The following is a 225,534-nucleotide window of genomic DNA, read 5'->3' as shown; positions in this document are numbered from 1 at the left end:
CTCGGCTTGTCGTCCATGGCGACCGAAACGGTGGTGTGGCGGATCTCGACGGCGCCCTTCAAGCGCGGCTCGGCCTCGACCAGGGGACGCACCACCGCCTCATCGCCGAACATGATGAAGTGGAGCTCGGGATGCCGCTCGCGGGCGATCGCCGCACCGGGCACGACGGTCGTAGGGCCATGGTCGCCGCCCATGGCGTCGAGCGAGATGCAAACGCGGTTCGACATGGTTCCTTCGGGGCGCCGCGGGGAGGAGCCGGCGGGCAGCGAGCGTGAAGGGGCGTCAGGGGCCCCGGAATCGGCGGCGCAAAATAGCGGCAGCGCCCCGCCGGGCAAACAAAATCTCGAAACTCGTCGTACTGGCCTCTACCGAGAGACCGGCCGGCCGCTCACTCGCTGCCTTGGCCGAGCTTGGCCCGCAACGCGGCCAGATCGGAAAACGGCAGCGGCTCCTCGCCGACGGTGACCGGCTCGAAAGCGACGCCGGGCTTGCGCGGATAGGGATCAAGACCGAGCGCGAGGAATTCTGCGGTCAGCACGCCGAAATCGACGCGCCCGTTCACGATCGGATCGGGCAGATCGACATCCTCGGCCTCGGTGCCCTCTAGGATGTCGGCGTTGGTGAACTCCACCTCGATCGGCTCGGAGATCTTCGCCTCGAACGGCTCCAGCGTCACGGTGCAGACCTGTGTCACGACCGCCTCGACCTGGCCCACGGCACGCAGCCGGGTGAGCGAGCCGCTCAGGGCGAAGCGGCCGACGAGGTTGCGGATCGCCGGGATCTTGAAGTCGCGGGCCAAAGCCTCGCATTCGGCGGGCGTGGCCTCGACGACGATCTCGGCGCGGTCCTTGGGCAGGCGCTCAACATTGACGGAGCGGGAGAGCGGCCCCTCGGGCTTCGGCGTCATCGATGGTCTCCTGAATCCTCTCGCGCGACGGCGGGTTCGGGGAAGCGCGGTCCCTCCTCCAGCAGGCCGTCGAGATCCTGCGTCGTCAGAGCCGCAGCCGCGGTCTCGACATAGGCGGCGAGCGGGTCCGCTGCCCCAGCATCCGTGCCATCGAGCACATTGCGGGCGAGCACTGCTGCGAGCCCGGCGCGGTCGCCGGCATCGAGCGCCGCGCCGTAGGCCCCGGCGCGGGCATAGAACGAGGCGCCGAGCTTCTTGATGCGCTTGGGCACGCCCATGTCGCCGATGCCGAGTTCGCGCAGAGAGGCGTCGAGCTGCATGAAGACGGAATCGACCAGATCCTGGGCCACGTCCGCGGCGGGCGGGGGCAACTGGCCGAGGCGGCGCAGCACGAGGATGACGTGCAGGCTCAAGGCCTCGAACCGGCCCTCCACGGTGTCGGGCACGCCGAGCGCGGTGTAGAGGCCGGGTCGACGCCCGGCCTCGCCGATCCTCTGATGCAGCGTCCGGACGGTGCGGCGGCGCCGGTCGGCGCGGCGAAACAGACCGGTCAACATGCGATCCACCGGATGGGCCGGCGCTGTGGCCGAGCTTGCCTTGTCAAAGCCATAACCCCGCGGTACGGCAACCGCGGACCAGGGTGCAAGTCCGAAGACGCGCGAGTTGAAACGCGCCGCGGATGCAGGCCCTTTTTGGCAGGAAATCAGGGGGGCCGATGTCGCGCCGTCTCGTCTCGTCGCTTGCCCGCGCGGCCGTTCTCGGCTCCGTCGCGATCGGCGTATCAGGCTGCATCGGCGAGGATATCCGCCACGGCTATCAGATCGACCAAGCCGCCCTGGCCACGGTGAAGCCGGGCATGGGCGCCGAACAGGTGCTCCAGATCCTCGGCACCCCGTCGACCGTCTCCACCGTCGGCAACAAGTCCTGGTACTATATCACCCAGAACACCCGCCGCACGGTGATGTTCCTGGGCGAGCAGATCGAGGACCAGAAGGTCACGGCCGTCTATTTCAACGCGGGGATGAAGGTGGAGCGCGTGGCGCTCTACGGCCTGCAGGACGGGCGCGTGTTCGACTTCATCGAGCGCACGACCCCGGCGAGCGGCGCCGACCGCGCCTTCATCAGCCAGCTCTTCCGCGGCCTGACCCGCTACGAGCCGTTCGGCAGCGGCTCGGGCGCCTCGGTCGTCCCCGGCGCCCGCGCGGGTCAGTAAGCGCGTCGGCGCGGGCCTGCGAGGGCCCGCACGACGTCGCCCGGTTTGGCGAATAAATAGGCTGGCGTCACGCCGGCCAGGGCCTCGGGGCTGTTGTAGCCCCAGGCCACCGCAGCGAAGGCGCAGCCGGCCCGTTCCGCCGCCTCGGCGTCGCGAATCTCGTCACCCACCGCCAGCATCTCAGCGGGGTCGAAGCCCGCCGCCCGCGCGACCGCGCGCAGATGGCGCGCCTTGCCGAAGAGCGCGGCGCCGCAATCGTAGTGGCGGATCAGCCCGGCCGATTCCCCAAGTGCCCGGCGCACATTCGACTCGCTGTTCGAGCTGACGACGGCGAGCGCGATTCCCGCCGCATCGAGCCCCGCCAGCATCTCCGGCACGCCGGGAAACAGCCGCACCTGCCCGGCCTCGCGGGCCGCGAGCGCGCGCATGTGGCGGGCGATCAGCGGCACCTTCCAGGCGGGAATGCCGAGATCCTTCAGGATCGCCCGCGCGCCCAGACCGCGCAGCCGCTCGGTCTCGCCCGCCTCGACCCGGCGGAAGCGGTAACGCGCCGCCACGTCGTTGAGGTTGGCGCAGAACCAGGGGAAGGTGTCGGCGAGGGTGCCGTCGAAATCGAAGGCGACGAGGCGATAGGGGGCGGCCGGCGCAAGAGCTTCCTGTGTCGTGGCGCTCAAGGATCAAGCCTCCGAACGGACGAAGGCGGCCCCGCTCCCGCGACGCCGCCTTGCTCAACGATCATGCGAGCGGCCCGAGAGCCGACTCAAGTTTACGCCGCCTTCTGCGACGCGGTTGGATAATCGACGTAGCCTTCCGGACCCTGGCTGTACCAGGTCTTCATGTCGTCCTTGGCGAACGGCAGGCCCTTGGCGATGCGCTCCACCAGATCGGGGTTGGCGATGAAGGGCCGGCCGAAGGCGATGGCGTCGGCCTCACCGGAGGCGACCGCCTGCTTGGCGCGCTCGGCGTCGTAGTCGCAGTTGAGGATGACCGGACCGCCGAAGCGCTCCTTGATCACGGGCGCCACCGGCGGCACCGTCGCCTTGCCGAAGGTGCCGTCCGGGCCCGGCTCGCGCATCTCGATGAAGGCGAGGCCGACGCGCTCCATCATCTCGGCGGCGAGGCCGAAAACCTCGTGCGGGTTGGAATCATCGACGCCCTGGATCGGGCCGTTGGGGGAGAAGCGGATGCCGGTGCGGTCGGCACCGACCACGCCGGCCACCGCCTGCGCCACCTTGGTCACCAACCGCACCCGGTTCTCGGGCGAACCGCCGTAGCGGTCGCTCCGCTTGTTGCTGCCGTCGCGGATGAACTCGTCGAGCAGGTAGCCGTTCGCCGCGTGGATCTGCACGCCGTCGAAGCCCGCCGCCACGGCGTTCCTCGCCGCGCGCTCGTAATCGGCAATGAGGCGCGGGATCTCGTCCTCGCGCAGGGCACGAGCCTGGCTGTAGGGCTTCTTGCCCGAATAGGTATGCGCCTCGTCCGGCGCGGTGGCGACCGAGGGGGCGACCGGCGGCTCGCCGCCGAGGAAGTCGGAATGGACGAGGTAGCCCATGTGCCAGAGCTGGCAGACGATGCGCCCACCCGCGTCATGCACCGCCTTCACCACCGGCTTCCACGCCTCGGTCTGCTCGTCGGACCAGATGCCCGGCGCGTAGGGCCAGCCGAGCCCTTCCTGGCTGATGCCGGTGGCCTCGGAGATGATCAGGCCGGCATCGGCACGCTGGGCGTAGTACTCGGCCATGAGCGGCGTCGGTACGTGGGTCCGCGTCCCACGGGCGCGGGTCAGCGGGGCCATGAGGATGCGGTTCGGCAGCTTCAACGCGCCGATTGTAATCGGATCGAACAATGAGGGCATTCGAGACTCTATCTGGAGGGGGCGGCTCTCGGCAGCGCTTTGGTGTCAGCGCGAGGGCGGCCTTCGGATGGCCTCAACCTTGTATTCGTCCCGCCGGTTCGCCAGTGCGCTGGCGCACCTGCGCCGCGGCGCACAAATCGGCGTGAACCGAGCGGCTAACCTTCCGTCAGCGCGATCTCGTAGCACCACGCCTCCATGCCATCCTCGTAATAGTCCGTCTTCGTCCCGGTGCGCGCATAGCCGCCCCGCTCGTAGAGCCGGATGCCGCTGCCGTTGTCGGCCCGCACCTCCAAGCGCAGCCGCTGGCAGCCGTGGGCTCGAGCATCGAGTTCGGCCGCCTGCAGCAGGCGGCGTCCGAGCCCGAGGCCGATGCGGGCGGGCGCGACGGCGAGCGAGGAGAGCCGGGCCACGCGGCTCGTACGCCGCCGCTCGACGGTGGCGGCGCCGACGAGGATCTCGGCCTCGCCGCCCTCCCCCGGCTCGCGCACGACCGCGACGAGGAGGGTCATGCTGGCCGAGCGGATGGCGTGGCGGATCGCCCGCCGCTCGGCCCGATCCGTGGTGAAGGCGGCGTGTTCGAGCGCGACGAGCGCGTCGAGGTCGGCGAGGCGCGCGGGCCGGATCTCCACGGGAAGCCGCGCGGCGCTGCGCTCGCGGCGGGTGCTCACGCCGCGCTCCAGGGAAAGGACCATGTTTCGGTCAGCGCCTGATCGCCCTTCCTCAAGTAAGCCCGCAATTCGGCGGTGCCCGGCCCGTCGAGCCGCACGTCGAGGGCGACGCGATAACCGCCGATATGGGGATTGGGCACGATCGAGGTCGCGGTGATGCGGCCCTGACTGGCACTGGCGACGATCTCGGGCGGCGATGCCTCGTCCAGGCCCTTGCCCAGATCCCCGCCGCCGAAATCGATCAGGAAGCGCCGGCTGCGCAAGGCAACCAGATCCGCGGCCGGATCCCCGGCCTTGCGCGCGGCGCCGCTCGCGGCGGGTTCGGCGATGAAGGTGTTCAGCACCTTGCCGTTCGGGTGAAGATCCTCGCCCGTATGCGCGCGGATCGCATAGGCGAGCCGCACCGGCCGGCCGGCGGGATAGGGCTGCTTCGGGCGCCAGAAGGCGACGATATTATCGGCCGTCTCGTTGTCGGTCGGCAGTTCCATCAGCACGACGCTGCCCTCGCCCCAGGCGCCTTCCGGCTCGACGAAGTAGCCGGGCCGACGCTCGTAGCCGGCTTCCAGATCCTGGTAGTTGGCGAAATGCCGGTCGCGCTGCATCAGCCCGAACCCCTTCGGGTCGCGGTCGAGGAAGGTCGAGATCCGCCGATTCTGCGGATTGTCGAGCGGCCGCCACAGCCACTCGCCGGAGCCGGTGGCGATCTGGAGCCCGTCGGAATCGTGCAGCTCCGGGCGGTAATCGTCGCTGTGGCCGCGATCGGTCTCGCCGATGAAGTACATCGATGTCAGCGGCGCGAGACCGACCGATCCCAGATCCTGCCGCGGGTAGAGCACGGCGCTCACCCGCGTCGTCGTGTTCCGTCCCGGCTCGACCGTGAAGCGGTAGGCGCCGGCGACCGAGGGGCTGTCGAGCAGGGCGTGGATCGTCAGAGCCCGGGCGCCCGCAGGCGGCACCTCGATGAAGAAGGCGCGGAAGAACGGAAACTCCTCCTTGTCGCCCTCCGTGCCGATCGCCAGGCCGCGGGCGGAGAGGCCGTAGAGCTGGTCCTGACCGAGGAAGCGGAAGTAGCTGGCGCCGACGAAGACGATCAGTTCGTCGAGGCGGTCGGGCCGGTTGAGCGGCGCGTGGATGCGGATGCCGGCGAAGTTCAGGTCACGCGGCAGCGTCCCCTCGATCCGTGTGCGGCCGAAATCGAACAGGGCCGGATCGTAGGCGATCGGCGTGCTGATCCCGTCGCGCACGAGACTCACCGCGACGGGCCGTGGATACAGGAAGCCGCGGTGGAAGAGCTGGAGCCGGAACGGCCCGCCGGCCTCACCGAGAAAGGCACGTTCCTTCCGGAAGCGGATGTCGCGATAGGCATCGTAATCGAGACCCGCCAGCGGCGGCGGCAGCGGCGGGAAGCCTCCGTCGAAGGGTTTCGCGGCGAGCGCCTGCGCCTGTCGTTCGAGGGTAAACGGATCGAAGGGAACGCCCGCGGCCTCGCCTTGAGCGACGGCCACAGCCGGGAGTACCGCAGTCAAACCGGCGGCCGCCAAGCCCGACATCACGGCCCGGCGCGAGGGCGCATCCGGAGGTGCCGCCTCGGGCACCGTCGCCTCGGCACGGTCTTTGGTGTCGTTCTGGCCCCTAGCGCGGATCATGACCCCATCCCGAAATGCCACGGTTCAATGGCTGCTTCGGTCGGGCTTGGGAAGGGGTCGTCCGGGCTGGCGCAACGGGTCGGTGCGTCTTCCGTGCCACAATCCTCCACTCCGCCCGTCCATCCCCGAAATCCAGAGCGAAGAGTGCCTTTTTCCCTTGTGGTCGGGGACGCTCGGCCGTATATCGCCCCTGCCCAATTTCGCACGTGCCTGTGGCCGCGTGCCGGTTGGTGGGCATCCGGTCAACTGCCGGACAGCCGCCAGGGGTCTTAAAGGATCGATGGTCGTAAAGGGTGGATCCCTACGGCCGGCATCCGGGTGGCGACACCAGACCCTAACAACAACCGGCAGCCGGAGGCGAAACCGGCGAACCCCGCTCTCCACGGGGGACGCAGCTTAAAGCAACGACGAACGGGCTTTTTTGGTCTCGCCGGCTCCTCCAAAGGCTGGCACCGAAGAGGCTTGTTTATCCTTGCCCGGCGTGCGGTTGGGGTTCCCCCATCCAATCCACGGCAGCTTCCGGGGTGCTTCCCGCGCCCGCTGACCGGTTCGCGTCTCCAAAGCGCGAAGCGGAAGCGACGCATCGCCCCCAGACGCCGACGGCTCGTTCTCGGGCCGTCACGATTCGATCTCGCGCCCGACGATGGCGCCTCGAACCTGTGGTGGGGACGACCAATGACCGATCGCATCCGCGATTACCTGCGCGCGCGCCGTGACCTCGGCCGGGACGAGGGTCCGGTGATGGTTCTGGACCTCGATGTCGTGCGCGACAACTACACCGCTTTCGCTCGTGCGCTTCCCGACACCCGCGTGTTCTACGCCGTGAAGGCGAACCCGGCTCCGGAAGTCCTGCGCCTGCTCGCCGAGATGGGTTCCTGCTTCGACACGGCTTCCGTCGCCGAGATCGAGATGGCGCTCGCCGCCGGCGCCACCGCCGAGCGCGTCTCCTTCGGCAACACCATCAAGAAGGAGCGCGACGTGGTGCGCGCGCTCAAGCTCGGCATCCGTCTCTTCGCCGTCGATTGCCAGGCCGAAGTCGATAAGATTTTTTCCGCGACGACTCAGGCCGAAGTGGCGGCGTCCGACGTGCAGGTCTTCTGCCGCATCCTCTGTGACGGGGCCGGCGCCGACTGGCCGCTCTCGCGTAAGTTCGGCTGCGAGCCGGAGATGGCGGTGAACGTGCTGGAGCACGCCCACCGGCACGGCCTGCACGCCTACGGCGTCTCGTTCCACGTCGGCTCGCAGCAGGCCAACACCGAGGCTTGGGACGGGGCGCTCGCCTCGGCGTCCGAAATCTTCCGCGAATGCGCTCTGCGCGGCATCGGCCTGTCGATGGTCAACCTCGGCGGCGGTTTCCCGACCAAGTACCTCAAGCAGGTTCCGGGCGTGGAGACCTACGGCGACGCGATCTTCCGTGCGCTCACCAAGCATTTCGGCAACCGCATCCCGGAGACGATCATCGAGCCGGGCCGCGGCATGGTTGGCAATGCCGGCATGATCGAGGCCGAGGTCGTGCTCGTCTCCAAGAAGTCGGAGGCCGAGGACGAGGTGCGCTGGGTCTATCTCGACATCGGAAAGTTCGGCGGTCTCGCCGAGACCATGGACGAGTCGATCCGCTACGCAATCAAGACCGAACACGACGAGGACCGCATGGCGCCTTGCGTCGTCGCCGGCCCGACCTGCGATTCGGTCGACGTGCTCTACGAGAAGAACCACTACCCGCTGCCGATCTCCCTCTCGATCGGCGACAAGGTGTGGATCGAGGGCGCGGGCGCCTACACCACGACCTATGCCGCGGTTGCCTTCAACGGCTTTCCGCCGCTCGAGCAGATCGTGATCTGATCCCTCGTCGGCCACGCTTCGGCGAGACCGACACCGGTCAGGCTTCGTTCACGCCTTTTCCGTCAGAACAGCCGCGCGCCCCACGGGGCGCGCTCTCGACGTGTCCCGGACGGCCTGCCCTCAAAGGCAGGTGCGAGGGCTGTTTCTTCCCGCTTGTCAGCGACCTGGGAGGGTACGGCCGTGATCCAGATCCGCGATGAGATCGCCTCCGACGTCGCAGCCCGCGAGCATCTGCTCGACGCCTGCTTCGGCCCGAGCCGCGTCCTGAAGACCTCGCAGCGCCTGCGCGAGGGCCGCCTCCCTGCGCGCGGCCTGGCCCTCTCGGCCGTGCGGGACGAAAAGCTCGTCGGCACCGTGCGGCTGTGGGATGTCGAGACCGGCTGCGGCCGTCCGGCCCTGCTGCTCGGCCCGCTCGCGGTCGATCCGGCGCTTCAAGGCGCCGGCCTCGGCGGCTCGCTCATGCGCGAAATCCTCGGCAGGGCGGCTGCGTACGGGCACGGCGCCGTGCTGCTCGTGGGCGATGCGCCCTACTACGCCCGCTTCGGCTTCGCGCAGGCGAAGGCCGACGCCCTCTACATGCCCGGCCCGTTCGAGCGCGAGCGCTTCCTCGGCCTCGAACTGAAGGCCGGCGCGCTGGCGGGGGCAGAAGGTGTGCTGCGGGCGACCGGCGCCTTCGAGGCGCTGCCGGAGGTCGCGGCCGAAGCCGCTGCGGCGGCCGCGCGACGACGCGCAGCCTGAGTCGAGGGCGGATCGCGGCCCGCGCTCCCCGTCACGCGACGGCGCCTGAACCGGAATCCGCTCTCTTCCGAACAGCGGATTCCGGCCCGCCGCAACACGTCTCGATCCGTGGGCGGCCGATGTCCGTGATGCGGATCTCCGGCCTCAGCGGTGAGAGGGCCACGCCGCCGCAGAGAAGGACAACCGGCTGGCGCTCTCATGGAAGGCACGGGCCTGGCCGGCGGCCGTGCGGCTCGCGCGGACAAGAGCGGAAAGGAGGGTGATGATGCCCGGATCGCGGTCGAGCGGCTCGACTTCCGGATGGAGGGTCGGTGCAGTGAGGACGGTCAGCATGGCTCAGATCCCTTGTGCGTGCTGTCTGCCCTTGAGGCGTCCCTCCCTTGTTGCAGCGCAATATAGATTTGCCCGCCGCATCTGGCTTCGGTCCCGTCTCGGCGCCAGCCCTGCACTGAACTCATAGCTGACGCCCGTGACTTTCACGATTCTGCAATATTCTCGTGACTGAGCCGGTTGACCCAAGGGCCTCGAGCCGTCATCCGCTCGTCATTTCCAAGCATCAAAGCACGCCGCTCGCGTTTCGAGCACAAGCCCCGAGAAGGAGTCTCCGCGCCATGTCCGATGGTCCGCAGAAGGAATGGCCTGTCCACGGCCGCATCACCGGCCCGATCGTGATGATCGGCTTCGGTTCGATCGGGCGGGGAACCCTGCCGCTGATCGAGCGGCATTTCGCGTACGACAAGAGCCGCTTCACGGTCATCGATCCGGTCGACACCCATAAGGATCTCGCCGACAAGCACGGCCTGCGCTTCGAGAAGGTCGCGCTCACCAAGGAGAACTATCGCGGCGTCCTCACCCCGCTCCTCACCGAGGGCGGCGGCCAGGGCTTCTGCGTGAACCTCTCGGTCGACACGTCCTCGCGCGACATCCTCGAACTCTGCCGCGAACTCGGTGCGCTCTACATCGATACGGTGGCCGAGCCCTGGACCGGCTTCTACTTCGACAAGGACCTGAGCCAGGCCGACCGCACCAACTACGCGCTGCGCGAGAACATCCTCGCCGCCCGCCGCGCCGCCCCCGGCGGCCCGACCGCGGTCTCGTGCTGCGGGGCCAATCCCGGCATGGTCTCGTGGTTCGTCAAGCAGGCGCTCCTGAACATCGCCAAGGACACGGGCGTCACTGATCCGGAGCCGAAGACCCGCGAAGAGTGGGCCGCGCTGATGCGCGAGCTCGGCGTCAAGGGCGTCCACATCGCCGAGCGCGACACCCAGCGCGCCAAGACCCCCAAGCCCATGGGCGTCTTCGTCAACACTTGGTCGGTCGAGGGCTTCGTGTCCGAGGGCAACCAGCCGGCCGAGCTCGGCTGGGGCACGCACGAGACCTGGAAGCCGGCCAATGCCGAGGAGCAGACCAAGGGCTCGCGCTGCGCGATCTTCCTGCTTCAGCCCGGCGCCGACACCCGCGTGCGCACCTGGGTGCCGACCGCGGGCGCGCAGTTCGGCTTCCTCGTGACCCACAACGAGGCGGTCTCGATCGCCGACTACTACACGGTGCGTGAGAACGGCGAGGCGGTCTACCGCCCGACCTGCCACTACGCCTACCACCCGGCCAACGACGCCGTGCTCTCGCTGCACGAGATGTGGGGTAATGCCGGCAAGGTGCAGGAGCGCCAGCACATCCTCGACGAGGACGAGATCGTCGACGGCATCGACGAGCTCGGCGTGCTCGTCTACGGCCACGAGAAGAACGCCTACTGGTACGGCTCGCAGCTCTCGATCGAGGAGACGCGGCGCGTCGCCCCCTACCAGAACGCGACGGGTCTGCAGGTGACCTCGGCCGTGCTGGCCGGCATGGTGTGGGCGCTGGAGAACCCGGAGGCCGGCATCGTCGAGGCCGACGAGATCGACTTCCGCCGCTGCCTGGAAGTGCAGACGCCGTATCTCGGCCCGGTGGTGGGCGTATACACGGACTGGACCCCGCTCACCGATCGCCCCGGCCTGTTCCCGGAGGACATCGACCCGAGCGATCCCTGGCAGTTCCGCAACGTGCTCGTGCACCGCTGAAGGCTTTGAAGCTGAATGCCGTCGGGGCCGCCCTGTCCGGGGCGGCCTTTTTTCGTTACGGTTCCGGCCATCGAACAGGAGCCTGAGCGATGGCCGTGCCAGCGCGCCGCGATACCCGCATGCGGGTCGCCGAGTATCGGGAATGGGCCGCAACCCGACCCGACGATGAGCGCTGGGAGCTGATCGAAGGCGTTCCGGTGATGATGTCGCCGGCAAAGGGCCAGCATCAGCGCATCGTCACCAACCTCGTCAAACGTCTCGACGACCTCGCCGAGCGCCAAGGCTGCGGCGCCTATCCGGGCCTCGCGATCCTGAGCGAGGCCATGGATGACTACGCACCGATTCCCGACGTGGTGGTGCAATGCGGTGCGCCTCCCGAGGACGGCTACACCAGCGATGCTTTGCTCGTCGTGGAAGTCCTCTCGCCCTCGACCCTCGTCCTCGATCGCGGCCGCAAGACCGAGTTCTACCAGACTTTTCCGTCGCTCGCCGTGCTCCTGCTCGTGCATCAGGACGAGGCGCGGGTGGAGGTCTGGCGCCGCGCTCCGGATTGGACAGTTCAGTTCGCGGGCCCCGGCGCAAGCATCGACCTGCCGGAACTCGGCGGCGCGCTGGCTGTCGCGGAGATCTATGCGCGCCTCGGTCTCTGATCCTGCGCCGCGCGCCGCTTGCTTGGCTCCGGGGCGATGCTAGCATCGAGGCGGTTTTCGGAGGCCCCTCGATGGCGCTCGCCCTTCGGCGCGACCCCGGTATGCGGGTGGCGGAATATCAGGCCTGGGTCGCCGACCTCCCGGACGAGGAGTGCTGGGAGCTGATCGACGGCGAACCGGTGCTGATGGCGCTGCAGAGCGAACGGCATCAGCTGATCGTTGCGAACTTGGTCCGGAATCTCCCGCCGTTCGGACGCGACCGCGGTTGCCGTGCCATTCCCGGCATCGCCGTGCTGAGCGACAGCATGGACACCTTCGCGCCGATCCCCGACGTGGTGGTCCGCTGCGGGCCGCCGCTGAAGGATGGCTATGCCCGCGATTCCGTCCTCGTCGCAGAGGTGCTCTCGCCCTCGACCATGAGCCGGGACCGCGGCCGCAAGACCGACTTCTACCGCAGCATCGCCTCGCTCAAACTATTCCTGATCGCCTATCAGGACGAGCCGCGCGTCGAGGTGTGGCGCCGCGAGCCCGAGGGCGGCTGGGCGTTCGAGGCTCACGGCCTCGGCGACGCGATCGATCTGCCCGAACTCGGCGGCCATTTGGCCGTTGCCGAGATCTATGACGACATCGCCTTCTAGACGACGAACCCGCGCGGGACCGGCCTTGCCCCATTTCGAAGACTTCTACGCCAACAAGCTGCGCGGCTCGCTCGGGGTCACCGATGCGGAATCGGTGCTCGATCTGCGCGGGGCCAACCGCCCGACCGCGGAGGCCTCGCTGACCGACATGCTGGAGCGCAGCCGCTTCGCCAAGGGCAAGACCGTGGCGATCCGCCTCGATGCGCCGCCGGAGGGTGGGGGCGAGACCCTGTTCCAGCCGATCGGGCGCCAGCTCCTCGACGCCAAGCGCCGCGGCTGGATCGAGCGGCTGCAGACCCTGCCCGCCGGCGACGGGCTCGGCTTCTACGTGGCGCTGGCCGGCAAGCCCGACCGCGAGCGCGACTGACCCGGATGGCTTGGAGCCGGAACGACAACGCGCTGGAGCACCTCGCCCGCTTCGGCTACGGCGCCCGCGGCTTCGTCTACTGCGTCGTGGGAGCGCTGGCCGTGCTCGCCGCGCTCGGACAGGGCGGCTCGGCAGGCGACAGCAAGAGCGCGATCCGCGCGGTGCTCGGCGGCCCGTTCGGCGCCGTCATCGTCGGGCTGATCGCCTTCGGGCTCGCGGGCTTCGCCCTGTGGCGCGTCGTGGAGGGGGCGACCGATGCGGACCGACGCGGGCGCTCGCCCAAAGCGCTCGCCGTACGCGGCGCCCACCTGATCAGCGCCGTGATCTATGCCGGCCTCGCCCTCACCGCAGGCCAACTCGCCTTCGGCATCGGCCGCGCCTCCGCCGGCGGGGACGGCGTGCGGGACTGGACCAAGTGGCTGCTCGACCAGCCCCTCGGCCCCTGGCTCGTCGGGATCGTCGGCCTCGGTATCGCCGCCGCCGGCATCGGCTACGCCGCCAAGGCCTGGAAAGGCAACGTCACCGAGCGGCTCTCCCTTCCCTCCGGCTCGGAGACCTGGGTCTGTCGGCTCGGCCGGTTCGGCTACGCGGCGCGCGGCCTCGTCTTCCTGATGATCGGCGGCTTTGTCCTGACCGCCGCCTGGACGCAGGCCTCCTCGGACGCGACCGGCCTGTCGGGGGCCTTCGCCGCTCTGCGGGCGCAGCCCTACGGCTGGGCGCTGCTCGCCATCGTCGCCGCCGGCCACTTCGCCTTCGGCGCCTTCGGCCTGATCCAGGCCCGCTACCGCCACATCGACGCCCCGGATCTCGGCGATGCGGACGGGGCGGTCGCCAAGGCGGTCCGCGCCGCGCGTTGACAATCCCCCCGGTCGGCGCCGATACCGCGCTCCGCCTGGAGCATCGGCCTTCGGCCGAAACCGGTATCGATCATTCGGGTCGATGCTCTGATACGGTCGCCGCTTGATCATAGCGGCGACCGTATCAGCGAGCCCGCGCGGCGCTTGAGCGGAGCCCAAATCCGCCACCCCGAAGGGATCAACCGGATTTGGTATGACACGAAGCACCATGCAGAAGCGCACCTTCAAGACGGCGGTGATGGTCGTCCACGATCTCGCCGCGACCGCGGCGGCCGTGGTGCTGACCTTCGTCTTCCGCTTTCAGGACGGGGCACTCGCCGAGCGCCTGCACGCGCTGCCGCTGCTGCTGCCGCCGTTCCTGGTCTATGCCGGGCTGATCTACGCGTGGTTCCGGCTCTACCGCACCAAGTGGCGCTTCGCCTCGCTGCCCGATCTCGCCGGCATCGTGCGCGCCGCCAGCGTCACCGCTCTGACGCTGCTGGTGCTCGACTACGTGCTGGTCTCCTCGAACCTCTACGGGTTCTACTTCTTCGGCAAGGTCGCCATCCTCCTCTACTGGGTGCTGCAGATCTTCCTGCTCGGCGGCCCGCGGCTGGCCTTCCGCTACCTGAAATACGCCCGCTCCCGGCAGAGCCAGGCGCGCGCCGCCACCACGCCGACGCTGCTGCTGGGCCGCGGCGCCGATATCGAGATCGTGCTGCGGGCCATCGAATCCGGCTCTGTCAAACGGCTCTCGCCCAAGGGCATTCTCTCGCCGCGGGCGGATGAGGCGGGCCAGATGATGCGCGGCGTGCCCGTGCTCGGCGGGTTCCGCGACCTCGAACAGGTGGTGGCCGATCTGGCCACTCGCGGCCTGCCGGTGCGCCGGCTCGTGGCGACGCCGAGCGCGCTGGCGCCCGAATCCGAGCCCGACGACCTCATCGCCCGCGCCCGCCGGCTCGGCCTGCCGCTCGCCCGCGTCACCAGCCTCGGCGAGGGAATGCGCGATGCCGAACTCGCGCCGCTGGAGATCGAGGATCTGCTGCTTCGGCCCACCGTCGCCATCGACCGGCCGCGGCTCGAACACTTCCTCACCGGCGCCCGCGTGGTCGTGACCGGCGGCGGCGGTTCGATCGGTGCGGAGATCTGCACCCGCGCCGTCGCCTTCGGCGCCGTGGCGCTCCTCGTCATTGAGAACTCGGAACCGGCGCTGCACGCCGTCCTCAATGGTCCAGCCCTGCTCAACGCCGAGGCCGAGGTGCAAGGCGCGCTCGCCGACATCCGCGACCGCGAGCGGCTGCACGCCATCCTCCGCAACTTCCGGCCGACCTACGTCTTCCACGCCGCCGCGCTGAAGCAGGTGCCCTATCTCGAACGCGACTGGGTCGAGGGCATCAAGACCAATGTGTTCGGCTCGATCAACGTCGCCGAGGCCACCGTCGCGGCGGGTGCCCGCGCCCTGGTGATGATCTCCACCGACAAGGCGATCGAGCCGGTCTCGCAGCTCGGTGTCACCAAACGCTTTGCCGAGATGGTGGCCCAATCCCTCGACGCGGAGCGTTCCGGCGCGGAGGCGACCCGGCTCATTGCCGTGCGCTTCGGCAACGTGCTGGGTTCGGCCGGCTCGGTGGTGCCCGTGTTCAAAGCGCAGATCGCCCGCGGCGGCCCAGTCACGGTCACGCATGCCGAGATGGTGCGTTACTTCATGACCGTGCGCGAGGCCTCCGACCTTGTGCTCACCGCCGCCTCCCACGCCGACGCCGAGGGGCGCGGCGATACCGGCGACCAGCGCGCGGCGGTCTACGTCCTCAAGATGGGCCAGCCCGTACGCATCCGGGATCTCGCCGAGCGGATGATCCGGCTCGCCGGCTTCGAACCCGGCGAGGACATCGAGATCCAAGTGACCGGCGCACGACCGGGCGAGCGGCTCAACGAGATCCTGTTCGCCAAGGAGGAGCCGCGGGTGACGCTCGCCGGCATCGAGGGCGTAATGGCGGCCAAGCCCGTCTTCGCCGACCGCACCGTGCTGGAGGGCTGGATTGTTCGCCTGCGCGAGGCGGTGGCGGCGGGCGACCGGGCGGCGGCGGAGGCCGTGTTCGAGGAAGCGATCCCGGATTTCCGCAATCGCGCCGGGGCCGTTCCGCGCTCGGAGCCGGCAGGAACCGCGGCGCCGCTCCGTGCCGCCGAGGCGACGACGGCGTAGAGCTTACCCCTCTGCTCGCGCCAGCGCCGCGAGCCCGTCCCGCGACGCTAGCGCCGGCCGCCAGCCCAGGGCTTCCAGGCCCTCGGCACGGGCGACGAGCGAGCCGGACAGCCGGTCGAAGGCGTCCTCGCGGCCCGTGGCGCGGCAGGCCAACCCGATCAGCGACACCGGGCAGGGCAGCAGACCGGGCCTGCGGCCGAGGCCGGCGCGGAGGGCTGCGAGCATTTCGGGCAGGGTCAGCGGGTCGGGATCGGCCACGACCAGCGGGCGCCGGAGCGGGCCGGGCGCCTCCAGCACGGTAGCGACTGCGCCCGCCAGACTCTCGACCGAGACCAGCGAGCGGCGCCCGGTCAGGCTCGCCAGCGGCAGCGGGTAGGGCGTGCGCGCGAGCTTGAGCAGCGCCGCCATGTTGCCCTTCACGCCGGCGCCGTAGACGAGGACCGGGCGCAGGGCGACCCAGTCGAGACCGGTCTCGGCCAGCGCCTGTTCGGCGGCGAGCTTCGAGCGGCCGTAAGGATCGGTCGGCGCCGGTGCATCCGCCTCGGACAGGGGCGCCGGGGCGCTCGATCCCACCTGCGCCCGGATCGAGGACAGGAAGACGAAGCGGGTAACCCGCGCTCGTTGTGCCGCCTCGGCGAGCTTGTGCGTCGCCTCGGTGTTCGAGTTGCGAAAGTCGTCCTCGGGTGCGCCGGACATGGCGTGGGCGAGCCCGGCCGAATGCACCACCGCATCGACCCCGCTGAGCGCGGCGGCCATGTTCATCGGCCGCGCCAGATCGCCGACCACGGCGCCGCTCGCGCCCTCCGGCACCGCGACCGGCCGGCGCAGCAGTACCCGCACCCGGTAGCCTCGCTCCGAGAGCGCCCGCAGCAGGTGGCGTCCGATGAAGCCGGTGGCTCCCGTCAGCGCGATCAGCTTTCCGCTCACCCGTCATCCCCTCACGCGCTGGAGGCCCGCGGCGTCGCGAACCGGCGCAGCAGCCACCCGACGAGCCCCGCCGCGAGGACGAGGCAGGCGAGCGTGACGGCCCGAGACGGCCAAAGCAAGGTCGCACCCGCGAGCACCGCCAGCGCCGCCTGCACGGCGAAGACCGAGCCGACCACGCTCGGAACGGAGAAGCCGTTGACGGTAGCGACCTGATAATAGTGGCTGCGGTGGGCCTGCCAGACCGGATCGCCCCGCCGCAGGCGCCACAGCAGGGTGAGCGTCGCATCAGCCAGCGGATAGAGCGGCAGGATCAGCGCGGCGGCCAAGCCTCCTTCCAATCCCCCCTGCCCCGCGAGCCGGAACAGCAGCCATGCCACGATCAGCCCGACCGGCAGCGAACCGACATCGCCCATGAACAGCCGCGCCACCGGCCGGTTGAACGGCGCGAAGCCGAGAAGGCCGCCGAGCAGGGCTCCGGCGACCAGCGTCGGCTCGGGGGCATAGCGGCCGGCGAGACCGAGGGCGAACAGGAAGACTAACGGCGGCACGAACTCGGCCAGCGTCATCCAGTCGAGCCCGTCCATGAAATTGACGAGGTTGACGAACCAGAGGCCGGCGAGGATCGCGAAGGCGCGCTCCAGCCCCAGCGGCACGTCCGGGAGCAGGCGGCCCTCGGCGGTGAGCACGACGGCGGCGACCGCGCCGGCCTGGATCACGAGACGGAGCGAGGCCGGCAGCGGCCGGATGTCGTCGACGGCGCCGATGACGGCGAGCACGATCACGGAGAGAGCCAGCACCGGCAGCTCGACGCCCTCGATCGCGATCCCGGTCGGCGCGGCCAGGACTGCCGCCGTGAGCAGCGCCGCGGCGATGATCGCGATCCCGCCGCCCTGGGGCGTCGGCACCCGGTGGCTGGAGCGGGCACTCGGTCGCGCCAATGCGTAGCGCTGCAGCAGCGGCTTCAGCAGCAGGATGAGGCCGGCGGAGAGGAGTGCCGCCAGTGGCACGATCAACAGGGGGGCGAGGGCCATCAGGATTCCCGCTGCGAGAGGCCCCTCCCCCCTCTGCGGGGGAGGGTGCCTGCGGAGCAGGCGGGAGAGGGGCAGCGCGACACTGCCACGCGCGCCCAGGGTCGTTCCAGCGGAAGCGGCGCTCCCCTCTCCCGTCCCTCTGCGGGGGCCACCCTCACCCGCAGAGGGGGGAGGGCTGCTGCGCGGCATCCTTCAAACATTCGCATGTCGTCCGCTCTACCCGCCCGCCCCCGGCCAAGCGAGACCGCGGCGACCGGTCCCAACTTGTTTTGGCCGCAAAGCCACGCGATCCGCGTCGCGTGGTCCGCCGAAAGAGCGGTGGGCGGGCCGCGCGTCCCCGGTCGGCTCGCCTTGCGGGGGCGGGGAGCCGCCGATACGACTTGGCCGCACGCCCCCACCGCTCAAGCCGGCTGTCAAGAATCGCCCGTTGCGCACGCTTTCCCTGGCCCTTGCCCTGGCCCTCGCGATCCTGACGGCCGTGGCGGGCTCCCTCGCCGGCCTCCTCGGGACCACCACCCCCGCCTACGCGGTCGAGGCCGTGCGCGTCACCCTCGACGCGCCCGCCATCGACCTCACGCCGACGATCGAGCGCTACCGCTCCGACGGCGACCTGATCCAGATCTCCACCGCGCCGGGCAAGGACGGCATCGTACGGCGTATCGCGGTCAAGGCGCGCGAGACCGGCGCGCGTCCCGACTGGATGGTGTTCGCACTCACCAACGACACCGACGAACAGATCGACCGCCTGCTGGTCGCCCCCCACTTCCGCCTCGTCGGCTCCGGCGTGATCTGGCCCGATCTCGGCGGCTCGCGCATCGCCGCGATCACCGCGAGCGAGGGCATCCGGCCCGAGCGCGACGAGAGCCTCGACGCCGACCAGTTCCTGATCACCATCGATCCGGGCACCACGGTGACCTACGTCGCCGAGCTCAAAGGCCCGAACATCCCGCAGGTCTACCTCTGGGATCAGGACGCCTACCGCAAGAAGACCTCAGGGCTCACCCTCTACAAGGGCATCATCATCGGCATCGCCGGGCTCTTGGCGCTGTTCCTCACCATCATCTTCGTGGTGAAGGGCGCGATCATCTTCCCCGCCGCCGCCGCGCTCTCCTGGGCGGTGCTGGCCTATGCCTGCATCGATTTCGGCTTCCTGCAGCGGGTGTTTCCCGTCACCGAAGCCGCCGAGCGGATCTACCGGGCCTCCGCCGAGGCGGTGCTCGGCGCGACCCTGCTGGTGTTCCTGTTCGCCTATCTCAACCTGTCGCGCTGGCACGTGCGCTACAGCCACGTCGCCTTCTTCTGGCTCACCTTCCTCGCCGGCCTCGTGGCGCTCGCCGTGTTCGATCCGCCGGTGGCGGCGGGCGTGGCGCGCATCTCGATCGCGGCGGTGGCGGGCGTCGGGCTCCTCCTGATCCTCTATCTCGCCGTCCATAACGGCTACGACCGCGCCATCCTGCTGGTGCCGACTTGGCTACTGCTGCTGGTCTGGGTGGTGGCGGCGGGCTTCGCCATCACCGGGCATATCGGCTCCGACCTCGTGCAGCCGGCGCTCATCGGCGGCCTCGTGCTCATCGTCATGCTGATCGGCTTCACGGTGATGCAGCACGCCTTCGCCGGCGGGGGCCTGAGCCACAGCCTCGTCTCCGACACCGAGCGCCGGGCGCTGGCGCTGACGGGGGCGGGCGACATCGTGTTCGACTGGGACGTGCCGGGCGACCGCGTCTTCGCCGGCCCCGAGATCGAGGCGCAACTCGGGCTCAAGCGCGGGACCCTCGAAGGGCCGGCGGCGAACTGGCTCGGCCTGCTCCATCCCTTCGACGTGGAGCGCTACTCGGCCGCCCTCGACACGGTGATCGAGGAGCGGCGCGGGCGCATCATCCACGATTTCCGCCTGCGCTCGGCGGACGGCCCCTACGCGTGGTATCGATTGAAGGCGCGCCCGGTGATCGGCACCGACGGCGAAGTGATCCGCATCGTCGGCACCATCAGCGACGTGACCGAAGCGAAGACCGCCGAGGAGCGGCTGCTGCACGACGCCGTGTATGACAGTCTCACCGGCCTGCCCAACCGCGAACTGTTCCACGACCGGCTGGAGGCGGCGTTGGCGCTGGCGAGCCAGGACCCGCGCCTGAAGCCTGCGGTGATCGCCCTCGACATCGATCGGTTCAAAGCGATCAACGACGCCATCGGCCTCTCGGCGGGCGACTCGATCCTGCTCACCCTGTCGCGCCGGCTCGGGCGGCTGCTGCGCCCACAAGACACCCTGGCGCGGGTGGCGGGCGACGCGTTCGCGGTGATCCTGCTCTCCGAGCGCGAGCCCGACCGCATCCTCTCATTCGCCGAAATGATCCGGCGCGCCATCGCCACCCCGGTCACCTACGCCGATCGCGAGGTGTTCCTCACCGTCTCCATCGGCATCGCCCTGCACGAGGCCGGCCAAGGAAGCGCGCAGGGTGCGAGCGGCCAGGGCAGCGGGCCGACACGGCGTGAAGAGGTGTTCAAGAACGCCGAGATGGCGATGATCCAGGCCAAGCGCGGCGGCGGCGACCGGATCGAGGTGTTCCGCGCCAACATGCGGCTGGAGCGCTCCGACCGGCTGATGCTGGAGGCCGATCTGCGCAAGGCGCTGGAGCGCAACGAGATCAAGGTGCTGTTTCAGCCGATCGTCCGGCTCGAAGACCGCACGGTGGCCGGGTTCGAGACGCTGCTGCGCTGGGATCACCCGAAGCTCGGCCGCATCCCGCCCTCGACCTTCCTGCCGGTGGCGGAAGAGACCGGTGTCATCGTCCCGCTCGGCAATTTCGCCATCGAGCGGACGGCTTTGGAACTCGCCGCCTGGCAGCGCTCGCTCGATGTCGAGCCGCCGATCTTCGCCTCGGTCAACGTCTCCTCGCGCCAGCTCCTGCGCCACGACCTCCTGCACGACGTGAAGACGGTGATCGCCCGCACCGGCGTGCTGCCCGGCTCGCTCAAGCTGGAGATGGCCGAGGGGCTGGTGATGGAGAACCCGGAATACGCCGCCCAGATGCTCACCCGCATCCACGACCTCGGCGCCGGCCTCGTCCTCGACGATTTCGGCACCGGATACTCGGCACTCTCCTACCTCCAGCGCTTTCCCTTCGACACGATCAAGATCGACCAGAGCTTCGTGCGCCAGATGGGCCAGGGACGCAGTGCCATGCTGCGCTCGGTCCTGCGGATGGGGCAGGAGCTGGGCCTCGCCACGATCGCCGAGGGGGCCGAATCGGAAGAGGATGCGCAGGGGCTACAGGAGCTCGGCTGCGATTACGCCCAAGGCGCGGCCTTCGGCGAACCGATGACCGTTCTCCAGGCGCGCCAGCTCGTCGGAGCCGCGCCCGAAGCCGCGTGACCGCGCCGATCTCACGATGAGGCAGGTCACTCAAGCTTCGGTTTAAACCTCCCTTAACCATGTTGAAGGAAGGTCCATCCGAACGATCCGGGACGCCGCTTCGGTGGTCCCGCCGGACTGAGGATGGACGATGATCGAGGCCACGAGACGCAGGAGCCCGGCCCTCTCCGGCAGCGCGATGCGGCGCCTCATGACACGCCCGATCCATGCCCATCTCGCCGTCGCGGCGCAGCCGCGGCTCGTTCCGGCGGAAGCTCCGGCGGACGTGGCGGAAGAGATCCCGGCGGACGCCGTGGCGCCGGTCACGGCCGACACGGCCGTCGACGTTCCTGCTCCCTCCGAGCCCGAGGCGGATGCCGCTGACGCGGATCTCACGCGCCTGCGCCTCGAAGTGGCGATGATGAAGGCCGCGCTCGCCGCCGAGCGCCGGGAAAGCGAGGCGCTTCGCAGCAGCCTCGGCCTCGTGGAAGCGGAAACGCTGAGCGAGGAGGCCCGCGCCGTACGCGCACGCTGGGCCGCCCTGGTCGAGCGGCTGATCCACGACCCGCTCTGATCCCTCCAAGACACCTCTCATTTCGATCGGAGCGGGTTGCCGCCATGCGTGCTCCCTCGAGCGCCCGTTGCTCGCTTGTCGTGAACGGCCAAGCCCTACGGGTCTCCCCCGGTGACACCTCCCTGGAAACCGCGCTCGCCGACGGCGTGATCGCTCCGATGACCGGCCTGCTCGGCCAGGGCGCCGGCCCCGCCTCGCGGCGGTTGCCGGTCCGCGCCCGGCGCGCGGAGGCGGTGACCCTGTCCGTGCCCGATCCGGACGCGGCGATCCGCCCCGTCAAAACGCCCGCCCGGACGCTCGTGCGGCGCACCGGCAGCATCGACACGATCACGGCGCTGGCGCCGCGGGTCGTGCAGGTGGTCGCGACCCTGGAGCGGCGGCTTTCCTTCGAGCCGGGCGATCAGGTCGTTGTGACGCTCGAGGGCGGCCGCCCGGTCACCCTCAGCCCGACGCTCGGCGTCGAGGGCGGGGCGGAGCTGAACGAACTCGTCTTCCACCTGCGCGGCGAGTGCGCCGAGGATCTCACCGCCCTGTTCGGCTGCGCGGTCGAGCCCGGCCGCACGGTCAAGGTGAAGGGCCCCGTCGGCAACGGCACCTACCGGCCCGGCGGCGGGCGCCTCGTGCTGGTGGCGGCGGAGACCGGATTTGCCGGCATCTGGGCCATCGCCCGCGCCGCGCGCTACGTCGAGCCCGCCCGCGAGATCTGCCTCATCGTCGGCGCCCGCGATCCCCTCGACCTCTACATGCGCCCGTCTCTCGAATGGCTGCGCGCCACCGGCGTGACCCGCATCACAATCGCTGCCGACCGCCACCGCCAGCGCGCCCCCGACGTGCGCCCCGGCCCGCTCACCGCCCACATCCCGAGCCTGCGAGCAACCGACGTGGTGCACGCCTCCGGCTGCCCTTCGACGCTGGGCGCGGTCGAGGTTCTGGCGGCGGCGGCGGGCGCCCGGTACTACCCGATCCCGCTTGAGCCGGGGGCCTGAGGGCACTCTCTACGATCGCTTTCCCACCCACCTCATCCTGAGACGCCGCGAAGCGGCCTCGAAGGATCTCCCAGAAGCCGCATGGAATCTGGAGGATCATCCGAGGCCCGCTGACGCGGGCGCCTCAGGATGAGGACGCGGGTTGGACCAGCACGATCTGATCGTTGCCGTTGATCGCTCGGGACTGATCTCACGCCGTCATCGCGCGGCGAAGCCGAAGCGATCAACGGCAAGCCATATGACGGTTCATCGAGGGCAGGCCTCAGCCGTTCCGATTCGATGAAGAGGGGGAGGGCGGATCACCCGTCCTCCCCTTGATCGACTCAAGGGGCTGTTCAGCCCCTCAGGCCACCTTCACCCGCCAGATCTCCTCGGCATATTCCCGCATCGAGCGGTCGGAGGAGAACCACGCCATCCGCGCGGTGTTGAGGATCGCCGCACGCCACCACTGCGCCGGGCGCTTCCAGGCGGCGTCGATCTCGCGCTGGACGCGCCAGTAATCCTCGAAATCGACCGTAGTCAGGTAGCGGTCTCCGTGGCGCAACTCGTCCACCAGCGGCGCGAAGCGGCCGGGATCGTCCGGCGAGAAGGTGCCGTTGCCGATGGCGTCGAGGGCCGCCGCGAGCCGGGGCGAGGCCGCGATCGCCCTGGCGGCATAGTCCGGCTCCCCCGTGCGGGCGAGCACCCCTTCGGCGTCGAGGCCGAAGATGAAGATGTTCTCCGCGCCGACATGGTCCTTGATCTCGATGTTGGCGCCGTCGAGCGTGCCGACGGTGAGCGCACCGTTCAGCGCCAGCTTCATGTTGCCCGTGCCCGAGGCTTCCATGCCGGCGGTCGAGATCTGCTCGGAGAGGTCGGCAGCCGGGATAATGACCTCGGCCAGGCTCACCGAGTAGTTCGGCAGGAACACCACCTTCAGCCGGTCGCCGATCTCGGGATCGTTGTTGACGACATTCGCAATGTCCCCCGCCAGCTTGATGATGAGCTTGGCCTGGACGTAACTCGGCGCCGCCTTGCCGGCGAAGATCTTGACCCGCGGCGTCCAATCCTCGTTCGGGGCCTGCTTGATCGCTTGGTAGAGCGCCACCGTCTCGATCAGGTTGAGGAGTTGGCGCTTGTACTCGTGGATGCGCTTGATCTGCACGTCGAACAGGGCCGACGGATCGACGGTGATGCCGGTGCGCTCGGCGATGACCTGAGCGAGGCGCTTCTTGCGAATCTTGCGCATCGCCGCATAGCGCGTGCGGAAGTCCGGATCGTCGGCGAACGGCACCAGCCGCGTGAGCAGGGTCGGATCATCGAGCACGCCCTCGCCCGCCGCCTCGACGGCGAGCGCCGTCAGCTCCGGATTGGCGTTGTGCAGCCAGCGGCGGAAGGTGATGCCGTTGGTCTTGTTGATGATCTTCTCCGGCTCGATCGCGTGGAGATCCTTGAACACCGTCGATTTCAGGAGCTCGCTGTGGAGTGCCGAGACACCGTTGACCCGGCGCGAGCCGTGAAAGGCGAGCGGTCCCATGCGTACGCGCCGCCCGTGCGCCTCGTCGATCAGCGAGACGGTGGACACGTCGAACGCACCCGTGCGGGCATTCTTGCTCTGCTCCTCAAGGTGCAGCCAGTTGATCAGGTAGATGATCTGCATGTGGCGCGGCAGCAGCCGCTCCATCAGCTCGACCGGCCAAGTCTCCAGCGCCTCGGGCAGCAGGGTGTGGTTGGTGTAGTGCAGGGTGTGGGTGGTGATCTGCCACGCATCCTCCCAGGGGAGGTCGTGATCCTCCATCAGGATGCGCATCAGCTCCGGCACGGCGATGGCCGGATGGGTGTCGTTGAGCTGGATCGCGGCGTGGTCGGGCAGCGAGCGCAGGGAGCCGCGCTCGGCCACATGCCGGCGCACGAGGTCCTGCAGCGAGGCGGAGGTGAAGAAGAATTCCTGGCGCAGACGCAGCTCCTGGCCCTCGGCGGACGAGTCGCTCGGATAGAGCACCCGCGAGATCGCCTCAGCCCGGGCCCGGCCCGCCACCGCCCCGACATGGTCGCCGGCATTGAAGCGGGCGAGTTCGACCGGCGCGTCGGCCTCCGCCTTCCACAGGCGCAGGACGTTGACGTGTTTGCCCCGCCAGCCGACGATCGGCACGTCGTAGGCCACCGCATTCACGGTCTCGGCCGGGTGCCAGTGGCGGCGGATATGGTGGTCGCCCTGGCTCGTCATGGTGACGTGGCCGCCGAAGCCGATCGTGTAGGTCGCCTCCGGCCGCGGAAATTCCCAGGGGTTGCCTTCCGCGAGCCAGGTCTCCGGCGCCTCACGCTGCCAGCCGTCTTCGAGCGACTGACGGAAGATGCCGTGGTCGTAGCGGATGCCGTAGCCGACCGCCGGGATCGACAGGCTCGCCATACTCTCCATGAAGCAGGCGGCGAGCCGCCCGAGACCGCCATTGCCGAGCGCTGCGTCGGGCTCGGCCCCTTCGACATCGGCGAGGTCGATACCGAGGTCGCGAAGCGCGGCTCTGGTGGTCTCGACGAGGCCGAGATTGTTCATCGCATCCGACAGGAGCCGGCCGATCAGGAATTCGAGCGAGAGGTAGTAGACCCGCTTGTCCGGCACGGTGCCGGCCTGGGCCCGGTCACGGGCATCGACGATCCGGTCGCGTAGCGCCAAGGCAGTAGCGGCGAACCAGTCGCGCTCGCGGGCAGCTTCGGGTGTCTTGCCGATCGCGTAGACGAGCTTGGCGCGAATGTCCTCGCGCAGAGCGACGACGGCATCGGCATCGACGATTTCGCGCGGCTTAACAAAGGTAGCGGCGGCTTTCGCCATCTTCGCCGATGAAGCGGATGTGTCCGCTTCATCATTTCTGTCGCGAGCGGACGGAGCTTCTTTCAGCACCTGAAATTCCCCCTTCGTTGCAGCCGAAGCAGCTGAAGCATTTCGGTTCAACGCAGATCCTGCCCTCTTCTTGCGGTGGCACGATGATCCGCGACGTGGCCTGTCGCCCTGCGGGACCATGGTGTTGCCGGTGACCCAACTTGTCGAGACACATGCGTGCAAACAGGCCGTTCGCAAGCTGTGTGCCCGCACGTCTGTGTCACGTTAGACACAACGCTTCCGCGTCACCCCAAGGCCCAGGCGAGAAATGGCCTCCACCGCTTGAAGGCTTGCTGAACGGCCCTACGCCCTCCTCTGGCCGGATGCGCGCGGTGCCGGCAGCGTCATGGCGGGAGGTCCGATGTCAGGTCCGATATCCGGGACGAGCGGCTCCGAAACGGTCTGGTGCGAGGCGGTCTGGTGGCAGAGCGGGACAGTCTATCAGGTCTATCCGCGCTCGTTCCAGGACACGGACGGTGACGGCGTCGGCGATCTTCGGGGGATCACGGCGCGACTGGATTACCTCGCATGGCTCGGCGTCGATGCGATCTGGATCTCGCCGTTCTACCGCTCGCCGATGGCCGATTTCGGCTACGACGTGGCCGATTACTGCGCTGTGGACCCGCTGTTCGGCACGCTGGCAGATTTCGACACCCTGATCGGCGAGGCGCATCGGCGGCGCCTGAAGGTGATCCTCGATTTCGTGCCCAACCACAGCTCGATCGAGCATCCGTGGTTTACGGAGAGCCGGGCGAGCCGCGCGGCACGCAAGCGCGACTGGTACATCTGGCGCGACGCAGCCCCCGATGGTGGCCCGCCCAACAACTGGCTCTCGAATTTCGGCGGCCCGGCCTGGACCCGCGATCCGGCCACCGGCCAGTACTATTACCACGCCTTCCTGCCCGAGCAGCCCGACCTGAACTGGCGCAACCCCGAGGTGCGGACGGCGATGCACGACGCCCTGCGCTTCTGGCTGGCGCGCGGCGTGGATGGGTTCCGCGTCGACGTGATCTGGCACCTGATCAAGGACGAGGGATTTCGCGACAATCCGCACAACCCGGATTTTCAGTCGCATCAGGCCGGGATCAACCGCTTCCGGCAGGTTTATTCCTGCGACCGGCCCGAGGTGCTCGATGTCATCGCCGGAATGCGTGCAGTGCTACGCGAGTACGGCGAGCGGGTGCTGATCGGCGAGATCTACCTGCCGATCGAGCGGCTGATGGCCTATTACGGGCCGGATCTCAGCGGCGCCGATCTCCCCTTCAACTTCCAGCTCATCCAGACGCCGTGGCATGCCGACGCGGTGGCGGCCCTGGTCGCGGAATACGAGGCGGCCCTGCCCGAGGGCGGCTGGCCGAACTGGGTGCTCGGCAACCACGACCAGCCCCGCATCGCCGCCCGCGTCGGCGAGGCACAGGCGCGGATCGCGGCGATGCTGCTGCTGACGCTGCGCGGCACCCCGACCCTCTATTACGGCGACGAGATCGGCCTCGGACACGTTCCGGTGCCGCCCGAGCGGGCACAGGACCCGTGGGGGCGCAATGAGCCCGGCCACGGGCGCGACCCCGAGCGCACGCCGATGCAATGGGAGGACGCGCCGAATGCGGGCTTCACCACCGGCACGCCCTGGCTGCCAATCAGTGCGGATGCGGATCGGCGCAACGTCGAGACGATGCGCGACGATCCCCGTTCGATCCTGACGCTATACCGCCGGCTGCTGTCCTTGCGCCGGGATTATCCCGCTCTCTCGATCGGCGCTTGGCGCGGCCTCGCTCTGGATGCGGATCTCGCCGCCGAGGTGTTCGGCTTCGAGCGCTTCACAGGTGATGAAACCCTGCGCATTCTGCTCAATTTCAGCACGCAGGAGTGGCGGGTGCCCCTGCACGGCGCAGGCACCTGGGCGATCCTGCTCTCAACCCTTGCCGGACGGACGGGCGAGAGAGTCGAGGGCAGCCTCGCCCTCGGACCGGACGAAGGCGTGATCCTGAGCCCCGTCAGCGGATAGGGCATCGCCTCCTTTCGGGGGCCGGCATCCGCCTTGCGGGACGCTGCGCTGCACCCCGCGCATTCGGCCCGGCCGCAGCCGGGAAGATTGCGCAGAACAGGCGACATATGTCCGCAACGCAGACAACCCATGATGGAAACGCAGGCGCCGGATCAAAAATATTGGTCTGAACGTGGTCTGAATTGTGCAATGCAACGGAACGGATTGCCTTCCGGAGCATTTCAATGCCGTGCGCAGCAGCGGCGGGTCCCGCATACCAACAGCGGCGCAGGTGGGGCGGGGGCGAAGCGATGGCTTACGTGGATCTCGGTGCGCGCCCGGTCGCCGAGCCGCCGTCACCGATCTCCGCCTTCGAACCCGACCACAGGCTCGGCAACGCGCTCCTTCCCCGCATCCTCTACGCCACGCCCGAGATGGCGGATTTCGTGAAGACCGGCGGACTTGGCGAAGTCGCGGGCGCCCTACCCCGGGCCCTGCGCCGCCACTACGACGTCCGCGTCCTCATCCCCGGCTACGCTCGGGTGCTCGCCGGCCTTGAGAACCTGACGATGGTGGGCCGGTTCGGCGCCTTCGCCGGCGTACCGGGCTGCGAACTCGCCTACGGCGCCACGCCGGACGGGCTCGGCGTCTACGTCCTCGTCGCGCCCGACCTCTACGAGCGCGACGGCACGCCCTACGGCGATGCGGCCGGTGATTTCGGCGACAACGACTTGCGGTTTGCCCGCCTGAGCCGCGCGGCGGCGGAGCTCGCCGCCGGGATCGACCCGCTCTGGTCGGCCGACCTGCTTCACCTCAACGATTGGCAGACGGCCCTGGCCCCGGCCTACATGTCCTGGCTCGGCATCCGCCGGCCGAGCGTGCTGACGATCCACAACCTTGCCTATCAGGGCCTGTTCCCCCGCGACAATCTCGGGCGGATCGGCGCGCCGGATTATGCCTTCCAGATGGACGGCGTGGAGTTCTACGGCCAGCTCTCCTTCCTCAAGGCCGGCATCTTCCACGCCTCGCACGTCACCACGGTGAGCGAGACCTATGCCCGCGAGATCACGACGCCCGAGGGCGGCTGCGGCCTCGACGGTTTGTTGCGCACCCGCGCCGCGCAGGGGCGCCTGACCGGCATCCTCAACGGCATCGACGAGAGATGGGACCCGCGCACCGACCCGCATCTCGCCACCCGCTTCGAACCCGACGATTGGAAGGGCAAGCGCGCCAATGCCGACGAGGTGCGCAAACAGTTCGGCATGGCGGTCTCCCGCGGGCCGCTTTTCGCCATCGTCTCGCGCCTCGTGCACCAGAAGGGCATCGATCTCAGCATCAGTGCCGCCGAATCGATCGTCGCCGAGGGCGGACAGCTCGTGGTGATCGGCCAGGGCGAGGGTCGGTTCGAGGAGGCCCTGCGCGATCTCGCCGGGCGCTACCCTGAGAATGTCGGCGTCCATGTCGGTTTTCGTGAAACGGAAGCGCGCCGCATCTTCGCCGGCAGCGACTTTCTGCTGATGCCCTCGCGCTTCGAGCCCTGCGGCCTGGCGCAAATGTATGCGCAGCGCTTCGGCTCCCTGCCGATCGTGCGCCGCACGGGCGGGCTCAACGATACGGTCGAGGATGGGGTGACCGGCTTCACCTTCGGCGAGGCCTCGCCGCGAGGACTGACCTCGGCGATCCGCCGCGCCTTCGAGACCTTCGGCCAGAAGAAGCGCCTCAACACCATGCGCCGCAGCGCCATGTCCCGGTCCTTCGGCTGGGACGGGGCGGCGCTGAACTACTGCAACCTCTACGCTCGCGCCTTCGGCAACCACACCGCCCGGCGCTGGAAGGCGGCCTGAGTCCCGGAAGACGACTGACGGGCTTGCGGGAACACCGCCTTCCGAGGGCGGTTTCCCCGCAGGATGGCATCGCGTTTCGATGGCACGGAACGGAGCGTTCCGCGTTGAGCGTCCATGGACGCGACCGTGCTGCCTTCGCGCAGCAACCCTCTGATCCTCAGGCTTCGCCACGGCCCGGACCTCGACGCCGGAGACCGGGCCCTGCTCGCCGATCTGGCGAGGGGCAAGCGCAGCCTAGACCCACAGCAGGACATCGTGCGGGCGGGGGATGTGGCGGCCGGCGTCCACCTCATCCTCGAAGGCGTCGCCTTCCGCTACAAAATCATCGATGACGGGCAGCGCCAGATCATAGGCCTGCTGCTGCCAGGCGATTTCTGCGACCTGCAATCGATCGTGCTCGGCCCGTCCGACCATTACATCGCCGCGCTGACCCCCTGCATCGTCGCCGACGTCCCCCAGGAGCAGGTCGATTCTCTGGTCTTCCGCGATTCCCGCCTCGCCCGGGCCCTGTGGTGGGCGACGCTCGTCGACGAGAGCATCCTGCGGGAATGGCTCGCCAGCATGGGCCAACGCCCTGCCGACAAGCGCATCGCCCACCTGTTCTGCGAGTTGCTGCTGCGCCAACAACTCGTCGGCGCTGCCGGCGAACGGGACTGCCCGCTGCCTCTCACCCAGCCGATGCTCGCCGACATCCTCGGCATCACGACGATCCATGTGAGCCGCATCCTGCGCGACCTGCGACTGGCCGGACTGATCCAGTTGAAGGATCGCCAGTTGCACGTCCCCAACGTTGCCCGCCTGCGGGGATTCTGCGACTTCGATCCGGCCTATCTGCACCTCGTCCGAATGCCCGATCCCGAAGCGGTGGCGGAGGCTGTGCGGACCGGGCCCTGACGCGCGCGCAGGCCTGCCCCCCCGGAAGGATGCCTGTACGGCAGGCAGGATCGTGCCGATTCTCTCGGCCCCGCCCCCGGCTCTTCGCCCGGGCCGCGCATGAGAACAAAGACGCCATGGCAGCCCCCGATCCCGTCCCGCAGATCGCCCTCAACGATGGACGGTCCATCCCTCAACTCGGCTTCGGCGTCTGGCGTTTGCAGGAAGCCGAGACGCCGGCCCTCGTCGGCACGGCCCTCGGCAGCGGCTACCGCTCGATCGACACCGCCGCGGCCTACGGCAATGAAGCCGGCGTCGGGCGCGGGCTACGGGGGACGGTGGTGTCCCGTGCCGAGGTGTTCGTGACGACGAAGCTGTGGAACGACAGCCAGGGCTACGACGCGGCGCTGCGCGCCTTCGACGAGAGCCTCGCCCGGCTCGGGCTGGAGCAGGTCGATCTCTACTTGATCCATTGGCCCTGCCCCGACCGGGGCCTCTATCTCGATACGTGGAGAGCCCTGATCCGCCTGCGCGAGGAAGGCCGTGCGGCCTCGATCGGCGTCTCGAACTTCACCGAGGGTCAGCTCGACCGGCTCGTGGGCGAGACCGGTGTCGCACCGACCCTCAACCAGATCGAACTGCACCCGCGCTTTCAGCAGCACGCGCTTCGGGCGGCCCATGCCCGGCTCGGCATCGTCACCGAGGCCTGGAGTCCCCTGGGACAGGCCCAGGTGCTGGACGATCCCGCCATCACCCGGATCGCCGGCCGCCTCGGGCGCAGCCCGGCCCAGGTGGTGCTGCGCTGGCACATCGAGAACGGCTTCGTGACGATTCCGAAATCCGCGACGCCTGCCCGAATGCACGAGAACATCGACGTGTTCGGCTTTGCCCTCACGCAAGAGGACCACGCGGCCATCGCCGCGCTCGATCGGGCCGACGGGCGGATCGGACCGGATCCGATGACGTTCCAGTAGGAACCCGCGAGGGTCGCTCCGGGCGCCTGCTTCAGCCTGCGAGCGGAAGCGGTTTCGTGGCAGCGAGCTGCGTCCCGCCCTTCCGCTCCAGCAGGCCCGGCGGGGGCACGGGCGCCTCTATGGTGCAGACCACGCCGTCGGGCTCGTAGAGCAGCTCGACCTTGCCCGCGAGTTCGCGGGCGAGACTGCGCTCGATCAGGCGCGATCCGAAGCCGCGCCGCGTCGGCGGGGTGACGGACGGGCCACCGCTCTCGCTCCAGCGCAGGGAGAGGCACAGCTCCGGCCGGCGCTGTACGGTCCAGGTGATCGTCACCCGGCCGCCCTCCCTGGAGAGCGCGCCATACTTCACGGCGTTGGTGCCGAGTTCGTGCAGGGCCATGGCAATGGACAGGGCCAGTCGCGGCGCGAGCCGCAGGCGCGGGCCCGAGACCGCGAAGCGCGAATCCTGCCCCTCGGCCGCCTCCAGCGGGCGGATCGCGTCGGCCACAACGGTCTTCAGTTCGGCGCCTTCCCAACTCTCGCGGGTCAGCACGTCGTGGGCGCGGGCGAGCGCCAGCAGCCGCGCCTCGAAGGCGGCCTTGGCCGCCTGCGCCTCCTCGCCGTCGAGCCCGCGCAGGGATTGCATGGCGATCGACTGGACGGTGGCGAGCGTGTTCTTCACCCGGTGGTTCAGCTCGTTGATGAGCAGGCGCAGATGTTCCTCGGCCCGCTTGGCGTCCGTGACGTCGACATTGCATCCGGTGAAGCCGAGGAAGGTGCCGTGATCGTCGAGCCGCGGCACCCCCTCGCAGCGCAGCCACCGGATCTCGCCGTTGCGGTCGATCACCCGCATCTCCGCGCGGAACGGGTGCCGATGCTCGAACGCCTCCTGGAACGTCGCCCGGAAGGCCGGCAGATCCGGCGGATGCACGATCGACTCCCAGCCGCCGCCGGCCATCTCCGCGGCGGGACGACCGAACAGGTGGTCGAAATGCATGTTGGCGAAGACCACCTCACCGGTCTCGTCGGTCATCCAGATCAGGGCCGGGGCCGAATCGGCCATATGGCGGAACCGCGCCTCGCTCTCGCTCAAGGCTGCGAGGCCGCGCTGGGTCTCGGCGAGCGCCCGGTCGCGCTCCTCGCTGCGGGTGCGCAGCCGCAGCGAGGCTTCCGAGAGCACGTCGGCGAGGCGGCGGATTTCGTGGATCGGCGAGGCGACCCGCGGGATCGCCTGCCCGCGGGCGAGCGCCGGCCCCGACGCCGCGAGCTGCCGCAGCGGCTTCGAGACCCGCGACCACAGATGCACGGCGAGCACCGAGGAGGTGGCGAGCACGAGAAGCCCGAAGCCGCCGAAGGCCCAGATCCAGCGCCGCAGCCGCGCATCGACCAGTTCGCGCGGGATGCTCGCCCCGACGGTCCAGCCGTTCAGCCGCGAGCGCGCCTCGACCACGGTGACGGGTTTGAAGTTGCGGTCCCGTCCCTCCCAGACGCCGGGCGTGCCCGTCGCGGTCTGGCGCAACGTCGCCAGCCGGGAATGCCCGACCACGCCCGGCATCTCCGGCAGGCGCGCGAGCACGACGGCGTCCCGGTCCGAGACGCCGGTGACCCAGCCTCGGACCTGTTCACGGCCGAGGATGCCCGCGATGCGGCTCAGGGGCACCGCGAAGCTTAGGATGAAGGCGACACGGTCATCGATCCGAACGGGCAGCGCGACGGCGTAATGCGCCTGATCGGGCGTCGCCCCCGCGAGATAGCCGGTGACCATGGAGCGCTGTCCGCCGTCGATGAGTTCGCGGTCGATCGGCAGCGTGGTGACCGGCAGGGGTGCGCCCGGCTTCAGCGCGGTGTTGACGATCTGCTGTCCGTCCGGCCGCCGCAGCACGAGATCGAGGCCGATCGCCTCGCGCACCAGACGGGCCTGATTCTCGAAATTGGCGAACTCGCCGTCCTTCAGCCGCGGCGAGGTGGCGAGCGTCTGCAGCACCGAGACGAGCCCGGCGGTGTCGCGGTCGATCGACAGGGCGATCCCGCGCACGTTCTCCCGGGCATCCTGCTCGAAGCGGGCGCGCTCGGTGGCGGCGTAGCGGGTCAGCAGGATGGCGGTGAAGATCAGCCCCGGACCGATCAGCGCGATCACGAGCATGATCAGGTAGAACTGCGTGGAGAAGCCACGCTGGCCGAGCCGGGAGAGCATGCGTCGGATCAAGGCGTCCCGCGGCGTTGGCCTGCACGATGTTCGAAGAGTGGCGCCCGCCCATCATGCCCCAGCGCGGCCCTGCGTGCCAACTGCTCTGTCTCAGCTCTCCCGCCCGGCTCGATCGACATGCCCGAGATCCCGCCCCGGATCGATCCGATCCCGCACCCGCTGCTTGAGCAGCTTCACATCCGGAAAGCCGCCGTCGCGCACACGCTCCCAGATGACCTCCTCGTCAAACGCGATCACGAATACCCCGCCGGTGCCAGGCCGCAGGGCGACCTCGCCGAGATCGCCACGGAAGGTCGAAAGGAGCTCCTGCGCCATCCACGCCGCTCGCAGGAGCCATTGGCACTGGGTGCAGTAAGTGATGGTGATGTGGGGGCGGGCGGAAGCGGGGTCAGGCACATGATTCATCACAAGAACGCCGCCGCAACCGAACGCGAATTGTCAAGCGGCGAATGTCCGCTCTGCGCGGATGCGGCTGCTTCGGCGCTGACCCTTCTCGCAGCCGTGGCCGCCCCTATCTCCGACACCAACCTCTGCCGCCAAGCTCGTTTCGGAGATTGCCCGCCATGTCCTTCTCTCTCAGCCCCGCGGCGCCTGCTCGCACCAGCGTTCTCGGTCGCCTCGTCTCCGCGTTCGCCGCGCTCTGGCTGGCGACCTGCCTCTCCGGCTGCGGCGCGATCAACCGGGTGCCGAGCCTGGAGGAGCAGGCGAAATCGGCCTGGAGCGAGGTGCAAAACCAGTACCAGCGCCGGGCCGACCTGATCCCGAATCTCGTCGAAACCGTGAAGGGCTACGCCAAGCAGGAGCAGGAGACCCTGACACGGGTGACGGAAGCCAGGGCCAAGGCCACCAGCGTCCAGGTCGATGCCTCGACGGTCAGCGACCCGGAGAAGTTCAAGCAGTTCCAGGACGCCCAGAACCAGCTCTCCGGCGCGCTCGGGCGATTGCTCGCTTCGGTCGAGGCCTATCCGGATCTCAAGTCCAACCAGAACTTCCTGGCCCTGCAGTCGCAGCTCGAGGGCACGGAGAACCGCATCGCCGTGGCGCGGCGCGACTATATCCAGGCGGTGCAGGCCTACAACACCGAGATCCGCACCATTCCCGGCCGCTGGATCGCTTCGTGGTTCTACCCCGAGGCAAAGCCGATGGAGACTTTCACTTCGACGCCGGGCGCGGAGCGCGCGCCGAACGTGAAGTTCTAGAGCGTCGACGTTGCATCGTCATTGTCGGAAAGCCGGTGACCACCTTTCGGGACGATGCTCCCGCACGCCCGCGCGAGGCATCCTGTCGATGACGCGCCCCGATTGGACCGCTCGGCGTTCCGCGACCGGCCTGCTGCCGGCCCTGTGGCTCGCATGTCTGATCTGGGCTGTCCTCGCCGGGCTCGCCGCGGCGGCCGAGCCCGATTTTCCCAAGCTCACCGGGCGGGTCGTGGATGCGGCCGCGATCCTCTCGCCGGAGGCGCGGACGCGGATCGACGGCAAGATCAAGGCGCACGAGGACAAGACCGGCGACCAGCTCGTCGTTGCCACCGTGCCGAGCCTCCAGGATCTCACGATCGAGGACTATGCCAACCGCCTCGCGCGGAACTGGGGCATCGGCCAGAAGAAGACCAATAACGGCGTGCTCCTTCTGGTGGCACCGAAGGAGCGCAAGGTCCGGATCGAGGTCGGCTACGGCCTCGAAGGGGCGCTGACCGACGCGCTGTCGAAGACCATCATCACCTCGGCGATCACGCCCCGCTTCCGCCAGGGCGACTTTTCGGGCGGGGTCGAGGCGGGGGTGGATGCCATCCTGCCGATCCTCGCCGGCGATGCCGACGAGTGGCAGCGCCGGGCGCCGGTGCGAGCGGACGCGGTCGATCCGGTCACGGTGATCTTCTGGATCATCGTCATCATCGCCCTCGTCATCGTGCTGTCGCGGATGAGCGGGGGCGGGCGCGGAGGCCGCGGCGGCGGCTTCGTGGTCATCCCCGGGCCGTCCGGCGGATGGAGCGGCGGCTTCTCCGATAGCGGCGGCTTTTCCGGCGGTGGCGGCTCGTTCGGCGGCGGAGGAGCATCCGGTGACTGGTAGCGCGACGATCCTCGATACGGCCGCGCGCGAGCGGATCGCTGCGGCGATCGGACGGGCCGAGGCCGGCACCGCGGGCGAGATCGTCGTGCTCGTGGCCGCCCGCGCCGGGCTCTACCGCTCCCCCGGCCTCGCTCTGGCGCTGGCGATCGCCCTCGCCCTGCCTTGGCCGCTGATCCTGCTCACCGATCTCGGCGCGGGGGAAATCGCGCTCGTCCAGGCGGCCTGCGTGCTCGCGAGCCTCCTGCTGACCCTCAACGAGGACCTGCGCGTCGCGCTGACACCGCGGCGCTGGCGCCGCGAGCGGGCGCACGCCGCCGCACGTCGCGAGTTCTTCGCCCATGGCCTCACCGGAACGCGGGGGCGCACCGGCGTGCTGGTCTACGTGGCGCTGGCCGAGCGCTACGCCGAGATCGTCGCCGACCGGGGCGTGCGTGCGCGTATCGAGGAGGCGAAGTGGCACGCCATCGTCTCGGATCTGCTCGCCGCTGCCGGACGCGGCGCGCTCGGCGAGGGTCTCGTCGCGGCGGTGGAGCGGGTCGGAGCGGTGCTCGAAGCCGAGTTGCCCGGCCGTGACGCGGACAACCAGCTTCCCAACCGGGTCATCGTTCTCGACTGATACGGTCTTCGCTCGATCGGAGCGAGGAGCGTAGCAGCAAGCCCGCGCGGCGCTTGAGCGACGGCCAAACCCGCCATCCCGAAGGGACCAACCGGATTTGATATGACGCGCCCGGTGTGACGCGACCGGCACGGCCCAACAGGCGGGTCACGGAGGCTCGTAGAAATTCCGGCGAAACATCGTCGTGCGGGCTCACAGGCGCACGACTCACGTTCTGCCAGCGAGGTAACGCGAACCGGAAGATGTCACTCCCCATACGGGGGAACGCGGACCTGTGTATTTCCGGCAACTGGTCTCACCGGAAAAATTGCGCCAAACAGAACCGCGTAAGGCCGCCTGCATCAAGAATGCGGCCAATGACGGAGCGAGGCGTCGCATGGGCGCAATACAGAAGCATGGGCCTTGGGCCCTCGTCGGGGCATTGGGTACCGCCGCATTGGCCGTGGTCGCCATAGAGCGCGGGGAATCGATCAACGCCCTGTGGGTCGTGGTCGCGGCGGTCTGCGTCTACCTCATCGCCTACCGCTACTATTCCCTCTACATCGCCAACAACGTCATGCGCCTCGATCCGAAGCGCGAGACCCCGGCCCATCGCCACAACGACGGCCTGGACTACGTCCCCACCAACAAGTCGGTCCTGTTCGGTCACCACTTCGCGGCGATCGCCGGTGCCGGTCCGTTGGTCGGCCCCGTGCTCGCGGCGCAGATGGGCTACCTGCCCGGCATGCTCTGGATCCTCGCCGGCGTCGTGCTCGCGGGCGCGGTGCAGGATTTCATGATCCTGTTCATCTCGATGCGCCGCGACGGGCGCTCGCTCGGCGAGCTGATCCGGGCCGAACTCGGAGTGATCCCCGGCGTCATCGCCCTGTTCGGCACCTTCATGATCATGGTCATCCTGCTCGCCGTGCTGGCGATGGTGGTGGTCAAGGCGCTGGCCGAGAGCCCCTGGGGCACCTTCACCGTCGGCGCGACGATCCCGATCGCCCTGCTGATGGGCCTCTACGCTCGCTACGTCCGGCCGGGTAAAGTCGGCGAAGTCTCGATCATCGGCTTCGTCCTGCTCATGGCCGCGATCGTCTACGGCGGCCAGATCGCCGCCGACCCGTACTGGGGCCCGGCCTTCACCTTCACCGGCGTGCAGCTCACCTGGATGCTGATCGGCTACGGCTTCGTCGCCGCCATCCTCCCGGTCTGGCTGCTGCTCGCCCCGCGCGACTACCTCTCGACCTTCCTCAAGATCGGCACCATCGTCGGTCTGGCCATCGGCATCGTCTTCGTGGCGCCGCACATGCAGATGCCGGCGATGACGAAATTCGTGGACGGCACCGGCCCGGTCTGGGCCGGCTCCCTGTTCCCGTTCCTGTTCATCACCATCGCCTGCGGCGCGGTCTCGGGCTTCCACGCTTTGATCTCGTCGGGCACGACCCCGAAGCTCGTCGACAACGAGCTCGACACGCGCTTCATCGGCTACGGCGGCATGCTGATGGAGAGCTTCGTGGCGATCATGGCGCTGGTCGCCGCCTGCGTGATCGAACCCGGCATCTACTTCACCATGAACTCTCCGGGCGGCCTCGTCGGCACCACGCCCGAGAGTGCGGCGGCGGCGGTGACGGCGCTCGGCTTCCCCATCGGCGCGGACGTGATCGCTCAGACCGCCAAGGATGTCGGCGAGCACTCGATCATCTCCCGCACCGGCGGCGCCCCGACGCTGGCGGTCGGCATGGCCCACATCATCTCGTCCGCCATCGGCGGCAAGACGATGATGGCCTTCTGGTACCACTTCGCGATCCTGTTCGAGGCGCTGTTCATCCTCACTGCGGTGGATGCCGGCACCCGCGCCGGGCGCTTCATGCTGCAGGACCTGCTCGGCCTGATCTCGCCGACCTTCAAGGACACCGCGTCCTGGGGTCCGAGCGTGGTCGCGACCGCCCTCTGCGTGGGCGCCTGGGGCTTCTTCCTCCACCAGGGCGTCACCGATCCGCTCGGCGGCATCTACACCCTGTGGCCGCTGTTCGGCATCTCGAACCAGATGCTCGCAGCGGTGGCGCTGACGCTGGCCACCGTGGTGATCTTCAAGATGAAGCGCGAGCGCTACGCCTTCGTCACGATCATCCCCACCGTGTGGCTCTGCATCTGCACCCTCACCGCCGGCTGGCAGAAGATCTTCTCGCCCGACCCGAAAATCGGCTTCCTCAGCCACGCGGATCGGTTTGCGAAGGCAATCGCCGAGGGCAAGGTGCTGGCACCGGCCAAGAGCATGGACGACATGCACAAGATCGTCTTCAACGACCGGATCGACGCGGCGCTCGCCGTGATGTTCGTCGGCCTCGTGGTAGCGATCGTCGTCTTCGGTGTGATGGCCTGCATCAAGGCGTACCGCGCCGACCGTTGGACGGCTCTCGAAGCCGATCCGAAGCTCGCCCCCGCGGAGTGAGGCCGACATGACCGGAACCGCAGCACCGTCGCAGAACTTTCGCGATCGCCTCCGGGCCTTCAACAAGTGCGTCTGCGACGGCGCGCGGCTGATGGTGGGTCAGGGCGATTATGGGACCTATGTCTCTCACATCGCCAAGACCCATCCCGATCAGACGCCGATGACCGAGCGTGAGTTCTTTCGCAATCGCGAGAACGCCCGATTCGGGGTCGGCAACAGCTCGGGTTTCCGCTGCTGCTGAACCACGGACCGCCCTTGCCGGCATCCGTTCGAGAATCGCTTGATGGACGCCGGGTCTTTGGAGACCCGGCGTTCGTCGTTTTGGGGTCACGTCATCGGGCTGCCGGTCGCTCCCCGGTCATTCTGGACCCATTCCGCCACGATGGTTTTCACGTGAAATTAACCGTGACGATGCGGGTCTTAACGTCTCTGCTCGATCGTGCCGGTGTCTCTTCTTCCTTGCGAGGCGAAGCCGCGGCCATCCAGGGCGCGGCCCAATCCGGAGATGTCGGGGCCTGGATCGCTTCAGCTTCGCTTCGCGATGACGGCGTCCGGCAAAAACTGAAGCGATGAAACGGAAACAGCGCCCATCACCGGATGAGGCCCATCCATGCCGGAAAGCGCCTAAATCCATGATTGTGCACCAGCGCTGTTGCAACGCACGCGGTGAGGATTCTAGTCTCCCGTCGACCAAGGGGGACTGCAACGATGAACCAGCTTGAGGGCGTGCCGAACCCGGCTCCGGCACGAACGGGCGAGATCGCCTTCGATCGCCGAGTGCCGGGCTTGACCGGTATCGTGGTGAAGGGCTTCCTACTCTCGCTGATCACGTTCTCGATCTACCGGTTCTGGTACATCACCAACCTTCGACGTTACTTCTGGAGCCGCACGATCGTGGCCGGCAGCCCGGCCGAATATCTCGGCAACGGCAAGGAACTGTTCCTCGGCTTCCTCGTGGCGCTGGCCATCCTGGTGCCGGTCTACCTCGTCCTGTTCGTCATCGGTCTCCTGAGCCCGGTGCTGGCCGCACTCGCCGCGCCGATCTCCTTCATCGGCCTGTTCATCCTCGGACAGTACGCCCTGTATCGCGGCCGGCGCTACCGCGCGTCGCGCACGCGCTGGCGCGGCATCCGCCTGGGCCAGGACGGGTCGGGTTTCGCCTATGCCGGGCGGGCCAGCCTGTGGTGGCTCGGGACTCTTCTCAGCCTCGGCCTAGCCTTTCCCTTCATGCGCGCTGCGTTGGAGCGCTACCGCATCGACCACACTCTGGTCGGCCAGAGCCGGATGCACTCAACCGCGACCGGCCGCTCGATCCTGCTGCCGTGGATGATGTTCTACATCGTCGGCCTGCTGCCGATCCTTCTGAGCATCCTGGCGCTGCTGGCGGGCACCGGCTTCGACATTCCGAGCGATCTGCTGATCCAGGATCCGGCGACCGAGAAGAGCAAGCTCATCTTCAACCCGGCCTACGAGGACACGCCGCTCGTCTACTACGCCAGCGCCGTTGGGATCGCCGCGTCCTTCTCGATCCCGCTGGCGCTCCTTCTGATCCCTTACTACCGCGCCCGCGAGACCCGCGCCTTTCTCAATGCGGCGCATCTCGGCGGGGCACGGCTGGCCTCGTCGCTCAAGGCGCGCCAGTTCTACTTCCCCTATCTCGTCTACATGCTGGCGGTGATCGGCTTCATCATCGTGCTCGGCATCATCGTCGCGCTGCTCGTGCCGCTGATCGCCCAGGATGGGGACAATCCGGGCATCCACGCCTTCATCATCGTCTCGACCGTGCTGCTCTATCTCGGCGCGATCCTCGGCACGAACGTGCTCTACGTCCGCATCATCACCGTGCGCCTGTGGCACGCTGTGGCGACCACGATGCAGATCGAGAACCTGCCGGCGCTGGAAGCCGTGCTCGCCTCGACCTGCGCTCCGGCGAGCGGCCTGAACGAGGGGTTGGCCGACGCACTCGATGTCGGCGGCGCCCTCGAAATCGGGTTCTGAGGGATCGATGGAGGCGATTACCACTGAAGGCACGTTCTTCGACGGAATTAGCGCCCGGCCCCGGCCTGTGACGCTGCGGTTGACCTTCCGCCTGGAGGTCGTCGGCGCGGACTTTGCCCGCGACTGGAGCCTGCTCGACCTGCGCGCGTCCGATTCTGCGCCACCCCTGATGCGGATCAACCACGCACAGGGACCGGAAAGCGTGGAGTTCGCCGACGCGCCGTTCGCGGAAGCGTTGACGGCGCGCTGCCCCGACCTGAACCGGACCGAGGGCGGAGACGGCATCACCCGCCTCGTGCTCTGGTCGATCGCCGCCGGCGTGTCCGTGCTGCTGACGGCGATCTACGGCGTGCCGGCAGCGTCCGGCCTGCTCGCGCCGCTGGTGCCGCAGGCGATCGAGACGCAACTCGGGCGCAGCGTCGACGGGCAGATCGTCACCCTGCTCGATGACCCACCCCTCTGCAACGAGGCGGCGGCGCGGGCGGTACTCGACCGGCTGACGGCGCGGCTCACCGAGGGCATGGCGCTGCCGGTGGCGCCGCAGGTCAGCGTGCGCCGCCACAAGGTCGCCAACGCGCTTGCCCTGCCGGGCGGCCGGGTGATCCTACTCTCCGACATCATCGCCAAGGCCAGAAACGGCGACGAACTCGCCGGCATCCTCGCCCACGAATTCGGCCACGTCGCCGCGCGCGATCCGATGCGCTCGGTGATCACGGCGGGCGGCACCTCGTTCCTGCTGAGCCTTGTCCTCGGCGACCTCACCGGCTCGACGGTGCTGGTGACGGTGGGCCAAGCGGCGATCTCGGCCGGCTACTCGCGCGACGCGGAGCGGGCGGCGGATGCCTACGCGGTGGCGGCGGTGAAGCGGGCTGGCGGCGACGGGGCGGCGCTCGCCGCGATCCTCGAGCGCATCACCGATGCGGATGACGAGAAACCGGACGCGATCTCGTTCCTGCGCTCGCACCCGTTCACGGCGGAGCGGGCGGCGCGGATCCGGTCGCTGGCAGGAGAGAAGCCGGCCGGTCCGGGCATCCTGTCGGAGGCCGAGTGGACAAGCCTCCAGGGCATCTGCCCGAAGCCGGCCAAGCCTGAGAAGGCCAAGCCGGAGAAGTCGAAGCCGGATGAAGGCAAGACCAGGACCGAGAAGCTGTAGCTCCGGCTTCGAACGATCGAGACCTCTCGCCGGGGCAGGGGAGAGGTCTGTCTTTTCCCGAAGGGACGACGCGGTGCGCCGCCCCGGTTGTGCCGTCGATCAGACGATCGGGCGCGGCAGCTTGCAGCTGTCGAGGGCGTTCAGCGCCTTCGCGCGGGCCGTGTCGTTGAAGTAGCCGGTGGTGCGGTAGGAGGCGATCTCGTCCTTGTCGAGGGCGGAGAGCGTGCGTTCGGCGTAGCAGCCGCAGGGGGCGGCGAGCGCGTCTTCGGCAACCTTCTGGAACTTGGCCTGAGTCACGGTGCAGGCGTGGCGCACGCGGCCGGTGAGGTTGCTCTTCGAGGCGGTCTTCAGCGCCGGATCGGGCACGTAGCCTTCGAGCGAGGTGTACTGCGTCGAGCGCCCCGCCGAGTTGCAGGCGGCGAGCAGGGAGACGAGGCCGGCCGCGACGAGCAGGCGGCCGGTGCGCGAAAATTGGGGGCGCATGGAGCAAGAATCCGAAGAGAGACGGGAAAGCGTCGATCGTCTGCGTTCTTCGGTCCGCCCGCTCTGCGCCGCTAGGGCAGCAGAGTCACACTCGGCCGGATTGCGCCGTCCCCGACGGTTCGAGGCCACCGCGGCGTCAGCCCCGCGCAAGCTTGAGCGTGTTTCTCGCCGGCCCCGTGACCCGAGGCCGGCGAGGACGGCCTTACGCGGCGATGTCGGCGTCGGTGAAGAACTGCGCGATCTCGAGCTTGGCGTTGTCGGCGCTGTCCGAGCCGTGGACAGTGTTCTCGCCGACGGACTCGGCGAACTGCTTGCGGATGGTGCCGTCGGCGGCCTGGGCCGGGTTGGTGGCGCCCATCACCTCACGGTACTTGGCGACGGCGTTCTCACCTTCGAGCACCTGCACGACGACGGGGCCGGAGGTCATGAACTCGACCAGCTCGCCGAAGAACGGGCGCTCCTTGTGCACCTCGTAGAACTTCTCCGCCTGCTCGCGGGTCATGCGGATGCGGCGCTGGCCGACGATGCGCAGGCCGGCGGCCTCGATCACGGCGTTGACGGCGCCGGTGATGTTGCGGCGGGTCGCGTCGGGCTTGAGGATGGAGAAGGTGCGCTCGTTGGCCATGGTCCGGTCCGGTTCGTTGGAGAAAGGGGTCGCGCGACGCGCTTGAACGAGGGTGGCTCAAATGCCGCCCGAGAGGCTGCCGGCGCGCCGGGCTTATAGCGGTGGAGCGGTGCCCCCTCAACCGACCGGCGAGCGGGCATCAGGACAATCACCTGAAAGCATTCACCCTGGTTTTTGGCTGGCCTCGATCACCGGTGCCGCCTCAGCGGGCTCAGGCGTACGCGCCGAGAAGCGGTCATCGCCCAAGCGGAGCGGTCGGCGATAAGCGCAGCCTTTTTCGGTCTCGCCATGGCTTCAGCGCAACACTGCCGAAAAATCGCCGGATTGCGAGGGCTGATTCGGGAGACGGTTCGCCTGCCCCGGCTCGCCGCCGGGGCGATCCCTTCTCCGCAAGCCACACGCCCGTATCCGGGCTCAGCCTCAGGAGCCAACCCATGCGTATCGCCCTCGGCCTTGCCGCTCTCCTGGCCTCCAGCTCGGCCTTCGCCGCGCCCAAGGATCTCTCCGGAACCTGGCTGACGGGGGATGGGCGCGCCAAGATCCGCATCGATCGCTGCGGCCCGGCCGGTAGCAACGCCTGCGGCAAGGTCGTCTGGCTGAAGTCTCCGGCCGACGATGCCGGCGCGCCGCGCACCGACGTGAAGAACCCCGATCCGAAGAAGCGGGTGCGGCCGATCATCGGCCTCACGCTCCTCGACAACCTCAAGCCGGAGGATGCGGGGTTCGCGGGCGAGATCTACAACGCCGACGAGGGCAAGATCTATCAGGTCAGCCTAGAGCGCGAGAGCGATGCCGAGCTGAACGTGCAGGGCTGCATGCTCAAGGTGCTGTGCGGATCGCAGACCTGGACCCGCGTGCCGGACGTGAACCAGCAGGCCGCCGCGGCCCCGGTGGAGGTGCCGCCCAAGCCCGCGAAGGCCGCCAAGCCGGCTCCGAAGGCGCCCGCCGCCCCGGCGGAGTGACCCGCGCCGCGAGCGACGAAAAAGGGTGTGCCGTCGCCGGCACACCCTGAAGTTTTGCCTAACCTGATGGGGGTCCAGGCGCACCGAAGCTAGGGCTACGCTTGCGCGCGGCAAGGGGACGCGATCGGCCCGAAAGGGCGACCGGAGATCCGCATCGCCCGCCCGCTCCCCGGTTCTTCGGTCCGCCTCCCCGCGCGGCCGTCATCGTCCTGTCGGATGTTTCGGCTTCTCCCTAACGTCGTGGCACCCATGCAACCGTCCTGAAGCCTCGTGCTTCCGCGGGCCGCGGGTGCATTGCGGCGGCGACGGCATCTGCTAGGCCGCTTGAACGGTGGCGGCGGGGGCTGGCGCAGTGTCCATGGCACGCGGGGAGACAAACGGAAAACGTCGCAGGGTCCCGGCAGGACTTGCGGCAGGTTTCGCGGCGCTCCTCGGCCTCCAGCCCGGCTCCGCAGGCGCCGCCGACCTTGGCGAGCGCGCCCGGCCCCGCTTCCTCGATTGGTCCGGCTTCTATGCTGGCCTGCAGGGCAGCGCCGGCGCCTCCTTCGGCAATTACGATTTCGGCCCGACCACGATCGGCTCCCGCCAGGTGCGGTCTGTCTCGACGGGCGACGCCACCGGCAGCCGCGACCTCGGCGCCGACGCCACGACGGTGGTGGGCGGCGCCTTCGCCGGCTGGACCTGGCAGAGCGGCGCGTTTGTCTACGGCATCGAGGCCGATCTCGCCGGCGCCAATCTCAAGCGCGGCCTCCGCTCCGATGCGACCGGCTTCGGCTACGAGGCGATCGATCCGCCCTTCGCCCTGATCCGCGAGAAGACGGACGTGTTCGGAGCCGCCCGCGCGCGGCTCGGTTACGCCTTCGGCAACAACCTGATCTACGCGACCCTAGGGCTCACCGGCGCCAACGGACGGGTGCTCGCCACCTATCCGGACTTGGCCGGGGGACCGACAGGCACCGCCTCTCGCGATATCACCCACCTCGGCTACACGTTGGGCGCGGGCGTGCAGTTCGCGGTCGATCCCCATTTCTCGCTCGGGATCGACTACCGGTACAGCGACTTCGGCGAGAGCCCGCGCTTCGGTCTCGGCACGCTGCCGGGGCCCGACGGCGGGCCGGTGACGACCCGCACCGGCTTCATCTCCAACAAGATGATGGCCCGGCTGATCTGGCACCCGCAGGCGCTGGCCCTGGTGCCGGAGGAGGAGGACGAGGTCCCGAAGGACACCCGCTTCTCGCTGCATGGCCAGACCACTTTCGTGAACCAGGGCGTGAGCGGCTTCCGCGCGCCCTATCGCGGCCCGCAGAGCCTCGTGCCGGATCAAGCACAGGCGACGACCACTGCGACGCTGTTCCTCGGCCTCAAGCTCTTCGAAGGCACCGAACTCTACTACAACCCGGAATTCAGCCAGGGCTTCGGCCTGTCGCGAACCCTGGGCGTGGCCGGCTTCGTCAACGGCGAGGCGCAGAAGGCGGGCGCTCCGTTCCCGAAGCTGCGCTCGAACCGCTACTTCATCCGCCAGACCTTCGGGCTCGGCGGCGAGACCGAGGAAGTGCCCGACGGGCCGAACTCCATCGCCGGCACCCGCGACGTCAAGCGCATCACCGTGATCGCCGGCAAATTCGCGCTCGGCGACTTCTTCGACGGCAACGTCTACGCCCACGACCCGCGGGTCGATTTCATGAACTGGGGTCTGTGGGCGTCGGCTGCCTGGGACTTCCCGGCCAACCTCCCCGGCTTCACGCAAGGGCTGATGGTCGAGTACAACCGCGCGGAGTTCGCGGTGCGCGCCGCCTACACGCAGGTGCCGAAAGAGCCCTCCTCCGACGTGCTCGATCCGCGCGTGTTCGAGCGGGCCGGCGCCGTCATCGAGTTCGAGGGGCGCCACACCCTGCCGGTGCTCGATCAGCCGGGAAAGCTGCGCCTCGGCCTGTTCACGAATGTCGGCAACACGGCGAACTTCCGGCAGGTCGTGGCGCTGACCCAGGCCGGCGCGTTCGCCGACATCAACACGGCGGTCCTGGCCACGCGCGAGCCCCGGCGCAAGAGCGGCCTCTACCTCAATCTCGAACAGGCGCTGACCGCCGATCTCGGCCTGTTTGCGCGGGCGAGCGTCAATGACGGGCGCAACGAGAGCCTGTCGTTTACCGATATCGACGGCTCGGTCTCGGGTGGCCTCTCGCTCAAGGGCACGGCCTGGGGCCGGCCGCAGGACACGATCGGCCTCGGCGCGTCGGCGAATCGGATCTCGCCCTCGCACCGCGCCTATTTCGCCAATGGCGGGCTGGGCCTGCTGATCGGCGACGGCCGCCTCGACAACTACGCGCCCGAGCGGGCCGTCGAGGTCTACTACGCGCTGAACCTGACGAAGGCGGTGACGATGACCCTCGACTATCAGCATGTCGAGAACCCGGCCTATAACCGCGACCGCGGCCCGGCCGACTTCTTCGGCACGCGGCTGCATACGGACTTCTGACCCGTCGCGTCATCGAGCGGCATCGACGGGTTCCCGTTTCGGCTCCGGCCGGCGGCACTCTGGACCGCTCTCGCGCTGTGCCGCAGCACGCCCCATATGAGAGCCTGTCGAGGACGTGCGCCGCCCCTTGCGCTCCCGCCGGTTTGGCGTGATGCCGCCGGATCGGCCGCCCTCCCGCCCCTTTCACCGCTCGGATACGGAGAGCCCATGAGCTCCGGACACGCCCCTTCCTCCATGCCGTCCACGCCCTCGCTCGAGGGTGGCGACGACGCCGTGCTGCCCTTCGCCGTCGAAGCTCTGGACCTGCGCGGGCGCGCGGTGCGGCTCGGGCCGTCGATCGACACCATCCTGCGCCGTCACGGCTACCCCGACGCCGTCGCCCGGCTGATCGGCGAGGCGGCGGCGCTCACCGTGCTGCTCGGCGCCTCGCTCAAGCTCGAAGGCCGCTTCCAGCTCCAGACCAAGACCGACGGGCCGGTGAATATGCTGGTGGTCGATTTCGAGGCGCCCGACCGGGTGCGCGCCACCGCCCGCTTCGACGCGGAGCCGGTGGCGGCCCTCGGGCCGAAGGCGCGCGCCGCCGACCTCATGGGTCGGGGCCATCTCGCCATGACCATCGACCAAGGGCCGACCCAGAGCCGCTACCAGGGGGTCGTCACGCTCGACGGCCAGAGCCTGGAGGAGGCCGCGCACCAGTATTTCCGCCAGTCCGAGCAGATTCCGACGCTGGTGCGCCTCGCTGTGGCCGAGCAGATGGAGGCCGGCGAGAGCCGCTGGCGGGCCGGCGGCCTGCTGGTGCAGTTCCTGCCGACCTCGCCCGACCGGATGCGCCAGGCCGACCTGCCGCCCGGCGACGCGCCTGAGGGTCACGACATCCTCACCGGCGCGCCCGCCGAGGACGATGCCTGGACCGAGGCGCGCAGCCTCGTCGGGACGGTCGAGGACCACGAACTGGTCGATCCGGCGGTGTCGAGCGAGCGGCTGCTCTATCGGCTGTTCCACGAGCGCGGCGTGCGGGTGTTCGATGCGCAGAGCGTGATCGAGCGCTGCCGCTGCTCGCAGGAACGGGTGATCGGCATGATCCGCTCGTTCTCGGCTGAGGAGCGCCGGGACATGGTGGCGGATGACGGCACCATCGGCATCACCTGCGAGTTCTGCTCGCGCCGCTACGTCCTCGATCCGGTTGAGATCGAGCGGGAGATTGCCGCCGCGCCGGGCGCGTGACGGGATCTGACCACGCGCTCTGCGCGACGTGTCGCGCGCCCGACGCCTCATGGAAGCCGAACGCGATCGTGCCGGTCTGCCTGACCACACGGTGGCGTCGGCGCTCCACGTAAAGGCCTGATCTGAGTTCGGATTCCACCGATGGGCCGCTCCAACCACACGCTCAGCCTTTCCGCGACACAGACCAGCGTTGGAGGAGGGCCGACCCGAACCGAACGCCGTCGCGCTGCGACGGACAGCCGGATCTCCGGCCCACAGCCGCTCATTGCGAAGCATGAAAACGTTCTCACAAGCGTGATGCGGTTTGGAGCCTCTCCATGTTAAGGGGAGCGCGGGCCCCGATTGTGTGGGCCTGTCCGTGCCGTCGATATCCGAACGAGGCGAACGAGCCATGCCGGAGCTTCACCCCGAAGTCGCCGCGGTCACCGAGCGCGTCATCGCGCGCTCCCGCGACAGCCGCCGGGCCTATCTCGATCTGATCGAGCGCGAGAGGGAGGCGGGCGTGCACCGCCCGAAGCTCGCCTGCGGCAACCTCGCCCACGGCTTCGCGGCCTCCGGTGAGGACAAGCCGGCGATCATCGCCGGGCGCGCGATGAACATCGGCATCGTCACCGCCTACAACGACATGCTCTCGGCGCATCAGCCCTACGGGCGCTACCCGGAGCAGATCAAGATTTTCGCCCGCGAAGTGGGCGCCACGGCGCAGGTCGCCGGCGGCACGCCGGCCATGTGCGACGGGGTCACGCAAGGGCAGCGCGGCATGGAGCTGTCGCTGTTCTCCCGCGACACCATTGCCCTCTCGACGGCGGTGGCGCTCAGCCACGGCATGTTCGAGGGCGCGGCGCTGCTCGGCATCTGCGACAAGATCGTGCCGGGCCTCATCATCGGGGCGCTGCGCTTCGGCCACCTGCCAATGATCCTGATTCCGGCCGGTCCGATGCCCTCGGGACTCGCCAACAAGGAGAAGCAGCGCATCCGCCAACTCTACGCCGAGGGCAAGGTCGGGCGGAAGGAATTGCTGGAGAGCGAGTCCGCCTCCTATCACGGGGCTGGCACCTGCACCTTCTACGGTACGGCGAACTCCAACCAGATGATGATGGACGTGATGGGCCTGCACATGCCCGGCGCCTCCTTCATCAATCCGGGCACGCGGCTGCGGCAGGCGGTGACGCGCTCCGCGATCCACCGCCTCACCGAGATCGGTTGGAACGGCAACGATTACCGGCCGCTCGGGCGCTGCATCGACGAGCGTGCGATCGTCAACGCCATCGTGGGGCTTCTCGCCACCGGCGGCTCAACCAACCACGCGATCCACCTGCCAGCCATGGCGCGCGCCGCCGGCATCGTCGTCGACTGGGAAGATTTCGACCGGCTCTCCGGTGTGGTGCCGCTGATCGCCCGGGTCTACCCGAACGGCGCGGGCGACGTGAACCACTTCCACGCCGCCGGCGGCATGTCCTACGTCATCGCCGCGCTGATCGATGCCGGCCTTCTGCACGACGACATCCTCACGGTGGCGGGCACGCGCCTGCGCGACCACGCCCGCGACCCGAAGTTCTTGGGTGACGGGGACGAGCTGACCTTCGAAGAGGCGCCGGCCGAGCCGCTGGACGACACGATGCTGCGCCCGCCCGCAAACCCCTTCCAGCCGGATGGCGGGATGCGGCTGGTGAAGGGCAATCTGGGACGGGCCACCTTCAAGACCAGCGCGGTGGACCCCGAGCGCCGCACCATCGAAGCCCCGGCCCGCGTCTTCTCGGATCAGGACGACGTCATCGCCGCCTTCAAGGCGGGCGAGCTGGAGCGGGACGTCGTAGTGGTGGTGCGTTTCCAGGGGCCGCGCGCCAACGGGATGCCGGAACTGCACAAGCTCACCCCGCCGCTCGGCGTGCTGCAGGACCGCGGCCACAAGGTGGCGCTCGTCACCGACGGGCGGATGTCGGGGGCGTCGGGCAAGGTGCCGGCGGCGATCCATCTCAGCCCCGAGGCCGTCGGCGGCGGCCCGATCGGCCGCATCCGCGACGGCGACATCATCCGCCTCTCGGCCGAGCAGGGTGTGCTGGAGGTGCTGGTCGATCCGGCCGAGTGGGAGGGCCGCGAGGACGCGGTGCAGCCGCCGGACGGCCTTGGCACCGGCCGCGAGCTCTTCGCCTTCATGCGCCAGGGCGCCGACGACGCCGAACGAGGCGGCTCGGCGATGCTGGCGGCGGCGGGGTTGTGACATCCGCGCCGTCATTGCGAGCGTGAGCGAAGCAATCCGGCGGACGCGATATCTTCGGAAAGGTCGCGCTCTGGATTGCTTCGGCTTCGCCTCGCCATGACAGAGAATCCATCTGAAGCGTTCGAACCGGCCGCACGAAGAGTGGAGACCATCATGAGCACCATCGACGCGCTGATGCGCTCCGTTCCCGTCATCCCCGTCTTGGTGGTGGAAGATGCCGCCGACGCGGTGCCGATCGCCGAGGCACTGGTCGGCGGCGGGCTCACCGCCCTCGAAGTCACGCTACGCACCCCCGCGGCGCTCGACGTGATCCGGGCGATGTCGAGCGTCGAGGGCGCGGTGGTCGGCGCCGGCACGGTGCTGAACGCGCGCGATCTCGATGCCGCCATCGGCGCCGGCGCCAAGTTCATCGTCAGCCCCGGCCTGACCGCGCCGTTGACCGAGGCGGCGATCGCCTCCGGCCTGCCCTACCTGCCGGGGGTCGCGACCTCCGCCGACATCATGCGCGGCCTCGACCACGGGATCGACCGCTTCAAGTTCTTCCCAGCGGAAGCGGCCGGCGGGCTGAAGGCGCTGAAGGCCCTGGCCGCCCCCTTCGGTCAGGTGCGGTTCTGCCCCACCGGCGGCATCACCGAGGCGAGTGCGGGCGAGTGGCTCGCCCACCCGGCCGTACTCTGCGTCGGCGGAAGCTGGGTGGTGCCTGCGGGCAAGCCCAACCCGGCCGCGATCCGGCGGCTCGCCGAGGCGGCCGCGAAGCTGCGCCCGAACCGATAAGGTTTTCACCCGAAGACTGCCCTTCGTCTTGCAAACTCAGGGATCTCCGGATGCCTCTTCGGCACCGGAGTCTCTTCAGGCCGCCACCGGCCGTGAGTCGCGGGTGGCCCCGCGATTTTCGCGGCCGAAATCTGACTTTGACGCCCAAGGTCGGGCAGATTATAATTCTTCCCAAATAGGCCGTTGCTATTCCGCAACATTGCTGTCTAATTGTCTACGTTTTATCTCTTCCAGACTAAGAAAATCATCTTAAAATACATAGATTTAGATATCATATTATAATTGTTCCAATAAGAATCTTCGATTCTGTCGTTTGTTAAAGCCCGCTACCCGCTTGATCCCCGTCAGACGATGTCGTCATGACCGCCCAGCGGCGGAACGACGTCGTCAAATATTGACAAGAAGACGGGGGCGAGAACGTGAGACGTCGCGGAACGAATGAAGTCGCCGGTGTACTTTTGACTGGGACCGCCGCTGTGTTTGCGGCGTCCGCACAGGCACAGCCGGTCGTGCCGGTGCTAGAGACGCCAGCCGCGGTGGCGCTGGATGAATTGGCCGTCGAGGGTCTTGCTCGCGGTGCCCTGCGCCTTGAGCCGCAGGGCGGCGTCACGGTCGGATATCTCGGCAAGGCGACGCGCACCGCCACCAAGACGCCGACGCCTCTCATCGACACGCCGCAATCCGTCTCGGTCGTCACGCGGGAGCAAATCCTCGACCAGGGCTTCCAATCCATCGGCGAGGCGACGCGCTACGTGCCGGGCGTGATCCAGGCCCAGGGTGAAGGCAACCGGGATGAACTGATCATCCGTGGGCAGCGCTCCAATGCCGACTTCTTCGTCAACGGCATCCGCGACGACGTGCAGTATTACCGCGACCTCTACAACATCCAGCGCATCGAGGTGCTGAAGGGCCCCAACGCGATGACTTTCGGGCGCGGCGGCGGTGGCGGCGTCATCAACCGGGTGCTCAAGGAAGCCGACGGCGTGCCGGTTCGCGAGATCGTCGCCCAGGGCGGCCAGTTCGCCAACAAGCGCGTCGCGCTCGATGTCGGCGACCGCGTCTCGGACAGCGTGTTCTTCCGGATGAACGGCGTGTCCGAGGACACGGCGACCTATCGCGACTTCGTCGACATCCGCCGTTACGGCGTGAACCCGACGATGACCTTCCTGCTCGGGCCACAGACGACGCTGAAGCTGTCCTACGAGTATTTCCACGACGACCGCACCACCGATCGCGGCATCCCCTCGCAGTTCGGCCGGCCCTACCGGTATCGCGAGAACCGGGCGACCTATTTCGGCAACCCATTCCTGTCGCCGACCTACGTCAACGCCCACATCGCTACGGCGCTGCTCGACCACGTCTTCGAGAACGGCGTCGTGATGCGCAGCCAGTCACGCATCGCCGACTACGAGAAGTTCTACCAGAACGTCTTCCCCGGCGGGGCGGTGAACGCGGCCGGCACGGCGGTCAACATCTCGGCCTATAACAGCCAGACGGACCGGACGAATTACTTCAACCAGACCGACTTCACCTACCAGTTCCTCACGGGACCCGTGAAGCATACCTTGCTCGGCGGCTTCGAGCTCGGCTATCAGGAAGGCTTGAGCCTGCGCCAGGACGGGTTCTTCGCGACCACGGGCACCCAGAACCTCGTGGTGAACCCGCTCTCGCCGGTATCACGCGTCGGCATCACCTTCCGCAACATCGCCAGCGGCGCCAACAGCCGGTACGATCTCGGCCTCGCTGCGGCCTATGTGCAGGATCAGATCGAACTCAACGAGCACGTCCAGCTCATCGGCGGCCTGCGTTTCGACCATTTCGACTTCGCCGCGACCGACCGGCGCACCAACGTCACCAATGCCCGTGTCGACAATCTGATCTCGCCCCGCGCCGGCGTCGTGGTGAAGCCGCTGCCGAACCTCGCCTTCTACACGAGCTACAGCGTCTCCTACCTGCCCTCCTCCGGCGATCAGTTCAGCGCCTTATCGCCGGGTCTCGTCATCGCCGAGCCGGAGAAGTTCGAGAACACGGAAGTCGGCGTGAAGTACGACGTGTCCCCCGTGCTTCAACTCACCGGCGCGCTGTTCAACCTCGACCGCTCCAACCAGCGCATCGCCGATCCGAACCGCCCCGGCTTCTTCCTCACCTCGGGCCAGACCAACACGCAGGGCGCGGAGATCGGCGTCAACGGCGCCATCACCGATTGGTGGTCGGTCGCGGGCGGCTACGCCTTCACCGACGCGCGCATCACCAGCAATCTCTCCCCCACGATCGTCGCCGGCAACTTCGTCGGCCTCGTTCCGCTGAACGCCTTCACGCTGTGGAACAAGTTCGACATTGACCAGCGCTTCTCGGTCGGCGTGGGGTTCATCAACCAATCCCACACCTTCGCGACCTCGGATCAGACCGTGCGGCTTCCGAGCTATTCGCGCTTCGACCTCGGACTGTTCTACCGGATCAACGAGAATGTACGCGCGCAGGTGAATATCGAGAACCTGTTCGACCGCAATTACATCATCTCGGCGCATAACAACAACAACATCCTGCCCGGCGCGCCCCGCACGGTCCGGGCCCAGATCGTCGTCCGCTGGTAGGCCAGACGCCCCCGCTTCCGGGCACGCCCGGAGGCGGGATCACACCGCCCGCAAGGGCCCCTCCAGCACGCCGATGACGCGGGCGAGATCGTTGCCGCGCTTCATCACGAGCCCGCTCGCCGCAATCACCGCGTAGGCGCCCTGGCGGCGCGCGAGCTTGGGATCCTTCTCGATCCGGTAGAGCGGCATCTCGGAGGTGCGGCGGTAGATCGAGAACACCGCCTTGTCGCGGCGGAAGTCGAGAGCGTAGTCGCGCCACTCGCCCTCGGCGACGCGCCGTCCGTAGAGATTGAAGATGGTTCGCAATTCGTCGCGCTGGAAGGCGACTTGCGGGCTCGTCGAGGACGGAAACGGGATGACCTGACTGTCTCGGTCGTTCGAGCGGTGATCGACGCTCTGTCCCTCACTCATCGTCGCTCCCGTAGCGGTGCCGCCGTTCTGCGGCGAGGGTCAGATGATGGGACTCGTCGGCGGCGCCCGCAAGGTGCTTCGCCGGCCATCGGTTATCCCCGTCGTTCACGATACGATTCCGGGGCGGAACGAAAGACTCATGTGCGTCGCCGCACGGTAAGGTGGCAAACATCACCGTCTCGCCGCGATCTCGCCTTGCCATCGCCGCCGCAAACGCTTTCACTGTGGCTTGAAACCTCGTCGGCCTGTCCACCGCGGCTGCGCCTGAACCCGAGCTCCCCAGCCCTCGGGCAATGCCGCGGATCTTCGGCGAGCCGACACCCAGAGGTTTCGAGACCCAAGGACTTCAGGCGGCCTCCTCGGAGCGCCGCCCTTTTTTCGTGGCGATGCCGGACGCCGGCCAAGGCCGCGGCGACGACCATCTTGGTTGATCATCTTGGCATCCGCGCCCGCCGGCGCGAGAAGCGGCGGCGATGTCCGAACCTCCTTCCCCCCCGTCGGTCGATCCGCCCGCCTTCGACGCCGCCTTCCGGGCCCGCCTCGCGGATCTCTTCGCGTGGCGACGGGACGTTCGGCGCTTCCGCTCCGATCCGGTCGATGAGACCGTGCTGCGGACCTGCCTGGATCTCGCGGCGCTGGCGCCCTCCGTCGGCAACAGCCAACCCTGGCGCTTCGTGCGGGTCTCCGATGCCGGGCGGCGCGCGGCGGTCGCCGCGAGCTTCGAGCGCTGCAACGCCGCCGCCCGCGCGGGCTACGCCGACGAGCGGGGCGCGCTCTACGCCCGCCTGAAGCTCGCGGGCCTGCGCGAGGCGCCGGTCCATCTCGCGGTGTTCTGCGATTCCGCGACCGAGGCCGGCCACGGGCTCGGCCGGGCGACCATGCCGGAGATGCTGCGCTACTCGGTGGCGGCCTGCATCCACGCCTTCTGGCTCGCCGCCCGCGCCCACGGCCTCGGCGTCGGCTGGGTCTCGATCCTCGAACCCAGCGCCGTGACGCGGACCCTCGACGTTCCGGACGCCTGGGATCTAATCGCCTATCTCTGCGTCGGGCACCCGGTCGAGGAGCATGCTGACCCGGAACTCGTCCGCCACGGCTGGCAGGAGCGGCGCCCGGAGACGGTCCGCCTTCACGAGCGCTGAGGCCCTCACCGGACGCCGACTTCGTTACTTAAAATTTGTCGGAAGTTCTGAGGCTGCGATTCGCTCTCTCGCCAAAAGATCGTGCATGAGGCCCGCATTCCGCCACGCGTAAAGCAAAGCGGCAAGCTGGAACGTTGGATCGTCTTCGCCAGTTACGCTCCAGCTCGGAAAGGCGATCTTCGATGTTCGGAACAGGCAAGTACAGGGTGCGTCTCGCGGGCGCGCTCGTGGCGGTGTTGTGCGCGGCGGGCGCCGCACAGGCCCGCGAGGTCGTCCCGTTCGCCGACGGGATCGGGCCGGGCACGATCGTGGTGCGCACCAACGAGCGCCGGCTCTATCTCGTCAACGGCGACGGCACGGCGATCCGCTACCCCGTCGCGGTCGGCAAGCCGGGCAAGCAGTGGAGCGGCGCGACCCAGATCGACGGCAAGTACTACCAGCCCGACTGGTCGCCCCCAGCCGAGGTGAAGCGCGACAACCCGCGCCTGCCCAACCTCATCCGCGGCGGCTCACCGAGCAACCCGATGGGCGTGGCCGCAATGACCCTGCGCGGCGGCGAGTATGCGATCCACGGCACCAACCGGCCGCACTCAATCGGCACCTTCGCCTCCTACGGCTGTATTCGCATGTACAATCAGGACATCGCCGACCTGTTCGGGCGTGTCTCCGTCGGCACGCAGGTGTATGTGATGCGCTGAACGCTCGGCGGTTCGCGCCGCAGCCATCCGCCGCGCCACCGAGAAGCGGCGGGTGCCCGCAGGCCGACCCTGGGATCCGCCGGTGACCGCATCGCCCACCCTCCTGATTGCCGATCCGGACGAGGAGACCCGGCTTGCCCTTGCCGAGGCAGTGGGCCGGCTCGATCCGGGTGCGAGGATCGTCGAGGCGGCCGATGGAAGCGCGCTGAACCATGCGCTCGCCACTTCCCACATCGACCTCCTGTTCGTCGATGTGCTGCTGCCGCAGACCAACGGCGCCGACATCCGACGCTGGCGCGAGGCGAGCAACCCGCGCGGCCTCGTCGTCCTCGTCACCGACATGCTCGCCCCCCGCTGGCCCGCCACGGCCCGCCGCGTCGGCGCCTACGACGTGATCCTCAAGCCGCTGGGGGATCTCCATATCGGCCGCCTGCTCGCCGCCCACCGGATTCTGTCGCGCTCCCTCGACTGCCTCGTCGTCGATCCGGGCCAAGCGACGCGCACGCTGGTGCGCAAGCTCCTCGGGCAGAGCCATTTCTCGTTCCGCATCCGGGAGGCCGCCGGCGGGCGGGAGGCGGTCCGGCTCGGGGAAGCGGGGCCGATCGATCTCGCCATCATCGAGATGAGCCTGCCCGATTATCCTGCCCTCGAAGTTGCCTGCCGCATCAACGACCGCCATCCCGAGGCCCGCATCCTGATGACGGGGCCGCGGATCGAGGAGGGCATGCAGCGCCAGCTCTCCACCTTCGGCGCCTCCGGCTTCCTGCCTAAACCGTTCCAGTTCTTCGACATCGACAAGGCGGTGCACGAGAGCTTCGGCCTGTGGCACCCCTACCTCATCAACGCGCTCCGGCGCGAACACCGGCTCGACGCCGAGCCAGCGGTGGGGCAGGCTGTCTAGCGCGCCCTCGGAGCCGGCATCGGCCTGCCCGAAAGCGCCGACCCGCAAGCCTTGAACCCCGTTTCCCAGCCGAGAGCGATGCAGGACCAGACGCCGGGCGACCGCCCCGGTCCACAGCACCCCTATTCGCGCGCGCGCCTCAATGACCTCGTCCGGCACATCGAGGAGGCCTTGCGCAGCGGGGACACGGCGCTCCAGTCGAAGCTCGTCCTGCAATCGGCGGAATTGCTGACCAAGCGCTGGTCGCGTCTCCCGCCGCCGGACAAGCCGGCCTTCGACGCGCTGCTCGTGACCCTATGCGGCCAGATCGATACGGCGGCGCGCCGGGCCTTCGCCGAGCGGCTCGCCCCGTTGCGGCTCGGGCCGCCGCGGACCGCCCAGGCGCTCGCGCGTGATGCCTCCGCCGCCGTCGCAGCACCGCTCCTCGCGGGCTGCTCCAGCCTCGGCGACGACCTCCTGTCCGAAGTCGCGGCCTCGGGCGGCGACGGGCATCGCCGCGCCATCGCCGCGCGCCCGAGCCTGCCCCCGCCCCTGACGGATCGGCTGGTGCATCACGGCGACGGCCGCGTCGCCGTGCGGCTGCTCGACAATCCGGGCGCCCGCTTCTCCGAGGCCGGTTTCATCGGCCTGATCGCCCATTGCGAGCAAGCGGAGGCGGTGACGCTTCGCCTCGCGCTTCGGCCGGACCTTCCATCCCCACACCGGCCGACGCTTCTCAAGCTGACGCGGCAACGGGCGACCGACGCGCTGGAAGCCGATCTCGGCGGCGACGGGGCCACCCGCCTGCTGGACCTGGCGACGGAAACCCTGGCCCGTCCGGTCGCGGAGGACCGCGTCGCGCGGTTTCGCGCCTCGCTCGACGTCATCGGCTCCCGGTTCACCGGCCCGCACCGCGGCCCGAACGCGTCCCACCTCGAACGCTGGATCGACCTGAACCGGATCGAGGACGGGCTCGCCGCCATCGCCCATGCCACCGGCCTCCCGCTCCCCATGACAGTGGCCGCCTTCGACGCGCCCGCACCGGCAACACTCGCCGCGATCCTGCGCGGGCTCGGTCATCCCTGGCCGGTGCTGAAGGCGCTGCTCGTCCGACGCTTCGGCGAGACGCTTTCGCCCGCCATGGCCGACGAGACCTGGACACTGCACCGGCGCCTGCGGCTCGGCACGGCGCGCCGCCTGATCCGCTGCGCAGCGATGCCGATGGGCTGCGCGGCCTTCCTCGACGAGGCCGAGGCGGATGACGGAGCCTCGGACGGAGCCGGGCCGTAGGCGGCCTGTAGAGCATCGTCCCGAAAAGAGGCCACCGGCTTTCGGAAGAGAGCGCTCCCGAAATAAAAGCCTCGAGCGGAAAAAGCGGCGATGATGCGCCGGGCGCCCTATGGAACGGCGAGACGACATCGCAGCGAGAAGGACCTGGGATGAGGAACGGATCGCGGTCGGATCGCTGCAGCCCTCGGCGTGGCCGAGGAGGTTCGGACGCGTGAACGGCTACGAGCCCACACCCCATGCGGCGCCCGTATCCGATCGGAGCGAGCCTGGCTGGGCGGCGCAGCTCGCGCCGTTCTTCTGCCTCTACGTCACCTTCGGCACCACGCTGGGCTTCCTCGTCAGCGGCGCGCCGCTGATCCTGCGGGCCCGCGGCATCGATCTCGCCGAGGTCGGCGTTCTCCAGCTCATCAACCTGCCGGTCGGGCTCACCTTTCTCTGGGCGATGCTCGTGGACCGCTTCCGCCTGCCGGGCCTGCCGCACCGTCTCGGCTGGATCGTGCTGATGCAGGGAACGGCCATCGCCCTCCTCATCGTGCTGAGCCGGGGCGAGGCGTGGCCGCTGCCGGCTCTGTTCGGTCTCGCGCTCGCGACCTGCTTCTGCGTCGCCACCATGGACATCGCGCTCGAAGCCCTCGTGGTCGAGACCGTTGGCCCGGAGCGGCGGCCCTACGTCGCCTCGGCGAAGCTCTGCGGCGCCTCGCTCGGTGGCCTGTTCGGGGCTGGTGTGCTGATCGCCGCGTACGACCGGCTCGGTTGGCAGAATGCCGTGCTCGCGGTGGCGATCTTGAACGGGCTCTGCCTGCTACCGATGCTGCGCTATCCCGAGCGGGCCCTGCGCCGCCCCTCAGCCGAGTCGCCGCGCGGTGCCCCGGAGCATCGTCCCGAAAGGTGGCTGCCGGCTTTCGGAAAAAGACGAGGCCAGAACGGAGAGCTCGGCCGCCTGCGCCTGCTCGGCGGGCGCGTGCTGGTGCTCGGCCTCTACTTCGCGGCGATGTTCGCGCTGTCCGGCTCGAACAACCTCGCCCTGCTCGATCTCGGCGTACCCCTCGGCGAGGTCGGGCTCGTCACCGGCGGGCTCGCCTCGGGCATCAACCTCGTCATGGCACTGGTCTCCGGCTACCTCGTGCGCCGCTTCGGCACGCTGCCGCTCATCACCGTGTCCGCCCTCGGTGTCGCGGCCTCGGGCGGGCTCATGCTGTGGGCGAGCGCGACCGCCGCGCCGAATCTCGGCCTCGCGGCGGCGATCCTCGGCATCCTGTGCGGCGGCGGCCTCGGCGTGCCGGTGTTCAACATGATCTACCGCTGGGCCCAGGGCCCGCAGCCCGCCACCGACTATGCGCTCCTATTCGGCGCCGCCTTCTTCGCCGCCATGCCGCTGCGGGTCGCGGCGCCGGCGCTCGCCGGGGCGGTCGGCTGGCCCGTCTACTTCGCCCTCGCGGTGCCGCTCTACGCCCTCGCCGTGCTGCTCCTGCGCGGCGCGATCGCGCGGACGCTGGAGGCCGACCGCGCGCCGTCGTGAGGGCCGCCCCGCGTCGCGGGTGCTGGCGCTTCGCCGCACCCTCGCCTATGCGCCGGAGTTGCCCTCTTCCGGGCCGAAACACCCGTCACAGCCGCGCCATGCTGAAGGCCTTCCTCGCCTATTACCGGCCGCACCGGACGCTGTTCCTGGTGGATTTCGGCTGCGCCGTGCTCTCGGGCCTGCTCGAACTCGGCTTTCCACTCGCGGTCAAAGCCTTCGTCGACCGGCTGCTGCCGCAGCAGGATTGGAGCCTGATCCTGCTCGCGGCGGCCGGGCTGACGCTGCTCTACGTCGCCAATGCCGGCCTGATGGTGGTGGTGACCTATTGGGGGCACCTACTCGGAATCAACATCGAGACCGAGATGCGGGCGCGCGCCTTCGAGCACCTGCAGAAGCTCTCGTTCCGCTTCTTCGACGGACAGAAGACCGGCCACCTCGTGGCCCGCGTCACCAAGGATCTGGAGGAGATCGGCGAGGTCGCTCATCACGGCCCCGAGGACGTGTTCATCGCCGTCATGACCCTGGTGGGCGCCTTCGTGCTGATGTTCCTCGTCCACCCGCCGCTGGCGCTGATGACGCTCGCGATCCTGCCTCTGATCGCCTTCGTCGTCATTCGCTACGGCGGGCGCATGACGCGCAACTGGCAGGCGCAGTACGGCCGCGTCGGCGCCTTCAACGCCCGCATCGAGGAGAATGTCGGCGGCATCCGCGTGGTGAAGGCCTTCGCCAACGAGGCGCACGAGCGGGCGCTGTTCGCCTCCGACAACCTGAAATACCGCACCACCAAGCTCGAAGCCTACCGCCTGATGGCGGGTGCCCTGTCGATCAACTATCTGGGCCTGCGCCTCGTGCAGATCGTGGTGCTCCTGGGCGGCGCCGCCTTCGTGGTGCGCGGCGACCTGAGCGCCGGCGGCTTCGTCGGCTTCCTGCTGCTGGTGGGCGTGTTCTACCGGCCGCTGGAAAAGATCGGCGCGGTGATCGAGACCTATCCGAAGGGCATCGCCGGCTTTCGCCGCTATCAGGAACTGCTCGCCACCGAGCCCGATATCGCCGACCGGCCGGGCGCGATCCCGGCCCCGCCGCTCAGGGGCGAGATCCGGTTCGAGGGGGTGCGCTTCGGCTACAGCCCGGACCGGCCGGTGCTCGACGGCGTCGATCTCACGATCCGCGCGGGCGAGACGGTGGCCTTCGTCGGCCCTTCAGGCGCCGGCAAGACGACGCTGCTGTCGCTGATCCCGCGCTTCTACGAGGCGGAAGCCGGCCGCATCACCATCGACGGCCACGACATCCGCGACCTGACGCTGGCCTCGCTGCGCAGCCAGATCGGCATCGTGCAGCAGGACGTGTTCCTGTTCGCCGGCACGATCCGCGAGAACATCGCCTACGGCCGCCTCGATGCGAGCGAGGCCGAGATCCGCGACGCCGCCGCCCGCGCCCGGCTCGACGGGCTGATCGCGTCGCTCCCCGAGGGGCTCGATACGGTGATCGGCGAGCGCGGGGTGAAGCTCTCGGGCGGGCAGAAGCAGCGGCTGGCGATTGCCCGCGCCTTCCTCAAGAACCCGCCGATCCTGATCCTCGACGAAGCGACCTCGGCGCTCGACACGCAGACCGAGCGCGAGATCCAGGCCTCGCTGTCCGAGCTGGCGGAGGGGCGCACGACCCTGGTGATCGCCCATCGCCTGGCCACGATCCGCCACGCCGACCGCATCGTGGTGGTGGCCGAGAACGGCATCGCCGAGCAGGGCCGCCACGATGCGCTGCTGGCGAGCGACGGCTACTACCGGCGCCTGCACGCCGCGCAGGTGGAGGATTCTCTTTCGGACCGGCCGCGCACGGCGGCGGAGTGAGCCCCGCTTCCCCCGCGCAGGGAGAGGGGCTCACGGTCAGGCGCCCCGCTCGGCCTCGGCCAGCAGCCCGTCGACGAAGCCCGGCAGCCCGGTGCGGCGGGTGCGCTTGAGGCGCTCGGCGGTCAGGATCGCCTGGAGCGCGCGAAACGACTCGTCGAGGTCGTCGTTGACGATGACGTAGTCGTACTCGCTCCAGCGCTGCATCTCGTTGCGGGCATTGGCCAGACGCCGCTCGATGGTCTCGGGCGAATCCTCCGCCCGGCGCTCCAGCCGGTTGCGCAGCTCCGAGAAACTCGGCGGCAGGATGAACACCGTCACCACGTCGTCCTGCAGGCGCTGCCGCACCTGGCGGGTGCCCTGGTAGTCGATGTCGAAGATCATGTCCCGGCCTTGGGCCAGCGTCCTCTCCACCGGGCGGCGCGGCGTGCCGTAGAAATTGCCGTGGACCTCGGCCCATTCCAGCAGGTCGTCGCGGGTGCGCAGATCCTCGAACGCCTCGCGGTCGATGAAGCGGTAGTGGCGCCCGTCGATCTCCGAGGGGCGGCGCGCCCGGGTCGTGACCGAGATCGACAGGTCGAGGCCCCAGCCGCCGTCCTGGGCGATGGCGCGCGTCAGCGTCGTCTTGCCCGCACCCGAGGGCGAGGACAGGATCAGGATCAGCCCGCGCCGGGCGATGTCCGGCCTGCCTTGCGTGGCGTCCTGCGTCATCGGCCGTTCACTCCGCTGCCCACGTTCGGCGTCCTCACTCGACGTTCTGCACCTGCTCGCGGAATTGCTCCACCACGGCCTTCAAGTCGAGTCCGATCCGCGAAAGGGTGATGTCGCCGGCCTTGGCGCACAGCGTATTCGCCTCGCGGCCGAGTTCCTGGGCCAGGAAATCGAGCCGCCGCCCGATCGCGCCACCCTCAGCCAGCAACTCGCCCACCGCGTCGAGATGGGCCCGCAGGCGGTCGAGTTCCTCGCGCACATCCGCCTTGGCGGCGAGCAGCACCGCCTCCTGATGCAGGCGGTCGGGATCGAGCCCCCCGGCGCCGACGAGCGCGGCCACCGACTCCGCGAGCCGGGCGCGCACCGCCTCGGGCCGGCGGGCGGGGCAATCCTGCGCGGCCTGGGTCAGGCGGGCGATGTCGGCGATCTGTCCGCTGACGATCGCGTGCAGCCGCGCCCCTTCCGCCCGGCGGGCGGTGACGAGGTCGGCGACGAGTCTGTCGATGCCGGCGGCGAGTTCCCGGTTCAGCGCCTCCGGGTCTGCCCCGGCCTCGCTCTCCGCCTCGACGACGCCGCGCACGGAAAGCAGCCCGTCGAGCGTCGCCGGACCGACGCCGGCGGGGCGCGGCACGCGGGCGACCGCGGCGGCGAGACTCGCCAGCAGGCTCTCGTCGATGCGCACCCGTGCCGCCGCCTCGGGCCGCGTCAGCGTCAGATTGAGCTGGCACTGGCCGCGGGCGAGCGCCTTGGACAGGGCCGCGCGGGCCGCCTCCCCCGCCGCGTCGAAGCCGTTCGGCACGCGCACGCGGATATCGAGCCCGCGCCCGTTCACGGTGCGGATCTCCCACAGCCACTGCACCGCGCCGGTCGTGCCGGCGGAACGGGCGAAGCCCGTCATGCTCGCGATGGCTTTGGCCACGGTCGGTCGCTCCCCGCTCGTCCTCTCCGGCGCTCGGCCGCCCGAAGCGGGGAACGACTGCGGAGACAGTCGGTTTGTCCGATACGCGCTTTCCGCGGGCGAGTGCAATGCGGTGGTCTGCGAACGCGACGACCGGTGCCGTCCCCCTGCGGAAGGGTGCGGCGCAACAAGTATCGCGCAACTCTAGTTTGCCAAAAAAATATACACGGCGCTTAATGGTGCAGACGCTTAGTGCCGAAGCAGGCACGAATACTGTGCATCAGCTTGACGCTTACTGGTTGTCTTCCTAACTTCTGAGTCGAGCAAACGGGCACCGAACATTCGAGCGGGGACCCACCCATGACAAACCCCTTCGACATCAAGAACCGTTTCCGGGCACGCTTGCGTGCGGCCGACGCGCAGAAGCATCGCATCCGCGCCAAGCTCCTGCAGGACGGCACCCGGGCGCTGGCTCCGATCACCGAGGCGCTGCATCTGATGGCCGAGGTGCTGGAGGAGGACGGGATCGAGCACGGCCGCATCGATTGTCCCGTGCCCGAAGTGGACCGCGACGACTTCGTCGGCTTCACGGCCACGCTGCACAACGGCGCCGATCAGGAGCACCGGATCACCGTGAAATACGGTCCCGTGCTGGGCGGACGCAACTTCATCGCGGTGACCGGCCTCGGGGCGGAGTACAACGAGCGGCTCCTCACCCTGGCCAGCAACGCCGCGCCGATGCTGGGTCGCTCGGTCGGCAACGACGTGCATGTCGAGGCGGATCGCGGCGGCGATCTCGCGGAGATTCTGCGCGAGATGGTCGAGGACTTCTTCGCCGGCCACAGCGAGCCGCCGATCCGCACCGGAGCCTCCGAGGCGCGCGGTCGCCTGGCGCTGGTTCAATAATCCTTGCCGATAGCCGAGGAGCGCGCAATCATCCGCGGATGAGGCGAGGATTCGAGCGCGGCTGAGAGCGATGGACGCCATCGATGGCGGGGAGTGCGACGAGGACTGGGATCAGGATCTCGCCGACGATCTGATCGGATCAAGCCTTCTCGTCGGCCTGACCTATGTCGATCCCGAGGGCGCCCTGCTCGGCCGGCGTCAGGTCTTCGGGATCGTCGAGACCGTGGATGCCCGAACCGGCATCGTCATCCGGACCGATGACGAGGGGGAGCCCTTCACGGTTGCCCCCCTGCTCGACGCAATCGAGGTGGGGGAGCCGGGTCTCTATCAACTCGCGGATCAGGACCGGGTCGTCGAGAACCCGGATTTCACGGCCCTCTTCACCGTCACCGAACCGCGCCGGAACTGACGCCCCTCCCTTACGGATCGAGACGGCGAGCGCGGGCGGCGCGGGCCATGGCGATGAGTTCGTTGGCGGTGAAGCTGCGCTGCGGGCGCGTCTCGGCTTCGATCGGATGCAGCTCGACCGAACGCCGTTCCAGCGGGGACGGGACCGCGGAGGGCGCGCCCGGATTCCAGCCCGGCCAGAGACTGCGAATGCGAGAACGCTTCCTGGTTGCCGATACCGCCATGCCGCCTCCGAAGCCGATCGCTTAAGAGGATGATAACCAAGCCTGGGCGCGAGAAACATTCTTGACGCGCGCCGATGTGGTGCTTCGCCGATTCTTTTGTCGGCTCCGCGTCGCGGTGGAGCAGGGTTCGCTGCAGAAGAATGCGCGCCAACGAAAAGGGCGGGCGCGATCCTGCACGATCACGCCCGCCCCATCCCGTTCCGGATCGAACGCCCTGAGGCTACTCCGCCGCATCGAGGCGCGGACGCTCGATCTCGGCGCGCTCGCGCTTCACCAGTTCGGCGGTGAGGAAGGCCACCTCCAGCGCCTGCTCCGCGTTGAGACGCGGGTCGCAGTAGGTGTGGTAGCGGTCCTGCAGATCGTCGGCCGTCAGCGCGCGGGCGCCGCCGGTGCATTCGGTGACGTCCTTGCCGGTCATCTCCAGATGGATGCCGCCGGCGATCGTGCCTTCCGCGCGGTGCACGCCGAAGAAGCCCTCGATCTCCTGCATCACCCGCTCGAACGGCCGGGTCTTGTAGCGGCCCGCCGCGACGGTGTTGCCGTGCATCGGATCGCAGACCCACACGACGTTGCGGCCCTCGCGCTGCACCGTGCGGATCAGCCCCGGCAGGTGGTCTCCGACCTTGTCCGCGCCGAAGCGGCAGATCAGGCTGAGGCGCCCGGCCTCGTTCTCCGGGTTGAGGAGATCGATCAGCCGGATCAGCCCCTCGGCCGTGGTCGAGGGCCCGCATTTGAGGCCGATCGGATTCTTGATGCCGCGGGCATATTCCACGTGGGCGTGGTCCGGCTGGCGGGTGCGGTCGCCGATCCAGAGCATGTGGCCGGAGGTGGCGTACCAGTCGCCGCTCGTCGAATCGACGCGGGTCAGCGACTCCTCGTAGCCGAGCAGTAGCGCCTCGTGGCTGGTGTAGAAGTCCGTAGTGCGGACTTCCTGGTGCGTCTCCGGGTTGATGCCGATGGCACGCATGAAGTCGAGCGCGTCCGACATCCGCTCGGCCACATCGCGGTAGCGCGAAGATTGCGGGCTGTCCTTCACGAAGCCGAGCATCCAGCGATGCGCGTTCTCGAGGTTGGCGTAGCCGCCGGTGGCGAAGGCGCGCAGCAGGTTCAGCGTCGCCGCCGACTGCCGGTAGGCCTCGAGCTGGCGCTTCGGATCGGGGATCCGCGCGTCCTCGTTGAAGGTCAGGCCGTTGATGATGTCGCCGCGGTAGCTCGGCAGCGACACGCCGTCGAGCGTCTCGGTTGGCGAGGAGCGCGGCTTGGCGAACTGGCCGGCGATGCGGCCGACCTTCACCACGGGCGAGCCGCCCGCGAAGGTGAGCACCATCGCCATCTGCAGGAAGACGCGGAAGAAATCGCGGATGTTGTCGGCCGAGTGCTCGTCGAAGCTCTCGGCGCAATCGCCGCCCTGGAGCAGGAAGGCTTCACCCGCCCCGACGCGCGCCAGAGCCGCCTTCAGCTTGCGCGCCTCACCGGCAAAGACCAGCGGCGGAAAGCTCGCGAGCTGCGCCTCGACGGCCTGAAGAGCGCCCGCGTCCGGATAGGACGGGACCTGCTGGATCGGCAGGTTGCGCCAGGTTTTCGGGGTCCACCGCTCGGCCATGATCTTCTCTCCGCTCACCCGATCGGGTGATGCGCGCGGGCCCTCCCGCCTCGCGCGAAGCCGGGCTTATAGAGCGATTTTCTCGAAGTTGCGAGTTTGCCGACGCGATAGCTGAGTATCGGCCCGCGCATCCTCTCGGCCCTTGTTTTCGCATCGTCTTTTATCCGAAAGCCGGGCCCACCTTTCGGGACGATGCTCTCTCCTCCTGCTTTCGCATCGTCTTTTTTCGAAAGCCGGAGGCCACCTTTCGGGACGATGCTTTATTCCTTCAATCCCCGGCCCGCGAGCAGGCCGACGAGTTCGGCCTGACGCGTCACGCCGGTCTTCTGGAAGATGCGCTTCAGCACCGAGCGCGCGGTGTTGGGGGTGATCCCGAGCTTGGCGGCGGCGGGCACCGGCGGATCGCCCGCCGCGATCAGGGTCGCGAGCCGCGCCTCCCCCGGCGTCAGGTCGAACAGGCCCTGGACGACATCTGCGCTCGGCACATCCTGGGCCACGACGGGCGTGGCGATCAGCACGAAGTGCGCCCGGACGAACACGTCGTGCGCCGCGCCGCGGATCGGCACGAGGTGAAGGATCACCGGCGGGCGCTCGCCGCTGGCGGCGATCGGAATCGATCGCACCGGCATGTCGCCCGCCTGTCCCGAACGCGCCACCGCGTCGCGCAGCAGCCGGTCGGCGGCCGGATCGACCACGGCAAGCCGCGAGGGCTGATCGCTGAGGGTGTGGGGCATCATCGCCACCAGGGTTGGATTGGCACCGATGACCCGGCCGCCACTTCCGAGCACGGCGGCGGGCAAGCCGAGCGCTTCGAGCGTTCGGGTCGTGGTGGTCACCCGTTCCATTTCCAGGCGTGCGGAGAGCAGGGCGGCCCGCGCCAGATGAGGGCGTAGGCCGTTGAGGGCGGACAGCACCTGCGGGCCGAAATCGCCCTCGGCGCGGGCGCGCTCGCAATGCACGATCACGCTGTCGCCGCTCGGCACCATCACGGTCGTCGCGGTGCCCGCACCGTACCCCCGCGGGATCAGGAAGTCCTGATAGAGCGGTAGCGTCGCGATCTCCTCCTCCGTCACGACGTCGAGGTCGTTGAGGAAACCGGGATGGCGCAACGCCAGAAGCCGCTCCGTGCGGACATTGCCGGGAAAATGCAGATGTTCGGCCACCAGGGCGTCGAACGCGGCCGAGGTCGTCACGAAGTCGCGGTAATGCGTGCCGGTCGAGACGATCATCACCGCCTCGGGCGCTCCGGCGAAACGGGCAAGCTCGGTCAGAACCTCGCGCCACAACTCGGGCAGGGCCGCCGCCTCGTAGATCCGGTCGATCAGGGCTGCACCCTCGTCCGAGAGCGTGAGGGACGGCTCGATCGAGGCTGAGCGGATTGCGGAGGGAAGGGGGCGAGAATGGATCGTCATGAATCGATAAATAAATGGGACGTCCGCAGCCATGGGCCGCGACGTCGGCGCTCTTGTTAGTCAACGAATATCGTATGCGGCTCGATAATACAGTGATTTCGTCGCGCTTCTCCACCTTAGAGAATCGGAACGCGCTCGCCCACACCCGAAAATCAGCAGCCGCCTCGAAACGCGAGCCACGAAAACCGCACCGGGCATTTCGGCTTTAACCGCAGCCTCTCACGCGTGAGAAAATTCAAGTTTCGGGATGCCACGCTTGTGCGATGCCGAATCCTGCGTGACGGCCTCATCAGGGCTCCCGTGGACCTGACGGGAAAATACCGGGGCGAGACGATTGCCGCACGCTTCTCCACGACCGAAATCTCCCTGTCGGTCAGAGGAGAGATTCATGCGACTCCAGGTTCTCGGCTGCGGGGACGCGTTCGGCTCGGGCGGGCGCTTCAATACCTGCTTCCACGTCGATGCATCGGACGCAGCGCAGACCGGCGCCTTCCTCATCGATTGCGGCGCCTCCGCGCTGATCGCGATCCGGCGTTTCGGCGTCGAGCCGAACCGCATCCGCACGGTGTTCCTGACGCATCTCCACGGCGACCATTTCGGCGGTCTGCCCTGGCTGATCCTCGACGGGCAGCTCGTCAGCGGGCGCACCGATCCGTTGACCGTGGTCGGACCGCCGGGCACGGCCGAGCGCCTGCCGGCGGCGATGGAGGTGCTGTTTCCCGGCTCCAGCACGGCCGAGCGCCGGTTCTCCGTCGACGTCGTCGAGATGGAGGCCGGGCGCCCGGTCGAGACCGGAGGCGTGCGGGCCACGGCCTTCACGATGCGCCACCCCTCCGGCGCCCCCGCGCACGCCCTGCGGATCGAGGCGGCGGGCAAGATCGTCAGCTATACCGGCGACACCGAGTGGGTGGACGAGATCGTCGCTGTGGGCCGCGGGGCCGACCTGATGATCGCCGAGGGCTACACTGTGGAGCGGCCGGTGAAGTTCCACCTCGACTGGGCGACGCTGAAGCGGCGCCTGCCCGAAATCGGTCCGAAGCGGCTGATGCTGACCCACATGAGCTCGGAAATGATTGCTCACCCGCCCGACGGGTACATCGCGGCGGAGGACGGGCTCGTCGTCACGCTTTGACCCCACTCCCCCCTCCCGCGGCTCGCGGTCAGCGCTTGCGCACGAATTCCGTGCGCAGGACGAGGCCCTTGATGCTGTCGTGGCGGCAATCGATCTCCTCCGGGTCATCCGTGAGGCGGATCGAGCGGATGACGGTGCCCTGCTTCAGGGTCTGGTTCGCGCCCTTGACCTTGAGGTCCTTGATCAGGGTGACCGCATCGCCGTCGGCCAGGATGTTGCCCGCGGCGTCGCGGACAGGGGGCCTGGCCGCCGGCGTCTCGGCCGCCGGCGCGCCGGCGGGGCGCCATTCGCCGAGCGCTTCGTCGTAGATATACGTGTCGTCGGTATCCGGCATCGTCTGGCTCCTGGCGGACATGCCGCCGTCTCCGCGGCCATAGCGATGCCTCGAGCCGGCCGACAAGCGCGTTGCGTGCATGGCTCCGAACCGACTACCGTTCCGGGAGCCGGCGCCGGCTGCTCCAGGAGTCACCCAAGACCCACCGTTGCCCGCGCGTCATCCCACTCGGGTAAAGCCGCCCGACCCATGCTCTCGACCGGAGAAACACCGACCATGCGACAGGAGATGCTCTCCGGACTTCTCGGCCTCGGCCTGCTCTGCGCGCCAATCCTCGTCACGGGCGCGGTTCCCGCCCTGGCGCAGACGCCGGCTAAACCGGCGGCACCGACGGTCACCGCCGATCCGGAGCGACTGGCTGCAGCCCGCGAGGTCGTGGCCGCGGCGCAGGGCGACCGTGCCGCGGTGCTCGCGGCGATGAAGGCCCCGATGGCCGGCGTCATGCAGCAGATGGGCCTGACGGATCCGAAGAAGGCACAGGTGATGGTGGACGAGGTCGTCCTGCCCACGCTCTCCGAACATTACGACGACCTGCTCGCGGTCCAGGCCCTCAGCTTCGCCGCGGTCCTCTCGAAGGAGGATCTGAAGGCGGTCGCCGCCTTCTACGCCACGCCGGCGGGCAAGAACCTCGTCAAGGCGCAGCCGCAGTTGAGCCAGGCCATGCTGACGGGGATGCAGCAATGGATGGGCACGCTGATGCCGCAGCTCAAGGAGAAGGTCGAAAAGGCCGCCGCGGCGCATGGCTGGTCGAACGAGGTCAAGCGGCGCTGAGACCTCGCAAACCAAATCCGATTGATCCTTCGGGATGGCGGATTTGGTCATCGCTCAAGCGCCGCGCGGGCTGGCTGATTCGCTCCCCGCTCTGATCAAGCGGAGACCGTATCAGCGCTCTCGCTCGAACAGGGCCGCGGCTTCGGGCCCCTGCGGAAACGTCAGGGGCATCCGGACCACGCCGCGGTGATAGGGGAAGCGGGCGCGCTGAAGCGGGTCCGGGCCCGTGAAGATCAGGCGCGGGCGGAACGAGACCGGGCTGACGCAGAGCAGGTAAGTGCGCAGATTGCGCTCGTCGGGCACGAACATCGCCGTATCGAGATAGCGTGCCTCGTGCCGCACCCAGTTCGGGATGAACGGCAGCCGCCAGCGTCGGGCGAGGTGCTCGCCGACCCCACCGAGGAAGGCGTCGGGCCGGGCCTGCCCGAGAAATCCCGGATCCTCGGCGAGCATCGCACCCTGCGCCGCGGTGTCGCCGTCGCGCGCGTAGAAGGCGTCGAGGAAGTTCTGGAGGTGGTGGTCCCAGTCGCCGTCCTCGCGCGACCGCTCGACCACCTCGCGCAGGGATGCGGGTCTCACCGCGGAGCGTCCTGAACGACCGACCGGAAGCGCAGGCTCGCCGCGTCCGGTGGCGCCTCGTCGTAGACGGCAGCGTACAGCGCCTGCAACGCCGCCTCATCATCGATGCCGAGATGCGCGGCCAAGGCCTGCGCATCCCGCAGGTCGCGGTCGCCACGATCGAGATTCTGCAGGGCGTGCAGCTTCATGGCGAGGAGGTAGCGCGGCGTCGCGAGGAAGGTCCGGAGGCCGGGCGTTCCGTCCGCCGGATAGAGGCCGGCCGCCGTGAACAACGCGTCGTCTTCGTCCAGCGGCGTAAACATCCCCACCGCGTTGTTGAGCCAGTCGGGCTGGAGCCCGAGTTCCTCCGCCACGCGGGCGACGGAGGGGGCCAGTGCCGCCTCGTCGAAGCCTTCGCGCACCACGGCATCGACGTCGTCGGTGCCGCGTCGCCACGCGAATTGCAGCATCAGGGCCCCGCCACCGTAGACGGCGAGTTCCACGAAAAGCCCCCGCGCGGACAGGTCCGCGCCGAGACGTTCGAGAGCCTGGAGGAGACGGGTGCGGTCGAAGGCCAGAGCCATACGGTCAATGTAGGGCCGCCGCGTCCCCCGCGAAAAGCCTATTCCGCGGCCGCGGCGAACACCGTCCCGGCCCGCGGCAGGTCCAGCGTGTCCCAGGTCTCGACCAGCGCCGCGGTCAGCGCGCCGATGCGCTCGTCGTCGTGGAAGGGCGAGGGCGTGATGCGCAGCCGTTCGGTGCCGCGCGGGACGGTGGGGTAGTTGATCGGCTGGATGTAGATGCCGTGACGCTCCAGCAAGTGGTCGGCCGCCGCCTTGCACAGCTCGGCGTCGCCCACCATCAGCGGCACGATGTGGGTCTCGGTGCGCAGCACCGGCAGGCCGGCCGTCTCCAGCGCCGCCTTGGTGCGGGCGGCCTGGCGCTGATGCGCCTCGCGCTCCAGCTTCGAGCGCTTGAGATAGCGCACCGAGGCCCGCGCCGCCGCAGCCACGGCCGGCGGCAGGGCAGTGGTGAAGATGAAGCCGGCCGCGTGGCTGCGGACCGCGTCGCACAGCGTCGCCGAACCGGTGATGTAGCCGCCGACGCAGCCGAAGCCCTTGGCCAGCGTGCCCTCGATCACGTCAACCCGGTGCATCACGCCGTCGCGCTCGGCGATGCCGGCGCCGCGCTCGCCATAGAGGCCGACCGCGTGGACCTCGTCGAGATAGGTCATCGCGCCGTAGGCATCGGCGAGGTCGCAGATCGCCGCGATCGGCGCCACGTCGCCGTCCATCGAATAGACCGACTCGAAGGCGATCAGCTTGGGCCGGTCGCCGGCCTCGGCGAGCAATTGCTCGAGATGTTCGAGATCGTTGTGCCGGAAGACGCGCTTCTCGCAGCCGGAATGGCGCACGCCCTCGATCATCGAGTTGTGGTTGAAGGCGTCCGACAGGATCAGACAGTTCGGGATCAGCTTGGCGATCGTCGAGATGCCGGCCTGGTTCGAGACGTAGCCGGAGGTGAAGACGAGGCCGGCCTCCTTGCCGTGCAGGTCGGCGAGCTCACGCTCCAGATCGACCAGCGGCGAGTTGTTGCCGGCGATGTTGCGGGTGCCGCCGGCGCCGACGCCGCAGCGGGCGGCGGTTTGGGTCAGGGCGCCGACCACCTCGGGGTGTTGGCCCATGCCGAGGTAATCGTTCGAGCACCATACGGTGATCTCGCGGTTGCCGCCCTCCGGGCGCCGCCACGTGGCCTGCGGAAAGCGGCCCGAGATGCGCTCGATATCGGCGAAGACGCGGTAGCGGCGCTCGCTGTGCAGGCGGTCGAGGGCCGCGCGGAAATGACCGTCGTAATCCGTGCGCGGACCGGCGGGGCGGACCGGCGGCCGCTCGAATCTGGGCCGGCCGTTGCTTGCACCGGTCTCGTCCACGCCGCCATCACCGCCCACGATCGACTCGTCGGACAGGGTGGCGCTGTCGGCAGCGTTCACGGGCATCAGGTTCACGGGCATCCGTCCTCGACGCTTTCGGCTGGCCGGGCGTTCTTCTCGGGACGCCTCGGGTAAAGAATTCGGGCTCGGGCGCCGCCCTGAGAGAGCGTTGCCGAACCGTTCGCAGCCGGGCGGTGACCTCCCAGGGTTCAGCCCCAAAGGAGCAACGCGGGCTGGCCGCGCCTCATCGTCCAACCGGCGGCGCCCGCTTGGTTCCGGGACGAGTCCCTCGCCGGCGCCGCTGTGGTCGCAAGATAGGAGGTATTTTCGAACTGGTTCAAGGCGAGTTCGAGACATTCCTGCTTTGCACCGGCTTTACACCGGCTTGAACACCCTCGCGATCTTGTCCGTATCGGCGTGCGACCATGGCGCTCGACCAGGGAACGTCCTGAGGGCTACGCCGCGGGGACCGTCGTCGGGCATCGCGCGGGAGCCTCGCGGACGACGGGTCGCACCCTCGAAGCGGGACCGCCGGTGACGATGGGTCGCGGCGCGAATCACGGCTCGGCAGATCACGGCTCGGCTTGGCAGGCTGGCGCAGCCATGGGCTCTGAACCGGCGCTGGCGAAGGTCGTGAAACCGCGATACGGCCTCAGTGCGACAGCCGGTTTCAGCGGCGGCATCGTTTCGGAACGCGAGATGGCCACCAAGGACGAGGAGCGCGCGGCACGGCTGAAGGCGGCCCTGCGCGACAACCTGCGCCGCCGCAAGGCACAGGCCCGAGGCCGGGTCGACGACGCGCCCGATGCCGCCCCCGCACCCGGCGCCGAACCTGCAACGAACGAGCGTTCGGCCGGGAAGGATTAGCGGCCATTCCTGCTTCCGCAGCATCGCTGCTCACATCGCGGAGGCGATGCCCAGCACGCAGGATGGAACCGAACGGCCACGCTTCTTCTTTTTGCCGGATACCGCCTATACCTCCACCCTGAACGAGGGGCGCCCCTGCGCCCGGCACGCAAGGCGACCTCCGCGACCGGAACGGAGGGGCTCCGAGGACCCTATGGACCGCATCCACATCACCGGCGGCACGCCGCTCAACGGCACGATCCCGATCTCGGGCGCCAAGAACGCGGCCCTGCCGCTGATGATCGCGAGCCTTCTGACCGGGGAGACGCTGGAACTCATCAACGTGCCGCGGCTCGCCGACATCGCGGCGCTGACGCGCATCCTCGGCAATCACGGCGTCGACCACATGGTCGTCGGCAAGCGGCCCGGCCAAACCACCGAGACCGGCCAGACCGTCCGGCTCACCGCCTCGAACGTCATCGACACCACCGCCCCCTACGATCTCGTCTCGACCATGCGGGCGAGCTTCTGGGTCATCGCGCCCCTGCTCGCCCGCTTCGGCGAGGCCAAGGTGTCCCTGCCCGGCGGCTGCGCGATCGGCACGCGTCCGGTCGACCTGCTGCTCATGGCGCTGGAAAAACTCGGCGCCGAGATCGAGATCGACGGCGGCTACGTCGTCGCCAAGACCAAGAACGGCCTGCGCGGCGCCGAGATCGATTTCCCCAAGGTCACGGTCGGCGGCACCCACGTCGCCCTGATGGCCGCGGCGCTCGCCTATGGCACCACGGTGATCGACAACGCCGCCCGCGAGCCGGAAGTGGTCGATCTCGCCGAGTGCCTGGCCAAGATGGGCGCGCGGATCGAGGGCGCGGGCACCTCCCGCATCGTCGTCGAGGGCGTCGCGCGCCTCGGCGGCGCCCGCCACGAGGTGCTACCCGACCGGATCGAGACCGGCACCTACGCCATGGCGGTGGCGATGACCGGCGGCGACGTCTCCCTCGTCAACACCCGGGCCGACCTGCTCTCGTCGGCCCTCGACACCCTGGCCTCAACCGGCGCCGAGGTCACGAGCCTGCCCGACGGCATCCGCGTGCGTCGCAATGGCGGCGGCATCAACCCAGCGGACGTCACCACCGATCCGTTCCCCGGCTTCCCGACCGACCTCCAGGCGCAGTTCATGGCGCTGATGACGCTGGCCAAGGGCCAGTCGCGCATCCGCGAGACGATCTTCGAGAACCGGTTCATGCACGTGCAGGAGCTGGCGCGGCTGGGCGCCCGGATCCGGCTCGACGGTGACCTCGCCGTGGTCGAGGGCGTGGAGCGGCTGAAGGGCGCGCCGGTGATGGCCACCGACCTGCGCGCCTCCGTTTCACTGGTGATCGGCGCGCTCGCGGCGGAAGGCGAGACGCAGATCAACCGCGTCTACCATCTCGACCGCGGCTTCGAGGCCCTGGAGGCCAAGCTCGGTCGCTGCGGCGCGCAAATCGAACGCGTCCGCGCCTGAGGGCATCCGGCGGAGCCGGCCGTCGGCTCCGCCCTCGCATGGAAGACGGCCTGCACCGCATCGTGCAGGCCGCGCCCGTTCGGCAATCCCGAGAAATCAGCGGCCGACGGCACCGCGCTTGATGCCGAAACCGGGGATGTCGCAGGCGCAGGGCGCGTTCGGCGGCGCGAAGCCCGTCGGGCAACTGCCGCGGGCGGTCACGCAGATGCTGCCACCGCCACGGCCGCCGCGCGGCGGACCCCGGAAGCGCGGACCGTCGTCCTCATCCTCGTAGCGGCGGCGGCGGCCGTAATCCTCGCCGTAGCGGCGCCGGCCGTACCCGTCGTCGTCGTCGCGGGAGCGGCGGCCGTAGCCGTCGTCGCGGCGCGGGCCGTCGTAGCCGTCGCGATAATACTGGGCGCTTGCCGGGCTCGCCACGAACCCGAGGGCCAGGACGACCCCCAAGGTGCGCCCCATGGCCAGAACTCCGCTCTTCATCGTCCTCGTCCCCTCCGGCTGTCTCACCCGGGCCGTCTCACCCAGGCCGTCTCACCCAACCCGTCCTACCCAAGCCATCTCACCAAGGTCATGCTTGGATCATGCTCGGCCTTAGCCCCGCGCTCATGAACGCGCGATGAGCCCGAAAGAGCCTCGGCCTCGCGCAGCCGTACCCGGGCTTGGTGAATCGGATCCTCCCTCGCGAGCCGGCTGCCGGTTGCCGCAGGCGGGTCCCGTCGCTACCTACGCCTCGAAATCCGCTTCCCGCGCGTCCGGTCGGGGAGCCCGGAGCGTCAATGATGGAGCTTCTCAAGCTCGCCGCCCTCGACGTCGAGGATCTCGCCGTCATCTCGGCCCACCTGCAGGACGCGATCCTGCGGGCTGAGGATCTCGCGTGGCTGCCGGGCGAGCACCGCTTCGCCCTGGCGGCGCGCCGCTTCGACTGGTCGGTGCCTCCGGGCGAACCGCCCCGGCGCCGGCTCTCGGGCCTGCATTTCGAGCGGGTGCTGTCGGTGAAGGCCAGGGGCATCACGCCGGGGGCGGCCTCGGGCGAGACCCTGAGCCTGCTGGCCATCACCTTCGAGGAGACCGAGGCCCCCTCCGGATTCGCCACCCTGGTCTTTTCCGGCGGCGCTGCGATCCGCCTCGAACTCGAATGCATCGAGGTGCGCCTGAAGGATCTCGGCCCGGTCTGGCAGGCCGATGGCCGCCCCGACCACGAGGCGGCGCGCAGCCTCGTCGAGAACCGCCCGTGACCCCCCTCCCCCGAACCGCCGATATGATCCGATGATCCGCCTCGACAGCCGCTCCCCTGACTTCGGGGCGTCCTTCAAGCGCCTGCTCGGCCTCAAGCGCGAAATCTCGGAGGATGTGGACGAGACCGTGCGCGGCATCATCGCCGGGGTCGTCTCCGGGGGCGACGCGGCGCTCGTCGATTACACCCGCCGCTTCGACCGGCTCGGCCAGGATTTCTCGGCCGCCGCCCTCCGCATCACCCCCGAGGAGGTGGAGGCGGCGGTGGCCGCCTGTCCGCCCGAGGCCCGCGCCGCCCTGGCGCTCGCCGCCGAGCGGATCGAAGCCTATCACCGCCGCCAGATCCCCGAGGACCACCTCTCCACCGACGACCTCGGCGTCACCGCCGGCTGGCGCTGGACCGCGATCGAATCGGTCGGGCTCTACGTGCCCGGCGGCACGGCGAGCTACCCCTCCTCGGTGCTGATGAACGCGGTGCCGGCGCGCGTGGCCGGCGTGCCGCGCATCGTCATGGTGGTGCCGACCCCGGAAGGGCAGCTCAACCCGCTGGTGCTGGCCGCCGCGCAGCTCTCCGGGATCACCGAGATCTACCGCGTCGGCGGCGCCCAGGCCGTCGCAGCGCTGGCCTATGGCACCGAGAGCATTTCGCCGGTGGCCAAGATCGTCGGCCCCGGCAATGCCTGGGTGGCGGCGGCCAAGCGCCGGGTGTTCGGGCAGGTCGGCATCGACATGATCGCCGGCCCCTCCGAGGTGCTGATCCTGGCCGATGGCCACGCCAACCCCGACTGGATCGCCGCCGACCTCTTGGCCCAGGCCGAGCACGACGAGGCGGCGCAGTCCGTGCTCATCACCGATTCGGATGCGTTGGCCGAGGCGGCGGAGGCGGCGGTGGAACGCGCCCTGACGACGCTGCCGCGTGAAAAGATCGCCCGTGCCAGCTGGCGCGATTACGGCGCGATCATCCGCGTGAGAGACTTCGACGAGGCGGTGCCGCTGGTCGACGCCATCGCGCCCGAGCACCTCGAGATCGAGACGCAGGACGCCGACGCACTCGCGCTGAAAATCCGGAACGCGGGGGCGATCTTCCTCGGGTCGCACACGCCCGAGGCGATCGGCGATTATGTCGGCGGCCCCAACCACGTGCTGCCGACCGCCCGCTCGGCACGGTTCTCCTCGGGTCTCGGCGTGCTCGACTTCATGAAGCGCACGTCGATCCTGCGCTGCGATCCGGCGGCCCTGCGGGCGCTCGGCCCCGCCGCGATCGCTCTGGGCGAATCGGAGGGGCTCGACGGTCACGCCCGCTCGGTGGCGATCCGGCTCAATCTCTGACATCAGCCGGTCGGGGCGCGGACGATCACTTTTCGGGCCGCGCCCGCCGGAACGCTTGCCTGCGGGGCGGGCTTGCGGCTCATGTGACGGCAAGAGGGCGCCCGGATTCGGGCCCCGACGTGAGAAGGCGGCGGCGATGAAGGCCGAACCGAAGCAGGGGGAAGACGGGGCGCCGGAGAAGCCGAGGAACCGGCTTGCGTCGGTGCGCTTCGACGAGGCGTCGATCGGCCGGGGCAATCCCGACCAGGAGCACGAGCGCGCCATCGCGATCTACGACATCCTGGAGGACAACGCCTTCACCCTGCCCGACCGCGACGACGGCCCCTACGCCCTGGTCCTCGGCCTCGTCGAGAACAAGCTGTCCTTCGCCATCGCGACGGAGGCCGGCGAGCCGGTGATGACCCACCTGCTCTCGCTCACCCCGTTCCGCCGGGTCATCCGCGACTACGAGATGATCTGCGAGAGCTATTACAGCGCGATCCGCACCGCCTCGCCGACGCAGATCGAGGCGATCGACATGGGCCGGCGCGGCCTGCACAACGAGGCGTCCGAACTCCTGCGGCAGCGCCTGGAGGGCAAGGTCGATCTCGACCACGACACCGCGCGACGCCTGTTCACCCTGATCTTCGCCCTGCACTGGAAGGGCTGAGGCGAGCCCGGCCCGGCTCCCGGCGGCGGTGAGTGGAATAAGGCCCGGGACGCCGCGAACGGCATGGCAGAATCCTGCCGAGACAGGGATGCGCCCGGCAAAACGATGCGCTTTCGGGAAGTCCGGGGCGGTCCTATATCAGCGTGTGCACGAGCACGTCACGAAACGCCCGATCCGTGGTGCATCGGCGCGAGAGGACGGGGGCGCTTCGCGAGAGGGCACGGTGTCTGCATCGACTTTTCCGACCGGCCGGCGCCCTTCCCTCGGAACCCTGCTCTCAGGCAGGGCATGACGGACGACGCCATCCCGGGGACCGGGCCGAAGAAGCAGCGGGTCCAGTCGGTCCTGTTTATGTGCAATTTCAACGCGGTGCGCTCGCTGGCGGCGGAGGCGATCGCGCGCCACTATTTTGGCAAGTCCACCTACGTGCAGTCGGCCGGCGTGCGCTCGGGTGAGCCGAGCGACCCGTTCATGATCGCGGCGCTCGACGAGATCGGCATCGACGCTGCCCGCCACAAGCCGCGGACCATCGAGCAGCTCGAGGATTGGGAAGGGCTGAACTTCGACCTGATCATCACCCTGTCGCCGGAGGCCCACCACCGGGCGCTCGAACTGACGCACACCCTGGCGGCGGATGTCGAGTACTGGCCGACGCCGGACCCGACCCTGGTGCAGGACGGCACCCGCGAGCAGCGCCTCGACGGCTACCGCGACGTGCGTGACGGCCTGACCTACCGGATCAAGTCCCGACTGAAGGGGTGAGGGCGTTGCGTGAAGATCCGTGACCGCGAGGGTGACATCTTTGCCGGGCCGGAACGCGTCCTCGTCCACGACTGCGACGCCTTCGGCAAGATGGGTGCCGGCCTCGCGCGGCAGGTCAAGCGGCGCTGCCCGGAGGCTTTTTGCGCCTACCGCGCGGCCTTCGAGAGCTCGAACGATCCGGAAGCGGGCCTGCCGCTCGGCAGCGCGACCTGGGTCCGCGCCGCCGACGGGCGCCTCATCGTCAACGCGGTGACGCAGCGCGACGATGGGCGGGCGAAGGGACGCGTCTCCGTCGATGACGAGGCGGTGCGGACGGTCCTGCGCGCCATCGATGCGCGCGCCCGCAGGGACGGATTCGAGGCGGTCGCTTTCCCGCTCATCGGCGCCGGGCTCGCGGGCGGGATCGTGGACGATCCTTTCGCAGATCATCGAGGCGGAGGCACGGGCCTTCGAGCCCGTGGTCTACCTGTTCGACGGGATACGGCCCGAGTCCTGACGCGACCAGTCCCCGACGCGTCGCGTCGATCGGCGGCGGCGGCCGGCGCCCACCTCGGACAGGGGCGCCGGCTCGCGGATCAGGAGGCCGCCGAGACCGGCCGGCCCTCGCTGGCCGTCTTATCGTTTCCCTTGCGCAGGAGGCTGACGAGAGCAGCCGCCACGGCCACGGTCAGGATCACGAGCTGGGTGCCGAGCGCCTCCCAGCTTCCGTTGCTCAGGCCCCAATCGGAAACGAAGGCGGGCACGCCCTCGGTGGTGAAGGGGATCAGCGCCTGCTCCTGAAGCTCCTGGAACGCCTCGCCGACCATCCGCAGGCCCATGAAGAACAGGAAGGCCGAGGTCACGATGAACATCGGGCGCAGCGGCAGGCGCAGGGCCAGCCACTGCATCGCCACGAACATCGCCACCAACGCCACCGCCGCCGCGGCCAGCCCGCTCAGGAGCGAGGCGTCGAAGCCGTTGGCTGTCTTGGCCAGGGCGTGGACGAACAGGATCGTCTCAGCACCCTCGCGGAACACCGCGAGGAAGGCGATGCCGGCCAGCGACAGCACGGTGCCCGCGCCCAGCGCCCGCTCGGCGAGCCGGTTGAGATCGGCCTGCCACGCCTTCGGGTCCTGGCGAACGAACATCCAGCCGCTCATGTAGAACAGCAGCACCGCCGCCGCGAGCATCACGCCGGCCTCGAACAGGTCGCTGTGGTTGCCGTCGTAGAAGGTCGCGAACACCCAAGCCATGACCGCGCTGGCGGCGACGGCGGCGAGCGCGCCCATATAGACCGGTGCGATCCGCTCCGCCGCATTCGCGCGGCGAAGGAAGGCGGCGAGCGCCGCGATCACCAGCAGAGCTTCCAGTCCCTCGCGGAACAGGATGATGAAAGCCTGCACGAACGTCGATCCGTCCGCCATCCGATTGCTCCCGTTTCGATCCGCTTGACGCACGTCCCGGCGGATTGTCTTCCTCAACCGCAGCGCCACTCCACACAGCGCCGCCAATACTTGTCACGCCATCGTAATATTCTGATGCAAATCTCAGCTTAGAAACGTTCCTAACAAGAAGATCAGATCATTTTCCGACGACCAAACGGCGTTCTTCGCCTCGCGTGCCAGTACAACTCTTTGCCCCGTCTTCGCAAGCATCGGGCTTGAGACGGCAAAATCGCGCCGCCGCGCCGCGGTCTGACCGCGGATGGTAGACAAATTTTCGCCGCTTTCTCGAAATTGGCGCGAAACCCAACGGCCACGTTGGGGATTGTTGATGCAAGATGCCGTGGCGCCTGCAAGGCGGACCACCGGCCGCACCAACTGAACCGTTGAAGCGCGCCCGCCACGGCGCGCGGGCAGGATATCATGATCGCGCATTCCTCCGCCGCGGCCGCCTTCGCCGGCCTCGTTCTGATCGGCTTGTCCGCGCCCCCGGCCCTCGCCGCCCCGGCCGCCAGCCGCAGCACCACGCAAATCGCGGAGGCCACGCAGGTCTCCCAGACGTCCGTGGCCGCGGACAGCGAGGAGGACAGCGCCAATTGCAACAAGCAGCGCCGTCGCCTGTGGATCGAGGGGGAAGGCTGGATCGTTCGTCGCGTCACGATCTGTCGCTGAGCGCACTCGCGCGGCAGAACCGCCACCCGCCTCATACCAAATCCGGATGCCTCCTTCAGGATGCCGGATGTGGCCGTGGCGGGATCCCTCCTCGGGCGCCGCGCGGGCTGGCTGATCCGCTCCCCGCTCTGACCAAGCGGAGACCGTATCAGTACTCTGCATCGGCTGGCGGGACGGGGGTCGGGGGAACGAGCATGGGTGCGGCCGCTTTCATACCGTGACTCGCGTCGTGAATCGCGCGCCTCGGCCTGCGCCACCGGAGAAGTCTCGATCCATGCGCCGCACCCTACGTCCCGCCCTCGTCCGCGCCGCCGGCCTTGCCACCCTGCTCGTGCTCGGCACCGCTTCGGGGGCTTCCGCCGACCCGTATGGCTATGCCTACGGATATAGCGATGGCGGGTACCGCTTTGCCGGCCCGGTGGTCGAGGGTGCCTATCTCGGCGCGCCGTTCACCCGGCTTCCCAGCACGAGCCGGATCGTACCGCCGGCCTGGGGCTACGGCACCTACGGCGTCCCCACGGTGGCGGGCATCCGGGACGCGCCGGTCGCGCGCCCGACGCTCACCGTGATCGAGCGACAAGGCTCGGTCAGGAGCCGTCCCGCGATCCGTCGGCCGAGTGCCCGCGTCCTCACGAAAGACTCCAAGGGGATCTGGACCGATCCGGGCCCGCGATCCGAGGGCGCAGTGGGCGGCGCGCAGGTGGTTTCGGTCCGGGTGCCGGCCCGCACGCGGTAATCCCGATGGGGGATAGTGGGGCCCTGCCGGCGCCACGCGCGCGGCAGCGCTGCCTTCGACGACCCTTCGTGTCTCTCACGAAACGCCCGCTGCGCTGTCCTCGCCGGAGCGAGAACGGTCGGTGGCCGGGAGTTGTGTGAGGCACTCTTAACTTGTCTTGTGCACAATCTCCCTCGTTCAAGGGGGCCAGCGCCGTGCACATCGTCATCGTGGATTCGAGCCGCGTCGTCCTGCGAATCGTGGCGGGCATGCTCGAACCGCGCGGACATGTCGTGTCGCAATTCATCGATTCCGCCGAGGCGCTTGCCTACGTCACCGAAAATCCCGCGGTCCGCGCCCTGATCACCAGCCTGGAGGTCCGGCCGCTGAGCGGGTTGGAACTGTGCTGGTCGGCCCGCCTGCTGGCCGAGTCGAGCCGCCCGCTCTCGATCATCGCCATGTCCTCGGCCCGCAACGCCCGCAACCTCGCCGAGGCGCTGGACAGCGGCGCCGACGACTTCATCGACAAGCCGCCGGGCGCCGAGGAATTGCAGGCGCGCCTGCGGGCCGCCGAGCGCCTCACCACGCTTCAGGGCGACCTGATCCGGCTCGCCGAGACCGATCCGCTCACCGGCCTGCTCAACCGCCGCGCGTTCCTGCTCCACACGCGGGAGGCCGCCAACAAGACCGGCGCGTTCGGACATCTCTGCGCCGTCCTCCTCGACATCGACCACTTCAAGCGCATCAACGACGAGCACGGGCACGATGTCGGCGACGCGGCGATCAAGGCGGTGGCCGGGCTGCTCGAGGCGGAAGGCATTTCCGGGCGTCTGGGCGGCGAGGAGTTCGCGGTGGTGCTTCCCGGGCTGCGCCTCACCGAGGCCGAGGCCGTCGCATCGCGCCTGCGCCTGAAGGCGTCCGACCTGCGCATCCGTTCGCCCAAGGGCCCCGTGCGCCTCACCTGCAGCTTCGGCGTCAGCGCGTGGTCCGAGGGCGAGACCATCGACGGCCTTCTGAAACGGGCGGATATCGCCCTGTACGAGGCCAAGACCACGGGTCGCAATCGCGTGGTCTCGGCGATGACCGACCTCATCCTCTCCCGGACGGCCTGACCCGGCGACGGTCACGCGCGCCGCAAGTGGGTCCGCCACCGCGCCGAAGCGGGAAGCGGCCTGTTTTCGGTCATCTCCCGCCTCCGCTTTCCGCCCCCGCTCGTCTCGAAGCGGGACAGCGGCTGCCGGACGGCTCCGCGCGGGGTCATTTTGGCGCCTGAATCACCCCTAAGCCGCTGGAACGACTCTTGTTCTTTCTTCTCCGCACGAGCCGCACCGTTCTGCGGCGGGACGAGAGGGGAGCGGCATGAGTCAAGCCGTCAGTCATACCGCCGGCCACACCGCCAGCAGGGCCGTCGCGTTGTTGATCGTCGATGAGGCGGCCGGACTGGACGACCGGCTGCGGGCCGGGCTGGAGCACGCGCCGGCCCTGCGCACGATCGGGGAGGACGAACTCGTCCGGGGCGGTCCGGTGCCGGTCGTGGCGCTGGTCCCGGTGGACGGCGCCGGCGCGGGAGCGGGCTGCCTCCGGATCGCGACCTTGCGCGAAGGCCGGCCCTGGCTGCGGGTGCTGGCGGTGTTCCGAACCCTCGACGCCCCGGCGATGAACCGGCTGATCGCGGCGGGAGCCGACGCCTTCATCGGCGCGGGCACACCGGCCGAGGAGGTCTGCGCCAGCGTGCTCGCCCTCGCGAACGGGGTTTCGCCCGCGCCGTCGGCCGCCCGTTCCGCGGACGACGACCTGGGCATCGGCCTCACGCCCCGCGAGGCGGAGGTTCTGCGCTTCCTCAGCGCCGGCTTCAGCAACAAGGAGGTCGCCCGCCGGCTCTCCCTGAGCGTGCGGACGGTCGAGACCCACCGGCTGAACCTGCGCCGCAAGACGCAGACCGGCCGCCTGAAGGATCTCGTCAAGCTCGCCCGCCAGCTCGGCCTCGCCCCGGTCCTCGACGCCGAGACGCCGCGCAGCCCGGCCCGCCATACACCGCTCTCCGCCCGAGTCTGAGGCTCGCGCGCCGAGCCGCGCGCCTCCCTAAAGGCGTCAGGTCGCGCGGGCCTCCAGTTGCTCGTCCAGCGCCGAGAGCGGCCGCTTGGGCTTGCGACCGACATGATCACCCGGCACCGAGGGCTCGAACGGCTCGGGACCTTTGCGCAGAAGCTTGGCGAGGTAGTAGCTGCCGAAGCCGAAGATGATCGCGTAGGCGACGATGAAGGCGATGAGCGAGGTCGTCACGGCCTGGGCGGTGAGCGGGGAATGGGCGTCCGCCGTCTTGAGCAGACCGTAGACGATGTAGGGCTGCCGCCCGATCTCGGCGGTGAACCAGCCGAAGATCACCGCACCGAACCCCGACGGCGTCATCAGCATGGCGCAGGTGAGGAAGGCGCGGTTCGTGAACAGCGTCCCCTTCCGTCGCAGCCACAGGCTCCACAGGCTCAAAAGCAGCATCGCCATGCCGATCGCGACCATGATGCGGAAGGAATAGAAGACGGGCCAGACCGGCGGGCGCTTGTCGGGCGTGACATCCTTGAGGCCCGGCACCACGCCGGAGAAGTCGTGGGTGAGGATGAAGGAGCCGAGCTTCGGGATGCCGATCTCGAAGTCGTTGCGCTCGGCCTCCATGTTCGGGATGGCGAACAGCAGCAGCGGCATGTTGGCCTGCCGGTCCCAGTTCGCCTCGATCGCCGCGAGCTTGGTCGGCTGATGCTTCAGTACCGCCAGACCATGCGAATCGCCGACGAAGATCTGGATCGGCGTGAAGATCACCGCGAACCACATCGCCATCGACAGCGAGACCCGGGCTCCCTGCACCTTCTCCGGCGGCTCCTTGCGGGCCCGCAGGATCATCCAGGCGGCCATGCCGGCCACCGCGAAGGCGGTCGTGAGGAAGCAGCCGAGCACCATGTGCGCGTAGCGGATCGGGAAGCTCGGATTGAAGATCACCTGCCACCAGTCGGTGGCGACCGCCCGGCCGTTCTCGATGGTGAAGCCGGCCGGCGTCTGCATCCAGGAATTGGCCGAGAGGATCCAGAAGGCCGAGATCAGCGTGCCGAGCGAGACCATGCAGGTCGACAGGAAGTGCAGCCGGTCGCCGACCCGGTCCCAGCCGAACAGCATGATCCCGAGGAAACCCGCCTCAAGGAAGAAGGCGGTGATGACCTCGTACTGGATCAGCGGTCCCAGTACGTTGCCGGTGAAATCGGAGTAGACGGACCAGTTCGTGCCGAGCTGGTAGCTCATCACGATCCCTGAGACGACGCCGAGGCCGAAGGAGACCGCGAAGGCCTTCACCCAGAAGCGATAGAGCACCCGATACATCGGGTTGCGCGTCCACAGCCACTGCGCCTCCAGCCGCACGAGGAAGGCGGCGAGGCCGATGGTGAAGGCCGGAAAGATGATGTGGAAGGCCATCGTGAAGCCGAACTGGATGCGCGAGAGCATCAGGGCGTCGAGTTCCATCGCTTCACCTTCCTGACCGTCGAGCGGCCGCGATCCGAACGCAGCGGCGGGGATCGTGCGGCACGGTGAGCCACGGCGATCTCTTGCTCAACCGGATTTTTGAACGGTGGTTCGCGGCGGCCGGCGATTGCGGGGCGTCGCGGCGGCACTGGGCGACGGGCCCTCGGCGGCGTCGCGGGATCCGGATCGACCCGACTTTCGGATTTGCCTTCTTCCCGATGTTACGCTTTCGCCATCGGCACTATCTCATCTTAGATCTATGTTAATCTCAAAAATTGGAAGAATGACCCACACGCAGACCGGGTCATCGCCATGGCGGCACCAGCATCAGTTCTCTCCCCGTTCCCGGAAGCGATGACGCAGCAGCCGGCGAGGGGGCCGACGACCATCGCGGACATGACCCGCGAAGTCGGACGAATCGCCGGGGATCGGGTCGGACGCATCCGGCAGATCACCGCCCAGGCGAAGATGCTGGCTCTCAACGCCCTGATCGAGGCGGCCCGTGCCGGGGAGCACGGGCGCGGTTTCTCGGTGGTGGCGCAGGAGGTGCGCGGCATCGGTGCCGAGATCGAGGCGCTGGCGCAGGAACTCGAGACCGGACTGACGACGCGGATCGCCGAATTGCAGCAGGGCGTCGATGCGATGACGGCCAGGGCGCAGGGCGAGCGCTTGATCGATCTCTCCCTCAACGCCATCGAACTGATCGACCGGAACCTCTACGAACGGACCTGCGACGTGCGCTGGTGGGCCACCGACGCGGCCGTGGTCGCCTGCGCCGCCCGGCCGATCGAGAACGGGGTGGCCGACCATGCGACGCAGCGGCTCGGGGTGATCCTCTCGGCTTATACCGTCTACCTCGATCTCTGGCTGTGCGGCCGCGACGGGACCGTGCTCGCCAACGGCCGGCCCGACCGCTACCCCGGCATTCGCGGGCGCAGCGTCGCGGGAGAGATGTGGTTCCGGGACGCGATCCGCCTTGCGAGCGGCGACGACTACGTTCCCGGCAACGTCCGCTGCGAGGCACAGCTCGGCGGCGCGCAGGTCGCGACCTACGCCGCCGGCATCTACGGGACGGGCGGCGGACCGGCCTGTGGCGTCCTGGCCATCCACTTCGATTGGGAATCCCAGGCGAAGGCCATCGTCGAGGGCGTGCGGATCGCGCGGGAGGATCGGGGGCGCACCCGCGTGCTTCTGGTGGACGCGCAACGCCGCATCCTGGCTGCCTCCGACGGCAAGGGCATCCTCACCGAAACGCTCGCCGCGGACCTGAACGGGCGGGACAGCGGTCTCGTCCGCGATCCCCGAACCGGCGCCGTGACGGCGTTCCATCGGACGCCGGGCTACGAGAGCTATCGTGGGCTCGGCTGGTACGGCGCCATCGTCCAAAGCGGGGCGTGATCGGACGCGCAGTCCACCGAGCTGCACGCCGTCAGGCTGGAGGAAGCCCGCCCGCGGGTCGCGTTCCGTGCGTTGCGCCGACGCCGCCGCAGCTCAGGCAATCGACGCGGCGGCTCGTCATCATCGCCGACGGACGTGAGGGCGGCTCATGCCGCCCGGCGACCGCCGGAGGTGCGCTTCGTGCCGGTCGGCTTCGCCTTGCGGCCTCCGGTCTGGCGCGGCGGCGCGATCTTCGCCGTGCCGCCGGGATCGGCCCCAGCGGCCTTCGTCGCCCGCTCCAGCCGCCCCCGCAGCAGGCTCAGCACCGCCGCCTCCTCCGGGCGCAGGGCATCGAGGCCGTTCTTGAGTTCACCCTCGACCGCCTCCTTCACCTGCAGCAGCATTCCGCCTTCGAGGTAGCAGTCGAGGATCTGCGGGTGGATGTAGCACTTGCGGCAGATGGTCGGCGTGTTGCCGAGCCGCCCGGCGACCGACTCGATCGCCGCGCGAAGGTTCTTCTTGGCCTTGGCCGCGTTGTCGAACGCCTCAAACTCCCGCAGCGCCAGGGCGGCGAGCACGGTGCCGGCCCAGGTGCGGAAATCCTTTGCCGTGAAATCCTCGCCCGTGATCTCGCGGAGATACGCGTTCACGTCGGAGGAGGTGACGTCGCGCCGCTCGCCCTCGTCGTCGAGATACTGAAACAGCTCCTGGCCAGGCAAGTCCTGGCAGGCCTTGACGATCTTGGCGACGCGCCGGTCGCGCACCGAGACCGACCATTCCTTGCCGCTCTTGCCCTTGAAGCGGAAGCGCATCTCGGAGCCGGCGATCTTCACGTGCGGATCGCGCAGGGTGGTGAGGCCGTAGCTCTTGTTGGAGCGGGCGTAATCGTCGTTGCCGACGCGGATCAGCGTGGTCTCCAGCAGGTGGACCACGGTGGCGAGCACCTTTTCCCGCGGCAGGCCGCGCTTGCCCATATCGGCGTCGATCCGCGCGCGGATGCCCGGCAGCGCCTCGGCGAAGGCCATGATGCGGTGGAACTTCGAGGCCTCCCGCGCCTCGCGGAAGCGGGGATGGTAGCGGTACTGCTTGCGCCCCTTCTCGTCGCGCCCGGTCGCCTGGATATGGCCGTTGGGGTGCGGGCAGATCCACACATCCGTGTAGGCCGGCGGGATCGCGAGGCTTTTCAGCCGGGCGACTTCTTTCGGATCGCTCACCGCCGCGCCTTTCGGGTCGATGTAGCGGAAGCCCTTGCCGTTGCGCTTGCGCCGCAGGCCGGGCTTCGAATCGTCCACGTAGCGCAGGCCCGCATCCCGCGCGGCCTCGCGGGGATCGACCACGCCGGCTCCGGCCTCCTCCGACAGCATCACGCCCTCCCGTATCCGTGGGGCGACAACCGGGCGGAAGCCTGCGCTGTTCCGGAGCATCCCCCGTGCTATGGCCAGGCACGATGACTGCCTTAGCCTCCCCCTACGCCGGCAAAAACCTCGTCTTCGTCGTCACGGAGGACTGGTTCTTCGCCTCGCATTTCCTGCCGATGGCCCACGCCGCCCTCGAGATGGGACTCTCGGTCGCGGTGGTGACGCGGGTGCGCGCGCACCGCGCCGTGATCGAAGCGGCCGGCATCCGGGTGGTGCCGCTCGAAGCGGAGCGCTCCAGCCTGAACCCGATGGAGGCCGGCTACGCCGCGGGGCAGCTCTCGGGCATCCTGAAGGCGCTCAAGGCCGACATCGTCCATTGCATCGCGCTGCGCGGCATCCTCGTCGGTGGCACGGCGGCGGCGATGGCGGGCATCCCGCGCCGGGTCTTCGCGTTGACCGGTCTCGGCCTGCTCGGCGCCCGCGCGGACGCGACCGGGCGGCTGTCCCGGCTGGCGCTGAAGGGCTTGATCCGCGGGCCGCTCGCGAGCCGGCAGACCCGCTTCCTGTTCGAGAACCCGGACGACGCCCGCGCGCTCGGCCTCGACCCGTCCGACACCGCCGTCACCCTGGTCGGCGGTGCAGGCGTCGATCCCGACGCCTTCGCGCCGCGCCCCCTGCCGCCGCCCTCTCCGCTCAAGGTCGCCATCGTCGCGCGGATGCTGTGGTCGAAGGGCATCGACGTCGCGGTCGAGGCGGTGCGGCAGGCGCGTGCCGAGGGCGTGGCGGTGGAGCTGTCGCTCTACGGCGCGCCCGATCCCTCGAACCGCCGGGCGATCCCCGAGGCGACCCTGCGGGAGTGGTCGCGCGACGGCATCGCATGGCACGGCCCGACGGCGGACGTCGCCAGCGTCTTCGCCGCCCACCATGTCGGCGCCCTGCCCTCCCGCGGCGGCGAGGGTCTGCCGCGCATGCTGCTGGAGGCGGCGGCTTGCGGCCGTGCCATCCTCACCAGCGACGTACCGGGCTGCCGCGACCTCGTGCGCGACGGCCGCGAAGGGCTGCTCGTGCCGCCGGGCGACGCCGCGGCGCTCGCCGCCGCGCTGAGCCGGCTCGCGGCCGATCCGGCGCTCGTCGCGCGGATGGGGACGGCGGCGCGGGCGCGCATCCTCGAGGGCGGCTACACCGAAGCGGCCGTGGCCGAGACGGTGGCGGGGCTCTACGCGGAGCTTCTCGCCCCGTGACACCGGTTCGCGATCCCGTCCGCTTCATCCGCGAGCACACGGCCCTGCGGACCGTTCCGCACGCCCCCGAGATCGTGCTGCACGTCGCCGACGAGGCGACCGCGCTGTGGCAGAAGACCGAGGAGGAGCTGGAGGCGATCGGCCTGCCGCCGCCATTCTGGGCCTTCGCCTGGGCCGGCGGGCAGGCGCTCGCCCGCTTCATCCTCGACAACCCCGCCACGGTGGCCGGGCGGCGGGTGATCGATTTCGCCTCGGGCTCGGGCCTCGTCGCCATCGCCGCGGCGAAGGCCGGCGCGGCCCACGTCATCGCGAGCGACCTCGATCCCTTCGCGCTGCACGCGATCCCGCTCAACGCCGCGGCCAACGGTGTGGCGGACCGCATCACCGCGGAGGGCCACGACCTGATCGGCACCGATGCCGATTGCGTGCTCGCCGCCGACATCTTCTACGAGCGCGACCTCGCCGCCGCGGTCGGCGGCTGGCTCGGCGATCTGCACGGACGCGGACGCACCGTCCTGATCGGTGATCCCGGCCGCTCCTACCTGCCCCGCGAGCGGCTCGTCCCGGTCGCGACCTACGAGGTGCCCGTGACGCGGGCGCTGGAGGATGCCGAGATCAAACGCTCCTCGGTCTGGCGCTTCGCCTGATCCGGCGCCGCGGCCGGCCTTGCCGCCCTGGCCCGGATCGCGCATCCGGCGGGAAGCTCCATCCTCCCCGCCTGGTGCGAAAAGAATGCTCGACAGGTTGTTCCATGCCGGCGCGAGCCTCGCCCTGCTGCTCGCGGTGGCGTGGCTCTTCTCCGTGAACCGACGGGCGATCCGGCCGCGAGTGGTGCTGGCCGCCCTGGCGCTTCAGGTCGGGATCGGCGCGCTGATGCTGTTCGTGCCCCTCGGGCAGCGGGCGCTCGGCGCGGTCGCGGATGTCGTCACCACCGTGCTCTCCTTCGGCGACCGGGGCACCGCCTTCCTGTTCGGCGGCCTCGTCGAGCCGCGGATGTTCGAGCTGTTCGGCGGCTCCGGCTTCATCCTCGCCCTGCGGGTGCTGCCTCAGATCCTCTACGTCTCGGCCCTGATCGGCGTGCTCTACCATCTGGGCGTGATGCAGGCGCTGGCGCGCGTGCTCGGGGCGGGCTTGCGAAAGGTGCTCGGCACCTCGCCGATCGAATCGTTCTCGGCGGTCATCACCATCTTCATCGGGCAGAGCGAGATCGCCGTGGCCCTGCGCCCCTTCCTCGCGACGCTCACCGCGGCCGAGCTGTTCGCCGTGATGACGAGCGGAGCCGCCTCCACCGCCGGCTCGATCCTCGCCGGCTACGCCGCGCTCGGCGTGCCGATGCCGTATCTGCTGGCCGCGTCCTTCATGGCGATCCCCGGCGGGCTGCTCTACGCCAAGATCCTCGTGCCCTCGACCGAGCCGACGCGCATCGTCACGACGCGGGTGGAGTTCGGCGAGGCGCGCGCGGCCAACCTGATCGAGGCCGCCGCCGACGGCACCCAGAAGGGTCTCGGCGTCGCCGTGGCGGTCGGCGCGATGCTGATCGCCTTCGTCGGGCTGATCGCGCTGGTGAATGCCGCCATCGGCTGGACCGGAGGCCTGTTCGGCTTGTCCGGCCTCTCGATCGAGGGCATCCTCGGCGTCGCGCTGGCGCCGCTCGCCTGGCTGCTCGGCGTGCCGTGGGAGCAGGCGACGCTCGTGGGCGGCGCCATCGGCCAGAAGATCGCCTTCAACGAATTCTTGGCCTATGCCGGCCTGTCTTCGACCCTGAAGGCGGGCACCCTCGATCCGCGCACGAGCGCGATCTTGTGCTTCGCGCTGTGCGGCTTCGCCAATCTCACCTCGGTGGCGATCCAGCTCGCGAGCTTCACCAGCCTCGCCCCCGAGCGCCGCCCCGAGATCGCCCGGTTCGGCCTGCGGGCGATCCTGGCCGGCACGCTGTCGAACCTCACCAGCGCGGCCATCGCCGGCCTGTTCATCGCCGGGTGAGCGGCCGCACGCGAACCTTTCGGCCGGTTTCGTCATTCTGAGAGGATGGAGAACGCGCCCCTCATGGAACAGGCCCGAGCCACGCAGACCGAACGGTCGACCCAGCCGCAGCCCACGGCGCCGGTCACGGCGCGCGACTGGGACGAGCGGGTCGACCGCGCCACCGCGAAGCTTCCGGAGCGGGCGCAGCGCATGGTCCGGTGGCTGCGCGAGCCGGCGCGCTTTCCCGTGCGGCTCGTGGCCGCGATCCTGCTGATGCTCGGCGGCATCTTCTCGATCCTGCCGGTTCTGGGCCTGTGGATGCTGCCGCTCGGCCTCGCGCTACTCGCTCAGGATGTCCCCGGCCTCAAAGTGCCGATGGAGAAGTCCGCCCGTTGGATCGAGCGGCAATGGCGGCGCTGGCGCGGGCGGTAATCCCGGCCCGGCGCCCGGGGCGCTTCGGCGTTCTGCCGCGCTTGACAGGATATTCGCGGCAGACGACCCATCGCGAATGAGCCTCACCCGAGAAGGGCTCTTCGGAGACAACCTGTGATGCCGTTGCGTCTGTTCTCCCGCGGGCTTGCGGCCGCCCTCCTCGCGGCGGCTTTGCTGGCGGGGGCCGTGTCCCTCCCCTCCTCGGCGCGCGCCGAGGATGCGGTTTTCCCGCCGAGCTCCCGCTTCGGCTTCAAGCCTCCCTCGAGCATGGTGCTCTCGAAGCGCTTCACCGGCTTCGAGCGGACCGGCGGCGGCGCGATGCTCTCCGTCGTCGAACTGCCGGCCGGCGCCTATCCGGAACTCAAGCAGAGCTTCACCGACGAGAACCTCAAGACGCAGGGCCTCGTCGTCCAGAGCCGCAAGCCGGTGACGCTCGATGGCGGGGCCGAGGGCGTTCTGTTCACCGGCGAGCCGACGCCGGCCGACGGGAAGGGCATGCCGGCGGCACGCAAGTGGCTTCTGATCGTCGGCGCCAAGGAAGTGACCGGCATCATCATCGCCCAGGCCGCCGTCGAGGCCGAAACCGACGAGACCATGCGCGGCCTGCTCACGGGCGTGCGCATCCGCGGGGCGTTGAGCCTCGACGATCAGGTCGCCGCCCTGCCCTTCCGCATCGGCGATCTCGCGGGCTTCCGCCCGGTCCGGGCGCTGGCGGGCAATTCCGTGCTGCTGACCCTCGGCCCGCGCGATCAGGTCTCGAACCTGGAACAGCCGATTCTGGTGATCGCCCAGGCGGTGCAGCAGGCCACGCCCCAGGAGCAGCGCGACGGCTTCGCCCGCGCCTCGCTCTACGCCAACCAAACGATGAAGGATTTCGTGGTCGAGCGCTCACAGAGCTACCGGCAGAACGGCGTCGACTGGCACGAGATCGTGGCCCGCGCCACCGACATCCCCTCGGGCCAGCCGGTGGTGGTCTCGCAGACGATCCGCTTCAACCCGGACGGCTATATCCGCGCGGTCGGCGTCACCCGCGCCGACCAGCGGGAGCAGATGCTACCGCTGTTCCGCCAAGTGGTGGACAGCCTGCAACTGCGCTGAAACCGACTCCTCCCCGAAGGGAGGAGAGAAGCGGCCTCACTCGCAGACGCGCACGCGCCGGACATAGATGTCGCCGTAGGGGTCGATGGTCTCGCGGCGCTCGAAGTGGCAGATCGGCCCCTCGACATAGACCGGCGGCGGGGGTGCCCGGTAGACCGGCTTGCCCGGATAGTAGGGATCGTTGGCCGCCGCGATGGCGCCGCCGACGGCGAGGCCGCCGAGCAGGCCGAGCGCCGCCGCCCCGCCCGGCCCGATGCCGTCGCGTGCCTGAGCGGCGGGCGCGGCGCCGAGCGCCAGGGCGCCGGCCACAACACCGCCGAGAAGGATGTTCCTCATCGTCGAAACTCCTCAGAATCGCGCCGAGCGCGGTCGCATCACCGTCGGCACCACCGCCGAGCCCGCGGCTCAAGCGTGGCAGTGCCATCGGGGAGAAGAACGCGTGGTTTGAGGCCAATCTTCGGCATGCCGTTTCTCTGCCGGCCGCCACGTGGGTCCCGCGCGAGTCGGGCGTGCGGTGAAACACCTGTGACCGGATCCCTGAGCCGGAGGACCGGGCGGCACATGCGGGCTGCCCCGTTTCCCTTGCCGTGCCGTTTCCTTGCCGCCCCGTTTCCTTGCGCACCGCCCCCAAATCGTTGCAGAAGTGCGCGCCGTTCCGGATGTGTCCCGACGCCCCTCGCCCCACCGCTTCCGAAGCGGGTTCTCGAGCGGCCGTGGATAGCGGGCGGCGATCCGGAACGGATCCGGTGCCAACGTCGATCACGGTGCGAACTCCCATGACGCAGACCCTTCGCCTCGGTATCGCGGGGCTCGGCACGGTCGGTGCCTCCGTCCTGGGCATGGTCGCCCGCCGCGCCGAGGCGCTCACCGCCACGACCGGCCGCACCATCACCGTCACCGCCGTCTCCGCCCGCGACCGGAGCCGCGACCGCGGCGTGGACCTCTCGGGCCTGCACTGGTTCGACGATCCGGTGGAGCTGGCGCGCTCGGGCGAGATCGACGTGTTCGTCGAACTCGTCGGCGGCTCGGAAGGGGCGGCCAAGGCAGCGGTCGAGGCGGCGCTCGGCGCCGGCAAGCATGTCGTGACCGCCAACAAGGCGCTGCTCGCCCATCACGGCGCGGCGCTCGCCCGCCTGGCCGAGGAGCGCGGCGTGGCGCTCGCCTACGAGGCGTCGGTGGCCGGCGGCATCCCGGTGATCAAGGCGATCCGCGAGGGGCTGACCGGCAACACGATCAGCCGCGTCTACGGAATCCTCAACGGCACCTGCAACTACATCCTCAGCCGCATGGAGGCGGAGGGACTGACCTTCGAAGCCTGCCTCAAGGACGCGCAGGCGCTGGGCTACGCCGAGGCCGACCCGACCTTCGACGTCGAGGGCTTCGACACCGCCCACAAGCTCGCCATTCTCACGAGCCTCGCCTTCGGCGTGGAGATCGACGCCGAGGGTGTTTCCGTCGAGGGCATCTCGGCGATCCAGCCCCTCGACCTCACCATGGCCGACGAACTCGGCTACCGTATCAAGCTGCTGGGCGTCGCACAGGCGACCGCCGAGGGCATCGAGCAGCGGGTGCACCCGACCATGGTGGCGAAGGCCTCGGCCATCGCCCAGGTGATGGGCGTGACCAACGCCGTCACAGTCGATGCCGACGCGGTCGGCGAGCTGACCCTGATCGGCCCCGGCGCCGGCGGGGCGGCCACGGCCTCCGCGGTCGTCGCCGACATCACCGATGTGGCGTCCGGTGTCGTGCGCCCGACCTTTGGGCAGCCGGTGGCGAACCTCGCAAGCCCCCGGCGGGTCGAGATGCAGCGCCACGAGGGCGGCTACTACATCCGCCTCACGGTTCACGATCGGACCGGCGTCGCGGCCGGCGTCGCCACCCGGATGGCGGAGGCCAACATCTCGATCGAGAGCATCGTTCAGCGCCGCTCGGCCAAGGCCGCCTCCAGCGACCCGCAGGGCCTGTCCGGCCAGCCGGTGCCGCTGGTGCTGATCACCTACGCCGCCACCGAGGGCAATGTCCGCAAGGCGCTGGCCGCCATCGACCGCGACGGCCTGCTCGCCGAGGCGCCGCAATTGATCCGGATCGAGCGCGAATAGGCCGGAGGCCGGCCGCGCTTCCGGCAAGATGCTGCCGGAGGTAACATCCGGTTCAGGAACGAAACAGCATCACATCGCGTCTCGTCCCGCACGCGCTCGGGCGCAGCCGGGGCGATGGCCGGCAATCGGCACCGGCCGAAAACAGGCCGGACCCAGGGGATAAGGAACGAAGCGCGATGTCGGTGGCCAATACCGGGATCTTCAGCGATCCCACGGCGCGGGGCCTGACGCTCGAACTGGTGCGGGTGACGGAGGCCGCCGCCATCGCCGCAGCCCGCCTGCGCGGCCACGGCCGCGAGAAGGAGGCGGATCAGGCCGCCGTCGATGCCATGCGCGCCGAACTGATGGTGCTGCCGATCGAGGGCCGCGTGGTGATCGGCGAGGGCGAGCGCGACGAGGCCCCGATGCTGTTCATCGGCGAGCCCGTCGGCACCGGCAACGGTCCGTCCGTGGATATCGCGGTCGATCCGCTGGAAGGCACCACGCTCTGCGCCAAGGACATGCCGGGCGCCATCGCTGTGATGGCGCTGGCCGAGCGCGGCTCGCTGCTCGCCGCGCCCGACGTGTACATGCAGAAGATCGCCATCGGCCCCGGCTACCCGCCCGGCACGGTCGATCTCGACTGGAGCCCGGCCCAGAACATCGCCTCGCTCGCCCGCGCCAAGGGCGTCGAGCCCGCAGGCGTCACCGCGATCATCCTCGACCGGCCCCGGCACATGGACCTGATCGCCGCCGTGCGCGACACCGGCGCCAGCATCCGCCTGATCTCGGATGGCGACATCGCCGCGATCATCCACTGCACCAAGCCCGACGAGACCGGCGTCGACATCTACATGGGCACCGGCGCCGCGCCGGAGGGCGTGATCGCCGCGAGCGCGCTGCGCTGCATCGGCGGGCAGATGCAGGGCCGGCTGATCCTCGATTCCGCCGACAAGCGGGCGCGGGCGGCGAAGATGGGCATCACCGAGCCGAACCGGAAATACGACATGCACGACATGGCCCGGGGCGACGTCATCGTCGCGGCCACCGGCGTGACCACCGGGGCCCTGCTCTCGGGCGTGCGTTTCAGCCCCGGCCTGATCGAGACGGAGACGGTGGTCTACCGCTCGAACACCGGCACGGTCCGCCGCATCGCCTGCGAGCACCGGAGGCCGGAGAACGCGCCGGGCTGAACGCGCCCGGCGGCGGCAACGCGATCGTCGGGCCCGCGGTCGATTCGAGGGACGATGCCCGCGCTCAGCAGGCGACGGCCTGGCCGAACAGCGCCTCGGCAAGGCGCGCCGGCTCGATCGGCTTCTCGCAGTGGATCGCGTCCCGCAGGCGGTTCGGAACGGCGTTCTCCTCGTAGCCGGTGGCGAAGACGAACGGCACGCCGCGGGCCCTGAGCGCGTCGGCGACCGGGAAGACCATGACCTCGCGCAGGTTGATGTCGAGGACCGCGCCGTCGATGCGGGGGGTTTCCGCAATCATCGCCAGGGCGTCGTCGATGTTCCCGACGGGACCGATCACCTGCGCCCCGTTCTCCTCGAACACACGCCGCATATCATCGGCGATGAAGTACTCGTCCTCGACCACGAGGACACGCCGTCCGTTGAGCAGCTCGGATCCATCCGACATCGGCCTACCCTCCACTCGCCCCGATCCGTTCGGGATCGCGTCGGGATGGGAGTATAGACCGGGAAATGCTTTTCGCGGAGCCTCGCTCACAGGTTTCACGTTGCCCGCAACCGGAAGCCGGGCTCGCCAGTGGAGCGGCCGGACGCCTCCTCGAGATTCGGCGGCCGGCTCTCAGCGATGGTGTTGCGCTGCGCCTTTCGACGGGGAGGTGCGCCGGCCTCTCGAAAGGAGACGCGTTGACGCCAGGATCGCGGCCGCCGACCTGATGCCATCAGATCGGCGACGGCGCTCGCGCATCGCCCCGAAAGGCGGTCCGCCGGACTTTCGAAACGGGCGACGTCTTAGAGTGCCTCACAAAACTCCCAGTCACCGACCGTTCTCGCCCTGGCGAGGACAGCGCGACGGGCGTTTTGTGAGAGACACTTAGAACAGGCCGCCCTGCATGCGGCCGACGCCCTGCTTGGCCACGGCGTTGTTGGGGTCGAGGCGAGCCGCCTGCTGGTAGCTCTCGCTCGCCTCCTTGCGGCGGTTCGTCTTCTCGTAGGCGAGGCCGCGATAGGCCCAGGACCCGGCATCCTTCGCGTTGACATTGAGCGCCGCGTTGAAGTCCTCGATCGCCTTGTCGTACTGGCCCAGCGAGATCAGGCTCTGGCCGCGGGCGGCGTAGGGCGCGGCGACGAAGGGATTGCGGTCGATCGCGGCCGCGAAGTCGCCGATCGCCTCCGGGTTCTGGCCCTGCTTCTGCCGCACGAGACCGCGGGCGTGGTAGGCCTCGGCCGATTCGGGGGCGAGACGGATCGCGACGTTGAGGTCGTTGAGCGCGCCGTTGAGGTCGCCCTGCGCGCGCTCGAGGTTGGCCCGGCCGATATAGGCGGCGGAGAAGTTCGGATCGGTGGCGATCGCCTTCGAGAAATCCTGCATCGCGGCGTCGTTGCGGCCGGTCTGGCGGTAGGCGAGCGCCCGGTTGTTGTAGGCCGAGGCCGAGTTCGGATCGAGCTGGATCGCCTTCGAGAAATCGGTGATCGCCTCGCCGAACTGGCCCGAGCGGGCATAGGCGGCCCCGCGGGTGACGTAGGCGCCGGCATCCGAGGGGTTGCGCGAGATCACGTCGCTGAGCGAGGCGATGTTGACGTTGGTGGCGCCCGTGGTGTCGGTCTCCAGCACCGCGAACTGGCGCGGGGCGGTCGCGCTGCCATAGGTCTCGCAGCCGGCCAGCGCCGCGGCCGTCAGCGCGAGGGCCCCGATCAGCCCCGCCTTGCGTCCGTCCAGCGTCATCCCGATCATCTTCACGTTCTCCCCCGCGCCCGCTCGTCCGGATCTCCGCGGCGGCCCCTCAAGGGCCCGGATCATCCCGTCGCGCGCACGCTGCCGCAACACGGTGAATGGGCGCTTAAACGGTCTCGCAAAACATCCGCATGGCCGGCGCGGGCCGTGAAGCGGAGGTTTTTGAGCCGAAACCGGTCAAGAGCGGGCTCGTTCGTCCGGCGAAGACCGGTAGAACGCGCACCGTGCTTTCCGCGAACGCCCTGTCCTCTCCGCTGAAACCTCGGGATGTGGCGAAGGTGTGGCTCGCGTCTTCAACGCTTCGGCCGAGGCACCGAACGGGGTTCGACGGAGGTTTGCTGTTGCGAAGAGGCGACAGATCGAACGGCTCAGCGTCGGAGTCGCTCGATGCGCGCCCTCGCGCCGAACCGGCGGCGATTTCGCCGGGGAGCACCTCAGCCGGGCAGCTTGAGTGTCTCTCACAGCACGCCCGCTGCCCGCGCCAGAGCGAGAACGGTCAGTGAGCGGGCGTTTTTTGAGGCACTCCGAGCCGGGTGACGTGGCCCATCTTGCGGCCGGGGCGGGCCTCGGCCTTGCCGTAGAGGTGAAGGTGGGCACCCGGCTCCGCCAGCAGTCCGGCCCAGGCCTCGGCCTGATCGCCGATGAGGTTCTCCATCTCCACCGCCATGCCGCCGGTGCGGGCGGTGTCGCCCAGCGGCCAGCCGCAGACGGCGCGCACGGTCTGCGCGAATTGGGAGGTCAGCGCGCCCTCGATCGTCCAGTGCCCGGAATTGTGCACGCGCGGCGCGATCTCGTTGACGACGAGGCGGGCGGCGCCGTCAGCCCCGGCGATCTCGAACATCTCGACCGCAAGCACGCCGACATAGTCCAGCGCCTCGGCGATGGAGCGAGCGATGGCGATGGCCGCCTCACCGGTCGCGCGCGTCAGCCCCGGCGCGGGCACGCGCGTGAGGGCGAGGATATGGTCGCGGTGCTCGTTGGCGCAGGGGTCGTAGGCCGCGAACGCGCCATCGGGTCCGCGGGCGGCGACCACCGAGATCTCGCGCTCGAACGGCACGAAGCCTTCGAGGATGCAGGGCACGCCCTTGAACTCGGCCAAAAGGGCGGCCGGGTCGTCGCCCTCGCGGATCATCCGCTGGCCCTTGCCGTCATAGCCGAAGCGCCGGGTCTTCAGCACGGCGGGACGGCCCAGCACCTCCAGGGCCCGGATCAGATCCTCGACCGTGTCGACCGCCCGGTAGGGCGCCGTCGGGATGCCAAGCGACGTGACGAAATCCTTCTCGGAGAGGCGATCCTGCGTGGTGAGCAGCGCCGTCGCGCTCGGGCGCAGGGTCGCGTGCTCGGCCAGCACCGCGGCGGTGGCGTGGGGGATGTTCTCGAACTCGTAGGTGACGACGTCGCAGGCATCGGCGAAGGCAGCGAGCGCCGCCGCGTCGTCATAGGGCGCGAGCGTGTGGGCATGGGCCACGTCGAAGGCCGGACTGTCGGCGTCGGGGGCGTAGATGTGGACCTTGAGGCCGTACTGGGCCGCGGCGAGCGCGATCATGCGCCCGAGCTGGCCGCCGCCGACGATGCCGAGGGTGCCGCCGGGCCGGACGTTCGGCGTGGACGTGGAAGAAGCCATGGTGATTCGTGTCGTTGTCAGGCTTGTGAGGTCAGGCTTGCCAAAATCAGGTTTGCAAAGGGTCCGGACGCTCGGCGACGGCCTCGGTCTGGCGGGCGCGCCATGCGTCGAGCCGTTCGGCCAAGTCGGCATCGGTCAGCGCCAGCACGGCGGTGGCGAGCAGGGCGGCATTGACGGCGCCGGCCCGGCCGATCGCCAGGGTGCCGACGGGGATGCCGGCGGGCATCTGCACGATGGAGAGCAGGCTGTCCTGGCCCGAGAGCGCCCTGGACTCGACGGGCACGCCGAAGACCGGCAGCGGCGTCATCGCCGCCGCCATGCCGGGCAGATGTGCCGCGCCGCCCGCGCCCGCGATCACCACCTTGAAGCCGGCCTCCCGCGCGCCCTTGGCGAAGGCGACGAGCCGGTCCGGGGTGCGATGGGCCGAGACGATGCGGGCATCGTAGGCGACGCCGAGCGCGTCCAGCGTCTCGGCGGCATTGCGCATGGTTGCCCAGTCCGACTGGCTTCCCATGATGATCGCGACCGGGGGCGATCCCAGCATCGTCGTCTGGCCCATGACAGAGGGAGCGGGCCTGTCAGCCCGCGAGAAGGCCGAATAACAGGGCGCGCTGCACCCCGGCAAGGCAGGTGGCTCGGCAAGGTGTTGAGCGACGTGTCGGGCGGCCACGCGCCGATACTCCGAGGATCGCCCGAACCTTGCAAAAATCTCGCGGATTCCCGCCGTATCGCCCGGAGCCGAAATCGACCGACCGCGTTGTGAAGGAAACGGCCATCGGTGGCCGGTCCCCTTGATTTCAGCGAGCCCTCAAATGTCCTCCGTGGACCAGAACCTGCGCGCCCGCAACACGACCCATATCGACATCCACGACAGCACCACCCGCAAGCACTGGGCCGATCTGCTCCAGGTCTCCGACGAACGCCTGCGCAAGGCGGTCCGGATGGTCGGGACCCGCGTGTCCAGCGTCTCGGCCTATCTCGCCAAGTAACTTATCTCGCGGCCCAAGCCGCAGACGACAGCGCACCAGCACGGTGCTGGTCAGGATGAGACGGTTTCCGGCTGATCGAACCGGCGCTGTGCCAACCCTGTCATCGGGAGGCGGGGACGAAGCAATCCAGAGCGCGACTTCTCCGGATAGATCGCGCCCGGGATTGCCACGGCTCCGCCTCGCCATGACAGAGGCCAGGCCCACGCCTTCAGAAGAAGGCCGTATCGTCGCCCGGCCTCTTCCTACGCGATTTCCTACGCGATGATGTCCGGCGTGATCTGATCTTCGAGATGGGTGATCCGGTCGCGCAGAACCAGCTTGCGCTTCTTCAGCCGCTGCAACTGGAGCTGATCGATGGCGACGCTGAGCTTCAGCGCCTCGATGGCTTCGTCGAGATCCCGGTGCTCTTCCCGCAACCGACTGAGTTCCCCGGCCGGATCCGCGACCGCATCGTTGGCAACCTCGTCCGCCATCATTGCTCGAAACACATCACCGGCCTTGACCGGGGGCGACCATGCGCCAAGCCCGACCGTGGGGCAAGGCGCAGAACCGGGTTCTCCCGCCCCGTCGGAGCTGGCAACGGTCAAGTTTAGCCCCGACCGTCACTTCACCCCCACTCCTGAAGATTTGAAATCACCTTGTTACGGACTCATCCATTTTGCCGCCGAATGGCTTCGACACGCCCGCCATCCTGTGCCAGTCTACCCCCGTCCGAAACAGTGACAGGAGCGACACCTCATGTCCTTGCAGACGCATTTGAGCCAGCTCGCCGCCAAGCACGAAGCCCTGGAGCGCGAGCTTCACCACGCGATGCAATCCCTCGCCAGTGACGATCTCCGCATCGCCGAACTCAAGCGCAAGAAACTGCACCTCAAGGACGAAATCGAGCGCCTGCGCGGAGACACCCTCCACTAGCAGCCCTCCGGCCGGCCGCGTCCCGGAAGACGTCGCCGGCTCCTCTCCGAACTCGGACCATGCCCTCACCGCCGCCTGGGACACCAGCGCGGCGGTTCTGCTGTCTGGCCGGCGCGCGGCGGAGAATTCCGCGCTATCATCGTCCTCGAACGGGCCGGGCCAACCGGCCGCACGAGGAAACGCCGATGTCCGTCGCCCCGCCTACTGACGGTGCCTACGCCGCCCTTCACGCCGCCTCGCTCGCCGACAAGGAGGGCTTCTGGCTGAAGGCCGCCGCGGCGATCGATTGGGATGTTGCGCCGACCCGCGCCTTCGATCCGGAGCAGGGCGTCTACGGCCGCTGGTTCCCGGATGCCCGGCTCAATGTCTGCCGCAACGCCGTCGACCGGCATGCGGAAGGCGGCCGTGCCGACCAGGCCGCAATCATCCATGATTCGCCCGTCACCGGTACCCGGCGCACGATCACCTACGGCGCGCTGCGCGACGAGGTGGCGGTGCTCGCCGGCCTGCTGAGCGACCTCGGCGTGGGTCACGGCGACCGTGTCGTGATCTACATGCCGATGGTGCCGGAAGCCCTGTTCGGGATGCTGGCCTGCGCCCGGATCGGCGCGATCCACTCGGTGGTGTTCGGGGGCTTCGCCGCCAACGAACTCGCCGCCCGGATCGAGGATGCCGCGCCCAAGGTGATCCTGGCCGCCTCCTGCGGCATCGAGCCGGCCCGCACCGTCGCCTACAAACCCCTGCTCGATGCGGCGATCGAGCGTTCCAGCCACAAGCCCGACGCCTGCCTGATCCTGCAGCGACCGCAGGCCGAAGCCAGCCTGATCGAGGGGCGCGACCGCGATTGGGCCCAGAGCGTCGCGCGGGCCCGCGCGGCCGGGCGCCGGGCCGACCCGGTGCCGGTCGCAGCGACCGACCCGCTCTACATCCTCTACACCTCGGGCACGACCGGGCGCCCCAAGGGCGTGGTGCGCGACAGCGGCGGCTACTGCGTCGCGCTGACATGGTCGATGGCTAACCTCTACGGTGTCGCGCCCGGCGAGGTCTATTTCTGCGCCTCCGACATCGGCTGGGTGGTGGGCCATTCCTACATCGTCTACGCGCCGCTGCTGCACGGCTGCACGACGGTGCTCTACGAGGGCAAGCCGGTCGGTACGCCGGATGCCGGCGCCTTCTGGCGGGTCGCGGCCGAGCACGGTGTTTGCACCCTGTTCACCGCGCCGACGGCGCTCCGCGCGATCAAGAAGGAGGATCCGCGGGCCGACCAGATCGGCGGCTACGATCTGTCGAAGTTCCGCGCCCTGTTCCTGGCCGGCGAGCGGGCCGATCCGGATTCGGTGGCCTGGGCCGAGCGGGCGCTGGAGCGGCCGGTGGTCGACCATTGGTGGCAGACCGAGACCGGCTGGGCGATCGCCGGCAACCCGATCGGCATCGAGCGGCTGCCGGTGAAATACGGCTCCACCGCCAAGCCGATGCCGGGCTACGACCTCCACGTGCTCGACGAATCCGGCAAGCCTGTCCCGCCCGGTACGATGGGCACCATCGCCCTCAAGCTCCCGCTGCCGCCGGGCTGCCTGCCGACCCTGTGGGGCTCGGACGCGCGCTTCCGCCAGAGCTATCTCTCGACCTTCCCCGGCTACTACGACACCTCGGATGCGGGCGTGGTGGATGCGGACGGCTACGTCACGGTGCTGGGCCGGACCGACGACATCATCAACGTCGCCGGCCATCGCCTCTCCACCGGCGGCATGGAGGCGGTGCTGGCCTCGCATCCGGACGTCGCCGAATGTGCGGTGATCGGCATCCGCGATTCATTGAAGGGCGAGGCGCCCTGCGGCTTCGTGGTGCTCAAGGCCGGTGTTGCCAAGGACCCGGAGACGATCGAGCGCGAGTTGGTCGCCCGCATCCGTGAGGAGATCGGCCCCGTGGCCGCCTTCAAGCTGGCACTGACTGTCGGCCGCCTGCCGAAGACGCGCTCCGGAAAGATCCTGCGCGGCACGATGAAGCGCATCGCCGACGGCGAGGAATTTTCGATGCCGCCGACCATCGAGGACCCGACCGCCCTGGAGGAGATCGGCGACAGCCTGAAGGCGCGCGGGATCGGAGGGTAGAGCCTCACCCCGAAAGGTGGCCACCGGCTTTCGGGACGAGGCTTTAGACCCGCGCCGCATCCTGCGGACTTCAGGTCCCGGTTCAGTTCCGCACGGACAGGTTCAGGGACAGGATGTGATCCACCTCCGTGCCGCCGGCCGATGCCCGCGCGGTCTGGTTCATGTAGCCGACCTCGACGGTCGATTCCCCGCCGATCGGGACTTCGAGCCCGACAAAGGTGCGGACGCGATCGAAGCCGGCGCGGGTGCCCCAATCGGTGTCGTTCAGCGCCACGAACGCCTCCACCCATCCGACCGCCGAGACGCTGTCCTTCTCTTGCGTCAGCGCCTTGGCGAATCGCAGGTTCTCGCGCAGGCGAAAGCCCACGTCCCGCCCGGCGGACTGCCAGCGCTGCTCGAAGCGGGTGCGGGAGGAGACCTTCACGCCGGAGATCTCGCCGATCTTCCAGTTGATCTCCTGGAAGCTGCGATCCTCGAACCGCACGGGGCCCGTCCCGCCGCGGGTCTCGACATAGGCGTAGCCCTGGTAGAGCGTGAGCCTGTCATTGACCTTCCAGCCGATCGCCGGGCGCAGGATCAGCTGATCGAGCTGCGAGATGCCGTTGCCGAAGCGCGGCTGAACCTCGGCGAAGAAGGCCAGATCCCCGACCGACCCGAACAGGGTGGTGTTGATCCAGAGCTGTCCGTCCTGAACCGTCTCGGAGGCGGCCCGCCCTCCCGACACGGCAAGGCACAGGGCGGCCAGGAGGAGACGTGTGCGTCCGATCACGATCCAATCCCCCGCGGCATCGGCCCATCGCCGGCCGCCGCCCTTGTTCGAGCGGGAATTGTCCGCGCTGGAGACGAATCGTCAAGCTTGTCACCGAGGCGCGCTTCAGGCCCGGCGCTCGGACCTGAACCGGGCTGCCACGGCGAGCAGGCGGTAGAGCACCACCGCGTTGAGCCCGTGCCAGAGGAAATGCGTGCCGAGCGGCAAGTGCGCGCAGACGCCGACATCCACCGTGCGGAAGGCGAGTGAGACGAGGAAGAGACCGGCGGTGGCGAGCACGGAGCGGGCGGCGGCGGGCGACCGCCTCAGGAGCGCGAGGCCGACGCCGAGCAGCGCCAGGATCGCCGGAGCGTAGTCGATCGAGCCGTTGGTGAGAGCCGAGACCGAGCGCCCGGTCAGCGCATCGAGGGCCGGCGTCAGGCCGAAGCTCAGGGTGGCGAAGCCCAGCGTGAGGGCAGTCGCTGCCGGCGGCCGGAGGCCGAAGAAGCGGACCATGGCCAGCGCGAAGTAGCCGTAGATGAAGACGGCGATGGGGATCACGTCGGCCAGCATCGACCAGCGGTTCGCCAGCGTGTGGAACAGGAACGAGCCGATCCCCACCACGAAGGTCACGGCGGCGAGTGCCAGGACCGGGCCGTCGCCACGGGCGCGCCGCGCCGCGAGCCCGGCCGCGATGAGGAAGGCGGCGTTCGTCAGGGCATTGATCGGCTCGGCCCAGAAGCCGGCATCGCCGCGCTCGCAATAGGCCCGAACCGGCTCGAACCACGACGCGTCCATGATGATCTCCTCCGCGCCCGCTCAAGCCCAGGTGCCTTGCCAGGGCCGCGCGAAGGCCCGATGACGGGAGCCCCTCCGGCCGAGCCACCTCCGAGCCCCATGCGGATCACCACCTGGAACGTCAATTCGATCAAGCAGCGGGTCGGCCACCTGCTGGGCTTCCTCGACGAGGCCAAGCCCGACGTCGTCTGCCTGCAGGAGCTGAAATGCCAGGACACGGCCTTCCCGCGGGCCGAGATCGAGGCGGCGGGCTACGCGGTCGAGACGCTGGGGCAGAAGGCCTATAACGGCGTCGCCCTGCTGGTGCGCGCGCCGCTGCAATACACCCAATTGCTGCGCGGCCTGCCGGGCGACGCCGAGGACGAGCAGGCGCGCTACATCGAGGCGCTGGTGCACGGCGAGGGCACGGCGCCGGTGCGGATCGCCTCGATCTACCTGCCGAACGGCAACCCCGCGCCGGGGCCGAAATACGCCTATAAGCTCGCCTTCATGGCCCGCCTGCGGACCCATGCCCGCGCCCTGATGGCGACCGAGGAGGCGCTGGTGCTGGCGGGCGACTTCAACGTCATCCCCGAGCCGGAGGACGCCGCCGATCCGGCCGCCTGGACGCAGGACGCGCTGTTCCTGCCCGAGACCCGCCGCGCCTTCCGCGCGCTTCTGGCGGAAGGGTTCACGGACGGCCTGCGGGCCTGCGAGCCGAGCGCCGGGCTCTACACCTTCTGGGATTATCAGGCCGGATGCTGGCCGCGGAATCAGGGCATCCGCATCGACCACCTGCTGCTCTCGCCGCAAGCCGCCGATCGCCTCGTCTCGGCCTCCGTGCAGAAGCATCTGCGTGGGCTGGAGAAGCCCTCCGACCACGTGCCGGTGACGGTGGAGCTGAGCGACGGGTGATCGGGCTCCCTCATAGGCGGCCGCTTGCTCTCGGAGACGATTGATGGAACTCGGCGAGCTTGAACGTCTGAGCGGACACCATCTGGTAGCGGGCTTCGATGCAGGGCCGGCCGATCAGCGCGGACAGGCTTCATGGTTGCGCGAGCGCGGGTTCGCCAACGACCGGCAGGGCCTCACTCGGGTTTTCGTTGCTACTCTGGCAGAGACGCTGCAAGTGGGGGCGTTCTTCGGCTTGGCTCCGAGCGTCGTTATCCGGGCCGAACTGCCCCGAAGGCTCCGCCCCCATGGAACACCGCCGACCATCCCCGCTTGGCTCATCGCGCGCCTTGCCGTCGATCGCAGCGTTCAAGGACGCGGCTTTGGACGCGATTTGATGCTGGCAGCACTCAGTCGCATACTCGTTGCACACGAGCATGGCGGTGGAGCCCTCGCCAGCGTCGATGCCGTCGGCGAGAAGGCGCAACGACTCTACACCCATTACGGGTTCGTCCCGATCAGCAATACGGGTGAGGACACCGTTCGGATGGCGGTGCCCATGGCGACGATCGCGGCCTTGCTTCGCACGCCGTGAGGATCGACCGTCCGGCGATCATTTCCAGCGCCGTTGCGCAACCTCGTGCCGGAGTTCGTCCGAGACCTCGGGCGGCTTGTCGAGAAGCGCCAGCAAGACGTCGAAAGTCTGTTCCGAGACAAGCGTCACGTCACCAGAGTCTCGGGCGGACTGTTCGATCGCCCGAGACTCTGGGCGCGGACGGACACGCTCGCGCGATCCGCCGCCTAAGGCAAGGCGGCGGGCACGGATACGGCCTGTTGAGCGAGCACGCTTCTTCATCGGGGTCCCAGACGTAAATCTACACCCGCGCGCGCCCTCCGACCATAGACGTCCGGGACATTTCCCGCGCCGGGTGCGGCTGCCTCACCGCCGCCGCCGGGTCGAGCCTGTCGGCAGCGACTGTGCCTGCGCCATCGCGTCGGCCCGGTCGGCCTCGCTCGCCGAGGCCCAGGCCTTGTCGTAGAGGTTGACGATCCAGGTATCCGCCGTGCCCTGCGCGCCGGTGCGGGCGATGGCGAGCCAAGTCAGGCCCTTCACGGTCTGGCGCTGGACGCCGGTGCCGTTGACGAGCATGTCGCCGAGCAGTGCCTGGGCCGGACGGTGCCCCTTCTCGGCGGCGAGGTTGAACCAGCGCGCGGCCTTGCGCGGATCCTGCTCGACGCCAGTGCCGTCGAGATAGAGCCGGGCGAGGTTGTACTGTGCGTTGGGGTCGCCGAAATACGACGCCGCGTAGTTGAACATGTCGTAGGCGCGCTCGGCGTTCGGGCGCACGTAGGTGCCTTTGATCCCCTCCAGGAAGTAGGTGCCGAGCGCGTTGAAGGCGCTCGCCACCACGCCGGAATTCGGGGTGTCGGGCGAATCGTCGGTGTTGTCGTCGGCGATGCGCGAGAAATACTCGAACGCCTTGAGATCGTCGTGGGGCACGCCGTCGCCGTCCGCGTACATGCGGCCGAGCTTCCACAGCGCCAGGGTCTGGCCCTGGTCGGCGGCGTATTCGAGCGCACGCACGGCGCCTTGCTTGTCGCCCGCATTGTAGTCGCGCACGCCCGAGCGCAGGGCGTCGCGGCCCGAGCGGTACACCTTCTCGGGGACCGGCGTGCGGGCCGTCGCGTCGAGCGCCGTGCCGGGATCGACGGCGGCGATCGCCAGCGCGAACCCCAAAAATCCAGCGAGCAGACCCGCGCGGAGCCGACCTAGATCGACCCCGGCCGGCCGCGCGGGCCGGAGAGGGACGGTCCTAGATGTCGGCATAGCTCTGCGTCTCCCTGGCGCCGCCCGGATGGGTCACGGCGCCGTTCACCGCAGGCCCGACGGTCTGCGCATATTTCCAGAGGTAACCGGAGGTCGCGGCATTGCCCCGCGGCGTCCACGCGGCCCGGCGCTGGGCCAGTTCCTCGTCGGAGAGCGCCACGTCGAGTGTCCCCTTGATCGCGTCCAGCGTGATGATGTCGCCGTCGCGCAGGAGTCCGATCGGCCCGCCGATGGCGGCCTCGGGGCCGACATGGCCGACGCAGAAGCCGCGGGTCGCGCCGGAAAAGCGTCCGTCGGTGATCAGCGCCACCTTGTCGCCCATGCCCTGGCCGTAGAGGGCGGCGGTGGTCGAGAGCATCTCGCGCATGCCGGGGCCTCCCTTCGGGCCCTCGTAGCGGATGACCAGAACGTCGCCGGGCTTGTAGGTGCGGTTCTGCACCGCCTCGAAACAGGCTTCCTCACCGTCGAAGACGCGGGCCGGACCGGTGAAGACTTGGCTTTCCGCGGGCATGCCGGCGACCTTCACGATCGCACCCTCGGGGGCGAGGTTGCCCTTGAGGCCGACCACGCCGCCGGTGACGGTGATCGGCTGGTCGGCCGGGCGCACCACGTCCTGATCCGGATTCCAGGCGACCTTGGCGAGGTTTTCCGCAATCGTCCGGCCCGTGACGGTGAGGCAGTCGCCGTGCAGGTAGCCGTGATCGAGCAGGGTCTTCATCAGCAGCGGGATGCCGCCGACCTCGAACATGTCCTTGGCCACGTAGCGCCCGCCGGGCTTCAGGTCGGCGATGTAGGGGGTACGCTTGAAGATCTCGGCGACGTCGAACAGGGTGAACTCGATGCCGCACTCGTGCGCGATCGCCGGCAGGTGCAGCGCCGCGTTGGTCGAGCCGCCCGAGGCCGCCACCGTCGCGGCGGCGTTCTCCAGCGCCTTGCGGGTGACGATGTCGCGCGGGCGGATGTTCTTGGCGATCAGCTCCATCACCTTCTCGCCGGCCGCCGCGCAGAATTGGTCGCGGATCTCGTAAGGAGCCGGCGCGCCGGCCGAGTAAGGCAGCGCGAGGCCGATCGCCTCGGAGACGGTGGCCATGGTGTTGGCGGTGAACTGCGCGCCGCAGGCGCCGGCGGAGGGGCAGGCGACCCGCTCCAGCTCGTCGAGATCGTCGAGGCTCATGTCACCGACGGCGACTTTGCCGACCGCCTCGAACAGGTCCTGCACGGTGACCGGCCGGCCGCGGAACGAGCCGGGCAGGATCGAGCCGCCATAGATGAAGATCGAGGGCACGTTGAGGCGCACCATGGCCATCATCATGCCGGGGAGCGACTTGTCGCAGCCGGCCAGGCCGACGAGGGCGTCGTAGGAATGGCCGCGGATCGTCAGTTCAACCGAGTCGGCGATGACCTCGCGCGAGGGCAGCGAGGCGCGCATGCCGCCGTGCCCCATGGCGATGCCGTCGGTGACGGTGATGGTGCAGAACTCGCGCGGGGTGCCCTTGGCGGCGGCGACGCCCTTCTTCACGGCCTGTGCCTGGCGCATCAGCGAGATGTTGCAGGGTGCGGCCTCGTTCCAGCACGAGGCGACGCCGACCAGCGGCTGGTGGATCTGCTCGGTGGTCAGACCCATGGCGTAGAGGTACGAGCGGTGGGGTGCGCGCTCGGGCCCTTCCGTCACGTGCCGGCTCGGCAGCTTCGACTTGTCGGTCTGACGCGCGTCCATCGCTGATCTCGTGCCCCGGTCCGGTTACGCCCCCGAGGCCGCGCCGCCCGCTACGGCTTCACGCGGAAAAACGTCCTTCGACGTCCTCGAAACTCTGCGGTAAGGCGTTGGAGCGACAGCGTTTACCGCGACCCCGGAAGTCGTCCCGGTTTATGGTGGGATTGCGGCGCTCAAAGGCACAGCTCAAGGCAAAGTCAGGTTGCTTTCGCGGTGTGTCAGGGCCGCAACAGCCGAGCTTGCGCCGGCTTCGGAAAGACTTCGCACCATCAACGTGCATCCATCCTCCGCGCTCCCGCGAGGAGATGATTTTTCAGCCAGACTTCCGGCTGCCTTCTCCCTGGGAACGGGAGATCTTACGAGCGGCCGGTGGTCATGAGTATCGCGGCAGATCAGTCTCTGCAGTGACACCCGCTTCCACCCCGGCGTTTCCGGACTTGCGGAATGACGAGAGCCGGTTCTTTCCCCGCAGCAATGCTGTCGAGTACCGTCGAACAGGCCTGGAGTGCCTCACGAAACGCCCGAGCACCGAGCCGTACTCGCTCCAACGCCGGCGGCGCGGCGGGCGTTTCGTGGAAGACACTCAGCGCGGGCCGATGACAGGATCGGGGATACTCGCCTCGATCAGTCGGTCACTCTCATCCTTCAGGTTCACGCCCGTCAGCCCGCGGGAAAAGGCCTGGGTCAGGAGCCAGTTCAGCTTGAATGCGGCGAGTTCGAAGCTCAGGCCGGCGGGCCGGACGTTGGAGATGCAGTTTCGTTCCGCATCCGAGCGCCCCGCCCTCGGATCGAAGGTGACGTAGAGGCCGAGGCTGTCGGGCGAGGACAGGCCGGGGCGCTCGCCGATCACCACCACCACCGCGCGGGCCTTCAGCGCGGCGCCGACGGCATCCCCCAGCGCGACGCGGGCCTGCGTGGCGATCACGACCGGGGCGAGGCGCCAGCCGGCCCGCTCGGCATGGGGCTTGAAGGCGGCGAGCAGGGCGGCGGCGCCCTCGTGAACCGCCCGCGCCGAGAGGCCGTCGGCGACGACGAGGGCGAGATCGACGGGCTCGCCCGCGGAATCGGACAGCGCCTTCAGGCTCTCCGGCGAGAGGTGGCGCCCGTAATCGGGCCGGCGCAGATAGGTCGCGCGGTCCTCCGCGCCGGAGGCCACGGTCACGGTCGGCCAGCCCAAGGCCTCGATGGCACCCGTGATTTCGGCAGCCTCCATCGGGGTGTGCACGGCATCGCGGGCCTGGGCGTGGGCGAGGCCGAATTTCAGCACCTCGCGGGTCGGCAGGCCGGCGCCGGCGCGGCCGAGGCCGATCCGAGCGGGCGTGAGGCGGGCGAGCCGCTGCCAGAGGGGGGCGCTTTCGGTGCTCATGCGGCGAGATCCGGCGCGGCGGTGAGCAGGCGGGCGTCGGCTCCGCCGGGCAGAAGGGCGCCGCTCGCGTCGGTGAGACCGATGCGGGCGAGCCATTCCTCGAATTCGGGCGCCCGCTTCAGGCCCAGCACCTCGCGGATGTAGAGCTGATCGTGGAACGAGGTGGACTGGTAGTTCAGCATCACGTCGTCGGCGCCGGGGATGCCCATCACGTAGGTGCAGCCGGCCGCCCCCAGCAGGGTCAGCAGGGTGTCCATGTCGTCCTGATCGGCCTCGGCATGGTTGGTGTAGCAGACGTCGACCCCGAGCGGCACGCCCATCAGCTTGCCGCAGAAATGGTCCTCCAGCCCGGCGCGGATGATCTCCTTGCCGTTATAGAGGTATTCCGGCCCGATGAAGCCGACCACGGTGTTGACCAGCAGCGGCCGGTAGCGCCGGGCGACGGCGTAGGCACGGGCCTCCAAGGTCTGCTGGTCGATGCCGTGATGCGCATCCGCCGAGAGCGCCGAGCCCTGGCCGGTCTCGAAATACATCACGTTGTCGCCGAGCGTGCCGCGCTTGAGCGCGAGCGCCGCCTCGTGCGCCTCCTGCAGGATCGGCAGGGTAACGCCGAAACTGGCATTGGCCCTCTGCGTCCCGGCGATCGACTGGAACACGAGATCGACCGGCAGACCATGGTTCATCGCGTCGAGCGTGGTCGTGACGTGGGTGAGCACGCAGGCCTGCGTCGGGATCTCGAGACGCTCGATGATGCCGTCGAACAGGGTGAGCAGGGCGCCCATGGTCTGGATCGAATCCGAGACCGGATTGATGCCGATCACCGCATCGCCGCAGCCATAGGCAAGACCGTCGAGGATCGAGGCGGTGACGCCCGCCGGATCGTCGGTCGGATGATTGGGCTGGAGCCGCACCGCGAGCGTGCCGGGCAGGCCGATCGTGTTGCGGAAGCGCGTGACCACGCGGCACTTCCGGGCGACCAGGATCAGATCCTGGTTGCGCATGATCTTACTCACCGCGGCGGCGATCTCCGGGGTCACGCCCGGCGCGATTCGCGCCAGCGTCGCGGAGGGGGCGGTGAGCAGGAACTCGCGGAAATCCCCAACCGTCAGGCCGGCGATCTCGGCAAACGCCGCCTCGTCGTGATCGTCGAGAATCAGGCGAGTGACATCGTCCTCCTCGTAGGGAATCAGAGGGCGCGACAGGATCTCCTTGAGCGGGACCTCGGCCAGGCACCAGCGGGCGGCCATGGTCTCCTCGGCCGATTCGGCGGCGATGCCCGCGAGGCAATCGCCGGAGCGTACCGGAGTCGCCTTCGCCATCAGAGTCGCCAGATCGGCGAAGACGTGGGTGCGGGGACCGACGGTGTGGCGATAGGGCATTGCGTGCCTCCTTGGCCTCGCCCGACAGGATGCAAGGATCAGGCGCCCTGTCGAGGTGATTTCCTGCGAGATGGCCTCGCGCGGGGCGCGAGCCGTCCGCGCCGGCTGCGGGCGCCCTCAAGCAAGAACGGCGCCTGGCCGGGACAACGTCCGATCGCACCAGCGCAGATCGTGTTGGGACCTGGCTATTTTTCAGGAACGCATTCGTAATAGCAGCGCCGCCGTCCCGCGCTGCGAAGCTCATCACGAGACGCTCTGAAGACGCCGCTTTGGACGGGATCTTCCGATCCGTCGGCCTTTGGCTCGCGGTAGACGACGTTTCGGCGTCAAGGTTGCGGCAACGCACAAATCTCTGCGGCGCACAGCCTGCGAACCTTCTGTCTTCGCTTCAGATTTCGGTGGGGTTCCGGGATTTCATCCTTCCACGCCTTCACTTTCGTGTCAGATTGCGCATTATTTCGCTTGCCTGCATGCCTGGCATACCAAATAATGCATACCACTGCTCGGGAGGAGACGGGCCCTCGGATCCGACCGGCAGAGGAAGGAATTTCAACACCCTGCACCGACGCCACTCAGGCAAGACACGCCAAACCTACACAACAAGCCTTCACGTCAGTGCAGGCACGAGGGAGCACGCTCATGGCACTATCGTCCACCGCCCCAGATCGGTCGGCACCATCGTCAAACCGATGGCTGCAAATCGTTTTCGGCGTCATCTGCATGGTGGCTGCGGCCAACATTCAGTACGCCTGGACCCTGTTCGTTCCTGAGATCCAGAAGACCTTCGGCTGGGATCGCGCCGCGATCCAGGTCGCCTTCACCATCTTCGTCGTCGTCCAGACCTGGCTGACCCCGATCGAGGGTTACTTCATCGACAAGTACGGCCCGAGCCGTGTCGTGATGTTCGGCGGCCTGATGACCGGCGCGGCCTGGGTCGTGAACTCCTACGCCACCTCGCTGAGCGGGTTCTATCTCGGCTCCGTCCTCGGCGGCATCGGCGTCGGCTGCGTCTACGCCACCTGCATCAACAACGCCCTGAAGTGGTTCCCGGACAAGCGCGGCTTGGCCGTCGGTCTCACCGCGGGCGGCTACGGTGCGGGCTCGGCCCTGACGATCCTGCCGATCGCCAAGATGATCGACGCCGGCAGCTACGCCCAGGCCTTCTTCGTCTTCGGCCTGATCCAGGGCACGGTCATCATCCTGGCCTCCATCTTCATGCGCTCGCCGGCCAAGGACGAGGTCAAGTTCTCGACCAAGGTTCTGCAGACCCGCCGCGACTACACCCTCGGCGAAGCCCTGCGCACGCCGGTCTTCTACGTCATGCTGCTGATGTTCACCTGCACGGTGACCGGCGGTCTGATGGCGGTGGCCCAGCTCGGCGTCATCGCGACCGACCTCGGCGTGAAGAACTTCCAGGTGAACCTGTACTTCTTCGCCATGGCGGCCCTGCCCTTCGCCCTGATGCTCGACCGCGTCATGAACGGCATCTCGCGTCCGCTCTTCGGCTGGATCTCCGACCGGATCGGCCGTGAGAAGACGATGTTCATCGCCTTCGCGATGGAGGGCATCGGCATCGTCGCGTTGGGCTACTTTGGCTCGAACCCCTGGGCCTTCGTGATCCTGTCCGGCATCGTGTTCCTGGCCTGGGGCGAAGTGTACTCGCTGTTCAGCGCCACGGCTGCCGACACCTTCGGCTCGAAGCACATCGGCAAGATCTACGGCGTCCTCTACTGCGCCAAGGGCTTCGCCGCCCTGTTCGTGCCGGTCGGCAACCTGCTGATGCAGGCCACGGGCACCTGGTCGTCGGTGCTCTACACCGTCGCTACCATGGACCTGATCGCCGCCTTCCTCGCTGTCGCGGTCCTGCGACCGATGCTGAAGCAGCACCACGCCGCTAACAACGCGGCGGTGCCGAACGCGGCCCTGGCCCACGCCTGATCGACCCCCTCTGGTCCTTCGGGATCGGAGGGAAACCATGCGAGAGAGCCCTGCCGGAAACGGCGGGGCTTTTTCGTTTCGAATTGGATCTCCGCAGCACGCCGGTCGAGCGCGCCGGGCCACGTTCGGGAATGTCGATGGGCCAAAGAAAAAGGCCCCGTTTCCGGAGCCTTGGTCTCTATCGTCCATCCCATCGGGGTGGGATGGTGGGCGCGACAGGGATCGAACCTGTGACCCCTACCATGTCAAGGTAGTGCTCTCCCGCTGAGCTACGCGCCCCGGCAGGCTGTCCGGGTGGCCCCGACGTCCTGCGAGGCCGCGGCTATAGCCGGTGCCGACGAGCTCCGCAAGCGGGGCGTGGGCGGAATCTGACGCCATACGTCGAAACTCGCGGGCGCCGCCCTCGCGACCGCGCCCCCATTGCACGCGGGCGGCAAAAATCGGCTAAGAGTGCCTCACAAAACTCCCGGTCTCTGACCGTCGTCATTCTGGCAATGACGGCGCAGCGGGAGTTTTGTGAGAGACACTAAGAGGGCGCACAATCCGAGCGCACGGACCAGCACGGGACCGAGGACGGCAAGCAAGGATGCGGTTTCTCCTATCGTCCGACGAGGGCGACGTGATCCGGGGCTGGGTGGTGCCGGACAACCCGCAGGCGATCAGCCGGGTCTCCGTCTGCATCGAGGGGCAGCGGGTGGCGGAGGTCTCGGCGATCCATGCCGACCAGAACTTCGTCAAGTTCGGCTGGCACGCGACCGGCCAGTGCCATTTCGAGATCCGCGAGTCCGACGTACCGGGGCTCGCAGGCATCGAGCGGCTCGAGATCTACGATGTCGACACCAACGTGCTGGTCTACCGGCGGCTGCCGCGCCACGGCCTGACCGACAAGAAGGTCATCCTGCTCAACGGGAATATCCGTCCGGAAACGGTGATCCAGACCGCGCTGTATCCCTATTTCCGGCAATCCTATTTCGGGATCGGCCGGTTTCCGGACGAGATCCTGCGGGCGATGTTCGACACCGTCACGCTCGATTCCTGCCTGATGGCCGGCTCGATCATCTTTCCGCGCTACGAGGGACACTTCGTCCAGAGCGGCGCGCTCACCATGCTGCTCGTCCACGATCCCTTCGTGGAACTGGCCAGCCGCCTGTACTGGCTGCGCGAGCGGGCGAGCATCGCCGCCAACGCGGAGCAGCACTGGCGCCTCGGCAACCTCGTCGAGGCCGCGGCCTTTACCCTTGATTACGATTTCACCGACGCGAAGAGCCTGAAGCGGCTGTTCCGGATGATGCCGGAGCCGGCCTATCACCTGCTCTACAACCCCCTCACCCGCCAGCTCAGCACCCACGTGCCGGAGGATCGGCTGATGCCGGGTAGTTCCATCATCGCGGTCGAGGTTCTGTCGCGCATCGACGTCGTCGGCCACCGCGACTACTTCGAGGCCTTCATGGCCTCGGTGTTCCACCATATCGGGATCGAGGCGCCGCTGCCGCTGCCCCTGCCGATCCCCAACGAGACGCTGGCACTCGCCGAATTGCTGCGCGGCATGCGATTCGCCCGCGACATGGTCGTCTACGACACCGTGCTCAGCGACGCGGTGCGGGCCTCCGTCTCGAAGAACTGGGAGGTCTAAGGCGCGATGGCGGAGCGGGCCGAGTCCCTCGCGACACTCGCGCGCCGGACGCTGCCGGTGACGGGAACGGACGGAACCGAGATCCGCATCGACCTCGCCGACGCGGGGCTCGGCGGCGCCTGGGTCACGCTGCGGTGGCGCGATGCCGGCAGCGGCGGCATCGCTCGCGCTCTGTTCAGTGCGGTCACGGACAACGGCGAGAGCGTGGCGCTGGCCGAGGAGCCCCTCGGCGGCGATGCCTTCGCCTGGACCGGACGGCTGCCGCCGGACGTTGCGGCACTACGCGTGACGGCCCTGTCGCGGACCGCTCCCTTCCGGATCGAGGCTGTCACGATCCGCCGCCGCGGGCGCCTCGAACTCGTCGTGCGGGCCGGCATCCGCCAGCCCGGCCTCACCGCGCAGGCCGTCAGCTGGCGCGTCCTCGGCTTGAAGGTCCGCGCCCGCGGGATGATCGCGCGAGCGCTCGCGCACCGGGCCGAAACCGGCTACGCCGCCTGGATCGCCCGCTTCGACCGGATCACGGCGGCGGAGCGCGCACGCATCCGCGCCGAGATCGCGGATTGGGAGGCTCCTCCGCTCATCTCCGTGCTGATGCCGGTGCACGATCCCGATCCGCGGGTGCTGGAGGCGGCGATCCGCTCGGTGCGGGACCAGCTCTACCCGGACTGGGAACTCTGCATCGCCGACGACGCCTCCACCGATCCGCGCATTCCGCGGCTGATCGCCCGCCACGCCGCCGAGGAGCCGCGCATCCGCTCCCTGCGCCGGGCGGAGAACGGCCACATCGCCCGCGCGACCAACGATGCCCTGAACCTTGCGGGCGGCGCCTACGCCGCCTTCCTCGACCACGACGACCTCCTGGCGCCAAACGCCCTGTTCGAGGTGGCCGCCGCCGTCCGGGCCGATCCGGAGTTGGAGCTGATCTACAGCGACGAGGACAAGGTCGATGCCCGCGGCCGCCGCTTCGAGCCGCATTTCAAGTCGGGCTACGACCGCGAATTGCTCTGGGCCCAGAACTACGTGAACCATCTCAGCGTGGTTCGGACGGAGACACTACGCCGGCTCGGCGGCCTGCGGCCCGGCTTCGAGGGCAGCCAGGACCACGACTTGCTCCTGCGCCTCACCGAGGGGCTCGCGGCGGAGCGCGTGCGCCACATTCCCAAGGTGCTCTATCACTGGCGGGCGGCCGCCGGCTCCGGCACCTTTTCCGACCGCGCGCTCGCGCGGGCCGAGGAGGCGCGGCTGCGGGCCTTGGCCGAGGTCGCGCAGCGCCGCGGGGCGCGCGCCGAGCGCGGAGCGCAGGGCTTCAACCGGCTGATTCGTCCCCTGCCCGAGCCGGCGCCGCTCGTCTCGGTCGTCATCCCGACCCGCGACCGGGCGGAACTGCTCGCCGTCGTCCTCGACGGCTTGTTTGCGCGCACCGACTATCCGGCCCTGGAGGTCGTCGTCGTCGATAATGGCAGTACCGAGCCGGCGACGCGGGATCTGTTCGCGCGCTATGCCGCCGAGCCGCGCCTGCGCGTGCTGCCGGCGCCGGGCCCGTTTAACTTCTCGGATCTGTCGAACCGGGGGGCCGTCGCGGCGCGGGGCGCGATCCTACTGTTCCTCAACAACGACATCGAGGTGCTGGAGCCGGGCTGGCTCACCGAACTCGCCTCGATCGCCAGCGACCCGGAGATCGGGGCCGTCGGCGCGAAGCTCCTCTACCCCGACGGCACGATCCAGCATGGCGGCATCGTCCTCGGGATCGGCGGGATCGCCGGCCACAGCCATCTCGGCCTGCCGGGCAACGCGCCGGGCTACTTCGGACGGATGGGGTTGTCGCAGGAGGTCTCCGCGGTGACCGGCGCCTGCCTCGCGATGCGGGCGCACGTCTTCTCCGAGGTCGGCGGCTTCGATGCCGCGCATCTGGCGGTCGCCTTCAACGACGTGGATCTGTGCCTCAAGATCCGCGCGGCTGGCTACCGCATCGTCTGGACGCCGCATGCCCGCCTGGTCCACCACGAGTCGAAGAGCCGGGGTGCCGAGGACACGCCGGAGAAGCGCGCCCGGTTCGAGGCCGAATCACGGGTGATGCGCGAGCGCTGGGAGCCGGTGCTGCGGGCCGATCCTTACTACAATCCCAATTTCTCCCGCGCGGCGGCGCATTACCGGCTGTAGGCCGCTGCGGACCCGTTGCGTTGGCGACGGTTTGCGCCGGCTCCGAACCGGGCTACACACCGCACTGCAACACGCCGGATGCATTCCGGCCGCCCCGGCGGAGACATCGATGCGCATCGCGATGATTGGCTCGGGCTATGTCGGCCTCGTCTCGGGTGCCTGCCTCGCCGATTTCGGCCACGAGGTCGTCTGCATCGACAAGGATCCCGATAAGATCGAAGCCCTCAACCAGGGCCGCATGCCGATCTACGAGCCCGGCCTCGACGCCCTCGTCGCCGAGAACGTGCGGGCCAAACGCCTCTCCTTCTCCACCGACCTCAAGCCCGCCGTGTCACAGGCGCAAGCCGTGTTCATCGCGGTCGGCACCCCGTCGCGCCGCGGCGACGGCTTTGCCGACCTCTCCTACGTCTACGCCGCAGCGCGCGAGATCGCCGAGGCGCTCACCGGCTACGCCGTGGTCGTCACCAAATCGACCGTCCCCGTCGGCACCGGCGACGAGGTCGAGCGCATCCTGCGCGAGACCCGCCCCGACCTCGATGTCGGCGTCGCCTCCAACCCCGAATTCCTGCGCGAGGGCGCGGCCATCGACGACTTCAAGCGGCCCGACCGCATCGTCATCGGCGCCGAGGATGCCCGCGCCGCCGCCGTCATGCAGGAGGTCTACCGCCCGCTCTACCTCAACGCCGCGCCGATCCTGCTCACCGGACGCCGCACGGCCGAGCTCACCAAGTACGCCGCCAATGCGTTCCTGGCCACCAAGATCACCTTCATCAACGAAATCGCGGATCTCTGCGAGCAGGTCGGCGCCAACGTGCAGGAGGTCGCCCGCGGCATCGGCCTCGACAATCGCATCGGCTCGAAGTTCCTGCATGCCGGGCCGGGCTATGGCGGCTCCTGCTTTCCGAAGGACACGCTGGCGCTGGTGAAGACGGCGCAGGATTACGGCACGCCGGTGCGGATCGTCGAGACGGTGGTGGCGGTCAACGACCAGCGCAAGCGGGCGATGGCGCGCAAGGTGATCGCGGCCTGCGGCGGCTCGGTGCGGGGCAAGCGGGTGGCTTTGCTCGGCCTGACGTTCAAGCCGAACACCGACGACATGCGCGACGCGCCCTCGCTGTCGATCATCGCTGGATTGCAGGATGCGGGAGCGCGGATCGTGGCCTACGATCCGGAAGGCATGGAGCAGGCGCGGCCGCTTCTGCAGGGCGTGGCGTATGCCGAGGATGCCTATGCCTGCGCGGAAGGGGCGGACGCGCTGGTGATCGTCACCGAGTGGAACGCCTTCCGGGCGCTCGATCTGGCCCGGCTGAAGGGGCTGATGGCCGCCCCCGTCCTCGTCGATCTGCGCAATGTCTACGCGCCTGCGGAGGTCGAACGACACGGCTTCGCCTATTTCGGCATCGGGATTGCCTGATGGCAGCCTCCGGCCCGACATCTGTGCGATGCCCTTTTCATAGTCACCTCATCTGTTGAGTCGGCGCGTTGCAACTTGCAAGCGCAGCAACGCGACAGCTCCGACCAAAATCGACCACATGCGAAAAGCGAAAAAGATTTTTCTGAACCTAACTCAATATTCGCGACACCCTCACCACTCTCAAGGCGAAATGGTGGCAAGTTTCGAACTTACCCCAATTGCCACGACTGATATTTGTTGTTTTCGGCATCTTGCCGCTTTTCGGCCACCAGCGATCCACTGATGAATACGTGCCACACAATCTCCCAATCTCTCTGGATTAAGGGAGAGGTTGCAGCCAAGCGGGTTGGACGGTCCTGTCGGTCAGATTAAGAGTGCCTCTTAAAACCTGCGGTCGTCGGCCACCCTCCACAGGGCGCCGGAGAAAAGCCGAGGTTTCACGAGACATTCGCGGTGCGGGCGATAGGCCCACGCCGAACGGACCCCCGGTCCCTGCTTCACGAGCGTAAACGGATCGACGTGACAAACCGCAAGAACATCGCGATCGTCGGCCGCGCCTGCCGTCTGCCCGGGGCTCAGAACGTCGAGGGGCTGTGGCAGCTTCTCACGGAAGGGCGCTGTGCCGTCTCGCGCATCCCCGAGGACCGTTGGTCGCTTCAGGCCTTCGGCCATCCGCGGGCGCAGGAGCGCGGCAAGAGCTACACCTGGGCCGCTGGCGTGCTCGACGACATCTGGTCGTTCGATCCGGGCGTGTTCGGCATCTCGCCGCGCGAGGCCGAGCAGATGGACCCGCAGCAGCGCATGCTGCTGGAACTGACCTGGGAGGCGTTCGAGGATGCGGGCCTGCGCCCCTCCGCGGTGGCCGGCAGCCATATCGGCGTGTTCGTCGGCGCCTCGGCCCTGGATTACGGCAACCTGCGCATCCTCGACCCGTCCTCGGGCGACGCCTACGCGGCGACCGGCAACACGCTCTCGATCATCTCGAACCGCATCTCCTACATCTACGACCTGAAGGGCCCGAGCTTCACCCTCGACACCGCCTGCTCATCCTCGCTGGTCGCGCTCAACGCCGCGATCGCGGCGATCGAGGCGGGTCAGGTCGACACCGCGGTGGTGGCCGGCGCCAACATCCTGGCGAGCCCGTTCAACTTCATCTCCTTCTCCAACGCGCAGATGCTCTCGCGCACCGGCCTGTGCCAGGCGTTCTCGTCCACTGCCGACGGCTACGTGCGCGCTGAGGGCGGCGTCGTGCTGCTCCTGCAATCGGCAGAGGCCGCCGCCCGAAGCGGCCGGACCGTGCGCGGCGTGATCGCGGCGAGCGGCGTCAACTCGGACGGGCGCACCACCGGCATCTCGCTGCCCTCCGGTCACGCGCAAGGGGCACTGCTGGAGCAGGTCTACCGCGAGGCGGAGATCGACCTCGACAAAATCGCCTTCGTCGAAGCGCACGGCACCGGCACCCCGGTCGGCGACCCGATCGAGGCCAGTGCCATCGGTTCCAAGCTCGGCAAGCCGCGGCGCGAGCCGCTGCCGATCGGCTCGATCAAGACCAATATCGGCCATACCGAGCCGACCTCGGGCCTCGCCGGCCTGCTCAAGGCGAGCCTCGCGCTCGAGAACGACCTGCTGCCGCCCTCGCTGCACGCTCCCGAACTGAACCCCGAGATCCCGTTCGAGGTGCTGAAGCTCGCGGTCAACCGCGCGCCGCTGGCGCTCGCCCGCACCAAGGCCGAACGCTTCGCCGGCGTGAACTCGTTCGGCTTCGGCGGTACCAACGCCCACGTCGTGCTGACCGACCCGGCCCCCGTCGCCGCGAACGACGAGGCGGGCCGTGCGCCCGAGATCCTGCTGCTCTCGGCCCAGAGCCGCGCCGCCCTCAACGATCTCGCCCTCGACTACGCTGCCCGCCTCGACGGTGCCGCGCCGGACGACGCCGCCCGCGTCGCGGCCGCCGCGTTCCACCGCCGCGAACGCCTGTCGACGCGCCTCGCCCTGCCGATCGCTCCCGGCACCGATGTGCCCGCCGCCCTGCGGGCGCTGGCCGAGGGTGAGGATACCGAGGCGGCCGTCGTCGGCACGGCGGTCGAGCGCCAGGCCGAGGTCGCCTTCGTCTATTCCGGCAACGGCAGCCAGTGGGTCGGCATGGGCCGCGAGGCCTACGAGGAGAGCGCGACCTTCCGCGCCCGCTTCGATCAGACCGACACGCTCTTCGAGAAGCTGTCCGGCTGGTCGCTGAAGGAGGCGATGTTCGCCGAGGATCTCGAGGCGCGCCTCTCCCTCACCCGCGTCTCGCAGCCGCTGATCTTCGCGATCCAGAGCGCCTCGACCGCGGCGCTCCGCGCCAAGGGCCTCGCGCCCCGCTACGTCCTCGGCCACAGCGTCGGCGAGATCGCCGCGGCGGAAGCCGCCGGCATCCTCAGCCTGGAACAGGCGGTGCGGGTCATCTTCTTCCGCAGCAAGCACCAGGAATCGACCCGCGGCTTCGGCACCATGGCGGTGCTGCTCGGGCCGGTCGAGGAGATGGAGGCGTTCCTCGCCGACTATCCCACCCTCGACATCGCCGCCTACAACAGCCCCAAGGCGATCACGGTCGCCGGCCCCGAGGCCGACATCGAGGCGGCGATGAAGGCGCTGGCGCGCAAGCGCCGCCGCGGGCGCAAGCTCGATCTCGAATACCCCTTCCACGGCCGCCTGATGGATCCGACCGAGCGTCCGCTGCTGCGCGACCTCGACGGGCTCAAGGCCTCGGCCGGCCACACCGCCATGGTCTCGACCGTGACCGGCACGGTGCTGCCCGGCGCCCAGTTCGGCGCCGGCTACTGGTGGCGCAACATCCGCGAGCCGGTGCGCTTCTGCGAGGCACTGCAGGAGGCGACCCGCCAGGGCGCTCGCGTCTTCGTCGAGGTCGGCCCGCGCGCGACCCTGCTGCCGCATATCGGCGACGCCATCGAACCGCTCGCCATCGAGGTCGCCTCGGTCGGCGTGATGCACCGCAAGCCCGCCGGCGGCGATCCGATCGCCAAGGCGGTGGCCGCCGCCCTCGTCGCCGGTGCGGCCGTCGATGAGACGCGCCTGTTCGGTGCTGATCCGGCCGGCATCGTCGCCCTGCCGCTCTACCCCTGGCAGCGCCGCCCGTTCCGCCTCGCCGAGACGACCGAGGGCGCCGGCGCCGCGCCGCGGCCCTACCACCCGCTCGCCGGCAACCGGCTGGCGCCCGACGGCCTCGAATGGCACGGCCATCTCGACGCGGCCCTGGTGCCCGAACTCGACGACCACCGCATCGACGGTCAGGTGATCCTGCCCGGCGCCGCCTTTGTCGAGATGGCGCTGCACGTTGCGCGTCAGGCGCTGCGCACGGACGCGGTGACCCTCGCCGACGTCGAAATCCTCTCGCCGATGGTCTTCGCCGAGGATTCCCTGCGCGAGGTGCTGGTGCGCCTGTCCGGCTCCGGCAACCAGATTCAGATCCTCAGCCGCCCCCGCCTGACCCCGACGCCGTGGCAGCTCCACGCCTCGGCCAAGATCATCGAGGGCGATTTCCCGGCACCCGCCCGCCGCGACCTCGCGGTGCCGGCCGAGCACGCGATTTCCGGCGAGGGACTCTACCGCCGGGCGCTCGCCTCCGGCCTCGGCTTCGGCGAGAACTTCCGCCAGGTCGCGGCCTCGGCCCGCATCGACGAGACCACCATCGTCTCCGAACTGATCCCGGCCGAGGCGGACGAGCGCTACGGCCTCGTGCCCGCGCGTCTCGATTCCTGCTTCCACGGCCTGATCCTGCTCTTCGCCGAGCTGATGGGCGAAGGAGCCACCAAGGCCTACGTGCCGGTGCGCTTCGGCGAGGTGCGCCTGCTGCGCCCCGGCGCCGCGATCGCCCGCGCCGAGATCCGCACCCGGCGCTGCAACGAGCGCTCGATCCTGGCCGATTTCACCCTGACGGATGCCGAGGGCGCGGTGATCGCCACGATCCGCGAGGGCCGCTTCCAGGCCCTGCGCGCCAAGGGCGGCAGCGACCTCGACGCCTACGCCATCACCCAAGGGGTCGAGCGCGCCACCGAGCCGACCGCCCTGCCGCTGGAGCGCCGTCCGAGCGTGGCCGAGCGCCTGCGCCCGAGCCTCGCCGCCGTGACCGCGCCGGACACGGCCGATCTCGGACCGGGCCATCTGCTTCTGGAGGGTTGGGCCACCGCCCTCGCCTATCGGTTGGCCGAGGGCCTCTCCGAGAAGGGCAAGGTCGTGCTCGACGGCCGCCTGCCCGAGGCCCTGCATCCGTGGGCCACCAACGCCCTCTACGCCCTGGAAAGCAGCGGCCTTGCGACGCTCGACAAGGGTGTCTGGCGCCTGCGCCGCGACGTGACCCTGCCGGCGCCCGAAGAGACCATGCGCTGGATCGCGGCCGACCATCCGGAACTGGCTGCCGAGCTGGTGCTGCTGGCCGACACCACCGCGCTGGTCGGACGGATCGTAGCGGGCGAGGCCGTCACCGCGGCGAGCCTGCCGCCGGCCGCGCTCGACGCCTTCCACCTGCGCGGCGCCACGGCGCGCGCCGCCGCCGAGGTCGTCGCCACGATCGTGGCGGAGGCGAAAGAGCGCCTGCCGTCGGATCGGGCGCTCCGCATCCTTCAGGTCGGCTTCGGCCCGCTCTCGGCCCGCGCCGCCACGCTCGCCCGTGCGTCTGACGCCCGCCTGACCGTGCTGGAAACCGACCGGCGGCTGGCCGAGCGGGCCCGCCTCGGCCTGCCCGGCTCGGTCGCGGTGTCCGAAGCCGCCGACGCCCTGCCGGCCGCGTCCTTCGACCTCGTTCTCGCCAGCGACGTGCTCCACCGCTCGGACAAGGCCCTTCCGGGCCAGCTCGCCGCGGCGCTCGCCTCGGGCGGGCTGCTGGTCGCGGTCGAGCCCGGCGCCTCGCTGTTCCGCGACCTCGTCTTCGGCCTCGCGCCGGACTGGTTCGAGCAGGCGGCCGCCGGCATGCCGGTCTCGCGCCTCGACGACGTGACGGGCTGGCAGCGCACCTTGAGCGCCTCGGGCCTCGTGCGGGTCTCGGCCGACCGCGCCATCTCGGCCAACGGCGACGACCTGCTGCTGGTGGCCGAGGCCCCGGTCCGTCCGGCCCTCGGCCACGGCCAGAGCTTCGCCTTCGTCGTCGGCTCCGACGACGAGTTCGGCGCCGAGACCGCCTCGTCCCTGGCGACCCTGCTGGTGGCGAGCGGCGTCCACGTCTCGATCATCCTCGATTCCGAGCAGTCGCTGCTCGAACTGGAGCGCGAGACGCCCGACACCGTGGTGTTCCTGGCTGGTGCCTTCGCCGGCGAGGGCGAGGCGGCGAAGCGTCTGCGCGACCGCTGCCTCAGCCTGAAGCGCTGCGCCGAGCATCTCGGCAGCCGTCAGACCCGCCTTTGGGTGGTCGCCCCCGGCGCCACCCGCGATGCGGGCGGCGAGGCGGCCGCGGTCGAGGCCGGCGTCTGGGCCTTCAGCCGGACGCTCGCCAACGAGGCGGCCAACCTCGACGTGCGCCGGATCGACCTCGCACCGGCCCTGTCCTCGAAGGACGCGGCCGAGCGGCTGCGCGCCCTGATCCTGTCGGGCACGGACGAGACCGAGATCGTGCTCGATGCCGACGCCACCCGCGTCGTGCGCTTCCATCCCGGCCGGGCCGCCCAGGGCGGCGAGGCGGCTCCGGCCGCGCGGCTGGAGCGCTCCAACACCGGCGGCCTCAACGAGATGGTCTGGGGCCCGGCCGAGCGCGCCGCCCCCGGCCCCGGTGAGGTCGAGATCGCTGTGGCCGCCACCGGCCTCAACTTCCGCGACGTGCTCTGGGCGCTCTCGATGCTCCCGGAGGAGATCCTGGAGGACGGCTTCGCCGGCCCCCGCCTCGGCCTCGAAGTCTCCGGCCGCGTCACCGCCATCGGTGCCGGCGTGGTGGACTTCGCCGTGGGTGATTCGGTCGTCGCCTTCGCGCAATCCGGCTTCGCCACCCACGTGGTCGTGCCGGAGATGGTCGTCGCGCCGATGCCGGCGGGGCTTGACCCGGCCGCGGCGGCGACCGTGCCGGTCGCCTTCCTCACCGCCTACTACGCGCTCGTGACCTGCGCCCGTCTGCGCAAGGGCGAGTGGCTGCTGGTCCATGGCGGCGCGGGCGGCGTGGGACTGGCCGCGCTCCAGATCGCCAAGTGGAAGGGCGCGCGGGTCATCGCCACCGCGGGCTCGCGGGAGAAGCGGGCGCTGGTCGAAGCGCTCGGCGCCGAGCACGTGCTCGATTCGCGCTCGCTCGCCTTCGTCGACGATGTCCGCCGCATCACCGGCGACGGGGTCGACGTGGTGCTCAACTCGCTGTTCGGCGAGATGATGGAGCGCTCGCTCAACTGCCTGCGCCCGTTCGGACGCTTCGTCGAACTGGGCAAGCGCGACTACGTCGCCAACACCCATATTGGCCTGCGGCCGTTCCGCCGGAACCTCTCCTATTTCGGCGTCGATCTCGATCAGGTGCTCCAGCACCAGGGCGAGGACGGCGCGCGGATGTTCCGCGAAGTGATGGCGCTGTTCGCCGAAGGGGGCCTGCGTCCCCTGCCCTACCAGCCCTTCGCCGCCGACGAGACTTCGGATGCCTTCCGGCTGATGCAGCAATCGGGGCATGTCGGTAAGATCGTCGTCACGCCGCCCGCACCCGGCTCCGTGGCGCAGGTCCGGCGCAACGCCTTCACGGTCTCCGAGAAGGGCGTCCACCTCGTCACCGGCGGTCTTGGCGGCTTCGGCATCGAGGCGGCGCGCTGGCTGGCCGATCGCGGCGCGAAACGCATCGTGCTCGTCGGTCGTTCGGGCAAGCCGAACGAGGAGGGTCGTGCGGTCATCGCCGAACTCGCCGCGCGCGGCGTGAGCATCGAGACCAGGGCCTGCGACATCACCAGTCGCCGGGCGGTCGAGAAGCTGATCGACGGCATCGAGACCGCGGGCAGCAAGCTCGCGGGCGTAATCCACGGCGCCATGGTGCTGCAGGACGGCCTGATCAACGCGATCGAGCCGGAGACCCTGGAAGCGGTGATTGCGCCGAAGGTGATCGGGGCGCAGCATCTCGATGCCGCCACGCGTGGACGCAAGCTCGACTACTTCGTGCTGTTCTCCTCGGCCACGACCTTCATCGGCAATCCCGGACAGGGGTCGTACGTCGCCGCCAACGGCTTCATGGAAGGGCTCGCCCGCCAGCGCCGCCGTCTCGGCCTGCCGGCGCTCGCGGTCGCCTGGGGCGCCATCGGCGATGTCGGCGTGCTCGCCCGCAACAAGGCGGTAATGGAGACGCTCGCTTCCCGTGTCGGCGTGACGCCGATGGACGCCCGCCTCTGCCTCGACCTGATGGCCGAATCGCTGGAGGTCCAGGGCACGGCGAGCGACGAGGGCGTGGTCGCGATCGCCGCGATGCATTGGGGCAAGGCGCGCGAGCGCCTCGCGACGCTCCGCTCACCGAGCTACGCCAGCCTCGGCGGCGATCAGCAGGCCGAGTCCGGCACGGTGGCCGCGATCAATATCGGTGCATTGCTGCGATCCCAGGACATCGATTCGGTCCGCAAGACCGTGTCCGACGCCATCGTCGAGGACATCGCCCGCATCCTGCGCCTGCCGAAGGACGACATCAGCCGCGTGCGCCAGCTCTCCGAGATCGGCCTCGATTCGCTGATGGGCGTCGAGCTGGGAGCGAGCCTGCAGGAGCGCTTCGCCCTCGACGCGCCGCCGGCCGGCATCTCCTCGGGGCTCACGGTGAACGAACTCACCGAAACCCTGATCCAGGCGGTGGCGACACCGGTCGACGAGGCGGCGGGCGTGACCCTGACCCTCGCCTCGAAGCATGTCGGCGACCTCGACGCCGCCACGCTGGCGCCGTTCAACGAACTCGTCGAGAAGAACGTCGCGGACATCAAAGAGATCTTGCCATGACTCAGCCGACACGCCCGCAGGACGGGCGGGCCGCGCTCGCGAGCTTCGTCACCAACCGGCTCGGCCGCGCCAACGCGCGTCCGAGCCCCTCCCCCCTCGAGGACAAGGGAGCGGCGGGAGAGTCGATCCAGGATTTCGAGAAGCTGACCGGCTACCGCGAGCTGCGCCTGCAGCGCTCGGCCGCCGACCTGATCGGCCTGGGCAATCCGTTCTTCCGGGTGCACGAGACCCGCGCGGGCGCCAACACCCGCATCGAGGGCCAGACCTACTCGAACTACTCGTCCTACGATTATCTCGGCCTCAACGGTCACCCCGCGGTGAGCGGGGCGGCGCGCAAGGCGATCGAGACCTTCGGCACCTCGGCGTCCGCGAGCCGGATCGTGGCGGGCGAGCGGCCGGGTCATCTCAAGCTGGAGCGGGCGCTCGCCGCCCATTACCGCACGGATGCCTGCGTGGTCCTGGTGAGCGGACACGCCACCAACGTCACCGCCATCGGCGCGATTCTCGAAGCGCCGGACGTGATCTTCCACGACGCGCTGATCCACAACAGCGTGGTGACCGGTGCGCAGCTCTCCGGCGCCCAGCGCCGCTCCTTCGCTCATAACGACCCCGCCGCCCTCGAGAAGCTGCTGGAGGCGACCCGCCACGAGCACCGCCGTGCGCTGATCGTGATCGAGGGCCTCTACAGCATGGACGGCGACGCGCCGGATCTGGCCGCCTTCGTCGAGCTGAAGCGCCGCTACGATTGCTGGCTGATGGTGGACGACGCCCACGGGCTCGGCGTTCTCGGCCGAACCGGGGCGGGCCTGCACGAGCATTGCGGGGTCGATGCCGGCGATGTCGACATCTGGATGGGCACGCTGTCGAAGACGCTGTCCTCCTGCGGCGGCTATATCTGCGGCCCCTCGGCGCTGATCGAGTACCTGAAATGCACCGCGGGCGGCTTCGTCTACAGCGTCGGCATGTCGCCGCCGCTGGCGGCCGCGGCCGAGGCCGCACTTACGGTGATGCAGGCCGAACCGGAGCGGGTGGAGCGGCTGCGCCGCAACGGCAACCAGTTCCTGGCGCTCGCCAAGAAGCACGGGCTGAACACCGGTTCGAGTCTCGGTCTCGCGGTGATCCCGATCATCATCGGCGACTCGCTCAAGGCCGTGACGCTCTCCGACCGCCTGTTCAAGCGCGGCATCAACGTGCAGCCGATCATCCACCCGGCGGTGCCGGAGCGGTCCTCACGCCTGCGCTTCTTCATGACCTCCGAGCACACGCCGGAGCAGATCGCGCAGACGGTGGCCACGGTGGCGGAGGAGCTGTCCGCGCTGGAGACCGGCGCGACGCTGATCGAGCAGTTGATGGCCCGCCGGGGGGCGTGAGGCGCACCCAACCTGTTCGCTCGATCCAACCACCTCCTCATCCTGAAGTACCCACGCGAAGCGGCGGCCTCGAAGGATTATCCAGAAAGCACGGCACAATCTGGAGGATCCTTCGAGGCCCGCTGACGCGGGCCCCTCAGGATGAGGTCGAGATTGGGATCGGCGCTTAGCGCCCGGCCAGCCAGATCACGTGCCGCGCCCCACGCTTGCCCCGCGCTCGCGTCGCGACCTCCTCGACGGAAAACCCCGCCTGTCCGAGCCGCCGGGTGAAGGCCGCATCGGGATGGGCTGACCACACCGCCAGCACGCCGCGCGGACGCAGGGCCGCACGGGCGGCACCGAGGCCGGCCGCGTCGTAGAGGCGGTCATTGGCGCTACGGGTGAGGCCATCGGGGCCGTTGTCCACGTCGAGCAGAATCGCATCCCAGGTGCCCGGCTGCGCGCGGATCACCGCGGCGACATCGGCCTCGCGGATCGTCACGCGCGGATCGTCGAGGCTCGGGCCGGTCAGCTCCGCCATCGGTCCGCGCGCCCAGGTCAGCACCGCCGGGACGATTTCGGCCACGGTCACCTGGGCCATCGCCGGGAGCAGGCTCAGCGCCGCGCGTAAGGTAAAACCCATCCCGTAGCCGCCGATCAGCACCCGCGGCGCCTTCACGCCGGCGATGCGCTCGGCCGAGAGCCGCGCCAGCGCCTCCTCGGAGCCGCTGAGGCGGCTGTTCATCAGCTCGTTGCGGTCGAGCTGAATCGAGAACTCGCTGCCGCGGCGCATCAGGCGCAGGGTACCGGCCTCGCCGGGGATCGGGGCGGTGTCGAGATGCTCCCAGGGGATCAACGGTCGTCTCGCGGGCTCGGGTCAGGAGGCGCCGATGGTGTTCGGCTCGCAGTCGGTACAAACGAAAACGGCGCGGGATGCTCCCGCGCCGCCGATCTCATGCTTGGGACATACGTCCCGGGAAATCACATCCCGAACTGCACCTGACGGCTGTTGCCCTTCTTCAGGTTGCGGAAGCGGGCCATCGCCCAGAGCGGGAAGAACTTCGGGTAGCCGTGGTAGCGGAGATAGAACACCCGCGGGAAGCCGGTGGCCGTGTAGCGCTCCTCGCTCCACAGCCCGTCCGTCCCTTGCGTGCGCATCAGGTAGTTGACGCCGCGGGCGACCGCCGGGTCGTCCACCTCACCGACCGCCATGAGGGCGAGCAGCGCCCAGGCCGTCTGCGAGGCCGTCGAATAGCCCGGCTCGAATTCGGGGTTGAGCTTGTAGGAGGAGGCATCCTCGCCCCAGCCGCCATCCGGGTTCTGGATGCGGATCAGCCACGCCACCGCCTTGCGGATCTCCGGCGATTGCGGATCGACGCCGGCGGCGTTCAGCGCGCAGAGCACCGACCACGTGCCGTAGATGAAGTTCATGCCCCAGCGGCCGTACCAGCTCCCGTCCTTCTCCTGGTCGTTGAGCAGGTAGGTCACGCCGCGGTCGAGCGCGCGGCTGGTCTCGCGGGTCTCGCCGAGCTGCGACAGCATCGAGACGACGCGGGCGGTCACGTCCGCGGTCGGCGGATCGAGCAGGGCGCCGTGATCCGAGAACGGGATGTGGTTGAGGTAGTGGTGGTTGTTGTCGGCGTCGAACGCCGCCCAGCCGCCATCGGCGCTCTGCAGCCCCTCAACCCATTCGCGGGCGCGGGCGATCGAGGTCGAGTAGTCCGGCATCCCGCTGACCAGACCGTGCTGGCGCTGGGCGCGATCCATCGCCATCACCACGACGGCGGTGTCGTCGAGGTCGGGATAGTGCGGGTTGGCGTACTGGAAGGCCCAGCCGCCGGGGCGCACGTTCGGCTTGGTCTCGGCCCAGTCGCCCTTGATGTCGAGGATCTGCAGGGGCTTCAGCCAGTCGAGTCCGGCGCGGGCATTGGCCTCGGCCTGAGCGCCGCCGGCCTCCAGCATGGCATGGCTGGTCAGCGCCGTATCCCAGACCGGCGAGAGGCAGGGCTGGACATAGGCCTCGTCGTCCTTCTCGGCGACGAGCTTCTCGATGGCTTCCAGCGCGATCTTCACCTGCGGGTGGTCGGGCGGATAGCCCAGCACCTCGTACATCAGCACCGAGTTGACCATCGACGGGAAGATGGCGCCGAGTCCGTCCTCGCCGTTCAGGCGCTCGGAGACCCAGGCGACCGCCTTATCGATGGCACGCTGGCGCGGCACCTTCGGGAAGTGGTCCTGCGTCTTCTGCAGCACGCGGTCGATGGCGCCGAAGATCGGCGTCCACGGCCAGGTGGCGTGGGGTGAGCCGGGCCAGGTCCGCACCGACTCAGGCGGCGTCACGAACAGTTCGGCCACGCCGACGCCGCGCGGGTTCTTGGCCCGCGGCTTCTTGGCCTGGATCACGAACAGCGGCACCATGGTGCAGCGGGCCCAGTAGGACACCTTGTCGAGGTGGAACGGGAACCACTTCGGCAGGTGCATCACCTCCACCGGCATCACCGGCACCGCCGTCCACGGCACTTCGCCGTAGAGGGCGAGCAGGATGCGGGTGAAGACGTTGGCGTTGGCCGCGCCGCCTCGCTGCAGGATCGCCTTGCGCACGGCGCGCATGTGCGGCGCCTCGATGTCGTCACCGATCATCTTGAGGGCGAAATAGGCCTTCACCGACGCGCTCATGTCGAATGGGCCGTCATGCACCAGCGACCAGCCGCCATGCACTTTGGACTGGGTGCGGCGCAGGTAATTGCCGATCTTGGCCTCAAGCCCGTCGCGCGGCTCGGTCCCACGGAACTGGTGGAACAGGATGTACTCGGAGGGGATGGTCGCATCCGCCTCGAGCTCGAAGCAGATGTGGCCGTCGGCCTGGGTCATCTCCGTGAGCGCCCGTGTGGCGCTCTGAACGCCACGCTCGACATCGTCGAGAGACACGTCGCGGGTCTTGAGACGCTGCAGCGTCTCGACCTTGTTCGCGGCCGCCTCACGCATCGTTCTTGCCTCGCTCGCCTGTCTCGGTGCCGTCGTCATATCCTTCAAGCGACTCCCTGTGCCTGTGCCCGTCCGCACATGCCGGTGCGGAACAGGGCTTGCGCGGCATTCGTCCCGGATCGGATCGCCCCCTCGATGGTCGAGGGCAGCCCCGTCTCCGTCCAATCGCCGGCCAGAACCAGATTCCGGGTGCGCGTCGCCGCGCCGGGGCGGCGCGCGGCCTCAGCGGGCGTCGCCGCAAAGGTCGCCCGCTTCTCCTTGACGATCTGCCAGTTAGGCAATTCCCGTGCAAGTCCGTTGAGTTCCGCGATCTCACCCCAGATCCGGCGCGCAAGATCCTCGCGGCCGTCCTCCAGCAACCGGTCGGCATTGCTGATGGTGACCGAGAACCGATCCGGATAGGCGAACAGCCACTCGGTCAGGCCGCCGACCACGCCGAGGATCAGCGGTGCGCCCTCCGGCGGGCGCACAGCGAAATGCGCGTTGACGATGGAGCGGAATTCCTGCGGCGCCGGCGTACCGGGCAGGAGTTCGCTCGTCACCCACGGCGGCAGGGCCAGGACGACCGCGTCGTCGGGACCGACCACGACCGGCTCGTCGGTGAAATCGAGACGGTCGACGCGGCCCTGGCCGAGGGCGATCGCTCGCAGGCGCCGGCCGTACCGGATCTCGGCGCCGTGCTCCGCGAGGTAGCGCAGGGCCGGATCGACGAAGGCCGTGGACAGCCCCTCGACCGCGATGAGCGGACGGCAGGCGCGCCCGCCGGCGCCCAGCGTCTCGCGCAGGATCGTGGCGGCGAGCCCGACATCGCTCTCGCGCGGATCGGTGTTGAGGGCGGCGACCAGGACCGGGTGCCAGAGCCGCTCGTAGAGCGGGCCCTCGCAGGACATCTTCTCGCCGATCGTGCCACTCTGGCCCGGCTTGTTGCCGGACGCGGCCATCATCAGGGAGACCGGAGCGAGATAATCCCGCGCCCGCGTGCCCGGCACGCGCCGGCCCGCCCGCAGCACCCACCAGGGCAGGCGGCCCTCGTTCGGGCGCAGGGTCCAGCGCTCGCCGGTGCGGAGGTCGGCGAAGGGAAAGGCCGCCTCGTCGGGGCCGGTGAGCGCATCGTCCGGCGCCCCGATCAGGTGCAGGAAGTCGAGGGACGAGCGATTGCCCGACAGGAGCAGGTGGTTGCCGTTGTCGATGGTCAGCCCGAGCGAGGGGTCGTAATAGGAGCGGCAGCGACCGCCCGCCTGCTTGGCGGCCTCATGGAGCACGACGCGGTTGCCCGCCTCCGCCAGGGAGACGGCCGCCGAGAGGCCGGCGAGTCCCGCGCCGACGACGTGAACCGTACCGGTCATCAGACAATCCCGTGGCGCAGGGCGACGAGGAGGAGGGAGAGTTTTCCGGGTTTCACCCGCGCGCGGGGCGCGGCCCAGCCGCGCTTCACCACGGCGTCGAGATAGAGCCGGTAGGCCGCCGCCATCAGGCGGGCGGCCTTGGTGGCCTGCCGCGGGCTGCGCTCGATGATCGCCCAGGTCTGGCGATAATGCTCCTCCGCCTCCGCGGCGACCGCCGCGCAGACCTCGCCGAGGCGCGGATGCGCCAGCGCGCTCTGCGGCGTCGGGGTCATCAGCCCGATCTTGTGGAATTTCTCCATCGGCAGGTAGAGGCGCCCGCGCTCCGCATCCTCGTCGATGTCGCGCAGGATGTTGGTGAGTTGCAAAGCCCGGCCCTGGTGCCACGCAAGCCGGATGCCGTCCGCCTCCGGCATACCGAAGATGCGCACCGACAGCCGCCCGACGGCGCTCGCCACCCGGTCGCAATAGAGATCGAGCTTGGCCTCCGAGGGAGCGACGATGTCCTCCTCGGCGTCCATCGCCATGCCGTCGATAACTGCCTGGAAGTCCTCACGCTTGAGGCCGAAGCGGCGCATCGGCTCTTCCAGCGGCTTCACCCGCGGCGGCGGGTTGCCGGCGTAGAGCGCGTCGATGTCGGCGCGCCAGCGGTCGAGCTCAGCTGCGCGGACCTCGCGCGGGCCGCCGTCGTCGGCCACATCGTCGACCGAGCGGCAGAAGGCGTAGACGGCGTACATCGCCTCGCGCCGCTCCTTCGGGAGTAGGCGCATCGCCGTGTAGAACGACGAGCCGGCGGCCGGCAGGGCCGGCGCCTCGGCGGTCTCCGAAATCGGGCTGGCGGTGGCGCTCATCGGCCGGCTCCGGCGGGACGGGGCGCGCGCGACCGGAACGGGCGGCGCACCAGGGTGGCGGCGATGCCGCCGAGCGCGGTGAGCGCGAAGGCGGCCTTGCCGTGATGGACCTTCTCCGAGAGCGGATCGCGGGTCAGCAGGCCCTTGGTCAGGACGACGGCGAGCCGGTGGATCGCGGCGATCTCCAGGCTCAGGCGGAAGTCGTCGATTTGGTTCGGCAGCGGCGCGCCCTCCTCCAGCAGCACCAGGGTGCGCTCGGCGAGTTCGCGGATCACCGCGCGCAGTTCCGGCGTCGCCCGATCCGCGCCCAGCATCGACACGTCGGCACCGTGCCGGCCCATCACGTCGAGGGGGATGTAGACCCGGTCGAGAGCCCGAAAATCCTTGCCGCAATCCTGAAGGTGGTTGAGCACCTGCAGCGCGGCGCAGATCGCGTCGGAGGTCTTGTAGACCCGCGCCGGATCCTCGCCGTGCACGTCGAGCACGAAGCGTCCGACCGGCATCGCCGAGTAGCGACAGTAATGGATCAACTCGTCCCAGTCGGCGTAGCGCGACTTACGCGCATCCATCCGGAAGGCATCGAGCAGTTCGAGCGCGTGGGTCGGCGGCAGGCCGTGGGAGGCCAACTCACGCTTGAGCGGCTCGACCGAAGGGTCGGAGCCGCCCTTGCCGGTGAGCGCGTCGGCGAGCGTGTCGAGCATCTCGATCTTGCGCTCAGGCGACAATCCGGTGTGGTCGGCAACGTCGTCGCCCGCCCGCACGTAGTTGTAGAAGGCGAGGATCGCGCCGCGGTTGCGCGGGTGGATCAGGTGCGAGGCAACGGGAAAGTTCTCGTCGCGCTCGCCCTTGCCGGTGCGCGCATCGGTGGCGGTCTGAAGCGCGGCGCTCATTTCATGTACCCCGCCTGACGGAACCAGTGAATCGCATCCTCCAGACCCTGGCGGTAGGGCCGCGCGGAATAACCGAGTTCTGCCCGCGCCTTGGCGTCGGAGAAGAACATCCGGTACTTCGACATGCGCACGCCGTCGATGGTGGCGAGCGGCGCCTTGCCGGTCACCCGCGCGATCTGCTCGGAGACAAAGGCGATCGGGTAGATCACCGCGTAAGGCAGCCGCGTCGTCGGGGCCTTGCGGCCGACGATGGCGGCGATGTCGGCAAGCATCTGCGCCAACATCACATCCTCGCCGCCGAGAATGTAGTGCTCGCCGATCCGGCCCTTGCGCAGGGCCAAGAGGTGGCCGGCGGCCACGTCGTCGACATGGGCGAGGTTGAGGCCGGTATCGACGAAGGCCGGGATTTTCCCTTGGGCCGCGTCGAGGATGATGCGGCCCGTCGGCGTCGGCTTCACGTCGCGGGGGCCGATCGGCGTCGAGGGGTTCACGATGACGGCGGGCAGGCCGTCGCGCGCCACCATCTCATCGACCACGCGCTCGGCCACGACCTTGCTGCGCTTGTAGGCGCCGATAGCCGTCTCCGGTGTCAGCGGCCGGGTCTCGTCGGCGGGCGTGCCGTCGTCATGCGGCTTGATGGTCGCGACGCTCGACGTGTAGACGATCCGCTCCACGCCGGCCTTGAGCGCCTCCTCCATCAGGATGCGGGTGCCGTCGCGATTGGTGCGGACGATCTCCTCCATGTCCGGCGCCCAGAGCCGGTAATCGGCCGCGGCGTGGACGAGGTAGCGCTGGCCGCGCATGGCGCTCGCCACCGCCGCCCGGTCGCGCATGTCGGCCTCGACGATCTCGACATCGGGCCAGGTGAGATTCGTGCGAGGCGAGGAGGCGCGCACGGTGATGCGCACGGTGAAGCCGGCCGCGCGGAAGACATCGACCAGGGCGGCGCCGAGGAAGCCGCTGGCACCGGTGATCAGCACCGGCCCCGCCGGGAACGGGCCGCTTTGGGTCGGCTCTGTCATCGTGCTCGCGTGATTCACGGGTGATCCCGCCCCCCAGTCATAGGACCAGCAGGCGAGCGGACGCGCCGCTCCGTCGACGCACCCGATTTCGGGCCGGACGGCGCGGCGCTTGTCTCACTGATGACGCGGTGCGGCAAGCACCGCGCCTTTCTCGTCCGGCGATGCCCGGCCGATCACGCCAGACGCAGGCGCCCGGCCCGGCTGCCCTTCTGCTCCGGCAGAGCGGCGCGCACGGCCTTGAGGATGCCCTCGGCGTCGAGACCGGCCTCGGCGTACATCTTCTCCGGCTTGTCGTGGTCCTGGTACAGGTCCGGCAGCGTCAGCGTGCGAACCCGGACACGGCCCGCATCCAGAACGCCCCGCTCCGACAAGAGGTGCAGCACCATCGCGCCGAAGCCGCCGACCGAGCCCTCCTCCACCGTCACCAGAACCTCGTGGTGCATGGCCAGATCGACGATCAGCTCCGCGTCCAGCGGCTTGGCAAAGCGCGCATCGGCCACCGTCGCCGCAACACCCTCCGCCTCCAGCGCGTCGGCCGCCTTCAACGCCTCCGACAGGCGCGTGCCCAGCGACAGCAGCGCCACCCGCGCGCCCTCGGGGCGCCGCACCACGCGCCCGCGGCCGATGGCGAGCGGCTCGCCCCTCTCCGGCAACTCGACGCCGACACCCTCGCCGCGCGGATAGCGCAGGGCGATCGGGCCCGAATCATGCGCGTGGCAGGTCGCCACCATGTGCACCAGCTCGGCCTCGTCGGCCGCCGCCATCACCGTCATGTTCGGCAGGCAGCAGAGATAGGCCAGATCGAACGCACCCGCATGCGTCGCCCCGTCCGCGCCGACGAGACCGGCCCGGTCGAGGCAGAAGCGCACGGGCAGGTTCTGCAAGGCCACGTCGTGCACGACCTGATCGTAGGCCCGCTGCAGGAAGGTCGAGTAGATCGCCACGAACGGCTTGTAGCCCTCAGTGGCCAAGCCGCCGGCAAAGGTCACCGCGTGCTGCTCGGCGATGCCGACGTCGAAGGTCTTGTCCGGATGCGCCTTGCCGAACAGGTCGATGCCGGTGCCGCCGGGCATCGCCGCGGTGATCGCCACTACCTTCGGGTCGGCATCGGCCGCCTTGATCAGGCTCTCGCCGAACACCCGCGTATAGGCCGGGGCGTTCGCCTTGGCCTTGGCCTGGACCCCTGAGACCACGTCGAACTTCACCACGCCGTGGTAGCGGTCGGCGGATGCTTCAGCCGGCGCGTAGCCCTTGCCCTTCTGCGTCACCACGTGAAGCAGGATCGGGCCCTGATCCGAGTCGCGCACGTTCTTCAGGACCGGCAGCAGATGATCGAGGTTGTGCCCGTCGACGGGGCCCACATAGTGGAAGCCCATCTCCTCGAACATCGTGCCGCCGCCCACGATCAGCGAGCGGGCATACTCTTCGGCCGCCGCCGCGCGCTGGTAGAGCGCCTTCGGCAAGAGCTTGCCGAGCTGCTTGGCGGTCTCGCGGAGCGAACGGTAGGTGCCGCCGGAGGCCAGCCGCGCGAGGTAGGCCGACATGGCGCCGACGGGCGGCGCGATCGACATGTCGTTGTCGTTGAGGATGACGATCAGGCGCGAGTGCAGCGCGCCGGCATTGTTCATGGCTTCATACGCCATGCCGGCCGACATCGAGCCGTCGCCGATCACCGCGATCATGTTGCGGCGCTTCGGCGCCGGGCCGCCCTTGGCCTTGGCCTCCGCCTCGTCGAGGTCGCGGGCCACCGCCATGCCGAGCGCGGCGGAGATCGAGGTGGAGGAGTGCGCCGCGCCGAAGGGGTCGTACTCACTCTCGGAGCGCTTGGTGAAGCCCGACAACCCGCCGCCCTGGCGGAGCGTCCGGATGCGGTCGCGCCGTCCGGTGAGGATCTTGTGCGGGTAGCACTGGTGCCCGACGTCCCAGACGATGCGGTCGTCGGGGGTGTCGAACACGTGGTGCAGGGCCACGGTGAGTTCGACCACGCCCAGGCCCGAGCCGAGATGGCCGCCGGTGATCGACACCGCGTCGATCATCTCGGCGCGCACCGCGTCGGCCACTGTCTGCAGCTCGCTCTCCGGCAGAAGCCGGAGACGATCCGGCGTCTCAAGACCCTCTAGGATCGTCGTGTCCGCTAGTGCCAATGCCTTCACCCGTCTCTCAATGCGTTCCCGTCAGCAGGGCGACTCCCGCAGGACCGCACGCCCGAATCCTCGAACGCGGCCCGCCGTTTGGATCTCGCCCGCACCCGGAAACCGCTCGCCCCGGGACGTATGAACGATCATTCTAGCGCAAACCGATCACGGGATACCATGATCTCGCTGCAACAGCGGCCCACCTTTCAGAGGATTCGGCCGCCTCGTCTGCCTTCAGAGTTAAGGCAGCCCCACGATTTCACGCGTGACGCGCCCTCAATTATGGATGAAGGGTGCATTGATCAACATCTCGCCCGGTTTTCGCTCCCGCTGGCCCGTTTCCCTTCGGCCCGCTCATCCTCAGGCTGCCGTTCGATGCCCCTCGCCGCACTGTCACCGGTCACGGTCGCGCTGGCGCTTGCCCTGATCGGCGGCAGCGCAGCCTGGGCGGCGGATGCCGGTAGACCGCGCCTCGACACGGCGCATTGCCCCGGCGACGTCCGCTGCCGCCGCCCGCCGGGACCGCCGGACCGGGACATCCGCCCGCTGATCGACCCGCTCGGGCGCCCCTGCGGCGTCCGCTGGCGCGAGACGCCGTCCGGCCCCCGGCGCGTCCGTGTCTGCTATTGATGTCTGCTATTGATCCGGCAATGGCGCCGCGATCCGTCCTTCCCGCCCTTTTCCTCCTCGTCGTCTCCCACGCCGCGGCATCCCAGGCGCTTCAGGACGCTCCTGCCTGTCCCACGCTGTTTGCAGACGGCCAGGCGCCGATCCTCACCAATCCGAAGCTCGCCGACAGGGCCGTGTCGCTCTGCTTCGAGGCCTTCGCGGTGCTACATTCGGGCGCCTCGCGCACGCCGCTCTACGCGGCCGAGCGCCTGACGCGCCGGAGCGTGTCCGCCGCCCGCCGGGTCGAGCGCGCCGACGCCTTCCATGACGAGGACCGCCTGCCCGAGGACGACCGCGCCAGCCTCGCCGACTACGTCCGCAGCGGCTACGACCGGGGCCACCTCGCCCCGGCCGGCGACATGCCGAGCGCGGTGGCTCAGGCCGAGTCCTTCAGCCTCGCCAACATCGTGCCCCAGAATCGGTCACTGAACCGCGGCCTGTGGGCGGCGATCGAGGAGAGCGTGCGCCGACTCGCCACCGAGCGCGGCGAGATCTTCGTGGTGACCGGCCCGGTCTTCGAGGGCCGCTCGGTCGGCGCGATCAAGGGGCGGGTGCTGGTGCCGACGCAGCTCTTCAAGGCGATCTACGACCCGCGCACCGGCGAGGCGGGGGCCTATCTCGCCCCGAACGCGGCGGGCGCGGAATGGCGCGCGGTCCCGCTCACCACCCTGCGGGATATCGCCGGCCTCGATGTGTTCCCGGCCCTGCCCGAGGCGACGAAAGCCAGGGCGATGACGCTGCCCGAACCGCAGGAATTCTCCCGCGGCGGCCAGGACTCCTTCGCCGACTTCCTGAAGCAACTGGCCATCGATGTCCTGCGCCGGCTCTGGCGCGAATTGATGCGCGCGATCTTCTGAGGAGAGCCCGATGCCGCGCCGCAAAGCCGACGCCCTCCCCTTCCGCCCCTTCGCGGAGGATGCCGGCGTCCAGACCTTCGCCGGCTTCTCGATCGAGAACGGCACGCAGCGCATCGCCCTGCACGGCAGCCTCGATCTCACCCGCGACCGGGACGGCCTGCGGCGCGCGAAGGCCTTGAAGAGCCTGCTCGACGCGGTGGTCGCCACCCTCGAGGCGGAGGATCTGCCCGAGTCCGTGCCCGAGGAACCGCAGGCGGCCGTGCCGGTGCGCAATCCCTTCTCCTAACCTCTTTCACCCACCTCCCGGAGACCCGACATCCGGACGGCGCCCGGCGGTGCGCCTTCGCCGCGGCCGGGCAGCGCCTTGCCCCTGCCCGGCCGCCCTGATACTCGAACACGAAATTCTTCATCCGCGAGCGGACGGCGCCCCACGCGGCATGGCTCGGGCATTTTCGCTCGGTCCGGCCGGCCGCGCGCGAAAGGCCGCGCGTCCGCGACCGCCGGCCAGCCCGGCACCCACGCTTCACGCAGGACGAACGCACATGGCCCGCGAATTCATCTACCACATGCGGGGTCTGACCAAGACCTATGTCGGGGGCAAGAAGGTTCTCGATAACGTCAACCTGTCCTTCTACCCCGATGCCAAGATCGGCGTGCTCGGCATCAACGGCGCCGGCAAGTCGACGCTGCTCAAGATCATGGCCGGCATCGACAAGGACTGGACCGGCGAGGGCTTCGTCGCGCAGGGCGCGCGCGTCGGCTACCTCCCGCAGGAGCCGCAGCTCGATCCGAACAAGTCGGTGCGCGAGAACGTCATGGAGGGCGTGGCCGAGAAGCAGGCGCTGCTCGACCGCTACAACGAACTCGCGATGAACTATTCCGAGGAGACGGCGGACGAGATGACCGCCCTCCAGGACCAGATCGAGGCGCAGAACCTCTGGGAGCTGGATTCCAAGGTCGATCAGGCGATGGAAGCGCTCGGCTGCCCGAGCGACGAGCAGCCGGTCGCGACCCTCTCGGGCGGCGAGCGCCGCCGCGTCGCGCTGTGCAAGCTGCTGCTGTGGGAGCCGGAACTGCTCCTCCTCGACGAGCCCACCAACCACCTCGACGCCGAGACGGTGAACTGGTTGGAGGGTCACCTCAAGCAGTATCCGGGCGCGATCCTGATCGTGACCCACGACCGCTACTTCCTCGACAACGTCACGGGCTGGATCCTCGAACTCGATCGCGGCCGGGGCATCCCCTACGAGGGCAACTACTCGGCGTGGCTGGTGCAGAAGCAGAAGCGGCTTGAGCAGGAGGGCCGCGAGGACATGGCCCGCCAGCGCTCGATCGCCCGCGAGCAGGAATGGATTGCCGCCTCGCCCAAGGCCCGGCAGTCGAAGTCGAAGGCGCGTATCACCCGCTACGAGGAACTGGTCGCCAAGCAGAACAGCAAGGTCGACGCGGCCGCGCAGATCGTCATCCCGATCGACGAGCGGCTCGGGCAGAACGTCATCGAATTCAGCCACCTCAACAAGGCCTTCGGCGACCGCCTGCTGATCGAGGATCTCTCGTTCAAGCTGCCGCCGGGCGGCATCGTCGGCGTCATCGGCCCGAACGGCGCCGGCAAGACCACCCTGTTCAAGATGATCACCGGCCAGGAGAAGCCCGACGGCGGCACGATCGAGGTCGGCGAGACGGTCAAGCTCGGCTACGTCGATCAGTCGCGCGACGCGCTCGATCCCAACGCCACCGTCTGGCAGGAAGTGTCGGGCGGCAACGACATCATCTATTTCAACAAGCGCGAGATCAATTCGCGCGCCTATTGCGCGGCCTTTGCCTTCAAGGGCGGCGACCAGCAGAAGAAAGTCGGTACCCTCTCGGGCGGCGAGCGCAACCGCGTGCATCTGGCCCGCACGCTCAAGGGCGGCGCCAACGTGCTGCTGCTCGACGAGCCGACCAACGACCTCGACATGGAGACCCTGCGCGCCCTCGAAGACGCGCTGGAGGATTACGCGGGCTGCGCCGTCATCATCAGCCACGATCGCTGGTTCCTGAACCGCATCGCGACCCACATCCTCGCTTTCGAGGGCGACAGCCATGTCGAGTGGTTCGAGGGGAACTTCTCGGATTACGAGGCGGACAAAAAGCGCCGCCTCGGCCTTGAGTCGATCATCCCGAAGAAGCTGAAGTACAAGAAGTTTTCGCGCTGACACCTGCCTCTCCCCACTATGCGGGGAGAGGGCTTTGCCGACCTTGTCGTCGGCAAAGCGAGGCGTCAGCCGAAGGTGAGCGGCGGTGCCGGAGGAGGCTCATCCTAAGCCGCCCCCTCACCGCCGCCGCTCCGGCTTCGCCTCCGCTTCCCGCTGGCCCCCCGGCCGTTCTCACCACCACGCCCGGCCGGCCCCGAAGAGCGACAGGCCGAGATGCGCCGCCATCGAGGCGCCGATATCCGCGAAGGTGTCGCGCTGCCCGATCGAGCCCGTCGCCAGTCCCGGCCCGAAGGCGAGCACCGGCACCTGCTCGCGGGTGTGCTCGGTGCCGATCCAGGTCGGATCGTTGCCGTGGTCGGCGGTGATGACGCACAGATCGCCCGACTTCAGGACGGCGTGGATCTCGGGGATGCGGGCATCGAACGCCTCCAGCTCAGCGGCGTAGCCCGGCACGTCGCGCCGGTGGCCGTGCTCGGTGTCGAAATCCACCAAGTTGAGGAAGACGAAGCCACCATCCGGCAAGCCGGCGAAGGCGTCGAGCGCCGCGTCGAGGCAGGCGGCGTTGCCGGCCGGCTTGATCTCGCGCCCGGTGGCACGGTGGGCGAAGATGTCGCCGATCTTGCCGACGCTCACCACGGCACGGCCGGCCGCCGCCAAACCATCGAGCAGGGTGGCGGCGGGCGGCGCGACGGAAAAATCCTTGCGGCGGCTGGTGCGGTGGAAGCCGTCTTTCTCGCTGCCGATGAAGGGCCGGGCGATGACCCGCCCGACGCGGTAGGGATCGCAGAGGTCGCGCGCGATGCGGCAGGTCTCGTAGAGGCGCTCCAGCCCGAACGTTTCCTCGTGGGCGGCGATCTGAAAGACGCTGTCGGCGGAGGTGTAGCAGATCGGCCGGCCCGTCCGGAGGTGCTCGGCCCCGAACGCGTCGATGATCGCGGTGCCCGAGGCGTGGCGATCGCCGAGGATGCCGGGCAGCCCCGCCCGCACGATCAGCGCCGCGGTGAGCTCGGCCGGGAAGGCGGGATGCGTGTCGGGGAAGTGGCCCCAGGCCTCCCGCACCGGCACGCCCGCGATCTCCCAATGGCCCGACGGCGTATCCTTGCCGGCGGCCGTCTCGACGGCATGCCCCCACAGTGCCTGCGGCTCAGCCTCCGGAGCAAGGCCCGGCGGCACGCGGCCGGTGGCGCCCTCACAGGCTAGACCGAGGCCGAACGCCGCGAGGTTCGGCAGGCGTAAAGGCCCCGCGCGCAGGCCCGGCCGGTCGCCGCGGCCGGCGGCGCAGGCTTCCGCGATGTGCCCGACCGTGTCGGAGCCGGCATCGCCGTAGCGGGCCGCGTCGGGGGCGCCGCCGATGCCGACGGAATCGAGGACGATGAGGAGCGCGCGGGCCATGGCTCAGGCCGGTTCGATCTCGGCGGTGGTCGCCGCATCCATCTCGAAGGCCGCCGCGAACAGGGTGCGGGTATAATCGGTCTTCGGCGCGGCGAAGATCGCCTCGGCCGGTCCCTCTTCGACCACTTGGCCGTGCTGCATCACCATGACGTAGTTCGAGAGCGCCCGGACCACTTTGAGGTCATGGCTGATGAACAGGTAGGCGATGCCGCGCTCGCGCTGGAGATCGCGCAACAGCGTCACGATCTGCGCCTGCACCGAGCGGTCCAGCGCCGAAGTCGGCTCATCGAGGACAACGAAACGGGGCTTCAAAACGATCGCGCGGGCGATCGCGATGCGCTGGCGCTGGCCGCCGGAGAATTCGTGCGGGTAGCGGTCCATCGCTGCCGGGTCGAGCCCGACATCGGTGAGCGCCTTCGCCACTAGGGCCCGGCGCTCGGCGCTTCCCTGCACCAGCCCCTGCACGGCGAGCCCCTCGGCGACGATGTCACCCACCGACATGCGCGGGGACAGGGAGCCGTAGGGATCCTGGAAGACCACCTGCATGTCCTTGCGCAGGGGCCGCATGGTGCGGGGGCCTCGATCCTCGATCCGCTGGCCGAGGAACACGATCGGCCCCTCGGATTCGGTGAGCCGCAGCAGGGCGAGGCCGAGGGTGGTCTTGCCCGAGCCGGATTCGCCGACGACGCCGACGGTCTCGCCCGCCCGCACGACGAGCCGCACTCCGTCGACCGCCTTGACGTGGCCGACGGTGCGCCGGAGCACGCCCGCCTTGAGGGGGAACCACACCTTGAGCGGCCCGGCCTCGACCAAGGCCTCGGCGTGCGTCGGCACGGGGTTCGCCCGGCCGGTGGGCTCGGAGGCGAGAAGCCGCTGGGTGTATTCGTGCTGCGGCCGGGTAAAGACCTGCGCCACCGGGCCCGCCTCGACGATCCGGCCGGAAAGCATCACGCAGACCCTGTTGGCGATGCGCCGCACGATGCCGAGATCGTGGGTGATGAACAGCATCGCCATGCCGAGCCGCTTCTGCAGGTCGGCGAGCAGCGCGAGGATCTGCGCCTGCACGGTGACATCGAGGGCGGTGGTCGGCTCGTCGGCGACCAGTAGGTCGGGCTCGCAGGCGAGCGCCATGGCGATCATCACGCGCTGGCGCTGGCCGCCCGACAATTCGTGCGGATAGGCACCGAGCCGCCGCTCGGCGTCGCGGATGCCGACGAGGTCGAGCAGTTCGAGGATTCGTCTCCGCGCGGCCTTGCCTTTGAGCCCCCGGTGGATCTCCAGCACCTCGCCGATCTGGCGCTGGATGGTGTGGAGCGGGTTGAGCGAGGTCATCGGCTCCTGGAACACCATGGTGATGTCCGCCCCGCGCACCGCACGCATCTCCCGCTCGGGCAGCGCCAGGAGATCGCGGCCCTTGAACAGGATCTTTCCGCCCGGATGATGCGCGGCGCCGTCGAGCAGCCGCAGGATCGAAAGCGCCGTCACCGACTTGCCGGAGCCGGATTCCCCCACCAGAGCCAGGGTCTCGCCCCGCTCGATCGTGAAGCTGACACGATCCACCGCCCGCGTCTCGCGCGCCCCGCCCCGGAAGGCGACCGAGAGATCCTCGACGGTCAGCAGCGTATCGGACATCGAACCCCGGCAGCGAGAAGCGGCCCGCCGTCCGGTGTCGGGGCGGGATGGGGGTTATAGCGCGCGGGCTCCCACACGCGAATTGTCTTCCAGGCGCGGCACATCCCTCTCCTCTCCGCGGGAGAGGGCGGCCCCCGAAGGGAGTCGAGTGAGGGCCTGAGACGCGGTTTGGGCGACCGCCTCGGGGGCGGTCTTCCGAGATGCGCTCTTCGAGCCTCGTCTTCCTCTTGCAATCGGATCTCGGCGGCCGACTTTTGCAAGCATTGAGCCATACACAGAAGTTTCAAGAACAATAATTTAGCTATTGGAGAAGCCCTAAGGTAACAGTGCCTTGCTGAGCACGGATAAAAGCACAATGATGCTCGCCGACAGGGCACGCCGTGCCACGTCGCAGGGCCGCCATCCCGTTCCCGAACCGGCGCTTGAGAGCGCCTCACAAAACGCCCGGTCACCGACCGTTCTCGCTCTGGCGCGGACAGCACGGCGTGCGTTTTGTGAGAGACACGCAGAGCCGTGCCGGACCTCCTTGCATCGAGTCGGCAGTTCCAGATCCGTGTCGCGCTTTGTTTTGAAAAACCGGCGCCCTAGATCAGCCGCTGTGCACCGCCTCGCTTTCACCCTGTTGCCGGCCGTTCTCGTTGCCTGCGCCGGTCCCTCTCGTGCGGCCCCCTCGCCCGAAAGCGAGACGGTGGAGCAGGCGCTCTGCCGGCTGATCGAGGGTTCGGCCAAGGCGCGGCACTTGCCGGTGCCGTTCCTGACCCGGCTGATCTGGCGCGAGAGTTCGTTCCGCGTCGGCGTGGTGAGCCCGGCCGGGGCGCAAGGAGTGGCGCAGTTCATGCCCGGCACGGCCAAGGACCGCGGCCTCAGCGATCCCTTCGATCCCGAGCAGGCGATCCCGCACGCCGCGCATTTCCTGGCCGACCTCAAGCGGCAATTCGGCAATCTCGGGCTCGCGGCGGCGGCCTATAACGGCGGACCGGGGCGCGTCTCGGCCTGGCTCGCCGGCAGCGGCGGCCTGCCCGCCGAGACGCGGGCCTACGTCATCGCCATCACCGGCCGCCCGGCGGAGGATTGGCGCCCGAACGCCGCCGTCGAGACGCCGGAGGGACCCGACCCGGCCGCGAAGAAGCCGGACGGGAAGGCGGAGACATCCGAGGCGAAGCCGCCTCCGCCGGAGGCCGAGACGCAGACCTGCCTTCAGGTCACCGCGGCACTGCGCATCCCGTCGCGCGGCGACCGCTTCGCTCTGGCGATCGAGGGCGGACCGGCCGCGCCCTGGGGCGTGCAGCTTGCCGGAAACTTTTCCAAGTCGCTGGCGCTGGCGAGCTTCCAGCGGGCGCGCACGCGCTACACCAGCGTGATCGGCGAGGTGCGGCCGATGATCATCGGCACTCGGCTGCGCTTTCGCGGGACCCGCACCTTCTACCGAGTGCGCATCCCGGCCGAGAGCCGGAACGCGGCCGACGGCCTGTGCCAGAAGATCCGCAATGTGGGCGGCGCCTGCATCGTCCTGAGGACATAACTCCCAACACCGCCCAAGGTCGTCACCATGCGGCCATGAAACCGCCGCGACCGCCGCGTCAATCACGAGTCACATGATCAAGGCATTCGTCTCCCTCGTCTCGCTGGTCTGCCTCGGCCTCACCGCGCTGGGCTTGAGCGGCTGCTCGCCGCTGGCGCTGTTCGATGCGCTGGGGCCGCGCGACAAGGGCGGGCGCCTCGCGGTCCGCGACGCGGCGTACGGCGCCGATCCGCGCCAGCGCCTCGACGTGTTCGTGCCGACCGTGCCGGTGGAGCGGGCGCCGGTGCTGGTGTTCTTCTACGGCGGCTCGTGGAGCAGCGGCAGCAAGGACGACTACGCCTTCGCCGCCCAGGCCTTCGCCGCACAAGGCTTCGTGACCGTGCTGCCGGATTACCGGCTCTACCCGCAATCGCGCTTCCCCGACTTCCTGAAGGATGGGGCGGCGGCCATCGCCTGGGTGCGCGACAACATCGCCGCGCAGGGGGGTGATCCGAACCGGATCGTCCTCGCCGGCCACTCGGCGGGGGCCTACAACGCGGCGATGCTCGGGCTCGACCCGGAATATCTGCGCCAGGCCGGCGTCGATCCGCGATCCGTGCGGGCGGTGGCCGGGCTATCGGGCCCCTACGACTTCCTGCCCTTCGACCAGAAGACCTCGATCGAGGTGTTCGGGCAGGCGCCCGACCCAGAGGCGACGCAGCCGGTCTCCTTCGCCGGCGCCCACTCGCCGCCGACCTTCCTCGCCACCGGCGACCGGGATACCGTGGTGAAGCCGCGCAACACGGCGAGCCTCGCTGCAATCCTGCGCACCGCCCGCGTGCCGGTGCAGGAACGGGTCTACGAAGGCCTCGACCATTCCGACACGCTGCTCGCGCTCTCCGTCAGCTTCCGCCGCAAGGCGCCGGTGCTCGCCGAGATGAGCGCCTTCCTGCACCAGCATTCGGGCGCGCGTCGGCTCACCACGCTGACGATGCACTGACGCCCGGTCCGCGCGCTCGGCACGCAGCCGGGCTGCGCTCGAACTACCGCGCCTCCGGAATCGGCCGCGGCCGCCGGTCCGGCCCGATGGCGACGAAGGTGAAGAATCCTTCCGTCACCTTCGTCGTGTCCTCGCCCTCCCGCTCCCGGCGCCAGACCTCGACCTGGATGCCCATCGAGGTGCGGCCGGTCTTCACGATCCAGGCGTAGAAGCTCACCTCGTCGCCGACGAAGACCGGCCGGTGGAAGGTCATCGCCTCCGCCGAGATCGTGGCGCAGCGCCCTCGCGCCCGGCGCGCGGCAACGTTGCCCGCGGCCATGTCCATATGCGCCATCAGCCAGCCGCCGAAGATATCGCCGGCCGGGTTCGTGTCGGTCGGCATCGCCACCGTGCGGATCACCGGCGGACCGCGATCGGTGGGCTGCACAAGCTCGGCGGGAGTCGGTTCGCTCGTCATCGGAAGGCTTTGCGGATCAAAGGATAAGATCCGAGCCTAGCAGGTGCCGTGCCGACCGGGCCACCGCGTCCGGTGACGGTGCGGCAGACCTGTTTCCCTTCGAGTACCTCACCAAACTCCCGGTCACCGGCCGTTCTCGCTCTGACGAGAACAGCGCGGCGGGAGTTTTGTGAGAGACACCGAGCGGGCCGCGCAGCCGGGTCGGACGCTCCGGTGCAGGTCGCTCAAATGCGACGGATCGCGTTAACCGATTTTTAACCCGGCGATTGCGGCCGGCGGTCGGCTGTGAGAGCTTCATTAACGGAAGCTTAACTGCTCGGTCAGGGCCATGCGTATCGCGTTCTCCAAGCTCTGTGTCGTCCGGCCCGCCCGCTCCTTCGCGACTGGCCGGGTCGCGGGTCTCGCCCTGGCCGGGGCCCTCCTCACCGCCCCTGCGCCGCAGGCCGCCGCGCAACCGACGGCCGCGCTCCCCGCGATGAGCCTGTCGGCGGTGACGACCGGCCCGGCCCGGCCGATCGCCGCCTGGGCCGAGTTCTGCGAGCGCTATGCCGCCGAGTGCGCGGTCGATCGCACCGAGCCGGCCACCATCGTCCTGACGTCGGCGCTGTGGCAGACGATCAATGCGGTCAACCGCCGGATCAACCGGGCAGTCGAGGCGGTGACCGATCAGGAGCATTGGCGCTCCGCCGACCGCTGGGACCTCGCCGAGGACGGCCGCGGCGACTGCGAGGACTTCCAGCTCCTCAAGCGCCGCCTGCTGGTCGAGGCCGGCTTGCCGCGCCGGGCGATGCGGATGACCGTGGTAATCGACGAGAAGGGCGAGGGCCACGCGGTGCTCACGCTCATCACCAACCGCGGCGACCTGATCCTCGACAACAAAACCAACGCGGTGCTGCCCTGGACCCAGACCGGCTACACCTTCGTCAAGCGCGAGAGCCAGGAGGCCGTGGGCTGGATGGCGCTCGGCCGTGACGCCTCCCCGCTGACGGCGGCCAACCGCTGAGGCGCACTTTGCCGGTCCCAAATCGGGACCGGACCCGCATCTCGTGCGTTAGGGGACTTTAACGGGCTAGCGACCAAGGTTGACGAGAGGTTTCCGCGAGCGAGCCCCGCCCCGGAAAACTCCGTCCGTGCCTCAGGTTCGCCGTCCCAGGGTCCTCTCGTCCCATGCGTCGCGTCCTCCTCGCCAGCCTTCCCGTCTTCGCCCTTCTCGCCGTGGCCCCTGCGCGGGCTGAGAGCCCGGAAGGCGCGCGCCACGCCGCGTGGCAGACCTGTCTCGACGAGGCCTTTTTGGAGCAGGTCCGCACCATGAGCCGGAGCTTTGCCGCGACGAAGGCGGTCACCACCTGCCGGGATCGGGAGGAAGCCTATCTCGGCGCGCTCGCCGGCTCGCCGCTCCTCGATGGCGAGGATGTCGCCCGTATCCGCCCCGCCCTCGTCGCCCGCGCCCGCGACCGGCTCATAGGCGAGCGGCGCTTCAGCGCGCTCTGATCCGCTCCACGCTCACGCCAGCATGTAGGCCAACAGTGAGCGAAGCTGCGCCGGCTTGATCGGCTTGTGGACGAGTTCCGCCCCCGTGGCCTGGGCGCGGGCGGCGATGTCGGCGCCATGGTCGGCGGTGGTGAGGATCACCGGCGTCACCCAGCCCCGGTTGCGCCGCAGGTAATCGACCACGTCGAGGCCGCAGGCGCCGTTGTCGAGGTGGTAGTCGATCACCATCACGTCCGGCCGCGCCAGCCCGGCGCCGAGCGCCGCGACGACGCCGGCGAGATCGCGAAACACCTGCACCTCGGCATCCCAACTGCGCAGGAGCCGCTGCAGCGCCTCGGCCGTCGAGGCGTCGTTCTCGATCGCCAGCACCCGCGCACCGGTCAGGGCGGTCGCCAGCGGCGCGAGGGGCACCCGCGCCTCCGGGCGCTGCGTGGCCAGAGGCAGGGTCAGGCTGAGGCGCGTGCCGTGGCCGGCGCGGGAATGCAGTTCGACGGTGTGATCCAGCGTCGAGGCCATGCGCTGCACGATCGACAGGCCGAGCCCGAGGCCGATCCCGCCGTCATCCCCCTCACGGGCGCCGCGGAAGAACTCCTCGAAGACCAGGGTCCGCTCGCTCTCGGGAATGCCGCAGCCGGTATCGACCACGTCGATGCGGCAGCGTTTTTCGCGCCGCCGCGCCGCGATCAGCACGCCGCCGCTCTCGGTGTAGCGGATCGCGTTGGAGACGAGGTTCTGCAGGATGCGCTGGAGCAGGATCCCGTCGGTCTCCACCACGAGGTCGGTGCAGCGGGTGACGAGGCGCAGCTCCTTGCGCTCGGCGAACGGCCGGAAGCTCGCCTCGATCCCGGCGACGAGATCGGCGAGCCGTACGGGCTTGACCACCGGGCGCACGATGCCGGCATCGAGCTTCGAGATGTCGATGAGCGCCTTGATCAGATCCTCGATCGTCTCCAACCCGCGCTCGACCTGCCGGGCGACCGCCTTCGCCTCCGGCCCCGGCGCGAGGTCGGTCAGCGCCGAGAGCGAGAGGCGGGCGGCGTTGAGGGGCTGGAGCAGGTCGTGGCTGGCGGCGGCCAGGAAGCGCGTCTTCGAGCGGTTGGCGGTCTCGGCCTCTTCCTTGGCCGCCTGCAATGCCGCGTTCGAGCGCTCAAGGCTGCGCATCAGCGCGGTGAGTTCCTCCGTGCGGGCGCGGACGCGGCCCTCCAGCATGATCGCGTTCTGGAACAGCGAGTAGGCGCCGCCCTGCTGATCCATGGTGCGCTCGACATGGGTCATCAGAGCCGCGTTGATGCGCTCGAGCTTGGCCACGCGGCGCGTCAGAGCCTCGACGGTCTGCGGCTCGGGCGGCGGCTCCTCCCAGAGGGTCGGGCGGTTCATCGCGCGCTCTTCACGTCCCACGCTTCACCGGCCGGCCCACCGCACCCTCGGCCCGGCCGATGGCGATGCCGGTAAACGTCTGATTCAGGTGCATCGAGCGGTACTGCTCGCCGTAGGTCTCGAAGCCGACGACGCCGTAGCGCCGGTACAGGTCGGCGATGCGGTGGCGCACCTGCCGGCTCTCGGCATCGAGCCGGCGGAACACGCAGTCGAAGCCGATCACGAGATCGAGCCCGCCGAGCGATGCGTCGAGGCTTTCGAGTTCGGCCCGCGTCGCCTCGACGATGTCGCGGGGCTGAGCCAACGTCAGCACCACGCCCTCGCCGATGGCGCAGAAGAAGGTCATCGAGCCGTCCGGCTCCACCCGGCTGATCGAGCGGCAGTAATACTCGCCGCCGATCTTCACCGCGAGCGGATAGGCGGCAAAGGACATCGCCGAGAGGTTTTCCGGGTCGAGCCCGACCGCCATGGCGTATTCGCGCGCCGCCGGCTCGGCATTGAGCTCGGTGACGCGCCGCTCGTCCTCGCGGGCGGCGGTGACGACGAACTTGCGGTTGGTCGGCTCGAAATTGTCGCTCTTGAAGATGCGGATCGGGAAATCGGTCTCGACCAGCAGGATCACCGCCGCCTCGCGGCACACTTGGCCCTCGTGGATCAGCACCGTGCTGCGGAAGGCGAGGTCGTCGCCGGCCGAGCCGCCGATCAGCGGGATGCCGTCGAGCGCCCAGGCGACGGCCGAGACCACGGTCTCCTCGGCATTGGCGAACGAGTCGATCAGGGACAGGGCGAAGCGGTGGCCGCTGCCGCCGTCCGGCCGTCCGCCGTCGAGGGTGCGGCGCAGGGCCCGCACGGTCGTGGCCGCCCCCTCGACATCGAGCCGGGCGATGTCGGTGAGGAGGCCCGAGACGATGCGGAAGCCCTGCCGCGGAAAGGCGATGGCAACGAGGCCGCGATCGATCGAGCCCGCCGGGCTGATCCCGCCGGAGGTGGAGCAGCCGGTGATCCCGATACCGGGAAGCTGCGCGGCGAGCGCCCCAGCGAGGGCGTCCGCGTCGTAGGCCGGCGAGAAGAACACGATGAGGTGGCCGATCGCCGCCCGGTCGAGGACCTCCGCCACGGCTGCGACCGCGCCCGCGGCGTCGCCCGCCTCCGTCCAGGCCGTCTGGATTCCGCACAGATGCCCGCGCATCTGCGTGCCGTGCGCCACCCGCCCGCTCCCTCGCGCGGGGTCTGTTCCGGCGAGCCGGCCGCCCCTGTTGGATTGTCGGCGACTATGTGCCCGGCGACGAGGCGTGGCAATGGGCAGTTGTGCGCGGGACCGATCAGGCCGCGGCTGCCGGCCGCTCGCCCCGCGCCCGGTAGGACAGCGCCTCGGCCAGATGCAGCCGCCGCACCTGGGCCTCGCCGTCGAGGTCGGCCAGCGTGCGGGCGACGCGCAGCGTGCGGTGGAAGCCGCGGGCGGAGAGCCGCATGGTCTCGGCCGCGTGGCGGATCAGCGCCGCCCCCTCGGCATCGGGCGTGGCGGCGGTCTCGATCACGGTCGCCGGGCAGGTCGCGTTGGTCGTCGCCGCGGGCAGGCCGAGGGCAGCGTATCGCGTGCTTTGGAGCGCGCGGGCGGCGGCGACCCGCGCGGCGGCCTCGGCCGATCCCTCCACGGGCGGCGGCAGGATCAGGTCGGCGGCGGTCACGGCCGCGACCTCGATGCGCAGATCGATCCGGTCGAGCAGCGGCCCGGAGATCCGCGCGCCGTACTGCGCCACGCAGCGCTCGTTCGGCCCCCGGCGGCAGGCGTAGCCCGGCTCCAGGGCTAGGCCGCAGCGGCAGGGGTTCATCGCCGCCACGAGTTGGAAACGGGCCGGGTAGGTCACGCGGTGGTTGGCCCGCGCGATCATGATCTCACCCGTCTCCATCGGCTGGCGCAGGGAATCGAGCACCTGGGGCGTGAACTCGGGCAATTCGTCGAGGAACAGCACGCCGCCATGGGCGAGCGAGGCCTCGCCCGGACGGGCATTGAGGCCGCCGCCGACCAGCGCGGCCATGGAGGCGGAATGGTGCGGCTGGCGGAAGGGGCGCCGGTTCGAGAGTGCGCCGCCCTTCAGCTCACCCGCGACCGACTGGATCATCGAGACTTCGAGCAGTTCGCGGGGCCCGAGCGGCGGCAGGATCGAGGGGAGACGCGCGGCGAGCATCGACTTGCCGGCTCCGGGCGGGCCGTTCATCAGCAGGTTGTGGCCGCCGGCGGCGGCGATCTCGAGCGCCCGCTTGGCACCCTCCTGCCCCTTGATGTCGCGCAGATCCGGCATCGGACCGGCGATTGCTGCCACCGCGGGCTGAGGCCGGGCCATCACTTGGCTGCCCTTGAAGTGGTTGGCGAGCTGGATCAGCGAGCGCGGCGCCAGCACGTCCATGTCGCCCGCGGCCCAAGCCGCCTCCGGGCCGGTCGCCGCCGGGCAGATCAGGCCAAGCCCCCGGCCATTGGCCGCCATCGCCGCAGGCAGCACGCCGGCCACTGCGGTGATCGAGCCGTCGAGCGCCAGTTCGCCGAGCACGCAGTAGCCGCCCAGCGCGTCCGCCGGCAGCGCGCCGATGGCACCCATCACCGCGAGCGCGATCGGCAGGTCGTAATGCGAACCCTCCTTCGGCAGGTCGGCGGGCGCGAGGTTGCAGGTGATGCGCTTGGCCGGCAGGGCCAGCCCCGAGGCGATCAGCGCCGAGCGCACCCGCTCGCGCGATTCCGCCACCGCTTTGTCGGGCAGGCCGACGAGGGTGAAGGCGACGGCGCCGGGGGCGATCTGCACCTGCACGTCGACGGCGCGCGCCTCGATTCCCTCGAAGGCGACGGTGGCGACGCGCGTGACCATGGTGTCGAGAGGCTCCAAACGCGGAGGTTGCAGCCTAGGCGGCACTTCGCGCGCTGGCAATTGCGAGCGTGGCGTTACGGACCGGCAGGTTCGGTTCGTCGCTCCGACAGGGTGCTCGCCTGTTCACAGGCACCTGCCGCGCCGGTACGGCCAAGGCGGCAGGAACCACCGGCGAAACAAAATCGTTCGCCGGTTACCCATCTGCCGAAGGAGTCTTCTCATGTTCGTCCGCCCGCTCGCTGCCGCTGCGCTCGGCCTCGCCCTGCTCGCCGGCCCAGCGCTCGCCGACCAGAAGCTGCCACCCGAGCAGCAGACCAAGGTCGAGGACATCCTGAAGAAGGAGGGCTTCACCAAGTGGAAGGAGATCGAGCTCGACGACGGCATGATCGAGGTGGACGACGCCATCGACGCCAACGGCAAGCAGTTCGATCTCAAGCTCGATCCGAAGACGATGGAGATCGTGAAGCGCAAGGCCGAGTGAGGCCGCGGCTCCGGGGCGCCCGCCTCTCCGGAGCTACCGCACCCTGGCGAAGAAGACGCCGCTTTCGGCCACACCTTCGCCATCCGGCTTCAGTCCCTGCCAGCGGGTGACGAGCTTGCCCGCTTTCGCAAGGGTGAACAGTGGCTGGCCCGGCTTGTAGACGGCCACCCCGTATCGGTTGACCGTCTCGCCATCGCCGTAACGGTGGAACGCCACGGTCAGATCCTGCCCCTCGCGGCGGGTTAGACAACGAATCGTCTCGTCCGCCTGAAAGCCGCGCCGGGTGAGAACACAGCCGTTGCGAACATCCGGGGGCCGCAGCACGAGGTCGTAATTCACGACGATTCCCGTACCGCCGGCCGTCCGCCCTGCGGCGTGCTCGTAGCGGTAGCGGCCCTGCCAATCTTTGGGAGCCCCTTCCTGGGCCGGCTCCTGCGCCGCGGCGGGCATCGTCAGGCCGGCGAGCGCGGTGAGAACGATCGTGGTCGTCCGCATGGTCCCTCCCTTCGTATCGGGGAAGCATGGCCAAGCCGATCCGGCGGGGCAACCCGCTTGCATCCCGCTGCGCGGACCGTCATATACGGCGCGGGAGGTTGGCGAGGGACGTTTCACTCGCCAACCGGGTCAGGTCCGGAAGGAAGCAGCCCTAACGAGACCGAGCGGGTCTTTGTCCAGCCTCCCACCTTCGCCGTCCGCTTGACGCCGGACGGCCCGGCCTCTTTCCGAAAATTCGAACGGCGGCATGGACGAGACGCACGGCACGCTCACCGACGAGCCGGGCCTGCCCGGCATGCCCATCGCCACGGCCGCGACGCCCTACCGGGTGCTGGCGCGCAAGTATCGTCCCCAGACCTTCGACGACCTGATCGGCCAGGGCGCCATGGTGCGCACGCTGGCCAACGCGTTTTCCGCCAACCGCATCCCGCAGGCCTGGATGCTCACGGGCGTGCGCGGCGTCGGCAAGACCACCACCGCCCGCATCCTCGCCCGCGGCCTCAACTACCTGCGCACCGGCGAGCCGGATACCGGCCCCACCGTGTCGATGCCGGAACTCGGCCAGCACTGTCAGGCGATCATGGAATCCCGGCATATGGACGTGCTGGAGATGGACGCCGCCTCGCATACCGGCATCGATGACGTGCGCGGCATCATCGACGGCATCCGCTATTCGCCGGTCTCGGCCCGCTACAAGGTCTACATCGTCGACGAGGTCCACATGCTCTCCGAGAAGGCGTTCAACGCCTTCCTGAAGACGCTGGAGGAGCCGCCGCCCCATGCCAAGTTCGTGTTCGCGACCACCGAGATCCGCAAGGTCCCGGTGACGATCCTGTCGCGCTGCCAGCGCTTCGACCTGCGCCGGGTCGAGGCCGACGTGCTCTCCGCCCACCTGAAGAAGATCTGCGCCGCCGAAGGCGTGGAGGCCGAGGCGGAGGCGCTCGCCGCCGTCACCCGCGCCGCCGAGGGCTCGGTGCGCGACGCGCTCTCGCTACTCGATCAGGCCATCGCCCATGGGGCCGGCGCTGTGACGGCGGCGGGCGTGCGCGACATGCTCGGGCTCGCCGACCGCTCGCGCATCGTCGATCTGTTCGAAGCGGCGATGCGCGGCGACGTGCCGGCCGCCTTCGCCGAGATCCGTGCCCAGTACGATGCGGGGGCCGATCCGGCGGTGGTGCTGTCGGATCTCGCCGGCTTCACCCATCTCGTTACCCGCCTCAAGCTGGTGCCGGGGGCCGAATCCGACCCGACCTTGAGCGAGGCCGAGCGGGTGCGCGGCGCCCAGTTCGCCGCGCGCCTGCCGGTGCGGGCGCTGTCGCGGGCGTGGCAGATCCTGCTCAAGGCGCTGCCCGAAGTGCAGGCCGCCCCCCGCCCGCTCGCGGCGGCCGAGATGGCGATCGTGCGGCTCGCCTACGCCGCCGACCTGCCGACTCCCGACGAAGCCCTGCGACAGCTCCGCGCCGATGTGGCGGCCTCGGAAGGCGGCGGGGGCCGGCCGAGTCTCGGGCGCGACGGCGGCGGCGCGATGGCATCCCACGGCTCGGCGGCGCTGCAGATGGCGCCGCCCGCGCCGCAGCCATCGCCCCGGCCGGCCCTGGCCTCCGTCCCCGTCAGCTCCGCCGCCGCCGAAGCGGCACCGCGCCCGGCCCCGGCGGTGCCCGCCGGCCCGCGGCTCGGGCGTTTCGAGGACGTTGTCGCCCAGGCCGAGGCCGCCCGAGACATCGCCCTGAAGGTGGCGCTGGAGCGCGACGTGCATCTCGTGCGCTTCGAGGAGGGACGGATCGAGTTCCGCCTCGCCCCCGGCGGGCGCCAGAGCCTTCCGACCGACCTCGCCCGGGCACTCGATGCCTGGACCGGGCGGCGCTGGCTCGTTGCGCTCTCGAAGGAGAAGGGTGCGCCGACGCTGGCGGAAGATTCGCGGGCCGCCGAGGAGACCCGCCACCAGAACGCGGCCGCGCACCCGCTCGTGCGGGAGGTGCTGTCGCGCTTCCCCGGCGCCCAGATCGTCGATGTCCGCGACAAGGCACCGGAGGGCGAGGCCGCCGAGACCGCGGCGGACGGCACCGGCCCTGCTGCGCCACCGTCCGAGGAGGCGGAGGACGACGACGCCTGAGCAAGCCGCCCCGGACCGACGCACGAAAACGACGCGCCAAGGCGACGCCCGCACGCGGCAGCGCCCCTGGCAGGGGCGGTTACCCGCGCCTAAGTGTCTCTCACGAAACTCCCGCTGCGCTGTCCTCGCCAGAGCGAGAACGGTCGATGACCGGGAGTTTTGTGAGGCACGTTAAGTGCGGGAAGCGAACTTTTTCCTCGACGCGAACCGGAGCGGACCCCATGCGCGACCTGATGGGCATCATGAAGCAGGCCCAGGCCATGCAGGAGAAGATGGCGTCGCTCCAGTCGGAACTCGACTCGGTCGAGGTATCGGGAGCCTCCGGCGGCGGTGCCGTGAGCGTGCGGATGACGGCCAAGGGTCAGGTGCTCGGCGTCTCGATCGATCCGAGCCTGATGGTCGCCGACGAGCGTGAGATCCTCGAGGATCTCATCGTGGCCGCCTGCAACGATGCCCGTGGCAAAGCCGAGACGACGGCTCAGGAGAAGATGGCGGAGTTGACGAAGGGCCTGCCTCTGCCGCCCGGCATGAAGCTGCCGTTCTAGAGCATCGCTAAACCGGAGGCCGTCGCACCTTTCTGATATAGCACTTTAGATTATGAGAATGCCCATCTTGTCTTAGGATAAGATGGGCAAGACGCTCTGACATGAGGTAAGCTGGCAAAAAGCTTCGGCTCGATACTGGAGCGAGAGAGGCCTGCGTCACCCTGTCACACACGGAGACGCAGCGACACTCAGATATCGCGACGGCGCGTGAAAGAGCCTGCGAAAACAAAGACATAACCGCAAGATAGCGCGGTCCGCCGAGTTCGTTCTGGTCTCGACATCTTGAACGAATAGGCTCGGCCTGAACACAACCATAAATTTTGTTAAAGCAGAAACCTTGTCGAGCAGGCAAGTTCAGCGTGCCGGGTCGCACGCGGCCCCCCTAGCGAGGCTCGGCGGTTCCGCCGGTCTCTCTCCGATCAGAGCCGGCGGAACCACCGCCGCATCTCGGAGAGGTACCGTGCCAGGCCTGTTCTCGGCGACCGTGTTCGGTGCATGCGCTCTGTTCGTAACCCTTCTGGGCACGAACCTCTGGGCCCTGCGGGTGGCCGCGGCGATGACCGCCGCGGACGAGGAGGGACAGGCGAACCGCTGAACCGGAGAATGCCACCGACCGTTTCAGGCGGAGAGGCGCAGCGGTGTGGCCTCGAGCCGCGCTTCGAGCGCCCCATCCTCGCGGTGGCGAGCCACCACCACCTGCCGCACCCCCGTCTCCCGCGCAAGACGGTAGAGGGAGACGAGGGCGGGGTCGTCGACCGCCGCATCGGAGGCGATCACGATCGAGTCCATGCAGGGTCCGACTGCGGGAATCAGTTCGGCCGCCTCCTGCCCATCACCCGCCTCAAGGCGGCAGAGCACCCAGTCGTAGCTCTGCGACAGGGCGTTGAGACCGATGGCGAGGCCTTGCGGCTCCTCCACCAGCACGTCGAGGGGAGCCGCGCCGCGCTTGACCGCGTGAAGCCGCGAGCCACGGACCGGCTGGATCACGTCGAGGAAGTCGGCTTCGCCGGCCACGAGATCAGTGAGCCCCGGCATGGACGGATCGGAGACGCCGCCGTTGACATCGACCAAGAGAGTTTGACGGCGCGGACCGAGCGCGCGGGCGAGGTCGGAGGCGAGGCCGGACGTACCGCCAGCGCGGAGGGTTTCGACCACGAGCACGCAGCCGCCCTTCGATTCGCCGGCGGACCGCATCTTGCTCGCGCCGCCCTCCAGTCGAGCGATCAATCCGTCCAGATCGGTCGAGGAAGCGGAGGATTTCGCGGGCACGCTGAACCCGTCCTGGCCCTTGGCGGCTCCCCGCTCCGCGGCGCCGGACCCGATCGGAGCCGTGCTGGCGAAGACCGGGTGCTGCACCGTCGCCGTCGCCCTCAGAGAGTTGGCAAAGGCGAGTGCCGGGGCGAAGCGGTCCGTCGCAGAGGCCGGATAGGCCCCGCCATAGACCGGCTCGTAGGCGGGACGGCGGCGGGAGGGCGGCTCGGCCTCGGGGTAGAAGTCGCGCCCACGATCGTTCGCCGCGCCGGCGAAGACCGGCTCGCCCTCATCGCCGGTGCGGTCCCCGTCCGGGCGGGGCGGTGCGGCGAGGAGGTGGCGGCCGATCACGGCCGCGCTGGCGAGCAGGAAGACGAGCACCGCCGTAAAGGCGATGACCGGGATCTTCTTCGGGAAGGACGGCAGATCGGGCACGACCGCACGGGACACCACGCGGGCGTTGGCGGGGCTCGCGTTCTCGGCGTCGCGGGCCGCCGCCTCGCGGTAGCGGGCGAGATAGGATTCGAGCTGCTCGCGCTGGGACTTCGCCTCGCGCTCCAGCGCACGCAGCTCGACCTCGCTGCTGTTGCCCTTGGCGACCACGTCCTGCTGCCCCTCGACCGCAGCCCGCAAGGACTCGACCCGAGCGCCCGCGATCTTCGCGTCGTTCTCGAGCGTACGCACCACCCGCTCGGCGGCCGCCTTGATCTGATTTTCGAGATCCTGGACCTGGGCGGTCAATTCCTTGATGCGAGGATGGGCCGGAAGCAGCGTGCGCGATTCGAGGGCGAGTTGCGCGCGCATCGCCATGCGGCTTTCGACCGTGCGCCGGATCAGCTCGTTGTTGGCCACGTCCGGGATCTCGAAGGCACGGCCCTCCTTGATCATGTCCTTGAGGAGCTTGGCGCGGGCGGTCAGGTCCGCCTGGATCGTGCGAGCCTGCGAGAGCTGGCTCGACAATTCGGAGAGCTGCTGGGTCGAGAGCGGCTGCGCGGTCGCGTTGCTGCCCGTGCCGATCAGGCCGTGCTTGGCCCGGAACGCTTCGACCTTCGCCTCGGCCTCGGCCACGCGGGCGCGCAGGGTCGCGATGTTGTTGCCGAGCCAGGTCGAGGCGTAGCGCGCCGTATCGACCGAGGCTGCCTCCAGCGAGGCGAGGTAGAGGTCGGCCACCGTGTTGGCGCCCCGCGCGGCGAGTTCGGGATCACGCGAGCGGAACTCGACGGCGAGGATGCGCGATTTGCCGACGGGATAGACCAGCAGGTGATCGAGATAGGTGTCGAGGATGCGGTCCTCGGACGGCCGCTCCATCGGCGCCGAGACGAGGCCGAGCATCATCAGCGTGCGCCGGATCGCGGAGGTCCCCTCGGCCTCCGGGTCGAATTCCGGGTTGCCGACGAGTTTCAGGCTGCGGATCGCCTCGCGGGCGAGATCGCGCGACATCGCCACCTGCACCTGGCTCGCCACGGCCTGCTCATCGATCGGCAGGGGCTGATCCGTCCGCTCTGCAGCGGTGCGGGTGAAGGCGGGATCGCGACTCTCCAGGAGAACCTTGGCCTCGCCGGTATAGCGCGGGGTCACCACCTGCACGAACACACCGGCACCGAGCACGGCCACCAGGGTGGGAACGGCGATCCAGGCCCAGGAACGGCGCAGGACACCGGCAATCTGCGCGATCGCCAGCCCGTCTCCGGGCCCACCGGGCCCACCGGATGGCGGAAGAGACGGATCGGTCGACAGCCTGAGGCGCGGCATGGGCAGTCTTTACGAAGTCAGGACGCGGAATCGGGCTGATCCACCCGTCTCGCGTCAATTGAGGCAGTTAAGGTTGACGTCGCGTTAAGGTCTTGCTTCGCACTGCGCCTGCATTCGAGACAGCGCGCTGCTTGGCCAGACGGGAATTCGCGCCTCCCGCCGGGCGGATCAGCATTCGTTAACCATGTGCCCTTAATTACCGCCGAGGTTCCTACAACGGCGATGGCGATGCAGCGGCGCGCATTCCTCCTGGCTCTCCCGTCCGTCCTCGCGCTCGGCGGCTGCCTACGCCCGGACTTCCGGACCGTCGATCTCGACGCCACCGGCACCGGCTCGATCGGCGCCCGCTACTCGCTGGCGGCGGGTGACAAGTTGCGGGTCATCGTGTTCGGGCAGGACAACCTGTCCAACATCTACGCGGTCGATGGCGGCGGGCGGATCGCGATGCCGCTGATCGGCGTCGTCCAGGTCGGCGGCCAGACTACGGCGCAGGCTGCCCGGCTGATTGAATCGAAGCTCGCCGCGGGCTTCGTGCGCGAGCCGCACGTCACCGTCGAGGTCGATGCCTACCGGCCCTTCTACATCCTCGGCGAGGTCACGACCTCGGGTCAGTACCCCTACGTCAACGGGATGACGGTCGAGACCGCGGTGGCGATTGCTGCCGGCTTCGGACCGCGGGCGGCGCGCGACTACGCCGTGCTGACCCGGGAGGGTCCAGGCGGCCTCGTCAACGGCATCGTGCCGATGTCCTATCCGGTGCGCCCCGGCGACACCATCGTCGTCAAGGAGCGCTTCTTCTGAGCTGGCGCGCGACAGCGTTCACCAACGCCTAACCGCAATCCGTGAAAGGCCCCCCCGGACGCGGGACGCTGGCCCTTCGCGGGCCTGTTGCGCTCGCCTCTTAACCGCGCGCTGACGGCGTCGCGACGATCCTCCGCCAAATGGGCTCCCGCTTCGGGACCACCCCTGCGGAGATCGACGGACGTGACCGCTCCCATCGGCCCTTCTCTCAACGCCGCGCTGGCACCGCAGACCCTTGCGAGCAGCCCGATCGTCGAGTTGCGCTCTCGCGCCGGCTCGGGCGAGCGCCACCGTATCCTCCACGTATTCCGGGCTCCGGTCGGCGGCTTGTTCCGTCACGTCGTCGATCTCACCCGCCTTCAGGCCGAGGCCGGGCATGCGGTGGGTCTCGTTTGCGATGCCTCGACCGGCGGAGAACGGGCCGAGCAGGCGCTCGCCGAACTGGCTCCGCACCTCGCGCTCGGCGTGAAGCGCATCTCCATGCGCCGCAACCCGCATGCGAGCGACCTCGCGGCTTTGCGTGCCGTGCGGGAGCGTGCCCTCGCCGTCGGTGCCGACGTGCTGCACGGTCACGGCGCCAAGGGCGGAGTCTTCGCCCGGCTGGCGCCGCTCGGCCGCGCCGGCCGCGGTGTGATCCGCGCCTATACCCCGCATGGCGGAAGCTACAATTATCGGCCGGGGACGCCTCTGCACCGTGTCTACATGACCACCGAACAGATGATGGCCCGCGCAACCGACCTGTTCCTGTTCGAGAGCGAGTATGTCGCCTCGCGCCACGCCGCCTATGCCGGCGGGTCGCCGCGACTCGAGCGGATCGTCCATAACGGCATCGCCGAGGCCGAATTCACGCCGGTCGGAACCTCGCAGGATCCGTTCGACCTTGTCTATGTCGGCGAACTGCGCGAGGCCAAAGGCCTGCCCGTGCTGCTGCGGGCGCTGGCGCGGGTCCGCGCCCGGGGCCGCAACCTGCGCCTGCTCATGGTCGGTTCGGGGCCCGATACCGAGAGCCTTGCGGCGATGGCCGAGAATCTCGGCCTGCGCGACGCCATCGCCTTCGAACCGCCCCAGGCCATTCGCCCCGTGCTCGGCCGCGGGCGGGTCATGGTGGTGCCGTCGCTTGCCGAGTCGTTGCCCTACGTCGTGCTGGAAGCGGCCGCGGCCGGCCAGCCGCTCGTGGCCACCAATGTCGGCGGCATCACCGAGATCTTCGGCGCGCTGTCCGGCGATCTGGTACCGCCCGGAAATGACGAGGCGCTCAGCGCCGCCATCATCCGCATCCTCGACGAGGACCCCGCGACTCGGGACGGTCGTGCGCGCGCGCTCAGCGATTCGCTGCGCACGCGCTTCTCCATGAACCGCATGGCAACCGACGTGTTGTGCGGCTACGCCGCCGCGTTCCGCGCGAAGCGGGTGAGCGCCGCCTCTGCGGCCTCGGCCTGAGCGCGACGATGATCCGCTGCCTGTCTCGTCTTGGGTCAAGCCAGCCCGCCCGCTCCTTAGGCCTTCGTGAAGACCGATCCAGCATACTCCGCTGCCGGAAGGGCTCGACGTTTTCACGTGGAACATTCCCATGAGTGCCATCGACGTACGAGATCTGCTCAAGACCGCTGAGCAAAGCGACGCGCTCACTCCCGTTCCGGCGCCGCTGGCGCTCGATATGGCGGACAATCGGCCGGGTGCCTCTCAGACGTCTGCACCGGAGCCGCCGCTGCGAGCTTCATGGCTCTCGCCGGTCGTGCTGGCCGGCTGTGTCCGGCTCGCCGAATTCTGCGGCCTGCTTCTCCTTGGCCTCGCCCTGCACCAAGCGCTGCTGCACGGCGTCGTGCCGTTGGCGCCGCGCTACGTCACTGCGATCCTCGCCGTTACCATCGCGGCGCTGGGGCTGTTCCAGGCGTCGGGCAGCTACCGGATCGGCGCGTTTCGCGACCTGCCGAGAACGGCGGTGAGGCTCGCCACAGGGTGGTCGGTGGCCTTCCTGATGGTGGCTGCCGCCATGGTGCTCGCCAAGATCGCCGACCACTACTCCCGGGTCTGGCTGCTCAGCTACTACATGGCCGGCCTCGGTCTCCTGCTGGGCGGCCGTACCGTGTTGTCGGCCTTCGTGCGCAGACAGATGGCCATGGGCCGCTTCGACCGCCGCACGGCTATCGTCGGCGGCGGCCCGGCGGCCGAGGAACTGATCCGAGCGCTGGAATCCGGGGGCGAGAGCGGTATCCGCATCATCGGCGTCTTCGACGACCGGGGCGACGACCGGTCCGGCACCGAGGTGGCCGGCCACCCGAAGCTCGGCAATGTGAGCGACCTCGTCACCTACGCGCGCCACGCTCCGCTCGATCTCGTGGTGTTCACGCTGCCGATTTCGGCCGAGACTCGCATTCTGCAGATGCTTGCCAAGCTCTCGGTGCTGCCGGTCGATATCCGCTTGTCCGCCCACGCGACCAAGTTGCGCCTGCGCCCGCGCGCCTATTCCTATCTCGGCGACGTGCCCCTGCTCGACGTGTTCGACAAGCCGCTCGCCGATTGGGATGTCATCCTGAAAGGCGCATTCGACCGCCTTGTCGGCCTGCTGCTGCTGGCGGCTCTCTCGCCCGTGATGCTGGCCGTTGCGATCGCGGTGAAGTTCACGTCTCCCGGACCGGTGTTGTTCCGGCAGAAGCGCTATGGCTTCAACAACGAGCTGATCGAGATCTTCAAGTTCCGCTCGATGTATGTCGATCGCTGCGATGCCGGCGCGGCGCAGCTCGTCACCAAGACCGACCCCCGCGTGACGCCGGTCGGCCGCTTCATCCGCAAGACCTCGCTCGACGAGCTGCCTCAGCTCTTCAATGTGATCTGCGGCGATCTCTCCCTGGTCGGGCCGCGCCCGCACGCGATCCAGGCGAAGGCGGCGAACACGCTCTACGATCAGGTGGTGGACGGCTACTTCGCCCGCCACAAGGTGAAGCCCGGCATCACTGGCTGGGCGCAGATCAACGGCTGGCGCGGCGAGACCGACACCAGCGAGAAGCTTCAGCGCCGGGTCGAACACGACCTGCACTACATCGAGAATTGGTCGATCCTGTTCGACCTCAAGATCCTGCTCACCACGCCGCTCGCGCTCTTCAAGACCGACAACGCGTATTGAGGATTCCTGAGACTTCGAACGGGACGGGGCCCGGAACCGCCAGAGCGCAGTTCCGGGCCTTCTTCGTCAGGGGAGGCGCGCGTCTCCGCCGTCGTGCCGGATCACGGCAGCGCGCCGGCCTTCTCCTTCACCTTGGTCATCGTGTCCTGGCAGGCAGTCTCCTGACCGGCCTTGTCCTGCTCCTTGGCCTTGGCGAGCAGGGTGCGTGCTTCCTCGACGCCGGCCTTGGTCGGCTTGGTTGCGGGGTCGGACGGAGCGCCTGCCGGCGGCTTGTCGAGAGCCTTCGAGGAGGCCGAGGCGGTGGGGCCGCCCGGCGGCTCCTTGCCGGTCACCTGCTCCGCGCCGACGCTGTTGAGCCGGCGCTCCACCGCGGCGATGTCGTCCTTGCAGTTCACCGCCAGGGCGGGACTCGCCGCAGCGAGGGCGACGATGGCGATGGGCAGGCTGAAGGCGATGCGCATGGGGTTCGGGCTCCTCCGAGTGACCTTTCGCGGGCCGGTTCTGTGACCGCCGCTTCGGCCGAGAAAGCTTTTGAGACCCTCCACCGGTTCCAGTCTGCGACGCTTCGCCCAGGAGACCGCCGAACACAAAAAAGGGTGCGGATCGCGATCCGCACCCTCCTTCGTCCCGAATGCCGGGAAACTTAGCGGATCAGGTTGACCAGAGCCGAACCGGCCGGGCTCGCCAGTTCCTTGGCGTCGATGGTGCCGTCATTGTCGGGGTTAGCGGCCTTGAACTGCGCCTCGACGGCGGCGAGGTATTCCTTCTTGTCGAGGGTGCCATCGTTGTCCGGGTCGAGCTTCTTGAGATCGGCCTCGGTGATGCGGCCCTTCAGCTCCTTGGCATCAAGGGTGCCGTCCTTATCCGGATCGAGCTTGTCGAAGGCGGCGGAGCCGGCAGCCAGAGCTTCCTTGAGATCGATGGTGCCGTCCTTGTCCGGATCGAAGGCGGCGATGTCGACCTTCGTCGTGGTGGTCGGGGCAGCGTAGGCCGGGACCGCGACGAGCGCGGCGAGGAGAACGGCAGAGGAGAGGCGGAACGCCATTGGGGGCAAACTCCTGATCGAACAGGCCCGGCTCGACACCGGGCGGACGGCAAAACCGCAGAGGCAATGGCAGCCGCTCACCTGAGGCGAAACGGCCGGTCGGCCTCGCTGAGATTGCGTATCTTGCCCGGGATGATTTGGCAATAGGCGAGGCCGAAGCGGCGCGCTTTCCTGCCTGGAATCGCCTCGCCGACCACCTGAATATAGAAACGGCGCGGTTCAGGAGAACCGCGCCGCTTGCAACTCTTGCGAGACGTCCCGGACCGCAACCGGTCCGGGCGCGATCGGTGCCGAGCCCGGCCTCAGCCCTTGCGGACCAGCGGCAGCGGCTCGACGATGGGAGCCGGGGGCGGCGGCTCGAACAGGATACGCAGACCGCCGAAGGCGGCGACCGGCGCGCCGGGCGCGAGGCTGCGGTTCGAGGTGGCGTTGGGCACCCGGACGATCGGAACCTCGTCCACCGGCGAGAAGGTGCCGAAGGTGGCGTACTTGGCGTTGAACGCGTTCTCGACGAAGCCGTAGAGTTCGATGTTCGGCGCGATGCGGTAGCTGGTGTTGAAGCCGAACACCGCGTAGTCGCCCGTGGTCTTGTTCTGGTTGGTCGGGTCGCCGACGAGGAACTTGCCCGTCGCGAAGCGGGCGAGCGCGCCGACCCGCCATTCCGGCGTCACCTGATACTGCACGCCGACCTTGAGCTGGTGCGGCGCGACGCCGGGCAGGCGGTTGCCCGGACGCACGAGGACCACGCCGCTCTCGTCGCCGCCCGCGCTGTTGAACGGATTGCCGGGGGCCGCGAGTTCGACGGGCGACTCGAAGGTCGCATCGACGAAGGCGTAGTCGGCGAAGGCGCTCCAGGTCGGCGTGTTGTAGAACAGGCTCGCCTCGACGCCCTGCCGCTTGGTCGAGCCGACGTTGCGGAAATAGGCGCGGCCGATCGTGTCGGGGGCCGGCACGAACAGGATGTCGTCGTCGTTGCGGGTCGAGAAGAAGCCGGCCTTCCACGACAGGATGCCGCCGAAGATGTCGTCGGGCTGCGGGATACGGCCGCGGACACCCGCTTCGACCGTGCGCGCCACGACCTGCTTCAGCGGCGGGTCGCCGACGAAGAAGTTGGTGAGCGAGCAGGGCGCCAGCGGGTCGGCGCAGGAGAGTTCCGCCGGGGTCGGGGCGCGGTTGGCCTCGGTGTAGCCGCCATAGGCGACGAGGTAGTCGGGGATGATCTTGTAGGTCGCGCCGATGCCGGGGTTGAAGCGCTGGTAGTAGTGGTCGCCGTTGAGCGCCGTGCCGATCTGGTCGCGCAGGACGATCTTGGCCATGTTGAACCGGCCCTGCAGCGTCAGGGTCAGGCGCTCGGTCAGGTCGGTGTTGTTGGTGAAGTAGATGCCGCCGTAATCGTTCGAGGTGCGCACGGAGACGGGGGTGATGATGCCGTCGTCACTGGAGACGACGATGCCGGGGGGCGAGAAGCCGCGATCGAGGGTGAGGCCGCCGATCGAGTTGTCGGCCCCGAAGCGGGTCCTGCCGCCATCATACGAGCCGCCGAGCACGAAGCGGTTCGGCAGGCCGAACAGCGGCTCGCGGATCACGGTCTGGACCGTGGCACCGAAATTGTCGGTGTCGGTGCGGGTCTGGTTCAGGAAGGCGTAGGGGCCGCCCTCGTCGAAGCGGTCGGCGAAGACCGGGTTGACCGCGCCGAAGTTGAAGGTGCGCAGCCGGTCGGCCCGCACAGGGGCGCCGGTGCGGTCGCGCAGGAAGAACTGGTTGTCGTCCGCGCCCTCGGAGCAGACGAAATCGTCATTCGCCTCGCAGTTCTCGACGTCGGCCGCGTCGCCGTTGGCGGTGCGCTGACGGAACAGGCCGTAATAGGCGTTGCCCTGCACGCTGATCGTCGGCGTGACGTCGTAGGTGCCGGAGAGCTGGAAGCGCAGGAAGTCGTTCTTGGTCTGGTCGGGATAGGTGAAGACGTCGCTGCGGTCGGCCTTGAGCAGCTCAACCGGGGCGGTGCCGTTGCCGGTCAGGCTGTTGCTGGCGCCGATGACGTTGAAGTGGAATTCGCTCCGCTCACCCTGCACGCCGAGGTCGGCGTAGATCTGGTTGAGGCGCGACGGCGAGTGGCGACGCCAGCCCTCCTCGCCGAGCTTGGTGCCGGCGACGTAGAGGCCGATATTGTCGATGCGCTGACCGTGCTGGAACGCGATCGCGCCGCGACCGAACGAGCCGCCGAGCGCGTTGATCTCGGTGCCCTGGTAGGTGAAGCCGTTCTTGAGCGACACCGCGAGCGCGCCACCCAGCGCGTTGAGGCCGAAGGCCGGGTTGGAACCTTCGAGCTCGATCCGGTCGACGGCGATGTCGGGGATCAGGTCCCACTGCACCGTGTCACCGAACGAGGTGTTGAAGCGGGCCCCGTTCAGGTAGACCGCCACACCCTGCGGCGAGCCGCCGAGCGGCGAGGCTTCGAAGCCGCGATAGGTGATCGTCGGCTGGAAAGGATTGCCCTGCGCGTTGTTGATGCTGATCGAGCCGATGCGCTCGTCCAGCGCCCGAACCGTGCTCGGGAAACCGACCCGCGAAACGTCGCTCGCCGTCAGCACGCTCGTGTTCTGCGGCAGCTTGTTGCGATCGATGCCGTCGAGCACGACGGTCTCGCGCAGCCCCGACGCGGTCGGCGTCGTCACGACCCGGCGCGAAGCCGCCACCGGCGTATTCGAAACAACGCTGATCTCTTCCAGCGTAACGGCTTGTCCGCCACCTGCGCCTTGCGCCAACACCTGCCCCGGAAGCAGCGCAACCGATGCGATGAGGCTGCCTCGCAGCACTCGCATTGTCATTCCCCAGCCCTTATCGTTCGTGCTTGCAGCCCCTTGAAGCGGGGCCGTTGCCGGATGTTGCTGAAGGACGGGGTCTGCGACAATCGCCGCCAGGCTTCTTCAGGATTAATTATGATGAGACGCTCAAGCTTCCCGTCGACGCGTGCTGTTACAGCAACATATTTCTGACGCTTCGTCAGAGACTTACGGACAAAGAGGAAGACGACATCGGGATCATTCGGCAATTCGTCTTCGATCGTCCTCGGCTCATCCGATCGACGTCCGACCGAATTCCCGGTACGCCGAACCGAAGCCGTTCGATCCGGAATGAGTCGGCACGCCTGTCTCGTTCGCCGAGCACTTGTGGGCGCAAATCATTCCGGCTGGCGGGCGAGGCCTGACCTGAAGTGTTGGTCCGTTGTTGTGGGAAGCAACTCCAGTACACGAGAGCCGTGGGCGATTCGCATTCACGGATGCACGTCTCGCCCCGGCCAATACGCTCGTCGAGCGCACAGCCGGGCGCCTACGGGCGCAGGATTTCCGGCGCGATTGCGTCTCGTACGATGTCCGGCCGATGGGTTCGGTTCAGCCCCGTCATCGTCCTTCCGGAGCGCTGATCAGCGAATCCGGAGCTGATGGGCGCGATTGCGACCTGCAATCCACGACGAGCCTGGCCTCCGGCTCGCACGTCACTTTAGGGGTGGAGTCCGGGTTCCGCTGCGCGGCCTCGGAATGACGGACAGTCAGCCATCGACCGGAAAAGATGTCAGAGGCGCGCCTGGATGCGGCGGGCGATCTCGCCCAGGCGCTGCTCCAGGATCGTCGGCACCTCGCAGACGTAGGAGACCGACTGATTGCGCTCGTCGAAGATGCGCCGGTCCCAATTGAACTGGGTTTCCAGGTCCGCGACTTCCTTGGAGGCGACCTTCGTCGGGTCCGATTCCGGGCTGTCCTTGAGCTCACTCACCTTGTCCGCCTCGTCGCGGATGCGCTCGGCGAGCCGCCGCTGCCCCTGCGCGTAGCGGGTGATGCCGCTCATCACCGTGCTGCGCTCGCCGTTGATGATCTCGAACACGCCGCCGAAGACCCGCGTGAGACGCTTGCCCTTCTCGGCCGGGTCGAGTTTTTCGGTGAACTCGTCGAGCAGGATGTCGGCCTCGCGCAACTCCGTGCGGCGGGAGGCGAGCTTGCGGGCGAGCTGAGCGGCCTCGCGGTCGTTGCCCCATTCCCCCGCTTCGGCGAGGTCGGGCCCGGTCCAGAACGAGCCGTAGCCGAGCGTCGTCACCTTGCGCTGGGCGCAAGGCCAATCCGGATCGGCCTTGGGCTGCGCCAGCACCGGCCCCGCCGCGAGAAGAAGAGCGAGGCAGAGCGGGGCACGAACGGAGCCGAAGGTCACACAGCGAAGAGTCATGGTGGGTCTCTCAGGCGGCTTCGCCGGCCGGTCCGCCGCGCCGGGCCATGATGCCGCGGCCCGGATCGTAGGCGATCGCGGCGAGGGTGAAGAACAGGAGGCCGGTGCCGACCACGACGGCGCAGGCGACCGGCTCGAAACGCCCGTAGAGGGCGAACCGCACCAGCTCGACCGCGTGGGTGAACGGGTTGGCCTGGCAGATCAGGTAGAGCCATTCGCTCGATGCCCGGACCTGCCAGAGCGGATATAGGGCAGAAGAGGCAAAGAACATCGGGAAGATCACGAAATTCATGACGCTCGCGAAGTTCTCGAGCTGCCGCACCAGCGAGGACAGGAACAGGCCGATCGCCCCGAGCATCAGCCCCGAGGCCAGGAAGGCCGGCAGGGCGGCGAGGTAGCCGACCGGCGGGATGCCGGTCTCCCAGAACCACGCGATGGCGAGGAAGGCGTAGGCTTGGACGATCGAAACGCTGGTTCCGGCGATCAGCTTGGCGAGCAGCAACGTCCAGCGCGGATAGGGCGAGGTGAGCAGCACCTTCATCGAGCCGACCTCGCGGTCGTAGACCATCGAGAGCGAGGATTGCATGCCGTTGAAGAGCTGGATCATGACGGCCAGCCCCGGCACCACGTAGGCCTCGTAGAGCACGTAGGTCTCGTAAGGCGGCACGATCGAGGTGCCGAGCGTATTACGGAAACCGGCGGCGAAGATGAACAGCCAGACCAGCGGGCGCACCATTGCCGAGAAGAAGCGCTCCTTCTGGTGAAAGAAGCGCAGCAATTCACGGCGCACGATGCCGCCGAGCGCGATGAGATAGCCGACCGCATCGAGCCGGCCGGCATGGGGGACGGGCGGTGCGCCGGCCTCGGCACGCGCCGCGACGGCAGGGTTCGGGGGGGAACTCATGCGGCGGATTTCACGGCTCTCTGGTCGGGTTCGGCGACGAGGCGGCGGAAGGCAGCCTCCAGCGTCTCGCCGGGGGCGCCGATCTCACCGGCCCGGCCACGGGCGACGATGCGGCCCTTGTGAAGGACGACCGCGTCATCTTCGGAAGAAATCTCCTCGAAGATGTGGGTCGCCCACAGCACCGACAGGCCCTCGTCGCGCACCAGGGCGCGGACGATGGCGACGATGTCGGCGCGGGATTCGAGGTCGAGCCCCACGGTGGGCTCATCGAGGAGCAGCAGACGCGGCGCGTGGATCAGCGAGCGGGCGATCTCGATGCGCCGCGACTGGCCGCCGGAGAGGGTGCGGATCTTGTCGTCGCGCCGCTCGGCCAGCCCGACGCGGGTGAGCAGGGTTGCGATGCGGGTCCGCGCCGCCGCCCGGCCGATGCCGTGCAGGCTGGCATGGTAGTGCAGGTTCTGCGCGACGGTGAGGTCGGTATCCAGCGTCCGGGCCTGGAATACCACGCCGAGGCCGGCCAGCGCCCGCGACGGCTCGCGGTCGAGGGGATGGCCGAGGATCGAGACCCGGCCCTCCTGATTGTTGTAGAGCCGGGTGATCACCGAGAACAGCGTGGTCTTGCCCGCGCCGTTGGGCCCGAGCAGCGCCATGAAGCGCCCGCGCTCGACCTTGATCGAGACATCGGAGAGCGCGGCACGCTGGCCGAAGCGGTGGTTGACGCCGGCAACCTCGAGAGCAGCGCTCATTTCGGCAAGGCTCGCCGGGCGTCGTCGAGCGCTTCCAGGCACTCGTCGAACTCGCCCTCCCCCTGCTCGCGCTCGGCGATCTTCAGGGCGCGCTTGAGCTTTTGCGGGACGGCGTCGGGCGCGAGCTTTGCCGCCTGCGCCTTCACCGCGACGATGCCTTCGGCACAGGCGGTTTTGTCGTCGGCAAGCGCCGGGGTGGCGAGGAGCAGCAGGATGAGCGAGGTGCCGAAGCGCTTCATGAGGAGTCCCATCTCACTTCACCATAATCGTGCCGGCCATGCCCTTCTCCTCAAGCCCCTGCGCGTACCACTTGTACGCCCCCGGCTTGATGGCGACGAACTCGATGGCGATCTCGCCGGGATCGTCGAATTCGAGGTGGTCGGGCGGGCCGCCGCCGTGGATCTCCTTGTGCTCGATCACGATCTGGTTGAGCCAGATGTAGCGGAAGAACTCGGGCGCGTAGAACTTGTATTCCTGCCGCCCCTTGGCGACGATGCGCAGGCGGTAGGCCTTGCCGGCCTCCATCTCGATATCCCGATTCTCGACCACGAAGTCGTTGCCCTCCTCGTTGCCGAGGACGAGGTCGGGCAGGTTCTGGCGCTTCTTGGTGAGGTCGAGGGCGCCCGCCGGAGCGCCCGCAAGCATCAGGGCCGCGGCGGCGAGGCCGAGGCGCGTCGTCCATTTCATCTCGCTTCCTCCGGTTTCTTGTTCTTGCATCGCCCCGAGAGCCGGCAACCGCCCCTCGGGACGATGCATGAGCCGGCAATTCAAACGCTACTTCTTCGAAATCGCCACGCCCCAGGGCAGCAGCCCGACCGGGATGCTCTTGACCACCTTCAGCCCGTCCACGTCGATCACCGAGACGTCATTGGAGGTGCCATTGGTGGTGTAGAGCTGTTTCTCGTCGGGCGTGAAGGCGAGCTGCCAGACGCGCTGGCCGACCGGCAGGTATTTCTGCACCTCGTAGGTCTTGGCATCGACCACGGCGACGCGGTTGGCCGGCCCCAGCGCGACGAAGGCCTTGGTCCCGTCCTTGGTCAGGCGCACGCCGACCGGCTGGATCTGCTCGTCGGTGACGCTCGGGATCTTGAAGGTGATCTTCTTGATGACCTTGCGGGTGGCCACGTCGATCACCGAGACCGTGCCGCCGACTTCCGCCGAGACCCAGAGGAGCTTCCCGTCCGAGGAGAACTCGGCGAAGCGGGGCCGGGCATCGACCAGCACGTTGTCGATCACCTCGAAGGTCTTGGTGTCGATGAAGTGGGCCATGTTGGTGGTCTCGGAGGTGTTCACGAGAATCTTGCCGTCCGGCGACAAGCCCATGCCCTCCGGCTCCACGCCGACCGGAATCTCGGCCAGCACCTTGTTCTTCTCGATGTCGAGGATGGTGACCTGGCTGTCGTCCTCGTTGGCGACGTAGAGAGGGTTGCCGCTCTGATCGAGGATGAACTGCTCCGGATCGGGCCCTGAGCGCAGCGAGCGGACCACCTTGCCGGTCGCCGTATCGAGCACGTCGATGCGGTCGTCGTCGCTGGCGCAGACGAACAGTTCCTTGTCGTCCTTGGAGAGCGTCACGCCGCGGGGACGCCGCCCGACCTTCCACGTCGCGGTCACCGCCATGGTCGCGGTGTCGATCACCGAGACGGTGTTGGCCTTCTCGTTGGTGACGTAGGCAGTGAAGGCCTGCGCAGTTCCGATCGTGCCGAGCCATGCCCCCGCGAGACCGAACCAACTCCCTGCGAGCACCGCGCAACCCAACCCCGCCCTCACGCGAGCGACCATCGGCGTCCTCCCTGTCGTCTCCGGCGCGTCGTTGCGCGCCCGCGTTGAAAACTGTTGCAGCGACATGGCCCTCGCCGGCCGGTGCTCAAAGGAAAAACGGGCGGCGTGCGGTCGCTGGCCGGGTGGTCGATTGCCGCATCGGTCGCTGTTTCGCCTCAGAGCGGCCCGGAACGCTCGTCACCGGAATTTGCACGCCGTCTCCGGCTCGTCGGTGCCGAGCGTGTCGAGCGGCGTGCGCTGGTGGATGAAGCCGGGCTCGGGCGCCACCGAGACCATCGCCTTGGGCTGCACCACGATGATCGGCTGGCGCAACTGATGGTCCCAGGGCCGGTAGGTCAGAGAGACGCCTTTGTAGGCCGGCAGCGAGAAGTCGGGCGTGACGAAGTGGGCGGCGAGCTTGGCCGGATCGGTGCCCCGCATCTGCGTCGCCGCCTCGCCGACGGTGCGCACCGCCGCCCAGACCTGATAATCGAGCGGCCGCATCAGGCGGCCGGCGAGCCGGCGGAAGCGGTTCTGCGCCTGGGCCGCACCCCAGGTCTCCAGCGTCGGGTGCCAAGTGGTGGCGATCAGCCCCTGTGTTCCGGCCACGGGGCGCGGATCGACGGTGCGGAACGGGACGTAATCGCCCCAATCGCCCTCCTCGTCGGCGACCACGGCCATGTCGTAGTCGAGCCCGCGGGTGAAGACCATCGCCTCGGCCCGGGTCGGCGTGTCGCCGCGGGCCTTGGCCAGGGGCCCGAAGGTCCAGGGCTTTTCCGCGGTGATCTTCAGCCCGAACTTGCGGGCGGAGTTCTTCATCGCCTCCGCGTAAGCCTTGTCGCGCTCGCTCGGACCGACGATCAGAAAGATCTTCCGCCAGCGCATCAGCGTCAGGTACTGCGCCAGGGCATCCGTCCGCATGGCGCGGCTCGGCAGCACATGGAACAGGTTGGCGCGGCAATCGGCCCCGCGCAGCCGGTCGTCCGGCGCGCCGGCATTGAGGATGACGGCCCCCGTATCCTTCAGGGCGTTGGCCACCGCCAGCACCTCGGCAGCCGGCAGGGTCAGCACGAAGAATCTCACGCCTTTGTCCGCCAACGCCTTGGCGGCCTCGACCGGATTCTGCTCGGCTTCGAGGGCGACTTCGTCGAGGGCAAACGTCTGCTTGGTGAAGCGGCCGGTGGTGTTGTTGTCCTTCACCGCCATCCGCGCGCCGGCGACGCCGAGATCCTCGGGATCGGCCTCCGCATCGTAGGAGGACGGCGCCGGCACCGGGCGATAGAGCACGGCGACGCGCGTCTCGGAGCTGGGAACCGGTGCGGCCGCCCCGGCGGTCGGCGAGCCCGCCGGCGGCTCGCCGGTGGCGGCCTTCGGCTCCTGGGCGTGCAGGGGAACGGTCAGGGCCGCGGCCAGGCTGGTCGCGAGGCCGACGGCGAGGAGAGTCGAGACGGACGAACGCATTGCCCGGCAGGCTAGCAACATCTTGCCACCGGCCTCAACGACGGAAGCATAAGATTTTCATAAGATTACGAGCCCGCATTCCCTGGACGGCGCGATCGCGACCTGGCTCGCATCCATCGCCGCCCCCGCCGATACGCTCTGGGACGATTGCGCCGACCGTTGCCAAATGATCCGGCAAGCCAAGTTACAGTCGGTCCGCGCGGCACCGCGCCCGATCCAGGCACACATCCCATGCGACTTCGCGCCCTCTCCCCCGCTCTCGCTCTCCTGTTCGCGATCTGCGGGGCGGCCTCGGCAGAAGAGTCGGCGCGCAAGGCGGCGATCTTCCCGGCGGAGGTGAACGACCCGACCCTGGCCTATGGCCGCAAGCCGCTGCCGGCCGACCAGAAGCGCCTCGATCTCGTCACCGAGGTGCTGCGCAAGCAGCTCGCCGAGAAGGGCGGCCTTCAGAGCGTCGATCTCGGCCCTCAGGCGGAAGAAATCCGCAAGGAGAGCCCGCTCTACAAGTGCAACGGCTGCACCGCGCCGATCGCCAAGGCGCTCGGGGCGGAGCTTGCCGTGACCACCTTCGCCGACAAGGGCGCCAACCAGTTGTTCAGCCTCGTCGTCACCATCACTGAAGCCGAGAGCGGCAAGGTCGTGCGCCAGGGCCAAGCCGTGATAAGAGCCAACACCGACGACGACTGGTCCCACGCCGCGCGCTGGATCGTGAAGAACCGCCTGCTGGCCGAGCCGCTGCCCGGCCGTTCCTGAAGCGGGGCTTGTGCGGGCGCGCAAGGCTGAGCAAGAACGTTCCCCGTGTCCGACATCCAACCGATTTCCTCCGCGCGTCCCCGCCTGCTCGTCAGCGTGCGCGGGCCCGACGAAGCCCTGATCGCGCTCCGGGCCGGGGCCGACCTGATCGATGCCAAGGATCCCGAGCGCGGGGCGCTGGGCGCCCTCCCGCCCGAGACCGTCCGCGCCATCGTCGACGGTATCGGCGGGCGGGCGGTCACCAGCGCGGTGGCCGGTGACGGCACGGGCACCGCGATCGCCGCCGCCATCGCAGCGATGGCCGTGACGGGGGTGGATTTCATCAAGATCGCGGTCGGCACCGCGAATGACGCTGCCCTGGCCGAGGCCGCCGCGCAGGCGCCGGGCCGGGTGATCGGCGTGCTGTTCGCCGAGGACGGCCTCGACGGGGACGGGTTGCCCGCGCGTCTGGTTGCAGCAGGTTTCGTCGGAGCCATGATCGACACACGCGGCAAAACCGGAACGGCGCTTCCCGCCCTCATATCCGGGCCGCGGCTCGCCGCCTTCGTCGCCGGTTGCCGCGCGCACGGCCTGATGAGCGGGCTTGCCGGTTCGCTCGGGCTTGCCGACATCCCGGCGCTGGCGAGGCTCAACCCCGATTATCTCGGCTTCCGCGGCGGCCTCTGCCACGACGGCAACCGGCGGAAGGCGCTCGACGGCACGCGTGTCGCGCGGGCGGTGACGGCGATGCGCGTCGGCCCGCAGGCCGACGCGGCGTGACAGCTATGACAAGTTCAACGCCAACCCCTCTCGCCGGCAGAAGGGGGGATTCAGGCGGCACCGTCATCAAGATCGGCGGCAGCCTCGTCTCCGATGGGGCCCGGCTTCGCACCATCCTTGCCGATTGCGCGGACCAAGCCTCTGTGGCGGTCGTCCCCGGCGGCGGCCCCTTCGCCGACGCGGTGCGGACGGCGCAGGCCGCGCTCGGCTTCGATGACGGGCTCGCCCACCGCCTCGCCCTCGACGCCATGAGCCGCATGGCCGAGGTGTTCTTCGCAATCGAACCGCGGCTCGCCGTTGCCGTAAGCTCGGAAGCCGTGGCCGAGGCCCTCGCTCAGGACCGCTCGGTGATCTGGGACCCGGTTGCGCTCAAAGCCGGCCATCCCGACATCGCCGAGAGCTGGGCGGTTACCTCCGACAGCCTCGCCCTCTGGCTCGCGGGTATGCTCGGCGCGGAACGCTGCATTCTGGTTAAGTCGGCCAATATCCCGGCGCGAACTGATCCGGCTTCGCTCGCGCAGGGCGGCCTCGTCGATGCCGCCTTCCCGCGCTTTGCCGCCGGCTATACCGGGGCGATCGTGATCCGAGGCCCCGACTCTTCCTGCAAAAGGCCCGCCGCATGAGCGCGCCCGAACACCTCGTCTTCATCACCGGCAAGCTGGCCCATGCCCGCCTCGAGAAGGTCGCCGCCACGCTGCCGGCCGAGCGCTTCACCTGGAGCATTGCCGATGCCGGGGTGAAGGTCGCCGCGCTGATGACCGAAGAGATCATCAAGCGCCGGGTGCAGATGCCCGACGGCGCGACCCGCATCGTCCTGCCCGGCCGCTGCCGCGCCAACCCGGACGCCCTGGCTCAGCATTTCGGCCTACCGGTCGAGCGAGGTCCCGACGAAATCGTCGATTTGCCGGCTTACCTCGGCCTGACCGGGCGCAAGGTCGACCTGTCGCGCCACGACCTGCGCATTTTCTCCGAGATCGTCGACGCCTCGAAGATGACGCCGGACCAGATCCTGGCCAAGGGCCTCGACCTTGCGCGCCGCGGTGCCGACGTGATCGATCTCGGCGGCTTGCCGGACACGGCTTTTCCGCATCTCGAGGACAGCGTGCGGGCACTGAAGGGCGCCGGGCTGAAGGTCAGCGTCGATTCCTTCTCGCTCGACGAATTGACCCGCGGCGCGCGCGCCGGCGCCGACTATCTGCTGAGCCTCAATGAGGAGACGCTCGACCTCGCTTTCGAGACCGACGCGGTGCCGATCCTCGTGCCGATGCGGCCCGACGACCTGCCCTCGCTGGATCGGGCCATCGAGCGGATGGAGCGGGCGGGCCGTCCCTACATGGCCGACCCGATCCTGGAGCCGATCCATTTCGGCTTCGTCGATTCGATCGTCCGCTACCGCGAGATTCGCGCGCGCTGGCCGAACATCGAGATGATGATGGGCACCGGCAACCTGACCGAGCTGACCGAGGCCGACAGCCTCGGCGTCACCGCGCTCCTCGTCGGCATGTGCTCGGAACTTGCCATCCGCAACGTGCTCATCGTGCAGGTCTCGAACCACACCCGCCGCACGGTGGAGGAGCACGACGCCGCCCGCCGGGTGATGTACGCGGCCAAGGAAGACGCCGCCCTGCCCAAAGGCTACGGCCGCGACCTTCTGGCGCTTCACGACAAGCGCCCGTTCGTGCAGACCCCGGACGAAATCGCGGCCCTCGCCGCGGAGGTGCGCGATCCCAATTACCGCATCGTCGTGGCCGAGGACGGCATCCACGTCTACAACCGCGACCGTCACACCACCGGCACCGACGCGATGGCCTTCTTCCCCGAACTGAGCGTGGAAAGCGACGGCGCGCACGCCTTCTATCTCGGGGGTGAGCTGACCAAGGCCGAGACCGCGTTCCGGCTCGGCAAGCGCTACGTGCAGGACGAGCCGCTCGACTGGGGCTGCGCCGCCGACCGAACCCAGGAGGACACCACCGCCTTCAAGACGGCCGGGCCGACGAAAGCCGCCCACACCAAGCATAGCGGCCCCGAGGCGCCCGCCGCCGAGCGCGCCGCCGCGGCCGAACCGGAGCAGGGCGCGAGCGCACCCGAGACCGAAACGGGACGCGGCCAGGAGGCCGAGCCCGACCAACTGGCCGAGCCCGACCGACTGGCCGAGCCGAAAAGCGGTCGCATCGTCTGCGGCCGCCTGGTGACGGACGAGGGCCGAAGCTGAGATGCCGCTGATCCTGGAAACCGTCGTCACGACCCTGTCGGCGACGGGCGCGCTGCATCTCGTGCCGTTCGGCCTGATCCGCGAGGGCGAGGAGTTCGTGCTCGCCCCGTTCCGGCCCTCGCCGACGATCGAGAACCTCGCGCAGCGCCCCTACTTTACGGCCTCGGCACCCAGCGATGTGCGGGTGATCGCCGGCGTCGTGACGGGGCGGCGCGATTGGCCGGTGGTGGATTGCGACCGCATCCCCGGCAAGCGGCTGGCCGAGTGCTTCGGCCATGCCGAGTTCGAAGTGGCGGCGATCGAGGACGATCCCCAGCGGCCGCGCTATCGCGGGCGGATGGTGCATGCGGTGAGCCATGTGCCGTTCATCGGCTACAACCGGGCGCAAGCGGCGGTGATCGAGGCGGCGATCCTGTCCACGCGGCTCCACATGCTGGAGCCGGAAAAGATCCTGACGGAGATGGCCTATCATGCCATAGCCATCGCCAAGACCGCCGGCCCTACTGAACGCGAGGCCTGGGAGTGGATCGAGGACAAGGTCGCGGGGGCCCTCGGGCGCACCGGCCGCGTCCTCGACGGGACGAGCCGCCCCCAGTGAGGCGAGGTTTCAAGACATCCCCAAGGAGATTGCTGGTTTGAAGCGGATCGCACTGCTCGCCGCCGCGGCGCTCGCCGTGACCACCATCGCTGCAGAGGCCCAGCACGCGCCGACGCGGCGCAAGATCGTCGAGAGCATCACCATCGACGCCTCTCCCGACAAGGTCTGGTCGGTGGTCGGCAACCCGGCCGATGCGGGCTGGATCGAGAACGTGGCGCGGGCTGAGCGGCAGGGGAGCGCCGACAAGCCGGTCTTTCGCCTGACGCTGAAGAACGGCCACGTCATCGTCGAGGAGGCCCGCAAGCTCGATCCCGAGCGCAAAAGCTTCGCCTACTACATCCTCGAGAACGAGGTCGCCGACCTGCCGGCCAAAGATTACTCGGCTACGATCTCGGTGCAGCCCGAGGGCGCGCAGGCGCGGGTCGAGTGGCGGGCCGCGTTCTACCGCGGCCATCCGAACAACGACCCGCCGCCCGAACTCAACGATGAGAGTTCGGAGAAGCGCGTGCGGGCCTGGGTTCATGCCAGCCTTGAGAACCTCAAGGCCAGGCTTGAGAAGAGCGGCTCCTGACACAAGTCGCTCGAACGAAGGGTGAGGCTGCCATGCTCGGCGGCCTCAACGGGAGGAGAAAACACATGAAGTTCAGGACGCTCGCCGCCGTGGCGGCGCTCGCCACGGTGACGTTTGCCGCGCAGGCGCACGGCCCGACCCGGCAGAAGGTGTCGGAGTCGATCGAGATCAACGCCCCCGCCGACAAGGTCTGGGCGATCGTCGGCAACTTCCAGGACGGAAGCTGGATCCCCGTGGTCGAGAAGACCGAGGGCAAGGGCGGCAACGAGGTCAAGGCGACCCGCACGCTGACGCTGAAGGGCGGCGCCACGGTCGAGGAAGAGCTCGCCAAGTACGACGCCGAGAAGAAGACCCTGATGTACCGGATCACCAAGGTCGACGTGAAGACCTTGCCGGTGAACGACTATTCCTCGACGATCGAGATCGAGGGTGACGGTGCGAAATCGAAGATGACGTGGCGCGGCGCGTTCTACCGCGGCTACATGAACAACGATCCCCCGCCCGAGCTGAACGACGAGGCCTCGAAGAAGGCCGTGCTCGGCCTCTACAAGGCGGGCCTGGAGAACGTGAAGGCCAAGGCCGAGAAGGGCTCGTAAGGCTTCGATGATGCGGATGGCCGGCATGCTTCGATCCGATCGGCGGGCGCGCCGGCCATCCAACGCTCCCTCCGGCCGCGGGGGGAGAGCCTGGATCTGGGGCCTCCTCGGAATAGCCTCGCTCTCCGTCCCCGCCCTGGCCCAGGAAGCCCTCGTCACGGCGCAACTCGGCAACGCCGTCGAGATCGTCGACCTCGCGTCGAAGAAGATCCTGCAATCGATCCCCGTGCCGGGGTCACCGGCCGGCATCGCCCTCTCGCCCGACCGGAAGATCGCCTACGTCACCCGCCCCGAGGGGCACGGCGTCTCGGTGATCGACCTCGACGCGCGCAAGGTCACGGCGAGCCTCGGCCTGCCCGGCGGCCCGCTCGGCATCGGCGTCAATCCGAAATCCGGCGAGGTCTACGTCGCCGACTGGTACGGCACCCGCGTCTTCGTGCTGCGCCCGAAGGCGGAGGGCCTGACACTGGAGGGCGAGATCGCCACCGGCAAATCTCCGTCCGGCATCGCCGTCACGCCGGACGGCGCCACGCTGCTGGTGGCCAACCGCGAATCCGACTCGGTCTCGATCATTGATGTGGGCACGCGCCGGGAGGCGCGGCGCGTCGCGGTCGGCCAGCACCCGTTCGGCCTCACCCTCTCGGCGAACGGGACCCGAGCCTACACCGCCAACGTGGTCTCGAACGATGTCTCGGCCATCGATATCGCGGCCGGCCGCGAGACGGGCCGGGTCGCCACCGGCCAGCGGCCCTACGTGATCGCGTTCGCCGCCGGCAAAGGGTTCGTGACCGACCAGTATTCCAACACCGTGACGGTGTTCGATCCCGCGACCCTGAAGACGCTCACCGTGATCGATGTCGGCGACCATCCCGAGGGGATCGCCGCCACGCGGGACGGGAAGACCATCGTCGTCGCCAATTGGGGCGACAATGCCCTGAGCCTGATCGACCCGAATAGCCTTACCGTCACCGGGACGGTCGCGACCGGCGACGGGCCACGCGCCTTCGGAGACTTTTTGCGATAGCGGCTCAGGCGGCCGCAGGCGGTTCGCCGGACCCCGTCTCGGCGGGCGAGTTGAGGATGTCTTCCAGTTCGTCCACGAGGCGGTCGATCTGGTCGTCGCTCGCGAGCACCCGTGTGGTGCGGCCGTCCTCGGTGACGAAGGCCAGCTCGATCGCCTCGCCGGTGCGGGTGGCCAGGATGCGGGCGAGCTTGTTTCCTGCGGTCATTCGCATCTCCTCGTGACGTATCCCCGACAACGCGCGGCGGCCGCCCGGTTCCTCACGCGATCAGGCCGACGGCGACCGCCGGCCCGCAGGTCGAGACCCAGGCGGCCTCTCCGCGCAGATGCCCGGCGATGGTCTCGGTCAGCGGCACCGAGCGGCGCCCGAGACGTGTGGCGAGCCGCTCGGCCAGGAAGCGCCCGGCGCCGCAGACGACGAGCGGCGCATCCTCCGGCAGGTCGGCGCGCGACAGCAGAACCGCGGCGGCATCGTGCAGGGGGCGCAACTGCGCCTCGGCGAACCACGCGGCCAGCGCCCGCCACTCCGCCTCGCTCCCCTCCCCCCGGTCGCGTCCGACCATGCGGGCGAGCCGGATCTCGGTCTCGGGGATCGACTTGCCCTTGAGGTCGGCGCTGTATTGCTGGTCGGCCCCTTCGGGTAGGTCGCCGGTGAGGCGGTAGATGTCAGCGGTGCTGGCAAAGGTCTCGGCCATCAGCCGCGTGCGCCGGCCTCGCCAGGGGGCGTGGGTGGCAAAGGCGAGGAGCGGCGTGCGTACGACGCCGGTATAGACGAGTTCCCCCGTCTCCAGGCGCTCCGCGTCGCTATAGCCCTCCGCGGCCGGTGCGCCCTGCACGATCGGGATCAGGTCAGCGGTGGTCGAGCCGATATCGACCAAGAGCGCGTGGCCCGTGTGCCGGCCGATCAGCGCCGCGGTGGCGTGCCAGTTGGCCGAGGCGATGTCGGCGGCATGCGTGCGAGCCTCCTCGGCCGACACGAAGCCGGCGCGGCCGGCATAGATCCTCACCGCGCCCGTCAGCGTCGCGGCCGCCCAGGCGGAGAGCTGGTGAACCCCGTCCGCCCGGTCGGCGAAGCAGTCAGTCAGTTCGCCGGTCATGGTGACGGCGTGATGGGCCTCGCCGCGCACCCAATCCGGCAATTGCGCGAAGGTCTCATCGAGGGCGGGGACGCCGCGCCAGAGCCGGCAGGGCGCCTGCACCGCATCGACCACGCGGCCCTCTTCGACGAGGGCCGCCTTGACATGCACCCCGCCGAGATCCCACCCGATGACCCTGTTGTTCGTCCGGTTCACACGATGTCTCACGGTTCTGAAGGGGCCCCGCCGTTTCGGCTGATCCCGGTGATCGACCTGCGCCGGGGGCAGGTGGTGCGCGCCCGCGCGGGCGAGCGGGACGCCTATGCCCCGATCGACACCCCCTTGGCCAGAGGTTCGCGGCCCGCCGACATCGCCCGCGCCCTGCTCGACGCCGTCGGAACGGATCACCTCTACGTCGCTGACCTCGATGCGATCATGGACGGCGTCGAGCCCGACCGTGCCAGCCTGGAGGCGGTGGCGAGCGCCTGCCCCGGCGTGAGGCTGTGGGTCGATGCCGGCTTTTCCGATTTTTCCGCAGTGGAGCGCTTCACCCGGCTCGGCCTCGGCCGTCCCGTAATCGGCAGCGAGAGCCAGCGCGATGCCGGACTCGTGCGCGCCCTCGGCAACCGAACCGTGCTCTCCCTTGACAGCCGCGGCGCGGAGCGGCTCGGTCCGGACGCCCTGCACGAGGAGGCGGAGGCGTGGCCCGAGGACGTGATCGTGATGACGCTGGCGCGCGTCGGCACCGGCACGGGGCCCGATCTCTTCGGGATTTCACGAGCGGTCGCGCTCGGCCAGCACCGGCGGATCTACGCGGCCGGCGGCGTGCGGGGACCGGAGGATGTGGCGGCTCTCGCGCAGGCCGGCGCGAAGGGGGCGCTCGTGGCCTCGGCGATCCATGACGGGCGCCTGCGCTGAAAGACCTTCGCCCAAAAAGAAAGGGACGGCCGAAGCCGTCCCAATCCATCAACGTCCAAGGAAGATCGAAGCCAGTCGCTGGAGCAGACCCCGCGGTGCGGGCGGAGGCTCGCTCTGCCCAGGACTGCCTCCGATCTAAGCGTTGGCGGCGAAGGGGTGGGTCGCCGACTTGCGCTGCTCGGTCACGGCCGAAGCCTTCGGCTCGCCGTTGACGGCGCGCTGGATCGAGAGCTTGGTGGCCTCGTAGTTGTACTTCTGGATCTTGGCGTCGTCGGCCGCTTCCCAGTGGATGAACACGCCGACCAGCACGTACAGGTCGTCGGCCTCGTCCGCCGGGATGATGCCCTCGGCAACCGCGTCCTGCACGGCCATGGCGACGCCATGCTGAGCCGGGCCGAACATCTGGACGGCCTGACGGGCGTCGTTGATGGTGACCTTGTTGAACATCAGCGTGTTCGGCTTGCACGGCAGGTTCGGCGCGATCACGGCGAGCAGGCTGGTGAAGCCGTGCTTGTTGTTCACGAGGCCGTTGCAGAAGGCCGTCTCGGCCGGCGAACCGCGCGGTCCGATGATGAGGTCGATGTGGGCGACCTCGTTGCCGTCGCCGACGAGGGCTTCGCCGACCTGAACCTTGGTGATCTTTGCCATTCGGGGTCTCTCCCTGGATTCCTGAAAAAAGGCCCGCCCTGAGAGAAGGCGTGGCCTGGAAGCCATCCTTGTTTGCGGCGCCCGGCTGAGAGCCGAGCCGGTTTGCCCGGATAGCGGGGCGGACCCTACAGCGGGCCTTTCCGCCGAACAACCCGCGCAAGACCCTGAAATCGGCGATTTTTTGGGTCGTTGGGGGCCTTGACGCGCGAAGATTCATCCCCTCGCGGGCGTAGGGTCAGACGGCCTCGCCTCGGGCGGCGAAAAGCGCATCGAGAAACAGCGTCGCGACGGTGAAGTCGGCGCTCGTCCCGGGGTTGAGGCCGGCCTCCTTCAGCACCCGATCGTAGGCAAGAAGTGGCTCGATCGGCTCGGCGGCGAGGTCTATGCCGGCGAGCCGTGCTTGCGCCTCCGCCCGCACCGCCTCGGCCCTGTCAGAGCTGTGCTTGCGGGCGATATGGCTGTCCGGCACTGCCGTCAGATAGGCGAGGTGGACAGCCGTGGTGGTCCAGGGCGGTGCAAGGCCCCGCGCCCGCGCCTCGCTCAATGCGGGCAGGCCGATGACGAAAAGATCGCGGAAACCGTCGGTATAGGCGCGGGCGATGCGGTCGCGCGGAGCGGCCTCGGCCATCGCCGCGAGAAGCGGCGGGACCGTCCCCTCCGCGCCGGGATCTTCGCCGACGTCGTGACGCTCGGCCCGACCGAGGCCGCCGGGATTGGCCCGGCGGATCGCCGCGAAGACGTCGCGGGCGTCCGACGCGTCGAACGTCGCCAGCGCGGTGTTCAGGGCCTCGCCCAGGGGGCCGGGCCGTTCCGCGGCACGGGCCAGCGGTGCGCAGAGCAGCAGGATGCCGAGATTGGTGTTCTGCCCCACCGCGGCGAAGGTGGCCTCGACCCCGCCGCGCACCCGGCGGCCCACCCGCGCGCCCGGCTCGGCCAGGGCCGGCGCGGAGACGTCGGCGCTGGTGACGAAATCGGCCACGACCATGCGGTGACCGGGGGCGTAGCCGTGAACGTTGCCGGGTTTCAGTGCGTCGAGCTCGGCGAGGCAGGCGGCCCGATACAGGTCGGCCACCACCGCCGCGGGCAGGCCGTCCTGCGGCGGCCCGCTCATCCGAGCGCCGAGACCAGACGCGGCGGGCGGGCGGCGCGCACCGCGTTGAGGAAGCCGCGGGCGACCGCCCCGGCGATGTCGACATCGGTGACCTGCTGCAGGCCGGACCAGGCCGGCATGGAATTCACCTCCAGGACAAGGAAGCCGCTGTCCCCGTCCTCGACCAGATCGATGCCGGTGTAGTCGACACCGACCGCCGCCGCCGCCGCCTCGGCGAGTTCGGCGGCGCGGGCGGGCACGTCCCAGGCGAAGGGCCTTCCACCGCGGTGGACGTTGGTGATCCAGCCGTCGCCCTCGCGGATCATCCCGGCGACAGCCCGGCCCTCGCAGACGAAGACGCGGTAGTCGCGCCACAGCCCATCGGCCCGCGGCACGTAGCGCTGGAGGTAGTAGACGCCGCTGACCGCTTCTTGCGCCGGCAAATCATCGGGATTTTCGAGGAGCATCAGCCCCTCGCCCTGCGAGCCGAACAGGGGTTTCAGCACGATCGGCCTGCCGGGCCGCGCTTCGCGGGCGACGATCTCGGCCGCCGCCTCACGCTTCGAGACGACGAAGGTGTCGGGCGTGGGGAGCCCCGCGCGGGCGATCAGCAGCGAGGTCGCCGCCTTGTCGACCGAGCGCTCGATGGCGGTGGGGCTGTTCCAGACCGTGACGCCGGAGGCGGCCAGCGCGTGGAGCACGCCGAGCCGCATCGTGGTGGCCTCGAAGGTGCCGCCGGCGATGGTGCGCAGCAGGACGCCGTCCGGCAGCCCGTCCGCAAAGCCGGGGACGCGCAAGGGCTCGCCGCCGCCGGTCATCACAGCGACGTCGGCGAGGGAGAACAGCACCGGCTCGACGCCGAGGCCCCGCAGCGCCTCCCGCAGCCGCGCCTTGTGCCAATTGCCGTTGTCGGCCGCGAGCCCTATGCGCATTCGCTCTTTTTCCGATTCCTTTTCCCCTCTCCCCTCCGCGGGAGAGGGTGCCTGCGGAGCAGGCGGGTGAGGGGTTGGCTCAGCTTCCGGAACCGGCGCTCCCCTCTCCCGACCCCTGCTGACGCAGGGGCCACCCTCTCCCGCAGAGGGGAGAGGGTTTGTTGTCAGCGCCTCACGCGAAGGACGCGTCCACGAGCTGCGGCTCCAGCCGGCCGCCGCGGAACGACTTGCCGGTCTTCACCGAAGTGACGATCGCCTCGGCTGGGGAGAACAGCGCGCCGTCGATCTTGTAGAAGTCGCCGTTCACCCGCGAGAAGATCTCGGCGAAGGGCGCACCGTGATCGGCCGAGGTGGTGGAGGGAATCTGCTCGGCGAGCTGCTTGGCCTCCGCGTCGTCGGCATCGACGTAGAGCTGGACCCGACCGCCATAGATGATGGCGTCGTTGGTGCGGCCCATCGCCTGGATGAAGTCCGGATGCGGCGGCGAGAGCGGGGCCGAGCCGATGCCGTCGAGGATCTTGTGCAGGTCGAAGCCGACGGTGTGCGCCTTGTGCAGGGCCACCTCCAGCACGCGGGCGACGACCTGAGTCGAACCGGCGAGGCTCTGCGTCGGGGCGTAGATGAAGGTCACGTTCTCCGGGGCGAGGCCGGTTTCGCGCGCGACCTTGTTCACCACGGAGGCCGGCGGGGCGCTGGCGGATTCGAGGACGAGCGCGGTCGTCGTCGCGTTGTCGCGGTAGCCGAGCTCCTTGTAGAGCTCCTCCACGACGGCGACCGCACGACCGGGGCCCGAGCCGAGGGCGAAGAAGCCGGAATCGCCCTCCTCGTCGGCAAGGCTCCAGCCGGCATATTGCGAGCCGAGACAGGCCAGGACCGGATCGGCGGAGTGGACCACCACGGTATAGGGCCAGGAGGCGACCGGGCCGGTCGGGGCGATCGTCACCGTGCCGAGGCCGCCGAGGCAGATCTCGGCGATGCGGCGGCCGGCCTCGATCGAGCCGCGGGCGTTGGCGCCGGCATCGACCGTGCGCGCGCCGTTCTCCTGGGCGACGACGAGACGGAGCTTGGCCGCGTCAGCGACGAGGCTCTCGACCAGCGGCCCGGCCAGGGCGTTGAGGCTCGGCGCGCTCGTGTTGGAACTCATGACTGTTCTCCGTTTCCTCCAGCAGTGCGCGGACCTGCCCGGCCCTCGCCCGCAATTCTTGTTTGACCGCCGCGGCGTCCGGCCCGGAGGCCGTCACCGTGCAGAGCGGCGCGTCGCGCGCCACGAGGCTGCCGGCCCGCGGCCGGTCATACACGTGCGCCGGCCAGTCGACGGACGGCACCGCCGCGCAGGTCCGGGCCGCGTAACAGATCTCGGCGCCCGTCGCATCCGCCGGCTTTGCCTCGATGGCAGGCATGCGGCCGAGCGCCGCCTCGAAATGCTGGATCAGGAGCGGCGTCGGGCGGCGGTCGAGCACATCGAGCGTGGCGCCGGGGCGCGGATTGATCTCGAGCAGCCACCAGCTCTCGCCATGGACAAGGCAGTCGGCGCTGGCGAGGCCGGTGAGGCCGGTGGCGCGGGCGAGCCGAAGCGCAGCCTCGGCGATCTCCGCGGCCATCCGGGCCGGGACCGGCTCCGCCTCGTCGCGGCCGCAGGCGAGCGCTCCGGCATAGCGGAACGGCCGCAGCGGCGAGGGCGCCTGCCACTGCTCGGTCAGTGCCAGGGGCTCGATGCGGCGGCCATCGGAGAGGAAGTTCAGGGCGACGGCGCGGCCGGGCATCCGGGCCTGGAAGTAATGGCTCGGCGGGAGGGCGCCGGCCGCACTCGCGCGGATATGCGAGCCGCCGCAGCCGCCCGCCCGCTTGAGGAGCCACGCGCCCCGGTCAGCGACCGGGCCGGCGCTGACCGCCGGATGCGGAATCGCGAGGCGCTGGCACAGCGCGGCGAAGCCGAAGGGGTCCTTGAGCGCGGCGACCGTCTCCGCGCCCGCGCCGAGCAGGCGATGGCGGGCGGCGATCGCCGCGATGAGATCCGGCGCGCCCTCGAAGCCGCTGCCGAGGACGACCCCGAGAGCGCCGCCCGCCTGCTCCGACAGCGCATCGAGCCCCGCCAGCACGCTCGCGCGGTCGCGGGTTCCGGCACCGAAGCGGCCGGGCAGCGGGCGGTGAGCCTCGGCGAGCGCCAGGGTGTCCTCGTCGCCGAACAGGTCGAGCACGAACGGCCGCAGACCTGCCCGCCGCGCGGCCTGCGCCAGCGCCCGGCCGGACTGGGCGGCGATCAGGATTGCGCCGCTATCACGAGGACGCGATGGGGTCGGCGACGGGATCAGGGCCGCGCTCAGCCGGCGATCTCGACGGCGAGCTTGTAGGCGTCACGGAAATCGAGGCAGAGCGGCTCCTGCGCCTCGAGCATCTTGCGGAACAGGCGGCACTGGGTCTGGTACTTGACGTTGCCCACCGCGAGCGCGCCGATGCCGACCCCCTTGCCGACCGGCAGGGGCACGTCGACGGCATTGACGTCGATGCCGGCGATGCCGGCGGGCGGCACCGCGTTGACATCGGAGGCCACCAGGAGCTTGGGCGCGGATTCGAGATCCTCCGCCGTCAGGATCGAAACGCCGGCGGGGCCGGCCGAGAGGATGACGTCGGCATCCGTGATGGCCGCGCGCCGCGCCTCGGGCGCCGTGCCGTCGACGGCGCCGACCTCGATGCCGAAGCGCCACTTCATGGTGAAGGCGATCTTCGAGACGCGCTCCTCGCCGTCATGGCCGACGAGCACGGTCTGCGCGCCTTCCAGCGCGCCGATCACAGCCGCGACGTAGGCGACCACACCGGCACCACCGAAGATGACGATGCGCTTGCCCTTGAGATCGGTCGAGAACTTCGCCTTGAGCGCCCGGTTCACCTCGGCGACCATTGCTGCGCCGGTGGTGAACGAGCCGGCCGGGTCGGCGAAGACATGGTTGACGAAGGGGGGCACGAAGGCCTTCTTCGCCCGGTCCACCATGTCGAGGGCGAGTTCCGCGTTCTTGCCGCCGATGAAGATGCCGGTGCGCACGCCGTCCTGCGGCGCGCGGGAGAAGATCGAGTCCTGGGTCAGCGAGACGACATCGGTGAGATCGACGCCCGTATAGGGGATCAGCGTCTCGAAACCGGCATCGATCGCCATGTTCACGTCGAACGGGCTCATGTGCTTGAGCGGCGTCAGCATGTGCAGGATCGAGCGGGCCATGGTGTTCGTCCTCTCGTGACCGCGCCTTTGCGAGGCGCTTCAGGTGCAAAACCGGAACGACCGGCGCTGGTCAAGCGCAGGTTTCTTTGAAGCGCGGAAAAGAAAAAGCTCTAAACTTCGGAAACCGAGGCGCCGACGTTTCGCCCGCGCGCGATGAGGAAGCGGAGACGGCCGGGCCGCGCCAGCCCCGCGACTAGCGCCTCGGCCTCCCGCTGCGAGGGCATCAGCGCGAAGCCGGTCGGACCCCAGGAACTCTGGCCGTAGCCGGGCACCCCGGCTGCCGCCACGGCGGCGAGCGCCTCGGCCACCGCGGGGCTGGCGAAGCGACCGCCCTGGTGAGGCGCGAAATGGTCGCCGATCCGCTTCTGGATCTGCGTGATGCCGGCACCGAAGCCGTCGGGCTCGGCGGTCGCGGCAGCCGGCAGAACCTGCATCAGCACGATCCGGCAGATTTCCGCAGCCTGGGCCGGATCGAACGGCGGCAGATCGCGGAACGCTTCCGTCTCACGGGAGCCATGCACACCGGTCATGGCTTCATCGAGGATCAGCACGACCCGCCAGTTTTCCGGATAGGGCAGCCGAGCAATGACCGGCGGCGGCGCACCGGACCCGTCGCGCCCGCCATCGACGATCAGGCCGCCCTCGGTGAAGGCGGCGAGCCCGACGCCGGAGCGGTTGCCACGGTCGAGCACGTCGGCGAAGTCGGCAGGCTGGAAGGGGCGTCCGTTGAGGCGCGCCACCGCGGCGGCGACCGCGAGCGCGACCTGCGTGCCCGAGCCGAAGCCGGCATGGGCGGGAATGGCTTCCTCGACCTCGACCGCGACGGTCTCCGGCACCTCGAGATAGGAGGCTGCCGCGAGCAGGTTGGCGCGCACCCGCTCGGCCTCCGGACCGGTCGCGGAGACGCGCTTGGCCGGGCGGGCCACGAGCTGCACGGCCGGCGCGTCGAGGGCGAGACCAATGCTGCCGAAGCGGCGCCCGAGGCCGCCATTGAGGTCGAGGAAGCCGAAATGGAGGCGCGCGGGGGCGCGGACCCGCACGGCATTCACGGCAGGGCCGGCGGAGCGCGGCGCGCTCAGGATCTCACCCGTCTGGTCCGGGACCTCGGCCACGCTCTCATTCCCTCCCGCTAAAGCTGCCGGCGCGGCCCGCACACACGCGCCCGGCGATGCGGGCGGCTTCTCCCACGCTGCGGCGGCGCCGACAACCTCGCCCGAGGCAACCTCGCTCAATACATTCTCGAAGACGCGGACAGCCCCGTTAAGGCGCCGGATCATCGCTGACCCGGTGCGGGTCGATGCAGGAAATCTCCGATGCAAACTTCGCCGGGGGCTTGCAGGCTCCGGCTCAGGAAGGCAAAACCAGCCCGCTCCCACTCGCGGAGCCGGTCCGAGCCCCTGTCCTTGAACCCGAGCCGGGAATTCGAGGGCATCGAGTCTCCACCAGGGGCGCCCAGGGCGCCCTTCGGACATGACCGTCTTTCGCCCCGCCTCGATGCGGGGATGCCCGAAGAAACGACGGTGAGGAAGCATGGCAGCCTGGGTGAAGGGAGGCGCGGCGGATGTGGACGCGGCGGTCGAAGCCGCGGCCGACCTGCTGGCCGCGTCGCGCGTGCCGGTGCTGGCGGGTCTGAGCGCCGAAGTCTCGGCGCTACGCGCCGCCTACCGGCTGGCCGAGACGCTGGGCGCCTCGCTCGATCCCGTCTCCGGCCCTAGCGTTTACGCCGAACTCGGCGCGCTGAGCGCGGGCGGCGTCATGACCACGACTCGCGCCGAGACCATCGGCCGAGCGGACGTCGTGCTGATCCTCGGCAACCGCCCCTGGGACGGCGAATTGATCGGCGAGATCGCCGCCGCGGCCCCGAGCCGCGGACGGGCGGCGGGCGCCGAGCGCGCTCTGCTGTCGCTGGGCGGTCCGCAGAACGGTGCGATCCGTCACGTCGCCTACGCCTCCGACGCGGGCGGGCTCGCACTCTCGCTGGGCCACCTGCGCGCCTTCGCCAAGGGGCATCTCGCTGGGGAAGCGGCCTTCGCCGACCTCGCCCGCCGCCTGTTTTCCGCGCAGTACGGCGTCGTGATCTACGACGCTGAAGAGGTCGGTGAACTCGGCGTGGAGATGCTCCAGGGCCTGATCCGCGACCTCAACGAATCCACCCGCTTCTTCGCGCTCACGCTGGCCGACCCGTTCCAGGGCCGCGCCGCGGTGCAGCTCTCCGCCTGGACCACGGGGCAGGCGCCCCGGGTCGGCTTCGGCCGGCATCAGCCCGAGCACGATCCCTGGCGCTTCGATAGCGCCCGCCAGATCGCGTCGGGAGAGGCCGACGCTGCCCTGTGGCTCGCCTCGCTCCCCGCGCCGCGCCCGGCTTGGCTCGGCAGCCTGCCCACCGTCGCCATCGTCGGTGAGGGCTCGCCCGAAGCCGCGGGCGAAACCGCAGAGATCGTCATCACCGTGGGCGTGCCCGGCCACAGCGTCGGCGGCGCGCTCTGGAACGAGCGGCGCGGCGTCATCGCCTATGCCGAGCCGAAAGCGGCTGCCGAAGCACAAACGGCCGCCGACGTGCTCGCCCGCATCCGCGACCGCCTCATCGAGAAGGGTGTCTCATGCTGACCCGTATCCACGGCGGACGGGTGGTCGATCCGACAGCCGGGCGCGACGCCGTCGGCGACGTCTGGATCGAGGATGGCCGCGTCGTCGCCCCCTCCGAGCGCGCGCCCGACCGCACCATCGATGCCACGGGCTGCGTGGTGATGGCCGGCGGCGTCGAGGTCCACTCGCACATCGCCGGCGGCAACGTGGTGATGAGCCGCCTGCTCCTGCCCGACCTCTACGTCAGCGAATCCGCGCCCAACGGCCATCCCTTCGCCCATGCCGGCGGCTCGGGCAGCTGGATCGGCGCCAATTACGCGCGGATGGGCTACACCACCGCGGTCGAGCCGGCCCTGCCGCCCTCGAACGCGCTCGCGACCCATCTCGAACTCGCCGACATCCCGCTGCTCGACCGTGGCGGCCTGGCCGTGCTCGGCAACGACGACCACCTGCTTCAACTTCTGCGCGATGGCGAGGGCAAGAACGCGGTACGCGATCTCGTGCAGCAGACGCTGGCCCATTCGCGGGGTCTGGGCGTCAAGTGCATCAATGCGGGCGGCGCCTCGGCCTTCAAGGACGGCGTCTTGAAGCTCAGCCTCGACGACGAGATCCCCTGCTACGGGCTCTCGACCCGCACGATCATGTCGGCCCTGCTCGACGCGGTCGAGGAGATCGGCGTGCCGCACCCGCTGCACGTCCACTGCAACAATCTCGGCCTGCCCGGCGCCGACGACTCCCTCGTCGCCACGCTCGAGGCGGCGGAGGGCCGGCGCATCCACTTCGCCCACGCCCAGTTCTACGCCTACGGCGTGGTTGATCCGGAGAACCCGATGACCGGCGGCTTCCGCTCGGCGGCCGAGCGGATCAACGCGGCGATGGAGGCCCATCCCAACGCGACCTACGACGTGGGTCAGGTGGTGTTCGGCCAGACGGTGACGATCTCCCTCGACATCCTGCGCCAGTTCGGCGGCCGGAAAGGGGCCAAGCCGAAGAAGTGGGTGCTCACGGCCGGCGATGCCGAGGGCGGTGGCGTGGTGCCGTTCCTCTACCGGCCGCGCGGCCCGGTCTCGTCGCTGCAATGGGCGATCGGCCTGGAACTGATGCTGCTCTCCTCGAACCCCGAGCGCACCATCCTGACGACCGACCACCCGAATGGCGGCGTCTTCACTGAGTATCCGCGCATCATCCATCTGCTGATGGATGCCGAGGAGCGCGCGAAGGAAATCGCGACGCTGCCGGCGGTGGTCGGCGAGCGCTCCGGCCTGCCCAAGATCGAGCGCGAGTACACGTTCAGCGAGATCGCCCAGCTCACCCGTTCGGGCCCGGCCAAGCTGCTCGGCCTGACCGACCGCGGCCATCTGCGCGAGGGCGCCAAGGCCGACGTCGCGATCTACCGCGACGAACGGGACCGCACAGCGATGTTCTCCCGCGCCAAGCTGGTGCTGAAGGACGGCCAGCCCATCGTCGAGGACGGCGAGGTCGTGGCGTGGTTCTCCGGAAAAACGCTCTCACTCGATGTCGGGGCCGATGCCGGCATGGAGAAGCGCGCCGAGACCTACCTGCAGGACCGCTTCGGCGCCGGGCTCGACACCTTCGCGGTGCCGGACGCCGCCTTCCCGGAGAAGACCGGGACGTTCGAAGACGTGGCGTGCCGGGCGTGATGGGCGAGGGTGATGGGACGAAATCGATGAGCGACCTCATCCTCAACGGCATCAAGGTCGAGGACACCTTCGCCGAAGCCTTCGACGTCGCGGGCACCGCGATCATCGTGACCAACGACACGCCGAAATGGGCGATGATCGCGGCCACGGTGATGACGGGCTTCGCCACCTCGGTGATCGGCTGCGGCGCCGAGGCCGGCGTCGACGCCGAGCTCTCGCCCGACGAGACGCCGGACGGGCGCCCCGGCGTGCGCATCCTGCTGTTCGGCTTCGAGCCGAACGGGCTGAAGGAGCAACTCCTCAAGCGCGTCGGCCAGTGCATCCTCACCTGCCCCGGCACCGCCTGCTTTGCCGGCGTCGAGGGACCGCACAAGATCAAGCTCGGCGGGGCGATCCGCTATTTCGGTGACGGTTTCGCCGTCGCCAAGCGGCTGCCCGATGCGCAGGGCAAGATGCGCCGCTACTGGCGCATCCCCGTCATGGACGGCGAGTTTCTGTGCGAGGATTCAACCCGCGCCGTCGACGGCGCGGTCGGCGGCGGCAACCTCTTGTTCCTCGGGCGCAAGCACGCGGACACCCTCATCGTCGCCGAGATCGCGGTCGAGGCCGCCAAGGCGGTCCCCGGCGCGATCCTGCCCTTCCCCGGCGGCATCGTCCGCTCGGGCTCGAAGGTCGGCGGACGCACCAAGGGCATGATGGCCTCCACCAACGACGCCTATTGTCCGACCCTGAAGGGCCGAGCCGGCTCGGCGCTGCCGCCCGAATGCGGCGTGGTGCTCGAAATCGTCATCGACGCCCTAACCTCGCAAGGCGTCGCCGAGTCGATGCGCGCGGCGCTCCACGCCGCCACCGAGATCGGCGCCAAGTACGGCCTGGTCGCGGTCACCGCCGGCAATTACGGCGGCAATCTCGGCCGGCACCACTACCACCTCCGCGACCTGCTGGAGAAACCCGCCGCATGAGGACTCAACGATGAGCACGCTGAGACTGCGCGGGGATCTGCCGGAGCGGGTCGATCTCCTCAACATCACCCCGCTCGCCTTGAGCGGGTTGTCCGAGGCGGAAGCGGGCCGGCTCGCGATCGGCACCAGCCGGCGCGGCCTGACGCTCGGCGACGCGTTCGAGATCCGCCTCGACGGCTCCGACAGCCTCGTGATCGAGGGCGGCTCGTCCCGGCTCGACCGGGTGGGTGCCGCGCTCTCGCAAGGCTCGATCCGCGTCGAGGGCGATGTCGGCCAGCGCCTCGGCGAGGCCATGGCGGCGGGCGCGCTGACCGTCACGGGCTCGGCCGGCCCCTATGCCGCCACCGGTGCCACCGGCGGTACGATCACGATCGAAGGCGATGCCGGGGATCACGCCGGCGGCGCGGTCTACGCTGCCAAGGCCGGGCTCGACGGCGCGACGCTCGTCATCAAGGGCGCGGCGGGCGATCATCTCGGCGACCGCATGCGGCGGGGCCTGATCCTGGCCGGATCGGCCGGGGCCTTCGCCGGCTCGCGGATGATCGCCGGCACCATCGTCGTCTCCGGCGCGCTCGGCGACCATCCGGGCTACGGCATGCGCCGCGGCACGCTGATCGCCGGCAGCCACGGCGCTTTGCTGCCGACCTTCGTCGAGACCGGCACGCCGGATCTGGTCTTCGTCCGCCTGTTGGCCCAGAGCCTCAAGCGCCTCGACGCGGCGCAGGCCGGCCTGCTCGGCGGAACGCTGCGGCGCTACTCGGGCGACCTCGCGACGCTCGGCAAGGGCGAGTTGTTCGTGACGGCCTGATCCCGCACGATTTTTCCGAAAGCCGCCGGCAAGTCGCAGAAAAATGACTTGCTGGCCTGCCGGATTCTCCCACTTTGCCTCGCACGAAAGGCGTGGGGCACCGATCCGGTCGTGCCGCCCGCGCCCTCCTCCTGCCCGAGGCCGCGCGCATGTTCCTGCTCCTGTCCGTCTGCCTGATCGCCGAGCCGGCGAAGTGCCACGAGGAGCGGATCAACCTCTCCTACGACAGCCCGAACACCTTCATCTGCCTGCGCAATTCGCAGAGCACCCTGGCGGCGTGGCAGGAGGAGCATCCCGGCTACCACGTGAAGAGCTGGCGCTGCGCGCCCAAGGGCAGCCTGCCGAACGACCTTTAGTGTCTCTCACAAAACTCCCGCCGCGCCGTCATTGCCAGAGTGAAGACGATCAGAGACCGGGAGTTTTGTGAGGCACTCTTAGGCGAGCGGGACAAGCCGGCAATGCGAGCCGGCTTGAGACCCTGCCCCGGCGGTGACATGGTCCGCCCGCCGCCGCCGCGGCGGAGAGGGAGACCATGCGTTCGCTGAAAGTCCGGTTTGCCCTGCTGCTCGGCGGCATGGCGCTGATCGCCCTGCTGGCGGCGGTCGGCGTGCTGTGGTCGATCCGGCTGACCGAGAACGTCATCGATCGCACGCTCGCCGCCCAGCACCGGCTGGAGCTTCTCGCCGAACTCTCCGGGCGGCTGGCGCAGTACGGCTTCGCTGCCATCGAGAGCATCGGCAACCCGGACGCGCCGCCGGAGGCCTTGTCGGTGACCCGCGACCGGGTCGATGAGGCGCTCAACCGCGTCGACGACGCCCTCGGCAACGGCATGGCGACGAGCACCAACCTCGAGGACCGGATCCAGTATGTCGCGCGGACCCGGCCGCTGGCCAATGTGCGCGCGGCCCGCGCCATGCTCGACCGGCAGGTCACCCTGGTACGGCGAGAGAGCGATCCCGACCGGCGCAAGACCGCGATGCAGGGGACGTTGAACGCCTTCGGGGCGATGACGGGACCGCCGCTCTCGCTGCTGGTCGAGGCCGAGCGGCGCAGCATGAATGCGGGGACGGAGGCCGCTGCCACCCTGTCGAACCGCCTGACCATCGCTGCGCTCACGGCGGTGGCGCTGGCGCTGGCCTTCGTCGGGGTGCTCTATCGTTCAGTCACGCGGCCGACGCTGGCACGGATCGAGGAGATCCGCCGGGCGGCCGGCGCCGTCGGCAGCGGCGCGCTCGATACCCGGCTCTCGGTCGAGACCCGCGACGAGCTCGGTCTGCTCGTCGCGAACTTCAACCGCATGGCCGCCCGGCTCGCCCGCCGCGAGGGTCGGCTCGCCGCCGACCGGGCCGCCCTGGAGGACACGGTGGAGGCCCGCACCGCCGATCTGCGTGCGGCCAATGCGCGGCTGGAGATGGTGGACCGCTCCCGGCGCCGCTTCTTCGCCGATGTCAGCCACGAGTTGCGCACCCCGCTCACGGTGATCCTGGGCGAGTGCGACCTCGCCCAGCGCAAGGTCGAGCGCGCCGCCGGCAAGCCTGTCGATCACGGGCCGGTCTTCGCCACCATCCGCAAGCGCGCGCAGCGGCTCAAGCGCCGGGTGGAGGACCTCCTGCGCGTCGCCCGCTCGGAATCCGGCCAGATCGAACTCGACCGGCGCGCCGTCAGCGCCGTCGAAGTGCTGACCGACGCCATCGACAGCGCCGGCTCGGAGGCCGCCCGCCGCCGGGTCGGACTGGTGCTGGAGCCGGGCGACCGCGATATCGAGATCAGCGCCGATCCGGAATGGCTCCGCCAGGTTGTCGAGAGCCTGATCGACAATGCCCTGCGCCATGCCAACGGCCTGACCCGCGTCACCGTCTCCCTGAACGGGGGCGAGGGTCCGCAGGGAAGCCGGGCGCTCATCACCATCGACGACGATGGGCCCGGTTTTCCCGAACAGGGCGAGGGCTTGTTCGAGCGCTTTCGCCGCGAGGCCCGATCGGGAGAAGCGGGATTCGGCATCGGTTTAGCTCTGGCGCGATGGGTCGTTGAACGCCATGATGGCGCGATCAGCCTCGGCAGAGCCGAACGCGGCGGCGCCCGGGTGGTCATCGACCTGCCCGCGCTCGACGAGGGCGCCGCACCAAAATCGTACGGGGCAGGACACGAGAGGATCGGCGCCGCATGACGACGCGCGTATTGATCGTTGAGGATGACATCGACATCCGCGGCATCCTCGCTCGCGGCTTGGAGGCGGAAGGCTTCTCCGTCGGCGTCGCCGGCCGGGTCGAGGACGCGCTCAGCGCCGCCCGCGACGATGCCCCGGAGGCGGTCGTTCTCGACATCACACTGCCGGACGGCTCCGGCCACGATGTCTGCCGCTCCCTGCGCGAGGGCGGCTATCCCGGCGCGATCCTCTTCCTGAGCGCCCGCGACGAGGTGCGCGACCGGGCCGAAGGCCTGGCGCTCGGCGCCGACGACTATATCGTCAAGCCGTTCGTGTTCGACGAGCTGTTGGCCCGGCTCCAGGTCCACCTGCTGCGGCGCCGCGAGGCCGACACGCCGCGCACCGTCTTCACCGCCGGCCGCCTCACGCTCGACGTCAACATCCGCCAAGTCAGCTTCGGCGAGGCTTCGGCCCGTCTCACCCCGCGGGAGGCGGAACTACTCGCCCTCCTTATGCAGGAGGTCAACCGGCCGATCTCGCGCGGCGAGATCTTCGACCGCCTCTGGGCCGGCCAGGGCGGCCTCTCCCTCAACGTGGTCGATGTCTATGTCGGTTACCTGCGCTCGAAGCTCTCGGATTTCGTGCGGCTGGGCGGCCCGGTCATCGTCACCGTGCGCGGCAAGGGCTTCATGCTCGACCTGCGCGGCCAGGATTTCCGCCACTGAGGCCCCGCGGCATTTCGTTCCCCCCACCAAAGTCTAACCTGTGTTTCACGGGAAGTTGGGACCGTCCCGGTGCGAACATGGGAAGAAACGGCAAGCCGGCTCTTGCAGGCGGAGCCGGAATTGGCGATATACCTCCTGCGTGCGAAAACGAGTGCGTCGCCAGTATCTTACGATCCTCTTAAGCAAGTTGGGTCGAGGATTCGGGCGTTCCATAAAGTCGAGGAGAAACACCATGAAGTGGGCCGCCCCCATCGTTTCCGAGATCTGCGTCGGCATGGAAGTCACGAGCTACGAGTCGGCCGAGATCGACACCTTCAACTAAGGTGATTTGAGCCGGGTTAGGGTTGCGGGCATCAGCGGGTTCTCACCATGCATGTCGTGATCCTCGGCTCGGCGGCGGGCGGCGGCGTTCCTCAGTGGAACTGCCGCTGCTCCATCTGCTCCCTGGCCTGGGCCGGTGATCCCAGAGTCAAACCACGCACGCAGTCGAGCATCGCGGTCTCTCCGGACGGGGAACGCTGGCTTCTGCTGAACGCCTCCCCCGACATCCGCCAGCAGATCCAGGCCAACCCACCGATGCATCCGCGGGAGGGTCTGCGCCACTCGCCGATCCACGCGGTGCTGCTGACCAATGGCGACGTCGATCACGTCGCGGGCCTGCTGACCTTGCGCGAGGGCCAGCCCTTCACGCTCTACGCCACGCCCGGCATCCTGGCTTCGGTCTCCGACAACCGCGTCTTCGACGTGATGGCCGCCGATGTGGTGAAGCGGCAGACGATTTCCCTCAACCAGACCTTCGAGCCGGTGCCCGGACTCTCGGTGACGCTGTTCTCCGTGCCCGGCAAGGTGCCGCTCTGGCTGGAGGACGCCTCGATGCAGATCGGGGCCGAGACCGAAACCACCGTCGGTACGATGATCGAGGCGGGGGGCAAGCGCCTCGCCTACATCCCCGGCTGCGCCCGCGTGACGGAGGAGCTGAAAGCCCGCGTCGCGGGCGCCGACGCGCTCCTCTTCGACGGCACGGTGCTGGAGGACGACGATATGATCCGGGCCGGCGTCGGCACCAAGACCGGCTGGCGCATGGGCCATATCCAGATCAACGGCGAGACCGGCTCGATCGCCTCCTTCGCCGATGTCGAGATCGGCCGGCGGGTTTTGATCCACATCAACAACACCAACCCGATCCTGGTCGAGGACTCGCCCGAGCGCGCCAGCGTCGAGGCGCGCGGCTGGACCGTCGCCCATGACGGCCTGATCCTCGATCTCTGATCGAGCACGAGACGCGCGAAAGGCCGGCCTGGAAATTTAGTGCCGGACCGAATATATTTTGCACGATCCAATCGCGCGTCGGTCGCCCTGCCCTTCCCGGTGCGGGGCGCCATCTAAAAAGCTCGAACGAGCACCACCCGAAATGCGGCTCGAAGCCTGGGGAGACCGAACGCCATGACCGCTCAATTTCCGCCGCCCGTCCCGGAATCCGAGCAGCGCCTGCTGAGCCACGAGGAGCTTGAGGCGGCGCTCCGCGACATCGGCGCGCGGCGCTATCACAACCTCCACCCGTTCCACCGCCTGCTGCACGACGGCAAACTCTCGAAGGATCAGGTCCGGGCCTGGGCGCTCAACCGCTACTATTATCAGGCGATGATCCCGGTGAAGGATGCGGCGCTGCTCGCCCGCCTGCCGGACGCGCAGCTTCGCCGGATCTGGCGCCAGCGCATCGTCGATCACGACGGCGACCATGAGGGCGACGGCGGCATCGAGCGCTGGCTCAAGCTCGCCGAGGGCGTCGGCTTCTCACGCGACTACGTGCTCTCGACCAAAGGCATCCTGTCGGCGACCCGCTTCTCGGTCGATGCCTATGTCCATTTCGTCTCCGAGCGGACGCTCTTGGAGGCCATCGCCTCCTCGCTCACCGAGATGTTCTCGCCGACGATCATCTCCGAGCGCGTCGCCGGGATGCTGAAGAACTACGACTTCATCACCAAGGAGACGCTGGCCTATTTCGACAAGCGCCTGACCCAGGCACCGCGCGACGCCGATTTCGCCCTCGACTACGTCAAGCGGCACGCCACGACGCCCGAGATGCAGCGGGCGGCAATGGATGCGCTGACCTTCAAGTGCAACGTGCTCTGGACGCAGCTCGACGCGCTCTACTTTGCCTATGTCGCCCCCGGCATGGTGCCGCCGGATGCATGGCAGCCGGGCGAGGGCCTCGTGACCGAGGATACTTCCACCGAGGCCAGCCCCGCCGCGACGCCGGCCCAGCCCGCGGCCTTCTCGGGCAGCGACGTGCCGCGCCTGCCCCGCGGCGTGCGCCTGCGCTTCGATGAAGTCCGCAACAAGCACGTGCTGCTCGCGCCCGAGCGCACCTTCGACCTCGACGACAACGCCGTCGCGGTTCTCAAGCTCGTCGACGGCAAGACCTCGGTCTCGCAGATCGCCCAGATCCTGGGCCAAACCTACGATGCCGATCCGGCCGTCATTGAGGCCGACATCCTCCCGATGCTGGCCGGTCTCGCACAGAAAAGGGTTCTGGAGCGATGAATGCACCGACCCCCGCCCCCTCCCCCGCGGACGTCATTCCGGCACCTGTGGGTCTGCTCGCCGAGTTGACCCACCGCTGCCCGCTGCGCTGCCCCTACTGCTCGAACCCGCTGGAGCTCGACCGGCGCTCGGCCGAGCTCGACACGGCAACGTGGCTGCGGGTGCTGACGGAGGCGGCGGGCTTGGGCGTGCTGCACGTCCACCTGTCCGGCGGCGAGCCGACGGCGCGCCCGGACATCGTCGAGATCACGGCCAAGTGCGCCGAACTCGGCCTCTACTCGAACCTGATCACATCCGGCGTCGGCGGCGCACTCGCCAAGCTCGACGCCCTCTACGACGCTGGCCTCGACCACGTGCAATTGTCCGTTCAAGGCGTCGATGCTGCGAACGCCGAGAAGATCGGCGGCCTGAAAAACGCGCAACCCCAAAAGATGCAGTTCGCCGCCCGCGTCACCGAACTCGGCCTGCCGCTGACGCTGAACTCGGTGATCCACCGCGGCAACATCCACGAGGTGCCGGGCTTCATCGATCTCGCGGTCAAGCTCGGGGCCAAGCGGCTGGAGGTGGCCCACACCCAGTATTACGGCTGGGCCTACGTCAACCGCGCTGCCCTAATGCCGGACAAGGCCCAGGTCGATGCGTCGATCCGCATCGTCGAGGCGGCGCGCGAGCGCCTCAAGGGTCAGCTCGTCATCGATCTCGTGGTGCCGGACTACTACGCCAAGTACCCCAAAGCCTGCGCCGGCGGCTGGGGCCGCAAGCTGATGAACGTGACGCCGCAGGGCAAGGTCCTGCCCTGCCATGCCGCCGAGACCATCCCCGGCCTCGAATTCTGGTACGTCGGCGACCACTCGCTCGGCGACATCTGGACGCAATCGCCGGCGTTTGCCGCCTATCGCGGCACGAGTTGGATGAAGGAGCCCTGCCGCTCCTGCGACCGGCGCGAGAAGGATTGGGGCGGTTGCCGTTGCCAGGCGCTGGCGCTCACGGGCGATGCCGCCAACACCGATCCGGCCTGCTCCCTTTCGCCGCTTCACGCGAAAATGCGGGATCTTGCCAAGGAAGAGGCTGCCGAGAACCCGCCCGATTATATATACCGCAGCATCGGGACGAATGTGCAAAACCCCTTGAGCGAAAAGGCACCCCTTTGAGACGGACGATGCTGCCAGTTGCCGTTGCGGCGGCTCTCTCGACGACGCTTCTCGCAACCGCGCCCCTCGCCTGGGCGGCCTCCGACACCGGACCGGCAAGTCAGGAGGCTGCCCAGAGTGCGGCGCCGAATGCCGGCGACCTGCTCTTCGAGCAGCCGCAGATGAAGAACACCACGCCCGGCAGCACGCTGACCTACGATTACCTGCGCCGCAGCGGAATCGTGAAAGGGCCCTACGGTCCGCCGCTCAACGACGCGATCAAGCTCACGGTCGAGCCCGGCAAGAGCGCCGAGAGCCGCGATATCCGCGTGCAGATGTTCTCCGGCGGCTATCGCGTTCCGGCGGGTCCGTTCATCGACATGGCCGGCAACCCCGTGCTGAGCCTGTTCCTGGAAAACCACCTGAAGGGTCTCGCCGGTCTGCTCGAGGCCAACCCGCGTTACATCAAGAACGCGATCCGCAAGGGTCTGCGCGAGAAGGCGACGGTCACGCCGGTCCAGGTCGATTTCAAGGGCCGCAAGGTCGAGGGCTGGCGCGTCGTGATGAAACCCTTCGAGGGCGACCCCTTGACCGAGCGGATGCGCGGATTCGAGGCCACGACCTATACCTTCGTGGTCGCGCCGGAGGTGCCGGGCGAGATCGTCTCCCTCGAAGCGCGAACCCTGAAGCCCGATGGCGGCGAACTCCTTGAGGAGAGGCTCGATTATGACCAGAAGGATTCCTGAGGTCGCGCTGGCCGCAGCGTTTGCGGCCGTCCTCCTCGCCGCGCCCGCGCGCGCCGACGAGAACGACTATCCGACCGACGCGCGGGCCGATTACGTGTTCGGCTGCATGGCGGCCAACGGCCAGACCCGCGCGGCGCTGGAGAAGTGCTCCTGCTCTCTCGACGCGCTTGCCTCGATCCTGCCCTACGACAAGTACGTGCAGGCGAGCACTATCCTCTCCATGCGCCAGGGCATCGGCCAGCGCACCACGGCCTTCAAGTCGACCAAGATGTTCGACGACAAGGTCGCCGACCTGCGCCGGGCCCAAGCCGAGGCGGAGATCCGCTGCTATCGCGGCGCCTCCTGAGCCGCCGCGCGGCGACCCCCTCGAAAACACTTCAGGTCTCTGGCTAAACGGGAGGCGAGGGGCTAGGCCCGCAAGGCTTGGTTCCGCAGGCTTGGCCCGACGAGTCACGACACCCGATGCCGCCCTCCTCTCCTCCTCCGACGCGCCTGCAGACCCTGCTGCCCGAACTCGGCCGGCGCACGCTGGTCATGGGCATCCTCAACGTCACGCCGGACTCGTTCTCGGACGGCGGCCGCTTCGTGGGGGTCGAAGCCGCGCGCGCCCAGGCTGCCGCACTGACGGAAGCCGGCGCCGACATTCTCGATATCGGCGGCGAGTCGACCCGACCCGGCCACACGCCGGTGTCGGCGGCGGAAGAGCAGGCCCGCGTCCTGCCGGTGATCGAGGCGGTGGCGCCCGGCCTCTCCGTTCCGATCTCGATCGACACCTATAAGGCCTCCACCGCGGAGGCCGCTCTGAAGGCGGGCGCTACCCTCGTCAACGATGTCTGGGGCCTGCAGCGCGAGCCGGACATCGCCCGCGTCGCCGCTGAGCACGGCGCACCGGTCATCGTCATGCACAATCGCGAGACGATCGACGGCGCGCTCGACATCGTCGCCGACATGCTGCGCTTCTTCGAGCGCTCCCTGGACATTGCCCGCCGCGCCGGCATTCCCGACGGCGACATCGTGCTCGATCCCGGCATCGGTTTCGGCAAGAGCTGGGAGCAGCATCTCGAAGCCCTGCGCCGCCTTCCCGAAATCCGGGCGCTGGGGTTTCCCCTCCTCGTCGGCGTCTCGCGCAAGAGCCTGCTCGGGCGCCTGCACGACCGCGAGACGGCCCCGCGCGACCGCCTCGTCGGGTCGCTCGCCGCGCATGTGCTCGCCGGCTCACTCGGCGCCGACATCGTGCGCGTTCACGACGTGGCGCCGCATGTCGAGGCGCTGCGGGTGCTCGATGCCGTGATGCGTCCGACGACGGCGGCTGGGATCGTTCATGGCTGACCGCATCCTCGTCCACCGCCTCGCGGTCTTCGCGCGCCACGGCGTGCTGCCGGAGGAGGAGCGGCTCGGCCAGCGCTTCTACATCTCGCTCGAATGCCGCCTCGACCTCGCGCCGGCCGGGCGCAGCGACGATGTCGCCGCCACCGTGAGCTACGCCGATCTCGCCGAGATCGCCCTCGACATCGCCACGAACCGGCGCTTCGCCCTGATCGAGGCCCTGGCCGAGGCGATCGCCGAGAGCTGCCTCGCGCGCTTCCCCCGGATCGAGACGATCGCGGTGCGGATCGACAAGCCGAGCGCGCCGATTCCGGCCGTGCTCGACTACGCGGCGATCGAGATCGTGCGGGGCCGCCCGACGCGGGAGGAAAGATGACGCGCGCCTATCTCGGGCTCGGCAGCAATATCGGCGACAAGGCAGCGATGCTGGCTCAGGCCGTCGAGCGCCTCGCCGCGGCGCCTGGCATCCGGGTCACGGCGCGCTCGGCCGATTACCGCACCCCGCCCTGGGGCGACACCGACCAGGACTGGTTCCTCAACGCGGCGGTCGCCATCGACACCGATCTGACCCCGCACGGGCTGCTGGAGGTCTGCCTGTCGATCGAGGCGGCGCTCGGGCGCGTCCGCGAGCGGCGCTGGGGCCCGCGGGTAATCGATATCGACGTGCTGGCCTATGAGGGCGCGCAGGTCTCCGACGAGCGTTTGGTTCTGCCGCACCGTTTCGTGCGCGAGCGGGCCTTCGTGCTGGTGCCGCTCGCCGAGATCGCACCAGACCTCGTCATCGGCGGCGAGACGGTGGCGCAGGCGCTGGCCAAGCTCGACCGGACGGGCATCGAGAGGGCCGAGTAAGAGTGCCTCACATAACTCCCGGTCACCGACCGTTCTCGCTCTGGCGAGGACAGCGCAACGGGCGTTTTGTGAGAGACACTAAGAAAGGCCCGAACCGCGGTTCGGGCCTTGATCGCGTTTCCGGCTGATCGCCTCGGATCCTGCCAGTCTCCGCCATCGCGAGCGAAGCCATGTGCCGAACGCCGGATCACTCCTCCGCCGCACCGAGAGGCTTGTTCTCCTCCTCGGCCAGCAGCGGCACGTCGTATTCTCGCAGGACCTTCTCGATATCGGCCTTGCGCTTGCGCAGGACGGTGTTGAGGCTGCGCTTCCAGTCGTTCTCGCTGTGGCGCACGCCCATCGAGACGCGGAAGGTCAGCGGCGGCCGTCCCGGCTCGTTGAGCAGCGGCACGACGTCCATCGGCACCCCGCTCTGCTTGGCCAGCCAGCCCGCGGCCGGTCCCCAAAGGATCGCCACATCGAGCTTCTTCTCGGCGAGATCGGCGATCACCTCCGCCGCGACCGTCTGATGCTTGCGCTCGGCCCCGAAGGCGTAGGGCGGGTAGGCATGGATCCGCTCGCCGACGAGTTTCAGTTCGCTCAGGTGATTGGAAGGCGGCGTGCCGGCAATGATGCCGATCTGCTGGTCCTTCAGCCGGGGATCGTCGAGGCTCTTGATATCAGGCAATTCACCCCGGCGCGCGACTAGGACATAGGCGGATCGGTAGTAGGGATTGGTCGCCTGAACGATCTCCCCGCCCGACGTGCCGATGATCAGGTCGCACAGGCCGCTACCGAGGGTGTTGCGGACGAAGCCGGGCCCCTGGGTCAGCCAGTAGTAGCGCAGCTTCACCTTCAGTTCGTCGGCGACGATCTGGGCGATCTTGTTCTCGAAGCCGCCGCCCTTGCGCTCGGAGAAGGGCATGTTGCCGGGGTCGCTGCAGACGCGCAGGACATCCTGCGTGACCAGATCCGGAAGGTGCTGTGCATGGGCGGGCCGCGCCCCTGCCGAGAGCAGGAGCGCGGCGGCCGCGATCGAAACGAGGGGGCTCGAGCGGGTCATCAACCGCCGAGGCACTCCTTCTCGGCCGTCTTGGCGCTCTCGGGCTTGTCTTCCTTCTCGCCCGGACGCGCGCGGCCCCAGGCACCGGAAGCGCGGGCGCGCAGGTACACGTAGAGGTCGTTGGCGTAGCACATGACGTTCTTGTTATCGCCGAAGGCCGGCATCACGCTCTCGTTGCCCGCCGTGTGGTTCTGACGGCCGCCGGCGAGGATGCCGTAGAACTCCTCGTAGGAGAGGCGCTTCAGCGAATCCTTCAGAGCGGGGGCGTAGGTCGAGCCCATGCCGTCCGGACCGTGGCAGACGTGGCACTCGGCATGATACCGGCGGTACCCGGAATAGGTGTACCAATCGACCTTCTTGCCATCGTTGGTGATGTGGAAGGTCGGGTGCCCGTCCTTGTCGAGGTACTTGCCATCCTCTTCCTTCACCGCCGCGGCGGCCTTGAGGACCGGCTCATCGATCTCCTTGGCGTTCGGATCGAGCTTGTTGGCGAGGTCGGACTTGGCGTCCTGGGCGAGGGCGACGGTGGCGGCCGGAACCGCTCCGAGCAAGGCTGCACCGACGAGACCAAGAAGAGCGGTTCTTTTCATCGAAGACAACGACGTTTCTCCCGAGACCATCATGTTGCACCGCAACGTAACTGTGCGGCTACCAAGCAGGGCCTACAGCATAATGATATAATCATAAAGATGCCGGCGCGATTTCCCGCGCCGGCATCCTTAGGCTCAGTGTCGCAAGCGACTTAGTTGTTCGGCAGAGCGAAGACCGTGAGCTGGCCACCGAGGTTGGTGTAGCTCGACAGGGCCGCGTAGCCGCCCACCGCGCCGAGGCCGGCGTTCGGGTCGGTCAGGCCGGCCGCGAGGCCGATGCCAGCCCAGCCGCCGACGCCCGAGAGCACGGCGATGTGCTGCTTGCCCTTGTGCTCGTAGGTCATCACGTTGCCGATGATGCCCGACGGGGTCTTGAACTTGTAGAGTTCCTTACCCGTCTTCGAGTCGACGGCCTTCAGGTAGCCTTCCAGCGTGCCGTAGAAGACCACGTCGCCGGCCGTGGCGAGCGCGCCGCCCCAAGCCGAGAACTGCTCGGGGTTGGACCACTTGATCTTACCCTGGATGTTGTCCCAGGCGATGAAGTTGCCCATGCCGCCGTGCGAGCCGGGAGCCGGGTACATCGACAGCGTCCCACCGACATAGGGCTGGCCCGGAGTGTAGGTCACCCGGAACGGCTCGTAGTCCATGCAGACGTGGTTGGTCGGCACGTAGAAGAGCTGCGTCTTCGGCGAGTAGGCCGCCGGCTGCTGGTCCTTGGTGCCGAGCGCCGCCGGGCAGATGCCCTTCGAGTTCACGTCCTCGCCGTTCTGCTCGGTCGAGTACTTCGACACGACCAGCGGACGGCCGTAGGTCTTGGAACCCTTGTCCATGTCGACCTTGGTGGCCCAGTTCACGACCGGGTCGAACTTCTCGGCGACGAGCAGTTCGCCGGTGGCGCGATCGAGCGTGTAGCCGAAGCCGTTACGGTCGAAGTGCGTCAGGAGCGGGCGCTCCTTGCCGTCGATCTTCTGATCCGTGAGGATCATCTCGTTGATGCCGTCGTAGTCCCACTCGTCGTGCGGGGTCATCTGGTAGACCCACTTGGTCATGCCGGTGTCCGGGTTACGCGCCCAGATCGTCATGGACCACTTGTTGTCGCCCGGACGCTGCTTCGGGTTCCAGGTCGAGGGGTTGCCCGAGCCGTAGTAGAAGAGGTCGAGCTTGGGATCGTAGGAGAACCAGCCCCAGGTGCAGCCGCCGCCGGTCTTCCACTGATCGCCTTCCCAGGTCTTCAGCGAGGAGTCCTTGCCGACCGGCTTGCCGAGGTGGGTCGTCTTCTCGGGATCCATGATCAGGTCGGCGTCGGGGCCCGAGGAGTGGCCGCGCCACACCTTCTTGCCCGACTTCAGGTCGTAGGCGGTGACGTGGCAGTTCACGCCGAACTCGCCGCCGGAGATACCGACGATGACCTTGTCCTTCACGGGGAGGACGGTGGCGGTGTTGGTCTCACCCTTGGACGGGTCGCCGTTCTTGACCGACCAGTTGACCTTGCCGGTCTTGGCGTCGAGCGACACGAGCGTGGTGTCGGCCTGGTGCAGGAGGATGGCGCCGTCGGCATAGGCCAGACCACGGTTGACCGTGTCGCAGCACATCACCGGGATCACGGACGGATCCTGCTTGGGCTCATACTTCCACACGATCTTGGCGCCCTGGTCGAGGTCCAGCGCGTAGACGATGTTCGGGAAGGGCGTGTGGACGTACATGATGTTGCCGACGACGAGCGGGGAGCCCTCGTGGCCGCGCAGCACGCCGGTCGAGAAGGTCCAGGCAACCTGGAGGTTCTTGACGTTGTTGGCGTTGATCTGGTCGAGCTTGGAATAGCGGGTGTTGGCGTAGTCGACGGTCTGAAGAACCTGCTCCGCCGGGTTGGCGATGCCCTTCATGACGCTTTCGTTGGCCAGGGCCGGGCTCGCAGCAGCGAGACCCGCACCGAGGGCGAGAACATGTACCGCTCTCATGGATTCCTCCGACAGGTCTTATCGGCCGACGAACAGCAGCCCGCTGCTCACCCTGGATTGACCTGCTGTTTGCGACAGGGATGGTATTCGCTCCGGCAGCTCGCGACGGCCACTTGGTATTCAGGATAATCCTGTTTTCCCGGCAGCTTACGCGGCTGGTTCCGCATCCCTTAGCGGTCCCCTCGAACCGAAGCTTGAACGAACTCTAAGAAAATTTCCGGCGCCGTCAACTCGATTTCGCGCGTCGAATGTCGCAGCAGACACAGCCTTTATCAGGAAATTTTCTCGACAAAGCGCGCTTTTTGCGGTGCAAAATTTGATATGCAGCGCACAGGCTTCAACTTTGCTTTGACATTACATAGATCCGAATTAGCCCTCGGAATGCGCACGGCGCATGGGCTAGCGATCTTTTCCCATTCGGCATGCGAACAAAGCACTTTAATTCCTGTCGAGGCGCTCATCCTGCGCGGCGATCGATGCCGCACCGCAAAATCGTTCGCGGACGAAAGCGGTCCGGATGGTCTGTTTCGACCGCCCGAGACCGGAGCGGCAGCCGGGAAAATTTTGCACCAGACGGTGCCGCTTATCCTTAAGAGACAGCAGCCCCGGTCGCGGAGAGCCAGGGCATTGGGAGCGCACGGAGGCTCAAGGGTCAGGACGAGTCGGATCGCCGACGCGTCTTCGCCTCGGCCCCAGTCTTAGGATGCAACGATGCCGGGGAAGCGGGCGGCCATGCCGCGACGGGTTTCATCGGCCCAGGCCCGGTCCCGCTCCGGGCGCGGTCGGTCGAGAGGCAGGCTCGCCAGGAGGTGGGCCGGCCGCGGTGAGACCAGCAGGAGCCGGTCCGCGATCTCGATCGCCTCGGCGACGTTGTGCGTGACCATCAAGACGCTCGTGCCGGAGCGGCCCACCGCGGCGACCACCAGGCCGCGCAGGGACGAGGCGGCCGCGTCGTCGAGCGAGACGAAGGGCTCGTCGAGAACGAGGATGCGCGGCTCGAGCGCCAGCGCCCGCGCCAGCGCCACCCGGCGCTGCATTCCGAGCGACAGCGCGCCGGGATAATGGGCGCGCCAGGGCGTGAGCCCGAGCGATTCGAACAGATCGTCGAGGCCGAGCGCCCGGCGCTCACGGGGCAGGCCGAGCCGGACATTCTGCTCGATGGTGCGCCAGGGCAGCAGCCGCGGGTCCTGAAACACCATGGCGATGCCGGCCTGGGACGGCTCGGGGCTGACGCTGCCCTCGAAGTCGCGGTCGAGGCCGAGCAGGATGCGTAGGGTGGTGGTCTTGCCTGCCCCGGAGGGACCGATGAGGCAGGTGATCTCGCCAGCATGAAGCTCGAAGGCGAGGCCGCGCACCGCCTCCACGGCCTCGGTGCGGGCCTTACGGTAGACCTTGCGATCCACCCGTACCGTCAGGAGCGGCGCGGGCCCGCCGCCGGTCGCGCCCATCGCCTCAGCGCCAGCGGCGGACATGGGCGTCGAGGGGCTGGAGGAGAAGGGCGTCGATGGCGAGCATCACGCTCATGAAGACGAGGCTGTAGCCGATCACCGCTGTGACGTCGAAGAGGGTGAAGTAGTAGTTGATGGCAAAGCCGACGCCGTTCGGGCGCCCGAGCAGCTCGACCACCAGCACGATCTTCCAGGCGAGCGAGATGCCGGAGCGCGCCGCCGCCACCATGAAGGGCTGGAGCTGCGGCAGCAGCACGTGGGCGATCCAGGTGCGCCGGTCGAAGCGATAGGTCGCCGCCATCTCCTCCAGGCCCGGATCGAGGCCGCGGGCGCCCTCGCGCATGATGACCGCGACATTGGGCAGCTTGTTGAGTGCCACCGCGACGATGGCCGCGGTCTCGGTGAGCCCGAGCCAGACATAGGCCAGCACCGTGATGACGAGGGCCGGCGTGTTGAGGACGACGAGGAGCGGCGTATCGAGCAGCCGGTCGGCCAGCCGCGAGCGGCCGAGCGCGATCCCGAGCAGCACGCCGAGACTCATGGCAATGACGAAGGAGACGGCCACGCGGGCGAGCGTGACCCCGACATTGAAGAGAAGGCTTCCGGTCTCCGCCTCCCGCAGGACGAAAGCCAGCACCGCGCTCGGCGCCGGCAGGGTCCGCGTGTCGGCGTAGACGGAGACGCCTTGCCAGAGGGCGAGGAGGACACCGAGGGAGAGGAGGCGCGCGAGCAGGGCCATGCGCAGGGTCAATGGACCGGGGCCGGAGCCATGATCGCCGAGATGATCGCCAAGACGTCAGCCGTTGCCCGCGGCATCGAGATAGAGGTTCGGCGGCAGCGTCTTGCCGACGCCGAGGAGTTGCGCTCCCGCGAGCCGGTCCAGGGCCGCGTAGATGCGCTCGCCGTCCGCGCGCTCGGCGGCGATCGGCCGGCGCGGGATGCCGGCGAGGAAGTCGCGCTTGAGCGCGGTGAAGGTGGCGTCATCCTCGGCCGCCATCAGCGGGCGGACCGTTTCCCAAAGGTCCGGCTCGTTGGCCAGCGCGTCCTTGGCGGCGGCCGAGGCGCGGGCGAATCCCCGCACCACCTCGCCCCGGTCGGCCACGGTCTGTCCCTCGAAGAGATAACCGATCAGCGAGACGGCGCCCTTGGCGCCGAAGGCGCGCATCATGTCGTCGGCCGAGATCAGCCGCTTGAAACCCTTGGCTTCGAGGCGGGCGCAGAACTGCCAGTAGAGCAGGGCCGAGTCGAGTTCGCCGCTCTCCAGCTTCTGCGCCAGGAGCGGCGGAGCGCCGTAGGCGATCTGCGCGGCGCTGGCGAGGTCGAGCCCCGCCGTCTCCTGCGCCTGCGCCTTCAGCAGGATCCAGTTCTTGTCGAGCGCCCCGCCCGCCACACCGAGCCGCCGGCCCGACAGGCTCTTCAGATCGGTGATCGGGCTGCCGGCCGGGACCATCAGCGCCCCTTCCGTGGTCGAGTAGGGCGAGAAGCGCACGCCGCGCCCCTCGTTGCCGAGGCGGGCGGCGAAGATCAGGTCACCGACGATCGCGTCCACTTGGCCGCCGAGGAAGGCGATGCGGGCGGCGTCGTTGCCGGCGAGCTTGACGATGTCGAGGGTGAATCCGTTGGCCGCGTCGAAGCCGCGCGCCTTGATGACGGCCGCCTCCCACGAGGCGGTGCCGAAGGGCAGCACGCCGAGCCGGAACGTCTCGCCCGCCGCCCGCGCGCGGCGAGCCATCGGCAGCGCCGCCGCGAGCGACAGAGCCGCCGTCGCGAGCATTCCGCGCCGTGACAGCATGGGCGTCCTCATGAATTGTCGGTCAGAGCGTCCCGGCCCTGCGAAGGCGGGAGTTTCTGTTGAATTTTTTAATAGGGACTCGCTCCCGCCTCGTCCACAGCGCGCCCGAGCGTTTCCGCTGCGACATGCGGGCTTTCGCGCTTCACGGTCGCCGCTTGCGCCGCCGCCGGTCCCGAAGCACGTTTTCGCCGTATCCGATGGGAGTGTGACGATGACTCAAGCGCGCGAAGGCGTCCTCGACGACGCGACGGTGGAACGCCGGCTCAAGGACGAGCTGCCGGAATGGCGGCTGGAGGACGGCTGGATCCGGCGGACCTACAAGACCGCCTCGTGGAAGAGCACGCTGATGGTCATCAACACGGTGGGCCATCTGGCCGAAGCCGCGTGGCACCACCCGGACCTCACCGCCTCCTACGCCTGGGTCGAGGTGCGGCTGATGAACCACGCCGCCAAGGGCATCACCGAGAAGGATTTTGCGCTGGCGAAGAAGATCGAGGAGGTGGTGGCTTGGCAGCCGGGCGCCGAGGGCGGCGCCCTGGAGGGCACGCCGGCCGATCCGCGCTTCGCCTATATCAAGTACGAGAAGTAAGTGTCTCTCACAAAACTCTCTCTGCTCAGTCGTCTACAGAGCGAGAACGGCCGGTGATCGGGAGTTTTGTGAGGCACTCTAAAGCGGGCACGGATAACCGCCGCCGTCATTGCGCGGAGAATCCGTGGCAATCCAGGGCGCGGCTTGTCCGGAGAGGGCGCGCTTCTGGATCGCTTCGCTGCCGCTCGCGATGACGGCGTGAGGCGAAGCCCGAAGCGATCCGCCGGACGCAGGGTCAGGCCACGCCGTGCTGCCGGAACCAGTCCTGCAACCGCCGCCAGCCGTCCTGAGCCGGCTCGGCGCGGTAACTCGGGCGGTAATCGGCGTGGAACGCGTGCGGCGCGTCCGGGTAGACCACGAACTCGCAGGTCTTGCCCGCGGCCCGGCAGGCCTCCTTCATCCGGTCGATCGTGGCGACGGGGATGCCCTGATCGGCCCCTCCATAGAGGCCGAGCACCGGCGCCTTGAGGTCCGCGGCGACATCGACCGGATGCTTCGGCATCAGGTCCGAGGCATCGCCGACGAGGCGCCCGTACCACGCGACGCCCGCCTTCACGTTCGGATTGTGGGCGGCGTAGAGCCAAGTGATGCGCCCGCCCCAGCAGAAGCCGGTGAGGCCCAGCCGGGCCGTGTCGGCCTTGCCCGTTCCCTTGGCATAGGCGACCGCCGCGTCGAGGTCGCGCATCACCTGCGCGTCGGGCACCTTGGAGACGACCTCGCTGACGATCTGCTGGATGTTCGTCAGCCGCGAGACGTCGCCCTGCCGGGCGTAGAGCTCGGGCGCCAGGGCGAAGTAGCCGAGCTTGGCCAGCCGGCGGCACACATCCTTGATGTGCTCGTGAACGCCGAAGATCTCCTGGATAACGAGCACGGTCGGGAAGGGACCGCCCTCGGTGGGCATCGCCCGGTAAGCCGGGATCTCGCCGTCCTGGGTCGGGATCTTCACCTCGCCTGCGGTCAGCCCGTTCGTGTCCGTGGTGATCGTGGTCTGCGCCGCGACGGGCTGCACCGCGAGCGCGAAGCCGCCGGCAAGGCTCGTGGCAATCACGGTACGGCGGGAGAGTGTCGTCCGAGCCGCGAGGCTGCGAAAGTCGGCATCGAATGCAGTCATGCGCGCCTCTCGAAGAATGTGTCGGTCGGGTAGGCCAGCGCCCGGCGGCAGAAATAGGGGCGCATCGGCGAATGGCGACGGTGGCGCCGGAGCGTTGCCGGTTTTCGCCGAGCCAGGCGCTCGATGCGTCGGCTTCCGAACTCAACGGGCCGTTCGGGCGGCATCCCGGCCTGATGTGGGATCATGCCAGGGTCCCGGCCGGTTGCTCGCTCAGGCTCCTCCTGAGACCCGTGAAGATGCCAAGCCAAGACGAGCGGAACACCTCCGCCGCACGGACGACTTTCCTGCCGCCTCAGCCCGACGGACTGGCGCCTGCGCTCGTGCGCAACATCCGAGCGCTGCAGGAGCGCCGGAACGCGGCGGAGCGCGAGGCCTCGCTGCAGGATCGCGTGGCGGAGACGATCACGCGGTTCACCGGCAGCATGGCATTCGTGGCGCTGCACGTCGTGCTCTTCGGCTTCTGGACACTCGTGAACACGGGTCTGCTGCCGATCCTGCCGAAATGGGACGAGTCCTTCGTGATCCTCGGCACTTCAGCCTCCGTCGAGGCGATCTTCCTGTCGACCTTCGTGCTGATCAGCCAGAACCGGATGGCCGCGGCGGCCGACAAGCGGGCAGACCTCGATCTCCATATCGGCCTTCTGGCCGAGCACGAGGTAACGAAGCTCGTCGCGATGGTCTCGGCCATCACCGATCGGATGGGGATCGAGACGAAGGCCGATCCGGAGGTCGGCGAACTCAGCCAGGACGTGGCGCCCGATGCCGTCCTCGATGAGATCGAGCGGAACGGCCGCGCCTGACTGCCCGCGCGCTAAAAGAAAGTCGGCTATATCGTTCGCGCCTGTAGATCCGTCGGAGGAGACAGCAATGCTGGTCCGCGTTAACCATGAGCATGGAACGCGCGGTTCTGCTTGAGTACTCCGCCTTGGCCGAACGGCACGTTGTCGAAGGCGCGCGTCACCTAAGCCGGCAGCGAGAGATCGTTGCGGAGACGGAAGCGGTCGGCCGCGACGCTACGCTTGCGCGAGAGTTGCTGCACACCTTCGAGGCGACACAGGCCACGCATGTCGCCGACCGGAACCGGCTTTTGAGAGAACTCGGGCAAGCGTCAAGCTGACGCGCGAGGAGCAGAGGCGCCGCTTCATTGAGGCGGCGCATGAGGCTGGCGAGAGAGAGGCCGATTTCGACGCAGCGTTGAAGCAGATCGCAAAGAAGAAGTCCTCAGAAGCCGAGGACCGATTGCGGCTCATCCGGCACGTGATGCCCTTACGCGAGTGTCGGCCAGGGCGTTCACAAGCTCATGTGCATCAAACGGCTTTAAAAGCCTTGGCACGGATGAGAACTTCTCCGGTATACCATCGAAATCATAGCCGGTTGCGAACATAAAGGGAACGCCGCGTGCCCACAGAACATCAGCAAGCGGATAGCTCATCTTTCCTCGGATGTTGATGTCGAGCATGGCGATGTCTGAGCTTATCGCAGAACGCTCAAAGACATCATCATCGAGGTTACCGTGCGCACCCACTACGATGCCGCCAGCGGCTTCGACAATGCGCCTGATCTCATCCATGATGAGATACTCATCTTCAACGATGAGAACTCTTGTATCCAACAATTTTTGATGCCCTTCCAAGGCTAAGCCCCCTCGGTACACAGCCTTGGCTCGTTATCAATTGACGCGCACGTCCGAATTTACCTGCATCAAAAGTTCGTACTCCGTGTGGCGCCCGACCATTTGTCCGAACGTTAGATCCGACAAAAAAATGGCCGGGCGAACCCGGCCATCTTCCGCCTTTAATGCGAGAAAAAGCTTACTTCCCGCCCATCGCGTCGGCCTTCTGGATCAGCGCCTCGGCCATGCGGATCGAGGCGATGTCGATCAGGCGGCCGTCGAGCGAGACGGCGCCGCGGCCGGCTTTGGCGGCCTCTTCCATGGCTTCCAGAATGCGGCGGGCCTTGGTGACCTCGGCCTCGGAGGGGGTGAACACCTCGTTGGCGAGATCGATCTGCGAGGGGTGGATCGCCCACTTGCCCTCGAAGCCGAGCGCGGCGCAGCGACGGGCCGCCGACTTGTAACCGTCCGGATCGGAGAAGTCGCCGAACGGGCCGTCGATCGGGCGCAGGCCATAGGCGCGGCAGGCCACCAGCATGCGGTTCTGGGCGAACAGCCACGGATCCTGCCAGTGGGTCTGGCGGTTGCCGGCCTCGTCCTTGTCGGTGAGCACCGAGTAGTCGGGGTTCACGCCGCCGATCACGGTGGAGCGGGCGCGGGTCGAGGCGGCGTAGTCGGCGACACCGAAGGACATCGCCTCGAGGCGCTTGGAGGAGGTGGCGATCGCCTCGACGTTCGCCATGCCGAGCGCGGTCTCGATCAGCACCTCGAAGCCAATCTTCTTCTCGCGCTTCTTAGCTTGCTCGATCTGCGTCGTCAGCACGTCGATGGCGTAGACGTCGGCCGGCACGCCGACCTTGGGAATCAGGATCATGTCGAGGCGCGGGCAGGCCTCCACGATGTCGACGACGTCGCGGTACATGTAGTGGGTGTCGAGACCGTTGATGCGGATCATCATGGTCTTGTTGCCCCAATCCAGGTCGTTCAGCGCCTGGATGATGTTGGTGCGCGCCTTCTCCTTGTCGTCGGGCGCCACCGCGTCCTCGAGGTCGAGGAAGATCACGTCGGCGTTCGAGGCGGCCGACTTCTCCATGAAGGTCGGGTTGGAGCCGGGAACCGCGAGTTCCGAGCGGTGCAGGCGGGGCGTCGCCTGCTGGATCAGGGTGAAGCTCATCGGGAGTCCTCCGTTCTTTGAGACCGTCGTGTCGTGGGCGCGGTCACCCGCTTACTCGCATGCCGCGCTTCTATCTCGCGCGCCCGAGCCGGCCGTCCAGCCTGCCCCGGGACACGTGGCCGAGATTGTATGCATTATCCAGTCGCGCCGAAGCCGACGGCAATGCAATTGATGGAGAGCAGCAGCGCGGACTTCACCGCCTCGCGCTTGTCCTCGTCGGGCTCGCTGCGGAAGCGGCGCAGCAGCTCGACCTGCTCGCGGCTGACCTGGTTGATGGTCGGCAGGCGCCCCTGCAGGCGCTCGCGGAATTGCGGGAAGCGCTGGGCGAGTTCGCGGTCGCCGGAGACCCGCAGCACCATCTCGCGAGTCAGCGCGTATTCCTGCTCGATCATGCCGAAGATGCGGGCACGGACGGTCTCGTCCTCGACCAGGCCGGCATAGTCGCGGGCGATCTCCAGATCGACCATCATCAGCGTCTTCTCGACCTCGTCGAGGACGAGGCGGAACACCCGGCAATCCCGGAACATGCGCCGGAGCAGGGCCTCGCCCTGTTCACCGCGGATGTCGATGAAGCTCTTCAGCCCCGAGCCGACGCCGTACCAACCGGTGATGACGTGCCGGTTCTGCGACCACGCGAACACCCAGGGAATCGCGCGCAGATCCGAGAGCGACTTGGCACCGAAGCGGCGCGCGGGCCGCGAGCCGATATTGAGCAGCGCGATCTCGTCGAGCGGGCTTGCCGCCTGGAAGTAGTCGACCAGACCCTCGGCCTGAAGCAGGTTGACATAGGCCGCCCGCGAGGCGCCCGAGAGCGCCTCCAGCGCATCGTCGAGTTCGGCGCGCGAACCGTTGCCGTTGCCTTCCGAGAGCAGGGCGTGCTCGAAGACGGAGGCCGCCAGCAGTTCCATCTGGTAGGCCGCCGTGCCGCGGTTGGCGTATTTGAACGAGACGACCTCGCCCTGCTCGGTGATGCGGAAGCGCCCGTTGATCGAGCCCGGCGGCTGGGCCGCGATGCCGCGATGGGTCGGCACGCCGCCGCGGCTGACCGAGCCGCCCCGGCCGTGGAAGAAGGCGATCGGCACGCCGAGATGCTTGCCGAGCACGGTGAGCCGCACCTGCGCCTTGTAGAGCTCCCAGTTCGAGGCGATGAAGCCGCCGTCCTTGTTCGAATCGGAATAGCCGATCATCACCTCCTGCACGCCGCCCTGCCAGCGGGTGGAGCGGCGCACGACGGGGATGCTGAGCAGCTCCTTCATGATGGCGGGCGCGGCGCGCAGGTCGTCGATGGTCTCGAACAGCGGCACGATCGGCAGCGGGCAGATCTCGGTGCCCGTCGCGTCGAGGAAGATGCCGGCTTCCTTGGCCAGCAGGTAGGCGCCGAGCACATCGACGGTCGAGCGCGTCATCGACAAGATGAAGGCGCCGAAGGCCTCGCGGTCGAGGGTGTCGCGCATCTCACCCACCAGCGCGAAGGTGGCGAGCGTCTCGCGCGCGTCGTCGGGCAGACGGTCAGCGAAGTCCTCGAACGAGGTCTCAGGATTGCGCGGCCGGGCGAGTTCGGTGAGCAGCCACTCCTTCCAGGCCGGCGAATCCAGCTCCGGCGGCTCGCGGTCGCCGTTGCGCAGCTTCCACAGGGCGTGCAGCGTCTTGGTGGTGCGGGTCGAGTTCTCGCGCAGGTCGAGCCGCACGGTGGAGAAGCGGAAGATCTCGACCATCCGCCGCACGGGGCGCACGATGTCGGTGGCGAGCGCGCCGCACTTGGCGTCGGCCAGCCCCTTTTCCAGCGTCCGCAGATCGTTGATGAGCCCGTCCGCGCTCGGATAATCGGGCCCGACCGAGCGGGCACCCTTGTTGCGGGCGATCGTCGCCTCGAGCTTGCGCAGGACGCAGGAGAGGAACTGGCGGTAGGCCTCGCCGGGATTGCGGTTGGCGATCGCCCGCGCATCGCCGGATTCGGCCAGCATGTGGGCGAGTTCGCTGCGGAAGGTCTCCGGCACCGGCAGGGAGCGCTCGGTGATCGAGAGCACCCGCCCGAGATGGGTGATGCGGTCGCGGTAGCGGCGGAGCGAGGCCAGCGCGTTGCGTTGGAGCGTCTCGCGGGTCACGCTGGCGGTGACGTAGGGATTGCCGTCGCGGTCACCACCGATCCAGCTTCCGAACTGGAAGAAGGGCGGCACCTCAAAGGTCTCGTCGGGATAGTACTGCGCGAGGCTCTCTTCGAGTGAGAGCAGCATCTCGGGCAGCATCTCGAACAAGGTTTCGTCGAAGAAGTGCAGGCCCCACGCCACCTCGCGCTCGACGGTGGCCTTCTCCAGATGCAGCTCGCCGGTCATCCAGATCAGCTCGATCTGGTCGCGCAGCTCGTTCATCAGGCCGTTGCGCTCGCGCTCGGTCCAGCGCGGCAATTCCAGCTCACGCAGCACGAGATAGATGCGGCGCAGCTTCTCCAGCACCGTCACGCGCTTGCCCTCGGTGGGGTGCGCGGTGATGGTCGGGCGGATGCGCAGGTCTTTGAGCAGCGTGTGGATCTGCGACGCGCCGATACCACGGGCGGAGGCTTCCGCCAGAACCTTGGCAAACGAGCCGTTCAGCGCCTCGCGGCCCTGGTCGCGCTCGACATGGCGGCGGCGGCGCATGGCCGCGTTCTGTTCGGCGATCGAAACGAGCTGGAACCAGATGCCCTGCACCTGAAGCGCGCGCGCCAGCATCTCCGGCGTGTAGGACGAGATATCGGCGCGGCCGTGCAGCACGTCCTCCAGCTCGGGATCGTGGCGGCGGGCCACGTCGAGGAGCGCGTGGAACAAGATGTCGAGGGCGTCTTCGGTGGCCGTACCGGTGATGACCGGCGGCGCGAAGGTCGAGTCGGTCGCGGCTGACGGCCGGGCGTGCAGCGTCTTGGTCATGGGATCCCCCCTGGCGAGGTTCTCTTTTCGGACTCCCGTGGGCAGGCCTGCGGGACGGTGGATCACTCCGATCCACGGAAGATTCCCCTCCCCGCTCAGAGGGAAGGGAATGGAAGGTTCACGCCGCGCGGGCGAGCACGTCGGCCACGGTCTGTCCGAACGAGCCCGGATCGGGCGCGACCGTGAGGCCGTAGGACTTCATGATCTCGGCCTTCTCCGCGGCGCTGTCGCCGGTGGCCGAGATGATCGCGCCGGCATGCCCCATGCGGCGGCCCTTCGGGGCCGTCAGGCCGGCCACGAAGCCGATCACCGGCTTCGAAAAATTCTCCTTGATCCAGGCCGAAGCCTCGGCCTCCTGCGGACCGCCGATCTCGCCGATCATCAGCACGGCCTCGGTCTCCGGATCCTGCTCGAACAGGGCGAGGTGGTCGAGGAAGGAGGAGCCGTTGATCGGGTCGCCGCCGATGCCGACCGAGGTCGAGATGCCGATGCCGAGTTCCTTCATCTGCGCGGCGGCCTCGTAGCCCAGCGTGCCGGAGCGCGAGATGACGCCGACCTTACCCGGCAGGTAGATGTGGCCGGGCATGATGCCGAGCATCGACTTGCCCGGCGAGATGATGCCGGCGCAGTTCGGGCCCACCACCATGGTGCGCTTCTCTTTCGGGTAACGGCGCAGGTAGCGCTTCACCCGCATCATGTCCTGGGCCGGAATGCCATCGGTGATCGAGCAAACGAGCCGCAGACCCGCATCGGCCGCCTCCATGATCGCGTCCGCCGCGAAGGGGGGTGCCACGAAGGTGATCGAGGTGGTGGCGCCGGTGGCCTCCACGGCCTCCTTGACGGTGTTGAACACCGGCACGCCGCAATGGGTCTTGCCGCCTTTGCCGGGGGTGACGCCGCCAACGACGTTGGAACCGTAGGCGATCATTTCCTTGGCGTGGAAGGTGCCCTTGTCACCCGTGATGCCCTGGACGAGGATCGGGGTCTTCTCGTCGATGAGAATGCTCATGGCGTGATTCCTCCCTCTCTCGTCAGTGCTTGGAGCCGTGGCAGGCTTCGACGGCCTTGCGCGCGGCTTCCGTGAGGGTGTCGGCGGTGATGAGGTCGAGCCCGCTCTCGGCGAGGATCTTCTTGCCCTCCTCGACATTCGTGCCGGCGAGCCGCACCACGAGCGGCACGTCGATCTTCACCTCGCGCGCGGCCTTCACCACGCCCTCCGCGACCCAGTCGCAGCGGTTGATGCCGGCGAAGATGTTGACGAGGATCGCCTTCACGTTGCGGTCCGAGAGCACCAGCCGGAAGGCCGTGGCGACGCGGTCGGGCGAGGCGCCGCCGCCCACATCCAAGAAGTTCGCCGGCTCACCGCCCGCGTGCTTGATCATGTCCATGGTCGCCATGGCCAGACCCGCGCCGTTGACGATGCAGCCGATCTCGCCGTCGAGGCCGATATAGCTGAGGTTATGCTCGGCGGCCTGCGCCTCGCGGGGATCGCCCTGGGACGGGTCGTGCATGTCCGCGATGTTGCGGCGGCGGAACAGAGCGTTGTCGTCGAAGGACATCTTGGCGTCGAGCGCCAGCACCCGGTCGTCCTTGGTGACGACGAGCGGGTTGATCTCCAGCATGGTGCCGTCGCAGTCGCGGAACGCTCGGTAGGCGTTCATGATGGTCTTCACCGCGGCCGAGACCTGCTTGATGTTGAGGCCCAGCTTGAACGCGATCTCACGGGCCTGGAACTGCTGCAGGCCCACCGCCGGCTCGACCACGACCTGAATCAAGGCCTCCGGCTCCTTGGCGGCGATCTCCTCGATGTCCATGCCGCCGCGCTGAGAGGCGATGACGCGGACGCGCTCGGCCTTCCGGTCGAGGACGTAGCCGAGATAGAGTTCACGCTCGAACGGGTCGGCGGTCTCGATGTAGACCCGCTGAACCGGCTTACCCTCGGGGCCGGTCTGGAGGGTGACGAGGCGCTTGCCCAGCAGATCGCGGGCGGCGTCGCGTACCTCGTTGTAGGTGCGGCAGAGCTTGATTCCGCCTGCCTTGCCGCGGGCGCCGGCATGGATCTGGGCCTTCACCGCCCAGAACGAGCCGCCGAGCTCGGTCGCGGCGTAGACCGCCTGATCCGGGCTGAAGGCCACGGCGCCCTTCGGGACGGCGACCCCGAAGCTCGCGAGCAGCTCCTTGGCTTGGTACTCGTGAACGTCCATCGAGACCTCCTTCGCGTTTCCGTCGTTTTTGTTGGGCCAACCTTCGCGGAAAAATTACTTTTCGGGAAGCGGGTCGGCTCTCAATTTTTTCTTGTTTTCGGCTTTAGTTTGCTTGCCCGGCAGAGACTTAGCGGGCTTCTAAACTGAGGAAGATGCAGGGCAGGGCACGGATCACGGCGATGCTCGCCCAACCCTCGCCCTCATCCGGAGGCGCCGGAGCGCAGAGGAGGCCTCGAAGAGTGTTCCAGGAATCGCGCGGGACCTGGAGCATCCTTCGAGGCCGCTTCGCGGCACCTCAGGATGAGGGACAGGTTTAAGGCGGCGGACATCCGCTCTCGGTCTTTGCGCCCCCGTCATTGCGCGGCAAAGCCGAAGCAATCCAGGACTCCGCCTGCTCCGGAAACGTCGCGCCCCTGGATCGCTTCGCATCCGCTCGCGATGACGGCAGGGGACGCGAACCGCCTCAGTTCACCTTGGCCTTCACGACCTCGTAGACCCGCTCGTTGATCGCGCCTGCCTCGGCCAGCAGACCTTCCAGCTCCTTCAGCCGCTCCTCGGCGAAGGCGCGGTCGTCGAGGCCCTTGGCGTTGACGTAGACGTTGAGCGCGGCCGAGCGCAGGCCGGCATAGGCCGAGAGCACCGCGACGCCGGCATCGGAAATGACGTTGAGATTGCCCTTCTCGGCGACGATCTCGGCCAGATCGATCACCTCGCGGCAGACGCGGCAGCAGGCGAGCGGCACGTCGGTCGCGGTCTTGAGGGCTTCCTGGATCTTGGCGGCGCGGGCGGCCTTCTCCTCGTCGGTGGTCTTCGGCAGCCCGTAGGCGCCCATCACCGCGTCGAAGGCCTCGACGTCGTCGGCGATCATGCCGGTCAGCGTGCGGCGCAGGCCTTCCGACTTCTCCAGCACCTGCTTCAGGTCGGCCTCGACCTCGACGTACTTCTTCTTGCCGATGGTGAGGTTGCAGACCATCGAGACCAGCGCCGCGCCCATGGCACCGGAGATCGCGGCGGCCCCGCCGCCGCCGGGGGTCGGGGCCGAGCTGGCCAGACCGTCGAGGAAGGTTTCGATCGTCTCGTTCGCGGCCATGGCTTCCCTGCCCTGTCGGTTCTTGTTGATTTCATGGGGCGGCGCCGGCCCGAGACCAGCGCCACCCGGATCGTCCGTGGAGCGTCAGGCCATTTCCTTGGCCAGCTTGTAGATCTCCTCGGCGTCGAACACGCCCTCGCTCGACTCGAACAGCTTGGCGATGCAGGCGCGGTGCAGCTTGAGCTTCAGGCCGCCGATGCCGAGCGCCCCGAAGGCGCGCTTGCCGCCATACTCCTTGCCCTTGTCGGTCGCCTCGATCCCGCCGATTCCGAGCGGCGGCTGGGCGTTGTAGTCGGCCACGATCTCGATCGAGGCCTCGTTCTGCCAGGACGCCTGCGGCAGCAATTCGAGGCCGATCGCACCGGCGGTGAAGACGAGATGGGCGCCCTTGATCACTTCCGAGCGCGAGGCGTCGTCCGGAGTCTCGGCCGCGGTGACGTTGACCTTGAAGCGCTTATTCACGGAATCGGCCGCGGCCTGCGCCTTGTCGAGCTTGCGCCCGCACAGCACGACCTCGGCGCCCTCGCCGGCGAGCAAAGCCGCGGAGCGCATGCCGACCGGGCCGGTGCCCGCGAGCACCACGGCCTTCTTGCCCTTCACCGAGCCGCCCGCCGCCTTGACGACGAGCGCCACGCCCGCCGCGGCGGTCGTGTTGGAGCCGTTCGAATCAAGCATGCAGGAGACGCGGAACGGGCCGAAGAAGCGCTTCTTCACCGCCGCGAAGACGCGCTCGCCGGCCGCCATGTCGCCGCCGCCGACGAAGATCGCCGTCGACTGCTTCTCCTTGCCGCCGCGGGTGTAGATCGTGCCGTCGACATAGGCGCCGACGTTCTCGGGCGTGACGTTGCCGTAGCCGGTGATGTGGTCGGCACCGCCATCGTAGCCGACGACGACGTCGAACACGCTCGGGGTGGCATCGGTGTCGAACTGGAAGAGCAGCTTCTTGGACATGGTGCCTCTGGCTGTTTGCTGGCCGTGCTGACGAGCGCACGGTACTTTCATGAATGACGGTCCGGTGCCGAGCACCGCATCGAGGCTCTCACCGCGAACGTTCGTTAGACGGCCTCTCCCACTCTCGCCCTCATCCTGAGGTGCCGGAGCGAAGCGTAGGCCTCGAAGGGTGCTCCAGATCCCGAGCGATCCCTGGAAGATCCTTCGAGGCCGCTGCGCGGCACCTCAGGATGAGGGGATCGGATGGGAAACCTGGAGGTCTTACGCCTCGACGACGTTCTGCGGTTTGCCCGCGACGTAGGCCTCGACGTTGTCCACGAGCTGGTCGGCGAGGATCTGCATCGCTTCCTTGCTCGCCCAGGCCACGTGGGGCGTGACGATCAGGTTCGGCAGGTCGGCGTCGCACAGGATGTTGCCGTCCTTCGGGGGCTCCTGGGCCACCACGTCGAAGCCGGCGCCGCCGATGGTGCCGTCCTTGAGCGCCTGGAGCAGGGCCGCCTCGTCCACGAGCCCGCCGCGGGCCGTGTTGATGAGGATCGCGGACTTCTTCATCTTCTTGAGCTGCTCGGCCCCGATCATGTTCCGGGTGTCGGGGGTCAGCGGCACGTGCAGCGTGATGACGTCGGACTGGGTCAGGATCGTTTCGAGATCCACGAGCCCGTCCTGCGGGAACACGTCGTAGGCCAGCACCTTCATGCCCAGCGCCTCGGCCCGCTTGGCGATCGACTTGCCGAGCGCGCCGTAACCGATGATGCCGAGGGTCGAGCCGGCGATGTCGTAGATCGGGTAGTCGAAGTAGCAGAACTGCTTCGACTTGTTCCAATCGCCCCGGCGCACGGAGTTGGCGTAAGGAACGATCGCCCGGCGCAGGGCGAACATCAGGCCCACGACGTGCTCGGGGACCGTGTTGAAGGCGTAGTTGCGGATGTTGACGACCGTGATCCCTTGCGCCTTCGCTGCGGCCTTGTCGACGACGTCCGTGCCCGTGGCAGCCACCGCGATCAGCTTCAGGTCGGGAAGCTGTTTCAGCGTGTCGGCACGCATCGGCACCTTGTTGATCAGCGCGATCTCGGCGCCCTGAAGGCGCTCGACGATCTCTTCCGGCGTCCAGGTCGACTCGTATTCCTTGTACTCGTGCGGGAAGTTGAATTCGCGCACGGTCGCGTCGAGCGACTCGCGATCGAGGAAGACGACTTTCTTTGTCATTCTGGACCCCTTCCGGATCGACCGGCGGGTGTAACGCCGGCCCCGTTTCCTCACCTGTCTCGAAGCGTCTCCCGCGAAGCGGCCAGCAGGCCGGACGTTTGGCGGGGCGCCTTTCTCTACTTAGCGGAAGCGGCGCCGTTGGAACCGGCGCCGCTCACCAAAAATCAGGACTTCGAGAGGGGGTTCTCGCGCAGGTAGCTGGAGGCCGCAGCCACACCCGAGCCCGGCGTCACCTTCACGCCGTTGTCGAGGAGCGACATCTCGGCACCGGCGATCGCGCCGAGCAGGGACAGCTCGTTGAGATCACCCACGTGGCCGATGCGGAACACCTTGCCCGCAACCTGGGACAGGCCGGCGCCCAGCGCGAGGTTGTAGCGCACATAGGCGTGCTTGATGATCTTGGCCGCGTCCACACCCTCGGGCGCCAGGATGGCGGTGACGGTGTCGGAGTTCCACTCCGGCGACTTGGCGCAGGTCTTCAGGCCCCAGGCCGCGACGGCCTGGCGGGTCGCCTCACCGAGCACGGCGTGGCGGTGGTAGACGTTCTCCAGGCCTTCCTCGAACAGGCAGGCGAGCGCCTCGCGCAGGCCGTAGAGCAGCGGCAGCGGCGGGGTGTAGGGGAAGTAGCCGGCCGGGTTCTGCTTCTTGTGGTCTTCCCAGTCGAAGTAGACGCGGGCAAGCCGGTCGTTGCGGCCGGATTGGCCCTCGGCCGCCTTGAGCGCCTTCTGGCTGACGCAGATCACGCCGAGGCCGGCCGGCAGCATCAGGCCCTTCTGGGAGCCGGCGATGGCGCAATCGACCTTCCACTCGTCGGCGTAGAACGGCAGCGAGCCGATCGAGGACACGCCGTCGACGAACAGCATGGCCGGATGGCCGGCAGCGTCGATCGCCTTGCGCACGGCGCCGATGTTCGAGGTCACGCCGGTTGCGGTCTCGTTATGGACCACCATGACGGCCTTGATCTGATGATCCTTGTCGGCGCGCAGGGCCTCCTCGATCTTCTCGGGCTTGGCGCCGGTGCCCCACTCCTCCTCCTGGACGATCACGTCCAGGCCGAGGCGCTGGGCCATGTCGATCCAGAGGTGGCTGAACTGGCCGTAGCGCGAGGTCAGCACCTTGTCGCCGCGGGCGAGCGTGTTGGTCAGCGCCGATTCCCAGATGCCGGTGCCGGAGGCCGGGAACAGGAAGATCGTGCCCTCGGTCGAGCCGAACACCTTCTTGGTGTCCTCGAAGAGCGGCTTCGTCAGGGACGGGAAATCGACCGAGCGGTGATCCTCGGACTGCACCATCATGGCGCGCATCACCCGGTCCGGGATGTTGGTCGGGCCGGGAACGAACAGGTGGTTGCGTCCCGGACGTCTCGTTGCCGCCATGAAAGTTTCCTCCAATTTAAGTCGTTCTGGGCGGGCCGGCCTTTTGCGACCGTGATCCGCCCGATCCTGATGGCGGGCAGGCGCCCGCCGTGAAACGTCGTTCAGTCCCGCCGCGGAGCGGCGCGCGAGAAGCCTCGCGCGGGCCGGAACCCCATCACTGCGATAGCGGATCGTTGATCGTCCCGGAGCGGCGAAACGGCCGTCATGCCGCCCGCGTCGCGGCGCGTGCAGCCACGCCGGTCGCCTCCAAAGGACCGAACCCTCGATGCGTCAGCCCAGCGCCGCATCCAGAGTGCTCGCAAAGCTCCCGGGCACCGCCCTTCCCACTCCTGTCAGGACGACGCAGCAGGAGTTTTGCGAGAAACACTCCAGCGCGCTCCTGCTGATTGTCCAGCGCTCCCATCCGTCCCAGCCAGTCCCTCACCACTCAAGGGGCGTTTCCCACGCGGATCGAAACACGCGCGGCGGATGACCTTGGCTGCCGTTATGCCTCCCCTGCCAGGGAATGGAAAACGGAAAAAACTCAACCGAAAAACAAAAAGATTTTCGCATGCACGGGCCGCGGGCGGGGTCTGCGGCGGGCCGCAGCCGAACCGGCGGAGGAAACGTCAGCCGCTCGAAGCGCGGCATGATGATGCGCGCTGCCGTCATCAAACTGAGATCGGAATGCGATTTGGCTCTCTCCCGTCGCGATGCGGTTGTGAGAGGCCGGAGGCGCCCGTGTCCCAAGATCCGGAATCGACCATCCGCGTTCGGACGCTGTTTCTGTCCGATCTTCATCTCGGCACCAAGGGCTGCCAAGCGGCCCTGCTGCTCGACTTCCTGCGCGACGTCGATGCCGATACGATCTACCTCGTCGGCGACATCGTCGACGGCTGGCAGCTCCGCTCGGGGTGGTACTGGCCGCAGGCGCACAACGACGTGGTGCAGAAGCTCCTGCGCAAGGTGCGAAAAGGCGCCCACGTCGTCTACGTGCCCGGCAACCACGACGAGTTCCTGCGCGACTATATCGGCATGACCTTCGGCGGCGTCGAGATCGCCGACAGCCGGGTCCACGTCGCGGCGGACGGCAAGCGCTACCTCGTCATTCACGGCGACCAGTTCGACATGGTGGTGCGCCATTCCAAATGGCTCGCCCATCTCGGCGACTGGGCCTACACCACGGCGCTGACCGTCAACACCGTGGTCAACCGTGTGCGCCGCCGTCTCGGGCTGGCCTACTGGTCGCTCTCGGCCTGGGCCAAGCTGAAGGTGAAGAACGCGGTCAACTTCATCGGCCAGTTCGAGACCTTCCTGGCGAGCGAGGCCCGGCGCCAGGGGGCGGACGGGGTGATCTGCGGCCATATCCATCACGCAGCCCACCGCGAGGTCGAGGGGCTGACCTACCTCAACACCGGCGACTGGGTGGAATCCTGCACCGGCATCGTCGAGCACTACGACGGTCGCATGGAGGTGCTGCACTACCCGACCATGCTGCGCGAACGCCGCGCCGCGGAAAGCTTCGAACCCGAGATCCGCCGCGCCGTCGCCTGAGCCATGCAATCTTTCGTGAGGCCGGCATGAGGCTGCTGCTCGCCACCGATGCGTGGCACCCGCAGGTCAACGGCGTGGTGCGCTCCGTCGAGCGCATGGCCGAGGCCGGTGCCGGGCTCGGCGTCGAGCCGCTGATGCTGACCCCGGCCGATTTCGCCTCGCTGCCGATGCCGGGCTATTCCGAGATCCGGCTCTCGCTGGTCACCCGTGGGCGGGTGCTCGCGCGCTGGAAGCGGCTGGCGCCGAGCCACGTCCACATCGCGACTGAGGGGCCGATCGGCCACGCGGTGCGCGCCGCCTGCCTGTCGCTGAACCAGCCCTTCACCACGAGCTACCACACCCGCTTCCCCGAATATCTCGCC

Annotated in this window: 204 protein-coding genes, 1 tRNA gene, 1 other RNA gene and 1 pseudogene (2 of these 207 cut by a window edge); 114 read left to right on the top strand and 93 right to left on the bottom strand. The window is 68.9% G+C overall.

Going from position 1 to position 225,534, the window contains the following annotated elements:
• The 3 genes from plsX to LPC10_RS10435 form a co-directional block, all read right to left on the bottom strand.
• Positions 1-227, bottom strand: partial view of a phosphate acyltransferase PlsX gene (gene plsX / locus LPC10_RS10445; protein WP_231346615.1) — the beginning only. It extends 844 nt beyond the left edge of the window; only the first 227 of its 1,071 coding nucleotides appear in the window; the start codon lies at positions 225-227; its stop codon lies beyond the left edge, outside the window.
• Between the two features lie 161 nt (positions 228-388).
• Positions 389-907, bottom strand: a complete 519-nt coding sequence (locus LPC10_RS10440; protein ID WP_231346614.1) for a DUF177 domain-containing protein — start codon at positions 905-907, stop codon at positions 389-391.
• Positions 904-1,464, bottom strand: a complete 561-nt coding sequence (locus LPC10_RS10435; protein ID WP_231346613.1) for a ubiquinol-cytochrome C chaperone family protein — start codon at positions 1,462-1,464, stop codon at positions 904-906. Before LPC10_RS10435 ends, LPC10_RS10440 begins: the two co-directional genes overlap by 4 nt.
• A gap of 158 nt (positions 1,465-1,622) precedes the next feature.
• Here LPC10_RS10435 and LPC10_RS10430 point away from each other — a divergent pair, with 158 nt between their 5' ends.
• Positions 1,623-2,120 carry an outer membrane protein assembly factor BamE gene (locus LPC10_RS10430; protein WP_231346612.1) on the top strand — a complete coding sequence of 166 codons (498 nt, stop codon included), beginning with the start codon at positions 1,623-1,625 and terminating at the stop codon, positions 2,118-2,120.
• Here LPC10_RS10430 and LPC10_RS10425 read toward each other — a convergent pair.
• The 4 genes from LPC10_RS10425 to LPC10_RS10410 all read right to left on the bottom strand — a co-directional run bounded on the left by LPC10_RS10425 (position 2,114) and on the right by LPC10_RS10410 (position 6,289).
• Positions 2,114-2,794, bottom strand: coding sequence for an HAD hydrolase-like protein (locus LPC10_RS10425; protein WP_231346611.1), 681 nt, complete (start codon positions 2,792-2,794; stop codon positions 2,114-2,116). The two genes, LPC10_RS10430 and LPC10_RS10425, sit on opposite strands and share 7 nt — an antisense overlap.
• A gap of 92 nt (positions 2,795-2,886) precedes the next feature.
• Positions 2,887-3,975 (bottom strand): alkene reductase, encoded by a 1,089-nt coding sequence (locus LPC10_RS10420; protein ID WP_231346610.1) that lies wholly within the window; start codon positions 3,973-3,975, stop codon positions 2,887-2,889.
• Between the two features lie 155 nt (positions 3,976-4,130).
• The gene (locus LPC10_RS10415) at positions 4,131-4,667 is read right to left on the bottom strand and encodes a GNAT family N-acetyltransferase (protein WP_231346609.1); all 537 of its coding nucleotides are present in this window, start codon (positions 4,665-4,667) and stop codon (positions 4,131-4,133) included.
• The gene (locus LPC10_RS10410; protein WP_231346608.1) at positions 4,640-6,289 is read right to left on the bottom strand and encodes a glucan biosynthesis protein G; all 1,650 of its coding nucleotides are present in this window, start codon (positions 6,287-6,289) and stop codon (positions 4,640-4,642) included. Before LPC10_RS10410 ends, LPC10_RS10415 begins: the two co-directional genes overlap by 28 nt.
• Positions 6,290-6,964: 675 nt before the next feature.
• On the opposite strand from LPC10_RS10410, the gene LPC10_RS10405 reads away from it, so the two are divergent.
• Positions 6,965-8,131, top strand: coding sequence for a type III PLP-dependent enzyme (locus tag LPC10_RS10405; RefSeq protein WP_231346607.1), 1,167 nt, complete (start codon positions 6,965-6,967; stop codon positions 8,129-8,131).
• Positions 8,132-8,311: 180 nt separating this feature from the next.
• Entirely contained in the window at positions 8,312-8,869 is a 558-nt protein-coding gene (locus LPC10_RS10400) for a GNAT family N-acetyltransferase (protein WP_231346606.1), read from the top strand.
• A 144-nt stretch (positions 8,870-9,013) separates the two neighbouring features.
• Here the strand turns inward: LPC10_RS10400 and LPC10_RS10395 are convergent, their stop codons facing one another.
• On the bottom strand, positions 9,014-9,202 hold the full coding sequence (locus LPC10_RS10395) for a hypothetical protein (RefSeq protein WP_108939982.1): 189 nt from the start codon (positions 9,200-9,202) through the stop codon (positions 9,014-9,016).
• A gap of 278 nt (positions 9,203-9,480) precedes the next feature.
• Here LPC10_RS10395 and LPC10_RS10390 point away from each other — a divergent pair, with 278 nt between their 5' ends.
• The 6 genes from LPC10_RS10390 (at position 9,481) to LPC10_RS10365 (ending at position 15,623) form a co-directional block, all read left to right on the top strand.
• The gene (locus LPC10_RS10390) at positions 9,481-10,929 is read left to right on the top strand and encodes a homospermidine synthase (protein WP_231346605.1); all 1,449 of its coding nucleotides are present in this window, start codon (positions 9,481-9,483) and stop codon (positions 10,927-10,929) included.
• A gap of 89 nt (positions 10,930-11,018) precedes the next feature.
• Positions 11,019-11,579 carry a Uma2 family endonuclease gene (locus LPC10_RS10385; RefSeq protein ID WP_231346604.1) on the top strand — a complete coding sequence of 187 codons (561 nt, stop codon included), beginning with the start codon at positions 11,019-11,021 and terminating at the stop codon, positions 11,577-11,579.
• Between the two features lie 71 nt (positions 11,580-11,650).
• Positions 11,651-12,217, top strand: a complete 567-nt coding sequence (locus tag LPC10_RS10380; protein ID WP_231346603.1) for a Uma2 family endonuclease — start codon at positions 11,651-11,653, stop codon at positions 12,215-12,217.
• A gap of 25 nt (positions 12,218-12,242) precedes the next feature.
• A complete protein-coding gene (locus LPC10_RS10375; RefSeq protein WP_231346602.1) occupies positions 12,243-12,584 on the top strand; it encodes a hypothetical protein in 342 nt (113 codons plus the stop codon).
• Between the two features lie 5 nt (positions 12,585-12,589).
• Complete coding sequence (locus tag LPC10_RS10370; protein WP_231346601.1) at positions 12,590-13,441, top strand: DUF1206 domain-containing protein; 852 nt, start codon at positions 12,590-12,592, stop codon at positions 13,439-13,441.
• Between the two features lie 208 nt (positions 13,442-13,649).
• On the top strand, positions 13,650-15,623 hold the full coding sequence (locus LPC10_RS10365; RefSeq protein ID WP_231347015.1) for a nucleoside-diphosphate sugar epimerase/dehydratase: 1,974 nt from the start codon (positions 13,650-13,652) through the stop codon (positions 15,621-15,623).
• Between the two features lie 3 nt (positions 15,624-15,626).
• Here LPC10_RS10365 and LPC10_RS10360 read toward each other — a convergent pair whose 3' ends face one another.
• Positions 15,627-16,550 (bottom strand): NAD-dependent epimerase/dehydratase family protein, encoded by a 924-nt coding sequence (locus LPC10_RS10360; protein ID WP_231346600.1) that lies wholly within the window; start codon positions 16,548-16,550, stop codon positions 15,627-15,629.
• Between the two features lie 11 nt (positions 16,551-16,561).
• A complete protein-coding gene (locus LPC10_RS10355) occupies positions 16,562-17,581 on the bottom strand; it encodes a glycosyl transferase (protein WP_231346599.1) in 1,020 nt (339 codons plus the stop codon).
• Between the two features lie 427 nt (positions 17,582-18,008).
• Between LPC10_RS10355 and LPC10_RS10350 the strand changes: the two genes are divergently transcribed.
• The 3 genes from LPC10_RS10350 to LPC10_RS10340 all read left to right on the top strand — a co-directional run bounded on the left by LPC10_RS10350 (position 18,009) and on the right by LPC10_RS10340 (position 22,490).
• On the top strand, positions 18,009-20,951 hold the full coding sequence (locus LPC10_RS10350; protein WP_231346598.1) for an EAL domain-containing protein: 2,943 nt from the start codon (positions 18,009-18,011) through the stop codon (positions 20,949-20,951).
• A 130-nt stretch (positions 20,952-21,081) separates the two neighbouring features.
• Positions 21,082-21,504: a hypothetical protein gene (locus LPC10_RS10345; RefSeq protein WP_231346597.1), complete on the top strand. Its 423-nt coding sequence runs from the start codon at positions 21,082-21,084 to the stop codon at positions 21,502-21,504.
• A gap of 44 nt (positions 21,505-21,548) precedes the next feature.
• On the top strand, positions 21,549-22,490 hold the full coding sequence (locus tag LPC10_RS10340; RefSeq protein WP_231346596.1) for a ferredoxin--NAD(+) reductase: 942 nt from the start codon (positions 21,549-21,551) through the stop codon (positions 22,488-22,490).
• Positions 22,491-22,833: 343 nt separating this feature from the next.
• Here the strand turns inward: LPC10_RS10340 and LPC10_RS10335 are convergent, their stop codons facing one another.
• A complete protein-coding gene (locus LPC10_RS10335; protein ID WP_231346595.1) occupies positions 22,834-25,368 on the bottom strand; it encodes a glycogen/starch/alpha-glucan phosphorylase in 2,535 nt (844 codons plus the stop codon).
• A 340-nt stretch (positions 25,369-25,708) separates the two neighbouring features.
• Here LPC10_RS10335 and LPC10_RS10330 point away from each other — a divergent pair, with 340 nt between their 5' ends.
• The 4 genes from LPC10_RS10330 (at position 25,709) to LPC10_RS10315 (ending at position 31,022) form a co-directional block, all read left to right on the top strand.
• Positions 25,709-27,352: an alpha-amylase family glycosyl hydrolase gene (locus LPC10_RS10330; RefSeq protein ID WP_231346594.1), complete on the top strand. Its 1,644-nt coding sequence runs from the start codon at positions 25,709-25,711 to the stop codon at positions 27,350-27,352.
• Between the two features lie 290 nt (positions 27,353-27,642).
• Positions 27,643-29,175, top strand: coding sequence for a glycogen synthase GlgA (gene glgA, locus LPC10_RS10325; RefSeq protein ID WP_231346593.1), 1,533 nt, complete (start codon positions 27,643-27,645; stop codon positions 29,173-29,175).
• A 114-nt stretch (positions 29,176-29,289) separates the two neighbouring features.
• Complete coding sequence (locus LPC10_RS10320) at positions 29,290-30,069, top strand: Crp/Fnr family transcriptional regulator (RefSeq protein WP_231346592.1); 780 nt, start codon at positions 29,290-29,292, stop codon at positions 30,067-30,069.
• Between the two features lie 116 nt (positions 30,070-30,185).
• Positions 30,186-31,022 carry an aldo/keto reductase gene (locus LPC10_RS10315; protein WP_231346591.1) on the top strand — a complete coding sequence of 279 codons (837 nt, stop codon included), beginning with the start codon at positions 30,186-30,188 and terminating at the stop codon, positions 31,020-31,022.
• 31 nt (positions 31,023-31,053) lie between these two features.
• Here the strand turns inward: LPC10_RS10315 and LPC10_RS10310 are convergent, their stop codons facing one another.
• On the bottom strand, positions 31,054-33,195 hold the full coding sequence (locus LPC10_RS10310) for a sensor histidine kinase (protein ID WP_231346590.1): 2,142 nt from the start codon (positions 33,193-33,195) through the stop codon (positions 31,054-31,056).
• A gap of 102 nt (positions 33,196-33,297) precedes the next feature.
• Positions 33,298-33,612 (bottom strand): SelT/SelW/SelH family protein, encoded by a 315-nt coding sequence (locus tag LPC10_RS10305; RefSeq protein WP_231346589.1) that lies wholly within the window; start codon positions 33,610-33,612, stop codon positions 33,298-33,300.
• 158 nt (positions 33,613-33,770) lie between these two features.
• On the opposite strand from LPC10_RS10305, the gene LPC10_RS10300 reads away from it, so the two are divergent.
• From LPC10_RS10300 to LPC10_RS10270, 7 genes are all read left to right on the top strand, one after another.
• A complete protein-coding gene (locus tag LPC10_RS10300) occupies positions 33,771-34,406 on the top strand; it encodes a LemA family protein (RefSeq protein WP_133089472.1) in 636 nt (211 codons plus the stop codon).
• A gap of 88 nt (positions 34,407-34,494) precedes the next feature.
• A complete protein-coding gene (locus LPC10_RS10295; protein WP_231346588.1) occupies positions 34,495-35,277 on the top strand; it encodes a YgcG family protein in 783 nt (260 codons plus the stop codon).
• Positions 35,267-35,893: a TPM domain-containing protein gene (locus LPC10_RS10290; RefSeq protein WP_231346587.1), complete on the top strand. Its 627-nt coding sequence runs from the start codon at positions 35,267-35,269 to the stop codon at positions 35,891-35,893. The genes LPC10_RS10295 and LPC10_RS10290 overlap by 11 nt, the downstream gene beginning before the upstream one ends.
• Positions 35,894-36,269: 376 nt before the next feature.
• On the top strand, positions 36,270-38,327 hold the full coding sequence (locus tag LPC10_RS10285; protein WP_231346586.1) for a carbon starvation CstA family protein: 2,058 nt from the start codon (positions 36,270-36,272) through the stop codon (positions 38,325-38,327).
• A 7-nt stretch (positions 38,328-38,334) separates the two neighbouring features.
• Positions 38,335-38,568, top strand: a complete 234-nt coding sequence (locus tag LPC10_RS10280) for a YbdD/YjiX family protein (RefSeq protein ID WP_231346585.1) — start codon at positions 38,335-38,337, stop codon at positions 38,566-38,568.
• A 467-nt stretch (positions 38,569-39,035) separates the two neighbouring features.
• Positions 39,036-40,325: a YjgN family protein gene (locus tag LPC10_RS10275; RefSeq protein WP_231346584.1), complete on the top strand. Its 1,290-nt coding sequence runs from the start codon at positions 39,036-39,038 to the stop codon at positions 40,323-40,325.
• 7 nt (positions 40,326-40,332) lie between these two features.
• The gene (locus tag LPC10_RS10270) at positions 40,333-41,478 is read left to right on the top strand and encodes a M48 family metallopeptidase (protein ID WP_231346583.1); all 1,146 of its coding nucleotides are present in this window, start codon (positions 40,333-40,335) and stop codon (positions 41,476-41,478) included.
• Between the two features lie 99 nt (positions 41,479-41,577).
• Here LPC10_RS10270 and LPC10_RS10265 read toward each other — a convergent pair whose 3' ends face one another.
• Both LPC10_RS10265 and ndk read right to left on the bottom strand, forming a co-directional pair.
• On the bottom strand, positions 41,578-41,961 hold the full coding sequence (locus tag LPC10_RS10265; RefSeq protein ID WP_231346582.1) for a hypothetical protein: 384 nt from the start codon (positions 41,959-41,961) through the stop codon (positions 41,578-41,580).
• 202 nt (positions 41,962-42,163) lie between these two features.
• Positions 42,164-42,586 (bottom strand): nucleoside-diphosphate kinase, encoded by a 423-nt coding sequence (gene ndk / locus LPC10_RS10260; RefSeq protein ID WP_108939953.1) that lies wholly within the window; start codon positions 42,584-42,586, stop codon positions 42,164-42,166.
• Between the two features lie 434 nt (positions 42,587-43,020).
• Here ndk and LPC10_RS10255 point away from each other — a divergent pair, with 434 nt between their 5' ends.
• The 6 genes from LPC10_RS10255 (at position 43,021) to LPC10_RS10230 (ending at position 52,837) form a co-directional block, all read left to right on the top strand.
• Entirely contained in the window at positions 43,021-43,548 is a 528-nt protein-coding gene (locus LPC10_RS10255) for a DUF2147 domain-containing protein (RefSeq protein ID WP_231346581.1), read from the top strand.
• A 358-nt stretch (positions 43,549-43,906) separates the two neighbouring features.
• Positions 43,907-46,024: a carbohydrate porin gene (locus tag LPC10_RS10250; RefSeq protein WP_231346580.1), complete on the top strand. Its 2,118-nt coding sequence runs from the start codon at positions 43,907-43,909 to the stop codon at positions 46,022-46,024.
• Positions 46,025-46,231: 207 nt separating this feature from the next.
• The gene (locus tag LPC10_RS10245; RefSeq protein WP_231346579.1) at positions 46,232-47,248 is read left to right on the top strand and encodes an Hsp33 family molecular chaperone; all 1,017 of its coding nucleotides are present in this window, start codon (positions 46,232-46,234) and stop codon (positions 47,246-47,248) included.
• 391 nt (positions 47,249-47,639) lie between these two features.
• Positions 47,640-49,469: a phosphogluconate dehydratase gene (gene edd / locus LPC10_RS10240; RefSeq protein WP_231346578.1), complete on the top strand. Its 1,830-nt coding sequence runs from the start codon at positions 47,640-47,642 to the stop codon at positions 49,467-49,469.
• Between the two features lie 153 nt (positions 49,470-49,622).
• The gene (gene eda, locus LPC10_RS10235) at positions 49,623-50,243 is read left to right on the top strand and encodes a bifunctional 4-hydroxy-2-oxoglutarate aldolase/2-dehydro-3-deoxy-phosphogluconate aldolase (RefSeq protein WP_231346577.1); all 621 of its coding nucleotides are present in this window, start codon (positions 49,623-49,625) and stop codon (positions 50,241-50,243) included.
• 476 nt (positions 50,244-50,719) lie between these two features.
• On the top strand, positions 50,720-52,837 hold the full coding sequence (locus tag LPC10_RS10230; protein ID WP_231346576.1) for a TonB-dependent siderophore receptor: 2,118 nt from the start codon (positions 50,720-50,722) through the stop codon (positions 52,835-52,837).
• Positions 52,838-52,876: 39 nt separating this feature from the next.
• Here LPC10_RS10230 and LPC10_RS10225 read toward each other — a convergent pair whose 3' ends face one another.
• On the bottom strand, positions 52,877-53,248 hold the full coding sequence (locus tag LPC10_RS10225; RefSeq protein ID WP_096485005.1) for a DUF2794 domain-containing protein: 372 nt from the start codon (positions 53,246-53,248) through the stop codon (positions 52,877-52,879).
• A 473-nt stretch (positions 53,249-53,721) separates the two neighbouring features.
• On the opposite strand from LPC10_RS10225, the gene bluB reads away from it, so the two are divergent.
• From bluB to LPC10_RS10195, 6 genes are all read left to right on the top strand, one after another.
• On the top strand, positions 53,722-54,387 hold the full coding sequence (gene bluB, locus LPC10_RS10220) for a 5,6-dimethylbenzimidazole synthase (protein ID WP_231346575.1): 666 nt from the start codon (positions 53,722-53,724) through the stop codon (positions 54,385-54,387).
• A gap of 182 nt (positions 54,388-54,569) precedes the next feature.
• Positions 54,570-55,085 (top strand): L,D-transpeptidase, encoded by a 516-nt coding sequence (locus tag LPC10_RS10215; protein ID WP_231346574.1) that lies wholly within the window; start codon positions 54,570-54,572, stop codon positions 55,083-55,085.
• 82 nt (positions 55,086-55,167) lie between these two features.
• Positions 55,168-55,986, top strand: coding sequence for a response regulator (locus LPC10_RS10210; protein ID WP_231346573.1), 819 nt, complete (start codon positions 55,168-55,170; stop codon positions 55,984-55,986).
• A 78-nt stretch (positions 55,987-56,064) separates the two neighbouring features.
• Positions 56,065-57,255 carry a DUF2336 domain-containing protein gene (locus tag LPC10_RS10205; protein ID WP_231346572.1) on the top strand — a complete coding sequence of 397 codons (1,191 nt, stop codon included), beginning with the start codon at positions 56,065-56,067 and terminating at the stop codon, positions 57,253-57,255.
• Positions 57,256-57,466: 211 nt separating this feature from the next.
• The gene (locus LPC10_RS10200; RefSeq protein ID WP_231346571.1) at positions 57,467-58,774 is read left to right on the top strand and encodes an MFS transporter; all 1,308 of its coding nucleotides are present in this window, start codon (positions 57,467-57,469) and stop codon (positions 58,772-58,774) included.
• A 98-nt stretch (positions 58,775-58,872) separates the two neighbouring features.
• Positions 58,873-60,621 (top strand): ABC transporter ATP-binding protein, encoded by a 1,749-nt coding sequence (locus LPC10_RS10195; protein ID WP_231346570.1) that lies wholly within the window; start codon positions 58,873-58,875, stop codon positions 60,619-60,621.
• Positions 60,622-60,657: 36 nt separating this feature from the next.
• Here the strand turns inward: LPC10_RS10195 and gmk are convergent, their stop codons facing one another.
• Positions 60,658-61,329, bottom strand: coding sequence for a guanylate kinase (gene gmk / locus LPC10_RS10190; RefSeq protein ID WP_231346569.1), 672 nt, complete (start codon positions 61,327-61,329; stop codon positions 60,658-60,660).
• A gap of 34 nt (positions 61,330-61,363) precedes the next feature.
• Positions 61,364-62,227 (bottom strand): YicC/YloC family endoribonuclease, encoded by an 864-nt coding sequence (locus tag LPC10_RS10185; protein WP_231347014.1) that lies wholly within the window; start codon positions 62,225-62,227, stop codon positions 61,364-61,366.
• Positions 62,228-62,587: 360 nt separating this feature from the next.
• Between LPC10_RS10185 and LPC10_RS10180 the strand changes: the two genes are divergently transcribed.
• Both LPC10_RS10180 and LPC10_RS10175 read left to right on the top strand, forming a co-directional pair.
• On the top strand, positions 62,588-63,133 hold the full coding sequence (locus LPC10_RS10180) for a hypothetical protein (protein WP_231346568.1): 546 nt from the start codon (positions 62,588-62,590) through the stop codon (positions 63,131-63,133).
• Between the two features lie 70 nt (positions 63,134-63,203).
• Positions 63,204-63,542 carry a hypothetical protein gene (locus LPC10_RS10175; RefSeq protein WP_231346567.1) on the top strand — a complete coding sequence of 113 codons (339 nt, stop codon included), beginning with the start codon at positions 63,204-63,206 and terminating at the stop codon, positions 63,540-63,542.
• Between the two features lie 10 nt (positions 63,543-63,552).
• Here the strand turns inward: LPC10_RS10175 and LPC10_RS10170 are convergent, their stop codons facing one another.
• The 3 genes from LPC10_RS10170 to LPC10_RS10160 all read right to left on the bottom strand — a co-directional run bounded on the left by LPC10_RS10170 (position 63,553) and on the right by LPC10_RS10160 (position 66,780).
• A complete protein-coding gene (locus LPC10_RS10170; protein WP_231346566.1) occupies positions 63,553-63,765 on the bottom strand; it encodes a hypothetical protein in 213 nt (70 codons plus the stop codon).
• A gap of 220 nt (positions 63,766-63,985) precedes the next feature.
• Positions 63,986-65,368 carry a class II 3-deoxy-7-phosphoheptulonate synthase gene (locus tag LPC10_RS10165; protein WP_108939938.1) on the bottom strand — a complete coding sequence of 461 codons (1,383 nt, stop codon included), beginning with the start codon at positions 65,366-65,368 and terminating at the stop codon, positions 63,986-63,988.
• A gap of 260 nt (positions 65,369-65,628) precedes the next feature.
• Positions 65,629-66,780: a helix-turn-helix transcriptional regulator gene (locus LPC10_RS10160; protein WP_231346565.1), complete on the bottom strand. Its 1,152-nt coding sequence runs from the start codon at positions 66,778-66,780 to the stop codon at positions 65,629-65,631.
• A 388-nt stretch (positions 66,781-67,168) separates the two neighbouring features.
• Between LPC10_RS10160 and LPC10_RS10155 the strand changes: the two genes are divergently transcribed.
• Entirely contained in the window at positions 67,169-67,912 is a 744-nt protein-coding gene (locus LPC10_RS10155) for an MBL fold metallo-hydrolase (protein WP_231346564.1), read from the top strand.
• Between the two features lie 28 nt (positions 67,913-67,940).
• Here the strand turns inward: LPC10_RS10155 and LPC10_RS10150 are convergent, their stop codons facing one another.
• Positions 67,941-68,246, bottom strand: coding sequence for an alkylphosphonate utilization protein (locus LPC10_RS10150; protein WP_231347013.1), 306 nt, complete (start codon positions 68,244-68,246; stop codon positions 67,941-67,943).
• A 216-nt stretch (positions 68,247-68,462) separates the two neighbouring features.
• Between LPC10_RS10150 and LPC10_RS10145 the strand changes: the two genes are divergently transcribed.
• Positions 68,463-69,017, top strand: coding sequence for a DUF2059 domain-containing protein (locus LPC10_RS10145; protein WP_231346563.1), 555 nt, complete (start codon positions 68,463-68,465; stop codon positions 69,015-69,017).
• Positions 69,018-69,128: 111 nt separating this feature from the next.
• Here the strand turns inward: LPC10_RS10145 and LPC10_RS10140 are convergent, their stop codons facing one another.
• Genes LPC10_RS10140 through hemA form a run of 3 tightly spaced genes read right to left on the bottom strand, consistent with a single transcriptional unit; the run spans position 69,129 to position 71,586 of the window.
• Positions 69,129-69,596 carry a hypothetical protein gene (locus LPC10_RS10140; RefSeq protein WP_231346562.1) on the bottom strand — a complete coding sequence of 156 codons (468 nt, stop codon included), beginning with the start codon at positions 69,594-69,596 and terminating at the stop codon, positions 69,129-69,131.
• Positions 69,593-70,159, bottom strand: a complete 567-nt coding sequence (locus tag LPC10_RS10135) for a hypothetical protein (RefSeq protein ID WP_231346561.1) — start codon at positions 70,157-70,159, stop codon at positions 69,593-69,595. The genes LPC10_RS10140 and LPC10_RS10135 overlap by 4 nt, the downstream gene beginning before the upstream one ends.
• A gap of 38 nt (positions 70,160-70,197) precedes the next feature.
• Complete coding sequence (gene hemA, locus LPC10_RS10130; protein WP_231346560.1) at positions 70,198-71,586, bottom strand: 5-aminolevulinate synthase; 1,389 nt, start codon at positions 71,584-71,586, stop codon at positions 70,198-70,200.
• A gap of 618 nt (positions 71,587-72,204) precedes the next feature.
• Here hemA and LPC10_RS10125 point away from each other — a divergent pair.
• Positions 72,205-72,372: a hypothetical protein gene (locus LPC10_RS10125; RefSeq protein WP_231346559.1), complete on the top strand. Its 168-nt coding sequence runs from the start codon at positions 72,205-72,207 to the stop codon at positions 72,370-72,372.
• 193 nt (positions 72,373-72,565) lie between these two features.
• Positions 72,566-73,855, top strand: a complete 1,290-nt coding sequence (gene murA / locus LPC10_RS10120) for a UDP-N-acetylglucosamine 1-carboxyvinyltransferase (RefSeq protein WP_231346558.1) — start codon at positions 72,566-72,568, stop codon at positions 73,853-73,855.
• 96 nt (positions 73,856-73,951) lie between these two features.
• Here the strand turns inward: murA and LPC10_RS10115 are convergent, their stop codons facing one another.
• Positions 73,952-74,332 (bottom strand): hypothetical protein, encoded by a 381-nt coding sequence (locus LPC10_RS10115; RefSeq protein WP_231346557.1) that lies wholly within the window; start codon positions 74,330-74,332, stop codon positions 73,952-73,954.
• Positions 74,333-74,631: 299 nt separating this feature from the next.
• Between LPC10_RS10115 and LPC10_RS10110 the strand changes: the two genes are divergently transcribed.
• From LPC10_RS10110 to LPC10_RS10090, 5 genes and pseudogenes are all read left to right on the top strand, one after another.
• Positions 74,632-75,087 carry a DUF2948 family protein gene (locus tag LPC10_RS10110; protein WP_133089534.1) on the top strand — a complete coding sequence of 152 codons (456 nt, stop codon included), beginning with the start codon at positions 74,632-74,634 and terminating at the stop codon, positions 75,085-75,087.
• Positions 75,088-75,118: 31 nt separating this feature from the next.
• Complete coding sequence (gene hisD, locus LPC10_RS10105; protein ID WP_231346556.1) at positions 75,119-76,414, top strand: histidinol dehydrogenase; 1,296 nt, start codon at positions 75,119-75,121, stop codon at positions 76,412-76,414.
• Positions 76,415-76,550: 136 nt separating this feature from the next.
• Positions 76,551-77,063 carry a UPF0262 family protein gene (locus LPC10_RS10100; protein WP_231346555.1) on the top strand — a complete coding sequence of 171 codons (513 nt, stop codon included), beginning with the start codon at positions 76,551-76,553 and terminating at the stop codon, positions 77,061-77,063.
• A 288-nt stretch (positions 77,064-77,351) separates the two neighbouring features.
• Positions 77,352-77,825, top strand: coding sequence for a low molecular weight phosphatase family protein (locus LPC10_RS10095; RefSeq protein WP_231346554.1), 474 nt, complete (start codon positions 77,352-77,354; stop codon positions 77,823-77,825).
• Positions 77,826-77,915: 90 nt separating this feature from the next.
• Positions 77,916-78,164, top strand: a pseudogene (locus LPC10_RS10090) (hypothetical protein); the annotation flags it as partial.
• 236 nt (positions 78,165-78,400) lie between these two features.
• On the opposite strand, the gene LPC10_RS10085 reads toward LPC10_RS10090, so the two are convergent.
• Together LPC10_RS10085 and LPC10_RS10080 are read right to left on the bottom strand one after the other, a co-directional pair.
• Complete coding sequence (locus tag LPC10_RS10085; protein ID WP_231346553.1) at positions 78,401-79,228, bottom strand: FTR1 family protein; 828 nt, start codon at positions 79,226-79,228, stop codon at positions 78,401-78,403.
• 123 nt (positions 79,229-79,351) lie between these two features.
• Complete coding sequence (locus tag LPC10_RS10080; RefSeq protein WP_231346552.1) at positions 79,352-79,681, bottom strand: hypothetical protein; 330 nt, start codon at positions 79,679-79,681, stop codon at positions 79,352-79,354.
• Between LPC10_RS10080 and LPC10_RS10075 the strand changes: the two genes are divergently transcribed.
• From LPC10_RS10075 to LPC10_RS10060, 4 genes are all read left to right on the top strand, one after another.
• Positions 79,670-79,918, top strand: a complete 249-nt coding sequence (locus tag LPC10_RS10075) for a hypothetical protein (RefSeq protein ID WP_231346551.1) — start codon at positions 79,670-79,672, stop codon at positions 79,916-79,918. The genes LPC10_RS10080 and LPC10_RS10075 overlap by 12 nt on opposite strands.
• Before the next feature lie 274 nt (positions 79,919-80,192).
• Complete coding sequence (locus LPC10_RS10070) at positions 80,193-80,654, top strand: hypothetical protein (protein WP_231346550.1); 462 nt, start codon at positions 80,193-80,195, stop codon at positions 80,652-80,654.
• 194 nt (positions 80,655-80,848) lie between these two features.
• Positions 80,849-81,745: a diguanylate cyclase gene (locus LPC10_RS10065; RefSeq protein WP_231346549.1), complete on the top strand. Its 897-nt coding sequence runs from the start codon at positions 80,849-80,851 to the stop codon at positions 81,743-81,745.
• A gap of 247 nt (positions 81,746-81,992) precedes the next feature.
• Positions 81,993-82,688, top strand: coding sequence for a response regulator transcription factor (locus tag LPC10_RS10060; RefSeq protein WP_231346548.1), 696 nt, complete (start codon positions 81,993-81,995; stop codon positions 82,686-82,688).
• A gap of 36 nt (positions 82,689-82,724) precedes the next feature.
• Here LPC10_RS10060 and LPC10_RS10055 read toward each other — a convergent pair whose 3' ends face one another.
• A complete protein-coding gene (locus tag LPC10_RS10055; protein ID WP_231346547.1) occupies positions 82,725-84,140 on the bottom strand; it encodes a cytochrome ubiquinol oxidase subunit I in 1,416 nt (471 codons plus the stop codon).
• Between the two features lie 354 nt (positions 84,141-84,494).
• Between LPC10_RS10055 and LPC10_RS10050 the strand changes: the two genes are divergently transcribed.
• On the top strand, positions 84,495-85,538 hold the full coding sequence (locus LPC10_RS10050; RefSeq protein ID WP_305080634.1) for a methyl-accepting chemotaxis protein: 1,044 nt from the start codon (positions 84,495-84,497) through the stop codon (positions 85,536-85,538).
• Positions 85,539-85,684: 146 nt separating this feature from the next.
• Here the strand turns inward: LPC10_RS10050 and LPC10_RS10045 are convergent, their stop codons facing one another.
• Positions 85,685-86,881: a DNA topoisomerase IB gene (locus LPC10_RS10045; protein WP_231346546.1), complete on the bottom strand. Its 1,197-nt coding sequence runs from the start codon at positions 86,879-86,881 to the stop codon at positions 85,685-85,687.
• Between the two features lie 83 nt (positions 86,882-86,964).
• Between LPC10_RS10045 and LPC10_RS10040 the strand changes: the two genes are divergently transcribed.
• The 5 genes from LPC10_RS10040 to LPC10_RS10020 all read left to right on the top strand — a co-directional run bounded on the left by LPC10_RS10040 (position 86,965) and on the right by LPC10_RS10020 (position 91,611).
• Complete coding sequence (locus tag LPC10_RS10040; protein WP_231346545.1) at positions 86,965-88,116, top strand: glycosyltransferase family 4 protein; 1,152 nt, start codon at positions 86,965-86,967, stop codon at positions 88,114-88,116.
• On the top strand, positions 88,113-88,763 hold the full coding sequence (locus LPC10_RS10035; RefSeq protein ID WP_231346544.1) for a methyltransferase: 651 nt from the start codon (positions 88,113-88,115) through the stop codon (positions 88,761-88,763). Before LPC10_RS10040 ends, LPC10_RS10035 begins: the two co-directional genes overlap by 4 nt.
• An 85-nt stretch (positions 88,764-88,848) precedes the next feature.
• Positions 88,849-90,099 carry a NupC/NupG family nucleoside CNT transporter gene (locus tag LPC10_RS10030; protein WP_231346543.1) on the top strand — a complete coding sequence of 417 codons (1,251 nt, stop codon included), beginning with the start codon at positions 88,849-88,851 and terminating at the stop codon, positions 90,097-90,099.
• A 63-nt stretch (positions 90,100-90,162) separates the two neighbouring features.
• Entirely contained in the window at positions 90,163-90,513 is a 351-nt protein-coding gene (locus LPC10_RS10025; RefSeq protein ID WP_231346542.1) for a hypothetical protein, read from the top strand.
• A 117-nt stretch (positions 90,514-90,630) separates the two neighbouring features.
• Positions 90,631-91,611: a hypothetical protein gene (locus LPC10_RS10020; RefSeq protein ID WP_231346541.1), complete on the top strand. Its 981-nt coding sequence runs from the start codon at positions 90,631-90,633 to the stop codon at positions 91,609-91,611.
• Positions 91,612-91,647: 36 nt separating this feature from the next.
• On the opposite strand, the gene LPC10_RS10015 is transcribed toward LPC10_RS10020, so the two are convergent.
• Positions 91,648-91,947 (bottom strand): hypothetical protein, encoded by a 300-nt coding sequence (locus LPC10_RS10015; protein WP_231346540.1) that lies wholly within the window; start codon positions 91,945-91,947, stop codon positions 91,648-91,650.
• Between the two features lie 440 nt (positions 91,948-92,387).
• On the opposite strand from LPC10_RS10015, the gene LPC10_RS10010 reads away from it, so the two are divergent.
• Positions 92,388-93,710, top strand: coding sequence for a homoserine dehydrogenase (locus tag LPC10_RS10010; protein WP_231346539.1), 1,323 nt, complete (start codon positions 92,388-92,390; stop codon positions 93,708-93,710).
• A 176-nt stretch (positions 93,711-93,886) separates the two neighbouring features.
• A complete protein-coding gene (glpX, locus tag LPC10_RS10005) occupies positions 93,887-94,882 on the top strand; it encodes a class II fructose-bisphosphatase (protein WP_231346538.1) in 996 nt (331 codons plus the stop codon).
• 64 nt (positions 94,883-94,946) lie between these two features.
• On the opposite strand, the gene LPC10_RS10000 is transcribed toward glpX, so the two are convergent.
• The 4 genes from LPC10_RS10000 to purE form a co-directional block, all read right to left on the bottom strand.
• Positions 94,947-95,327 carry a response regulator gene (locus tag LPC10_RS10000; protein ID WP_231346537.1) on the bottom strand — a complete coding sequence of 127 codons (381 nt, stop codon included), beginning with the start codon at positions 95,325-95,327 and terminating at the stop codon, positions 94,947-94,949.
• Positions 95,328-95,750: 423 nt separating this feature from the next.
• A complete protein-coding gene (locus LPC10_RS09995; RefSeq protein ID WP_231346536.1) occupies positions 95,751-96,611 on the bottom strand; it encodes a tetratricopeptide repeat protein in 861 nt (286 codons plus the stop codon).
• A 496-nt stretch (positions 96,612-97,107) separates the two neighbouring features.
• Positions 97,108-98,235 (bottom strand): 5-(carboxyamino)imidazole ribonucleotide synthase, encoded by a 1,128-nt coding sequence (locus LPC10_RS09990; RefSeq protein ID WP_231346535.1) that lies wholly within the window; start codon positions 98,233-98,235, stop codon positions 97,108-97,110.
• Positions 98,236-98,281: 46 nt separating this feature from the next.
• Positions 98,282-98,794: a 5-(carboxyamino)imidazole ribonucleotide mutase gene (gene purE / locus LPC10_RS09985; protein WP_231346534.1), complete on the bottom strand. Its 513-nt coding sequence runs from the start codon at positions 98,792-98,794 to the stop codon at positions 98,282-98,284.
• A gap of 253 nt (positions 98,795-99,047) precedes the next feature.
• Here purE and LPC10_RS09980 point away from each other — a divergent pair, with 253 nt between their 5' ends.
• Complete coding sequence (locus LPC10_RS09980; RefSeq protein WP_108939906.1) at positions 99,048-99,224, top strand: DUF3606 domain-containing protein; 177 nt, start codon at positions 99,048-99,050, stop codon at positions 99,222-99,224.
• Positions 99,225-99,478: 254 nt separating this feature from the next.
• Here the strand turns inward: LPC10_RS09980 and LPC10_RS09975 are convergent, their stop codons facing one another.
• Positions 99,479-99,700 (bottom strand): YdcH family protein, encoded by a 222-nt coding sequence (locus tag LPC10_RS09975; RefSeq protein WP_231346533.1) that lies wholly within the window; start codon positions 99,698-99,700, stop codon positions 99,479-99,481.
• A 262-nt stretch (positions 99,701-99,962) separates the two neighbouring features.
• Here LPC10_RS09975 and LPC10_RS09970 point away from each other — a divergent pair, with 262 nt between their 5' ends.
• A complete protein-coding gene (locus tag LPC10_RS09970; RefSeq protein ID WP_003603176.1) occupies positions 99,963-100,139 on the top strand; it encodes a YdcH family protein in 177 nt (58 codons plus the stop codon).
• A gap of 185 nt (positions 100,140-100,324) precedes the next feature.
• Positions 100,325-102,250, top strand: coding sequence for a propionyl-CoA synthetase (locus LPC10_RS09965; RefSeq protein ID WP_231346532.1), 1,926 nt, complete (start codon positions 100,325-100,327; stop codon positions 102,248-102,250).
• Positions 102,251-102,332: 82 nt separating this feature from the next.
• Here the strand turns inward: LPC10_RS09965 and LPC10_RS09960 are convergent, their stop codons facing one another.
• Positions 102,333-103,019 carry a DUF2490 domain-containing protein gene (locus LPC10_RS09960; protein ID WP_231346531.1) on the bottom strand — a complete coding sequence of 229 codons (687 nt, stop codon included), beginning with the start codon at positions 103,017-103,019 and terminating at the stop codon, positions 102,333-102,335.
• 105 nt (positions 103,020-103,124) lie between these two features.
• Complete coding sequence (locus LPC10_RS09955) at positions 103,125-103,796, bottom strand: ceramidase domain-containing protein (RefSeq protein WP_231346530.1); 672 nt, start codon at positions 103,794-103,796, stop codon at positions 103,125-103,127.
• 99 nt (positions 103,797-103,895) lie between these two features.
• On the opposite strand from LPC10_RS09955, the gene xth reads away from it, so the two are divergent.
• Complete coding sequence (xth, locus tag LPC10_RS09950; RefSeq protein ID WP_231346529.1) at positions 103,896-104,690, top strand: exodeoxyribonuclease III; 795 nt, start codon at positions 103,896-103,898, stop codon at positions 104,688-104,690.
• A 43-nt stretch (positions 104,691-104,733) separates the two neighbouring features.
• Positions 104,734-105,261, top strand: a complete 528-nt coding sequence (locus LPC10_RS09945) for an N-acetyltransferase (RefSeq protein WP_231346528.1) — start codon at positions 104,734-104,736, stop codon at positions 105,259-105,261.
• A gap of 345 nt (positions 105,262-105,606) precedes the next feature.
• Here the strand turns inward: LPC10_RS09945 and LPC10_RS09940 are convergent, their stop codons facing one another.
• The 4 genes from LPC10_RS09940 to LPC10_RS09925 form a co-directional block, all read right to left on the bottom strand.
• Positions 105,607-106,494, bottom strand: coding sequence for a tetratricopeptide repeat protein (locus tag LPC10_RS09940; protein WP_231346527.1), 888 nt, complete (start codon positions 106,492-106,494; stop codon positions 105,607-105,609).
• Positions 106,481-108,211 (bottom strand): dihydroxy-acid dehydratase, encoded by a 1,731-nt coding sequence (gene ilvD, locus LPC10_RS09935; protein WP_231346526.1) that lies wholly within the window; start codon positions 108,209-108,211, stop codon positions 106,481-106,483. The genes LPC10_RS09940 and ilvD overlap by 14 nt, the downstream gene beginning before the upstream one ends.
• A gap of 580 nt (positions 108,212-108,791) precedes the next feature.
• Positions 108,792-109,574 carry an ethanolamine ammonia-lyase subunit EutC gene (gene eutC / locus LPC10_RS09930; protein WP_231346525.1) on the bottom strand — a complete coding sequence of 261 codons (783 nt, stop codon included), beginning with the start codon at positions 109,572-109,574 and terminating at the stop codon, positions 108,792-108,794.
• Positions 109,571-110,953 (bottom strand): ethanolamine ammonia-lyase subunit EutB, encoded by a 1,383-nt coding sequence (locus LPC10_RS09925; RefSeq protein ID WP_231346524.1) that lies wholly within the window; start codon positions 110,951-110,953, stop codon positions 109,571-109,573. The genes eutC and LPC10_RS09925 overlap by 4 nt, the downstream gene beginning before the upstream one ends.
• A gap of 720 nt (positions 110,954-111,673) precedes the next feature.
• Between LPC10_RS09925 and oxlT the strand changes: the two genes are divergently transcribed.
• Positions 111,674-112,891, top strand: coding sequence for an oxalate/formate MFS antiporter (gene oxlT, locus LPC10_RS09920; protein WP_231346523.1), 1,218 nt, complete (start codon positions 111,674-111,676; stop codon positions 112,889-112,891).
• 204 nt (positions 112,892-113,095) lie between these two features.
• Here oxlT and LPC10_RS09915 read toward each other — a convergent pair.
• Positions 113,096-113,170, bottom strand: a tRNA-Val gene (locus tag LPC10_RS09915).
• 307 nt (positions 113,171-113,477) lie between these two features.
• On the opposite strand from LPC10_RS09915, the gene LPC10_RS09910 reads away from it, so the two are divergent.
• The 5 genes from LPC10_RS09910 to LPC10_RS09890 all read left to right on the top strand — a co-directional run bounded on the left by LPC10_RS09910 (position 113,478) and on the right by LPC10_RS09890 (position 127,391).
• On the top strand, positions 113,478-114,524 hold the full coding sequence (locus tag LPC10_RS09910) for a hypothetical protein (protein ID WP_231346522.1): 1,047 nt from the start codon (positions 113,478-113,480) through the stop codon (positions 114,522-114,524).
• 6 nt (positions 114,525-114,530) lie between these two features.
• Positions 114,531-116,684, top strand: coding sequence for a glycosyltransferase family 2 protein (locus LPC10_RS09905; RefSeq protein ID WP_231346521.1), 2,154 nt, complete (start codon positions 114,531-114,533; stop codon positions 116,682-116,684).
• Positions 116,685-116,793: 109 nt separating this feature from the next.
• Positions 116,794-118,098, top strand: coding sequence for a UDP-glucose/GDP-mannose dehydrogenase family protein (locus LPC10_RS09900; protein ID WP_231346520.1), 1,305 nt, complete (start codon positions 116,794-116,796; stop codon positions 118,096-118,098).
• Between the two features lie 519 nt (positions 118,099-118,617).
• On the top strand, positions 118,618-126,021 hold the full coding sequence (locus LPC10_RS09895) for a type I polyketide synthase (protein WP_231346519.1): 7,404 nt from the start codon (positions 118,618-118,620) through the stop codon (positions 126,019-126,021).
• Positions 126,018-127,391, top strand: coding sequence for an aminotransferase class I/II-fold pyridoxal phosphate-dependent enzyme (locus LPC10_RS09890; RefSeq protein ID WP_231346518.1), 1,374 nt, complete (start codon positions 126,018-126,020; stop codon positions 127,389-127,391). Before LPC10_RS09895 ends, LPC10_RS09890 begins: the two co-directional genes overlap by 4 nt.
• Positions 127,392-127,557: 166 nt before the next feature.
• Here the strand turns inward: LPC10_RS09890 and LPC10_RS09885 are convergent, their stop codons facing one another.
• The 7 genes from LPC10_RS09885 to dxs form a co-directional block, all read right to left on the bottom strand.
• Positions 127,558-128,226, bottom strand: coding sequence for a spermidine synthase (locus LPC10_RS09885; protein WP_231346517.1), 669 nt, complete (start codon positions 128,224-128,226; stop codon positions 127,558-127,560).
• Between the two features lie 125 nt (positions 128,227-128,351).
• Positions 128,352-130,355, bottom strand: a complete 2,004-nt coding sequence (gene shc / locus LPC10_RS09880; protein WP_231346516.1) for a squalene--hopene cyclase — start codon at positions 130,353-130,355, stop codon at positions 128,352-128,354.
• Between the two features lie 44 nt (positions 130,356-130,399).
• Positions 130,400-131,701, bottom strand: a complete 1,302-nt coding sequence (gene hpnE / locus LPC10_RS09875; RefSeq protein WP_231346515.1) for a hydroxysqualene dehydroxylase HpnE — start codon at positions 131,699-131,701, stop codon at positions 130,400-130,402.
• The gene (hpnD, locus tag LPC10_RS09870) at positions 131,701-132,549 is read right to left on the bottom strand and encodes a presqualene diphosphate synthase HpnD (RefSeq protein ID WP_231346514.1); all 849 of its coding nucleotides are present in this window, start codon (positions 132,547-132,549) and stop codon (positions 131,701-131,703) included. Before hpnD ends, hpnE begins: the two co-directional genes overlap by 1 nt.
• The gene (hpnC, locus tag LPC10_RS09865; protein ID WP_231346513.1) at positions 132,546-133,439 is read right to left on the bottom strand and encodes a squalene synthase HpnC; all 894 of its coding nucleotides are present in this window, start codon (positions 133,437-133,439) and stop codon (positions 132,546-132,548) included. Before hpnC ends, hpnD begins: the two co-directional genes overlap by 4 nt.
• Positions 133,436-134,461 (bottom strand): hopanoid-associated sugar epimerase, encoded by a 1,026-nt coding sequence (hpnA, locus tag LPC10_RS09860; protein WP_231346512.1) that lies wholly within the window; start codon positions 134,459-134,461, stop codon positions 133,436-133,438. Before hpnA ends, hpnC begins: the two co-directional genes overlap by 4 nt.
• 173 nt (positions 134,462-134,634) lie before the next feature.
• Complete coding sequence (dxs, locus tag LPC10_RS09855) at positions 134,635-136,605, bottom strand: 1-deoxy-D-xylulose-5-phosphate synthase (RefSeq protein ID WP_231347012.1); 1,971 nt, start codon at positions 136,603-136,605, stop codon at positions 134,635-134,637.
• A 366-nt stretch (positions 136,606-136,971) separates the two neighbouring features.
• Between dxs and LPC10_RS09850 the strand changes: the two genes are divergently transcribed.
• The 4 genes from LPC10_RS09850 (at position 136,972) to ettA (ending at position 140,317) form a co-directional block, all read left to right on the top strand.
• Entirely contained in the window at positions 136,972-137,226 is a 255-nt protein-coding gene (locus tag LPC10_RS09850) for a hypothetical protein (protein ID WP_231346511.1), read from the top strand.
• A 20-nt stretch (positions 137,227-137,246) separates the two neighbouring features.
• Positions 137,247-138,122 (top strand): DNA/RNA non-specific endonuclease, encoded by an 876-nt coding sequence (locus tag LPC10_RS09845; protein WP_231346510.1) that lies wholly within the window; start codon positions 137,247-137,249, stop codon positions 138,120-138,122.
• A 10-nt stretch (positions 138,123-138,132) separates the two neighbouring features.
• Entirely contained in the window at positions 138,133-138,408 is a 276-nt protein-coding gene (locus LPC10_RS09840; RefSeq protein WP_231346509.1) for a hypothetical protein, read from the top strand.
• Between the two features lie 256 nt (positions 138,409-138,664).
• Positions 138,665-140,317, top strand: coding sequence for an energy-dependent translational throttle protein EttA (ettA, locus tag LPC10_RS09835; protein WP_108939868.1), 1,653 nt, complete (start codon positions 138,665-138,667; stop codon positions 140,315-140,317).
• Between the two features lie 171 nt (positions 140,318-140,488).
• Here ettA and LPC10_RS09830 read toward each other — a convergent pair whose 3' ends face one another.
• Positions 140,489-141,709: a phosphopentomutase gene (locus LPC10_RS09830; protein ID WP_231346508.1), complete on the bottom strand. Its 1,221-nt coding sequence runs from the start codon at positions 141,707-141,709 to the stop codon at positions 140,489-140,491.
• Positions 141,710-141,712: 3 nt separating this feature from the next.
• The gene (locus LPC10_RS09825) at positions 141,713-143,341 is read right to left on the bottom strand and encodes an ABC transporter ATP-binding protein (RefSeq protein ID WP_231346507.1); all 1,629 of its coding nucleotides are present in this window, start codon (positions 143,339-143,341) and stop codon (positions 141,713-141,715) included.
• A 598-nt stretch (positions 143,342-143,939) separates the two neighbouring features.
• Here LPC10_RS09825 and LPC10_RS09820 point away from each other — a divergent pair.
• On the top strand, positions 143,940-144,863 hold the full coding sequence (locus LPC10_RS09820) for a lytic transglycosylase domain-containing protein (protein ID WP_231346506.1): 924 nt from the start codon (positions 143,940-143,942) through the stop codon (positions 144,861-144,863).
• Positions 144,864-144,936: 73 nt separating this feature from the next.
• Complete coding sequence (locus LPC10_RS09815; protein ID WP_108939864.1) at positions 144,937-145,842, top strand: alpha/beta hydrolase; 906 nt, start codon at positions 144,937-144,939, stop codon at positions 145,840-145,842.
• Between the two features lie 43 nt (positions 145,843-145,885).
• Here the strand turns inward: LPC10_RS09815 and LPC10_RS09810 are convergent, their stop codons facing one another.
• Complete coding sequence (locus LPC10_RS09810; protein WP_231346505.1) at positions 145,886-146,299, bottom strand: acyl-CoA thioesterase; 414 nt, start codon at positions 146,297-146,299, stop codon at positions 145,886-145,888.
• A gap of 328 nt (positions 146,300-146,627) precedes the next feature.
• On the opposite strand from LPC10_RS09810, the gene LPC10_RS09805 reads away from it, so the two are divergent.
• Both LPC10_RS09805 and LPC10_RS09800 read left to right on the top strand, forming a co-directional pair.
• On the top strand, positions 146,628-147,302 hold the full coding sequence (locus LPC10_RS09805) for a transglutaminase-like cysteine peptidase (protein ID WP_231346504.1): 675 nt from the start codon (positions 146,628-146,630) through the stop codon (positions 147,300-147,302).
• A 164-nt stretch (positions 147,303-147,466) separates the two neighbouring features.
• Positions 147,467-147,790 (top strand): hypothetical protein, encoded by a 324-nt coding sequence (locus LPC10_RS09800; protein ID WP_231346503.1) that lies wholly within the window; start codon positions 147,467-147,469, stop codon positions 147,788-147,790.
• 12 nt (positions 147,791-147,802) lie between these two features.
• On the opposite strand, the gene LPC10_RS09795 is transcribed toward LPC10_RS09800, so the two are convergent.
• The 3 genes from LPC10_RS09795 to LPC10_RS09785 form a co-directional block, all read right to left on the bottom strand.
• A complete protein-coding gene (locus LPC10_RS09795) occupies positions 147,803-149,167 on the bottom strand; it encodes a hybrid sensor histidine kinase/response regulator (RefSeq protein ID WP_231346502.1) in 1,365 nt (454 codons plus the stop codon).
• Between the two features lie 10 nt (positions 149,168-149,177).
• On the bottom strand, positions 149,178-150,374 hold the full coding sequence (locus LPC10_RS09790; protein WP_231346501.1) for an FIST N-terminal domain-containing protein: 1,197 nt from the start codon (positions 150,372-150,374) through the stop codon (positions 149,178-149,180).
• A 115-nt stretch (positions 150,375-150,489) separates the two neighbouring features.
• Positions 150,490-152,028, bottom strand: coding sequence for a YifB family Mg chelatase-like AAA ATPase (locus LPC10_RS09785; protein ID WP_231346500.1), 1,539 nt, complete (start codon positions 152,026-152,028; stop codon positions 150,490-150,492).
• Positions 152,029-152,248: 220 nt separating this feature from the next.
• On the opposite strand from LPC10_RS09785, the gene LPC10_RS09780 reads away from it, so the two are divergent.
• A complete protein-coding gene (locus tag LPC10_RS09780; RefSeq protein WP_017485277.1) occupies positions 152,249-152,509 on the top strand; it encodes a PepSY domain-containing protein in 261 nt (86 codons plus the stop codon).
• Between the two features lie 33 nt (positions 152,510-152,542).
• Here the strand turns inward: LPC10_RS09780 and LPC10_RS09775 are convergent, their stop codons facing one another.
• Positions 152,543-153,004, bottom strand: coding sequence for a DUF5991 domain-containing protein (locus LPC10_RS09775; RefSeq protein ID WP_231346499.1), 462 nt, complete (start codon positions 153,002-153,004; stop codon positions 152,543-152,545).
• Positions 153,005-153,095: 91 nt separating this feature from the next.
• Here LPC10_RS09775 and ffs point away from each other — a divergent pair.
• The 4 genes from ffs (at position 153,096) to LPC10_RS25545 (ending at position 156,257) form a co-directional block, all read left to right on the top strand.
• An RNA gene (gene ffs, locus LPC10_RS09770) (signal recognition particle sRNA small type) lies at positions 153,096-153,194 on the top strand.
• 57 nt (positions 153,195-153,251) lie between these two features.
• Positions 153,252-155,117 carry a DNA polymerase III subunit gamma/tau gene (locus tag LPC10_RS09765; protein WP_231346498.1) on the top strand — a complete coding sequence of 622 codons (1,866 nt, stop codon included), beginning with the start codon at positions 153,252-153,254 and terminating at the stop codon, positions 155,115-155,117.
• A gap of 221 nt (positions 155,118-155,338) precedes the next feature.
• Complete coding sequence (locus LPC10_RS09760; RefSeq protein WP_096484849.1) at positions 155,339-155,662, top strand: YbaB/EbfC family nucleoid-associated protein; 324 nt, start codon at positions 155,339-155,341, stop codon at positions 155,660-155,662.
• A gap of 460 nt (positions 155,663-156,122) precedes the next feature.
• Positions 156,123-156,257 (top strand): hypothetical protein, encoded by a 135-nt coding sequence (locus LPC10_RS25545; RefSeq protein ID WP_255700746.1) that lies wholly within the window; start codon positions 156,123-156,125, stop codon positions 156,255-156,257.
• Between the two features lie 23 nt (positions 156,258-156,280).
• Here the strand turns inward: LPC10_RS25545 and LPC10_RS09755 are convergent, their stop codons facing one another.
• Positions 156,281-158,665, bottom strand: coding sequence for an exopolysaccharide transport family protein (locus LPC10_RS09755; RefSeq protein ID WP_231346497.1), 2,385 nt, complete (start codon positions 158,663-158,665; stop codon positions 156,281-156,283).
• 222 nt (positions 158,666-158,887) lie between these two features.
• Here LPC10_RS09755 and LPC10_RS09750 point away from each other — a divergent pair, with 222 nt between their 5' ends.
• From LPC10_RS09750 to LPC10_RS09740, 3 genes are all read left to right on the top strand, one after another.
• Positions 158,888-159,466, top strand: coding sequence for a polysaccharide biosynthesis/export family protein (locus LPC10_RS09750; RefSeq protein ID WP_108939852.1), 579 nt, complete (start codon positions 158,888-158,890; stop codon positions 159,464-159,466).
• A 249-nt stretch (positions 159,467-159,715) separates the two neighbouring features.
• Positions 159,716-160,906, top strand: coding sequence for a glycosyltransferase family 4 protein (locus tag LPC10_RS09745; protein WP_231347011.1), 1,191 nt, complete (start codon positions 159,716-159,718; stop codon positions 160,904-160,906).
• A 130-nt stretch (positions 160,907-161,036) separates the two neighbouring features.
• Entirely contained in the window at positions 161,037-162,590 is a 1,554-nt protein-coding gene (locus tag LPC10_RS09740; protein WP_231346496.1) for an undecaprenyl-phosphate glucose phosphotransferase, read from the top strand.
• A 101-nt stretch (positions 162,591-162,691) separates the two neighbouring features.
• On the opposite strand, the gene LPC10_RS09735 is transcribed toward LPC10_RS09740, so the two are convergent.
• The 10 genes from LPC10_RS09735 to LPC10_RS09690 all read right to left on the bottom strand — a co-directional run bounded on the left by LPC10_RS09735 (position 162,692) and on the right by LPC10_RS09690 (position 172,725).
• The gene (locus LPC10_RS09735; protein ID WP_231346495.1) at positions 162,692-163,051 is read right to left on the bottom strand and encodes a hypothetical protein; all 360 of its coding nucleotides are present in this window, start codon (positions 163,049-163,051) and stop codon (positions 162,692-162,694) included.
• A gap of 182 nt (positions 163,052-163,233) precedes the next feature.
• Positions 163,234-163,635, bottom strand: coding sequence for an EF-hand domain-containing protein (locus tag LPC10_RS09730; RefSeq protein ID WP_231346494.1), 402 nt, complete (start codon positions 163,633-163,635; stop codon positions 163,234-163,236).
• 302 nt (positions 163,636-163,937) lie between these two features.
• Positions 163,938-166,457 carry a TonB-dependent receptor gene (locus LPC10_RS09725; RefSeq protein WP_370644693.1) on the bottom strand — a complete coding sequence of 840 codons (2,520 nt, stop codon included), beginning with the start codon at positions 166,455-166,457 and terminating at the stop codon, positions 163,938-163,940.
• Positions 166,458-167,208: 751 nt separating this feature from the next.
• Positions 167,209-167,853, bottom strand: coding sequence for a hypothetical protein (locus tag LPC10_RS09720; protein ID WP_370644692.1), 645 nt, complete (start codon positions 167,851-167,853; stop codon positions 167,209-167,211).
• Between the two features lie 10 nt (positions 167,854-167,863).
• The gene (locus tag LPC10_RS09715; protein WP_231346492.1) at positions 167,864-168,757 is read right to left on the bottom strand and encodes an ABC transporter permease; all 894 of its coding nucleotides are present in this window, start codon (positions 168,755-168,757) and stop codon (positions 167,864-167,866) included.
• Positions 168,754-169,503, bottom strand: a complete 750-nt coding sequence (locus tag LPC10_RS09710; RefSeq protein ID WP_231346491.1) for an ABC transporter ATP-binding protein — start codon at positions 169,501-169,503, stop codon at positions 168,754-168,756. The genes LPC10_RS09715 and LPC10_RS09710 overlap by 4 nt, the downstream gene beginning before the upstream one ends.
• On the bottom strand, positions 169,500-169,742 hold the full coding sequence (locus tag LPC10_RS09705) for a hypothetical protein (RefSeq protein ID WP_231346490.1): 243 nt from the start codon (positions 169,740-169,742) through the stop codon (positions 169,500-169,502). Before LPC10_RS09705 ends, LPC10_RS09710 begins: the two co-directional genes overlap by 4 nt.
• Before the next feature lie 13 nt (positions 169,743-169,755).
• Positions 169,756-170,190, bottom strand: coding sequence for a hypothetical protein (locus LPC10_RS09700; protein WP_231346489.1), 435 nt, complete (start codon positions 170,188-170,190; stop codon positions 169,756-169,758).
• A gap of 87 nt (positions 170,191-170,277) precedes the next feature.
• Positions 170,278-171,285, bottom strand: coding sequence for a YVTN family beta-propeller repeat protein (locus tag LPC10_RS09695; protein WP_231346488.1), 1,008 nt, complete (start codon positions 171,283-171,285; stop codon positions 170,278-170,280).
• A gap of 177 nt (positions 171,286-171,462) precedes the next feature.
• The gene (locus LPC10_RS09690) at positions 171,463-172,725 is read right to left on the bottom strand and encodes an ABC transporter substrate-binding protein (RefSeq protein WP_231346487.1); all 1,263 of its coding nucleotides are present in this window, start codon (positions 172,723-172,725) and stop codon (positions 171,463-171,465) included.
• Between the two features lie 231 nt (positions 172,726-172,956).
• On the opposite strand from LPC10_RS09690, the gene LPC10_RS09685 reads away from it, so the two are divergent.
• The 8 genes from LPC10_RS09685 to LPC10_RS09650 all read left to right on the top strand — a co-directional run bounded on the left by LPC10_RS09685 (position 172,957) and on the right by LPC10_RS09650 (position 179,238).
• Positions 172,957-173,478 carry a DUF3280 domain-containing protein gene (locus LPC10_RS09685; protein ID WP_231346486.1) on the top strand — a complete coding sequence of 174 codons (522 nt, stop codon included), beginning with the start codon at positions 172,957-172,959 and terminating at the stop codon, positions 173,476-173,478.
• Between the two features lie 45 nt (positions 173,479-173,523).
• A complete protein-coding gene (locus LPC10_RS09680; RefSeq protein WP_231346485.1) occupies positions 173,524-174,237 on the top strand; it encodes a (5-formylfuran-3-yl)methyl phosphate synthase in 714 nt (237 codons plus the stop codon).
• Between the two features lie 5 nt (positions 174,238-174,242).
• Positions 174,243-174,860, top strand: coding sequence for a uridylate kinase (locus LPC10_RS09675; RefSeq protein ID WP_231346484.1), 618 nt, complete (start codon positions 174,243-174,245; stop codon positions 174,858-174,860).
• Complete coding sequence (locus tag LPC10_RS09670; RefSeq protein WP_231346483.1) at positions 174,857-176,449, top strand: DUF6513 domain-containing protein; 1,593 nt, start codon at positions 174,857-174,859, stop codon at positions 176,447-176,449. The genes LPC10_RS09675 and LPC10_RS09670 overlap by 4 nt, the downstream gene beginning before the upstream one ends.
• A gap of 1 nt (position 176,450) precedes the next feature.
• A complete protein-coding gene (locus LPC10_RS09665) occupies positions 176,451-177,047 on the top strand; it encodes a DUF447 domain-containing protein (protein ID WP_231346482.1) in 597 nt (198 codons plus the stop codon).
• Between the two features lie 37 nt (positions 177,048-177,084).
• Positions 177,085-177,618 (top strand): SRPBCC family protein, encoded by a 534-nt coding sequence (locus LPC10_RS09660; protein ID WP_231346481.1) that lies wholly within the window; start codon positions 177,085-177,087, stop codon positions 177,616-177,618.
• A gap of 65 nt (positions 177,619-177,683) precedes the next feature.
• Positions 177,684-178,214 carry an SRPBCC family protein gene (locus tag LPC10_RS09655; protein WP_231346480.1) on the top strand — a complete coding sequence of 177 codons (531 nt, stop codon included), beginning with the start codon at positions 177,684-177,686 and terminating at the stop codon, positions 178,212-178,214.
• A 25-nt stretch (positions 178,215-178,239) separates the two neighbouring features.
• Complete coding sequence (locus tag LPC10_RS09650) at positions 178,240-179,238, top strand: YncE family protein (RefSeq protein ID WP_231346479.1); 999 nt, start codon at positions 178,240-178,242, stop codon at positions 179,236-179,238.
• A 4-nt stretch (positions 179,239-179,242) separates the two neighbouring features.
• On the opposite strand, the gene LPC10_RS09645 is transcribed toward LPC10_RS09650, so the two are convergent.
• Positions 179,243-179,443 carry a hypothetical protein gene (locus tag LPC10_RS09645; protein WP_096484828.1) on the bottom strand — a complete coding sequence of 67 codons (201 nt, stop codon included), beginning with the start codon at positions 179,441-179,443 and terminating at the stop codon, positions 179,243-179,245.
• A 52-nt stretch (positions 179,444-179,495) separates the two neighbouring features.
• The gene (locus LPC10_RS09640; RefSeq protein WP_231346478.1) at positions 179,496-180,527 is read right to left on the bottom strand and encodes a hydantoinase/oxoprolinase family protein; all 1,032 of its coding nucleotides are present in this window, start codon (positions 180,525-180,527) and stop codon (positions 179,496-179,498) included.
• A 3-nt stretch (positions 180,528-180,530) separates the two neighbouring features.
• On the opposite strand from LPC10_RS09640, the gene LPC10_RS09635 reads away from it, so the two are divergent.
• The gene (locus LPC10_RS09635) at positions 180,531-181,229 is read left to right on the top strand and encodes a HisA/HisF-related TIM barrel protein (protein WP_231346477.1); all 699 of its coding nucleotides are present in this window, start codon (positions 180,531-180,533) and stop codon (positions 181,227-181,229) included.
• A gap of 135 nt (positions 181,230-181,364) precedes the next feature.
• Here the strand turns inward: LPC10_RS09635 and fae are convergent, their stop codons facing one another.
• The 7 genes from fae to LPC10_RS09600 all read right to left on the bottom strand — a co-directional run bounded on the left by fae (position 181,365) and on the right by LPC10_RS09600 (position 188,225).
• Complete coding sequence (gene fae, locus LPC10_RS09630) at positions 181,365-181,877, bottom strand: 5,6,7,8-tetrahydromethanopterin hydro-lyase (RefSeq protein ID WP_108939831.1); 513 nt, start codon at positions 181,875-181,877, stop codon at positions 181,365-181,367.
• Between the two features lie 235 nt (positions 181,878-182,112).
• Entirely contained in the window at positions 182,113-182,988 is an 876-nt protein-coding gene (locus tag LPC10_RS09625; RefSeq protein ID WP_231346476.1) for a triphosphoribosyl-dephospho-CoA synthase, read from the bottom strand.
• Positions 182,985-183,899, bottom strand: coding sequence for a RimK family alpha-L-glutamate ligase (locus LPC10_RS09620; RefSeq protein ID WP_231346475.1), 915 nt, complete (start codon positions 183,897-183,899; stop codon positions 182,985-182,987). The genes LPC10_RS09625 and LPC10_RS09620 overlap by 4 nt, the downstream gene beginning before the upstream one ends.
• 172 nt (positions 183,900-184,071) lie before the next feature.
• Complete coding sequence (mch, locus tag LPC10_RS09615; protein WP_231346474.1) at positions 184,072-185,043, bottom strand: methenyltetrahydromethanopterin cyclohydrolase; 972 nt, start codon at positions 185,041-185,043, stop codon at positions 184,072-184,074.
• Positions 184,973-186,097: an ATP-grasp domain-containing protein gene (locus LPC10_RS09610; RefSeq protein ID WP_231346473.1), complete on the bottom strand. Its 1,125-nt coding sequence runs from the start codon at positions 186,095-186,097 to the stop codon at positions 184,973-184,975. Before LPC10_RS09610 ends, mch begins: the two co-directional genes overlap by 71 nt.
• Before the next feature lie 122 nt (positions 186,098-186,219).
• Positions 186,220-187,113: an NADP-dependent methylenetetrahydromethanopterin/methylenetetrahydrofolate dehydrogenase gene (gene mtdB, locus LPC10_RS09605; protein WP_231346472.1), complete on the bottom strand. Its 894-nt coding sequence runs from the start codon at positions 187,111-187,113 to the stop codon at positions 186,220-186,222.
• 110 nt (positions 187,114-187,223) lie between these two features.
• Positions 187,224-188,225 (bottom strand): beta-ribofuranosylaminobenzene 5'-phosphate synthase family protein, encoded by a 1,002-nt coding sequence (locus LPC10_RS09600; RefSeq protein ID WP_231346471.1) that lies wholly within the window; start codon positions 188,223-188,225, stop codon positions 187,224-187,226.
• Positions 188,226-188,643: 418 nt separating this feature from the next.
• Here LPC10_RS09600 and LPC10_RS09595 point away from each other — a divergent pair, with 418 nt between their 5' ends.
• From LPC10_RS09595 to folK, 16 genes are all read left to right on the top strand, one after another.
• The gene (locus LPC10_RS09595) at positions 188,644-189,720 is read left to right on the top strand and encodes a formyltransferase (protein ID WP_231346470.1); all 1,077 of its coding nucleotides are present in this window, start codon (positions 188,644-188,646) and stop codon (positions 189,718-189,720) included.
• Positions 189,714-191,360, top strand: a complete 1,647-nt coding sequence (locus tag LPC10_RS09590) for a formylmethanofuran dehydrogenase subunit A (protein ID WP_231346469.1) — start codon at positions 189,714-189,716, stop codon at positions 191,358-191,360. The genes LPC10_RS09595 and LPC10_RS09590 overlap by 7 nt, the downstream gene beginning before the upstream one ends.
• A 26-nt stretch (positions 191,361-191,386) precedes the next feature.
• Positions 191,387-192,322, top strand: coding sequence for a formylmethanofuran--tetrahydromethanopterin N-formyltransferase (gene fhcD, locus LPC10_RS09585; protein WP_108942883.1), 936 nt, complete (start codon positions 191,387-191,389; stop codon positions 192,320-192,322).
• Positions 192,323-192,332: 10 nt separating this feature from the next.
• Positions 192,333-193,130: a formylmethanofuran dehydrogenase subunit C gene (locus LPC10_RS09580; RefSeq protein WP_231346468.1), complete on the top strand. Its 798-nt coding sequence runs from the start codon at positions 192,333-192,335 to the stop codon at positions 193,128-193,130.
• Positions 193,131-193,222: 92 nt separating this feature from the next.
• Positions 193,223-193,486, top strand: coding sequence for a hypothetical protein (locus LPC10_RS09575; RefSeq protein ID WP_231346467.1), 264 nt, complete (start codon positions 193,223-193,225; stop codon positions 193,484-193,486).
• Between the two features lie 176 nt (positions 193,487-193,662).
• On the top strand, positions 193,663-195,297 hold the full coding sequence (locus LPC10_RS09570; RefSeq protein WP_231346466.1) for a HAMP domain-containing sensor histidine kinase: 1,635 nt from the start codon (positions 193,663-193,665) through the stop codon (positions 195,295-195,297).
• Entirely contained in the window at positions 195,294-196,001 is a 708-nt protein-coding gene (locus LPC10_RS09565; RefSeq protein ID WP_017485235.1) for a response regulator transcription factor, read from the top strand. The genes LPC10_RS09570 and LPC10_RS09565 overlap by 4 nt, the downstream gene beginning before the upstream one ends.
• A gap of 232 nt (positions 196,002-196,233) precedes the next feature.
• Positions 196,234-196,323, top strand: coding sequence for a pyrroloquinoline quinone precursor peptide PqqA (pqqA, locus tag LPC10_RS09560; protein ID WP_012317526.1), 90 nt, complete (start codon positions 196,234-196,236; stop codon positions 196,321-196,323).
• A gap of 47 nt (positions 196,324-196,370) precedes the next feature.
• The gene (gene pqqB, locus LPC10_RS09555) at positions 196,371-197,270 is read left to right on the top strand and encodes a pyrroloquinoline quinone biosynthesis protein PqqB (protein ID WP_231346465.1); all 900 of its coding nucleotides are present in this window, start codon (positions 196,371-196,373) and stop codon (positions 197,268-197,270) included.
• 174 nt (positions 197,271-197,444) lie between these two features.
• Positions 197,445-198,545, top strand: a complete 1,101-nt coding sequence (gene pqqC / locus LPC10_RS09550) for a pyrroloquinoline-quinone synthase PqqC (protein ID WP_231346464.1) — start codon at positions 197,445-197,447, stop codon at positions 198,543-198,545.
• Positions 198,542-199,696: a pyrroloquinoline quinone biosynthesis protein PqqE gene (gene pqqE, locus LPC10_RS09545; protein ID WP_231346463.1), complete on the top strand. Its 1,155-nt coding sequence runs from the start codon at positions 198,542-198,544 to the stop codon at positions 199,694-199,696. The genes pqqC and pqqE overlap by 4 nt, the downstream gene beginning before the upstream one ends.
• Positions 199,693-200,421 carry a hypothetical protein gene (locus LPC10_RS09540; protein WP_231346462.1) on the top strand — a complete coding sequence of 243 codons (729 nt, stop codon included), beginning with the start codon at positions 199,693-199,695 and terminating at the stop codon, positions 200,419-200,421. Before pqqE ends, LPC10_RS09540 begins: the two co-directional genes overlap by 4 nt.
• Positions 200,402-200,767, top strand: a complete 366-nt coding sequence (locus tag LPC10_RS09535; RefSeq protein WP_108939816.1) for a hypothetical protein — start codon at positions 200,402-200,404, stop codon at positions 200,765-200,767. The genes LPC10_RS09540 and LPC10_RS09535 overlap by 20 nt, the downstream gene beginning before the upstream one ends.
• A gap of 116 nt (positions 200,768-200,883) precedes the next feature.
• Complete coding sequence (gene folP, locus LPC10_RS09530; protein ID WP_231346461.1) at positions 200,884-201,750, top strand: dihydropteroate synthase; 867 nt, start codon at positions 200,884-200,886, stop codon at positions 201,748-201,750.
• Complete coding sequence (gene folB, locus LPC10_RS09525) at positions 201,743-202,123, top strand: dihydroneopterin aldolase (RefSeq protein WP_231346460.1); 381 nt, start codon at positions 201,743-201,745, stop codon at positions 202,121-202,123. Before folP ends, folB begins: the two co-directional genes overlap by 8 nt.
• The gene (gene folK / locus LPC10_RS09520; protein WP_231346459.1) at positions 202,120-202,596 is read left to right on the top strand and encodes a 2-amino-4-hydroxy-6-hydroxymethyldihydropteridine diphosphokinase; all 477 of its coding nucleotides are present in this window, start codon (positions 202,120-202,122) and stop codon (positions 202,594-202,596) included. Before folB ends, folK begins: the two co-directional genes overlap by 4 nt.
• Positions 202,597-202,783: 187 nt before the next feature.
• Here folK and xoxJ read toward each other — a convergent pair whose 3' ends face one another.
• From xoxJ to LPC10_RS09490, 6 genes are all read right to left on the bottom strand, one after another.
• On the bottom strand, positions 202,784-203,638 hold the full coding sequence (xoxJ, locus tag LPC10_RS09515; protein WP_231346458.1) for a rare earth element methanol dehydrogenase accessory protein XoxJ: 855 nt from the start codon (positions 203,636-203,638) through the stop codon (positions 202,784-202,786).
• Positions 203,638-204,189, bottom strand: coding sequence for a methanol metabolism c-type cytochrome XoxG (gene xoxG, locus LPC10_RS09510; RefSeq protein ID WP_231347009.1), 552 nt, complete (start codon positions 204,187-204,189; stop codon positions 203,638-203,640). The genes xoxJ and xoxG overlap by 1 nt, the downstream gene beginning before the upstream one ends.
• Positions 204,190-204,380: 191 nt before the next feature.
• Positions 204,381-206,186 (bottom strand): lanthanide-dependent methanol dehydrogenase XoxF1, encoded by a 1,806-nt coding sequence (gene xoxF1 / locus LPC10_RS09505; protein ID WP_231346457.1) that lies wholly within the window; start codon positions 206,184-206,186, stop codon positions 204,381-204,383.
• A gap of 698 nt (positions 206,187-206,884) precedes the next feature.
• A complete protein-coding gene (locus tag LPC10_RS09500; RefSeq protein ID WP_231346456.1) occupies positions 206,885-207,658 on the bottom strand; it encodes an ABC transporter ATP-binding protein in 774 nt (257 codons plus the stop codon).
• Positions 207,639-208,373 (bottom strand): ABC transporter permease, encoded by a 735-nt coding sequence (locus tag LPC10_RS09495; protein ID WP_231346455.1) that lies wholly within the window; start codon positions 208,371-208,373, stop codon positions 207,639-207,641. Before LPC10_RS09495 ends, LPC10_RS09500 begins: the two co-directional genes overlap by 20 nt.
• A gap of 57 nt (positions 208,374-208,430) precedes the next feature.
• Positions 208,431-209,426 carry an ABC transporter substrate-binding protein gene (locus tag LPC10_RS09490; RefSeq protein WP_231346454.1) on the bottom strand — a complete coding sequence of 332 codons (996 nt, stop codon included), beginning with the start codon at positions 209,424-209,426 and terminating at the stop codon, positions 208,431-208,433.
• 211 nt (positions 209,427-209,637) lie between these two features.
• Here LPC10_RS09490 and LPC10_RS09485 point away from each other — a divergent pair, with 211 nt between their 5' ends.
• Complete coding sequence (locus LPC10_RS09485; protein ID WP_231346453.1) at positions 209,638-210,015, top strand: 4a-hydroxytetrahydrobiopterin dehydratase; 378 nt, start codon at positions 209,638-209,640, stop codon at positions 210,013-210,015.
• Between the two features lie 235 nt (positions 210,016-210,250).
• Here LPC10_RS09485 and LPC10_RS09480 read toward each other — a convergent pair whose 3' ends face one another.
• The gene (locus tag LPC10_RS09480; RefSeq protein ID WP_231346452.1) at positions 210,251-211,126 is read right to left on the bottom strand and encodes a dienelactone hydrolase family protein; all 876 of its coding nucleotides are present in this window, start codon (positions 211,124-211,126) and stop codon (positions 210,251-210,253) included.
• A gap of 236 nt (positions 211,127-211,362) precedes the next feature.
• Between LPC10_RS09480 and LPC10_RS09475 the strand changes: the two genes are divergently transcribed.
• Positions 211,363-211,926, top strand: a complete 564-nt coding sequence (locus LPC10_RS09475; RefSeq protein ID WP_231346451.1) for a DUF1003 domain-containing protein — start codon at positions 211,363-211,365, stop codon at positions 211,924-211,926.
• 446 nt (positions 211,927-212,372) lie between these two features.
• Here LPC10_RS09475 and LPC10_RS09470 read toward each other — a convergent pair whose 3' ends face one another.
• The 9 genes from LPC10_RS09470 to LPC10_RS09430 all read right to left on the bottom strand — a co-directional run bounded on the left by LPC10_RS09470 (position 212,373) and on the right by LPC10_RS09430 (position 223,639).
• Complete coding sequence (locus tag LPC10_RS09470; protein ID WP_231346450.1) at positions 212,373-212,759, bottom strand: response regulator; 387 nt, start codon at positions 212,757-212,759, stop codon at positions 212,373-212,375.
• A gap of 178 nt (positions 212,760-212,937) precedes the next feature.
• The gene (locus tag LPC10_RS09465; RefSeq protein ID WP_231346449.1) at positions 212,938-213,912 is read right to left on the bottom strand and encodes a CoA ester lyase; all 975 of its coding nucleotides are present in this window, start codon (positions 213,910-213,912) and stop codon (positions 212,938-212,940) included.
• Positions 213,913-214,046: 134 nt separating this feature from the next.
• On the bottom strand, positions 214,047-216,815 hold the full coding sequence (locus LPC10_RS09460; RefSeq protein ID WP_231346448.1) for a phosphoenolpyruvate carboxylase: 2,769 nt from the start codon (positions 216,813-216,815) through the stop codon (positions 214,047-214,049).
• A 118-nt stretch (positions 216,816-216,933) separates the two neighbouring features.
• Positions 216,934-217,824: a succinate--CoA ligase subunit alpha gene (gene sucD / locus LPC10_RS09455; protein ID WP_108939802.1), complete on the bottom strand. Its 891-nt coding sequence runs from the start codon at positions 217,822-217,824 to the stop codon at positions 216,934-216,936.
• Positions 217,825-217,846: 22 nt separating this feature from the next.
• Positions 217,847-219,019, bottom strand: coding sequence for a malate--CoA ligase subunit beta (locus tag LPC10_RS09450; RefSeq protein ID WP_231346447.1), 1,173 nt, complete (start codon positions 219,017-219,019; stop codon positions 217,847-217,849).
• Between the two features lie 463 nt (positions 219,020-219,482).
• On the bottom strand, positions 219,483-220,109 hold the full coding sequence (fchA, locus tag LPC10_RS09445) for a methenyltetrahydrofolate cyclohydrolase (RefSeq protein WP_231346446.1): 627 nt from the start codon (positions 220,107-220,109) through the stop codon (positions 219,483-219,485).
• An 84-nt stretch (positions 220,110-220,193) separates the two neighbouring features.
• Complete coding sequence (locus tag LPC10_RS09440) at positions 220,194-221,060, bottom strand: NADP-dependent methylenetetrahydromethanopterin/methylenetetrahydrofolate dehydrogenase (RefSeq protein WP_231346445.1); 867 nt, start codon at positions 221,058-221,060, stop codon at positions 220,194-220,196.
• A gap of 261 nt (positions 221,061-221,321) precedes the next feature.
• Entirely contained in the window at positions 221,322-222,266 is a 945-nt protein-coding gene (locus LPC10_RS09435) for a D-2-hydroxyacid dehydrogenase (RefSeq protein ID WP_231346444.1), read from the bottom strand.
• Between the two features lie 164 nt (positions 222,267-222,430).
• A complete protein-coding gene (locus LPC10_RS09430) occupies positions 222,431-223,639 on the bottom strand; it encodes an aminotransferase class V-fold PLP-dependent enzyme (protein WP_108939797.1) in 1,209 nt (402 codons plus the stop codon).
• 720 nt (positions 223,640-224,359) lie between these two features.
• On the opposite strand from LPC10_RS09430, the gene LPC10_RS09425 reads away from it, so the two are divergent.
• Positions 224,360-225,172, top strand: coding sequence for a UDP-2,3-diacylglucosamine diphosphatase (locus LPC10_RS09425; protein WP_231346443.1), 813 nt, complete (start codon positions 224,360-224,362; stop codon positions 225,170-225,172).
• A 26-nt stretch (positions 225,173-225,198) separates the two neighbouring features.
• A protein-coding gene (locus LPC10_RS09420; protein WP_231346442.1) for a glycosyltransferase family 1 protein crosses the window boundary here: on the top strand, positions 225,199-225,534 show its start. It continues 729 nt past the right edge of the window; only the first 336 of its 1,065 coding nucleotides appear in the window; its start codon is at positions 225,199-225,201; the stop codon falls past the right edge of the window.

Source organism: Methylorubrum sp. B1-46, assembly GCF_021117295.1.
Taxonomy (GTDB): domain Bacteria; phylum Pseudomonadota; class Alphaproteobacteria; order Rhizobiales; family Beijerinckiaceae; genus Methylobacterium.
This window is presented reverse-complemented; position numbering and strand designations above follow the sequence as displayed.

Coding starts and splice junctions, on each gene's coding strand:
- LPC10_RS10440 (WP_231346614.1), bottom strand. CDS start 907: ATGACGCCGAAGCCCGAGGGGCCGCTCTCCCGCTCCGTCAATGTTGAG.
- LPC10_RS10435 (WP_231346613.1), bottom strand. CDS start 1,464: ATGTTGACCGGTCTGTTTCGCCGCGCCGACCGGCGCCGCCGCACCGTC.
- LPC10_RS10430 (WP_231346612.1), top strand. CDS start 1,623: ATGTCGCGCCGTCTCGTCTCGTCGCTTGCCCGCGCGGCCGTTCTCGGC.
- LPC10_RS10420 (WP_231346610.1), bottom strand. CDS start 3,975: ATGCCCTCATTGTTCGATCCGATTACAATCGGCGCGTTGAAGCTGCCG.
- LPC10_RS10415 (WP_231346609.1), bottom strand. CDS start 4,667: ATGGTCCTTTCCCTGGAGCGCGGCGTGAGCACCCGCCGCGAGCGCAGC.
- LPC10_RS10410 (WP_231346608.1), bottom strand. CDS start 6,289: ATGATCCGCGCTAGGGGCCAGAACGACACCAAAGACCGTGCCGAGGCG.
- LPC10_RS10405 (WP_231346607.1), top strand. CDS start 6,965: ATGACCGATCGCATCCGCGATTACCTGCGCGCGCGCCGTGACCTCGGC.
- LPC10_RS10395 (WP_108939982.1), bottom strand. CDS start 9,202: ATGCTGACCGTCCTCACTGCACCGACCCTCCATCCGGAAGTCGAGCCG.
- LPC10_RS10390 (WP_231346605.1), top strand. CDS start 9,481: ATGTCCGATGGTCCGCAGAAGGAATGGCCTGTCCACGGCCGCATCACC.
- LPC10_RS10385 (WP_231346604.1), top strand. CDS start 11,019: ATGGCCGTGCCAGCGCGCCGCGATACCCGCATGCGGGTCGCCGAGTAT.
- LPC10_RS10380 (WP_231346603.1), top strand. CDS start 11,651: ATGGCGCTCGCCCTTCGGCGCGACCCCGGTATGCGGGTGGCGGAATAT.
- LPC10_RS10370 (WP_231346601.1), top strand. CDS start 12,590: ATGGCTTGGAGCCGGAACGACAACGCGCTGGAGCACCTCGCCCGCTTC.
- LPC10_RS10365 (WP_231347015.1), top strand. CDS start 13,650: ATGCAGAAGCGCACCTTCAAGACGGCGGTGATGGTCGTCCACGATCTC.
- LPC10_RS10355 (WP_231346599.1), bottom strand. CDS start 17,581: ATGGCCCTCGCCCCCCTGTTGATCGTGCCACTGGCGGCACTCCTCTCC.
- LPC10_RS10345 (WP_231346597.1), top strand. CDS start 21,082: ATGATCGAGGCCACGAGACGCAGGAGCCCGGCCCTCTCCGGCAGCGCG.
- LPC10_RS10340 (WP_231346596.1), top strand. CDS start 21,549: ATGCGTGCTCCCTCGAGCGCCCGTTGCTCGCTTGTCGTGAACGGCCAA.
- LPC10_RS10330 (WP_231346594.1), top strand. CDS start 25,709: ATGTCAGGTCCGATATCCGGGACGAGCGGCTCCGAAACGGTCTGGTGC.
- glgA (WP_231346593.1), top strand. CDS start 27,643: ATGGCTTACGTGGATCTCGGTGCGCGCCCGGTCGCCGAGCCGCCGTCA.
- LPC10_RS10320 (WP_231346592.1), top strand. CDS start 29,290: ATGGACGCGACCGTGCTGCCTTCGCGCAGCAACCCTCTGATCCTCAGG.
- LPC10_RS10315 (WP_231346591.1), top strand. CDS start 30,186: ATGGCAGCCCCCGATCCCGTCCCGCAGATCGCCCTCAACGATGGACGG.
- LPC10_RS10310 (WP_231346590.1), bottom strand. CDS start 33,195: ATGCTCTCCCGGCTCGGCCAGCGTGGCTTCTCCACGCAGTTCTACCTG.
- LPC10_RS10305 (WP_231346589.1), bottom strand. CDS start 33,612: ATGAATCATGTGCCTGACCCCGCTTCCGCCCGCCCCCACATCACCATC.
- LPC10_RS10300 (WP_133089472.1), top strand. CDS start 33,771: ATGTCCTTCTCTCTCAGCCCCGCGGCGCCTGCTCGCACCAGCGTTCTC.
- LPC10_RS10295 (WP_231346588.1), top strand. CDS start 34,495: ATGACGCGCCCCGATTGGACCGCTCGGCGTTCCGCGACCGGCCTGCTG.
- LPC10_RS10285 (WP_231346586.1), top strand. CDS start 36,270: ATGGGCGCAATACAGAAGCATGGGCCTTGGGCCCTCGTCGGGGCATTG.
- LPC10_RS10280 (WP_231346585.1), top strand. CDS start 38,335: ATGACCGGAACCGCAGCACCGTCGCAGAACTTTCGCGATCGCCTCCGG.
- LPC10_RS10275 (WP_231346584.1), top strand. CDS start 39,036: ATGAACCAGCTTGAGGGCGTGCCGAACCCGGCTCCGGCACGAACGGGC.
- LPC10_RS10270 (WP_231346583.1), top strand. CDS start 40,333: ATGGAGGCGATTACCACTGAAGGCACGTTCTTCGACGGAATTAGCGCC.
- LPC10_RS10265 (WP_231346582.1), bottom strand. CDS start 41,961: ATGCGCCCCCAATTTTCGCGCACCGGCCGCCTGCTCGTCGCGGCCGGC.
- ndk (WP_108939953.1), bottom strand. CDS start 42,586: ATGGCCAACGAGCGCACCTTCTCCATCCTCAAGCCCGACGCGACCCGC.
- LPC10_RS10255 (WP_231346581.1), top strand. CDS start 43,021: ATGCGTATCGCCCTCGGCCTTGCCGCTCTCCTGGCCTCCAGCTCGGCC.
- LPC10_RS10250 (WP_231346580.1), top strand. CDS start 43,907: ATGGCACGCGGGGAGACAAACGGAAAACGTCGCAGGGTCCCGGCAGGA.
- LPC10_RS10245 (WP_231346579.1), top strand. CDS start 46,232: ATGAGCTCCGGACACGCCCCTTCCTCCATGCCGTCCACGCCCTCGCTC.
- edd (WP_231346578.1), top strand. CDS start 47,640: ATGCCGGAGCTTCACCCCGAAGTCGCCGCGGTCACCGAGCGCGTCATC.
- eda (WP_231346577.1), top strand. CDS start 49,623: ATGAGCACCATCGACGCGCTGATGCGCTCCGTTCCCGTCATCCCCGTC.
- LPC10_RS10225 (WP_096485005.1), bottom strand. CDS start 53,248: ATGAGTGAGGGACAGAGCGTCGATCACCGCTCGAACGACCGAGACAGT.
- bluB (WP_231346575.1), top strand. CDS start 53,722: ATGTCCGAACCTCCTTCCCCCCCGTCGGTCGATCCGCCCGCCTTCGAC.
- LPC10_RS10215 (WP_231346574.1), top strand. CDS start 54,570: ATGTTCGGAACAGGCAAGTACAGGGTGCGTCTCGCGGGCGCGCTCGTG.
- LPC10_RS10205 (WP_231346572.1), top strand. CDS start 56,065: ATGCAGGACCAGACGCCGGGCGACCGCCCCGGTCCACAGCACCCCTAT.
- LPC10_RS10195 (WP_231346570.1), top strand. CDS start 58,873: ATGCTGAAGGCCTTCCTCGCCTATTACCGGCCGCACCGGACGCTGTTC.
- gmk (WP_231346569.1), bottom strand. CDS start 61,329: ATGACGCAGGACGCCACGCAAGGCAGGCCGGACATCGCCCGGCGCGGG.
- LPC10_RS10185 (WP_231347014.1), bottom strand. CDS start 62,227: ATGACGGGCTTCGCCCGTTCCGCCGGCACGACCGGCGCGGTGCAGTGG.
- LPC10_RS10180 (WP_231346568.1), top strand. CDS start 62,588: ATGACAAACCCCTTCGACATCAAGAACCGTTTCCGGGCACGCTTGCGT.
- LPC10_RS10175 (WP_231346567.1), top strand. CDS start 63,204: ATGGACGCCATCGATGGCGGGGAGTGCGACGAGGACTGGGATCAGGAT.
- LPC10_RS10170 (WP_231346566.1), bottom strand. CDS start 63,765: ATGGCGGTATCGGCAACCAGGAAGCGTTCTCGCATTCGCAGTCTCTGG.
- LPC10_RS10165 (WP_108939938.1), bottom strand. CDS start 65,368: ATGGCCGAGCGGTGGACCCCGAAAACCTGGCGCAACCTGCCGATCCAG.
- LPC10_RS10160 (WP_231346565.1), bottom strand. CDS start 66,780: ATGACGATCCATTCTCGCCCCCTTCCCTCCGCAATCCGCTCAGCCTCG.
- LPC10_RS10155 (WP_231346564.1), top strand. CDS start 67,169: ATGCGACTCCAGGTTCTCGGCTGCGGGGACGCGTTCGGCTCGGGCGGG.
- LPC10_RS10150 (WP_231347013.1), bottom strand. CDS start 68,246: ATGCCGGATACCGACGACACGTATATCTACGACGAAGCGCTCGGCGAA.
- LPC10_RS10145 (WP_231346563.1), top strand. CDS start 68,463: ATGCGACAGGAGATGCTCTCCGGACTTCTCGGCCTCGGCCTGCTCTGC.
- LPC10_RS10135 (WP_231346561.1), bottom strand. CDS start 70,159: ATGGCTCTGGCCTTCGACCGCACCCGTCTCCTCCAGGCTCTCGAACGT.
- hemA (WP_231346560.1), bottom strand. CDS start 71,586: ATGCCCGTGAACCTGATGCCCGTGAACGCTGCCGACAGCGCCACCCTG.
- LPC10_RS10125 (WP_231346559.1), top strand. CDS start 72,205: ATGGCCACCAAGGACGAGGAGCGCGCGGCACGGCTGAAGGCGGCCCTG.
- murA (WP_231346558.1), top strand. CDS start 72,566: ATGGACCGCATCCACATCACCGGCGGCACGCCGCTCAACGGCACGATC.
- LPC10_RS10115 (WP_231346557.1), bottom strand. CDS start 74,332: ATGAAGAGCGGAGTTCTGGCCATGGGGCGCACCTTGGGGGTCGTCCTG.
- LPC10_RS10110 (WP_133089534.1), top strand. CDS start 74,632: ATGGAGCTTCTCAAGCTCGCCGCCCTCGACGTCGAGGATCTCGCCGTC.
- hisD (WP_231346556.1), top strand. CDS start 75,119: ATGATCCGCCTCGACAGCCGCTCCCCTGACTTCGGGGCGTCCTTCAAG.
- LPC10_RS10100 (WP_231346555.1), top strand. CDS start 76,551: ATGAAGGCCGAACCGAAGCAGGGGGAAGACGGGGCGCCGGAGAAGCCG.
- LPC10_RS10095 (WP_231346554.1), top strand. CDS start 77,352: ATGACGGACGACGCCATCCCGGGGACCGGGCCGAAGAAGCAGCGGGTC.
- LPC10_RS10085 (WP_231346553.1), bottom strand. CDS start 79,228: ATGGCGGACGGATCGACGTTCGTGCAGGCTTTCATCATCCTGTTCCGC.
- LPC10_RS10075 (WP_231346551.1), top strand. CDS start 79,670: ATGATCGCGCATTCCTCCGCCGCGGCCGCCTTCGCCGGCCTCGTTCTG.
- LPC10_RS10080 (WP_231346552.1), bottom strand. CDS start 79,681: ATGCGCGATCATGATATCCTGCCCGCGCGCCGTGGCGGGCGCGCTTCA.
- LPC10_RS10070 (WP_231346550.1), top strand. CDS start 80,193: ATGCGCCGCACCCTACGTCCCGCCCTCGTCCGCGCCGCCGGCCTTGCC.
- LPC10_RS10060 (WP_231346548.1), top strand. CDS start 81,993: ATGAGTCAAGCCGTCAGTCATACCGCCGGCCACACCGCCAGCAGGGCC.
- LPC10_RS10055 (WP_231346547.1), bottom strand. CDS start 84,140: ATGGAACTCGACGCCCTGATGCTCTCGCGCATCCAGTTCGGCTTCACG.
- LPC10_RS10050 (WP_305080634.1), top strand. CDS start 84,495: ATGACGCAGCAGCCGGCGAGGGGGCCGACGACCATCGCGGACATGACC.
- LPC10_RS10045 (WP_231346546.1), bottom strand. CDS start 86,881: ATGCTGTCGGAGGAGGCCGGAGCCGGCGTGGTCGATCCCCGCGAGGCC.
- LPC10_RS10040 (WP_231346545.1), top strand. CDS start 86,965: ATGACTGCCTTAGCCTCCCCCTACGCCGGCAAAAACCTCGTCTTCGTC.
- LPC10_RS10030 (WP_231346543.1), top strand. CDS start 88,849: ATGCTCGACAGGTTGTTCCATGCCGGCGCGAGCCTCGCCCTGCTGCTC.
- LPC10_RS10025 (WP_231346542.1), top strand. CDS start 90,163: ATGGAACAGGCCCGAGCCACGCAGACCGAACGGTCGACCCAGCCGCAG.
- LPC10_RS10020 (WP_231346541.1), top strand. CDS start 90,631: ATGCCGTTGCGTCTGTTCTCCCGCGGGCTTGCGGCCGCCCTCCTCGCG.
- LPC10_RS10015 (WP_231346540.1), bottom strand. CDS start 91,947: ATGAGGAACATCCTTCTCGGCGGTGTTGTGGCCGGCGCCCTGGCGCTC.
- LPC10_RS10010 (WP_231346539.1), top strand. CDS start 92,388: ATGACGCAGACCCTTCGCCTCGGTATCGCGGGGCTCGGCACGGTCGGT.
- glpX (WP_231346538.1), top strand. CDS start 93,887: ATGTCGGTGGCCAATACCGGGATCTTCAGCGATCCCACGGCGCGGGGC.
- LPC10_RS10000 (WP_231346537.1), bottom strand. CDS start 95,327: ATGTCGGATGGATCCGAGCTGCTCAACGGACGGCGTGTCCTCGTGGTC.
- LPC10_RS09995 (WP_231346536.1), bottom strand. CDS start 96,611: ATGATCGGGATGACGCTGGACGGACGCAAGGCGGGGCTGATCGGGGCC.
- LPC10_RS09990 (WP_231346535.1), bottom strand. CDS start 98,235: ATGGCTTCTTCCACGTCCACGCCGAACGTCCGGCCCGGCGGCACCCTC.
- purE (WP_231346534.1), bottom strand. CDS start 98,794: ATGGGCCAGACGACGATGCTGGGATCGCCCCCGGTCGCGATCATCATG.
- LPC10_RS09980 (WP_108939906.1), top strand. CDS start 99,048: ATGTCCTCCGTGGACCAGAACCTGCGCGCCCGCAACACGACCCATATC.
- LPC10_RS09975 (WP_231346533.1), bottom strand. CDS start 99,700: ATGATGGCGGACGAGGTTGCCAACGATGCGGTCGCGGATCCGGCCGGG.
- LPC10_RS09970 (WP_003603176.1), top strand. CDS start 99,963: ATGTCCTTGCAGACGCATTTGAGCCAGCTCGCCGCCAAGCACGAAGCC.
- LPC10_RS09965 (WP_231346532.1), top strand. CDS start 100,325: ATGTCCGTCGCCCCGCCTACTGACGGTGCCTACGCCGCCCTTCACGCC.
- LPC10_RS09955 (WP_231346530.1), bottom strand. CDS start 103,796: ATGGACGCGTCGTGGTTCGAGCCGGTTCGGGCCTATTGCGAGCGCGGC.
- xth (WP_231346529.1), top strand. CDS start 103,896: ATGCGGATCACCACCTGGAACGTCAATTCGATCAAGCAGCGGGTCGGC.
- LPC10_RS09945 (WP_231346528.1), top strand. CDS start 104,734: ATGGAACTCGGCGAGCTTGAACGTCTGAGCGGACACCATCTGGTAGCG.
- LPC10_RS09940 (WP_231346527.1), bottom strand. CDS start 106,494: ATGCCGACATCTAGGACCGTCCCTCTCCGGCCCGCGCGGCCGGCCGGG.
- ilvD (WP_231346526.1), bottom strand. CDS start 108,211: ATGGACGCGCGTCAGACCGACAAGTCGAAGCTGCCGAGCCGGCACGTG.
- eutC (WP_231346525.1), bottom strand. CDS start 109,574: ATGAGCACCGAAAGCGCCCCCCTCTGGCAGCGGCTCGCCCGCCTCACG.
- LPC10_RS09925 (WP_231346524.1), bottom strand. CDS start 110,953: ATGCCCTATCGCCACACCGTCGGTCCCCGCACCCACGTCTTCGCCGAT.
- oxlT (WP_231346523.1), top strand. CDS start 111,674: ATGGTGGCTGCGGCCAACATTCAGTACGCCTGGACCCTGTTCGTTCCT.
- LPC10_RS09910 (WP_231346522.1), top strand. CDS start 113,478: ATGCGGTTTCTCCTATCGTCCGACGAGGGCGACGTGATCCGGGGCTGG.
- LPC10_RS09905 (WP_231346521.1), top strand. CDS start 114,531: ATGGCGGAGCGGGCCGAGTCCCTCGCGACACTCGCGCGCCGGACGCTG.
- LPC10_RS09900 (WP_231346520.1), top strand. CDS start 116,794: ATGCGCATCGCGATGATTGGCTCGGGCTATGTCGGCCTCGTCTCGGGT.
- LPC10_RS09890 (WP_231346518.1), top strand. CDS start 126,018: ATGACTCAGCCGACACGCCCGCAGGACGGGCGGGCCGCGCTCGCGAGC.
- shc (WP_231346516.1), bottom strand. CDS start 130,355: ATGCGTGAGGCGGCCGCGAACAAGGTCGAGACGCTGCAGCGTCTCAAG.
- hpnE (WP_231346515.1), bottom strand. CDS start 131,701: ATGACCGGTACGGTTCACGTCGTCGGCGCGGGACTCGCCGGCCTCTCG.
- hpnD (WP_231346514.1), bottom strand. CDS start 132,549: ATGAGCGCCACCGCCAGCCCGATTTCGGAGACCGCCGAGGCGCCGGCC.
- hpnC (WP_231346513.1), bottom strand. CDS start 133,439: ATGAGCGCCGCGCTTCAGACCGCCACCGATGCGCGCACCGGCAAGGGC.
- hpnA (WP_231346512.1), bottom strand. CDS start 134,461: ATGACAGAGCCGACCCAAAGCGGCCCGTTCCCGGCGGGGCCGGTGCTG.
- LPC10_RS09850 (WP_231346511.1), top strand. CDS start 136,972: ATGCCCCTCGCCGCACTGTCACCGGTCACGGTCGCGCTGGCGCTTGCC.
- LPC10_RS09845 (WP_231346510.1), top strand. CDS start 137,247: ATGGCGCCGCGATCCGTCCTTCCCGCCCTTTTCCTCCTCGTCGTCTCC.
- LPC10_RS09840 (WP_231346509.1), top strand. CDS start 138,133: ATGCCGCGCCGCAAAGCCGACGCCCTCCCCTTCCGCCCCTTCGCGGAG.
- ettA (WP_108939868.1), top strand. CDS start 138,665: ATGGCCCGCGAATTCATCTACCACATGCGGGGTCTGACCAAGACCTAT.
- LPC10_RS09830 (WP_231346508.1), bottom strand. CDS start 141,709: ATGGCCCGCGCGCTCCTCATCGTCCTCGATTCCGTCGGCATCGGCGGC.
- LPC10_RS09825 (WP_231346507.1), bottom strand. CDS start 143,341: ATGTCCGATACGCTGCTGACCGTCGAGGATCTCTCGGTCGCCTTCCGG.
- LPC10_RS09815 (WP_108939864.1), top strand. CDS start 144,937: ATGATCAAGGCATTCGTCTCCCTCGTCTCGCTGGTCTGCCTCGGCCTC.
- LPC10_RS09810 (WP_231346505.1), bottom strand. CDS start 146,299: ATGACGAGCGAACCGACTCCCGCCGAGCTTGTGCAGCCCACCGATCGC.
- LPC10_RS09805 (WP_231346504.1), top strand. CDS start 146,628: ATGCGTATCGCGTTCTCCAAGCTCTGTGTCGTCCGGCCCGCCCGCTCC.
- LPC10_RS09800 (WP_231346503.1), top strand. CDS start 147,467: ATGCGTCGCGTCCTCCTCGCCAGCCTTCCCGTCTTCGCCCTTCTCGCC.
- LPC10_RS09795 (WP_231346502.1), bottom strand. CDS start 149,167: ATGAACCGCCCGACCCTCTGGGAGGAGCCGCCGCCCGAGCCGCAGACC.
- LPC10_RS09785 (WP_231346500.1), bottom strand. CDS start 152,028: ATGGTCACGCGCGTCGCCACCGTCGCCTTCGAGGGAATCGAGGCGCGC.
- LPC10_RS09780 (WP_017485277.1), top strand. CDS start 152,249: ATGTTCGTCCGCCCGCTCGCTGCCGCTGCGCTCGGCCTCGCCCTGCTC.
- LPC10_RS09775 (WP_231346499.1), bottom strand. CDS start 153,004: ATGCGGACGACCACGATCGTTCTCACCGCGCTCGCCGGCCTGACGATG.
- LPC10_RS09765 (WP_231346498.1), top strand. CDS start 153,252: ATGGACGAGACGCACGGCACGCTCACCGACGAGCCGGGCCTGCCCGGC.
- LPC10_RS09760 (WP_096484849.1), top strand. CDS start 155,339: ATGCGCGACCTGATGGGCATCATGAAGCAGGCCCAGGCCATGCAGGAG.
- LPC10_RS09755 (WP_231346497.1), bottom strand. CDS start 158,665: ATGCCGCGCCTCAGGCTGTCGACCGATCCGTCTCTTCCGCCATCCGGT.
- LPC10_RS09750 (WP_108939852.1), top strand. CDS start 158,888: ATGGCGATGCAGCGGCGCGCATTCCTCCTGGCTCTCCCGTCCGTCCTC.
- LPC10_RS09740 (WP_231346496.1), top strand. CDS start 161,037: ATGAGTGCCATCGACGTACGAGATCTGCTCAAGACCGCTGAGCAAAGC.
- LPC10_RS09735 (WP_231346495.1), bottom strand. CDS start 163,051: ATGCGCATCGCCTTCAGCCTGCCCATCGCCATCGTCGCCCTCGCTGCG.
- LPC10_RS09730 (WP_231346494.1), bottom strand. CDS start 163,635: ATGGCGTTCCGCCTCTCCTCTGCCGTTCTCCTCGCCGCGCTCGTCGCG.
- LPC10_RS09725 (WP_370644693.1), bottom strand. CDS start 166,457: ATGCGAGTGCTGCGAGGCAGCCTCATCGCATCGGTTGCGCTGCTTCCG.
- LPC10_RS09720 (WP_370644692.1), bottom strand. CDS start 167,853: ATGACTCTTCGCTGTGTGACCTTCGGCTCCGTTCGTGCCCCGCTCTGC.
- LPC10_RS09715 (WP_231346492.1), bottom strand. CDS start 168,757: ATGAGTTCCCCCCCGAACCCTGCCGTCGCGGCGCGTGCCGAGGCCGGC.
- LPC10_RS09710 (WP_231346491.1), bottom strand. CDS start 169,503: ATGAGCGCTGCTCTCGAGGTTGCCGGCGTCAACCACCGCTTCGGCCAG.
- LPC10_RS09705 (WP_231346490.1), bottom strand. CDS start 169,742: ATGAAGCGCTTCGGCACCTCGCTCATCCTGCTGCTCCTCGCCACCCCG.
- LPC10_RS09700 (WP_231346489.1), bottom strand. CDS start 170,190: ATGAAATGGACGACGCGCCTCGGCCTCGCCGCCGCGGCCCTGATGCTT.
- LPC10_RS09695 (WP_231346488.1), bottom strand. CDS start 171,285: ATGGTCGCTCGCGTGAGGGCGGGGTTGGGTTGCGCGGTGCTCGCAGGG.
- LPC10_RS09690 (WP_231346487.1), bottom strand. CDS start 172,725: ATGCGTTCGTCCGTCTCGACTCTCCTCGCCGTCGGCCTCGCGACCAGC.
- LPC10_RS09685 (WP_231346486.1), top strand. CDS start 172,957: ATGCGACTTCGCGCCCTCTCCCCCGCTCTCGCTCTCCTGTTCGCGATC.
- LPC10_RS09675 (WP_231346484.1), top strand. CDS start 174,243: ATGACAAGTTCAACGCCAACCCCTCTCGCCGGCAGAAGGGGGGATTCA.
- LPC10_RS09670 (WP_231346483.1), top strand. CDS start 174,857: ATGAGCGCGCCCGAACACCTCGTCTTCATCACCGGCAAGCTGGCCCAT.
- LPC10_RS09665 (WP_231346482.1), top strand. CDS start 176,451: ATGCCGCTGATCCTGGAAACCGTCGTCACGACCCTGTCGGCGACGGGC.
- LPC10_RS09655 (WP_231346480.1), top strand. CDS start 177,684: ATGAAGTTCAGGACGCTCGCCGCCGTGGCGGCGCTCGCCACGGTGACG.
- LPC10_RS09650 (WP_231346479.1), top strand. CDS start 178,240: ATGCTTCGATCCGATCGGCGGGCGCGCCGGCCATCCAACGCTCCCTCC.
- LPC10_RS09645 (WP_096484828.1), bottom strand. CDS start 179,443: ATGACCGCAGGAAACAAGCTCGCCCGCATCCTGGCCACCCGCACCGGC.
- LPC10_RS09635 (WP_231346477.1), top strand. CDS start 180,531: ATGTCTCACGGTTCTGAAGGGGCCCCGCCGTTTCGGCTGATCCCGGTG.
- fae (WP_108939831.1), bottom strand. CDS start 181,877: ATGGCAAAGATCACCAAGGTTCAGGTCGGCGAAGCCCTCGTCGGCGAC.
- LPC10_RS09625 (WP_231346476.1), bottom strand. CDS start 182,988: ATGAGCGGGCCGCCGCAGGACGGCCTGCCCGCGGCGGTGGTGGCCGAC.
- LPC10_RS09620 (WP_231346475.1), bottom strand. CDS start 183,899: ATGCGCATAGGGCTCGCGGCCGACAACGGCAATTGGCACAAGGCGCGG.
- mch (WP_231346474.1), bottom strand. CDS start 185,043: ATGAGTTCCAACACGAGCGCGCCGAGCCTCAACGCCCTGGCCGGGCCG.
- mtdB (WP_231346472.1), bottom strand. CDS start 187,113: ATGGCCCGCTCGATCCTGCACATGCTGACGCCGCTCAAGCACATGAGC.
- LPC10_RS09595 (WP_231346470.1), top strand. CDS start 188,644: ATGGCAGCCTGGGTGAAGGGAGGCGCGGCGGATGTGGACGCGGCGGTC.
- LPC10_RS09590 (WP_231346469.1), top strand. CDS start 189,714: ATGCTGACCCGTATCCACGGCGGACGGGTGGTCGATCCGACAGCCGGG.
- fhcD (WP_108942883.1), top strand. CDS start 191,387: ATGAGCGACCTCATCCTCAACGGCATCAAGGTCGAGGACACCTTCGCC.
- LPC10_RS09580 (WP_231346468.1), top strand. CDS start 192,333: ATGAGCACGCTGAGACTGCGCGGGGATCTGCCGGAGCGGGTCGATCTC.
- LPC10_RS09570 (WP_231346466.1), top strand. CDS start 193,663: ATGCGTTCGCTGAAAGTCCGGTTTGCCCTGCTGCTCGGCGGCATGGCG.
- LPC10_RS09565 (WP_017485235.1), top strand. CDS start 195,294: ATGACGACGCGCGTATTGATCGTTGAGGATGACATCGACATCCGCGGC.
- pqqA (WP_012317526.1), top strand. CDS start 196,234: ATGAAGTGGGCCGCCCCCATCGTTTCCGAGATCTGCGTCGGCATGGAA.
- pqqB (WP_231346465.1), top strand. CDS start 196,371: ATGCATGTCGTGATCCTCGGCTCGGCGGCGGGCGGCGGCGTTCCTCAG.
- pqqC (WP_231346464.1), top strand. CDS start 197,445: ATGACCGCTCAATTTCCGCCGCCCGTCCCGGAATCCGAGCAGCGCCTG.
- pqqE (WP_231346463.1), top strand. CDS start 198,542: ATGAATGCACCGACCCCCGCCCCCTCCCCCGCGGACGTCATTCCGGCA.
- LPC10_RS09535 (WP_108939816.1), top strand. CDS start 200,402: ATGACCAGAAGGATTCCTGAGGTCGCGCTGGCCGCAGCGTTTGCGGCC.
- folP (WP_231346461.1), top strand. CDS start 200,884: ATGCCGCCCTCCTCTCCTCCTCCGACGCGCCTGCAGACCCTGCTGCCC.
- folB (WP_231346460.1), top strand. CDS start 201,743: ATGGCTGACCGCATCCTCGTCCACCGCCTCGCGGTCTTCGCGCGCCAC.
- folK (WP_231346459.1), top strand. CDS start 202,120: ATGACGCGCGCCTATCTCGGGCTCGGCAGCAATATCGGCGACAAGGCA.
- xoxJ (WP_231346458.1), bottom strand. CDS start 203,638: ATGACCCGCTCGAGCCCCCTCGTTTCGATCGCGGCCGCCGCGCTCCTG.
- xoxF1 (WP_231346457.1), bottom strand. CDS start 206,186: ATGAGAGCGGTACATGTTCTCGCCCTCGGTGCGGGTCTCGCTGCTGCG.
- LPC10_RS09500 (WP_231346456.1), bottom strand. CDS start 207,658: ATGTCCGCCGCTGGCGCTGAGGCGATGGGCGCGACCGGCGGCGGGCCC.
- LPC10_RS09495 (WP_231346455.1), bottom strand. CDS start 208,373: ATGGCCCTGCTCGCGCGCCTCCTCTCCCTCGGTGTCCTCCTCGCCCTC.
- LPC10_RS09490 (WP_231346454.1), bottom strand. CDS start 209,426: ATGCTGTCACGGCGCGGAATGCTCGCGACGGCGGCTCTGTCGCTCGCG.
- LPC10_RS09485 (WP_231346453.1), top strand. CDS start 209,638: ATGACTCAAGCGCGCGAAGGCGTCCTCGACGACGCGACGGTGGAACGC.
- LPC10_RS09480 (WP_231346452.1), bottom strand. CDS start 211,126: ATGACTGCATTCGATGCCGACTTTCGCAGCCTCGCGGCTCGGACGACA.
- LPC10_RS09475 (WP_231346451.1), top strand. CDS start 211,363: ATGCCAAGCCAAGACGAGCGGAACACCTCCGCCGCACGGACGACTTTC.
- LPC10_RS09465 (WP_231346449.1), bottom strand. CDS start 213,912: ATGAGCTTCACCCTGATCCAGCAGGCGACGCCCCGCCTGCACCGCTCG.
- LPC10_RS09460 (WP_231346448.1), bottom strand. CDS start 216,815: ATGACCAAGACGCTGCACGCCCGGCCGTCAGCCGCGACCGACTCGACC.
- sucD (WP_108939802.1), bottom strand. CDS start 217,824: ATGAGCATTCTCATCGACGAGAAGACCCCGATCCTCGTCCAGGGCATC.
- LPC10_RS09450 (WP_231346447.1), bottom strand. CDS start 219,019: ATGGACGTTCACGAGTACCAAGCCAAGGAGCTGCTCGCGAGCTTCGGG.
- fchA (WP_231346446.1), bottom strand. CDS start 220,109: ATGGCCGCGAACGAGACGATCGAAACCTTCCTCGACGGTCTGGCCAGC.
- LPC10_RS09440 (WP_231346445.1), bottom strand. CDS start 221,060: ATGTCCAAGAAGCTGCTCTTCCAGTTCGACACCGATGCCACCCCGAGC.
- LPC10_RS09435 (WP_231346444.1), bottom strand. CDS start 222,266: ATGACAAAGAAAGTCGTCTTCCTCGATCGCGAGTCGCTCGACGCGACC.
- LPC10_RS09430 (WP_108939797.1), bottom strand. CDS start 223,639: ATGGCGGCAACGAGACGTCCGGGACGCAACCACCTGTTCGTTCCCGGC.